The organism is Sphingomonas sp. 7/4-4 (assembly GCF_027941955.1).
Classification (GTDB): domain Bacteria; phylum Pseudomonadota; class Alphaproteobacteria; order Sphingomonadales; family Sphingomonadaceae; genus Sphingomonas.
Map to the genome: position 1 here is coordinate 1 of NZ_CP115960.1, position 226,155 is coordinate 226,155.

Annotated in this window: 212 protein-coding genes, 2 tRNA genes and 31 pseudogenes (1 of these 245 only partly in view); 154 read left to right on the forward strand and 91 right to left on the reverse strand. The window is 65.3% G+C overall.

The window, feature by feature from the left end; all coding sequences use genetic code 11:
- Positions 1-24 precede the first annotated feature (24 nt).
- On the forward strand, positions 25-1,359 hold the full coding sequence (dnaA, locus tag PIB19_RS00005; RefSeq protein ID WP_271239151.1) for a chromosomal replication initiator protein DnaA: 1,335 nt from the start codon (positions 25-27) through the stop codon (positions 1,357-1,359).
- A 131-nt stretch (positions 1,360-1,490) separates the two neighbouring features.
- Here dnaA and PIB19_RS00010 read toward each other — a convergent pair whose 3' ends face one another.
- From PIB19_RS00010 to secB, 5 genes and pseudogenes are all read right to left on the reverse strand, one after another.
- Positions 1,491-2,471, reverse strand: a complete 981-nt coding sequence (locus tag PIB19_RS00010; RefSeq protein ID WP_271239152.1) for a CAP domain-containing protein — start codon at positions 2,469-2,471, stop codon at positions 1,491-1,493.
- Positions 2,472-2,605: 134 nt separating this feature from the next.
- A complete protein-coding gene (locus PIB19_RS00015; RefSeq protein ID WP_271239153.1) occupies positions 2,606-3,334 on the reverse strand; it encodes a ThuA domain-containing protein in 729 nt (242 codons plus the stop codon).
- Positions 3,335-3,463: 129 nt separating this feature from the next.
- The gene (trpS, locus tag PIB19_RS00020; protein ID WP_271239154.1) at positions 3,464-4,453 is read right to left on the reverse strand and encodes a tryptophan--tRNA ligase; all 990 of its coding nucleotides are present in this window, start codon (positions 4,451-4,453) and stop codon (positions 3,464-3,466) included.
- A 2-nt stretch (positions 4,454-4,455) separates the two neighbouring features.
- Positions 4,456-6,041: pseudogene (gene murJ, locus PIB19_RS00025) on the reverse strand (murein biosynthesis integral membrane protein MurJ).
- A gap of 150 nt (positions 6,042-6,191) precedes the next feature.
- Entirely contained in the window at positions 6,192-6,701 is a 510-nt protein-coding gene (gene secB, locus PIB19_RS00030; RefSeq protein WP_271239155.1) for a protein-export chaperone SecB, read from the reverse strand.
- A 194-nt stretch (positions 6,702-6,895) separates the two neighbouring features.
- Here secB and PIB19_RS00035 point away from each other — a divergent pair, with 194 nt between their 5' ends.
- From PIB19_RS00035 to PIB19_RS00050, 4 genes and pseudogenes are all read left to right on the forward strand, one after another.
- The gene (locus PIB19_RS00035; protein ID WP_271241064.1) at positions 6,896-7,516 is read left to right on the forward strand and encodes a Tim44/TimA family putative adaptor protein; all 621 of its coding nucleotides are present in this window, start codon (positions 6,896-6,898) and stop codon (positions 7,514-7,516) included.
- A gap of 12 nt (positions 7,517-7,528) precedes the next feature.
- Positions 7,529-8,833, forward strand: a complete 1,305-nt coding sequence (gene mltA / locus PIB19_RS00040; protein WP_271239156.1) for a murein transglycosylase A — start codon at positions 7,529-7,531, stop codon at positions 8,831-8,833.
- A gap of 8 nt (positions 8,834-8,841) precedes the next feature.
- Entirely contained in the window at positions 8,842-9,438 is a 597-nt protein-coding gene (locus PIB19_RS00045) for a Smr/MutS family protein (protein WP_271239157.1), read from the forward strand.
- Positions 9,439-9,493: 55 nt separating this feature from the next.
- Positions 9,494-11,166 (forward strand): annotated as a pseudogene (locus PIB19_RS00050) (putative bifunctional diguanylate cyclase/phosphodiesterase).
- On the opposite strand, the pseudogene dapE reads toward PIB19_RS00050, so the two are convergent.
- Positions 11,163-12,280: pseudogene (dapE, locus tag PIB19_RS00055) on the reverse strand (succinyl-diaminopimelate desuccinylase). The pseudogenes PIB19_RS00050 and dapE sit on opposite strands and share 4 nt — an antisense overlap.
- A 28-nt stretch (positions 12,281-12,308) precedes the next feature.
- Here dapE and PIB19_RS00060 point away from each other — a divergent pair.
- Together PIB19_RS00060 and PIB19_RS00065 are read left to right on the forward strand one after the other, a co-directional pair.
- The gene (locus PIB19_RS00060) at positions 12,309-12,755 is read left to right on the forward strand and encodes a cupin domain-containing protein (protein ID WP_271239158.1); all 447 of its coding nucleotides are present in this window, start codon (positions 12,309-12,311) and stop codon (positions 12,753-12,755) included.
- A gap of 64 nt (positions 12,756-12,819) precedes the next feature.
- Complete coding sequence (locus PIB19_RS00065; RefSeq protein WP_271239159.1) at positions 12,820-12,966, forward strand: hypothetical protein; 147 nt, start codon at positions 12,820-12,822, stop codon at positions 12,964-12,966.
- A 5-nt stretch (positions 12,967-12,971) separates the two neighbouring features.
- Here PIB19_RS00065 and PIB19_RS00070 read toward each other — a convergent pair whose 3' ends face one another.
- Complete coding sequence (locus PIB19_RS00070; protein ID WP_271239160.1) at positions 12,972-13,637, reverse strand: glutathione S-transferase family protein; 666 nt, start codon at positions 13,635-13,637, stop codon at positions 12,972-12,974.
- Positions 13,638-13,718: 81 nt separating this feature from the next.
- Between PIB19_RS00070 and PIB19_RS00075 the strand changes: the two genes are divergently transcribed.
- The 3 genes and pseudogenes from PIB19_RS00075 (at position 13,719) to PIB19_RS00085 (ending at position 17,472) form a co-directional block, all read left to right on the forward strand.
- Positions 13,719-14,171: a MarR family winged helix-turn-helix transcriptional regulator gene (locus tag PIB19_RS00075; RefSeq protein WP_271239161.1), complete on the forward strand. Its 453-nt coding sequence runs from the start codon at positions 13,719-13,721 to the stop codon at positions 14,169-14,171.
- A pseudogene (locus tag PIB19_RS00080) lies at positions 14,168-15,447 on the forward strand (MFS transporter). Before PIB19_RS00075 ends, PIB19_RS00080 begins: the two are co-directional and overlap by 4 nt.
- A 72-nt stretch (positions 15,448-15,519) precedes the next feature.
- Positions 15,520-17,472, forward strand: coding sequence for an alpha/beta hydrolase family protein (locus PIB19_RS00085; protein WP_271239162.1), 1,953 nt, complete (start codon positions 15,520-15,522; stop codon positions 17,470-17,472).
- Between the two features lie 182 nt (positions 17,473-17,654).
- Here PIB19_RS00085 and PIB19_RS00090 read toward each other — a convergent pair.
- The 3 genes and pseudogenes from PIB19_RS00090 to PIB19_RS00100 all read right to left on the reverse strand — a co-directional run bounded on the left by PIB19_RS00090 (position 17,655) and on the right by PIB19_RS00100 (position 22,393).
- Positions 17,655-20,845: pseudogene (locus PIB19_RS00090) on the reverse strand (efflux RND transporter permease subunit).
- A 3-nt stretch (positions 20,846-20,848) separates the two neighbouring features.
- A complete protein-coding gene (locus tag PIB19_RS00095) occupies positions 20,849-21,979 on the reverse strand; it encodes an efflux RND transporter periplasmic adaptor subunit (protein WP_271239163.1) in 1,131 nt (376 codons plus the stop codon).
- Between the two features lie 78 nt (positions 21,980-22,057).
- Positions 22,058-22,393, reverse strand: coding sequence for a hypothetical protein (locus tag PIB19_RS00100; RefSeq protein ID WP_271239164.1), 336 nt, complete (start codon positions 22,391-22,393; stop codon positions 22,058-22,060).
- A 209-nt stretch (positions 22,394-22,602) separates the two neighbouring features.
- On the opposite strand from PIB19_RS00100, the gene PIB19_RS00105 reads away from it, so the two are divergent.
- Complete coding sequence (locus PIB19_RS00105; protein WP_271239165.1) at positions 22,603-25,077, forward strand: TonB-dependent receptor; 2,475 nt, start codon at positions 22,603-22,605, stop codon at positions 25,075-25,077.
- A 48-nt stretch (positions 25,078-25,125) separates the two neighbouring features.
- Here PIB19_RS00105 and PIB19_RS00110 read toward each other — a convergent pair whose 3' ends face one another.
- The 5 genes and pseudogenes from PIB19_RS00110 to PIB19_RS00125 all read right to left on the reverse strand — a co-directional run bounded on the left by PIB19_RS00110 (position 25,126) and on the right by PIB19_RS00125 (position 27,942).
- Complete coding sequence (locus tag PIB19_RS00110) at positions 25,126-25,905, reverse strand: 3-keto-disaccharide hydrolase (RefSeq protein ID WP_271239166.1); 780 nt, start codon at positions 25,903-25,905, stop codon at positions 25,126-25,128.
- Positions 25,902-26,531, reverse strand: a complete 630-nt coding sequence (locus PIB19_RS00115) for a hypothetical protein (RefSeq protein ID WP_271239167.1) — start codon at positions 26,529-26,531, stop codon at positions 25,902-25,904. The genes PIB19_RS00110 and PIB19_RS00115 overlap by 4 nt, the downstream gene beginning before the upstream one ends.
- 33 nt (positions 26,532-26,564) lie before the next feature.
- A pseudogene (locus PIB19_RS23385) lies at positions 26,565-26,663 on the reverse strand (hypothetical protein); the annotation flags it as partial.
- Positions 26,664-26,866: 203 nt separating this feature from the next.
- Positions 26,867-27,316: pseudogene (locus PIB19_RS23390) on the reverse strand (Gfo/Idh/MocA family protein); the annotation flags it as partial.
- A 251-nt stretch (positions 27,317-27,567) separates the two neighbouring features.
- Positions 27,568-27,942, reverse strand: coding sequence for a winged helix-turn-helix transcriptional regulator (locus PIB19_RS00125; protein WP_271239169.1), 375 nt, complete (start codon positions 27,940-27,942; stop codon positions 27,568-27,570).
- 77 nt (positions 27,943-28,019) lie between these two features.
- Here PIB19_RS00125 and PIB19_RS00130 point away from each other — a divergent pair, with 77 nt between their 5' ends.
- A complete protein-coding gene (locus tag PIB19_RS00130) occupies positions 28,020-28,895 on the forward strand; it encodes an SDR family oxidoreductase (RefSeq protein ID WP_271239170.1) in 876 nt (291 codons plus the stop codon).
- 76 nt (positions 28,896-28,971) lie between these two features.
- On the opposite strand, the gene PIB19_RS00135 is transcribed toward PIB19_RS00130, so the two are convergent.
- The 6 genes and pseudogenes from PIB19_RS00135 to PIB19_RS00165 form a co-directional block, all read right to left on the reverse strand.
- A complete protein-coding gene (locus PIB19_RS00135; RefSeq protein WP_271239171.1) occupies positions 28,972-29,181 on the reverse strand; it encodes a hypothetical protein in 210 nt (69 codons plus the stop codon).
- Between the two features lie 28 nt (positions 29,182-29,209).
- Positions 29,210-29,632, reverse strand: coding sequence for a winged helix-turn-helix transcriptional regulator (locus PIB19_RS00140; protein WP_271239172.1), 423 nt, complete (start codon positions 29,630-29,632; stop codon positions 29,210-29,212).
- Positions 29,586-30,712 (reverse strand): annotated as a pseudogene (locus PIB19_RS23395) (efflux RND transporter permease subunit). The gene PIB19_RS00140 and the pseudogene PIB19_RS23395 overlap by 47 nt, the downstream one beginning before the upstream one ends.
- 93 nt (positions 30,713-30,805) lie before the next feature.
- Positions 30,806-32,728 (reverse strand): efflux RND transporter permease subunit, encoded by a 1,923-nt coding sequence (locus PIB19_RS00155; protein WP_271239175.1) that lies wholly within the window; start codon positions 32,726-32,728, stop codon positions 30,806-30,808.
- Positions 32,725-33,762: an efflux RND transporter periplasmic adaptor subunit gene (locus PIB19_RS00160; RefSeq protein ID WP_271241065.1), complete on the reverse strand. Its 1,038-nt coding sequence runs from the start codon at positions 33,760-33,762 to the stop codon at positions 32,725-32,727. The genes PIB19_RS00155 and PIB19_RS00160 overlap by 4 nt, the downstream gene beginning before the upstream one ends.
- A 124-nt stretch (positions 33,763-33,886) precedes the next feature.
- The gene (locus PIB19_RS00165; RefSeq protein WP_271239176.1) at positions 33,887-34,504 is read right to left on the reverse strand and encodes a TetR/AcrR family transcriptional regulator; all 618 of its coding nucleotides are present in this window, start codon (positions 34,502-34,504) and stop codon (positions 33,887-33,889) included.
- Between the two features lie 175 nt (positions 34,505-34,679).
- Here PIB19_RS00165 and PIB19_RS00170 point away from each other — a divergent pair, with 175 nt between their 5' ends.
- From PIB19_RS00170 to PIB19_RS00240, 15 genes and pseudogenes are all read left to right on the forward strand, one after another.
- Positions 34,680-36,206, forward strand: a complete 1,527-nt coding sequence (locus PIB19_RS00170) for an efflux transporter outer membrane subunit (protein WP_271239177.1) — start codon at positions 34,680-34,682, stop codon at positions 36,204-36,206.
- Between the two features lie 12 nt (positions 36,207-36,218).
- Positions 36,219-36,548, forward strand: coding sequence for an RNA polymerase sigma factor (locus PIB19_RS00175; protein WP_271239178.1), 330 nt, complete (start codon positions 36,219-36,221; stop codon positions 36,546-36,548).
- A gap of 32 nt (positions 36,549-36,580) precedes the next feature.
- Positions 36,581-36,748, forward strand: a complete 168-nt coding sequence (locus PIB19_RS00180) for a sigma-70 family RNA polymerase sigma factor (RefSeq protein WP_271239179.1) — start codon at positions 36,581-36,583, stop codon at positions 36,746-36,748.
- A gap of 32 nt (positions 36,749-36,780) precedes the next feature.
- Positions 36,781-37,842: a FecR family protein gene (locus PIB19_RS00185; protein WP_271239180.1), complete on the forward strand. Its 1,062-nt coding sequence runs from the start codon at positions 36,781-36,783 to the stop codon at positions 37,840-37,842.
- Positions 37,843-37,945: 103 nt separating this feature from the next.
- Positions 37,946-39,802 carry a TonB-dependent receptor gene (locus tag PIB19_RS00190; RefSeq protein WP_271239181.1) on the forward strand — a complete coding sequence of 619 codons (1,857 nt, stop codon included), beginning with the start codon at positions 37,946-37,948 and terminating at the stop codon, positions 39,800-39,802.
- Positions 39,693-40,805 (forward strand): TonB-dependent receptor domain-containing protein, encoded by a 1,113-nt coding sequence (locus PIB19_RS00195; protein ID WP_271239182.1) that lies wholly within the window; start codon positions 39,693-39,695, stop codon positions 40,803-40,805. The genes PIB19_RS00190 and PIB19_RS00195 overlap by 110 nt, the downstream gene beginning before the upstream one ends.
- Positions 40,753-42,302 (forward strand): annotated as a pseudogene (locus PIB19_RS00200) (alpha-L-rhamnosidase N-terminal domain-containing protein); the annotation flags it as partial. The gene PIB19_RS00195 and the pseudogene PIB19_RS00200, both read left to right, overlap by 53 nt.
- Before the next feature lie 150 nt (positions 42,303-42,452).
- Complete coding sequence (locus tag PIB19_RS00205) at positions 42,453-44,084, forward strand: alpha-L-rhamnosidase (RefSeq protein ID WP_271239184.1); 1,632 nt, start codon at positions 42,453-42,455, stop codon at positions 44,082-44,084.
- Positions 44,081-45,565 (forward strand): carboxylesterase/lipase family protein, encoded by a 1,485-nt coding sequence (locus tag PIB19_RS00210; RefSeq protein ID WP_271239185.1) that lies wholly within the window; start codon positions 44,081-44,083, stop codon positions 45,563-45,565. Before PIB19_RS00205 ends, PIB19_RS00210 begins: the two co-directional genes overlap by 4 nt.
- 11 nt (positions 45,566-45,576) lie before the next feature.
- Positions 45,577-46,443 (forward strand): alpha/beta hydrolase, encoded by an 867-nt coding sequence (locus PIB19_RS00215; protein WP_271239186.1) that lies wholly within the window; start codon positions 45,577-45,579, stop codon positions 46,441-46,443.
- A complete protein-coding gene (locus PIB19_RS00220; protein ID WP_271239187.1) occupies positions 46,440-48,038 on the forward strand; it encodes a tannase/feruloyl esterase family alpha/beta hydrolase in 1,599 nt (532 codons plus the stop codon). Before PIB19_RS00215 ends, PIB19_RS00220 begins: the two co-directional genes overlap by 4 nt.
- Complete coding sequence (locus tag PIB19_RS00225; protein ID WP_271239188.1) at positions 48,035-49,759, forward strand: AMP-binding protein; 1,725 nt, start codon at positions 48,035-48,037, stop codon at positions 49,757-49,759. The genes PIB19_RS00220 and PIB19_RS00225 overlap by 4 nt, the downstream gene beginning before the upstream one ends.
- The gene (locus PIB19_RS00230; RefSeq protein ID WP_271239189.1) at positions 49,756-50,088 is read left to right on the forward strand and encodes a hypothetical protein; all 333 of its coding nucleotides are present in this window, start codon (positions 49,756-49,758) and stop codon (positions 50,086-50,088) included. Before PIB19_RS00225 ends, PIB19_RS00230 begins: the two co-directional genes overlap by 4 nt.
- A gap of 215 nt (positions 50,089-50,303) precedes the next feature.
- Positions 50,304-52,180 (forward strand): annotated as a pseudogene (locus PIB19_RS00235) (glycoside hydrolase family 3 C-terminal domain-containing protein); the annotation flags it as partial.
- Between the two features lie 183 nt (positions 52,181-52,363).
- On the forward strand, positions 52,364-52,621 hold the full coding sequence (locus tag PIB19_RS00240) for a fibronectin type III-like domain-contianing protein (protein WP_271241066.1): 258 nt from the start codon (positions 52,364-52,366) through the stop codon (positions 52,619-52,621).
- A gap of 60 nt (positions 52,622-52,681) precedes the next feature.
- Here PIB19_RS00240 and PIB19_RS00245 read toward each other — a convergent pair whose 3' ends face one another.
- Positions 52,682-53,716, reverse strand: coding sequence for a hypothetical protein (locus PIB19_RS00245; protein WP_271239190.1), 1,035 nt, complete (start codon positions 53,714-53,716; stop codon positions 52,682-52,684).
- A gap of 27 nt (positions 53,717-53,743) precedes the next feature.
- On the reverse strand, positions 53,744-54,178 hold the full coding sequence (locus PIB19_RS00250; RefSeq protein ID WP_271239191.1) for a DoxX family protein: 435 nt from the start codon (positions 54,176-54,178) through the stop codon (positions 53,744-53,746).
- Between the two features lie 192 nt (positions 54,179-54,370).
- Here PIB19_RS00250 and PIB19_RS00255 point away from each other — a divergent pair, with 192 nt between their 5' ends.
- On the forward strand, positions 54,371-54,847 hold the full coding sequence (locus PIB19_RS00255; protein ID WP_271239192.1) for a MarR family winged helix-turn-helix transcriptional regulator: 477 nt from the start codon (positions 54,371-54,373) through the stop codon (positions 54,845-54,847).
- 27 nt (positions 54,848-54,874) lie between these two features.
- Here the strand turns inward: PIB19_RS00255 and PIB19_RS00260 are convergent, their stop codons facing one another.
- The gene (locus PIB19_RS00260; protein ID WP_271239193.1) at positions 54,875-55,375 is read right to left on the reverse strand and encodes a LysR substrate-binding domain-containing protein; all 501 of its coding nucleotides are present in this window, start codon (positions 55,373-55,375) and stop codon (positions 54,875-54,877) included.
- Between the two features lie 26 nt (positions 55,376-55,401).
- Complete coding sequence (locus tag PIB19_RS00265; protein WP_271239194.1) at positions 55,402-55,770, reverse strand: LysR family transcriptional regulator; 369 nt, start codon at positions 55,768-55,770, stop codon at positions 55,402-55,404.
- A gap of 117 nt (positions 55,771-55,887) precedes the next feature.
- Between PIB19_RS00265 and PIB19_RS00270 the strand changes: the two genes are divergently transcribed.
- Entirely contained in the window at positions 55,888-56,958 is a 1,071-nt protein-coding gene (locus PIB19_RS00270) for an aldo/keto reductase (RefSeq protein ID WP_271239195.1), read from the forward strand.
- Between the two features lie 86 nt (positions 56,959-57,044).
- On the opposite strand, the gene PIB19_RS00275 is transcribed toward PIB19_RS00270, so the two are convergent.
- The 4 genes and pseudogenes from PIB19_RS00275 to PIB19_RS00290 all read right to left on the reverse strand — a co-directional run bounded on the left by PIB19_RS00275 (position 57,045) and on the right by PIB19_RS00290 (position 63,259).
- Complete coding sequence (locus PIB19_RS00275; RefSeq protein WP_271239196.1) at positions 57,045-58,304, reverse strand: PQQ-dependent sugar dehydrogenase; 1,260 nt, start codon at positions 58,302-58,304, stop codon at positions 57,045-57,047.
- 561 nt (positions 58,305-58,865) lie between these two features.
- Positions 58,866-58,942, reverse strand: a tRNA-Trp gene (locus PIB19_RS00280).
- A 47-nt stretch (positions 58,943-58,989) separates the two neighbouring features.
- Positions 58,990-61,347 carry a putative bifunctional diguanylate cyclase/phosphodiesterase gene (locus tag PIB19_RS00285; protein ID WP_271239197.1) on the reverse strand — a complete coding sequence of 786 codons (2,358 nt, stop codon included), beginning with the start codon at positions 61,345-61,347 and terminating at the stop codon, positions 58,990-58,992.
- Between the two features lie 144 nt (positions 61,348-61,491).
- Positions 61,492-63,259 (reverse strand): annotated as a pseudogene (locus tag PIB19_RS00290) (fatty acyl-AMP ligase).
- 123 nt (positions 63,260-63,382) lie between these two features.
- Here PIB19_RS00290 and PIB19_RS00295 point away from each other — a divergent pair.
- A complete protein-coding gene (locus tag PIB19_RS00295) occupies positions 63,383-63,934 on the forward strand; it encodes a regulatory protein RecX (protein ID WP_443018666.1) in 552 nt (183 codons plus the stop codon).
- Here the strand turns inward: PIB19_RS00295 and PIB19_RS00300 are convergent.
- A complete protein-coding gene (locus PIB19_RS00300; protein ID WP_271241074.1) occupies positions 63,927-64,199 on the reverse strand; it encodes a hypothetical protein in 273 nt (90 codons plus the stop codon). The two genes, PIB19_RS00295 and PIB19_RS00300, sit on opposite strands and share 8 nt — an antisense overlap.
- Between PIB19_RS00300 and PIB19_RS00305 the strand changes: the two genes are divergently transcribed.
- The 4 genes and pseudogenes from PIB19_RS00305 to PIB19_RS22690 all read left to right on the forward strand — a co-directional run.
- The gene (locus PIB19_RS00305; RefSeq protein ID WP_271241067.1) at positions 64,095-64,598 is read left to right on the forward strand and encodes a cold-shock protein; all 504 of its coding nucleotides are present in this window, start codon (positions 64,095-64,097) and stop codon (positions 64,596-64,598) included. The two genes, PIB19_RS00300 and PIB19_RS00305, sit on opposite strands and share 105 nt — an antisense overlap.
- 23 nt (positions 64,599-64,621) lie before the next feature.
- Positions 64,622-65,107 (forward strand): DUF192 domain-containing protein, encoded by a 486-nt coding sequence (locus tag PIB19_RS00310; protein ID WP_443018667.1) that lies wholly within the window; start codon positions 64,622-64,624, stop codon positions 65,105-65,107.
- Positions 65,108-65,160: 53 nt separating this feature from the next.
- The gene (locus PIB19_RS00315) at positions 65,161-65,553 is read left to right on the forward strand and encodes an NADH:ubiquinone oxidoreductase subunit NDUFA12 (RefSeq protein WP_271239199.1); all 393 of its coding nucleotides are present in this window, start codon (positions 65,161-65,163) and stop codon (positions 65,551-65,553) included.
- A 191-nt stretch (positions 65,554-65,744) separates the two neighbouring features.
- Positions 65,745-65,978: pseudogene (locus PIB19_RS22690) on the forward strand (DUF2155 domain-containing protein); the annotation flags it as partial.
- A gap of 35 nt (positions 65,979-66,013) precedes the next feature.
- On the opposite strand, the pseudogene aat reads toward PIB19_RS22690, so the two are convergent.
- The 5 genes and pseudogenes from aat to PIB19_RS00350 all read right to left on the reverse strand — a co-directional run bounded on the left by aat (position 66,014) and on the right by PIB19_RS00350 (position 69,337).
- Positions 66,014-66,767, reverse strand: a pseudogene (gene aat, locus PIB19_RS22695) (leucyl/phenylalanyl-tRNA--protein transferase).
- A 7-nt stretch (positions 66,768-66,774) separates the two neighbouring features.
- Positions 66,775-67,500 (reverse strand): ParA family protein, encoded by a 726-nt coding sequence (locus PIB19_RS00335; RefSeq protein ID WP_271239201.1) that lies wholly within the window; start codon positions 67,498-67,500, stop codon positions 66,775-66,777.
- Positions 67,501-67,593: 93 nt separating this feature from the next.
- Complete coding sequence (locus PIB19_RS00340; RefSeq protein WP_271239202.1) at positions 67,594-67,980, reverse strand: hypothetical protein; 387 nt, start codon at positions 67,978-67,980, stop codon at positions 67,594-67,596.
- A gap of 113 nt (positions 67,981-68,093) precedes the next feature.
- On the reverse strand, positions 68,094-68,348 hold the full coding sequence (locus PIB19_RS00345) for a hypothetical protein (RefSeq protein ID WP_271239203.1): 255 nt from the start codon (positions 68,346-68,348) through the stop codon (positions 68,094-68,096).
- Positions 68,336-69,337, reverse strand: a complete 1,002-nt coding sequence (locus tag PIB19_RS00350; protein WP_271239204.1) for a Y-family DNA polymerase — start codon at positions 69,335-69,337, stop codon at positions 68,336-68,338. Before PIB19_RS00350 ends, PIB19_RS00345 begins: the two co-directional genes overlap by 13 nt.
- Before the next feature lie 261 nt (positions 69,338-69,598).
- Here PIB19_RS00350 and PIB19_RS00355 point away from each other — a divergent pair, with 261 nt between their 5' ends.
- Together PIB19_RS00355 and PIB19_RS00360 are read left to right on the forward strand one after the other, a co-directional pair.
- Entirely contained in the window at positions 69,599-69,907 is a 309-nt protein-coding gene (locus PIB19_RS00355) for a hypothetical protein (RefSeq protein WP_271239205.1), read from the forward strand.
- Positions 69,868-70,110 (forward strand): hypothetical protein, encoded by a 243-nt coding sequence (locus PIB19_RS00360; protein WP_271239206.1) that lies wholly within the window; start codon positions 69,868-69,870, stop codon positions 70,108-70,110. Before PIB19_RS00355 ends, PIB19_RS00360 begins: the two co-directional genes overlap by 40 nt.
- Here PIB19_RS00360 and PIB19_RS00365 read toward each other — a convergent pair.
- From PIB19_RS00365 to PIB19_RS00390, 6 genes are all read right to left on the reverse strand, one after another.
- Positions 70,086-70,400, reverse strand: a complete 315-nt coding sequence (locus tag PIB19_RS00365; RefSeq protein WP_271239207.1) for a hypothetical protein — start codon at positions 70,398-70,400, stop codon at positions 70,086-70,088. The two genes, PIB19_RS00360 and PIB19_RS00365, sit on opposite strands and share 25 nt — an antisense overlap.
- A gap of 145 nt (positions 70,401-70,545) precedes the next feature.
- Positions 70,546-71,526: a CehA/McbA family metallohydrolase gene (locus PIB19_RS00370; RefSeq protein ID WP_271239208.1), complete on the reverse strand. Its 981-nt coding sequence runs from the start codon at positions 71,524-71,526 to the stop codon at positions 70,546-70,548.
- Positions 71,526-74,024 (reverse strand): TonB-dependent receptor, encoded by a 2,499-nt coding sequence (locus tag PIB19_RS00375; protein ID WP_271239209.1) that lies wholly within the window; start codon positions 74,022-74,024, stop codon positions 71,526-71,528. The genes PIB19_RS00370 and PIB19_RS00375 overlap by 1 nt, the downstream gene beginning before the upstream one ends.
- A 117-nt stretch (positions 74,025-74,141) precedes the next feature.
- Entirely contained in the window at positions 74,142-74,516 is a 375-nt protein-coding gene (locus PIB19_RS00380; protein WP_271239210.1) for a hypothetical protein, read from the reverse strand.
- Positions 74,517-74,665: 149 nt separating this feature from the next.
- Positions 74,666-75,031, reverse strand: a complete 366-nt coding sequence (locus tag PIB19_RS00385; RefSeq protein WP_271239211.1) for a type II toxin-antitoxin system VapC family toxin — start codon at positions 75,029-75,031, stop codon at positions 74,666-74,668.
- Between the two features lie 78 nt (positions 75,032-75,109).
- Complete coding sequence (locus PIB19_RS00390; RefSeq protein WP_271239212.1) at positions 75,110-75,310, reverse strand: type II toxin-antitoxin system VapB family antitoxin; 201 nt, start codon at positions 75,308-75,310, stop codon at positions 75,110-75,112.
- 68 nt (positions 75,311-75,378) lie between these two features.
- On the opposite strand from PIB19_RS00390, the gene PIB19_RS00395 reads away from it, so the two are divergent.
- The 26 genes and pseudogenes from PIB19_RS00395 (at position 75,379) to PIB19_RS00515 (ending at position 102,748) form a co-directional block, all read left to right on the forward strand.
- Positions 75,379-75,708, forward strand: a complete 330-nt coding sequence (locus PIB19_RS00395) for a DUF962 domain-containing protein (RefSeq protein ID WP_271239213.1) — start codon at positions 75,379-75,381, stop codon at positions 75,706-75,708.
- Between the two features lie 46 nt (positions 75,709-75,754).
- Complete coding sequence (locus PIB19_RS00400; protein WP_271239214.1) at positions 75,755-76,747, forward strand: cysteine synthase A; 993 nt, start codon at positions 75,755-75,757, stop codon at positions 76,745-76,747.
- A gap of 105 nt (positions 76,748-76,852) precedes the next feature.
- The gene (locus tag PIB19_RS00405; RefSeq protein WP_271239215.1) at positions 76,853-77,092 is read left to right on the forward strand and encodes a hypothetical protein; all 240 of its coding nucleotides are present in this window, start codon (positions 76,853-76,855) and stop codon (positions 77,090-77,092) included.
- A 433-nt stretch (positions 77,093-77,525) separates the two neighbouring features.
- On the forward strand, positions 77,526-78,011 hold the full coding sequence (locus PIB19_RS00410) for a division/cell wall cluster transcriptional repressor MraZ (RefSeq protein ID WP_271239216.1): 486 nt from the start codon (positions 77,526-77,528) through the stop codon (positions 78,009-78,011).
- Positions 78,008-78,951, forward strand: a pseudogene (gene rsmH / locus PIB19_RS00415) (16S rRNA (cytosine(1402)-N(4))-methyltransferase RsmH). Before PIB19_RS00410 ends, rsmH begins: the two are co-directional and overlap by 4 nt.
- Positions 78,951-79,520, forward strand: a complete 570-nt coding sequence (locus tag PIB19_RS00420; protein WP_271239217.1) for a hypothetical protein — start codon at positions 78,951-78,953, stop codon at positions 79,518-79,520. Before rsmH ends, PIB19_RS00420 begins: the two are co-directional and overlap by 1 nt.
- Before the next feature lie 179 nt (positions 79,521-79,699).
- A pseudogene (locus tag PIB19_RS00425) lies at positions 79,700-80,979 on the forward strand (peptidoglycan D,D-transpeptidase FtsI family protein); the annotation flags it as partial.
- Between the two features lie 77 nt (positions 80,980-81,056).
- Positions 81,057-81,224 (forward strand): hypothetical protein, encoded by a 168-nt coding sequence (locus PIB19_RS23400; protein WP_443018767.1) that lies wholly within the window; start codon positions 81,057-81,059, stop codon positions 81,222-81,224.
- The gene (locus PIB19_RS00430; RefSeq protein ID WP_271239218.1) at positions 81,221-82,636 is read left to right on the forward strand and encodes a UDP-N-acetylmuramoyl-L-alanyl-D-glutamate--2,6-diaminopimelate ligase; all 1,416 of its coding nucleotides are present in this window, start codon (positions 81,221-81,223) and stop codon (positions 82,634-82,636) included. The genes PIB19_RS23400 and PIB19_RS00430 overlap by 4 nt, the downstream gene beginning before the upstream one ends.
- Positions 82,624-84,006 (forward strand): UDP-N-acetylmuramoyl-tripeptide--D-alanyl-D-alanine ligase, encoded by a 1,383-nt coding sequence (locus PIB19_RS00435; RefSeq protein WP_271239219.1) that lies wholly within the window; start codon positions 82,624-82,626, stop codon positions 84,004-84,006. Before PIB19_RS00430 ends, PIB19_RS00435 begins: the two co-directional genes overlap by 13 nt.
- Positions 84,006-85,076, forward strand: coding sequence for a phospho-N-acetylmuramoyl-pentapeptide-transferase (gene mraY / locus PIB19_RS00440; protein WP_271239220.1), 1,071 nt, complete (start codon positions 84,006-84,008; stop codon positions 85,074-85,076). Before PIB19_RS00435 ends, mraY begins: the two co-directional genes overlap by 1 nt.
- Positions 85,073-86,423 (forward strand): annotated as a pseudogene (gene murD, locus PIB19_RS00445) (UDP-N-acetylmuramoyl-L-alanine--D-glutamate ligase). The gene mraY and the pseudogene murD overlap by 4 nt, the downstream one beginning before the upstream one ends.
- Positions 86,420-87,649, forward strand: coding sequence for an FtsW/RodA/SpoVE family cell cycle protein (locus PIB19_RS00450; protein ID WP_271239221.1), 1,230 nt, complete (start codon positions 86,420-86,422; stop codon positions 87,647-87,649). The pseudogene murD and the gene PIB19_RS00450 overlap by 4 nt, the downstream one beginning before the upstream one ends.
- Positions 87,646-88,795 (forward strand): annotated as a pseudogene (gene murG / locus PIB19_RS00455) (undecaprenyldiphospho-muramoylpentapeptide beta-N-acetylglucosaminyltransferase). The gene PIB19_RS00450 and the pseudogene murG overlap by 4 nt, the downstream one beginning before the upstream one ends.
- A gap of 12 nt (positions 88,796-88,807) precedes the next feature.
- On the forward strand, positions 88,808-90,226 hold the full coding sequence (gene murC / locus PIB19_RS00460) for a UDP-N-acetylmuramate--L-alanine ligase (protein ID WP_271239222.1): 1,419 nt from the start codon (positions 88,808-88,810) through the stop codon (positions 90,224-90,226).
- The gene (gene murB / locus PIB19_RS00465; RefSeq protein ID WP_271239223.1) at positions 90,227-91,162 is read left to right on the forward strand and encodes a UDP-N-acetylmuramate dehydrogenase; all 936 of its coding nucleotides are present in this window, start codon (positions 90,227-90,229) and stop codon (positions 91,160-91,162) included.
- A 108-nt stretch (positions 91,163-91,270) separates the two neighbouring features.
- Positions 91,271-92,191: a D-alanine--D-alanine ligase gene (locus PIB19_RS00470; protein ID WP_271239224.1), complete on the forward strand. Its 921-nt coding sequence runs from the start codon at positions 91,271-91,273 to the stop codon at positions 92,189-92,191.
- Positions 92,151-93,089 (forward strand): cell division protein FtsQ/DivIB, encoded by a 939-nt coding sequence (locus tag PIB19_RS00475; protein ID WP_271239225.1) that lies wholly within the window; start codon positions 92,151-92,153, stop codon positions 93,087-93,089. Before PIB19_RS00470 ends, PIB19_RS00475 begins: the two co-directional genes overlap by 41 nt.
- 3 nt (positions 93,090-93,092) lie before the next feature.
- Positions 93,093-94,354 (forward strand): annotated as a pseudogene (gene ftsA, locus PIB19_RS00480) (cell division protein FtsA).
- A 110-nt stretch (positions 94,355-94,464) separates the two neighbouring features.
- Entirely contained in the window at positions 94,465-95,940 is a 1,476-nt protein-coding gene (gene ftsZ / locus PIB19_RS00485) for a cell division protein FtsZ (RefSeq protein ID WP_271239226.1), read from the forward strand.
- A 115-nt stretch (positions 95,941-96,055) separates the two neighbouring features.
- Positions 96,056-96,634, forward strand: a complete 579-nt coding sequence (locus tag PIB19_RS00490; protein ID WP_271239227.1) for a hypothetical protein — start codon at positions 96,056-96,058, stop codon at positions 96,632-96,634.
- A 418-nt stretch (positions 96,635-97,052) separates the two neighbouring features.
- Positions 97,053-98,000, forward strand: coding sequence for an SPOR domain-containing protein (locus PIB19_RS00495; RefSeq protein ID WP_271239228.1), 948 nt, complete (start codon positions 97,053-97,055; stop codon positions 97,998-98,000).
- Positions 98,001-98,066: 66 nt separating this feature from the next.
- Positions 98,067-99,232 (forward strand): annotated as a pseudogene (locus tag PIB19_RS00500) (deoxyguanosinetriphosphate triphosphohydrolase).
- Positions 99,233-99,778: 546 nt separating this feature from the next.
- A pseudogene (locus PIB19_RS00505) lies at positions 99,779-101,265 on the forward strand (DUF1800 domain-containing protein).
- 3 nt (positions 101,266-101,268) lie between these two features.
- Positions 101,269-102,420, forward strand: coding sequence for a DUF1501 domain-containing protein (locus tag PIB19_RS00510; protein ID WP_271239229.1), 1,152 nt, complete (start codon positions 101,269-101,271; stop codon positions 102,418-102,420).
- Between the two features lie 139 nt (positions 102,421-102,559).
- Positions 102,560-102,748: a hypothetical protein gene (locus tag PIB19_RS00515; RefSeq protein ID WP_271239230.1), complete on the forward strand. Its 189-nt coding sequence runs from the start codon at positions 102,560-102,562 to the stop codon at positions 102,746-102,748.
- A gap of 122 nt (positions 102,749-102,870) precedes the next feature.
- Here the strand turns inward: PIB19_RS00515 and PIB19_RS00520 are convergent, their stop codons facing one another.
- On the reverse strand, positions 102,871-103,206 hold the full coding sequence (locus PIB19_RS00520; RefSeq protein ID WP_271239231.1) for a hypothetical protein: 336 nt from the start codon (positions 103,204-103,206) through the stop codon (positions 102,871-102,873).
- Between the two features lie 282 nt (positions 103,207-103,488).
- Here PIB19_RS00520 and PIB19_RS23405 point away from each other — a divergent pair, with 282 nt between their 5' ends.
- From PIB19_RS23405 to tatC, 10 genes are all read left to right on the forward strand, one after another.
- Complete coding sequence (locus PIB19_RS23405; protein ID WP_443018763.1) at positions 103,489-103,692, forward strand: DUF6334 family protein; 204 nt, start codon at positions 103,489-103,491, stop codon at positions 103,690-103,692.
- 532 nt (positions 103,693-104,224) lie between these two features.
- Positions 104,225-105,949, forward strand: a complete 1,725-nt coding sequence (argS, locus tag PIB19_RS00525; RefSeq protein WP_271239232.1) for an arginine--tRNA ligase — start codon at positions 104,225-104,227, stop codon at positions 105,947-105,949.
- Positions 105,949-106,680, forward strand: a complete 732-nt coding sequence (locus PIB19_RS00530; protein WP_271239233.1) for an SPOR domain-containing protein — start codon at positions 105,949-105,951, stop codon at positions 106,678-106,680. Before argS ends, PIB19_RS00530 begins: the two co-directional genes overlap by 1 nt.
- A gap of 330 nt (positions 106,681-107,010) precedes the next feature.
- A complete protein-coding gene (locus PIB19_RS00535) occupies positions 107,011-107,814 on the forward strand; it encodes a hypothetical protein (protein WP_271239234.1) in 804 nt (267 codons plus the stop codon).
- A 137-nt stretch (positions 107,815-107,951) separates the two neighbouring features.
- Positions 107,952-108,959, forward strand: coding sequence for a beta-N-acetylhexosaminidase (gene nagZ / locus PIB19_RS00540; protein WP_271239235.1), 1,008 nt, complete (start codon positions 107,952-107,954; stop codon positions 108,957-108,959).
- A gap of 134 nt (positions 108,960-109,093) precedes the next feature.
- Positions 109,094-109,831 carry a segregation and condensation protein A gene (locus PIB19_RS00545; RefSeq protein ID WP_271239236.1) on the forward strand — a complete coding sequence of 246 codons (738 nt, stop codon included), beginning with the start codon at positions 109,094-109,096 and terminating at the stop codon, positions 109,829-109,831.
- Positions 109,828-110,418: an SMC-Scp complex subunit ScpB gene (scpB, locus tag PIB19_RS00550; RefSeq protein WP_271239237.1), complete on the forward strand. Its 591-nt coding sequence runs from the start codon at positions 109,828-109,830 to the stop codon at positions 110,416-110,418. The genes PIB19_RS00545 and scpB overlap by 4 nt, the downstream gene beginning before the upstream one ends.
- A 27-nt stretch (positions 110,419-110,445) precedes the next feature.
- Positions 110,446-110,673 (forward strand): twin-arginine translocase TatA/TatE family subunit, encoded by a 228-nt coding sequence (locus PIB19_RS00555; RefSeq protein ID WP_271239238.1) that lies wholly within the window; start codon positions 110,446-110,448, stop codon positions 110,671-110,673.
- Between the two features lie 68 nt (positions 110,674-110,741).
- Positions 110,742-111,176, forward strand: coding sequence for a Sec-independent protein translocase protein TatB (tatB, locus tag PIB19_RS00560; protein WP_271239239.1), 435 nt, complete (start codon positions 110,742-110,744; stop codon positions 111,174-111,176).
- Positions 111,173-111,940 (forward strand): twin-arginine translocase subunit TatC, encoded by a 768-nt coding sequence (gene tatC, locus PIB19_RS00565; RefSeq protein ID WP_271239240.1) that lies wholly within the window; start codon positions 111,173-111,175, stop codon positions 111,938-111,940. Before tatB ends, tatC begins: the two co-directional genes overlap by 4 nt.
- Positions 111,941-111,998: 58 nt before the next feature.
- On the opposite strand, the gene PIB19_RS00570 is transcribed toward tatC, so the two are convergent.
- The 3 genes from PIB19_RS00570 to PIB19_RS00580 all read right to left on the reverse strand — a co-directional run bounded on the left by PIB19_RS00570 (position 111,999) and on the right by PIB19_RS00580 (position 114,380).
- The gene (locus tag PIB19_RS00570) at positions 111,999-112,133 is read right to left on the reverse strand and encodes an entericidin A/B family lipoprotein (protein WP_271239241.1); all 135 of its coding nucleotides are present in this window, start codon (positions 112,131-112,133) and stop codon (positions 111,999-112,001) included.
- Between the two features lie 264 nt (positions 112,134-112,397).
- Positions 112,398-113,966 carry a sensor histidine kinase gene (locus PIB19_RS00575; RefSeq protein WP_271239242.1) on the reverse strand — a complete coding sequence of 523 codons (1,569 nt, stop codon included), beginning with the start codon at positions 113,964-113,966 and terminating at the stop codon, positions 112,398-112,400.
- 9 nt (positions 113,967-113,975) lie between these two features.
- A complete protein-coding gene (locus tag PIB19_RS00580) occupies positions 113,976-114,380 on the reverse strand; it encodes a NepR family anti-sigma factor (RefSeq protein ID WP_271239243.1) in 405 nt (134 codons plus the stop codon).
- A gap of 57 nt (positions 114,381-114,437) precedes the next feature.
- Here PIB19_RS00580 and PIB19_RS00585 point away from each other — a divergent pair, with 57 nt between their 5' ends.
- The 3 genes and pseudogenes from PIB19_RS00585 (at position 114,438) to PIB19_RS00595 (ending at position 116,181) form a co-directional block, all read left to right on the forward strand.
- Positions 114,438-115,241, forward strand: coding sequence for a response regulator (locus PIB19_RS00585; protein ID WP_271239244.1), 804 nt, complete (start codon positions 114,438-114,440; stop codon positions 115,239-115,241).
- A 59-nt stretch (positions 115,242-115,300) separates the two neighbouring features.
- Positions 115,301-115,438 carry a hypothetical protein gene (locus PIB19_RS00590; RefSeq protein ID WP_271239245.1) on the forward strand — a complete coding sequence of 46 codons (138 nt, stop codon included), beginning with the start codon at positions 115,301-115,303 and terminating at the stop codon, positions 115,436-115,438.
- Between the two features lie 93 nt (positions 115,439-115,531).
- A pseudogene (locus PIB19_RS00595) lies at positions 115,532-116,181 on the forward strand (sigma-70 family RNA polymerase sigma factor).
- Positions 116,182-116,198: 17 nt separating this feature from the next.
- Here PIB19_RS00595 and PIB19_RS00600 read toward each other — a convergent pair.
- Complete coding sequence (locus PIB19_RS00600; RefSeq protein ID WP_271239246.1) at positions 116,199-116,519, reverse strand: hypothetical protein; 321 nt, start codon at positions 116,517-116,519, stop codon at positions 116,199-116,201.
- On the opposite strand from PIB19_RS00600, the pseudogene PIB19_RS00605 reads away from it, so the two are divergent.
- The 3 genes and pseudogenes from PIB19_RS00605 to PIB19_RS00615 all read left to right on the forward strand — a co-directional run bounded on the left by PIB19_RS00605 (position 116,472) and on the right by PIB19_RS00615 (position 120,418).
- Positions 116,472-119,146, forward strand: a pseudogene (locus PIB19_RS00605) (bifunctional [glutamine synthetase] adenylyltransferase/[glutamine synthetase]-adenylyl-L-tyrosine phosphorylase). The gene PIB19_RS00600 and the pseudogene PIB19_RS00605 overlap by 48 nt on opposite strands.
- Before the next feature lie 13 nt (positions 119,147-119,159).
- The gene (locus tag PIB19_RS00610; RefSeq protein WP_271239247.1) at positions 119,160-119,624 is read left to right on the forward strand and encodes a peroxiredoxin; all 465 of its coding nucleotides are present in this window, start codon (positions 119,160-119,162) and stop codon (positions 119,622-119,624) included.
- Positions 119,621-120,418 (forward strand): ferritin-like domain-containing protein, encoded by a 798-nt coding sequence (locus PIB19_RS00615; protein ID WP_271239248.1) that lies wholly within the window; start codon positions 119,621-119,623, stop codon positions 120,416-120,418. The genes PIB19_RS00610 and PIB19_RS00615 overlap by 4 nt, the downstream gene beginning before the upstream one ends.
- Positions 120,419-120,571: 153 nt before the next feature.
- Here the strand turns inward: PIB19_RS00615 and PIB19_RS00620 are convergent, their stop codons facing one another.
- Complete coding sequence (locus tag PIB19_RS00620; RefSeq protein WP_271239249.1) at positions 120,572-121,087, reverse strand: hypothetical protein; 516 nt, start codon at positions 121,085-121,087, stop codon at positions 120,572-120,574.
- Between the two features lie 76 nt (positions 121,088-121,163).
- Here PIB19_RS00620 and PIB19_RS00625 point away from each other — a divergent pair, with 76 nt between their 5' ends.
- From PIB19_RS00625 to PIB19_RS00645, 5 genes are all read left to right on the forward strand, one after another.
- The gene (locus PIB19_RS00625; RefSeq protein WP_271239250.1) at positions 121,164-121,721 is read left to right on the forward strand and encodes a M23 family metallopeptidase; all 558 of its coding nucleotides are present in this window, start codon (positions 121,164-121,166) and stop codon (positions 121,719-121,721) included.
- A gap of 130 nt (positions 121,722-121,851) precedes the next feature.
- Entirely contained in the window at positions 121,852-122,193 is a 342-nt protein-coding gene (gene erpA, locus PIB19_RS00630; protein WP_271239251.1) for an iron-sulfur cluster insertion protein ErpA, read from the forward strand.
- Between the two features lie 55 nt (positions 122,194-122,248).
- Positions 122,249-123,019 (forward strand): exodeoxyribonuclease III, encoded by a 771-nt coding sequence (gene xth, locus PIB19_RS00635; protein WP_271239252.1) that lies wholly within the window; start codon positions 122,249-122,251, stop codon positions 123,017-123,019.
- Between the two features lie 386 nt (positions 123,020-123,405).
- Positions 123,406-123,678: a hypothetical protein gene (locus PIB19_RS00640; protein WP_156404812.1), complete on the forward strand. Its 273-nt coding sequence runs from the start codon at positions 123,406-123,408 to the stop codon at positions 123,676-123,678.
- Positions 123,679-123,738: 60 nt separating this feature from the next.
- Complete coding sequence (locus PIB19_RS00645; protein WP_271239253.1) at positions 123,739-124,011, forward strand: hypothetical protein; 273 nt, start codon at positions 123,739-123,741, stop codon at positions 124,009-124,011.
- A gap of 49 nt (positions 124,012-124,060) precedes the next feature.
- Here PIB19_RS00645 and PIB19_RS00650 read toward each other — a convergent pair.
- A pseudogene (locus tag PIB19_RS00650) lies at positions 124,061-125,211 on the reverse strand (N-acetyltransferase).
- A 135-nt stretch (positions 125,212-125,346) separates the two neighbouring features.
- Between PIB19_RS00650 and PIB19_RS00655 the strand changes: the two are divergent.
- On the forward strand, positions 125,347-126,450 hold the full coding sequence (locus tag PIB19_RS00655) for a fatty acid desaturase family protein (protein ID WP_271239254.1): 1,104 nt from the start codon (positions 125,347-125,349) through the stop codon (positions 126,448-126,450).
- A gap of 432 nt (positions 126,451-126,882) precedes the next feature.
- Here the strand turns inward: PIB19_RS00655 and PIB19_RS00660 are convergent, their stop codons facing one another.
- From PIB19_RS00660 to lptF, 3 genes are read right to left on the reverse strand one after another with little or no spacing between them, the layout of a single operon-like run.
- On the reverse strand, positions 126,883-127,230 hold the full coding sequence (locus PIB19_RS00660; protein ID WP_271239255.1) for a hypothetical protein: 348 nt from the start codon (positions 127,228-127,230) through the stop codon (positions 126,883-126,885).
- A 4-nt stretch (positions 127,231-127,234) separates the two neighbouring features.
- A complete protein-coding gene (lptG, locus tag PIB19_RS00665) occupies positions 127,235-128,332 on the reverse strand; it encodes an LPS export ABC transporter permease LptG (protein ID WP_271239256.1) in 1,098 nt (365 codons plus the stop codon).
- Positions 128,329-129,531 (reverse strand): LPS export ABC transporter permease LptF, encoded by a 1,203-nt coding sequence (gene lptF, locus PIB19_RS00670; RefSeq protein WP_271239257.1) that lies wholly within the window; start codon positions 129,529-129,531, stop codon positions 128,329-128,331. Before lptF ends, lptG begins: the two co-directional genes overlap by 4 nt.
- Positions 129,532-129,687: 156 nt before the next feature.
- On the opposite strand from lptF, the pseudogene obgE reads away from it, so the two are divergent.
- From obgE to PIB19_RS00690, 4 genes and pseudogenes are all read left to right on the forward strand, one after another.
- Positions 129,688-130,736: pseudogene (gene obgE, locus PIB19_RS00675) on the forward strand (GTPase ObgE).
- Positions 130,737-130,750: 14 nt separating this feature from the next.
- The gene (locus tag PIB19_RS00680; RefSeq protein ID WP_271239258.1) at positions 130,751-130,936 is read left to right on the forward strand and encodes a hypothetical protein; all 186 of its coding nucleotides are present in this window, start codon (positions 130,751-130,753) and stop codon (positions 130,934-130,936) included.
- A 12-nt stretch (positions 130,937-130,948) separates the two neighbouring features.
- Positions 130,949-132,055, forward strand: a complete 1,107-nt coding sequence (gene proB, locus PIB19_RS00685) for a glutamate 5-kinase (protein WP_271239259.1) — start codon at positions 130,949-130,951, stop codon at positions 132,053-132,055.
- Positions 132,052-132,957: an NAD-dependent epimerase/dehydratase family protein gene (locus PIB19_RS00690; RefSeq protein WP_271239260.1), complete on the forward strand. Its 906-nt coding sequence runs from the start codon at positions 132,052-132,054 to the stop codon at positions 132,955-132,957. The genes proB and PIB19_RS00690 overlap by 4 nt, the downstream gene beginning before the upstream one ends.
- A 24-nt stretch (positions 132,958-132,981) precedes the next feature.
- Here PIB19_RS00690 and PIB19_RS00695 read toward each other — a convergent pair whose 3' ends face one another.
- Both PIB19_RS00695 and PIB19_RS00700 read right to left on the reverse strand, forming a co-directional pair.
- Positions 132,982-133,239: a hypothetical protein gene (locus PIB19_RS00695; protein WP_271239261.1), complete on the reverse strand. Its 258-nt coding sequence runs from the start codon at positions 133,237-133,239 to the stop codon at positions 132,982-132,984.
- Positions 133,240-133,795: 556 nt separating this feature from the next.
- Positions 133,796-135,424, reverse strand: coding sequence for an NAD(P)/FAD-dependent oxidoreductase (locus PIB19_RS00700; protein WP_271239262.1), 1,629 nt, complete (start codon positions 135,422-135,424; stop codon positions 133,796-133,798).
- A 130-nt stretch (positions 135,425-135,554) separates the two neighbouring features.
- Between PIB19_RS00700 and PIB19_RS00705 the strand changes: the two genes are divergently transcribed.
- From PIB19_RS00705 to PIB19_RS22700, 4 genes are read left to right on the forward strand one after another with little or no spacing between them, the layout of a single operon-like run.
- Positions 135,555-135,797, forward strand: coding sequence for an acyl carrier protein (locus PIB19_RS00705; RefSeq protein WP_271239263.1), 243 nt, complete (start codon positions 135,555-135,557; stop codon positions 135,795-135,797).
- A gap of 1 nt (position 135,798) precedes the next feature.
- On the forward strand, positions 135,799-137,061 hold the full coding sequence (spt, locus tag PIB19_RS00710) for a serine palmitoyltransferase (RefSeq protein ID WP_271239264.1): 1,263 nt from the start codon (positions 135,799-135,801) through the stop codon (positions 137,059-137,061).
- A gap of 49 nt (positions 137,062-137,110) precedes the next feature.
- Positions 137,111-138,604: an ATP-binding protein gene (locus tag PIB19_RS00715; protein WP_336297225.1), complete on the forward strand. Its 1,494-nt coding sequence runs from the start codon at positions 137,111-137,113 to the stop codon at positions 138,602-138,604.
- Between the two features lie 50 nt (positions 138,605-138,654).
- Positions 138,655-139,086: a response regulator gene (locus PIB19_RS22700; RefSeq protein ID WP_336297226.1), complete on the forward strand. Its 432-nt coding sequence runs from the start codon at positions 138,655-138,657 to the stop codon at positions 139,084-139,086.
- Between the two features lie 6 nt (positions 139,087-139,092).
- Here PIB19_RS22700 and PIB19_RS00720 read toward each other — a convergent pair.
- The 4 genes and pseudogenes from PIB19_RS00720 to rplU all read right to left on the reverse strand — a co-directional run bounded on the left by PIB19_RS00720 (position 139,093) and on the right by rplU (position 141,232).
- Positions 139,093-139,679: pseudogene (locus PIB19_RS00720) on the reverse strand (TetR/AcrR family transcriptional regulator).
- Positions 139,680-139,939: 260 nt separating this feature from the next.
- The gene (locus tag PIB19_RS00725) at positions 139,940-140,383 is read right to left on the reverse strand and encodes a GNAT family N-acetyltransferase (protein ID WP_271239265.1); all 444 of its coding nucleotides are present in this window, start codon (positions 140,381-140,383) and stop codon (positions 139,940-139,942) included.
- Positions 140,384-140,557: 174 nt separating this feature from the next.
- Positions 140,558-140,827, reverse strand: coding sequence for a 50S ribosomal protein L27 (gene rpmA / locus PIB19_RS00730; RefSeq protein ID WP_271239266.1), 270 nt, complete (start codon positions 140,825-140,827; stop codon positions 140,558-140,560).
- Between the two features lie 24 nt (positions 140,828-140,851).
- Positions 140,852-141,232 (reverse strand): 50S ribosomal protein L21, encoded by a 381-nt coding sequence (gene rplU / locus PIB19_RS00735; RefSeq protein ID WP_271239267.1) that lies wholly within the window; start codon positions 141,230-141,232, stop codon positions 140,852-140,854.
- Between the two features lie 333 nt (positions 141,233-141,565).
- Between rplU and PIB19_RS00740 the strand changes: the two are divergent.
- Both PIB19_RS00740 and PIB19_RS00745 read left to right on the forward strand, forming a co-directional pair.
- Positions 141,566-142,042, forward strand: a pseudogene (locus PIB19_RS00740) (TonB-dependent receptor plug domain-containing protein); the annotation flags it as partial.
- A 358-nt stretch (positions 142,043-142,400) separates the two neighbouring features.
- A complete protein-coding gene (locus PIB19_RS00745) occupies positions 142,401-144,335 on the forward strand; it encodes a TonB-dependent receptor plug domain-containing protein (RefSeq protein WP_271239268.1) in 1,935 nt (644 codons plus the stop codon).
- 43 nt (positions 144,336-144,378) lie between these two features.
- On the opposite strand, the gene hspQ is transcribed toward PIB19_RS00745, so the two are convergent.
- A complete protein-coding gene (hspQ, locus tag PIB19_RS00750) occupies positions 144,379-144,759 on the reverse strand; it encodes a heat shock protein HspQ (RefSeq protein ID WP_271239269.1) in 381 nt (126 codons plus the stop codon).
- A gap of 133 nt (positions 144,760-144,892) precedes the next feature.
- On the opposite strand from hspQ, the gene PIB19_RS00755 reads away from it, so the two are divergent.
- The 3 genes and pseudogenes from PIB19_RS00755 to PIB19_RS00765 all read left to right on the forward strand — a co-directional run.
- Positions 144,893-144,982: transfer RNA gene (locus PIB19_RS00755), tRNA-Ser, on the forward strand.
- Positions 144,983-145,735: 753 nt separating this feature from the next.
- Positions 145,736-147,052: a site-specific DNA-methyltransferase gene (locus PIB19_RS00760; RefSeq protein WP_271239270.1), complete on the forward strand. Its 1,317-nt coding sequence runs from the start codon at positions 145,736-145,738 to the stop codon at positions 147,050-147,052.
- A 105-nt stretch (positions 147,053-147,157) separates the two neighbouring features.
- Positions 147,158-147,760, forward strand: a pseudogene (locus PIB19_RS00765) (hypothetical protein); the annotation flags it as partial.
- Here PIB19_RS00765 and PIB19_RS00770 read toward each other — a convergent pair.
- Together PIB19_RS00770 and PIB19_RS00775 are read right to left on the reverse strand one after the other, a co-directional pair.
- Complete coding sequence (locus PIB19_RS00770) at positions 147,750-148,226, reverse strand: hypothetical protein (protein ID WP_271239271.1); 477 nt, start codon at positions 148,224-148,226, stop codon at positions 147,750-147,752. The pseudogene PIB19_RS00765 and the gene PIB19_RS00770 sit on opposite strands and share 11 nt — an antisense overlap.
- Positions 148,226-148,849 carry a hypothetical protein gene (locus tag PIB19_RS00775; RefSeq protein ID WP_271239272.1) on the reverse strand — a complete coding sequence of 208 codons (624 nt, stop codon included), beginning with the start codon at positions 148,847-148,849 and terminating at the stop codon, positions 148,226-148,228. The genes PIB19_RS00770 and PIB19_RS00775 overlap by 1 nt, the downstream gene beginning before the upstream one ends.
- A gap of 728 nt (positions 148,850-149,577) precedes the next feature.
- Between PIB19_RS00775 and PIB19_RS00780 the strand changes: the two genes are divergently transcribed.
- From PIB19_RS00780 to PIB19_RS00830, 12 genes and pseudogenes are all read left to right on the forward strand, one after another.
- On the forward strand, positions 149,578-150,003 hold the full coding sequence (locus PIB19_RS00780) for a hypothetical protein (protein WP_271239273.1): 426 nt from the start codon (positions 149,578-149,580) through the stop codon (positions 150,001-150,003).
- A gap of 16 nt (positions 150,004-150,019) precedes the next feature.
- Positions 150,020-150,597 (forward strand): annotated as a pseudogene (locus tag PIB19_RS00785) (hypothetical protein); the annotation flags it as partial.
- Positions 150,598-150,819: 222 nt separating this feature from the next.
- Positions 150,820-151,236: a restriction endonuclease gene (locus tag PIB19_RS00790; RefSeq protein WP_271241069.1), complete on the forward strand. Its 417-nt coding sequence runs from the start codon at positions 150,820-150,822 to the stop codon at positions 151,234-151,236.
- Between the two features lie 217 nt (positions 151,237-151,453).
- Positions 151,454-151,633 (forward strand): toxin-antitoxin system HicB family antitoxin, encoded by a 180-nt coding sequence (locus PIB19_RS00795; RefSeq protein WP_271239274.1) that lies wholly within the window; start codon positions 151,454-151,456, stop codon positions 151,631-151,633.
- Positions 151,633-152,733, forward strand: a complete 1,101-nt coding sequence (locus tag PIB19_RS00800; protein WP_271239275.1) for a DNA cytosine methyltransferase — start codon at positions 151,633-151,635, stop codon at positions 152,731-152,733. The genes PIB19_RS00795 and PIB19_RS00800 overlap by 1 nt, the downstream gene beginning before the upstream one ends.
- Positions 152,730-153,173, forward strand: a complete 444-nt coding sequence (locus PIB19_RS00805) for a very short patch repair endonuclease (RefSeq protein ID WP_271239276.1) — start codon at positions 152,730-152,732, stop codon at positions 153,171-153,173. Before PIB19_RS00800 ends, PIB19_RS00805 begins: the two co-directional genes overlap by 4 nt.
- Positions 153,170-154,846: pseudogene (locus tag PIB19_RS00810) on the forward strand (ATP-binding protein); the annotation flags it as partial. The gene PIB19_RS00805 and the pseudogene PIB19_RS00810, both read left to right, overlap by 4 nt.
- A 14-nt stretch (positions 154,847-154,860) precedes the next feature.
- Complete coding sequence (locus PIB19_RS23410) at positions 154,861-155,310, forward strand: ATP-binding protein (protein WP_443018764.1); 450 nt, start codon at positions 154,861-154,863, stop codon at positions 155,308-155,310.
- Positions 155,311-155,406: 96 nt separating this feature from the next.
- A complete protein-coding gene (locus PIB19_RS00815) occupies positions 155,407-155,811 on the forward strand; it encodes a hypothetical protein (protein WP_271239278.1) in 405 nt (134 codons plus the stop codon).
- Positions 155,812-155,888: 77 nt separating this feature from the next.
- Positions 155,889-156,608: a hypothetical protein gene (locus PIB19_RS00820; RefSeq protein ID WP_271239279.1), complete on the forward strand. Its 720-nt coding sequence runs from the start codon at positions 155,889-155,891 to the stop codon at positions 156,606-156,608.
- A 4-nt stretch (positions 156,609-156,612) separates the two neighbouring features.
- Entirely contained in the window at positions 156,613-157,233 is a 621-nt protein-coding gene (locus PIB19_RS00825) for a hypothetical protein (RefSeq protein WP_271239280.1), read from the forward strand.
- A gap of 612 nt (positions 157,234-157,845) precedes the next feature.
- Positions 157,846-158,049: a DUF3892 domain-containing protein gene (locus tag PIB19_RS00830; RefSeq protein ID WP_271239281.1), complete on the forward strand. Its 204-nt coding sequence runs from the start codon at positions 157,846-157,848 to the stop codon at positions 158,047-158,049.
- 112 nt (positions 158,050-158,161) lie between these two features.
- On the opposite strand, the gene PIB19_RS00835 is transcribed toward PIB19_RS00830, so the two are convergent.
- Complete coding sequence (locus tag PIB19_RS00835; RefSeq protein ID WP_271239282.1) at positions 158,162-159,064, reverse strand: helix-turn-helix transcriptional regulator; 903 nt, start codon at positions 159,062-159,064, stop codon at positions 158,162-158,164.
- A gap of 125 nt (positions 159,065-159,189) precedes the next feature.
- Between PIB19_RS00835 and PIB19_RS00840 the strand changes: the two genes are divergently transcribed.
- From PIB19_RS00840 to PIB19_RS00860, 5 genes are all read left to right on the forward strand, one after another.
- Positions 159,190-160,296, forward strand: a complete 1,107-nt coding sequence (locus PIB19_RS00840) for a TM0106 family RecB-like putative nuclease (RefSeq protein WP_271239283.1) — start codon at positions 159,190-159,192, stop codon at positions 160,294-160,296.
- A complete protein-coding gene (locus PIB19_RS00845) occupies positions 160,188-161,120 on the forward strand; it encodes a TM0106 family RecB-like putative nuclease (protein ID WP_271241070.1) in 933 nt (310 codons plus the stop codon). The genes PIB19_RS00840 and PIB19_RS00845 overlap by 109 nt, the downstream gene beginning before the upstream one ends.
- A complete protein-coding gene (locus PIB19_RS00850; RefSeq protein WP_271239284.1) occupies positions 161,027-162,577 on the forward strand; it encodes a DEAD/DEAH box helicase in 1,551 nt (516 codons plus the stop codon). The genes PIB19_RS00845 and PIB19_RS00850 overlap by 94 nt, the downstream gene beginning before the upstream one ends.
- A 126-nt stretch (positions 162,578-162,703) precedes the next feature.
- Positions 162,704-163,510, forward strand: a complete 807-nt coding sequence (gene dgt, locus PIB19_RS00855; protein WP_271239285.1) for a dGTP triphosphohydrolase — start codon at positions 162,704-162,706, stop codon at positions 163,508-163,510.
- A complete protein-coding gene (locus tag PIB19_RS00860) occupies positions 163,444-164,061 on the forward strand; it encodes a hypothetical protein (protein WP_271239286.1) in 618 nt (205 codons plus the stop codon). Before dgt ends, PIB19_RS00860 begins: the two co-directional genes overlap by 67 nt.
- A gap of 636 nt (positions 164,062-164,697) precedes the next feature.
- Here the strand turns inward: PIB19_RS00860 and PIB19_RS00865 are convergent.
- The 9 genes from PIB19_RS00865 to PIB19_RS00905 form a co-directional block, all read right to left on the reverse strand.
- Positions 164,698-165,843 (reverse strand): recombinase family protein, encoded by a 1,146-nt coding sequence (locus PIB19_RS00865; RefSeq protein WP_271239287.1) that lies wholly within the window; start codon positions 165,841-165,843, stop codon positions 164,698-164,700.
- The gene (locus PIB19_RS00870) at positions 165,840-166,370 is read right to left on the reverse strand and encodes a recombinase family protein (protein ID WP_271239288.1); all 531 of its coding nucleotides are present in this window, start codon (positions 166,368-166,370) and stop codon (positions 165,840-165,842) included. The genes PIB19_RS00865 and PIB19_RS00870 overlap by 4 nt, the downstream gene beginning before the upstream one ends.
- Positions 166,367-166,780 (reverse strand): DUF2924 domain-containing protein, encoded by a 414-nt coding sequence (locus PIB19_RS00875; RefSeq protein WP_271239289.1) that lies wholly within the window; start codon positions 166,778-166,780, stop codon positions 166,367-166,369. Before PIB19_RS00875 ends, PIB19_RS00870 begins: the two co-directional genes overlap by 4 nt.
- Position 166,781: 1 nt before the next feature.
- Complete coding sequence (locus PIB19_RS00880; protein WP_271239290.1) at positions 166,782-166,982, reverse strand: DUF3489 domain-containing protein; 201 nt, start codon at positions 166,980-166,982, stop codon at positions 166,782-166,784.
- Positions 166,907-167,284, reverse strand: coding sequence for a hypothetical protein (locus PIB19_RS00885; protein WP_271239291.1), 378 nt, complete (start codon positions 167,282-167,284; stop codon positions 166,907-166,909). Before PIB19_RS00885 ends, PIB19_RS00880 begins: the two co-directional genes overlap by 76 nt.
- A gap of 177 nt (positions 167,285-167,461) precedes the next feature.
- Positions 167,462-167,701: a patatin-like phospholipase family protein gene (locus tag PIB19_RS00890; RefSeq protein WP_271239292.1), complete on the reverse strand. Its 240-nt coding sequence runs from the start codon at positions 167,699-167,701 to the stop codon at positions 167,462-167,464.
- Positions 167,702-167,767: 66 nt separating this feature from the next.
- Positions 167,768-168,538: a ComEC/Rec2 family competence protein gene (locus tag PIB19_RS00895; protein WP_271239293.1), complete on the reverse strand. Its 771-nt coding sequence runs from the start codon at positions 168,536-168,538 to the stop codon at positions 167,768-167,770.
- The gene (locus PIB19_RS00900; RefSeq protein ID WP_271239294.1) at positions 168,529-169,098 is read right to left on the reverse strand and encodes an SH3 domain-containing protein; all 570 of its coding nucleotides are present in this window, start codon (positions 169,096-169,098) and stop codon (positions 168,529-168,531) included. The genes PIB19_RS00895 and PIB19_RS00900 overlap by 10 nt, the downstream gene beginning before the upstream one ends.
- A gap of 745 nt (positions 169,099-169,843) precedes the next feature.
- Complete coding sequence (locus PIB19_RS00905; protein ID WP_271239295.1) at positions 169,844-170,716, reverse strand: hypothetical protein; 873 nt, start codon at positions 170,714-170,716, stop codon at positions 169,844-169,846.
- A gap of 431 nt (positions 170,717-171,147) precedes the next feature.
- Between PIB19_RS00905 and PIB19_RS00910 the strand changes: the two genes are divergently transcribed.
- Positions 171,148-171,432, forward strand: coding sequence for a thermonuclease family protein (locus PIB19_RS00910; RefSeq protein ID WP_336297227.1), 285 nt, complete (start codon positions 171,148-171,150; stop codon positions 171,430-171,432).
- On the opposite strand, the gene PIB19_RS00915 is transcribed toward PIB19_RS00910, so the two are convergent.
- Positions 171,433-171,618, reverse strand: a complete 186-nt coding sequence (locus PIB19_RS00915) for a DUF5818 domain-containing protein (RefSeq protein WP_271239297.1) — start codon at positions 171,616-171,618, stop codon at positions 171,433-171,435. It abuts the gene before it with no gap.
- A 48-nt stretch (positions 171,619-171,666) separates the two neighbouring features.
- Positions 171,667-171,864 (reverse strand): hypothetical protein, encoded by a 198-nt coding sequence (locus PIB19_RS00920; protein ID WP_271239298.1) that lies wholly within the window; start codon positions 171,862-171,864, stop codon positions 171,667-171,669.
- A 69-nt stretch (positions 171,865-171,933) separates the two neighbouring features.
- Here PIB19_RS00920 and PIB19_RS00925 point away from each other — a divergent pair, with 69 nt between their 5' ends.
- The 11 genes from PIB19_RS00925 to PIB19_RS23420 all read left to right on the forward strand — a co-directional run bounded on the left by PIB19_RS00925 (position 171,934) and on the right by PIB19_RS23420 (position 177,144).
- Positions 171,934-173,091 carry a hypothetical protein gene (locus PIB19_RS00925; RefSeq protein ID WP_271239299.1) on the forward strand — a complete coding sequence of 386 codons (1,158 nt, stop codon included), beginning with the start codon at positions 171,934-171,936 and terminating at the stop codon, positions 173,089-173,091.
- 223 nt (positions 173,092-173,314) lie between these two features.
- Entirely contained in the window at positions 173,315-173,971 is a 657-nt protein-coding gene (locus tag PIB19_RS00930; RefSeq protein WP_271239300.1) for a hypothetical protein, read from the forward strand.
- A 35-nt stretch (positions 173,972-174,006) separates the two neighbouring features.
- Entirely contained in the window at positions 174,007-174,429 is a 423-nt protein-coding gene (locus PIB19_RS00935) for a hypothetical protein (protein WP_271239301.1), read from the forward strand.
- Positions 174,430-174,436: 7 nt separating this feature from the next.
- A complete protein-coding gene (locus PIB19_RS00940; protein WP_271239302.1) occupies positions 174,437-174,715 on the forward strand; it encodes a hypothetical protein in 279 nt (92 codons plus the stop codon).
- Entirely contained in the window at positions 174,712-174,975 is a 264-nt protein-coding gene (locus PIB19_RS00945; protein ID WP_271239303.1) for a hypothetical protein, read from the forward strand. Before PIB19_RS00940 ends, PIB19_RS00945 begins: the two co-directional genes overlap by 4 nt.
- Before the next feature lie 193 nt (positions 174,976-175,168).
- On the forward strand, positions 175,169-175,621 hold the full coding sequence (locus PIB19_RS23415; RefSeq protein WP_443018765.1) for a helix-turn-helix domain-containing protein: 453 nt from the start codon (positions 175,169-175,171) through the stop codon (positions 175,619-175,621).
- On the forward strand, positions 175,570-175,713 hold the full coding sequence (locus PIB19_RS00955; RefSeq protein ID WP_271239305.1) for a hypothetical protein: 144 nt from the start codon (positions 175,570-175,572) through the stop codon (positions 175,711-175,713). Before PIB19_RS23415 ends, PIB19_RS00955 begins: the two co-directional genes overlap by 52 nt.
- Positions 175,714-175,751: 38 nt before the next feature.
- Positions 175,752-176,081 carry a hypothetical protein gene (locus PIB19_RS00960; RefSeq protein WP_271239306.1) on the forward strand — a complete coding sequence of 110 codons (330 nt, stop codon included), beginning with the start codon at positions 175,752-175,754 and terminating at the stop codon, positions 176,079-176,081.
- 40 nt (positions 176,082-176,121) lie between these two features.
- The gene (locus tag PIB19_RS00965; protein ID WP_271239307.1) at positions 176,122-176,382 is read left to right on the forward strand and encodes a hypothetical protein; all 261 of its coding nucleotides are present in this window, start codon (positions 176,122-176,124) and stop codon (positions 176,380-176,382) included.
- Position 176,383: 1 nt separating this feature from the next.
- Positions 176,384-177,010, forward strand: a complete 627-nt coding sequence (locus tag PIB19_RS00970; RefSeq protein ID WP_271239308.1) for a JAB domain-containing protein — start codon at positions 176,384-176,386, stop codon at positions 177,008-177,010.
- Positions 177,007-177,144 (forward strand): JAB domain-containing protein, encoded by a 138-nt coding sequence (locus tag PIB19_RS23420; RefSeq protein ID WP_443018670.1) that lies wholly within the window; start codon positions 177,007-177,009, stop codon positions 177,142-177,144. Before PIB19_RS00970 ends, PIB19_RS23420 begins: the two co-directional genes overlap by 4 nt.
- Here PIB19_RS23420 and PIB19_RS00975 read toward each other — a convergent pair.
- A complete protein-coding gene (locus tag PIB19_RS00975; RefSeq protein ID WP_271239309.1) occupies positions 177,122-177,325 on the reverse strand; it encodes a hypothetical protein in 204 nt (67 codons plus the stop codon). The two genes, PIB19_RS23420 and PIB19_RS00975, sit on opposite strands and share 23 nt — an antisense overlap.
- 44 nt (positions 177,326-177,369) lie before the next feature.
- Between PIB19_RS00975 and PIB19_RS00980 the strand changes: the two genes are divergently transcribed.
- Both PIB19_RS00980 and poxB read left to right on the forward strand, forming a co-directional pair.
- On the forward strand, positions 177,370-177,600 hold the full coding sequence (locus PIB19_RS00980) for a hypothetical protein (RefSeq protein WP_271239310.1): 231 nt from the start codon (positions 177,370-177,372) through the stop codon (positions 177,598-177,600).
- 336 nt (positions 177,601-177,936) lie between these two features.
- On the forward strand, positions 177,937-179,658 hold the full coding sequence (gene poxB / locus PIB19_RS00985) for a ubiquinone-dependent pyruvate dehydrogenase (RefSeq protein ID WP_271239311.1): 1,722 nt from the start codon (positions 177,937-177,939) through the stop codon (positions 179,656-179,658).
- Positions 179,659-179,791: 133 nt separating this feature from the next.
- Here poxB and PIB19_RS00990 read toward each other — a convergent pair whose 3' ends face one another.
- Together PIB19_RS00990 and PIB19_RS00995 are read right to left on the reverse strand one after the other, a co-directional pair.
- Complete coding sequence (locus PIB19_RS00990; protein ID WP_271239312.1) at positions 179,792-180,295, reverse strand: carboxymuconolactone decarboxylase family protein; 504 nt, start codon at positions 180,293-180,295, stop codon at positions 179,792-179,794.
- A 612-nt stretch (positions 180,296-180,907) separates the two neighbouring features.
- Positions 180,908-181,111 (reverse strand): hypothetical protein, encoded by a 204-nt coding sequence (locus PIB19_RS00995; RefSeq protein ID WP_271239313.1) that lies wholly within the window; start codon positions 181,109-181,111, stop codon positions 180,908-180,910.
- A 141-nt stretch (positions 181,112-181,252) separates the two neighbouring features.
- Here PIB19_RS00995 and PIB19_RS01000 point away from each other — a divergent pair, with 141 nt between their 5' ends.
- Complete coding sequence (locus PIB19_RS01000; protein WP_271239314.1) at positions 181,253-181,435, forward strand: hypothetical protein; 183 nt, start codon at positions 181,253-181,255, stop codon at positions 181,433-181,435.
- A 10-nt stretch (positions 181,436-181,445) separates the two neighbouring features.
- Positions 181,446-181,712: a DUF3761 domain-containing protein gene (locus PIB19_RS23425; protein ID WP_443018671.1), complete on the forward strand. Its 267-nt coding sequence runs from the start codon at positions 181,446-181,448 to the stop codon at positions 181,710-181,712.
- Positions 181,713-181,792: 80 nt separating this feature from the next.
- On the opposite strand, the gene PIB19_RS01005 is transcribed toward PIB19_RS23425, so the two are convergent.
- The 5 genes from PIB19_RS01005 to PIB19_RS01025 form a co-directional block, all read right to left on the reverse strand.
- A complete protein-coding gene (locus PIB19_RS01005; RefSeq protein ID WP_271239315.1) occupies positions 181,793-182,695 on the reverse strand; it encodes a hypothetical protein in 903 nt (300 codons plus the stop codon).
- 766 nt (positions 182,696-183,461) lie between these two features.
- The gene (locus PIB19_RS01010) at positions 183,462-183,626 is read right to left on the reverse strand and encodes a hypothetical protein (RefSeq protein ID WP_271239316.1); all 165 of its coding nucleotides are present in this window, start codon (positions 183,624-183,626) and stop codon (positions 183,462-183,464) included.
- Positions 183,627-183,691: 65 nt separating this feature from the next.
- Positions 183,692-186,283: an RHS repeat domain-containing protein gene (locus PIB19_RS01015; RefSeq protein ID WP_271239317.1), complete on the reverse strand. Its 2,592-nt coding sequence runs from the start codon at positions 186,281-186,283 to the stop codon at positions 183,692-183,694.
- 19 nt (positions 186,284-186,302) lie between these two features.
- On the reverse strand, positions 186,303-187,979 hold the full coding sequence (locus tag PIB19_RS01020) for a DUF6531 domain-containing protein (protein WP_271239318.1): 1,677 nt from the start codon (positions 187,977-187,979) through the stop codon (positions 186,303-186,305).
- A gap of 228 nt (positions 187,980-188,207) precedes the next feature.
- A complete protein-coding gene (locus PIB19_RS01025; RefSeq protein ID WP_271239319.1) occupies positions 188,208-188,492 on the reverse strand; it encodes an Ig-like domain-containing protein in 285 nt (94 codons plus the stop codon).
- A 606-nt stretch (positions 188,493-189,098) separates the two neighbouring features.
- Between PIB19_RS01025 and PIB19_RS01030 the strand changes: the two genes are divergently transcribed.
- Complete coding sequence (locus PIB19_RS01030) at positions 189,099-189,419, forward strand: TrbC/VirB2 family protein (RefSeq protein ID WP_271239320.1); 321 nt, start codon at positions 189,099-189,101, stop codon at positions 189,417-189,419.
- Between the two features lie 234 nt (positions 189,420-189,653).
- Here the strand turns inward: PIB19_RS01030 and PIB19_RS01040 are convergent.
- Positions 189,654-190,687, reverse strand: a pseudogene (locus tag PIB19_RS01040) (DUF2332 domain-containing protein).
- A 97-nt stretch (positions 190,688-190,784) separates the two neighbouring features.
- The gene (locus PIB19_RS01045) at positions 190,785-192,452 is read right to left on the reverse strand and encodes a methyl-accepting chemotaxis protein (RefSeq protein ID WP_271239323.1); all 1,668 of its coding nucleotides are present in this window, start codon (positions 192,450-192,452) and stop codon (positions 190,785-190,787) included.
- Positions 192,453-192,532: 80 nt separating this feature from the next.
- Here PIB19_RS01045 and PIB19_RS01050 point away from each other — a divergent pair, with 80 nt between their 5' ends.
- Complete coding sequence (locus PIB19_RS01050) at positions 192,533-192,670, forward strand: hypothetical protein (protein ID WP_271239324.1); 138 nt, start codon at positions 192,533-192,535, stop codon at positions 192,668-192,670.
- 170 nt (positions 192,671-192,840) lie between these two features.
- Here the strand turns inward: PIB19_RS01050 and PIB19_RS01055 are convergent, their stop codons facing one another.
- Positions 192,841-195,321 carry a TonB-dependent receptor domain-containing protein gene (locus tag PIB19_RS01055; RefSeq protein WP_271239325.1) on the reverse strand — a complete coding sequence of 827 codons (2,481 nt, stop codon included), beginning with the start codon at positions 195,319-195,321 and terminating at the stop codon, positions 192,841-192,843.
- Positions 195,322-195,819: 498 nt separating this feature from the next.
- On the opposite strand from PIB19_RS01055, the gene PIB19_RS01060 reads away from it, so the two are divergent.
- A complete protein-coding gene (locus PIB19_RS01060; protein WP_271239326.1) occupies positions 195,820-196,578 on the forward strand; it encodes a nuclear transport factor 2 family protein in 759 nt (252 codons plus the stop codon).
- A gap of 9 nt (positions 196,579-196,587) precedes the next feature.
- Here PIB19_RS01060 and PIB19_RS01065 read toward each other — a convergent pair whose 3' ends face one another.
- From PIB19_RS01065 to PIB19_RS01075, 3 genes are all read right to left on the reverse strand, one after another.
- A complete protein-coding gene (locus PIB19_RS01065) occupies positions 196,588-197,517 on the reverse strand; it encodes a hypothetical protein (protein ID WP_271239327.1) in 930 nt (309 codons plus the stop codon).
- Positions 197,518-197,674: 157 nt separating this feature from the next.
- Positions 197,675-198,298 (reverse strand): anti-sigma factor family protein, encoded by a 624-nt coding sequence (locus PIB19_RS01070; protein WP_271239328.1) that lies wholly within the window; start codon positions 198,296-198,298, stop codon positions 197,675-197,677.
- Entirely contained in the window at positions 198,295-198,783 is a 489-nt protein-coding gene (locus PIB19_RS01075; protein WP_271239329.1) for an RNA polymerase sigma factor, read from the reverse strand. The genes PIB19_RS01070 and PIB19_RS01075 overlap by 4 nt, the downstream gene beginning before the upstream one ends.
- 98 nt (positions 198,784-198,881) lie before the next feature.
- Here PIB19_RS01075 and PIB19_RS01080 point away from each other — a divergent pair, with 98 nt between their 5' ends.
- From PIB19_RS01080 to PIB19_RS01105, 6 genes are all read left to right on the forward strand, one after another.
- Positions 198,882-200,162 carry a S8 family serine peptidase gene (locus PIB19_RS01080; protein ID WP_271239330.1) on the forward strand — a complete coding sequence of 427 codons (1,281 nt, stop codon included), beginning with the start codon at positions 198,882-198,884 and terminating at the stop codon, positions 200,160-200,162.
- A gap of 87 nt (positions 200,163-200,249) precedes the next feature.
- A complete protein-coding gene (locus tag PIB19_RS01085) occupies positions 200,250-200,792 on the forward strand; it encodes a hypothetical protein (protein ID WP_271239331.1) in 543 nt (180 codons plus the stop codon).
- Positions 200,793-200,832: 40 nt separating this feature from the next.
- Positions 200,833-201,099 carry a hypothetical protein gene (locus tag PIB19_RS01090; protein ID WP_271239332.1) on the forward strand — a complete coding sequence of 89 codons (267 nt, stop codon included), beginning with the start codon at positions 200,833-200,835 and terminating at the stop codon, positions 201,097-201,099.
- Between the two features lie 778 nt (positions 201,100-201,877).
- Complete coding sequence (locus tag PIB19_RS01095; protein WP_271239333.1) at positions 201,878-202,369, forward strand: hypothetical protein; 492 nt, start codon at positions 201,878-201,880, stop codon at positions 202,367-202,369.
- A gap of 19 nt (positions 202,370-202,388) precedes the next feature.
- Entirely contained in the window at positions 202,389-207,692 is a 5,304-nt protein-coding gene (locus PIB19_RS01100) for a M10 family metallopeptidase C-terminal domain-containing protein (RefSeq protein ID WP_271239334.1), read from the forward strand.
- Positions 207,656-208,105, forward strand: a complete 450-nt coding sequence (locus tag PIB19_RS01105; protein WP_271239335.1) for a M10 family metallopeptidase C-terminal domain-containing protein — start codon at positions 207,656-207,658, stop codon at positions 208,103-208,105. Before PIB19_RS01100 ends, PIB19_RS01105 begins: the two co-directional genes overlap by 37 nt.
- Before the next feature lie 341 nt (positions 208,106-208,446).
- Here PIB19_RS01105 and PIB19_RS01110 read toward each other — a convergent pair whose 3' ends face one another.
- The gene (locus PIB19_RS01110) at positions 208,447-208,647 is read right to left on the reverse strand and encodes a helix-turn-helix transcriptional regulator (RefSeq protein ID WP_336297228.1); all 201 of its coding nucleotides are present in this window, start codon (positions 208,645-208,647) and stop codon (positions 208,447-208,449) included.
- Positions 208,638-209,123, reverse strand: a complete 486-nt coding sequence (locus PIB19_RS01115; protein WP_271239336.1) for a hypothetical protein — start codon at positions 209,121-209,123, stop codon at positions 208,638-208,640. The genes PIB19_RS01110 and PIB19_RS01115 overlap by 10 nt, the downstream gene beginning before the upstream one ends.
- Before the next feature lie 603 nt (positions 209,124-209,726).
- Between PIB19_RS01115 and PIB19_RS01120 the strand changes: the two genes are divergently transcribed.
- The 8 genes from PIB19_RS01120 (at position 209,727) to PIB19_RS22705 (ending at position 217,578) form a co-directional block, all read left to right on the forward strand.
- Positions 209,727-211,073, forward strand: a complete 1,347-nt coding sequence (locus PIB19_RS01120; protein ID WP_271239337.1) for a DUF1593 domain-containing protein — start codon at positions 209,727-209,729, stop codon at positions 211,071-211,073.
- 296 nt (positions 211,074-211,369) lie between these two features.
- Positions 211,370-211,942 carry an RNA polymerase sigma factor gene (locus PIB19_RS01125; protein ID WP_271239338.1) on the forward strand — a complete coding sequence of 191 codons (573 nt, stop codon included), beginning with the start codon at positions 211,370-211,372 and terminating at the stop codon, positions 211,940-211,942.
- On the forward strand, positions 211,939-212,943 hold the full coding sequence (locus PIB19_RS01130; protein ID WP_271239339.1) for a FecR family protein: 1,005 nt from the start codon (positions 211,939-211,941) through the stop codon (positions 212,941-212,943). Before PIB19_RS01125 ends, PIB19_RS01130 begins: the two co-directional genes overlap by 4 nt.
- 58 nt (positions 212,944-213,001) lie before the next feature.
- Positions 213,002-213,259 (forward strand): hypothetical protein, encoded by a 258-nt coding sequence (locus tag PIB19_RS01135; protein WP_271239340.1) that lies wholly within the window; start codon positions 213,002-213,004, stop codon positions 213,257-213,259.
- A complete protein-coding gene (locus PIB19_RS01140) occupies positions 213,229-214,932 on the forward strand; it encodes a TonB-dependent receptor plug domain-containing protein (RefSeq protein WP_271239341.1) in 1,704 nt (567 codons plus the stop codon). Before PIB19_RS01135 ends, PIB19_RS01140 begins: the two co-directional genes overlap by 31 nt.
- On the forward strand, positions 214,848-215,918 hold the full coding sequence (locus PIB19_RS01145; protein ID WP_336297352.1) for a TonB-dependent receptor: 1,071 nt from the start codon (positions 214,848-214,850) through the stop codon (positions 215,916-215,918). The genes PIB19_RS01140 and PIB19_RS01145 overlap by 85 nt, the downstream gene beginning before the upstream one ends.
- Before the next feature lie 23 nt (positions 215,919-215,941).
- On the forward strand, positions 215,942-217,105 hold the full coding sequence (locus PIB19_RS01150; RefSeq protein WP_336297229.1) for an FAD-dependent oxidoreductase: 1,164 nt from the start codon (positions 215,942-215,944) through the stop codon (positions 217,103-217,105).
- Positions 217,018-217,578, forward strand: coding sequence for an FAD-dependent oxidoreductase (locus tag PIB19_RS22705; protein WP_336297230.1), 561 nt, complete (start codon positions 217,018-217,020; stop codon positions 217,576-217,578). Before PIB19_RS01150 ends, PIB19_RS22705 begins: the two co-directional genes overlap by 88 nt.
- 355 nt (positions 217,579-217,933) lie before the next feature.
- On the opposite strand, the gene PIB19_RS01155 is transcribed toward PIB19_RS22705, so the two are convergent.
- Complete coding sequence (locus PIB19_RS01155) at positions 217,934-218,092, reverse strand: hypothetical protein (RefSeq protein WP_271239343.1); 159 nt, start codon at positions 218,090-218,092, stop codon at positions 217,934-217,936.
- A 372-nt stretch (positions 218,093-218,464) separates the two neighbouring features.
- On the opposite strand from PIB19_RS01155, the gene PIB19_RS01160 reads away from it, so the two are divergent.
- The 7 genes from PIB19_RS01160 to PIB19_RS01190 all read left to right on the forward strand — a co-directional run bounded on the left by PIB19_RS01160 (position 218,465) and on the right by PIB19_RS01190 (position 222,702).
- Positions 218,465-218,875: a nuclear transport factor 2 family protein gene (locus PIB19_RS01160; protein WP_271239344.1), complete on the forward strand. Its 411-nt coding sequence runs from the start codon at positions 218,465-218,467 to the stop codon at positions 218,873-218,875.
- Positions 218,876-219,026: 151 nt separating this feature from the next.
- Entirely contained in the window at positions 219,027-219,242 is a 216-nt protein-coding gene (locus PIB19_RS01165) for a hypothetical protein (RefSeq protein ID WP_271239345.1), read from the forward strand.
- A gap of 325 nt (positions 219,243-219,567) precedes the next feature.
- Positions 219,568-220,308 (forward strand): 3-keto-disaccharide hydrolase, encoded by a 741-nt coding sequence (locus PIB19_RS01170; protein WP_271239346.1) that lies wholly within the window; start codon positions 219,568-219,570, stop codon positions 220,306-220,308.
- Entirely contained in the window at positions 220,305-220,565 is a 261-nt protein-coding gene (locus PIB19_RS01175) for an FAD-binding protein (protein ID WP_271239347.1), read from the forward strand. Before PIB19_RS01170 ends, PIB19_RS01175 begins: the two co-directional genes overlap by 4 nt.
- A 55-nt stretch (positions 220,566-220,620) precedes the next feature.
- A complete protein-coding gene (locus PIB19_RS01180) occupies positions 220,621-221,358 on the forward strand; it encodes a GMC family oxidoreductase N-terminal domain-containing protein (RefSeq protein WP_271239348.1) in 738 nt (245 codons plus the stop codon).
- A gap of 199 nt (positions 221,359-221,557) precedes the next feature.
- Positions 221,558-222,010 carry a GMC family oxidoreductase gene (locus tag PIB19_RS01185; protein ID WP_271239349.1) on the forward strand — a complete coding sequence of 151 codons (453 nt, stop codon included), beginning with the start codon at positions 221,558-221,560 and terminating at the stop codon, positions 222,008-222,010.
- Entirely contained in the window at positions 222,007-222,702 is a 696-nt protein-coding gene (locus PIB19_RS01190; RefSeq protein WP_271239350.1) for a gluconate 2-dehydrogenase subunit 3 family protein, read from the forward strand. The genes PIB19_RS01185 and PIB19_RS01190 overlap by 4 nt, the downstream gene beginning before the upstream one ends.
- Positions 222,703-222,755: 53 nt before the next feature.
- Here the strand turns inward: PIB19_RS01190 and PIB19_RS01195 are convergent, their stop codons facing one another.
- Together PIB19_RS01195 and PIB19_RS01200 are read right to left on the reverse strand one after the other, a co-directional pair.
- Positions 222,756-222,890 carry a hypothetical protein gene (locus PIB19_RS01195; protein ID WP_271239351.1) on the reverse strand — a complete coding sequence of 45 codons (135 nt, stop codon included), beginning with the start codon at positions 222,888-222,890 and terminating at the stop codon, positions 222,756-222,758.
- 48 nt (positions 222,891-222,938) lie between these two features.
- A pseudogene (locus tag PIB19_RS01200) lies at positions 222,939-226,155 on the reverse strand (polysaccharide deacetylase family protein); it runs 98 nt beyond the window's last position.

Genomic DNA, 226,155 nt, shown 5'->3' on the forward strand with positions numbered 1-226,155 from the left:
GTGCAGACACTGGAGCGGGATGACATGGAGGCAGTCAGCAAGGCCTGGACACACGTGCGCGGCAATCTGCGGCGCTCGGCGGGCCAGCGACTGTTCGACCAGTGGCTGAAGCCGGTGGTGCTGATCAAGGGCTCGACCGGCGAAGCCGTGCGTCTGGGCCTGCCTTCGGCGTTCATGACCCAGTGGGTGAAGAATCACTATTCCGAGCGGCTGCTGCTCGAATTCCGCGCGGTGCTGCCCGAAGTGCTCAGCGTCACGATCGAGACGATGGCCGACGAGCCCAAGCAAGTGCTCAAGGTCGAGCCCGAGATCGTGCCGGTGGCGGCGGCCGGTGAGCGGCCGGCATTCGACCCACGCTTCAGCTTCGAGCGATTCGTCGTCGATTCGACCAATCGGGTGGCATTCAACGCGGCGAAGGCCGTGGCCCAGCCGGGCATGCCGCAGTTCAACCCGCTATATCTTCACGCCGGCACCGGCCAGGGCAAGACGCACCTGATGCACGCGCTCGGCCAGGCGTTCCTCGAGGCCAATCCGGAAGCGACGGCGATCTACGTGACCGCCGAGCGCTTCATGTTCGAGTTCGTCCAGGCGCTGCGCAACAAGGATACGCACGCGTTCAAGACGCGGCTGCGCTCGGTCGACCTGCTGATGATCGACGATCTCCAGTTCATCGGCGGCAAGGACGCGACGCAGGAAGAGTTCTTCCACACGGTCAACGAGTTCATGTCGTCGGGCAAAAGGCTGGTGGTCGCCGCCGATCGCGCGCCGCAGGCGCTCGAAGGCTTCGAGCCGCGGCTCGCGGGCCGGCTCGGCTCGGGACTGGTTGCCGACATCAAGCCCGCCGAACTTGAGCTGCGCCGCGCGATCGTGGCGCGCAAGCTGCAGGACATGCCGGCAGTCGACATGCCCGACGAGGTCATCGACTTGCTGGCGGCGCGAATCACGTCGAACGTCCGTGAGCTCGAAGGCGCGCTCAACCGGCTGCTGGCTTATGCCAATCTGTCGAACGAGACGGTGACGATCGACTTCGCGGTGGCGACGCTCGGCGAGGTGCTGCGCAGCGCCCAGCGGCGGATCACGATCGACGAGATCCAGCGCGCGGTATCGAGCCATTTCGAAGTCAAGCAGATCGACCTGATTTCGGAACGGCGCGCCGTGGCGATCGCGCGCCCACGCCAGATCGCAATGTATCTCGCCAAGCGACTCACCACGCGTTCGCTTCCCGAGATCGGACGGAAATTCGGCAATCGCGACCACTCGACCGTGATCCATGCGGTCAAGCGGATCGAGGAGCTGCGCGGCAAGGATGTCGAGATCGACGGCGCGGTGCGCGCTTTGATGCGCTCGCTGGAGGGCTGAACGCAAACCCGTTTCCGTCTCTCACGGGAGGCGGCTTCCCACCCCCAACGGGTGGGGGCGGGGTGGAGGAGACGAGAGCGGGGCAAACGCTATGGTCACGCCTCCACCCCGATTGTCCCGCGCGACGGCGCTCAGGGGACGATGCGGAAGAAGTAGCTGTAGCTGCGTTGCGCGCCCGCGACGGCCACCCGGTCGATCGTCACGTCGTAGATGGTATTGGGCTGGAGCCCGCTCACTGCGAACTGGATGTTGTTGGGCAGGCCATAGCCCTGGGTGTCGTACGACACGCGCGAGACCGTCAGCGTGGCCCCGCCACGCTGACGGACGGTGATCGCGGCATTCGAGAAATCGACATTGGTGTTGCCCCATTTGTTGGTCTTGTTCGAGATCACGCCGAACGAGAGCAATGCGCTCGGGTCGAACAGGCGCGTGGGATAATCCTCGAAGGGCCAGGCGACGAAATCGGGGAGCGTGCCGCTCGGCCCCGCGGCACCGGCGGTGTTGAACACCTTCATCGCCGCGGCGTCGGCGCGGGTGCTGGTGGCGTGCGCGCCCGCGACGCGGCCATAGGCGATCGAGCCGAGGAACGGATCGAGCAGCCAGCGGCGATGCCCGACATTCTCGGCGACGATGTTGTTCACTTCGGTGAGCCAGCCGGCGATGACCTGCTCGTCGGAGATCAGGCCGAGCCCGGCGCCCAAGCCGCCATAGAGATTGCTCGATCCCGAAGCGTCGGCGCCGGCGGCGGTGTAGCAGCGCCAGTTCGTCGGCGGCGTGTGGCTTAGCTGGCCGTTGGCGGCCTGCATCAGCGCCGATTGCTGGGTCGCCGGCTCGTCGGTGGGCGAATAGGTGGCCGGGGGCAGGCGGTGGAGCGCGCGCACCGCGTTGAGGGTCTGGAGCACCTGCTGCGTCACCGCGGGCTTGAGCAGCCCGGGCTGGCATGCGGCGATGTTGGGCGCGGTCGTGTAGAGCGCGGCGGCCGCAGCGAAGAAATCGCCGGGGGCGGGTGTTGGGGTGGGGAAGGGGACGGGTGCCGGCGTGGGCGTCGGGCCGGGCGTTTGAATCGGAGGCGGGACGACCGTGCCGCCGCCGTCGCTCCCCCGCCGCCGCACGCGGCCAGCGCGAGGAGCGGAATCAACAGGACGCTCAATTGTTTACGCATCACAACGCCCTCACGCAGGAGCACTTGAGCGCGCCCTCGGCGCCAAGGTAACGCCGGATTGGCGCTACGTTTCCCTCGAAATGCTTAACAGCCCTTGCCGGCCTTGCGCGCGGCCCAGGCGATGGCGCCGTCGATCAGCGCGAGATGCGTGGGATCGGACCAGCTTTCGGGCTTGTGGCCGAGTGCCGAATAGAAGATGCGGGCTTTGCCTTCGCAACGCCACCAGACCATGGCGTGATGATCGCCCATCCTGTGCTTGGGTTCGAGCCGCATGCCGCGCTCGTCGAGCCGGGCGAGGATATGGGTATCGGCACGCGGTGGCGCGTCCCATGCGTAATATTCCTCGGTCCATGGCCAGCGGGCAGGCAGATGGCGCGTGGCGGGGTGGCTGCGATCTTCGACGATCAGCGTGCTCGCCTGGAACTGGTCGGCGCCGCCCGGATGGCCCATATATTTGCCGCCGATGCCGATCATCGCCTGATACCAGTCGGGATGGCTGCCGTCGCCCGCCGCGTGCAGGCCGACAAAGCCGTGCCCGGCGGCGATCCATGCCTGGAACGCGGCACGCTGATCGGGCGTGAAGAGATCGCCGGTGGCGCTGGCGAAGACTACCGCATCGAATTTCGCGAGCTGGGCGGGGTTGAAAACCGCGGCATTCTCGGTGGCATAGGCGCTCCAGCCGCGCGCGCGGACGCGCTTCTCGACCGCGGCGACCGTGGCGGGAATCGAATCGTGGCGGTAGCTGTTGGTCTTGCTGAAGATCAGGATCGCCGGGCGTTTGAGCGCCGGGAGTTGCGGCGCGACGGCGTCCAATGTCGGGGTGGGAAGGTTGGGGTTTGGCGCCGCCTGGGGACTGCGAACAGTGCCGTGAGCGCCACGATCGACTTGAGCATCTGTATCTCCCTTTCGTCCTTCCCCTTCGCGGGGGTGACGGCTTTCCGGTTAAACCTGCAACCCCACCGCTTCCTGCGCTGCTTTCAGCGTCGGGGCGGCGAGGGCGTTGGCGCGGGCGGCGCCCTTGGCGAGCTGGGCGCCCACTGCGGCGCGATCGTCGAGCAGGCGGGTGAGGCGGTCGCGCACCGGCGCGAGCACCGACACCGCGAGATCGGCGAGCGCGGGCTTGAACGCGCCGAAGCCCCGGCCGGCGAATTCCTCGACCACCGATTGCGGATCGCGCTCGGCGAGCGCGGCATAGATCGTCACGAGGTTCTTCGCCTCGGGGCGCTCGGCCAGGCCATCGAAGCTGTCGGGAAGCAGATCGGCATCGGACTTGGATTTGCGGATCTTGGTCGCGATCGTGTCGTCATCGTCGATCAGGTTGATCCGGCTCATGTCCGACGGCTCGGACTTGGACATCTTGGCGCTGCCGTCGCGCAGGCTCATGATCCGCGGCGCGGCCTTGCTGATCAGCGGCTCGGGCAGGGGAAACAGATCGACGCCGAAATCGGTGTTGAACTTGGTCGCGATGTCGCGGGCGAGCTCGAGATGCTGCTTCTGGTCCTCGCCCACGGGGACATGCGTCGCCTTGTAGACGAGTACGTCGGCGGCCTGGAGCACGGGATAAGTGAACAGCCCGACGCTGGCGCCTTCGCGGTTCTTGCCCGCCTTGTCCTTCCACTGGGTCATGCGGTTGAGCCAGCCCATCCGCGCGGTGCCCTGCAGGATCCAGCAGAGCTCGGCATGCGCAGGGACGCGGGCCTGGTTGAACAGGATCGCGCGATCGTCGATCCCCGAAGCCATCAGGGTCGCGGCCATCTCGATCGTCGAATTGGCGAGCTCCTGCGGACTCACATTGCCGGTGAGCGCATGGAGATCGGCGAGGAAGAACAAGCATTCGCTCTGATCCTGCATCCCCACCCACTGCCGGATCGCCCCCAGATAATTTCCGAGGTGGAGATTGCCGGTGGTCTGGATGCCGGAGACGACTCGCATGATCACTCCTGAACTATATCATCGGTGGGACGGCGCTTGCGGATCAGCGCCTTGATATCGCTGAGCCGGAAGGTGCGGGTGACGAAGCAGGCGACGCCATAGATCGCGCAGCCCGCCACGACCAGCACCAGCAGCGCGCCGTAGCGCTCCACCATATAGCCGTTGAGCCAGGGATCGAGAACGCGATCGAAGGCGAACACCGCCAGCCCCATCAGCACGGCGGCGAGGGCGAGGCGGGGAGGCGGCGGCGCAGCTGAGCGTCGGCATGGAAATGGCCGCGCTTCACCAGCGTGCGATAGAGCATCCAGACGTTGACGGTAGAGGCGAGCGCGGTGGCGAGCGGCGGGCCGATATGGCCGATCGTCGGGATCAAAACGAGATTGGCGATGATGTTGACGACCACCGAGATGATGGCGAAGCGCACGGGGGTGCGCATGTCTTGGCGGGCGTAGAAGCCGGGGGTCAGGACCTTGACGAGCACATAGGAGGGCAGACCGGCCGAGAAGCCGGCCAGCGCCCAGGCGCAGCGCCGCGAATCGACCGCGTCGAACTCACCATATTGGAACAGGCCGCGCACGATCGGCTCGGCGGCGACGATCAATGCGACCATCGCCGGTAAGGTGAGGAACAATGCCAGTTCGATGCCGCGATTCTGGGTCTCCATCGCCTCGGCATCGCGGCCCGAGCTCAATTGTCGGGTGATCGTAGGCAGCAGGATTGTGCCGAGGCCAATGCCGATCATGCCCAAGGGAAGCTGGTTCAGGCGATCGGCATAATAGATGTACGACAGCGAGCCCGAGGCGAGCAGCCCACCGGCGAGCGCCGAGGAGATCAGCAGATTGATCTGCGATGCGCCGGCGCCGGCCGCGGCGGGCAGAATCAGCTTCATCAGCCGCTTGACCTCGGGATCGAGCCTCGGCAGGCGCGGGCGGAGCGAGACGCCGGCGCCGCGGCAGGCGAGCGCCAGCCAGCCGAGTTGGAGCAGGCCGCCAATCGGAATCGAGATCGCCTGCGCCCGCGCGGTCTGCTCTGGATCGCCGTTGAAGAACACCAGAGCGGTGACCATGGCGATGTTGAGCAGGATCGGCGCAGCGGCATTGACCCAGAATTTGTCGAGCGAATTGAGGATGCCGCCGAGCAACGAAGCGAGGCTGATCAGCATCAGATAGGGGATTGTGTAGCGCGACAATTCGACCGCGAAGGCGAACTGGTCGGGCGTGGGATGCTGGCGCGAGAAGCCGCCCGACATCGCCCAAGTCAGCGGCCAGGCGGCGGCGAGCATTACCGCGGTGAGAACCAACAGGATCGCGAACAGGACGGACAGCGATCGTTCCGCGAAATCGAATGCGGCGGAGGGTTCGCCGGTCTCGGCCATCTTGCGGTTGAACATCGGCACGAAGGCCGAGGCGAACGCGCCCTCGGCGAACAGCGCGCGGAACATGTTGGGCAAGCGGAAGGCGATGGTGAAGGCGTCGGACGCGAAATTGGCCCCGACATAGCGCGCCTGCAGCGAGTCGCGGACCAGAGCGAGCACACGGCTGGCCAGCGTGAGCCCGCCGATCGAGCCGAGGCTGCGGGCGAGCTTCATGCTTTCGTCATCCCCGCGAAAGCGGGGACCCATCTCCTGCAGGAGTCAGGAGTTGAAACCGCTGTGGTAGATGTCGTGAGTCCGGGAGATGGGCCCCGCTTTCGCGGGGGTGACGATGGGTTGTCACAATGCCCGTTCCCCCTCAATCGATCAGGCGTTGCCTGCGATCTCGCCCTGCGCGACGTCGCCGGCCTGGGCGCGCTGCTGCAGGTAGATGCCGGTGAAGTCGATCGGCTCGAGCATCAGCGGTGGGAAGCCGCCGTCGCGCACCGCATCGGCGATCACGCGGCGTGCGAACGGGAAGAGGATGCGCGGCGCTTCGCCGAGCAGGAAAGGCTCCATCTGCTCCTGCGGCACGTTGCGGATCGCGAACAGGCCTGCATAGGACAGATCGACCACGAACGCGGTCTGATCCTCGGCCTGCGCCTTGACGTCGATCTTGAGCACGACCTCATAGACGTCCTCGCCGACCTGGCCCGAGCCGATGTTGAACTGGACGTCGATGGCGGGTGCAGTCTGCGACTGATAGACCTGCGGCGCGTTCGGATTCTCGAACGAGAAGTCCTTTACATACTGCGACAGCACACCCGCGACGGGTGCCGTATCGGCCCCATTGGCTGCGGGCTCGCCGAATTCGGCGATCGTGTCGTTCTCTGCCATCGAAGATTCCTCTGCTTGCCGGAAAGTTTCACGCGCGTGGCGCGTTTGTACAGCCAGCGCGCCTAGCAGGGGCGCGAAGGCAGTTCAATCGGGCCGCGTTCGGTCGAGATTTGTAACCCGCGACGCGAAGGCCTATGTACTGTCGCAATGAGGTCGGAGGCCCAGTGTCACTATTCTACGTAATCCTGTTCGCGATGGTCGCCGGTTTTCTGGCGCTCAGGCTCTATTCGGTGCTCGGCAAGCGCACCGGGCATGAGCAGGCACTGACCAAGCCGGCTGAGGAGCGCGTCGGTGCGCAGCAGATGCCGCGTACGATCGATGTCACGCCCGAAGTTCGCGAGACCGCCGGCCGGCCGATCGAGGCCGGTGCCGAGACCGGACTGCGCGCCGTGATCTCCGCCGATTCGAGCTTCGATGTCGCCCAGTTCGTCGAGGGTGCGAAATCGGCTTATCGCATGATTCTCGAAGCCTTTTGGAAGGGCGACGAAGAGACGCTGGGCTGGCTCGTCGAGGATGAGGTTCGCGGCGGGTTCGCCGAGGCGATCGCCGAGCGCAAGGCCGCCGGCCATGTGCTCGACAACCGGCTGGTCGTGATCGAGCGGGCAGTGATTTCCGACGCCGCGGTCGAGGGCAAGGTCGCGCGGATCACGGTGCGCTTCGATGCGGACATCGCGGCGGTGACGCGTGATCAGGACGGCAATGTCGTCGCCGGCTCGCTCACCGACGCCGTCGAGACGCACGACATCTGGACGTTCGCGCGGAACCTCCGCAGCGACGATCCCAATTGGAAGCTCGTCGAAACCGACGAAGCGTAAGAGGGCCGAAACATGCGTCTGTGGGGGACAGTCGCGTCTGCGGCTCTGTTGAGCGCCTGTTCGGGCGGCATTGTACCGCCCGAGGCCGGTCCGGCCCGGGCGCCTGCATCGGCACCAGCTCCGGCACGTGCGCCGTCGCGGCCGGGCAGCCTTCCTGAAACCCCTGTCCATCTGCCCGCGCGGCAGCCGACTCCCGCCACGCCGCTTTCCGCGATGCCTGCGCTCGCGGCACCGGTGGGCGCCGCCACTGCCGCGGCAGCCGGCGTGGTTGCGGGGCCGGCGCTGAACACGCTGCCGATCACGCAGGAAGGCGCCGAGCGCGGCCTTACTGCTTATCGGCTGAGCTGTTCGTCGCTCCAGCGGCGCACCGACAGCACCGGTTTGACCCAGGGAGCCGACTGGGCCGAATCGTGCCGCGCGGCGGCGAATTGGCCGGCCCGCGATGCGCGCGCCTTCTTCGTGCGCTATTTCGAGACGGTGCAGGTGGGCGACGGCAAGGCCTTCGCCACCGGCTATTACGAGCCCGAGATCCATGGCTGCCGCGAGCGGCGGCCGGGCTGTGAAGTGCCGATCTACGGAATCCCGAGCGATCTGATCGATGTCGATCTCGGGCTCTTCTCGGACGATCTCAAGGGCAAGAAGATCCGCGGGCGCGTCGAGGGCAAGAACTTCGTGCCCTATTACGACCGGACCGCGATCGAGGAGGGCAGGCTGCAGAGCCGCGCGCCGGTGATCGCTTATGCCAATGATCCGGTCGAGATCTTCTTCCTGCAGGTCCAGGGGTCGGGGCGGCTGCGGCTGCCCGACGGCGGCCTGATGCGGATCGGCTATGCCGGGCAGAACGGCCGCGATTACACCGGCATCGGCAAGCTGATGCGCGACCGCGGGCTGCTCGGGCCGGGCCAGGCTTCGATGCAGGGCATCATGGGTTATCTGCGCGAACATCCTGAAGAAGGCCGCGCGATCATGCGCGAGAACAAGAGCTTCGTGTTCTTCAAGGAGCTGACTGGCGCGGGGCCGCTGGGGGCGATGGGACTGCCGGTAACCGGCTGGACCAGCGCGGCGGTGGATCCTAAATTCGTGCCGCTCGGCGCGCCCGCCTTCCTGTCGATGGACCGCACCGACGCCACCGGGCTCTGGGTGGCGCAGGATACCGGCGGGGCGATCAAGGGCGCCAATCGCTTCGACACCTTCTGGGGCGCGGGCGACGACGCGCGTGCGATCGCGGGCGGCATGTCGGCGCGCGGAACGGCGTGGCTTCTCCTGCCCAAAGGCGTGCTCGCGCGGCTTACCGCGGCGGCGCCAACGACGCCGTGAAACGGACATTGGCGCCCGACGAAGCGGCGCTGTGGAAACGCGTGATCGCGACGGTGACGCCGTTGAAGGCGAAGGCCAAAGTGGCGACGGTAGAGACTCCTCTCTGCAAAAGAGGGGCAGGGGTGGGTGCGAGCGGCAAAGCTGCGAGCCCTGTGCCGCTCGCGTGTGTGCCGAAAGAGTCTCCGAAGCGCGCGGACGCGCGCGCTCACTCCCAACCTCTCCCAAAAAGGGAGGGACTAAACGCTACCCTCGACGGATCGTGGGATCGCAAGCTCTCGCGGGGCCTCATCTCGCCCGAATCCAGCATCGATTTGCACGGGCACAATCTGGCCTCGGCCTATGACCGGCTGGATCACGGGCTCGAACAAGCAGTCCGGCGAGGCGATCGGGTGCTGCTTCTGATCACCGGCAAGCCGCCCCGCCCCGAATCCGAGCGGCCGCATGCGCGTGGAGCGATCCGCGCGGCAGTGGGGGACTGGCTGGCATCGTCGCGGCATGCCGACCGGATTGCCGCGGTGCGTGCCGCACATCCGCGGCATGGCGGCAGCGGCGCGCTCTATATCATACTCCGCCGGCCCAAGGCGGCGCCGCCACGAAATTCTTAACTTATGTCTGCAAGGGTGCTCTCCGGGAGATACAAGCGGGGGTTGAGCGGCCGAAGTGGAAGGGGTTTCGCTAAAGAGCCGGGCGATCGCGTTTGCGATGTGTGCCGGGGCGGTGGCGTTCATCCTTGCCGTGGCCGCCGCGTCGGAAGGTACTCTCACAATCGAATCGGGCGGCCGCGCGCTGATCGCCGCGGTCATCTGCGGAGTGATGTGCTGGGCTTCGGCCGAGCGCAGCATCGCCGCCACCGCGGGCGCGATCGACGCCGCGATCGAGCGCCTCGCCGCCGCCGCGCATGGCGACCTCCAGAGCAAGATACCCGAGGAGGTCGAGCGCTGCGTGCCGCCGCTCGCCAAGGCGATGGACGGGCTGTTCCACCAGCTTCACGAGAATCTCGAAAGCGTTCAGCGGCTCGCGATGTTCGATCCGGTGACCGCGCTCGCCAACCGCACCAATTTCCGCCGCACCGCCGAGCGGATGCTCGCCGAACTGCCGCAGGGCGAGAAGGCGGTGCTCTATTTCATCGATCTCGACCGCTTCAAGACCGTCAACGACACGATGGGCCATGCGTCCGGCGACGCACTGCTCGGCATGGTCGCAAATCGCTTGCGCGCAGTGGGCGACCGCTTCGCTGCCGAGGGGCTATCCGCACGCCGCTGATCGGGCGTCTTGCGGGCGACGAGTTCACGATGTTCTTCCCCGAACTTCGTAACATGCGTGATGCCGATCGGATCGCGCGCGGCGTGCTGTTCGCGCTTTCGGAGCCGTTCGACCTCGCCGACCAGGAGATCACGATCGGCGCCTCGATCGGCGTGGCGATGCGCCCGGAGCACGGGACGACCTTGCACGACCTGATGCGCGCGGCGGATGCGGCGATGTACCACGCCAAATCACTGGGCCGTGGACGCGCCGAGCATTTCACCGAATTCCTCGCGGCGCAGATCGCCGAGCGGGCGCAGCTCGAGAGCGACTTGCGTACCGCGATCGACCAGGATCAGTTCACGCTTGTCTTCCAGCCGCAGGTGAGCGCCGCCGATGGCCGCATCGTCGGTGCCGAAGCGCTGCTGCGCTGGCGGCATCCCGACGGGCTCAAGCTGCCGGGTGCGTTCATCCAGCGCGCCGAGGAGACGGGACTCATCGTCGAAATTGGCGAATGGGTTGTCACCAATGTCGCGGAGACGATCTCGCGCTGGGGCAAATTAGGCATTCAGCAGCGGCTGGCGGTCAATATCAGCCAGCGCCAGATCGATCACGCCGAGTTCTTCCGCCGGCTGCGCGCGGCGATGCACGCGGCGCGCGCGCCGGCGAGCCTGCTCGAACTCGAGATCACCGAGACGCTGGCGATGCATTGCTCCAGCGAAGTGCTCGATGCGATCGCAGCGCTCCGCGCCGACGGGGCCAGCGTCGCGATCGACGATTTCGGCACAGGCTATTCGAACCTCGCGCGGCTGCGGCAATTGCCGGTCGACCGGGTCAAGCTCGATCGCAGCCTGATCGAGTATGTCGCCGAACAGCCCGAGGCGCGGACGATCGCACAGGCAGTGATCGGGCTGGTCCATGGGCTCGGCTGCGAAGCGGTGGCCGAAGGGATCGAGAGCGAAGCGCAGGCCGCAGTGCTGCGCGTGATCGGCTGCGACGTGCTGCAGGGCTATTCCATTGCGACGCCGATGCCCGAGGAAGCCTTTCTCGCCTGGGCACGCGCTGTCGAGCCGCGGCGGATCGCGAGCTAGGCGCGCACGCGCCGCAGCACTTCCTCGTACACGTCCGCCAATGCCGTAAGATCCGCGAGCGCGACTGCTTCGTCGAGCTTGTGCATCGTTGCGTTGATCAGCCCGAATTCGACCACCGGGCACAGCTTGACCAGATAACGTGCGTCCGACGTACCGCCGCTGGTCGACAGCTCGGGCGTGACGCCGAGCTTCGCCTCGATCGCGGCGGCGACGAGCGCTGAGAGCATGCCGGGCTGGGTGAGGAAGGACTCGCCGTATACGGTGCCTTTGACCTGCGCACCCGGCGCGTGGCGCTGGACGATCTCCTCGATCCGGGCAATCAGCGCGGGGCCATTCTGCAGATCGTTGAAGCGGATCGAGAGGCGCGCGCGCGCATTACCGGGGATGACGTTCGTTGCTGGGTTGCCGGTGTGAACATCGGTGACAACCACGTTCGAGGCCTGGAACCAGTCATTGCCGTCATCCAGCACGATCGCGTCGATCTCGGCGAGCGCGGCAATGAGGCGGGGGATCGGATTGTCGGCGAGGTGCGGGTAGGCGACATGACCCTGGCGGCCCGGCACGTCGATCCAGATCACGGTCGAGCCGCGCCGGCCGATCTTGATCGTGTCGCCGAGGCGGTTTGCCGATGTGGGTTCGCCGACGAGGCAGAGATCCGGCTTCACGCCGCGCTCGGCCATGCGCTCGATGAGCCGAGGAGTCCCGTACGTGGCGGGACCTTCTTCGTCGCCGGTGATGATCAGGCTGAGCCTGCCTTCCGCCGGCACGCGTGCGGCCGCTGCGACGAAGGCGGCGATCGCTCCTTCATGTCGACCGCGCCGCGGCCGTAGAGCAGCTCGCCGCGCACCTCGGGGACGAAAGCGTCGCCGGTCCAGCCGGGGCCGGGAGGGACGACGTCGAGATGGCCGGCAAAGGCGAAGTGCGGCCCGGCATCGCCGCGGGTGGCGAGAAGATTCTCTACCGGGCCGTCGGGCGCCTCGCCCTCGACGAAGCGCTCGACCGTGAAGCCCAGGGGGATCAGCGCTGCCTCGAGCACGTCGAACACGGTGCCGCGGGCCGGGGTGACGCTCTCGGCGGCAATCAGCGCCTTGGTGAGTTCGATGACGTCGGGCAAAGGCTCTCCAAATCCAGTGGAGGTGGCATTGCCCAAGCTCGATCTCGATACAATCCCGCAGACCAATGCAACCGGCTATCCGAAGCCGTATTCGGACGTCGTGCAGGGGCGCTGGTATCGGCGGCTGGCGCCGGCGAGCGGGATCGGCGATTTCGGTTTCACCCATGTCACCCTGAAGCCCGGCGCCTGGTCGTCGCAGCGGCACTGGCACGAAGGCGAGGACGAGTTCGTCGTAATGTTGAGCGGCGAGGCGGTGCTCGTCGATGACGCGGGCGAGACGATGATGCGCCCCGGCGACATCGCCGCGTTTCCCAAGGGCGACGGCAACGGCCATGTCCTGCAGAACCGCAGCGACGGAGATTGCGTTTTCATTGCCGTCGGCCGGCCGGCCGAAACCGACTGCCATTATCCCGACATCGACATGCATCTGCCGGCGGGAGAAGGGTTTCGGCGCAAGCACGGCGGAACCCTGTAGTTTTCCATAACGCGCGATTCAGCCGAGCTTCATGGATGCCCGCTATCATGGCCGCATGCGCTGGATGCTCCTCTTGTCCGTGGTCGCGTTGAGCGTCGCCGATGTGGCGGCGTTTTCGGGCCGGCACCTGGTCGGGATCGGCCATGTCGCGCGCGATCAGATCGAGAGCATCCGCATTCGCGCCGACGAATATACCCGCACTCCGGCCTGACGCGCTCAGCCGCTCGCCGGCTTCTCGAACTGCTCGATCACCCAATCCTCTTCCTGCGCCGCCGCGATCCAGTCCTGCATGAAGGGATGCTGGAGCACCGCGAGCATATAGCTCTGCGCGAAGCGGGGACGGGGAGCGAATAGGTCACGATCTCGCGTCACTACCGGCGCGAACATGATGTCGACCGCGCCGAATGCGCCGAACAGGAACTCGCCGTCGCCGCCGAAGCGCGCACGGGCCTGCGCCCATAATTCCATGATGCGGCCCAGTTCGACGATCACGTCGGGATCGGGCGTGCTCGGGGGATAGACCTGACGGATGTTCATGCCGTGCTTGCGGCGGAGCGACGCGAAGCCCGAATGCATCTCCGCCGCCATCGATCGGGCCATTGCGCGGGCGACCGGATCGGTGGGCCAGAACTTGCCGCCGCCGGTCTTGTCGTTGAGATATTCGACGATCGCGAGGCTGTCCCACACCACTGCCTCGCCGTCCCAAAGGATCGGCACCTTGCCGGAGGATGGCGCGAACTCGTCGCCCTGGCGGCGCTTGTCCCAATCCGCGTCGTAGAGCGGCACCACGACCTCTTCGAACGGCAGCCCGGACTGCTTGCAGGCGAGCCAGCCGCGGAGCGACCAGGACGAATAGGCCTTGTTGCCGATGATGAGCTTCATGGGCAGGCGGGATAGCGGCGCGACGGAGCGGGGGCAATGGAGACGCTTGAACAACTGGAATGATGCATATACATCATGCATATGCATCATGATTCTCCGGCCACTTCTTCCGCCTGCGCGTGCACCACGCTCCGCAAGGCGTCGCGGGCAGTGGCGCGTGTCTATGACGACGCGCTCGCCGCCAACGGGATGACCACTGCGCAATTCTCGCTCCTGCGGCATATCGCGCGCGGCGAGCCGCTACCGCTGAGCCGGCTCGCCGAGCAGCTGGTGATGGACCGCAGTTCGCTCTACCGCGCGCTCGCGCCGATCGAGGTCAAGGGCTGGGTGGCGGTTTCCGCCGGCGAGGGACGGACCAAGCTGGCGTCGCTCACTGCCACCGGCCGAGCTGCGGTCGAGGGCGCGGAAGCGGATTGGGACGCGGTGCAGGAGCGCATCGTCGGTGCGATGGGGGAGGAGAAGTGGATGGAACTGGAAGCGGCACTGCGCGCAGTGACGGAACTGGCCGAGGGCGCGCCGGGAGCGAATGCATGACGGCGCTGCTTCGGCGGCTGCCGGTTTCGACGCGCGGCTATGCCAGCATCGTCGTCGGCGTGACCTTTCTGGCATTGCTGGTTTCGGCGGGCCTGCGTTCGGCACCCGGCGTGATGATGCTGCCGCTCGAACAGCATTTCGGCTGGGATCGCGCGACGATCTCGGCGGCGGCGGCGATCGGCATCCTGCTCTACGGGCTCGTCGGCCCCTTGCCGCGGCGCTGATGCTGTCGATCGGCATCAAGCGGACGATGCTGGGCGGGCTCGTACTGATGGCATCGGCGACCTTCGCCAGCCTGTGGATGACCGAGCCGTGGCAATATGTGCTGAGCTGGGGTGTGGTGTCGGGCGTGGGCAGCGGCGCGGTGGCATCGGTGCTGGGTGCGGCGGTGGTCAACCGCTGGTTCGCCACGCGGCAGGGGCTGGTGATGGGGATGCTCACCGCCAGCACCGCGACCGGCGCCCTGGTGTTCCTGCCGGTGCTGGCGTGGCTGGCCGAGGGCGGAGCGTGGCGCCCGGTGGCGCTGGCCGTGTCGATCGCCAGCGCGGCGATGCTGCCGCTCGTGTTCCTGTTCGTCCCCGAGCGTCCGCAAGACGTCGGCGTCCGCCGCTTCGGCGAGACCGGAGACAGCGCGCCGCCCCCGCCGCTCAAGCAGGCCGCGACGGTGAGCCTCGCCTTCACGGCGCTGTTCCGCGCCGCGCGCTCGCCAATGTTCTGGCTGCTGTTCGGTACTTTCTTTGTCTGCGGGCTGACCACCAACGGGCTGGTCGGCACACATATGATCGCGTTCTGCGGCGATCACGGCATCGCGCCGGTCGCGGCGGCGGGTCTGCTTTCGCTGATGGGGCTGTTCGATCTGATCGGCACGACCGCTTCCGGCTGGCTGACCGACCGCTATGATCCGCGCAAGTTGCTGTTCGTCTATTACGGGCTGCGCGGGCTCTCGTTGCTGGCGCTGCCGTTCCTCGATTTCGGTCCGGGCAGCCTGTTCCTGTTCGCCGTCTTCTATGGGCTCGACTGGATCGCGACGGTGCCGCCGACGGTGAAACTCGCCAACCTCACGTTCGGCGAGCGCGATGCGCCGATCGTGTTCGGCTGGGTGATGGTCGGGCACCAATTGGGTGCGGCGACCGCGGCGTTCGGCGCGGGCGCGATCCGCACCTTGACCGGTACCTACACCCCCGCTTTCCTGATCGCCGGGGCATTCGGTCTCGCGGCCGCTGTGGCGATCCTGAGCGGGCGGACCGAGACGCGGACGCTGCAGCCGGTGATCTGACCGTAACGGCTTGCGGCGGGAGGAAAAAGGCGACAGCATCGACCCCGGGGCACGGGAATCGAAGGGGGAATGATGTCGCGTTGGGGGTGGAGCCTGCTGGTTGCGGGCGGGCTGGTCGCGATCGCCGCGACGGCAGGGGCGCAGACAGCGGATAAACCGGTGGAGAAAGCGGCCGAAAAGAAGGCCGGGCCGCTGGAGACTTCGGTTTTCGCCGAGATCCCGTCTTTCGAGGGCCCCGAGCTCTCCCCAAAGGGTAACGCGATCGCTGCCAAGGTCGCAGTCAACGGCACCCAATATTTCGCGATCATCCCGCTCGACGGCGGCAAGCCGCGCCTCGTGGGCTTGGGAGATTCCGATCTCAACTGGTGGAAATGGGTCAATGACGATTGGCTGGTGCTCGGCATCGGCGAATTGCAGCCGTTCGAAGGCGACGACTTCTATGTGCGGCGCGCGGTGAGCGTGAACGCCACCGGCACCAAGACGATCCTGCTGTCGAGCCGCGAAGCCGCCCAGAACGCGGACGACCTGATCTGGACCGCCACCGACGGGACGCCGCGCATCCTGATGGCGTCGCAGATGTCGGTCTATTCGAACAATGCCGGTTTCTGGCCGCAGGTCGACGAGATCGACGTCTCCACCGGCAAGCGCAAGCTGGCGCTTCGCGGCCGCGAGGGGATCTGGGATTGGTATGCCGATGGCAGCGGCACGATCCGGATGGGGATCGGATCGTCGCTGGACGGGCGCACCCGCCGCGCAGTGTATCGCGAGAGCGCCAAGGACAGCTTCAGGACGATCGATCGCGCACGCACGCACAAGGACACGCTGACGGTTCCTTCGCTGTTCCTGAAGGAACCGGGCAAGGGCCTGATGATCTCGGACGACGACGATGGGTATTCGGCGCTGTACGAGCTCGACCTAGCGACGCTGACGCGGGGCAAACAGCTCTTCGCGACCAAGGGCTACGACATTGGCGGGCTGATGCGCGACCAGACCGGCTTCAACTATGTCGGCGTCTATGTGAACGAGAACAAGCCGGGCATCCGCTGGACCGATCCGGCGATGGAGGCGATGCAGAAGACGATTGCCGACAAGATCAAGGGCGGCGAGCCGCGGATCGTCTCGCTCAATCGCGATCGCACGGCGGCAATCGTCCATGTCGGGGGCAGCAACGCCCCCGGCGCCTATTTCCTGTATCGCGCCGCCGACGATTCGATGGAGTTCCTCAAGACGAACAACAGCACGATCGGACTGAAGCGGCTCAATCCGGTGCGCACGATCCGTTACAAGGCACGCGATGGGCTGGAGATCGCCGCGGTGCTGACGCTGCCGTTCGGCAAGAAATCCAACTTGCCGCTGATCGTGATGCCGCATGGCGGGCCCTTCGCGCGCGACACCGAGGAATGGGACTGGTGGACCCAGTTCCTCGCCGAGCGCGGCTATGCCGTGATCCAGCCCAATTACCGCGGCTCTTCGGGCTATGGTACGCCGTTCACCGACAAGGGGCTCGGCCAATGGGGCCTGGCGATGCAGGACGATCTCAACGACGCGGTTGCCGAGCTCGCCAAATTGGGGATCGCGGATCCGAAGCGAGTCTGCATGGTCGGCGCTTCCTATGGCGGCTATGCCGCGATGCGCGCGGCGCAGCGCGACGGCAAGCTATACCGCTGCGCCGTGGCCTATGCCGGCGTCTCCGATCTCAACCGGATGATCAACCATAACAGCAACTTCCTCGGCGCGGGCGCGCGGAAGGACTGGCTCAAGATGCAGGCGCCGGACCTGAAGAGCGTCTCGCCGGTCAATCTCGCCGGCGACTTCTCGATTCCGATCCTGCTGGTGCACGGCAAGAAGGATCGGGTGGTGCCGCCGGTCCATTCGCGGGTGATGGCGCAGAAGCTCAAGGCGGCGGGCAAGGAAGTGATCTGGATCGAACAGCCCGAAGCCGATCACCATTTCTCGCGCAGCGAGGACCGGCTGGAGTTCCTCAAGGCGCTGGAGGCATTCCTGGCGAAGCACAACCCGGCCTGAGCGGCGGGAAAGACGAGATCGATCGGCATCCAGCCGTGCTATTCGACGCGATCGAGCGGCTACTGAAGGTGCGACCAGCTGCCCAGCGCAACTCAAGTTACGAGCGCTGCCTTGGCGGCCGTCCGAACCTCGTCCGCGCGCTTGGCCGGTTTGAGGAGATTCTACTGCACGTATCGGCCGTCTCATGAGGAGGCTGGCGTCGCGGTGTTCGGGCTGCCGAACCTGGCATAGAGCGTCGGCAGCACGAACAAGGTGAGCAACGTGGCGCTGATCAGCCCGCCAATCACCACTGTCGCCAGCGGCTTCTGGACTTCGGCGCCGGCGCCGTGACCGAGCGCCATTGGCACGAAGCCCAGGCTCGCTACCAGCGCAGTCATTGCCACCGGACGCAGCCTGGCGAGCGCGCCCTCCGCGCCGCGGCCGCGCGGTCGAACCCTTCGGCCACGAGTTGCTGGATCGATGTCAGCATAACCAGCCCGTTGAGCACCGCGATGCCCGACAATGCGATGAAGCCGACCGCGGCGGAGATGGAGAACGGCATGCCGCGCAGCTGCAGCGCAAGCACGCCGCCTACAAGGGCAAGCGGCACGCCGGTGAAGACGATGGCCGCATCGCGCGCATTGCCGAGCGCGCCGAACAACAATAGCAGGATCAGCGCGAAGCACGCGGGCACGACCAACGCCAGCCGGTCGCGTGCGGAGGCGAGGTTCTCGAATTGGCCGCCCCATTCGAGCCAGGTGCCGGCGGGAAGCTGCACTTCCTTCGCGATTGCCGATCTCGCATCCGTCACCACGCTCGCCACGTCGCGACCGCGGACATTGGCCTGCACGACGACACGCCGCTTGCCGTTCTCGCGGCTGATCTGGTTCGGCCCGTCGACCAGCCGGATGTCGGCGACCGAGGCGAGCGGTACGAAGCTGCCGCCCGGGGTCTGCACCGGTGTCTGGCCGAGCGTCTCGACGTCGGCGCGGGCGGCATCGCCCAGGCGAATGACGACCGGGAAGCTGCGGTCGCCCTCGAAGATCCGCCCGGCCTCCCGCCCACCCACCGCAGTGGCAACCGTATCGGCCACATCCTGCGCGCTGACTCCGAGCCGCGCGGCGCGGTCCTGCGCATAGGCGATGTCGAGCATCGGTAGTCCTTCGGTCTGCTCGACCTTGACGTCCTCGGCGCCGGCCGTGCGGCGAAGCACGCCGGCGATCTTCGCGGCGGTCGCGTTCATCTCGTCGAAGTCCTCGCCGAATATCTTGATCGCCACGTCGGATCGGACGCCGGCGATCAGCTCGTTGAAGCGCATCTGGATCGGCTGGGTCACTTCATAGGCATGGCCGGGCACCTGCGCGAGCCGGGCCTCGATCCGCTCGACCACTGCGGCTTTGTCCTCGGAGGGGTTGGGCCAGTCCTTGCGGTCCTTGAGCATGATGAAGGTATCGGTCGCGTTGGGCGGCATCGGATCCGACGCGACCTCGGCAGTGCCGGTGCGCGAGAAGACGGTGCGGATTTCGGGCATGCCCTGAAGCGCATGCTCGATCTGCGCCTGCATCTTCTGGCTCTGCTCGACCGAAGTGCCGGGTACGCGGAACGCGGAGACGAGGACATCGCCTTCGTCGAGCTGCGGCAGGAATTCCTGGCCGAGCCTGGTGTAGGCGCCTGCGGCCAGGGCCAGGGCTGCTATCGCCACCCCGAGCGTCAGGCTCGGCCGTTTCATGGCGCGGTCCAGACCCGGCTCGTAGCGGCGCCGCAGCCAGCCGACGACGCGGCCTTCCTTTTCCTCGACCGGCCGCGAAAGCGCGATGGCGATCGCGGCGGGCACGAAGGTAAGCGATAGTATGAAGGCAAAGATCAGGGCCATGATGACGGTCAGTGCCATCGGCTCGAACGTCTTGCCTTCGACACCCGTCAGGGTGAGCAGCGGAACATAGACGATGATGATGATGGCCTGGCCGTACACCGAGGGGCGGATCATCTCGCGCGCGGCACCGCCGACAACCTCCAGCCGTTCGGACGGGGCCAGGGTGCGCCCGGCTGCATGCTGGCGTTCGGCGATGCGGCGCAGCGCGTTCTCGACGATGATCACGGCACCGTCGACGATCAGCCCGAAGTCGAGCGCCCCGAGACTCATCAGGTTTGCCGAGACACCGAGGCGCAGCATCCCGAATCCGGTGAGCAGCATGGTGAGCGGGATCACCAGCGCCGCAATCAGCGCCGCGCGGAAATTACCGAGCAGCAGGAACAGCACGGCCGTGACCAGCAACGCACCTTCGGCCAGATTCTTCGTGACGGTCGTGATGGTCGCGTTGACCAGCCTGGTGCGATCAAGGACCGGTTCGATCACGATGTCGCGGGGCAGCGACGGCGCGATCGCCTCGAGCTTGGCATCGACTCCGGACGAGACGGTGCGGCTGTTCTCCCCGATCCGCATGATCGCAGTGCCGGTGATCACCTCGCGCCCGTTTTCCGAGCCGGCGCCCATTCGGACGCCCTGGCCGAGGCGCACCTCGGCGACCTGGCCGAGCGTGATCGGCGTGGCTTCGCGGGTGGCGATCACGGTGCCACGCAGCTGGGCGAGGCTGCGGATGCGAGCATCGGCGCGAACCGCGAGGCCTTCGCCGTTGCGGTTCACGGTGCCGCCACCGGTCGCGACGTTGTTGCGCTCGAGCGCAGTCGCGAGATCGGCGAGCGACAGCTCGAGCGCGGCGAGCCGCTGGACGTCGGGGACGACGAGATATTCCTTCTCGTAGCCGCCGAGCGAGTCGATCCCGGCGACACCGTCGACCGTCTTGATCTGCGGCGCGACGATCCAGTCCTGCACGGTGTGGAGGTAGGTTGCCTTGTCGGCTTCGCTCGCCAGCCGGTCGCCCTCGGGCGTGATGTAGCTGCCGTCGGGCTGGAGGCCGGGCTCGCCGGGACGGTGTTGCTCGTGGGCACGCTCGGCATAGCGCAGGGTCCAGATATAGACCTCACCCAGCCCGGTGGCGATCGGTCCCATTTCGGGCTTCACGCCGCCGGGCAGCGCCTCCTGCGCTGCAGTCATCCGTTCCTGGACCTGCGCCCGCGCAAAATAGATATCCGTGGAATCGGAGAAGACCGCAGTGACCTGGGCAAAGCCGTTGCGGCTCAGCGAGCGCGTGCTCTCCAGTCCCTTGATCCCGGCGAGCGCGGTTTCGATCGGGAAGGCGACCTGCTTCTCGATCAGTTCGGGTGACAGCGCGGGTGCGAGGACGTTCACCTGCACCTGGTTGTTGGTGATATCGGGCACCGCGTCGATCGGCAGGCGCGCGAGCGACGCGCCGCCGATGATCGCGGCGATGGCGGTGAGCAGCAGGACCAGCCAGCGCCGGTCCACCGCCCATGTGACGATGCGATCGATCATGGCTCAGTCCTCATGCCCGGCTTCGGCCGCGCCGAGCGCGGACTTGAGCGTGAAGCTGTTCGCCGCGGCGATCCGCTCGTGCCCGCTGAGGCCGCCGGTCACAATGACCATGGCACCGTCCTGCCGTCCGAGCGTGATCGGAGCGGCGCGAAACCCTGCGTCGGTGCGTACGAACACGACGCTCTTGCCGTCCACCGTCTGCACCGCAGTCGAGGGCACACGGATTGCGCCGTCGCCGGTCCCGGGAAGCTGGATCGAAGCGGTCACCGGCTCGCCCACGCGCCACTGGCCGGCGCGATTGTCGAGCATCGCGATTGCGGGCACCTGGCGCGTCTCCGCATCAAGCGCGGGCGAGACGAAGCTGATTCGAGCGGACTGGCTGCGCTCCGGCGCGGTGACCTGCACCGTCATTCCCGGCCGCACGCGTCCGGCATCGGCGGGAGACAGCGAGAGCGTGACGCTCAGCCGATCGAGTTGCGCGATGCGGAACAGTTCGGTCTCGGCCGCGTCCGCCGCGAAATTCTGACCCAGCACTGCCTTGCGCGCGATGATCCGGCCCGAGATCGGCGCGGCGATGACGATGCGGTTATAGCTGCCGCCGCGCCCGCCGCTGGCGGCGACCTGTTCGCGCGCGAGCCGCAGAGCGACATTGGCCTGCTTCGCGGCGGCACGCGAGATTTCGACTTCGCGCAAGGGCCGGAAACCCTTGGCGTAGAGCGCCTCGTCGCGTGCGAGCGTGGTCCGTGCCAGCTCGGCGGCTGCGGCGGCGCGCTGGACCTCGGCCTGCAGACCGGCTGCCTCGCGGCTTTCAAGCACCGCCAGCGTCTCGCCGCGCCGGACGCTGTCGCCGAGATTGTGGCGCAACTCGACGATGCGGCCAGGCACCGTGGCGGCGACGATCCGCGTCGCCTGCGGATCGCTCTCCAGCAGCGCCGGCAGCGCGATGGCACCGCCATTGCCGCCGATCGTCGGGCTGACAACTTCGATTCCGGCGGTGGCGATTTGCTGGGGCGTCAGCGTGACGACGCCTTCGCCATGCCCGGCTTCAGGCTGGGCATGGTTTTCGGCTGGCGAGCTGCCGCCGCAGGCGACAAGCAGCAGGGCAAGCGGCAAGGCCGCGATTATCGGTTTCATCGATCGATTTCCTCGGCCGGATCCGCGTCAAAGCGGCACCGGCAAATTGCGTTCAAGGGGCGGGGACGCGGGTGCGTCTCAGGCCCTTGGTGGTCTCAAGGCTGGATCGATCAAAAGCGAAGCCAGGCCCTGCCCATGTCGCGGGAAGATCTGGCTGGAAAGGCGTTGCCGCTTCATCGTCGCCCGCGCATCGACCTCGACAGCAAAGGCGTGACCATGGCAGGTACCGTGATGATGTGGGACGCCCTGGTCGGCATCGGCCGGCACCTGATCGCGGTCGCCCTCCGCATGCGTCTCCCCGCCGCTGCACGATATCTCGGGAACGCCAGGCGCCTCGCGCCCGTGCACCGTCGCCGTCGCAACCAGCGAACAGGCGAGCAGCCCAAGCAGAAAGTACCCCCAGCGGCGCAGCATGGTGCTTCCATATCGGATCGAGCGCGCGCTGTCATCGTGCCGGATGAAAGTGCGGCGATACGATCGCCGCAATCGACGAGGCGTGCATGTCATCCCGCCAAGTCACCCTTGGGTCGATTGAACCGCGGGTCCGGCAAATGGTAAATTGACCCTCAGGAAAACGATCGGGCTCCAGCGTTGCTCAGGAGGCCGACGAAAGGGAGGAAGCCATGAAAAAGCTCCAGAATCCACTGCGCCTGCTCCTTCTCGGCGCCGCGCCGGCCGCGCTGATGCTGCCGAGCTACGCGGCTGCGCAGACCGCCGCCGACACGCGGACAACGCAAGACACGGATGCGGCGCAGCGATCGGAACCGAACGTTGCAGAGGCCCCCGAATATACTGACGGCGAGGAAATCGTCGTGGTCGGCACGGCCGGCGGCGGGACACGGCGGCAGGACGCTGCCTTCGCGGTTACCACGCTTTCCAGCGAAGCGATCGCGCGCGCCGCGCCCAACAGCACCGCGGATCTGCTGCGGACCGTCCCGGGCGTGATGGCGGAGAGCTCCGGCGGACAGAACGGCGCGAACATCTTCGTGCGCGGCTATCCTTCAGGCGGCGACGCGCAGTTCGTCACCTTCCAGCTCGCCGGCGTGCCGATATTCCCGCCGCCGACCTTGTCGTTCCTCGAGAATTCGCAGCTGATCCGTCTCGACGAAACCGTGCAGCGGATCGAGGCCGTTCGCGGCGGCACGGGTTCGCTCTTCTCCAACGGCCAGCCCGGGCTCACCGTCAACGTCGTGCCGCGGACCGGCGGCAGCGAATTCCACGGGCTCGGCAAGATATCCTATACCGATTTCGGCGAAATCCGCGGCGACGCCTGGATCTCGGGACCGCTCAATGAAGATACCGGCTTCATGATCGGCGGTTATTACGCCCAGGGCAACGGCGTCCGCGATCCGCAATACCGCGCCGAGAAGGGCGGACAGGTCACCGCCAACGTGCATCACGATTTCGGCAATCGCGGCTCGGTCGAGATCTATGCGCGCTACCTCAACGATCACGGCCAGTGGCTGCTGCCGATCCCGATCGTCCAAAACGGCAACGAGATCAGCGAATATCCGGGCTTCGACGCCGGAACCGGCGCGCTCGCCGGGCGCGAGACGCGCGTCACGACCAATCTGGTCGGCCGTACCGTCGACCTCGCCGACGGGCGCGGCGCCGACGTGTTCAACACCGGCATTAACTTCGACTATGAGGTCGCCGACGGTTTCCGGTTGCGCGAGCGCCTCAGCTATCTCGGCGGCAATGCCGACACGGTAGGGCTGGTACCGGCCGAGGCGCCGGTCGCGGCTTCGGACATGGCGGTGACGCTGGGCGGCGCAGGCTCCACGGTCGCCAGCCTCGGCTATGTCAATGGCAGCGGCGCGCTCGCCGCGACCACACCGGTGATGCGCGCCGGTGTCTGGGAGGTGCGCAAGAAAATCTCTTCCTTCGTCGCCGATACCGGCTTCGAATGGAGCGCCGGCCCGAACAAGCTGACGGGCGGCTTCTACTACGCCAACTACACGTCGCGCGACAGCTGGTCGCTCGGCAACCAAATGCTGCTCACCGGCGAACCCAATGCGCGGCTGCTCAACATGACCCTGAACGGCGGTCGGACCGCGACGCTGGGCGGCTTCACCAGCGGCCCCGGCTTCATCGTCGACGGCCGATATGACGGCAGCGACTATGCCTTCTACGCAGTCGACGAATTTCAGATCACGCCGGAGCTGCGTGTCGACGGTGGCGTGCGCTGGCAACGGCACACGGTGAACGGGACGATCCGCACGCCGGGCGGGACCGTCGATCTCGATGGCAATGCCAGCACGCTCTACGACAATTCGGTCTCGGTGTTCGGCGGTCCGCGCCGGATCGACTATTCGGATTCGGCCTGGTCGTGGACGGCCGGCGTCAATTATGACGTCACGCGCCAGATCGGCGTGTTCGCGCGTTACAGTCGCGGTAACAGCTTCCCGCAGTTCGACAATCTGCGCGACGCCTCGGACGCGGACATCGCCAACGACACCGGCCTCGCCATCACTGCCGAGGTCGAAACCTATGAAGGCGGGCTCAAGATCTCGACGCCGCTGGTCAACCTCTACGCCACGCTGTTCCACAACAAGTTCGACGGGCTCGCGACCACGCAACTCGTCAACAATGTGCCGCTCAGCCAGATCGGCGGCGCCAAGGCGACCGGCGTCGAGCTCGAGGGCGCGATCCGGCCGTTCCCGGGCTTCAGCCTGTCGGGCGCCGCCACCTGGCTCGACAGCACGTACGAGGATTTCTTCACGGGAGGCGGCACGATCGACAACACCGGCAACCGCGTCCAGCGCCAGCCGCGCTGGGCGTGGCGCGTGACGCCGGCCTATGAAGTCGATCTCGGCAGCGTGAAGCCCTCGGTCTTCGCGACGCTGCAATATACCGGCGACCGTTTCTCGGACGTGGAGAACAACCAGCTGCTGCCGCATTTCTATCAGCTCGATGCCGGCGTCTCGGTCGATGTCGCGGAGCGGGTAAAGCTTCAGGTGACCGGCAACAACCTGACCAACGAGGTCGGCCTCACCGAAGGCAATCCGCGCATCATCGGCTCGCAGGGATCGGGGCCGATCCTGGCGCGACCGATCCTCGGGCGGTCGTTCCGCTTCAGCGCGGGCTTCAGCTTCTGATTGCGAACTGGCGCTCCTGCCTGCTTATGGCAGGAGCGCCCGGCCCGCTCATTTCAGCTCGCGCACCCAGATGGAGCGAAAGCTGATCGGCGGACTGGGATCGCCATGATCCTGGAGCTTGATCGGCGCAGCACCGTGCGCAGTGTAGCGCGGCGCTCCGATATAGACCGTCTCGCCCTTGAGCGCGACGTGATCCTGCACGAGGATACCGTTCATGAAGGCAGTCACATAGGCTGGACTGGTCAGCGATCCATCCGCGGCGAAGACCGGCGCGGTCCAGACCACGTCATAGCTCTGCCACTCGCCGGGCGCCCGGATCGGGTTCGCGAGCGGCGGATATTGCTTGTAGATGCTGCCTGCCTGGCCGTTGACATAGGTCTTGTTGCGGAAGCTATCCATGATCTGGAGCTCATAGCCGGCATCGCCGTCGCCGGTGGAGGCGAGGAACAGCCCGCTATTGCCGCGCGCCTGGCCCTCTCCGGTGATGCCGCTCGGAATCCGCCACTCGAGATGCAGCTGATAATTGCGAAACTTGCGGCGCGTCTCGATGTTGCCGGTGCCCTTGCGCACGGTCAGCACGCCATCCGCCACCGTCCAACGCGCGGGTGACTTGTCCTTGGTCGAAACCCATTCGCCGAGATTCTTGCCGTCGAACAGGACCAAGGCGTCGGACGGCGGGGCGACCGTCGTGGCCGGGCCCGGTGTAACCACCGGCACTTCGGGCGCCCAGACTTCGGTGTCCTGCGGGCGGGCCTGCGGCGTCGTCTGCACGACCGGGGTACCCGGGGTTGCGCCGAGCAGGCTCATGGCTGCGGCGGTGATGATCATATTGCCCATCCCTTGCGATACTCCCGGTCCAGAAAGCGATTGGCGTCGGCCACGTTGGTGATCCGGCCGGCGACGCCGTCATATTCTATCGGCTGATCCGCCCGCATCGCAACCATGCCGAGGATCATCGTCTCGTTCAGCGGCACTGCGACCGAAAAAGGTGAGGAGATTGCCTCCTCGCCGCGGATCGCGCGGATCCAGTTCATCTCGTGCCCCTCCCGGCCGCCCAATATCCGGGGCAGCGAAACCGGCACCGCCGCCGCACGTGCGGCCGTTCCCTCTCCGATCAGCACGGGCTTCTCGCCATAAGTGTCGTGCATCAGCATTCCGCGGTCGCCGATATAGAGCACGCCTCCATCCGGATTCATCCGGGCGGTGGCCGGCATCGCCGGAGGAGTCGGCGGCATCAGCCCGCCGTCATACCAGGTCATCGTGATCGGCCCGCCTTTGGCATGGCCGAACTCGTAGGTGGTTATGTTGGCGAGCGGATAGCTGCCAAGGTCGGCGGGCGGCTTGCCGTCCCAGATATCGTCGTCGCCACCCCAGCGGCTATGCCGCGTCTCTATCCGCGTGGGCAGCCCCGGTTCCAACGCCCAGACGGGGAAGTCGATGAGATGGGCACCCATGTCGCCAAGCGAGCCGACGCCGAACGGGACCCAGCCGCGCCAGTTGAAATGGGCATAATCCGGATTGTAGCCCCAATCGACCGGCGCCGGCCCGAGCCACAGGTCCCAGTCGAGGGTGGCGGGCTTCGGCACTGCGGCGGGGCGCTTTTCCCCTGCGGCCAGACCGGCCGATTGGTCCAGGCATGGACCTGGCGCACCCGGCCGATGACACCGCCGCGGATCAGCTCCACCACTCGGCGGCCGTCATCGCCTGAGTGGCCCTGGTTTCCCATCTGGGTCACCAATTTCGGATTACGCCGGGCGAGATCGAGCAGCGTGCGTCCCTCGCGCACCGTATAGGTGAGCGGCTTCTGCACATAGACGTGGAGGCCGCGCTCCATTGCGGTCTTCGCGGCGATCGCGTGGTGATGGTCCGGAGTGGCGATCACCACGGCATCGATGTCCTTGCGGCTGTCCAGCATGCGCCGATAGTCCGCGAACTTCGCCGCGCGGTCATAGGCCTGCTTGAGCGGCTGCCGATCCGGACGGGCAACCCCCTTGTCGTCGACAAAGGCCTTCGCGACATGGCCGAAGTCGACATCGGCCACCGCGACGATGTTCTGGCTGGTGAGCTTCGTCATGTTCTGCGCGCCCATGCCGCCGGCCCCGATGACCGCCACATTGACCCGGTCGCTCGGCGCGATGCGGCGGGCCCATGCGCCGCCCGGCGTCGCGAGAAGCCCGGCGGTGGCCGCGGCGCCCCGCATCCAGTCGCGACGGCTAAGGTGGGTTCGCGGGTCGATCATCGATTGCTCCTCTCTGGTGGATCGTCAGATCGCGGGCAGAGATGGTGAAAAGCAAGCTCTGCGGGTCACGTCGAACGGTCTCTCCCGAATGGATAAACGAACTTGTTTTAGTTATCCACCGATAGCTCGTCCGCTTTTCTCAGAACCCGCTTGCCGAACCAAACCGGGCCCGAAGCGAGGAGAGAAAATGATCGGACTGGGAGTCTTGCAGTCGCCGGCGGTGGGCCTGACCCTCATCTAGCCTGAAAGTGTCATTCCTCGCCGATCAGCGCCTGCACATTCTCCTCGATCCAGTCGGTCAGGCCGGCGATCCGTTCGGCTGCCTCCCGCCCGAGCGGGGTGAGCGTGTATTCGACATGCGGCGGCACGACCGGATAGCTTCGCCGGATCAGGAGATGATGGCGCTCTAGCTGCTGAAGGCTCTTCGCGAGCATCCGCTCGCTTACCCCGTTCACCTTCCGTCGCAGCTCGGCAAAGCGCATCGTCCCGTCGCGAAGGGCGATCAGCAGCAGGACATTCCACTTGCCCGTCATGTGCACCAGCACCTCCCGCGACGGGCAATTCGCGTCGAGCATCTCCCCGCGGGCGAGCTGCGTTGCGAGATGGTTGGTCTTGGCAGTTTCCATACTTACCCCGATGTCCGTACTTACTTCTGATTGGGTATGGTCATATCTGGGCTGCTCCACCGATGAAAGGAGCAACCATGTACGCTGTCACGGGAGCAACGGGCCAGTTCGGCCGCCTTGCCATCGCATCGCTTCTGCGCCGCGTCGACGCGGGCGAGATCGTCGCGCTCGTACGCGATCCGGCCAAGGCGCTGGATCTGGAGCGGCTCGGCGTCACGGTCCGGGCGTTCGATTATGACGCGCCCGAAGGACTGCCGGCGTCTCTCGACGGCGTGACACGGTTGCTGTTCGTGTCGTCGGATACGCCCGATGGGCGGATCGCACAGCACAAGGCGGTGATCGACGCCGCCGTTCGCGCCGGGATCGAACGGATCGCCTATACCAGCATCCTCCATGCCGATACGAACCCGATGAGCCTTGCCGAATCGCACCTAGAGACCGAGCGTATGATCGCCGCCAGCGGCCTCTCTTACGCCATCCTGCGCAACAGCTGGTATATCGAGAATTATCTGATCGGCGCGGAGGCCGCGATCGCGCACGGCGTTCTGCTCGGCAGCACCGGCAGCGGCCCGATCTCCGCCGCCACGCGCGCCGACTATGCCGAGGCGGCGGCGGTGATCCTGACCGGAGCATCCGGGCCCGACCGCGTGTACGAACTGGCGGGCGACGAGGCGTTCACTCTGTCCGACGTCGCGGAAGCGCTGGGCGCGGCAGCGGGAAGGGCGGTCCAATATCGCGACCTGCCCGAAGACGAGTATCGCGAGGCGTTGATCGGTGCCGGCGTGCCGGCCGGCTTCGCGGCCGCGCTGGCCGAATATAGTGCCAAAGCGGCCGGCGGCATCCTCGCGGACCGATCGCGCACGTTGAGCGGGCTGATCGGCCGGCCCACCGAGACGATGCGCGAGACGATCCTTCGCGCTCTCGTTCGCTCTGCGACGGTGGAGAACGACTGAGGGCAGAGCCCGTCCGGCGCGTGAGGTTTCATTTCACGGTCGATGGGGAATGTGCTGCCCGGCTCCCGAAGGACCGTCAGTGCGGCGGGCGAGACTCCCGGCGCAGTTGTTCGGACAGGTTCAGCACTTCCGCTGACAGGGCCGTCAATTCCGCTTGTCGAGACTGGCTGTCACGTTCCAGCCGCTCGAAGCGCGAGGCGATATCGGCATAGGGGTCGTAGTCCAGTGCGAAGGAGAGCGCTTCGAATTTGCGCCAGATCTCACGCGCGGTGTCCTGCAGCTTCATCGCGATTGCTCCATGTCCTGATGCATGATCAGCCCGTGCTCCGTGCCGGAAGGGGCGCCCTGCGCGTTTCCGTGCGCCAGCGCGAAAGGGCATCCAGTGCCGGTCTCAGGCCGGCGGCCAGATCGGCGAGCATGTAGATCTGGCTGGCGTGCGGTGGAGGGAGATGGTGTCGTTCGACGAGCCCCGCGCGTTCCAGGGCGCGAAGCCGGTCGGTCAGGATGTTCGCGCTGACTCGCGGAATCGCCGATCTCAGATCCGAGAACCGGTGCTCGCCTGCGTTGAGACGGAGCAGGATCTGCAATGTCCAGCGTCCTTCGATCTTTTCGAGCGGATCTTCTCTCGTGACGGTGCTGTCGTCGGAGATTGTCAAACTGATCGAGCGTTGCGCCGCCCATGATCCGCTCTCATGGCAAGACGTCGCAATCGGCTCGTCGGATTCGAGCACGCTCATGCCGCCGCCCCTCCGTCGCCGGGCTCTGCGCGTCGGGCTTGATCCGGTACCAGAGCGTGTAGAGCGCCGGCAGGAAGCCGAGGGTCAGGATCGTTCCGACCAGCGTCCCGCCGATCAGCGTGAAGGCCATCGCGCCCCAGAATACCGAATGGGTGAGGGGGACGAAGGCGAACACCGCGGCCAGCGCCGTCAGGATCACCGGGCGGGACCGCTGCACGGTCGCTTCGACCACGGCATCGAACGGCGTCCGGCCGTGCTGACGGTTCTCCTCGATCTGGCCGATCAGGATCAGCGTGTTGCGCATCAATATGCCCGCCAGGGCGATCAGCCCCAATATGGCGTTGAAGCCGAAGGACTGGCCGGTCACCAGCAGCGTCGGCACCACGCCGACCAGCCCGAGGGGGCGGTCAGCAGCACGATCGCCATCGCGGAGAACTGGCGCACCTGGAGCATGATGACGATCATCATCAGCAGGATCATGATCGGGAAGATCGGTGCCAGCGCGGCATTGGCCTTGCCCGCCTCCTCGATCGAGCCGCCCATGACGATGCGGTACCCGGCGGGCAGCGTGTCGATGACCGGCTGGAGCTTCCTGAACATGGCGGTCGAGACGTCGGGCGGCTGCAGGCCGTTGGCGATGTCGCCGCGCACGGTGACGGTCGGCATGCGGTCCCGGCGCAGCAGGATCGGATCCTCCATGCGCAGCTCGAGCTTGCCGATCTGGCTGATCGGAATGCGCTGGCCGTTCGTCGCGGTCAGCGTGAAATCGCCGACGCGCGCCGGATCGAGCCGAGCCTTGCCGGCGGAGCGGGCGACTACGTCGACGGTGCGGATATCCTCGCGAACCTGGCTGACCGTCACGCCGGAGAGCAGGAACTGAAGCTGTTCACCGACATCGCCCGAGGTCAGGCCCATGGCGCGAAGCCGGTCCTGATCGAGCACGAAGTGAAGCGTCGGCACGCGCTCACCCCAATCGGTGTTGACGGTGCGCATCATCGGGTCCGCGACCATGATCGCCTGGACTCGGTCCGCGATGGTGCGCACCTTGTCGACATCCGGACCACTGACGCGGAATGCCACGGGATAAGGGGAGGGGGCCGAAGACGAGTTGCGTCACCCGCACGCGCGCCGCGGGAGCGAGGCCCCCGGCCACGGCGCCGCGCAGGCGCTCCTTCAGTGCGTCGCGGGCCTCTTCCGATGGCGTGCGCACGACGATCTTGGCGAAGGACGGATCGGGCAGTTCGGGCGAAAGCGCCATATAGAAGCGCGGCGCGCCCTGTCCGACATAGGCAGTGATGACCTCTGCCTCCGGCTGTTGCGCAGCCAGGCCTCGACCTGTTCGGTGGCGGCGCTGGTCTGCTCGATCGACGTCCCCTTGGGCATCTGGACTTCGACCAGGGCCTCGGGCCGATCGGAAGTGGGGAAGAACTGCTTCTTCACCAGCGCCATGCCGGCGCCGGCGACGAGGAATGCGGCCAGCGTCGCGAGCGTCACCAGCCGGTTGCGCGTCGCGGCCCAGCGGATCAGCCCGCGCAGCCTTTGGTAGCGCGGCGTCTGGTAGATCGCGTCGTGGCCGCCCGCGACCGGCTTGATCGCCGGCAGCAGCTTCACGCCCATATACGGCGTGAAGACAACCGCCACGACCCACGAGGCGAGCAGGGCGAAGCCGACGACCCAGAAGATGTTGCCGGCATATTCCCCCGCGGTCGAACGGGCGAAGCCGACCGGCATCAGGCCGATCACCGTCACCAGCGTCCCCGCCAGCATCGGCGCCGCGGTATGGCTCCACGCATAGGCCGACGCCTTGATCCGGTCGAAGCCCTCTTCCATCTTCACGACCATCATCTCGATCGCGATGATCGCGTCGTCGACGAGCAGGCCGAGGGCGAGGATCAACGAGCCCAGCGTGATGCGGTCCAGCACGCGTCCGGTCGCCCACATGATGATCAGGACGATCGCGAGCGTCAGCGGTACCGCGCCCGCCACGACGATGCCCACGCGCCAGCCGAGCGCGATGAAGCTGACCACCATCACGATCGCCAGGGCTTCGAGGAAAGTCCGCATGAACTGGTCGACGGCCTCGGAGATGTTCACTGACTGGTCGGTCACGGGCGTGAAGGACATGCCCAGCGGCAGCTCCGACGCGATCGCCGCGACTTCGGTCTTCAGTGATTTGCCGAGGTCGAGGCCGTTCCAGCCTTCGCGCATCACGACGCCGAGCAGTAGGGCCGGCTCACCCTGGCTGCGGATCAGGAAGCTGGCGGGATCCTCATAGCCGCGCCGGACTTCGGCGATGTCGGAAAGACGCAGGGTCTTGCCGTCGGCGACGATCGGAAGGGCGCGGATCTTCTCCAGATCGTCGAAGGCGCCGTCGAGCCGGACCAGAACTTGCGGTCCATTTGCTTCGATCGCACCCGCCGGCGTGATCAAATTCTGCTGTGCCAGCGCAGTGAATATCGCGCGCGGCGCGATGCCCAGCGTCGCCAGCCGGTCCTGCGCGAACTCGACGAAGATGCGCTCGGGCCGTTCGCCGACGATGTTGATCTTCTTGACGCCGGGGACGTGCAGCAGCCGCTGACGCAGCGCCTCCGCCTGCCGGGCCAGGTCCCGCGGCGCCTCGTCCTTCGCCTTCAGCGCATAGAGCGCGAAGGTCACGTCGCCATATTCGTCGTTGACGAACGGACCGGCGACGCCGCGGGGCAGCTTCGGCGCCTCGTCCTCGATCTTCTTGCGGGCCTGGTAGAATTCCGATTGGACCTCTGAAGGGGGCGTATTGTCGCGCAAGGTCAGCGTGGTGAATGCGAGACCGGGGCGGGTGAACGTCTCGCTGCGATCGTACCAGCGCAGCTCCTGCAGGCGCTTTTCGAGCGGCTCGGCGACCTGATCCTGCATTTCCTGCGCGGTGGCGCCGGGCCAGGCGGTCACCACGGTCATCACCTTGATGGTGAAGCTGGGATCCTCGGCGCGTCCGAGGTTGAGGAACGCGACGATCCCGGCAAGGGTGATGGCGACGATGAAGAACAAGGTGACCGCCCGCTCGCGCACCGCCAGCGCGGAGAGATTGAACCGGCTCTTCTGCTCCGGAACCTCGCTCAACGGACCGCTCCCGCGTCGATCCGGACGGCCTGACCCTGGTGGAGCATGTGTGCGCCGAGTGCCACGAAGCGTTCGCCGGGCCGCAAGCCCGCTGTCACGACGGCCGTTTCGTCACCGATTGTGGCGAGGCGCACCGGACGCCAGCCGACCTTGGGGCTCGCTTGGTCGGCGACGACCCACACGCCCGGCCCATGCCCGCGATCGTAAATGGCGCCGAGCGGGATCGCGATCGCGGCCTGTTGGCCGGGAACATCGAGCTGGACGGTGACGGTCGAACCCAGCGGCGCATTCGCGGGCGCGCCGGCAAGGACGAACCTGGCCTCGAATGTCCGCGTCGCCGGATCGGCGGCATCGCTCAGCTGGCGCAGCTGCGCCTTGCCGGCCAGCCCGCCATAGGTCCGCGCTTCCGCCGCCGTGCCGAGCGCAGGGCGAAGCGTTTCGGGCAGCGCGACAATCGCCTCGCGCGGACCGGACCGCGCGAGCCGGACGACGATCTGGCCCGCGCCGACCACCTGGCCCGGTTCGGCCAGCGTCGCGGCGACAACGCCGTCCGCGTCGGCGATCAGTGTCGTATAGCCGGCGTCGTTCCGGCTGACGCGCGCCTGCGCCTCGGCCGCGGAGAGTTGCGCACGGGCGGCAAGGGCGGCGGCCTTGGCCTGGTCATAAGCGGAAGCGGAGACCGCGCCCGCCGAGACCAGATCGCGATAGCGCTGTTCGTCGGCGCTGGTCTGGACCGCGCGGGCCCGCGCCGCTGCGACCGTGCCGGCCGCTGCCTGCGCCGCGAGTGAGTAATCGGTCGAGTCGATCCGCATCAGCGCCTGGCCCCGGCGAACCGGCTGCCCGGCGTCGACCAGCCGCGCCACCACTTTGCCACCGACGCGAAAGGCGAGGTCGCTCTGCACGCGTGCGCCGACAATGCCGGTGAACTCGCGACTCGCGCCCTCAGCCGCGCCGGCGGCGGCGATCCGCACCAGCGGCGGCTGTGTGCGGGGATCGGCGTCCGATCGCCCGCATCCGGCCAGTGCGGCCGCCACCAAGCCAAGGGCTCCGACCGTTCGTGCGCAAGACGATATCGACACGCAGGTTCCTCCTGTTCAGGCGGAACCGAATGTCACCGAGTGACTAATATGTCAACTAGTCACACCGAACTAGATCGAACTAAGGCGCGAGGCTGCGCAGGATGAGGCCGGTCACTTCCGCCTGCGCATCGGGCAGGAGATCGAGGCTGCGCTCGAGAAAAACGGGGTCGATGAAGGGCAGCAGCGCGTAGAAGATCGATCGACGGGTCTCGTCGAGCGGAGTCTTGCGCTCGAACTCGCCGCTTCCCCGGCCTTCCTTCAGAATCTCCTCGATGAGATGCTGCAGGCGCTCGGTATAGGCCTGTGCCGCCGCCCATTTCTCCGAAGAGGCGTGCGCGGCGATCTCGTAGAGTTTGCGATCGGCGAAGAACAATTCGACCCCGGCGCTGGTCACCGTCTTCGCGAAACGGCGCAGCTTGTCGGTTGCATCCTGACCCTGTTCCACCGCGTCGCGGACCTGGGTGAACAATTGGTCGAGGCAATCGGCGCAGATCGCCTCGCCGATCGCCTGCTTCGATTCGAAGAACCGGTAGATATAGGCCTTGGAGAAGCCGATCTCCCGCGCCAGGTCGGCAACCGTCGTCTTGGCATAGCCGTAATGGGCGAAATAGTCGTGCGCGGCCTTGACGATCTGGTCGCGGACCGAATGTTCCGCCGGTCCGCGTGCGGCGGTCTTGCGTGCGTTCTGCGTACTCATGGCCAAGCCTTAGCGTGAACACGCCCGATTGACAAATTGTGACTAATGATGTCAATGGTCACATCTGACCTTGGGCGGACCCCATATGCGAATTTCACCTTTGTCCCTGATTGCGGTCTCAACCGCGGCCCTGCTCGGAGGCTGTGCAGTCGGCCCGGCCTATGTCGCGCCGCAGATGACCGCGCCGCCGGCTTTCATAAGCGGGGCGGCGGTGGATACGAAGGCGGATGGGGCGGCGGTCGATCTGGTCCATTGGTGGCGGTCGTTCGACGATCCGCTGCTGGCGAGCCTCGTCGAGCGGGCGCTGGCCCAGAATCTCGACCTGCAGCAGGCGCGCGCCCGGGTCGGGCAGGCACGCGCCGGGCTGCGCCACGCCAATGCCGACCTGCTTCCCGCCGGCCAGGTCAGCGGTCAGGCAAGCGAGTCCTGGCAGTCGCTCGAGACGCCGCAAGGCAGGATCGCTTCCGCCCTGCCGGGGTTCGAGCGAGAGGCGCAAAGCTATGAGTTGAACCTTGGCGCAAGCTGGGAGCTCGACCTGTTCGGCGGCAAGGATGCGGCGCGCGACGCCGCCCGCGCGGATTGGCAGGCATCCGCGGCGGCCGCCGTTGCCGCGAGGCTCGCTGTCGCGGCGCAGACTGCCGATACTTATGTTGCGATCCGCAGCCTTCAGGCGCGGCTCGACGTCGCGCGCGGGCAGCAGCAAGTCCAGCAGCGGCTGGTCGATCTGGTCGCGCTGCAATTTCGCAAGGGCGTGGCGGCGGAGCTTCAGCTGCGCCAGGCGGAGGGCGCCCTGGCCCAGGTGAAGGCCGGGGTGCCGGAACTCGAGCAGGGTCTCGAGATCGCCATGAACGCGCTGGACATACTCCTCGGTGTGCAGCCGGGATCGACCCGGCCCGAGCTCGCGGCCGCCGCGCCGATCCCGGTTCCGCCTGCAGTTTCGAGCGCGGGCGGGCCGCCGGCCCTGCTGCGCCGACGCCCGGACATCATCGCGGCCGAACGCACGCTCGCCGCTTCGAATGCCCGGATCGGCGTAGCGATGGCCGAATATTATCCCAAATTCTCGCTCGGCGGGCTGCTCGGCACGGCGACCATGGGTGTCAGCGGATTATTCGGCGGTAATGCCACCCAGGCCAGTGGCGTTCTCGGGCTGCGCTGGCGGTTGTTCGACTTCGGCCGCATCGATGCCGAGATCGCCGCCGCGCGCGGCCGCAACACCGAGGCATTGGCCGCATACCGCCTCGCCGTTCTCCGCGCTTCGGAGGATGTGGAGAACGCCTTTTCGAGCCTCGTCAAGCAACAGGCCCGCGCCCAGATCTTCGGCGAGGGCGAGATCTCGCTGGGCAAGGCGCGCACGTCGGCCTTCGCAGCCTATAAAGGGGAGTTTCCAGCCTGCTCGACGTACTCGACGCCGACCGGCGCCTTCTCAAAACCCGCGATGCCGGAATTCAGGCAAAGGCGGCGTCTGCGCGTGCCGCCATCGCTTCCTTCCGCGCCCTGGGCGGCGGGTGGGAGGCTCCGGCGACGTTCAGCGGAGCCGGCGCGTCCGGTCATTGAGCGCCAGCGTTCGGAACGTCGTGGGGCGGCTTCATCCGTGCGGAGAGCGTCGGCGACAGGGCAACGCGTTGGGGGACTCCAGGGCAGCCCGGTCGCAATAGTTGGCGATTGCAGTCGCCGAAAAACCGCGCCAGCCTCGCGCGTGTAGGGGAGGCGACGGGTGACAGGTTCGAGTTCGAAGCGGGAAACCTCCGGCGAGCGCGCGATCGAGGCGCTGGACGCGCGTTTCCGCACGTCGCTCGAACATTATTTCTCGCGCCGCATCCGCGATCGCGCCGAAACCGGCGACATGATCCAGGAAGTGTTCCTGCGGCTGGTGAAACGCGGCAGCCTCGACACGGTCGACAAACTGGGCGGCTATGTGTTCGAGACGGCGAGCAATGTGCTGACGGACCGGCTGCGCAAGCGCCGCAGCCGGCGCGAGGACAGCCACGAAGAATTCGACGGACAAATCCATGGGGATGTGGATTTTTCCCCGAGCGCGTCCTAATAGGTCGGGAAACGCTGGCACGCGCCACGGCGGTGCTGCTCGAACTGCCCGAAAGAACGCGAGTAATCTTCGTGCTGAGACGCCTCGAAGGAATGAGGTATCGGGATATCGCTGTGCGACTGGGCATCTCGGTCAGCGCAGTCGAGAAGCATATGGAGCGCGCCATGGCGCACCTCGTGCAGCGGCTGGGTGACGAATGATCCAGCGCGCGCATAAGGATCCCACGCTGGGCATGACCGCGGACGAAGCTGCCGTCTATTGGGTGCTGCGTCACGACCGGCAGGACCTGACGACTGCCGATCACGGCCATTTCTCTGCCTGGCTCGACGCCGGCGAGGCCAATGCCCAGGCCTATCGCAAGGCCAACGGCGTGTGGGGCGTCTTCGAGAATTCGGAGGCGGACCCGCATCTGACCGCGCTGCGCCACACCGCACTCGCCACGGGCCCCGAGCGCAGGCGCTGGCTGCCGGCGGCGGGGGTGGGGATCGCCGCAAGCATCGTCGGCGCCCTCGTCCTGCTTCTGGACCCGTTCGGTGCCGCGCCGCATTCGCCGCCCCCGGTGACAGTCGCGCATGTCTCCACAGAGGCGGCGAACCCCATACGCCACGCCACCGAAAAGGGGCAGAAGCGCGTGGTCAGGCTGCCCGACGGGACGCGCGTGACGCTCAACACCGACACGATGATCTCCCTCGCCTTCACCTCGGGGACCCGGCGCGTGCGGCTCACGCGCGGCCAGGCGCTGTTCGAGGTCGCGCACGATGCCAGCCGCCCCTTCATGGTCGAGGCGGCGGACCGGCGGATCACTGCGCTCGGCACCGTGTTCGAGGTCCGGCTCGATCCGGGCCGGATGAAGGTGGTGCTCGTCGAGGGCAGGGTGGTGGTCGATCACGCCGCCGCGGCCACCGACCTGCCGGTGCTGCAGCCGACGATCCTCAAGCCGGGGCAGGAGCTTGTCGCCGAGCTCGGCGTCGCGCAGCGCGTGCGCCCGGTCGACGTGGGCAACGAGCTGATGTGGCGCGAAGGCTATGTCTCGTTCGACGATACGACGCTCGCCAGCGCCGTGGTCGAGATGAACCGCTACACCGTGGCGCCGATCCGGATCGGCGACGGCGGCGTCGCGCAGATGCGGATCAGCGGCGTGTTCCGGACGGGGGACGCCGATCGCTTCGCGGCGCTGATCAGCGAACTCCTGCCGGTGCGGATCGATCATCAGCCCGACGGCGGCGTGGTGATCGCGCCGGCCGCTGGCGGCGGACCTGCAAATAAATATGCATCTGCAGCTGTGGAAAATTGAACGCGGCGCGTCCTGACTTTTGAGACCGGCTAAAGCCGGCTCTTCAGGGAGGATATGCATGCGGCGCACCGGACCGAAATCCGCACTTCGTCTAGCGATCTTGTTGACGGCGACACCGCTCGCCTTTGTCGCGATGCCCGCCGCCGCCCAGGCGAGCGCGCGGGTGACGATCAACCTCAAGTCGCAGAGCCTGTCCGCCGCACTCGGCGAGCTGGGCCGCCTGACCCGCGCCGAGATCGTGTTCAGCCCCAGCCAGGTCCGCGGCAAGCGTTCGCCGGCGCTCAGCGGCAGCTATACCGTCCAGGAAGCCATCGACCGGCTCATCGCCGGACACGGTCTGCGTGCCCGCCGCACCGGGGGCGGCGCCTTCGTCGTCGAGGCGCAGGCGACCTCCGCCGCCGCCGAGAGCCAGCAAACGGAGGACGATCCCGCAGTCGCCGAGACGCCTGAGGAGGATCAGGCAATCGTCGTCACCGGCACGTTGCTGCGCGGCGTCGCTCCCACCGGCACCAACGTCGTCGCCGTCTCGCGCGACGAAGTGGTCGCGAGCGGCGCGGCGTCGTCGAACGACCTGCTCGCTTCGATCCCGCAGGTCGGCAATTTCGGATCAATACCGATGGGCAGCGGCTCGTTCGCGATCCCGATCGTGCGGCCCAATATCCGCAATCTCGGCGCGTCGGGCGGCACCACCACGCTGGTGCTGATGAACGGCCGCCGCATGGTCGGCGCCGGCGTGCTGCAGACCACCGCCGATCCTTCGGCGATCCCTCCCGACATGATCGAGCGCGTCGAAATCGTGCCCGACGGCGGTTCGGCGATCTACGGGTCGGACGCGATCGGCGGCGTCATCAATTTCATCACCCGCAAGCGCTTCAACGGCGTCGGCGCCAGCCTGCGCTATGGGTTTGCCGACGATTACCGGACGGTCGACGGCAATCTCACCGTCGGGCGCGACTGGGGCAGCGGATCGATCTATCTGTCCGGCGCCTATGCCTGGCACGACAATATCCTGGGCGTGGACCGAGATTATGTGACCGCGAACCACAAAGCGCGCGGCGGCAGCGACTTTCGCGTGACGGCCTGCTCGCCGGGCACGTTCACGGTGGGCGGCATTTCCTACGTCGCTCCCGGCTTCGCTCCGAACACCTCCAATTTGTGCGACTCGTCGGACTATTCGGACATCTATCCACGCGAGCATCGCTATTCGGTGTTCGGCGGGCTGACCCAGAAACTGAGCGATAGCGTGAATTTCCAGGTGACCGCTTACTGGTCGCGCCGCGATACCGACACGCTCACTTCCACACCGGCGTTCACCGGCAACATCCTCTTCACCAACCCTTATTTCCGGCCGATCGGGCTGTCGCCGATACAGAGCGTCGCGATCAATTTCGCCGATGCGTTCGGCGAAAGCATGCCGAGCACGGCGCGGTTCGACAGCTGGGGCGTGTCGCCGAGCATGTCGTTCGATCTGGGCAGCAGCTGGCAGCTGCGGACCGAGCTGAATTACGGCCACAGCTTCAATCAGGTCCGCGAAGCGACGATCAATGCGACTGCGGCGACCAACGCGCTGGCCGGCACCTCCAGAGCGACCGCGCTCAACCCCTATGATCCGAGCCTGAGCAGCCCCGCGCTGCTCGCGGCGATCCGCGACTTCGAAAATTACGGCGATGCCAAGCAGGACATGTTTCAGGGCCGCGCGATTCTCGACGGCACGCTCGCCACGCTGCCAGGTGGCGATGTCCGGCTCGCGTTCGGGGCCGAATATTATGCAGAAAATCTCCGCTCGGTGATCTCGCTCGATCGCCGCAACGTCTTCACCAGCGCGATCCAGTCGAATGCAGAATCGCAACGTGAAGTCGGTATTCGCCGAGGCGCTGATCCCGATCTTCGGCGCCGGCAACGATATGCCGGGAATGCGCGGCCTGCAGATCTCGGGCTCGATCCGCTACGACGATTATAGCGACGTCGGCGGCACCACCAATCCCAAGATCGGCTTCAACTACAAGCCGTTCAACGACCTGGTGATCCGCGGCAATTACGGCACGTCGTTCCACGCGCCGAGCCTGGCCGACACGACCAGCACCGCCGATGCGCGGGTCCAGATCTATCTGTTCAGCCCGTTCCGCGCGGGCAACAGCTCGCCGTTCGACATCCTTCGTCCGAGCATCTTTCTCGCCGGCGGCAATCCCACGCTCAAGCCCGAGGAAGCGAAGACCTGGTCGCTCGGCGTGGATTTCACGCCCCGGGCGATCCAGGGGCTCACGGCCAGCGTGACCTATTACAACGTCAAGTTCATCGACGCGATCTCGGTGCCGCCGATCACTTCGCCGGTGCTCTATTCGGACCCCAATTACGCGAGCTATTACATTCTCAGCCCCACGCTCGCGCAGGTGCAGGCACTGGTCGGCAACACGCCGCTCAACGGCGCGCCCAGCCTGCAGAGCCTGTATATCGGCACCTCGCCTTATGTCGTGATGGATGCGCGGCGGACCAATCTGGGCGGCGTGCAGGTCGACGGTCTCGACTTCAACATCGGCTATCTGCGCCCGACCGGCTTCGGCTCGATCAGCGCGAGCTTTTCGGGCACCTACACGCTCAACCGCAAGTCGCAATCGGTGCGGGGCGGCCCGTCGAGCGACAATCTGAAGAACGGCGAGGGCCGGCTGGCGATGGTGGCCGCATTGGGCGCCAAGCTCGGCGACTTCCTCGCGCGCGCCTCGCTCAACCACCGCGACGGTTATCCGATCCTCGGCAACCCCTCGCAGGATCATGTGTCGGCGTTCAATACGGTCGATCTGTTCCTCGCTTATGATCTGGGCAAATTGATCTCGAACACGCTGCTGACGCTCAACCTCGACAATGCGTTCGATCAGGACCCGCCCTATCTCAACAGCTCGACCGGCTACACCAATGGCGGCACGCTCGGCCGCCTGGTCTCGTTCGGCGTGCGCACCAAATTCTGATGCTTCCGCCGTCGTTGCCCACTCTCTCTGGAAGCGGTCTGTCCCCGGGCCGCTTCCTCTTTTGGCGGCGGCATTGCTGCTCGGGATCGCACACGCCGCGGCGGCGGCGGATCCGGTTCCGACCGGGCTGCGCGTCGAATATGCCGAGACGCCGCTCGGGATCGACGAACCCGCGCCGCGCCTGGCATGGTATTCGCCAGTGGCGCGGCAGAACGCCTATCGCATCCGCGTCGCCACTTCGCCCGAGGCGCTGGCACGCGGGGAGACCGTGTGGGACAGCGGCAAGGTCGCGTCCGACGCCAATGTCCAGATCGCCTATGCCGGCCCGCCGCTCGCCGCGCGCCTGCGTTATTGGTGGCAGGTGCAGGTCTGGGGGGACGACGGCGTCGCGAGCAATTGGAGCGCGCCGGGCTGGTGGGAGATGGGGCTGCTCTCGCCTCAGGATTGGCGGGGCCAGTGGATCGCCGGCCAAGCGCCGCCGCGGCATGACTGGAGCGCGCTGAAGCTCGACGTGGACCTGACGCTCACCGGCGCGTCGATCGATATATTGTTTCGCGCCCGGCCCAACGGCAAGACCTATGGCGACGCCTATGTCTGGACGCTGAGCGACGCCAAGGACGGCCCCGCACTGATCGAGAGCGTGCGCACTTATCCCGGCGGGACAAGCTCGGCGGTTACGGTCCGGCAGCTCAAGCGGGTTCCCCTGGCGGGGCCGCTCAAGGGGCGTCATCGGCTGACGATCATGGCTTCCGGCACGCGGATCGTCACCAGCATCGACGGCAAGCCGGTGGATGTGCTCGACGACGCGACGCACGCGCACGGCACGATCGGCTTCCTCGCGTCCGAGGCGCGGGCGGCGACGATCCATTCGGTCGCCGTCTCGGGCACGGGCAGCCCGGCTTTCCGCACCGGCTTCGCGCAGAACGACAATCCCTTTACCGGCGGCGCCGTTGCCGCGGACGGGCTGGTGGTCGCCTCGGGCGTGCCCAGAGTCGATCTCGTCCTGCCGATCGAGGCGCCCGCGCCGCTGGTCCGCCGCGCGTTCCGGCTGGGCAAGCCGATCGCCCGGGCGCGGCTTTATTATGCCGGGGCCGGCATGCCGCGCATGCTGGTCAACGGCGCTTCGGTGTCGTCGCCGCTGGGCGTGGGCTTCACGGCCTATGACAAGCGCGTGCTGACCTATGCCTATGATGTGACTGCGTTGCTCCGTCCGGGGAGAATGTCGTCGGCGCCGAGCTCGGCCGGGGCTGGTACGGCCTCACCGACCCCAATGAATGGTATTTCCACGCCGCGCCCTGGCATGCCGAGCCGGCGCTCAAGGCACAGCTCGAAATTACCTATGCGGACGGCACCGGCGAGGTCATCGCCACCGATGCGCGCTGGCGCACCGCGTCCGGCCCGACGCTCGGCGATTCGCTCCACCGCGGCGAGCGCTACGACGCGCGCCGGCTTCCCGCCGAGTGGGACAGGCCGGGCTTCGGCGGCAGATGGCCCGCCGCGAAGGTCGTCGCCGGCCCCGCCGGTGCGCTCGTCGCCGCCAATGCCGAGCCGATCGCCCCCGTCGAGACGATCGCGCCGGCCGCCGTCACGCAGCCTGCGCCCGGCGTCCGGGTCTATGATTTCGGCCGCATCGTCGCGGGCTGGCCAATGCTCTCGGTCCGCGGACCGCGCGGTGCGACGGTCTCGATGGTCGCGAGCGAGCGGCTCGCACCGGACGGCACCGTGGTCCCCGCATCGGGCCTGATCGATGCGCAGCTCCAGACCGATCGCTACACGCTGGCCGGCAAGGGCGTGGAGCGCTGGGAGCCGAGCTTCGGCTATCGCGGCTTCCGATATGTCCAGGTCGAGGGCTATCCGGGCACGCCGCCGCCCGACGCGCTCGCTGCCCGCCTGGTCCATTCGAACGTCGCGCGCACGGGCCGTTTCGCTAGCGCCGATCCGCTGCTCGGCAGGATCGACGCCGCGGCGACCGCGACGATCCTTAACAATCTGCACGGCTTCCAGACCGATACGCCGACCTATGAGAAGAATGGCTGGACCGGCGACGCACAGGCATCGGCCGGAGCCGCCGCACGCAGCCTGGGGATCGCGCGGGTCTGGACCAAATGGCTCGCCGACTTTCGCGATGCGCAGGCGGCGAGCGGCGAAGTCCCGGAGATCGTCCCCGCCACGCCCTATTACGGCTATGACAAGACACCGGGCTGGGGCTTGATCTGGGGACCGACCACGCCGTGGGACGTCGCCGCGTTGATCCTGCCCTGGGAGCTCTATTCGAGCTTCGGCGACAGCCGCGTGCTCGCGCAGAACCACGACATGCAGCGCCGGCTGGTCGATTACACCGCGACCTTCATCAAGGCGCCCGATTTCCGCCGCGCCGCCGGGTTGAGCGAATGGGCGCCGGCCGGCAGCCTCGATTTCACCAATACCCGCGGCGGCGGCGTGGATGCCGTCACTACCGCCTATTTCTTCCTCGAGGCCGATTTGCTGGCGAAGTCCTCCGCAGCGATCGGTGTCAGCGCGGACGCCGATCGCTATCGCGCGCTCGCCGAGGCGATCCGCGCCGCTTACAATACGCGGTACTGGGACGGCGAGCATGGCTGGTACCGCACGATGGACGCCAAGGGCGTCGCCGGCGCGCCGACCCAGGTGCAGAACGTCCTTCCGCTCGCTTTCGGCATGGCGCCGGAGGGCCGCGAACAGAGCGTAGCGGACGCCATCGCGCGCGACGTCGAGAAGCAGGGGCTGCGCACCGGCGTCTATGGCACGCGCTATTTGCTCGAGGTGCTGAGCGATCACGGCCATGCCGACCTCGCCTACAAGCTCGCGACGCGTACCGATGCGCCGAGCTGGGGCTGGTGGATCGCCAACGGCCATTCGACGATGTTCGAGACCTGGAGCCTCGATAGCCGGTCGCGCGACCATCATTATTTCGCCTCGATCGCCGACTGGATGCGCCAGCGCCTCGCCGGGCTGCGACCCGGTGCGCCGGGATACAAGACGGTGCTGATCAAGCCGGCGATCCCGACCGGGCTGGCGAGCGCCGAGGCGGAGCTCGACACGGTGCAGGGCCGCGCGGCGTCGCGCTGGAAGGTGGCCGACGGCAGGCTGAGCCTCACTGCCGAGATCCCCGCCAACGCCGCCGGCGAAATCTGGGTGCCGCTGCAGTTCGGCGCAGTCGCCGCGCCTGCGGGCGCCGAGCCGCTTCGTCGCGAGACGGGCTATTCCGTCTATCGGGCAGGCGCGGGAATCTGGGAATTCCATACCGGAGGGTTGCGATGATCCGTCTGCTCGGCCTGCTGTCGCTCGTCCTCGCTACGCCCGCCGCCGCGCAAATGGTGCGCGTCGAATCCGGACCGATCCAGGGGAGTGCCGCCGACGGCGTGACGGTATTCAAAGGCATTCCCTATGCCGCCGCCCCGGTCGGGCCGCTGCGCTGGCATGCCCCGGAGCCGGCCGCGCAATGGAGCGAAGCCCGCGACGCCGGCAGGTTCGGCGCCGATTGCATGCAGAATGGCTTTCCCGGCGCCACCGGCAGCGGCCAGCCGCAGAGCGAGGATTGCCTGTTCCTCAACGTGTGGAGCCCTGCGCATGCCGATGGGGCGAAGCTGCCGGTGATGGTGTGGATCCACGGCGGCGGCTTTGTCGGCGGATCGAGCGCGCTTCCCGAAAGCGACGGCGCGCAGCTGGCGAAGCGCGGCGTGATCGTCGTCAGCTTCAACTATCGCCTCGGCCGCTTTGGCTTCCTCGCGCATCCGGGGCTGACCGCCGAGGCCGGCGGCAAGCCGAGCGGCAATTGGGGCCTGATGGACCAGATCGCCGCGCTGCAATGGGTCCGGCGCAACATCGCCGCGTTCGGCGGCGATCCTGCCCATGTCACGATATTCGGCGAATCCGCCGGCGGGGAATCGGTGCTGCGGCTGATGGCGTCGCCCACCGCGCGCGGATTGTTCGCAAGGGCGATCGCATCCTCGGGCGGCGGCCGCGACACTTGGCCCGGTATTGCGGCGGCCGAGGCGAAGGGCGCGGCCTTCGCGGCAAAGGCCGGCGCCGGCGATCTCGCCGCGTTGCGCGCGCTCCCTGCAGCCACGGTGTTGGGCGGGATCAACCTGCTCAACAAGGAGGAAGCGGTCTATTCGGGGCCGATCACCGACGGCGCGATCGTGCCCGCGAACGCCGACCGGCAATTCGCGCAGGGCGCCGAGGCGCACATCCCTGCGATCATCGGCAATAATGACGACGAGCTCGGCTTCGTGCCAGCCGGCTTCCTGCCGATGGTCAATGCGCCTGCGCTCGCTACTTTGGGCACGCACGCCGACACGGTTTCCGCCGCTTACGGCACGCCGGAGAACGCCACGCGGCACATCGCCGCCGACGTGATGTTCACCGAACCGGCGCTGGCCTTCGCCCGATGGCATGGCCGCAGTGCCCCGACATGGCTCTACCGGTTCGGCTATGTCCCGGCCGCCCGGCGCAAGCCCGGCACCGGCGCGGCCCATGCCACCGACGTGATCTTCCAGTTCGACAATCTCGCGCATGCCGATTTCGCCGCGACTGCCGAGGACCGTGCGGTCGCCGGCCGGATCGCCGATCTCTGGGTGAATTTCGCGAAGACCGGCAACCCCAACGGTGCCGCCCCGCCGCGCTGGACCCGGCTGGACCCAGAGGCGCCCGCGATGCTCGCGATCGGGACGGATGCCGCGATGGCCCCCGCTGGCAGCCTGGCGCTCACGGCGATCTCCGCCGCGCGCGACGGCAAGTGAAGGAGATGAGGATGTTCCGCCTGTCCGCTTTGATCGCGATGATGCTGTTCGCGCAGCCGGCGCGTGCGCAGGAGACGATCCGGCTCTGGCCGCAGGGCGCGCCGGGCGGCGCTCCCGCGACCAAGGCCGAGACGACGGAGACTCGCGCGCCCTTCGGCACGATCGTCCGCAACGTCTCCGATCCGACGCTGACTGCCTATCTGCCCGATCCGGCCAAGGCCGTCGGAACCGCAGTGATCGTCGCGCCGGGCGGCGGCTTCCACATGCTGTCGATCGAGAATGAAGGCATTGCGGTCGCCAAATGGCTGGCCGACCGCGGCGTCGCCGCTTTCGTGCTGCGCTACCGATTGCTGCCCACCGGGTCCGATTTCCCGCTGCCATTGTTCCGCTATCTCGGCGATCTTCCGGCGCTGAAGGCGACGGTCGAGCCGCTGCGCCCGCGCGACACCGCCGATGGCGAGGCGGCGATACGCTATGTTCGCGCCAATGCCGCGCGCTTCGGCGTCCGCGCCGATCGCGTCGGCATGATGGGCTTCTCCGCCGGCGGCGCAGTGACGGTGTGGACGATGCTCGCCGGCCATGCCGACAGCCGCCCGGACTTCGCCGCGACGATCTATCCCGGGCTGCTGCCCGCCACGATCGCGCCGCCCGCCGGCGCGCCGCCCTTGTTCGTGCTGGTCGCCGGGGACGACAAGCTTGCGCACGCCGACAGCGTCCGGCTCGATGCCGCATGGCGCACCGCCGGCGCGAAGTCGCAACTCGTCACGCTCCCGGGCGGCGGCCACGGTTTCGGCATGGCCAGATCAGGCAAGCCCAGCGACGGCTGGATCGAGAAATTCGGCCTGTGGATGCAGTCGCTGGGAGTATCGGGCAAATGAGCAACTATCTGCATCTCGGCACCGTCGCCGCAATCGCGCTGGCCGTCACGACGAACCAGTCGGAGAAAGCCGCACCCGCCGTGCAGAAGGCGGCGGGCTGCGAAGCGCTCGCCGGCACTTCTTTGCCCAACGGCAAGGTCGATGCCGCGGTCCCGGTTGCCAAGGGTGCGACGGTCGATACCGAGAAGGGCAAGCCCGGCCTTCCCGCCGCGGCCGGGTTCTGCCGCGTCCAGGCAACGCTCTCGGCCGGGTCGGGGTCGTCGATCAAGGTCGAGCTGTGGCTGCCCGATCGCGCCGCATGGAACGGCAAGCTCCTTGGGACGGGCAATGGAGGGTTCGGCGCGAACCTGACGATCCCGGCGCTGCTGATGCGCGGCGGCGTCGAGAAGGGCTATGCCGCGGTCGGCAGCGACATGGGCCATTTCGGCGAAAGCGACGTCGATGCCAAATGGGCGCTGAACGCACCCGAGAAGATCAAGGATTTCGGCTGGCGTGCCAACCATCTCGCCGCCGGCTTCGCCAAGGCGATCGTCGCGGCTTATTACACGCCGCCGCTCGAGGCCGCTTATTTCCACGGCTGCTCGGACGGCGGGCGCGAGGCCCTGATGGAGGCGCAGCGCTTCCCGGAGGATTATGACGCGGTCGTCGCGGGAGCCCCGGCGATCCCGTGGACGCGGATGACCACCGCGTTCGCCGCCGATCATCTCGCGGTGTTCGGCGATCGCGCCTCGGCATTGCCCGCCGACAAGCTCAAGCTGCTCCAGACCGCGTCGCTGGGCCAGTGCGACAAAATCGACGGCGTCGCGGACGGCGTGATCGACGATCCGCGCCGCTGCGGCTTCGATCCGGGCGTGCTTCAGTGCAAGCCGGGAGACACGAGCGGACAGTGCCTGAGCACCGCGCAGGTCAAGTCCGCACGCGCACTCTATCGCGGCGCGCAGGGGCCTGACGGCAAGCCTTTCTTCCACGGCTATGCGCCCGGTGCCGAGGCGGTGTCCGGCACCTGGGATCTGTGGCTCACCGGGGCCAATGCCCAGCACGGCAGGTTCGCCACCGAATTCTACCGCTACATGGTCCATTCGGACCCGAACTGGCAGGTATCGAGCTTCGACATCACCCGCGACTATCCTCTGGCGAAGCAGCGGATGGGCGGCGATCTCGATGCCGACAATGCCGATCTCGGCCCGTTTCTGCGGCGCGGCGGCAAGCTGATCCTCTACCATGGCTGGAACGACGCCGCGATCGCCCCCGGCAACACGATCGATTATTACCAGCGCGTCCGCAGTGCGCAGCCGGGGCTGGTGGCGGGCTCGGTGCGGCTGTTCATGGTGCCGGGCATGTCGCACTGCCTCGCCGGACCGGGCCCCAACGTGTTCGACGCGGTGGGCACGCTCGACAAATGGCGGCTGGGCGGCCCCGCGCCCGAGCAGATGGTCGCTACCAAATACGACAATGATCTGTTCGCCTATCTGGGATTCCCGGCAACGCGGATCCGCTCGCGTCCGTTGTGCGCCTGGCCGAAAGTCGCGCGGTGGAACGGCGGCGGCTCGACCGACGATGCGGCCAATTTCAGCTGCGCCGCGCCGGAAAAATGACCGTCGTTCCTCCGGGCCTCAGTCATCTGTGCGGTGCCGCGACGCCCGCCTTGCTCGACCTGACGATCGGCGAGGCGCTGGCGCGCGCCGCCGATTGCTGGGGCGGGCGCGAGGCATTGGTATCGGTGGCGCAGGACATCCGCTGGAGCTTTGCCGAATTGCTGGATCGCGCGGATGCGCTGGGTGCCGGGCTGCTCGCGCTGGGACTCCAGCCGGGTGACCGGATCGGGATCTGGTCGCCGAATTGCGCCGAATGGGCGTTCACCCAGTTCGCCGCCGCGCGGATCGGATTGATCCTCGTGACGATCAATCCGGCCTATCGGCTTTCCGAAGTCGAATACACGATCAACAAGGTCGGCCTGCGCGCATTGATCGCGGCCGAGCGGTTCAAGACCAGCGAATATGCCGTTATGATCGAAACGCTTTGTCCCGAGCTCGCGGCGAGCGTGCCGGGGCAGCTCGAAGCGGCGCGGCTGCCGACGCTGAAATGCGCGATCCTGATCGGCGGCGAAGCGCGGCCGGGCTGGATCCCCTTCGCCGAAGCCGCGGCGTCGCGCGGGACGGAAGCGGTTTCCCGGCTCTCGGCGCAGCTCCGGCCCGACGATCCGATCAATATCCAGTTCACCAGCGGCACCACTGGCCTTCCCAAGGGCGCCACGCTCAGCCACCGCAACATCCTCAATAACGGCTATTTCGTCGGTCGCGCGCAGGGGCTGGGTCCCGACGATCGCATCTGCGTGCCGGTGCCGCTCTATCATTGCTTCGGCATGGTGATGGGCAATCTCGCCGGCATCGCGCACGGCGCGGCGGTGGTCTATCCGTCGCCGGGTTTCGATCCCGAGGCAGTGCTGCATGCCGTCGCCGCCGAGCGCTGCACCGCGCTGTACGGCGTGCCGACGATGTTCATCGCGCTGCTCGCGCATCCCGGCCTGCCCGACACCGACGTCTCGTCGTTGCGCACCGGTTGCATGGCCGGGGCGATCTGCCCCGAACCCTTGATGCGTGAAGTGATCGGGCGGCTCAATCTGCGCGACGTCACCATCGCTTACGGCATGACCGAGACCAGTCCGGTCAGCTTCCAGACCGCGACCGACGATCCGCTGGCGCGCCGCACCGGTTCGATCGGCCGCGTCCAGCCGCATCTCGAATGCAAGCTGATCGGCGAAGACGGTGACGTGGTGCCGATCGGGACGCCGGGCGAGCTGTGCACGCGCGGCTATTCGGTGATGCTCGGCTATTGGGACGAGCCCGAGCGCACTGCGGAGGCGATCGACGCCGATGGCTGGATGCACAGCGGCGATCTCGCGGTGTTCGATGCCGAGGGCTATGGCAACATCGTCGGCCGGCTCAAGGACATGGTGATCCGCGGCGGCGAGAACATCTATCCGCGCGAGATCGAGGAATTCCTCTACGGTCACCCGGCAGTCGAGGACGTCGCGGTGGTCGGCGTGCCCGATACGCGGATGGGCGAGGAGCTTTGCGTCTGGGTCCGCCTGCGCCCTGGGGCGGAAATCGATGCGGAGGCGATCCGCGGCTTCTGCGAGGGCAAGATCGCGCACTTCAAGATCCCCCGGCATGTCCGCATCGTCCAGACCTTCCCCGTCACCGTGACCGGCAAGATCCAGAAATATCTGATCCGCGAGGCGATGATCGCCGAACTCGGTCTCGAAACCACCGGCCTGCCATTCGCGGCCGCCGGCAATGAGGAGAATCCAAAATGAAGCTGACTCTCGTCCTGATTGCGGCGGCATTGGTCGTGCCGTCGATCGCCACCGCGCAGACCGCGCCGGCACCGGCCGCCTCGTCCGCTCCCGCCGCGGCGCCTGCGGCATCCGCCGCGAAGTTCAATCTCGACACGCCGATCCAGGACATATTGGCCAACCCGGCCGCCAAGGCCGTGCTCGACAAGGATCTGCCGGGGCTGACGACGTTGCCGCAGCTCGAGATGATCAAGGGGCTGAGCCTGCGTCAGCTCCAGCCTTATTCGGACGGCAAGCTGACCGACGAGGTTCTCGCCAAGGCGGAAATCGATCTGGCGGGGATCAAGTGAGGCTGGGCGGCGTGTTCTGCGCTGCGTTGGCGCTGGCTGCCATGCCGGCGGCGGCGCAGAAGGCGCCCGTCTACCGCGATGCGCGCGCTCCGATCGAGGCACGCGTCGCCGATCTGATGGAACGGCTGACGCTGGACGAGAAGATTGCGTTGCTCGCCGGCGAATCCTCGATGACGTTGAACGGCGTGCCGCGCCTCGGCATCCCGGGCGTGCGCATGACCGACGGCCCCACCGGCGTGCGCTCGCCCGAGGGCAAGCCGGCGACGGTGTTCCCGGTCGGCGTCGCGCTGGCGGCGACCTGGAACCCCGATCTCCTGCGCACGGTCGGCGCCGCGATCGGCCGCGAGACGCTCGCGCACGGCGCCGATGTGCTGCTCGCACCGACGGTCAACATCGTTCGCACGCCGCGCTGGGGCCGCAATTTCGAAACCTATTCGGAGGATCCCTGGCTCACCTCGCGCCTCGCGCTCGGCTATGTCCGCGGGGTGCAGGGGAAGGCGTCGGCGTCTCGATCAAGCATTTCGCCGCGAACAACCAGGAAACCTATCGCTTCGTCATGGATGCGGTGGTGAGTGATCGGGCGCTGCGCGAAATCTATCTGCCCGCGTTCGAGGCAGTGGTGCGCGAGGCCGATCCCTGGTCGGTGATGGCATCGTACAACAAGATCAACGGGACCTATGCCAGCCAGAATCCCTGGCTGCTGACCGAATTGCTCAAGCATGAATGGGGCTTCAAGGGCGTCGTCGTGTCCGATTGGGGCGCTACGCACTCGACCGCGCCGGCGGTCAATGCCGGGCTCGACCTCGAAATGCCGGGCCCGCCCGCCAATTTCGGCGAGAAGCTCAAGGCCGCGGTCGCTGCTGGAGAGGTGAAGCCCGGGCAGATCGACGAGAACGCCCGGCGCATCGTCCGGCTGATCGTGCGCAGCGGGGCAATAGAGCGCGGAAGCCCGCGGAGCGCGGCCGCCACTCCGCCGCACAATTATGGCGTAGCGAAAACCGCTGCCGAGGAAGCGATCGTGCTTCTCAAGAATTCCGGCCTGCTCCCGCTCGATCCGCGGATCCGCTCGCTCGCCGTGATCGGTCCCAACGCCGATGTCGTCCGCATCCAGGGCGGCGGCAGCTCGGCGGTGGTGCCGTTCGAGACCCGGACGCCGCTCCAGGCGCTGCGCGAGGCGCTGCCCGGTACGCGCATTGCCTATGAGAAGGGCGTCGACAACGAAGAGACGCCGCCGGGCGCCGATGTCAGACTGTTCAGCCCGGGTCCGGATCGCGCCGAGACGGGCCTGGCGGGCACCTATTATGCCACCGCCGACGCCAGCGGTTCGCCGACCAAGACCGAACGCGTCACCAGCTTTCTCAAGCGGATCAGCGGCAACATCGCCGGGCCCCAGGTCACCGGCTATTCGGCGCTGCGCTGGCAGGGAATGTTCTGGCCGCGCATCAGCGGCAGCTACGAGTTCAGCGTCCGCGGCACCGGCAACGCCCGGGTCACGCTCGACGGCAAGACGGTGCTCGACAAGGCGACCAAGGTCGTTCCCGACAATCGCGACGTGCTCGGCTTTCCGATCCCACGCCGCACTATCACGCTCGAGCTCGAGGCGGGCCGGGGCTATCCGATCCGCATCGACTATGCCACCGGCCAGACACCGTACGAATATCTGAGCTTCGGCGTGCGCGAGCCGCGTCCCTCGCTCGATGCCGCGGTCGCCGCCGCCAAGGGCGCCGACGCGGCGATCGTGATCGTCGGCTCTTCCTCCACGACCGAAGGCGAGGGCTATGACCGCGCCACGCTTGCCCTGCCGGGTGAACAGGACAGGCTGGTCGAGGCAGTAACCGCGGCCAATCCGCGCACCGTCGTGGTGATCAACGCGGGCGCTGCAGTGACGATGCCCTGGCATGATCGCGTGCCGGCGATCGTCGATATGTGGCTGCCGGGGGAGGGCGGGGCGACGGCGCTCGCCGATATCCTGCTCGGCAAGACCAACCCTTCGGGCCGGCTCCCGGTGACCTTTCCCGCGCGCAGCGAAGACGATCTTACCGACCTGCGCAGTGCGAAGAGCGCCTATTCCGAGGGGCTGCTGGTCGGCTATCGCGGGTTCGCCGCGCGCGGAGTGAAGCCGTTATTCCCGTTCGGCCACGGCCTGTCCTACACCAGCTTCACATGGTCGGGGTTCACTGCCCCCGCCCGGGTGACCGCCGGCAAGCCGATCAAGCTGCGCCTGACGGTACGCAACACCGGCGCCCGCTCGGGCAGGGAAGTGGTACAAGCCTATGTGGCGCCCGCGTCGCCCGGAACGGGCGATCCGCCGCTTGCGCTGCGTGGCTTCACCACGCTTTCGCTCGCGCCGGGTGCGCGGCGGACGGTGACGATCACGCTCGATCCCCGCGCCTTTTCCGCATGGGACGAGGCGGCCAAGGCCTGGCGCGTGCGACCCGGGCGCTATCGCCTGATGGTCGGGGCGTCGGCCGCCGACATTCGTGCCGTTCGCGATATCGAAGTCGAGGCAGCGGTGGGCAACCCTCAGCCGTAAGCTCGCATGCCGCCGGGCAGCGCACTCGCCACATGGCGCTCCTCCTTCGAGCCCGGCAACTCAGATGCGCAGTCCGCACAGGGCCGCCGTGATCGTAAGCGACACGCCGCCCGCAAGCAGGAGGCCGGATGCCCATGCACGGTCCGCGGTCGATCGCCGGACGCCGTGCGCCAACAAGACCGTGCGCAAGCCGCAGAAGAGGTGCGCGATGACGAAGAAGACGCCGAGCGCATAGTGCGGCAGCAGCCTGATGTTCCAGGCGTCCATCAGCAGGCCATCGGGGGCGCCCGTCGCCCAGGCCCAGTCTGTTGACGTCCCGTGAACCCATCGGGCTGAGACGAAGGCGGAGTTGAGATGGGTGAGGATGAATGCCGCGAGATACGCGCCTGATCCCACCTGCATCATCTTCGCGGCGTCCAGCGGGCGGGCACTCCATTGCCATGCGAGCCTCAAGCCGCTCGCGACCTGGAGGAGCAGAATGGCCACAAGAACCGGCTCGACAAGCTGCGAGCGGTAAACCACTCGTCCGATGGCCATCACGCGGGCATGCACGATGGGTCCAAACAGCCCAGTGAGATGGTTGGCCAGATGGAAAGCGACGAACAGGAGAATGGCCAACGCGGTGACGCCGTGCAGCACGCGCAGGCGACCGGTCATGCCGCCCGGCGGCTGGGGTCGAGCTCCGGAACTGGCGATTGTGGCGCCGACACCGACTGCGAGCCATAGGATGGACCAGATCCATATGTCGCGGATCGGAGAATGCAGCAGACTCGAAAGTACGCCGGTCAACACGAACAGCGGCGGTGCCGCCAGAGCGGCAAAGGCAGTGCGCCGAATCGTCGGCAACGCATCGCCGGCTCTGGCCGCGCTACGCCAGGCGAAGAGCAAACACGAGAGCGGGAGCGCGAACGCGATGATCAACCAAATAGCCGGGACAATGCTCTGAGGCTTTGCGATCGTCGCGTCATGAAACAGGCGCAGCGTCCAGGGATAAAGGAGCGCGGTGCCGACGGGGATCCATGCCAGCAGGCGCTCCGAGACCTTGCGTTCGGAATGGCCTGCCGTGTTTTCAGCCGGGATGCAGGGATCAAGCAATCGAAGCCTTCCTGTCTCGAGCGAACGTCATGGATCGACGCGGGCGCGCCGAAGAGCGTGTTCCTCCGGTTCGCGCCTCTTCAGATTGTCGACCGCCCAGGCGCCGGGGCCGGAGGCCGCGAGGTACAGGAAGATGAAGCAGTAGAGGATTGCCGCCACGCCCATGTTCGTGACCGGCCACAGCCCCATCGGGGTGTGGAAACCCCAATAGGCGATCGCCATCATCCCCGACAGAATGAAGGCGGTCGGACGGGTGAAGAGTCCTATGATGAGGAGCATGCCTCCGACGAACTCGAGAAGGCCCGCCACGAACAACAGAGTCGCCATCTGAGGCGGTGGCGCAGGCATGGGCGACGCCGGCCAATGAAAGAGATGGAAGACCCCTGCCTCGATGAACAGGAGGGCAGCGACGATCCGGAGCGCCGCCAAAAGATGTGCCGAAGAGGCTGCCAGAACCTTCATTGTCACTATCCTCCACTGATCTGAACGCATTCCCAAACTGGGCTGCGGACGCCTGACCGTCAGGCGACCGTCGGGATTGACACAGCCGCTCTCGCCTTCGACCACGACGGCCAGCACGAGAGAGGCCAAAGGCCTTGGATTTATAACGGTGTATCGTATATTACGGCATACCGTATCATTTATGAGGCGCCGATGTCAAACCGATACGAACTGGAGACGCTTCCTGGCGAGGTTCCGGCCGACCTGGTTTCATCCTTGAATGCGCACAGTGAGGCCGTCGTGCTGTTCCATTCCTGGGTGGCCCAGAGCATGGGTCTCGACCCCACCGCCTATAAGACGCTGTTTCTCCTCAAGCGCCTGGGCCCTCTCAGCGCGGGGGAGATCGCCAGAGAGACCGGCCTCACGGCTGCTTCGGTGACCGATCTGATCGATCGCCTCGTCGCCAAAGGCTATGTCAGCAGAGGGCCTCACCCCACGGATCGACGGCGGGTCGTCGCGACCTTGATCGAAGCTTCCGTGATCGACGCCCGTCGCGGCTTCGGCGTGCCGAACCCTTCGCTGGCCGAGCTATGCAGACGCTATGATGCCCAACAGCTGGAGGTCATCGCAGACTTCCTCGGACGAAACGCGCAAAGGCTGAGGGACGATTTGGCTGACGCTCTCGCTTAGCGATGGTCAGGTCCGAACCTGTTGCCCTCAAACGTGACGGTCCAACAGGCAGTCGATGAATGCGCGCAGCGCCGGCGGCTGCTGTCGCCGGCTGGGATGGTATAAATACACGCCGGGGAATTTAGGCGAATAGCGCTCGAGCACGCGGACCAGCCTGCCGTCCTTCAGCCAGCCGTCAATTCGTTCGTGGGAGGTATAAGCGATGCCGATTCCCTGGAGCGCGGCCTGCAAAACCACCTCGATATCGTTCGCGATCAGAGGTCCGTTCACCGAAATCTCGAATTCTCTCCCGTCCTCTTCGAACTCCCATCGATAGAGGCTGCCGTCGGTCGGCCAGCGCCAGTTGAGGCAGGCATGGTGGTGGAGATCACCAGGCGTCTCGGGCGTGCCATGCTGCGCGAGATATTCCGGCGACGCGACAGCCATCATCTCCATTTCACCTGTCAGGCGCACTGCCACCATGTCCTTTTCCAACAACTCGCCAAGCCGGAGTCCGGCGTCGAACCGGCCGGCGACGATGTCCGTCAATGCGTCGTCCACCGTGACGTCGAGTATCACCCCGGATTGTCGCGATGGAAGCGGCCGAGGCGGGGCGCAATCAGCCCGACCACCGCCATTCTCGGCGCGTTGATCCGCAACATTCCGGCCGGGCGTTCGCGCGTCGAAACCGCCTCCGCGACGGCTGCGTCGAGCTCGTCCACGGCGGGACGAAGCCTGTCATGGAGGCGTTTGCCCGCCGTCGTCGGGGCCACACTTCGCGTCGTGCGGTTGAGCAGGCGGACGTCGAGCCGTTCCTCGAGCTGGCGGATCGTCTGGCTCAGCGCCGAGGGCGTAATGCCGAGATGCGCGGCCGCGCGGACGAAGCTGCCATGCTCCACCACGGCGGCAAAGGCGTTGAGGCTCGCAAAGTCCGTGCCGCGCATTATCCACCTCCACCTTAATAACAAACGCACATTATAGCGGATTATCTAAGCGCCAGACAGGGATCATATCGCCTCTCACACCGGGGCATCTTGCCCGCCGTCTGGGAGAATCAACCGATGACTGTTCCGCTGAACCTCCAATCCTATCGCTTGCTCGGCCGTTCGGGCCTGCGCGTCTCGCCGCTTTCGCTGGGCACGATGACGTTCGGTTCCGACTGGGGCTGGGGTGCCGACGAAGAGGAAGCGCGCCGCCTGTTCGACACCTATGTCGATCGCGGAGGCAATTTCCTCGACACCGCGAGCATGTATACCGCCGGCTCCTCGGAACGGTTGCTCGGCAAGTTCATGGCCGACAAGCGCGAGCAGCTCGTCATTGCCACCAAATATACCATGAACCGCCGGGCGGGAGATCCCAACGCCGGAGGCAACCACCGCAAGTCGATGGTCCGCTCGGTCGAGGAGAGCCTCAAGAAGCTCGGCACCGATTATATCGATCTGCTTTACCTGCATGTCTGGGACTTCACGACGCCGGTCGAGGAGATTCTGCGCGGGCTCGACGATCTCGTCCGCCAGGGCAAGGTCCTCTATCTCGGAATCTCGGACACGCCCGCCTGGCAGGTCTCGCGGATGCAGGCGATCGCGGATCTTCGCGGCTGGTCGTCGCTGGTTGCCTTGCAGGTCGAATATAGCCTCGCCGAGCGCACCGTCGAGCGCGATCTCGTGCCCATGGCGGAGGAGATGGGGCTCGGCGTCATCCCGTGGTCGCCGCTCGCCGGCGGGGTGCTCACCGGCAAGTACAAACGCTCGGACCTGGCGACCGAGGCGTCGGCGAACCCGACGGGCAGCCGCCACAATGTGGTGCTCGCGCATAACATGCTCACCGCGCGCAATCTCGACATCGCCGACGAGGTCGGAAAGGTCGCCGGGGAACTCGGCAAGTCACCCGCGCAGGTGGCCCTCGCCTGGACCCTGCTCAATCCTGCGGTCACTTCGCCGATCATCGGCGCCCGCACGCTCCAGCAGCTCGAGGACAATCTCGGCGCGCTCGAAGTTGTGTTCAGCGAGGATCAGCGCGCACGGCTGAATGCGGTCAGCGCCATCGACCCGGGCTTTCCCCACGTGATGATGCGCCTGCCGATGGTTCAGCAGGTGATCTTCGGCGAGGCACAGGTGCGGCAGCGCCGGTGAAGCGGCTTCATGAGCAGGGCGCCGATGGGGGCCCTGCTGACGTGTCCGCCGTTAGGACGTTGCCGCTCGGGCACTCAGTCTTCGCTTTAGCCAGCGCGTCCGGTATCGAGCCGCAACAACCGCCCATTGCTGGCATCTTCCAGAAGCCATAGCGCGCCGTCCGGAGCGACCATGACGGCGCGAATGCGCGCGCCCATGTCCCAGCGCTCGGCTTCGCGGGCGGTCGTTCCCGTGAAAGAAAGGCGGATCAACGCCGTCGAGGCCAGGCCCCCGACGAACGCCGAGCCTCGCCACTGCGGGAACATGTTGCCATAGTAGAAAGCGAGACCGGCGGGCGCGACGATCGGATCCCAGTAGAGCGCGGGTTCGTGAAAGTCGGGACGGGTCGGGTGCCTGGCGATCGGCGTGCCGTCGTAATTCTTGCCGTAGGACACCAGCGGCCAGCCGTAATTGCTGCCCGGCTCGATCAAATTGAGCTCGTCGCCGCCTTGTGGACCCATCTCGGTTTCCCACAGCCGGCCCTCGGCATCGAACGCGAGGCCATAGGGATTGCGATGACCAGTCGACCATGTCTCGGCTTGCGTCAGGTTCGGACCAGGGATCTCCACCCTGCGCGCCTTGGCCTTTGCCGCGGCGCCGCTATTCTCGGGCGGATCGATCACGCTGAGCGTGGTCGCGCCGGTCTTGCCCGCGCCGGGATTGCCCGGAGCAGGCTTGCCGTCCAGCGTGAGGCGCAGGATCTTGCCGAGCGCCTGGTCGGGGTCCTGTGCCGGATCGAAGCGCTGCCGCTCGCCCGAGGTCAGGAACAGATATTTGCCGTCAGGCGAGAAGGCGATGTAGCCGCCGAACTGGCCGCCCGCGCCGCGCGGCAGCTGGCGCCAGATCACCTGCAGGCCTTGCAGCACCGGCCTGCCCGCCGCGGTGCCCAGCGTCGCCTTTGCCAGCGCCAGGCCGTCGCCGCCCTCTCCCGGCTCGGAATACGTGAGGTAGACTTGCCGATCCTGCTCGAACCCCGGCGACGTGGCGACGAAGAGCAGCCCGCCCTGGCCTTCATAGTGCACCGCCGGCACCCCGCTGACCTCGGACTTGGCGCCGGTCGGGGCGACGAGCCAGAGATGGCCGGTCTTTTCCGTTACTAGCATCGTCCGGTCAGGCAGGAAGGCAAGCGCCCATGGCGTGTCGAACGTCGCAACGGGTGTGGTTTTGAATGGCTTGTTCGCACTTGGCTTCGTCGCGCCATAATTGACCGGGGGTGCGGCCTTTTCCGGTTTGGGCGCAGGGTCTTTGGCGGACGAGCCACACGCCGCCAGGGTGAGCAGGATAAAACCGGTCAGGGGACGCAGCATCGGTGATCCTTCGGTAGTAGGGGCGGCGGCTGCCGGATCAAAAATCCGACCTACCCACGTTTGTTATCCATGGTCAAAGTGGCGAGGAAGGAACAAGCCGGTTGGGGCGGATGTCGCGGACGGGCCGAAGCCCGCCCGCTCCCCTTTTACTCAGAAGTTCAGATTGGCGTTCACGCCGAAATAGCGGCTGTTGTCGCGCGGCACGAAGGGCAGAGGCTGGCCATCGACGTTGGCGCAGCCGCCGCCCACCGAGGCCGGGCACGGGAAGCGCGAGCAACAGATCTGATGATATGCTCGATTCCCGAGGAAGCGGAGAGCCCCTTTTGTGCAGTTTCGCCATCTAATGTGTCAGAAGCAATCGGCCAGGACTCAAGCGCCGCCGCGACGCACTAGCGGCTGAGTTTCGAGAACAGGAGCGGAAGGTGTCGCGGCGCTCGAATGCTTGTTTCGAGACCGAAGCCCTTCGGCGACGTATCTAAACTATTTGATATTCTTGTGGAAAATATCCCGCTGCAGTCGGTGCGGACGCCGGAAAAGCCGCAAAATCGACGGAAGCGAGAGTGGCAGGGGCGCTCGGATTCGAACCGAGGGCCTTCGGTTTTGGAGACCGACGCTCTAACCAGCTGAGCTACGCCCCTGTGCGGCCGCAGCCCTTAGCGAGCCGACGCGGCGCTAGCAAGACTTGTCATGCCGCAGCGCTGTCGCCAAGCGGGCGCATCGCCAGCGCGCGTGCTTCCAATACCGGCAAGGGACGCCCGAAATAATAGCCCTGGACCTTGGTGCAGCCCAGTTGCTGGACCATCTGGTGCTCTTCCTCGGTCTCGACGCCCTCGGCGGTGGTCGCCATGCCGAGGCTGTCGGCGAGCGCGACCACGGCGCGGATGATCGCGATCGCCTCCTTGGTGCCCTTGGACGCGCCCTGCACGAAGCTGCGATCGATCTTGATCGAGCTGAACCGGGTATGTGCGAGATATCCGAGCGACGAATAGCCGGTCCCGAAATCGTCGAGGCTCAGGCGCACGCCCAGATCGAGGATCTTTTCGAGCACTTCGATCGCCACTGTGCCTTCGCGCATGAACACGCTCTCGGTTACCTCGAGTTCGAGCCGTTCGGGCGGCAGGCCGGATTGGGCGAGCGCTTGCGCGACGATGCCGATAAAGGCCGGGTTATGGAGCTGATCGGGGCTGACATTGACTGCGATGCGGGCGGGAATGTCCCAGCGCGCCGCTTCGTCGCACGCGGTGCGCAACACCCATTCGCCGATCGGCGCGATCAGGCGCGCTTCCTCGGCGAGCGATACGAACTTGTCCGGCGAGACATTGCCGAATTCGGGATGCGTCCAGCGCAGCAATGCCTCGAAGCCGTCGAGCTGGCCGGTCGCGGCATCGACCACCGGCTGATAATTGAGGTGCATCTGGCCCTGCTCGATGGCGCTGCGCAGCGCGATCTCGAGCACGCGGCGTTCTTCGGCCGCCATGTGGAGCTGAGGCTCATAAGCATGGAAAGCGCCGCCACCGGCATCCTTGGAGCGATAGAGTGCGAGGTCGGCCGAGCGGATCAGCATCTCCGCGGTGCGCCCGTCGCGCGGGCCGACAGCGAGACCGACCGAGGCGCCGATATAGAGCGTGTGCTGGTCCACCTCATAAGGGCGGGAGAGCGAATCGATTATCGTTCGGGCAAGCTGTTCGATGCGATGGGTATCGGTCGCGTCGCGGATCACCACTGCGAACTCATCGCCGCCGAGCCGGCCGATCATCTCGTTCTCGGTCATCAGCAGCTTGAGCCGTTCGGAGACGCGGCCCAACAGGCGATCGCCGACCGGATGGCCGAGCGTATCGTTGACTGCCTTGAAGCGATCGAGGTCGATCATCATGAAGGCGCAGCGCGAGCCCCATTTGTCGGCGTCGGCCATGGCGCGGGCGAGCGTCTCGTTGATCAGCAGCCGGTTGGGCAGCGCGGTCAAAGTGTCGTAACGCGCCATGTGGTTGATCTTGTCGGCCGACTTGCGCGCTTCGGTGACGTCCGAGCCGACGCCGCGAAAGCCGATGAACGCGCCGCGCTCGTCATAGCGCGGGCTCGCCGACATCTCCCACCAGCGCTCTTCCTGGTTGACATAGACCGGGAGCAGCAGGTCGCGGAACGGCTCGCGCCCCTTGAGCTTCTCGGCGAGGTCGCGCAGCGCGGGCGCGAAATTGCCTGCTTCCCAGGTGGGGCCGGCGAGCAGCTGCAGGAACGGCGTGCCGTTGATCGTCTTGGGATCGGCGCCAAACGAGACGGCGAAGCGCGGATTGGCGCGCGCGACGCGGCGCTGCGCGTCGATCTCCCACAGCCAGTCCGAGCCCGATTCCTCGAACTCGCGCAGCAACAGGCTGACCGTTTCATCGCGTTCGGCGAGCGCGAGTTCGCTGGCGCGGATCACCACCAGCGCCTTGCCCCGGCCGAAAGTGGCGATCATCAGCAGCACGGTGAACAATGCAGCGGCGGCGGCGAGCACCGGTGCGGCGACCAATGCGAGCATCGTGACGATCGAGGCGCCGACAATGGCGACGAACGCGATCGTCGCGAGCGGCAGTGCTGCCATCGCGACCGCGGAAGCGGTCATCAGCAGCGAAATGATGATCCACAGGCCGAGCGCGGAATCGGCATCGGCGGCATGACCGAACGCCAGCGGCGGGATCGACCAGGCCGCGCCCAGCGCAATGCCGTCGAGCAAGGTATCGCGGACATCCTTGAGCGGGGCAGTAACCGCGGCGCGATGACGCTTCGAAAGGCGGCGAAAGGCGATGGCGCAGCCGACCGCGGCGACCAGTGCGCCCCAGCTCGCCAGCTGCCAAAGCGGCACACGCGGCGCGAGCAGCATCGTGACGAGCGACGCGCCGACCAGATTCGCGGCGAGCATGAACAGGGCCAGCTGGCTGCCGGCGTGGAGTTGCGCGGCGCGAATCGGGCCCCAATCGATGGCGTCGGCAGGATCGTAGAGACCAAGAAGCGCACGCGCATCGATACGCGGCCGGGCAAATTGGGAAATGGTCTGGCTGGTCACCCGACGCGGATAGCCGAGAGAGGGTTAGCGAGAGGTTAGATTTGCGGGCGAAACGGACGAAATTTCCGCGCGCCCGAGACGGCTTTCCTCCGGGCCGGGCGCTGGGGACGGGCGATTTTGCCAGCCCGCCCCTCCGAGCGAACGTCAGGCTGCGAGGTCGTAGGGCTTGATCTCGCCGTTGAGATAGAGGTTGCGCGCCTTGGCGCGGCTGAGCTTGCCCGAGCTGGTGCGCGGCAGTGTACGCGGCGGCACCAGTTCGATCACGCAGTTCATGCCGGTGACCGAGCGGACCCGTTCGCGGATCTCGTCGCGCAGGCGGATACGCTCCTTCTCGTCCGACGTGCGGCATTGGACCAGCACTGCGGGAGTTTCCTCACCGCCCGGCGTGGTGATCGCGAAGGCGGCGATGTCGCCCTGCTTGAAGCCGGGGAGCTGCTCGACCGCCCATTCGATATCCTGCGGCCAGTGGTTGCGGCCGTTGACGATGATCATGTCCTTCGCCCGACCGACGATATAGACGTAACCCTCTGAGATATAGCCCATATCACCTGTATCGAGCCAGCCATCGGCCATGCACGCGGCGGTCGATTCGGGATCGCGGAAATAACCGACCATCACCGAGGGACCGCGGCACCAGACCTTGCCGATCGCCTTTTCGGGAAGCGGCGTGCCGTCTTCCTCGCGGATCTGGACTTCCATGTCCTTCACCGGCTTGCCGCAATTGACGATCGCGCGAAAACGTTGCGGGCGATTCTCGCGCGCCACGTCGCCGCCGGAAAGCTGGGTTTCCTCGACGAGCTCGACGACGATGCCCTCGCCCGGGGGCATGATCGACACCGCCAGCGTCGCCTCGGCAAGGCCGTAGCTGGGCAGGAACGCCGAGGCCTTGAATCCGGCATCGGCGAAGGCATCGACGAACGACTGCATCACATCGGGGCGGATCATGTCGGCGCCGTTCCCCGCCACACGCCAGCGCGACAGGTCGAAGCGGTCGCTTGCCTTGGTCTGCGACGACATGCGGCGCGCGCAGATATCGTAGCCGAAGGTCGGCGAGTAAGAGAGTGGTGCCCTGGTTGCGGCTGATCAGATCGAGCCAGGCCAGCGGTCGCCGCGCAAAATCCTCGGTCTTCAGGTAATCGGTCGAGACCTGGTTGGCGACGACCGACAGGAAGCAGCCGACCAGCCCCATGTCGTGGTACCAGGGCAGCCAGGAGACGCAGCGATCGCTCTGCTGCAGCTGCATGCCGTGGCTGTGCGCTGAGAGATTGTTGAGCAATGCATGGTGCGTGATGGCGACGCCGTGCGGGAACCGCGTCGATCCGCTCGAATACTGCAGATAGGCGATGTCGTTGGTGCCCGCTTGCGGAAGCGGCACCTCGGCTGCGTCGCGTTCTCCGAACTCGGACCAGTCCACGCCCTCGACGCCGGTGATCCGCGCCGCCTCGGCGCACATCGCGCCGATCTCGGGCGGGAAGATCAGCATCGACGGATCGCAGCTGTCGAGCTGGACGCGGAGCTGATCGATATAGCTCTGCGCGCCGCCGAAGCTGGTCGGCAGCGGCAGCGGCACCGGCCAGGCGCCGGCATAGATCACGCCGAAGAACAGCGAGGCGAATTCGGCGCCGGTCTCGGCGATCAGCGCGATCCGGTCCTCGGGCTTCACGCCCGCGGCGATCAGGCGATATGCCTGGGCCAGCGCATCGCGGCGCAACTCCGCGAAGGGATAGGGCCGCGTCAGATTGCCGCGGGCATCGTGAAAGTTCAGACCGCGAACGCCCTCCGCCGCATAATCGAGTGCTTCGCCGAGCGTGGCGAAGTCCGCGAGGCGGCGGGGGAGGCTGTCATCGGTCGGGGTAGGGACGATTTCCGTCTCCTTGATACCCTGGTGCGATCCCGTTTCGTCCAATACCATTCTTTGTCTCGTGCCCCTGTGAGCTGACAGAGCCGCTGTGCCCCACAACGCATACTAAATGCGAATGGCTCTGCTACGCACTGACGTTCAAAATCGGTTGCTACTGTGGCACAATCATGGCGCATGACCCGCCCGAGGCGCCCGCTTACTCCCTTGAACGCCGCCGACCTGGAGCGTTTCGCGCTGCGTTATGTCGAGCGTTATGCCACCACGCGGGGCCGGCTGGCGGACTATCTGAGGCGAAAGATTCGTGAGCGCGGCTGGGGCGACGGGGCAGCTCCGGACCTGCCGGCACTGGCACAGCGCATGGCCGATCTCGGTTATGTCGACGATCGGCTCTTCGCTGAATCCAAGGCAAGCGCGATGGGTCGGCGGGGTTTGGGTGCCCGGCGCGTGCGCCAGGCACTGCGTCATGCGGGGATCGAAGACGAGGATGCCGAAGCAGTAGCGCCCGCGATGGAGGCCGACGCGCCGTCCAGCGCGATCGCCTTTGCCCGGCGCAAGCGGATCGGGCCTTTCGCGCGCGAGGTCGCGGACCGGCCCCAGCAGGAGAAGCATCTGGCCGCGATGCTGCGCGCGGGCCACGCGCTGGACCTCTCGCGAAAACTCGTCCGGATGGCGCCGGGCGAGGATGCGGAGGCGCTGATCGTCCCTTCCCGGGACCATTCTAATTAAACCTGAAGGGCGAATCTAACAAAGCAATTCCACATTTGGAAAAGGCTGTGTTAAAACCGCTCGCTTGGGGGCCAAGATAATGCGTGCTGAACAACAGCTTGCGCCTCGCGACGAAAATGTCGCGCCGCCGGAGGAAGAGGGTTTCGGGGCGGAAACGGCGTTGGAAGGTGAAGTTTATTGCGGTGTAGTCAAATGGTTCGACGTAACCCGGGGGTTTGGGTTTCTCGTTGCCGATGATGCCGCGGTGGGCGACATTCTGATTCATTTCACCGTGCTGCAGGAGCACGGCCGGCGGAGCTTGCCCGAAGGCGCGCGAGTCGAATGCGTCGCCGTGCAGCGCCAGCGCGGGCTCCAGGCGAAGGAAATACGCTCGATCGACCTGAGCGAAGCGGTCGAGCCGCCCAAGCGGCAATGCGAACGCACCGATCGGGTCAAGCTGATCGACGATGCCGGGCCGTTCGAGGCAGTGACCGTCAAATGGTTCAATCGCCTCAAGGGCTATGGATTTCTGGTGCGCGATACGGACTCGGCCGATATATTCGTCCATATGGAGACGCTGCGCCGCGCCGAAATCGAGGAAGTCGAACCCGGCCAACCGCTCAGCGCACGCATCGTCGAGGGTGACAAGGGGCCGCTGGCTGTGGCGGTCGAAAGGACCGGCTGAGACCATGATTCTGCAGGCGTGGAATGAGGGTGGCGTTCGCCGCCGCGGCGTTGCTCGTATCCACGGCATGCATGGTCGATGCGGGCGCGAACGTCGATTCGCAGCAGGATGCCGCTGCCAAGGTCCAGGTGACGGTTCGCGCCAAAGCGGGGGCCCGGCAGTTCAATGTCGAGGTCGCCCGCACCGCCGCCGAGCAGGAGCGGGGGCTGATGTTCCGCACCAATCTGCCCGCGGACGGCGGCATGCTCTTCGCGCCCTATCCCGCGGAGGGCGGCGGCCCGCGCGAAGCGAGCTTCTGGATGAAGAACACGCCGAGCGCGCTCGACATCCTCTTCATCCGTCCCGACGGCACGATCGCGGCGATTGCCGAGAATGCCGTTCCCTATTCGGAGCAGCCGCTGAAATCGGGCGAGCCGGTGAGCGCGGTCCTCGAAATCAACGGCGGCAAATCGGCCGAACTCGGGATCGCCGTGGGCGACAAGGTGACCTGGACCGGCCGCGAGCGGTGAGCTGCGCTGCGGATTCGATTGCCTCTGTCCTTTGCCGGAGCTAATCGGCGCGCATGAGCCTGAATCGGAATCCCTTCACCTGGTGGAACGGCGCCACCCTCGGCACATGGTTCGGCCTTCGCGGCAAGACGAAGGTGGGCGAGGATTCGCTGGGGAACGTCTATTGGGCAGGCGGCAAGGATCCGAACGGGATTACGCGCCGCTGGGTGATCTATAGCGGCCCGAACGACGCAAGCCGTGTGCCGCCCGAATGGTTCAGCTGGCTCCACCATCAGATCGATGCCGCGCCCGATCAGGCGCTGCCGGCGCCGCGCGTGTGGGAAAAGGCGGCCGAGCCCAACCAGACCGGCACCCGGCTGGCCTATCGGCCGCCCGGCGCGCTCGAGGCGGGTGGCCAGCGGGCGCGCTCCACCGGCGATTACGAGGCCTGGACTCCCGACGCATGAGGCATGGCGCCGCAACTGCGGCGGCAGCGATGCTGCTGCTCGGACTTGGCGCGTGCAAGGGCGGCGAGCAGGCGGGCAACAACAGCGTCGATGACCTGATCATCACCACCGGACCGGGCAACGCCGCGGGCGGCACAGAAGTCGTGGCGGTCGGGCCCGATACCAGCGTGCTGAACGCCGCGGCCACGCCGATGAACCAGCGCGAGGCAGTGCTCGGCCTGCTCAACAAGCGCAATGGAGTCGCGCGCGAATTCAAGCTCAAGCCGGGACAGGCGGCGCGGATCGGCGACGTCATCGTCCGGCTGCGCGCCTGCGACAAGACCGCGCCCTGGGAGGCCGATCAGCTCACCGGGGCCTTCGTGCAGGTCGACGTGCAGCAGCTCGACAAGAGCTGGCGTCGGGTCTTCTCGGGCTGGCTCTACAAGGAACGGCCGGCACTCAACGTCGTCCAGCACCCGATCTACGACGTGTGGCCCAAGAGCTGCGCGATGACCTTCCGCGACAGCGGTCCGGATACGGTGCCCGCGCCTTCGGGTGACGGCGGCTCCGGCAACCGGTCCAGCGCGGAGAAATCGCCGTCGACCGAAGGCGCGCCGACCGAGAGCCCCGCCGTCGTATCGCCGAGCGCCGCACCCAGCAACGCGACATAATCGTCGCGCGGCACTTCGACGGTGCCGAGCGTGGCGAGATGGTCGGTCTGGAACTGGCAGTCGAGCAAGGTGAAGCCGCCTGCTTTCAGCCGCGCCACCAGATGCGCGAACGCGACCTTGGAGGCATCGCGCACCCGAGTGACCATCGATCTCGCCGAAGAATGCCTTGCCGAGCGCGAGGCCGTAGAGTCCGCCGGCGAGCTGCTCGCCGTCCCAGCACTCGATCGAATGCGCGAAGCCGCGGCGGTGGAGTTCGAGGAAGACGCGTTCGATCGGGCTGTTGATCCAGGTATCGGGCCGATCGGTCGCGGATTCGGCGCAGAGCCGGATGATGCCTTCGAAATCCTGATCGAGCGTGACGCGGAAGCGATCGGCGAGGATCGTCTTGCGGAGCGAGCGCGAGAGGTGGAAGCCGTCGAGCGGGAGGACCCCGCGCAGCTTCGGCTCGACCCAATAGACGCTCGAGGCCATGCGATGGTCGGCCATCGGGAAGACGCCCATCGCATAAGCGCGCAGCACGAGATCGGGATCGAGGTCGAGTTGGGGTGGTAGCGCGCGGGTCATCGCGGCCTCAACGCCCTGAGGCCAGTCGGCGTTCGATCGCCTGCCAGAGCGCCGCGAATGCCTGTGCGGCCGGGCTTCGCGGCGCGAAGCTGCCGAGCGGCCTACGGCGCACGGTCATCGTCTCGACCACGCTCGCCATCGGGATCACCGGCCAGTCCGGATGCGCGGCAAGCGCCTCGCCGTGCAGCTTGCGGCGGCGATCGACCATCGAATGGACCGGCATCAGCGGCACCTTGCCGTGGCGCCCGAAATGGCTCTCGATCTCGGCGAGCGCGCGCATCGAAAGCGGGGAGGGGATGACGGGGACGATGATCAGATCGGCGGCGCGCATTACCTGTTCGCTGGTTTCGGTGAGCCCCGGCGGGCAATCGAGCAGCACGCGATCATAGGATTCGGCCAGCGCGCCGAGCAGCTTGGCGAGTCGCTTCTTCTTGTCGAGCTCGTGGAAGGTCCGGTCGAGCGAGCGCAGCGAGGTGTCGGCCGCGATCAGATCGAGCCGGTCGATCCCGGTATTGCGCGCGAGCTTGGCGGGGCCGACATCGCGCGTGAAGATCGCCTGCGCTTCGTTGCGGCCGCTGGCATGGCCCTCGAGCAGGAAGGTCGAGGCGGCCTGGGGATCCAGGTCCCACAGCAAGGTCCGGCGTGCCGAACGCGCGGCGGCCCAGGCGAGGTTGACCGCCAGCGTGGTTTTGCCGACGCCGCCCTTCAGGCTGTACACTGCGATCGTAGCCAAACGAGTCCCTCCCGTTGCCGAGTTCAGGCTGGCATGAAAAAGGGCCGGCGGGGAAGCCCCGCCGGCCCTGGGAAATGACTAATCGGTCGCGTTTCAGGCGTGGCAGGTCTTGGCGGCCTTGCCGGGAACCGTGACGCTGACGTTCTTCGACGTGCCGGTGAGCTTGAAGCCGCCGGCGGCCTCGAACGGCTGGCCGGCTTCGGGAGCCTTGAGCATGGTGGCAGGGCCGCCCTTCTCGGTCTTCAGCTGGACCTGCTTGTTGCCCTGGAAGAAATCGACATAGACGAGGCTGTTGTCGCCGCAGCGCAGCGTAACGCTTTCGGCGATCGCGGGCGGAAGCTCGATCGGTGCGGCATTGGCGAGCTGCGACGCCATGGGATCGGGCGCGGTGCTGGTGACTTCTTCAGGAGTCTGGCTGCCGCATGCGGCAAGAGACAAGAGCGCAACGGCGGCGGCGGCGATAAGGGAGGGGTTCTTCATAGCGAGGAATGCTTTCGGACAGGTGGCAGAATCGTCAAGCGATTCGTGATACAAGGTCACATTATTGTGCTGCGCCGCAACGTAACACGCCGATTGTTTCTCCCGTGTGAACCCTATTCGTGGAACTCGTCCAGATCCGGGATTCTCCCGAAGGCGATTTTCGTCCCCACCGCGTCGATTCGCCCGCCGTTCAGCGGACCGACGCTGACGGCATGCCGCCCGAACTTCTCGTTGATCCGGTCCATCGCACGGCTGAGCGACAAGGTCCGCGTCTCGCGCGCCAGCGGATCATCGGGATCCAGCGCAGCGAACAGCGAGCCTTGCTCGCCCTCGACTGTCTCGATTTCGCACAAAGTCACCCCGACCATGCGGAGGCGGAAGCCGCCCGTGCGCGCGCGACCGGCCTCGGCGAGGCGGGGAAGAGCGAGTCCAGCGCAGAGAGGATGACGAAGCTGTCCTGCGTGTTGGGCAGCTTGATCGATGCGCGCCAGTTGGACTTGTCGTCCTCGAACTTGCCGTGGAGCACGAGCAGACGGCTGCGATAGCCCTTCCGCCGCAGTCGGCTCGCCGCCTTGAGTGCGAGACGGCGGGCAGTGAGCCGAGTCGGCTCGAGCCCGCGCTTGCTTGGGCTGAGGACGTGGCTGTGGCCGATCGTGCGGCTCTGCGTCGGCTTTTCGGGCAGTTCGACGCCGTGGAGCAGATACCAGAGCCGGTCGCCATTGGTGCCGCCCCAGGCGGTGCCGGCGTCGCGCGGGCGCCGCTCGCAGAGCTGGCGGATGTCGAGGATGCCGTCCTGCGCCAGCCGGCGCTCCATCTTGGCGCCGATCCCGGCGATCTCGCGCAGCTTGAGGTCGTAGAGACCGTGCGGAAGCTGATCCGCGGTGAGGACGATCAGCCCATCGGGCTTCTGCAGGTCCGAGGCGAGCTTGGCGAGCAGGCGATTGGGGGCGATGCCGATCGAGCTGGTCAGGCATTCGCCGACATTGGCGCGGATGCCCGCCTTGATCCGCTTCGCCAGCGCGACCGCGGCCTCGCGCGAATTCTCGTTGTCGAGCAGCCGGCATGCCACTTCATCGATGCTGCAGACATGGGTGACGGGGATGTGCTTCCAGACCTCTGCGATGATCGCGTCGTGGAATTCGACATATTTCTCGTGCCGGGCGGGGGCGATCAGGATGTCGCGGCACTTGCGCTTCGCCTCCCATACCGGCGTGCCGGTCGAGATGCCGAAGCGCTTGGCCTCGACCGAGGCGGCGATCGCCACGGTGGTGTCGGCATCGACCGGCGCGACGATCACCGGCTTGCCGCGGAGCGCGGGATCGAGCTGCTGCTCGACGCTGGCGAAATAGCTGTTCAAGTCGAGGAACAGCCAGCGCAGCGGGCGGGGCGGAAAGGCCAGAATGTTGGAAATGCCGGGCCTGACTTCGCACTTTTCCCGCGAATCGTGAACAAAAGTTTCAACGCGAGGATCGATTGTTACGCTGCGCGAAACGACGCCCGGGGCCGAGGCGGGGACAGCGCGACTCATGATACGGAACAATAGCAGAACATCGCTTTGTAGGAAACCTACTTGACCCGTGCCGCTCCGCTTCGCAGGACTGTGGCGATGGAGAAACGCATGCGGCGGTTGCTGACGATGGGACTTGCGCTGGCGCTCGCCGGATGCGGCGGGGGCGAGGAGGTGGCGAACAACAGCGCCGCGCCGACGCCGACGCCCACGCCGGGGCCGATGCTGGGCGGCGTCGATCTCGACAAGCCGATCCGCGCGACGGGCAGCGCGCCTTATTGGGCGATCTACATCGCGCCGGGCACGATCGCTTTCGCGGACGCGCCCGCGGCGCACCCACGGATTTCTACCCGATATCGCCCAAACTCGCGGGCGATACCGTGCGCTTCGAGACGCAGACGCCCGAAGCCGAGCCGGTGACGATCACGCTCATCGCCAAGGCCTGCGCGGCGGGCAAGGAGACGCTGCCGCTGGGCGCCGAAGTGCGGATCGGCAACCGGACGCTGAAGGGGTGCGCGGGACCGGGCGCTTATGACTGGGCGGCGCGGAAGGCGTCTCCTCGCCTACGCCGTCGCCAGCGAAGGCGCGATAGCGAGTCCTACGATCGCCGGCAGGTCAGGTAGATCGGGTTTCCGATCAGCAGCGGGCTGCCCTGGCCGTCCCGCACATTCACTGCCGCCCAACCGCAGCTTCGCGGCGCGAGCGGGAATTCGACATGCGCGTCGTCGCCGGCGACCGGTGACCGGGTCGCCACCGCGCCGTTGACCACGAGCTCGGCGGTTGCCCCCGCGGCGCCGACGACATGGGCGCGGATGCGCAGCCCGGCGTCACCGGCGATCGTCCCGCCCATCACGGCCTCTGCCTTGTCCGCCGTCGCAGTCACTTCGAGGAGGCGATTGCGCGTGCCGGTCACGTCGATGAAGACATTGCCCGCGCGGATTCCGCGATGACACCCGCGGTCGAGAGCTCAGGCGCGTGGACGACCGTGGTCGGGCGGCCGATCGGCGCCTTGCCCTGCGGCGCATCGGGATCGTGGTTGTCGCTTCCGGCGATTCCGGTCAGGCGACGCCCCTCGTTGAGGCGGGCATACCAGAAGCCGATCCCGGCCAGCGGGCCGCTCGCGATCGTGCCGTTGACTGCCTCGATCGCCGTGACGCGACTCCAGTCGGTGTTCGGCCAGGTCCAGCCGCAGCCCATGCACGCCTCGCCCGAGGGAGCGCGGGGTGGTTGATCGACAGGATCGCGCCCGCCGCCGCGACATCGCGAGTCAGTGCGGCGATGTCGGGCACGGCGGCGCCGACGCGGAAATCGACGAACCGGCGCTCGCCGAAGATGTTGGCGTGGCCACCGAAGGTGGTGATCTCGGTGCCGGGGATCAGCAGGGTGCGATCGAACCAGGGCTGGAGCTCGCGCAGGCCGCCGAAATGCGCGACGGTGTTGTGATCGGTGACCGCGGCGAAATCGAGCCCGGCTCTGGCTGCCGCCTCGACGGTGCGGAACAGCGGGCAGGGGACGCGCTTGCCGCTCTGGCTCGCGCAGCTGCCGTCGCTGTTGGCGTCGTGCATGTGGAGATCGCCGCGATACCAGCCGGGGGTGGGGTTGAGCGGCGCGTCGGCGATGCGGTCGGTCGCATGGGTCGAACCGGCCCGGTCGAAGTCCACCGTCACGCGATACGCGGTGCGGCTTCCGGCGCGCGCATTGGGGACTCCGAGCGTCAGCTGCCAGCGGCCGGCGGGAAGCGTGCCGGGGAGATAGCCGGGCGTGGCGTCGCTCGGGGAAAGCGTGAAGCGGTCGCGCGTGCCGCCGCTCCAGCCGCGGAAGCGCTCGGGATCCCATACGCCCATGTCGACGACGGTCTTCTCGGCCTTGTCGTAGGTCAAAGTGACGGTGATCCGTTCGACGCCCGCGGGGACGTGGAACGGAACCGGCTTGTAATGCTGGTGGTCGGCACCGGTGATCTCGCCGGTGAAGACCGCGTCCTGCGCCCTCGCCGCCGCGGGAGCGAGGACGACGAGGAGCGCAGGCGCGAGGATACGCATCAGAACTTGAAATCCACCGCGAAGCGGAAGTTCCGGCCGACGATCGGGCGGCCGATGAACAGCAGGTCGTTGGCCTGGCCGCTGGTCAGCTCGCCCGCGCGCGGATTGCCCTCGGTAAGGCCGATCGTGTTGGTCAGATTGTCGCCATAGACCCAGAGGCTGATCTGGTCGGTCAGCCCGAGGCGGATGCTGGCGTTGAGCACGGTATAGGCCGGCAGCTCCGAAGTGTTGGCGGCATCGGCGTAGCGCTTGGTGTAATGCTCGACATCGAGCTGGGCGCGGAAGCGGTTGTCGAACAAGGTGACGGCCGGGGTGGCGCGGAGCGCGAGACGGGGCACGCGGAGAAGCTGGTTGCCGCTGTAATCGCGCGGGATCAGCGTGGTGCCCGACAATTCGTTGTACACGAGGTTGCGGAAGGTCGGGTTCTGCCACGTTCCGTTGAGGGTGAAATCGAACCAGGTGACCGGGCGCACGACGCCCTCGAATTCGACGCCGTAGGCGCGGGTGTCGGTATAGACCGTCTGCTGGGTGTAGCCGTTGGTCGCCGGATTGAACTGGGTATTGCCGATCGAATAGGAATCGAAGTCGGTCAGGAACGCCGTGGCGTAGAGGCTGACCAGAGGCGAGGCGTATTTGAGCCCTGCCTCCCACATCTTGATCCCCTGCGTCACCGGCTGCGCGGTGGCGTTGGTGATGAAGCTGCCGACGCTCGGCAGGCGGAAGGCCGAGGTGTAGCGCGCGAACAGCCCCGCGCCGCGGGCGAACTGCCAATTGGCGCCGAGCGTCCAGCCGGTCTGGTCGAAATCGCGGTTATAGGGCGTGAACACGCCGTTGCCGGTTAGCACGTTATTGTCGGCGAGAGTGGTCGCGTCGCCGAGATTGACCGTGCTGCTGCCCTCCTGTGCGCCGCGCGTGCTCACTTTCTCCCAGCGCACGCCGCCGTCGATGCGCAGCGCCGGCGTGAGCTGCCATTCGTCCGAGGCATAGAGCGCGATCGTGTTCGACGAGCCATAGCCGTTGGCGAATTCGGAGCCGTAGCGCGCGACGCCCTTGTCGGTGAGCGCACCGACCACCTGGCCCGCGGCGTTCAATGCGACCAGATCGAGCAGGCGCGAATTGCCCGACACGTCCTGGAGGGTCGAGGCCGAATAGCGCGTGAAGGTCTCCTTGATGTACGCGTAATAGGCGCCGATCGCGAAATCGTGCGTGGTGCTGCCCATCGCGAAGCTGCGGGCGAGGCGCAGATCGTCGAGCAATTCGCTTTCCTCGACGGTCACCGGGCGGGCGGCGTTGATGAACACGTCGCCATTGCCGTTCTGCCCGGCCACGTCGAAGGGCGTGCCGCCATCTACATAGCGCAGCTGGACGCTGGTCGCGCCCGGATAGGCGCCGAGCACCTGATTGCGATAGGTGCTGAGCAGCGCCGTCGCAGTGCTCACCGACGCCGGATAGACGCCGTTGCGCACGGTGCGCGAATCCCGGTAGCGCAGATTGTTCGAGATCTTCCAGCCGTCGCCGAATTCCCAGTCGCTCAGCCAGCTCAGCTGATCGAGCTGGATGCTGGTGCCGTCGGATTCGCGGAAATCGACCGGGCCGGTGGCGCTCTTGAGCGTCATGCGCGCGACGGCGCGGCTCGCGGTGGTGCCGTAATGCGGATCGAAACCGGGCAGGCCGACGATGTCGCCCTTGCTGTCCTTGGTCAGCGGGATGCCGGTGTAGAAGATCGCATGGTCGTCGAGATGCTTGTAGCTGAAGCTGGTGTGGCCGTCGCCGAAATCGCCATGCAGGTCGGCGCGGATCTGGCCGCCCTTGTTACCGGTGAAGCCGGGATCGCGCACGCCCTGTTCGCTGCGGTAGAAGCCGCCGACGCTCAGGCCCCAGCCACCGCCGATCGGTGCGCCGACCCAGCCGTCGAAGCGATAGAGCTCGGCGGTGGGGCCATAGAGCACGCGTGCGACGCCCGAGATCGAATCGCCGGGCTTGCGGGTGATGAAGTTGACCACGCCGCCGGGCGCGTTGGGATAGAAGATCGACGAGGGGCCGCCGCGGACGACTTCGACGCGCTCGATCGATTCGTCGACGCGGAACGCCTGGTCGGCGTTGAGATAGCCGAGCGAGGGATCGTGCTGCACCGGCAGGCCGTCCTCGAGCAGGTTGATCGAGCCGAAGCCGTCGACCGGAATGCCGCGCGCGCGGACATTGCCGCTGCCTTCGCCGCCCGAGGCCTCGACCCAGAAGCCGGGAACCGACTTGAGCGTTTCGGTGACGCTCGATGCGGCGCGCGAGCGCAGCGCGTCGTTGTCGATCGAAGTGAGCGCGTAGCTGGTCTCGACCCGCGTACGCTCGCCCGCGCCGGCGCGGCCGGTGACGACGATTTCCGAATCCTGCGCCTCGGCTTCGGGTGCGGCGCTCTCGCTGCCGGTTTGCGCGAGTGCGGTGGTGCTGCAGCTGGCGAGCAGCGCGAGCAGTCCGGCACGGACAGGATATGCGACCTTCATTTTGATTGTTCCCCGACAGACCGCCAAGTGTGGCGAGCGGGGGCTTAGGCCGGGGTCATGACCGGTCGGTGGCGGCGTTGCTGCAGTACGGTGACAATGCGATGTCAGTGCGTGTCATCATGACGGAGGGTGTGGAAAAGGTCCTGAATCCGCCTTCAGCCATGCCGACAGCGCATGCCATGCCGGCAACTTGGCATGGAATCCGACGGTGTGGAGCGGGCTGCTCGAAGGGAGTGCGACGATCTCGTAGCGGGCCGCCGCGGTGCCGAGCTGCTTCAGGCCGTGGCGCAGCGCAGTGCCGCCGTTGAACGCGATGGCGCGCAGATCGGGCAGGGTCGCGGCGAGCGCGGCCACGTCATGCCCTTCGATGTCGCGCATCGCCGCGTCGGTGCTGCCGGGGCGCGTGGCGCTGGCGACGACGTCCCACAGGCCGATATGCGCGGCGAGCAATGCGGCGAGGCGGGCGTCATAGGGGAGGAGGCAAGTCGACACCGGCGGCGGGGGAGATCAGTCGCCAGAACTGGTTCTGCGGATGCGCATAATAACGCTGCTCGGCCAGCGAGCGCTCCCCGGCAGCGAGCCTAGGACGAGCAGGCGGACATGTGGGTCGATGACGGGAGGAAAGCTATGCTTGCGTTCGTTCACGCGGCGGCGATGTCCGTCTGGGCGAAATCATTGCCTTTGTAGAGCAACGGCTCGCCGGTAGCCTTGGCGAGGGCATAAGCGAAACAGTCGCCGAAGTTTAGGCGGGCGGGATGGTTGCCTTTGCCGAATTCGGTGTAAGCGCGCCGCCCGAGGCTCGCATGATGCGCCGACACGGGAACGATCTCGATCGCCAATTCCTTGATCAAGGCATCCAGACGCGAGCTCAGCTCGGCGCTGCCGTTGCAATCGATCACGATCGTCGCTTCGAGGAGGTTGGCGGCCGACATTCTGAGAATGCCCCGGCGATCGGCCAGCGCTCGAAGCAGTGATTGCGCCTCGGGTTCCTCCTGAAGGATGGCCACAAGGACAGAACTGTCGATGATCACTTGGGCAAGCCACGCTCGTCGTACATCAGGTCGTCGAGGTCGGCATTGAGGAGCTCAGGTTTCCACAGCGTGCGCGATTCGCTTTACGATGCTGCGCAACTTCGTGAGCCGTTCTTCCTTCGCACGATCGAGCTCTTCCAGCTCACGTTCGAGGGCGACGCGGATCGCCTGGGTGATCGGTTGGCCGGTCATCTCCGCCAACGCGCGGGCGAGGCGGATCGTCTCGGCATCCTTGATGTTCAGCTGTACACCCATTTCTACCTCCGTTGCGTGTCACTCTACCATGACTTGCGCCGGTGCGAAACAAGCGTAGCATTACGGGCATGGCGCGCACGATCACCCGCTATGGCGATTTCTGGCCTTATTATCTGCGCGAGCATGCGAAGCCCGAGACGCGGCGGCTGCATTATATCGGGACTGCGCTGACCTTCGTGTTCCTCGCCATCGCGCTGACTTATGGCGGCTGGTGGTGGGTGCTGGTACCGCTGGCGGGCTATGGTTTCGCCTGGGGCGCCCATTTCGGAGTCGAGAAGAACCGGCCGGCGACTTTCACCTATCCGCTCTGGTCGCTTTTCTCCGACTATCGCATGTTCTTCCTGTGGCTGAGCGGGCGGCTGGAGCCGCATCTCAAGCAGGCCGGCGTGTCCGCATAGTTTCGCTTGCTTGCGGTGCGGGGCCGGACGCCCCTATCTAGCCGTCATGCATGCGACATCCGATACGCTGGGCCTGATCGGCAACACTCCGCTGGTGCGACTGAAGGGGCCTAGCGAGGCGACCGGCTGCGACATCTTCGGCAAATGCGAATTCGCCAATCCGGGAGCGTCGGTGAAGGACCGGGCGGCCTTGTTCATCGTCCAGGACGCCGAGGAGCGCGAGGCGATCGCGCCCGGCGGGACGATCGTCGAGGGAACCGCGGGCAATACCGGGATCGGGCTCGCACTGGTCGCCAACGCCAAGGGCTACAAGACGATCATCGTCATGCCCGAGACGCAGAGCCGCGAAAAGATGGATACGCTGCGCGCACTGGGCGCGGAGCTCGTGCTGGTCCCGGCGGCGCCTTATTCGAATCCGGGGCATTTCGTGCACACCTCGCGCCGCATCGCCGAGGAGACGCCCAACGCGATCTGGGCGAACCAGTTCGACAACATCGCCAATCGCCGTGCGCACATCGTCGGCACTGCCGAGGAAATCTGGGCCCAGATGGAGGGCCGGATTGACGGGTTCACCTGCTCGGTGGGCACCGGGGGCACGCTGGCGGGCGTGGGGCTGGGGCTCAAGGCCAAGGACGAGCAGGTCTGCATCGCGCTCAGCGACCCTTACGGCGCGGCGCTCTATGACTATTATGCCTGCGGCGAACTGCGGTCCGAAGGCTCTTCGGTGGCTGAGGGGATCGGGCAGGGGCGGATCACCGGCAATCTCGAGGGTGCGCCGGTCGACACCCAGTTCCGCATCTCCGACGAGGAAGGGCTCGAATGGGTCGAGCGGCTGCTGAAGGAGGAGGGGCTGTGCCTCGGGCTCTCCTCGGGGATCAACGTCGCCGGCGCGGTGCGGCTGGCGAAGCAGCTGGGACCGGGCAAGCGGATCGCGACGATCCTGTGCGATACCGGCTTCCGCTACCTCTCGACGCTGTACAATGGCGCCTGGCTGCGTTCGAAGGGGCTGCCCGTGCCGGAGTGGCTCGACGCCGTCTGACCGTCCGCCTCGACACGGGCGGAGCGATGCGTTACATTTATGCCACAGCTTATGAAGCCGGGATCGCAAGACTCACAGCAGGCAATGCAGCGTGTCCGGGTTGGTATGACCGGGCTGGCGATGGTGCTCGTGCTGATCGGATTGGCCACCGCGATCTTTTCCTCCGCCAATCGTGACGAGCCGGTGTCGGCCGTTGGAGCCCCCAATTCGGCAGTGGTCGCCAACATGGTTGTGGAACCCGTCAACCTGGTGGGCGAGAAGGAAAAGGACGAGCCGCTCGCCGAGCTGGGCGTCGCGCCGAGCACTTCCTCCACCGATGCGCCGGACGACACTCCCGCGAACTGACGGGATATAGCGGGCGGCGCGGGGAAACGGCCCTACGCATGAATCGCGAGTCGGGTGTGATTTGGCCCGATTAGACGGGCAATCACACAGATTCTCCGGGCTATCTCCGGTCAATAGCCTGTAATTCAATAGAAAATCTGAAATTCTCCGCTCGCGAGCGCATTTGCGCGCTTGCCCGGCTGCGCAACATGCTTCTTCAAGTACAAAAAAAGAACATATCATGCCTATAGGTAAAACAACTATGTTTTGAGGAGCAAAGTGGGGGAAATTCCCGCCTCATCCCCACTTTACCCGTTGTGTCCCGGCGTCATTTGTGATCAAACATGACCATTAAGGGGGCACGTCCCTTTTCACCGTGAGATCGAAAGCCGGAGGACCAGCCGGGAAACCGCGATTCCGGAGACGGGGAGGCGTGCCCAAAAGGGGTTTGGGCGTGGCGGACAGGGAGCTCTTCGAGGGATTTGCGCTCCAGGCGGTGGACCTGAAGGGTCGCGTCGCCATTCCCGCAGACCTGCGCGCCGCCGCCGAGCGCAATTCCGACATCCGCCAGATCGTCGTGGGCCTCCATCCGGAGGATCCGTGCCTCTCCGCGCACGACCTGAGCTGGTCGAAGGAGAAATACGACCGGCTCGATCGCAAGGAGCAACTCGCCGCCGATCGCGGCGAGGATGCCGACACGCGTGCCAAGCGCCGCGCCTTCGGTCAGGTCGAGAAGGCACCGTTCGACGATTCCGGCCGCTTCGTAATCCCGCCTTTCTTCCGGATGAAGGCGAAGATCGGCAAATGGGCATTCTTCAACGGCAGCGGCGAGACGTTCGACGTCTGGGCGCCCGAAGTGCTGCTCGCCGACGACAATGCCGATCCCGGCCTTCGCGAGATCTGTGAATATCTCTGCCAGTCCAAGGGCGTGAAGCTGTGAGCGCGCCCCACATCCCCGTGCTGCTCGACGAAGTGGTCGACGGCCTCGCCATCGTGCCCGGCGAGCGCCATGTCGACGCGACGTTCGGCGCGGGCGGCTACACCAACGCCATCCTCGAGCGGGGTGCCGAGGTGGCCGCCTTCGATCGCGACCCCCAGGCGATCGAGGGCGGCCAAACCCTTTGGCTGAGTCCAAAGGTCGGCTGACCCTGATCGAAGCGCCGTTCAGCCAGATGGAGGGCGAACTGACGCGCCGCGGGCTCGTGCCCGTCGACGGGGTGACGATGGATATCGGCGTCTCGTCGATGCAGCTCGACCAGGCCGATCGCGGCTTCAGCTTTCAGAGCGACGGGCCGCTCGACATGCGGATGAGTCAGTCGGGGATGACTGCCGAGGAATGGCTGAACACCGCCGACGAGGCCGAGATCGCCGACGTCCTTTATCAATATGGCGAGGAGCCGCGTTCGCGCCGGGTGGCCAAGGCGATCGTCTCCGCACGCCCCCTCAAGCGGACTTCCGAGCTCGCCAGCGTGGTGAGAAAATCCCTAAATCACAAAGACTACGACAAGAAGGACCCGGCCACCCGGACCTTTCAGGCGATCCGCATCCACTTGAACCGCGAACTCGACGAGCTCGCGGAAGGGCTGGCTGCGGCCGAGCGCGTGCTCAAGCCCGGAGGCCGGCTGGCGGTGGTGACCTTCCATTCGCTGGAGGACCGCATGGTGAAGCGGTTCCTGCGCGAACGTAGCGGCAGCGAGCCGGCCGGCTCGCGGCATCGTCCGATGGCGGGCCCCAAGGCCGCGCCGAGTTTCGAGACCCCCGCCAAGGCCGTGCGGCCCGGCGAGGCGGAAGTAGCGCGTAACCCGCGCGCCCGGTCTGCGACGCTGCGCGTGGCGCGTCGCACGGCCGCGGCGCCCTGGGGCAGTGAGGGAGTGAACTGATGGCAGTGCATGGCTTCAAGGGACTGGGATGGTTCCTGTGCGGCGTTGTCGTGGCGCCGGCTTGCTACCTCGTGAATTCGCACGGCGCGGCCGAACAGGCCAAGCTCGAAGCGACCAAGCTGGCGATCGTCCAGGCGCAGCGCGACGTTCGCGGGCTCGAGACCGAGTTCAACACGCGCGCCAACCTCGCCCAGCTCGAGCGCTGGAACGGCGAAGTGCTGGCGCTGGCCGCGCCGGTGGCGCAGCAATATCTGGCAAGCGAAACCGCGCTGGCGAGCCTGGGCCAGCAGCCTGCCGATATTCAGACCGCCGCATTGGTGGTGCCGGCTGGCGCACCCGCCGCTCAGGTGGCCGCGGTGGCAGTGGCGCAAGTGACCAATCCAGTGCAGGGGCCTGCGCAGAATGCCGGTGCCGCGAAGAGCGTGGCGCAGCAGGACGGGGAGCTTCGCAAGCTGATGAAGAAGGCAGACCGCCAGGCGATCGCCTCGGTGGATCGTGGTGTATTGAGCGCTTCGACGATGGACGATCTGCGGAAGCTGGCGAAGCGCGAGAAATTGGCGCTGCGTTGATCGTCGTCGTCGCCCCGCCGGCCCGGCAGGGCCGTACGGGCGGTGCCCGTCAGGCGCTCGTCGCCATCGCCCAGCTGCGGCTGATGGTGCTCTCGCTGCTGTTCGGCTTCGGCATGCTGGTGGTGATGGGCAAGTTGGCGCTGCTCGCGCTCTGGGCCGAGCCCGCCGTCGCGCGCGATATGGCGCTGGCGTTGATCCCGCCGCGCGGCGACATCGTCGATCGCAACGGCGCGCCGCTCGCGCGCAGCATCGATGCCTGGTCCATCGCGGTGCACCCCAATCAGGTGATCGGCGACAAGGCCGCGCTGGCGCAGAAGCTCACCGAATTGATCCCGGAGCAGAGCGCCTCCCATTATTACGCTTTGCTCAATTCGGGCGGCAGCTTCGCTTACCTCAAGCGCCGCGCGATGCCCGAGCTGGTGACGGCAGTGAACGCGCTCGGCGAGCCGGGCATGGAATTCCAGCGCGAGCCCGATCGGCTTTATCCGCAATCGACCATGGCCGCGCATATTCTCGGCTTTCTCGACGCCAAGGGCGCGGGCGTATCGGGAATGGAGAAGGTGCTCGACCGCCAGCTGACCGATCCGGCGAAGCGCGGCGCGCCGGTGGCGCTGTCGATCGATGCGCGGGTGCAGGCAGCGCTCGAGAATGAGCTGGGCCGGGCGATGAGCGACCTGCAGGCGCGCGGCGCGGCAGGCGTGATCCTCGACGTGCGTACCGGCGAAGTGCTCGCGATGACGTCGCTGCCGAGCTTCAACCCCAATGCCCTCGGCGGCGCGGCACCGCCGAACAACGTCACCCAGAGCGTCTACGAGCTCGGCTCGACCTTCAAGCCGCTTGCCGTGGCGGCGGCGATCGATTCGGGCACGATCACCAATATGGCGCGACGCTTCGACGCGACCCGGCCGCTCCAGGTCGGCCGCTTCACGATTCACGACGATCCGGGCGACGAGCAGTTTCGCTGGCTGAACATCCCCGAGACCCTGGTCTATTCGTCGAACATCGCCACCGCGCGGATTGCGGACGAGCTCGGCCCCGAAAAGCTGCAGAACATGTTCCGCCGGCTGGGCTTCGATCGCCGTCCCGGCATCGAAGTGGGTGGCGCAAAGCCGCTCTGGCCGAATTATTGGGGCCGGATAACGGTGATGACCACGGCGTACGGCCATGGCATCGCCGTGACGCCGCTCCATCTCGCCAATGCCTATGCGACTCTGGTCAACGGCGGCATCCTGCGCCCGACGACCTTGCTCAAGATCGATCCGAACAAGGTTCCGGCCGGGGAACGCGCGCTGCAGGAATCGACCAGCGCGCGGATGCGCCAGCTGCTGCGGCTGATCGTGCTAAAGGGCACGGGCCGCAAAGGGAGGCGCCCGGCTTCCGGATTGCAGGCAAGACCGGCACTGCGGAGGCCGCTTCGGGCGGCGGCTATGACAAGCATCGCAACGTCTCGACCTTCGCGGCGGCTTTCCCGATCGACGCACCGCGCTATGTGATGGTCGTCATGCTCGATCTGCCCAAGGCAAACCCCCAAAGGGAGTGTACCGCACCACCGCCGCGTGGACCGCCGCTCCCGTCGTATCCCGTGTGGTCAGCCGCACCGGGACGCTGCTCGGCGTCACGCCCAACGCCGGCCGCGACATCGACGAGCGCGAACTGCTCCCGCTGATCTGGACGGGACCCGATCCTAAGCTGGGCGCCGAATGAAACTCGGCGCGCTGACCGGCGGAGAGGAAAGCGCCGTCGTCACCGGGTTCGCGATCGATCACCGCAAGGTCGCTCCCGGAACTGTTTTCGGCGCATTCGAGGGCGCCCGCGTCAACGGCGAGGACTTCATTCCCGCCGCTGTGAAGGCCGGCGCGGTGGCGATCGTCGCGCGGCCCGAGGTGGTGGTCGAGGGCGCGCTGCACATCGCCGACATCAATCCGCGCGAGCGTTTCGCGCGGCTGGCGGCGAAGTTCTTCGCGCCGTTTCCCGGGACCGCGGTGGCGGTGACCGGTACCAACGGCAAGACCTCGACGGTCGAGATGACGCGGCAATTGTGGCGGATGGCGGGGCATCATGCGGCCTCGATCGGCACGCTCGGGGTGACCACGTCCGACGATACCGTCTCGACCGGGCTGACCACGCCCGATGTCGTCACCTTCCTCGCCAACGTCGCGGGGCTGGCGCGCGAGGGCGTGACGCATGTGTCGTTCGAGGCCTCGTCGCACGGGCTCTCGCAATATCGCACCGAAGGGCTGCCGGTGCGGGCGGCGGCGTTCACCAACCTGAGCCGCGATCACCTAGATTATCATGGCGACATGGCGGCCTATTTCCATGCCAAGCTCCGGCTGTTCGCTGATGTACTCGACATGGACGGCGCCGCGGTGGTCTGGGCCGACGATCCGCATGCGATGCGCGTGGAAGAGCTCGCCCGGATGCGCGGCAACAAGCTGATCACGGTGGGCGAGCATGGCGAGACGCTCAAGCTGGTGGCACGCGATCCGACCTTGCTGGGGCAGGGGCTGACGATCGAGGCGGGAGGCGCGACGCACAAGGTGATGCTGCCGTTGATCGGCGCCTATCAGGCCGCGAACGCGCTGACCGCGGCAGGGCTGGTGATCGCTACCGGGGGCGATGTCAGCGCGACGCTGGCCAATCTCGCGCGGCTGCAGCCGGTGCGCGGGCGGCTCGAGCGCGCGGTGATCACGCGCAGCGGCGCGCCGGTTTATGTCGATTACGCGCACACGCCGGATGCGCTCGAAGCGGCGATCGCGGCGCTCAAGCCGCACACCAGCGGCCGGCTGATCCTCGTCTTCGGTGCCGGCGGCGACCGCGACACCGGCAAGCGCGAGCCGATGGGACAGGCCGCGGCCGCGGGTGCGGACGTGGTGATCGTCACCGACGATAATCCGCGCGGCGAGGATCCGGCGGCGATCCGCGCCGAAGTGCTCAAGGGCGCTCCGGATGCCACCGAGATCGGGGGCCGGCGCGAGGCGATCGCGGCGGCGGTGACGATGGCGGAAGCCGCGGATATCGTGCTGATCGCCGGCAAGGGACACGAACAAGGCCAGATCGTCGGCGACCGCGTGCTTCCTTTCGACGATGTGAGCGTTGCCCGGGAATGCGCGGCGTGACACTCTGGACTTCCGACGAGATTGCAAACGCCACCGGCGGCAAGGCTTCGGCGCCGTTCGACGCCACCGGCGTGACCTTCGATTCCCGCGAAGTCGGTCCGGGCGACCTGTTTCTCGCGCTCAAGGGCGAGACCACCGACGGGCATCGCTTCCTCGACCAGGCGTTCGCACAGGGTGCGGCCGGAGCGATAGTTTCCGAAGCTACGCCGCATCCGCATGTGCTGGTGGGCGACACGACCGCTGCGCTCGACGCGCTCGGCACGGCGGCGCGCGCCCGCATGAACGGCAAGGTGATCGGCGTCACCGGATCGGTCGGTAAGACCGGGACCAAGGAGGCCTTGTTCGCCGCGCTCGACCGGGTCGACCCGGGCTGCGCGCATCGTTCGGTGAAGAGCTACAACAACCATACCGGCGTGCCGCTGAGCCTCGCCCGGATGCCGCGCGACGCGCGGTTCGGCGTGTTCGAGATGGGGATGAACCACGCGGGCGAGCTGGCGCAGCTCACCCGGCTGGTGTGCCCGCATGTCGCGATGGTCACCACGATCGCGCCGGCGCATATGGGCTTCTTCGCCAGCGAGGAGGCGATCGCGGACGCCAAAGGCGAGATATTCCAGGGGCTCGAGCCCGGCGGGACGGCTATCGTGCCATTCGACAGCCCCTATCGCGACCGGCTGATCGCTGCTGCGAAGCCGCACGCCGGCCGGATCGTCACCTTCGGGCTGGGCGACGGCGCCGATTTCCGCGCAGTCGAGCGGATGCGGACACGCACCGGCGGGACCTTCGTCACGGCGCGCTTCGATGTGCGCGAGCTGAGCTTCACCATCTCGCAGCCGGGCGAACACTGGGTCTCGAATGCGATGGCGATCCTCGCGGCGGTCGACGCTGCGGGCGGCGACCTGGAAATGGCGGGGCTCGCGCTCGCCGAGATGGGCGGGCTCGCGGGCCGCGGCGCGCGTCTCGTCGCTGAGCTGCCGGACGGCGAGGCGCTGGTGATCGACGAAAGCTACAACGCCAACCCGACCTCGATGCGCGCGACCTTGGCGGTGCTCGCCAACGAGCCGGGCCGGAAGATCGCCGTGCTCGGCGAGATGCGAGAGCTGGGCGAGCATTCGGACGCCTATCATGCCGGGCTCGCCGAGCCGATCGAGGCGGCGGGCGTCAGCTATGCCATCCTCGTCGGCGAGGCGATGGGCGCGCTGGCGAATGCGCTTGAGGGCAAAGTGGATTTCGTCCATGTGCCCGACGCCGCAACCGCGCGCGAACGGCTGAATGCCGTGCTGGCGCCGGGCGATGCGGTCCTCGTGAAAGGCTCGAACGGCGTGCGTCTCTCGACGGTCGTGGCGGCATTGGCGGAAAGGGCGATGGCCTGATGCTTTACTGGATCGCCGAACAGCTGGGCTTCCCCGGGCTGCTCAACCTCATCCGTTATCAGACGTTCCGTACCGGTGCCGGGGTCGCGACCGCTCTATTGATCGGGCTGATCATCGGCCCCCGTTTCATCGGATGGCTGCGCGTCCGCCAGGGCAAGGGGCAGCCGATCCGCAGCGACGGACCGCAGAGCCATCTCGCCAAGCGCGGCACGCCGACGATGGGCGGGCTGATGATCCTGACCAGCCTGATGATCTCGCTGTTCCTTTGGATGAACCTCTCCAATCCTTTGGTCTGGGCGTGCATGTTCGTCACCTTCGGCTTCGGCGCGATCGGTTTCCTCGACGATTACGACAAGGTGCGCAAAGCGAGCACTGCGGGCGTTTCTGGCCGGGTTCGGCTGCTCGGCGAGTTCGTCATCGCGGGCATCGCCAGCTGGGTGATCATCTCGCAAACCGGGACCCAGCTCTATGTGCCCTTCTTCGCCTGGATCCACCCCGATCTCGGCTATTTCTACATCGTCTTCGCCGCATTCACGATCGTCGCGTTCGGCAACGCAGTGAACCTCACCGACGGGCTCGACGGACTGGCGACAATGCCGGTGGTGATTGCCAGCATTGCGTTCATGCTGCTGGCCTATCTGGCCGGAAACAAGGTGTTCGCGACCTATCTCGGCATTCCGCACGTGCCCGGTGCCGGCGATCTGGCGATCATGTGTGGCGCGATCATCGGCGCGGGGCTCGCGTTCCTGTGGTTCAATGCGCCCCCGGCGGCGGTGTTCATGGGCGATACCGGCAGCCTCGCTTTGGGCGGCGCGCTCGGGGCGATTGCGGTGACGACGCATAACGAACTGGTGCTCGGCATTGTCGGCGGGCTGTTCGTCGTCGAGGCGCTGAGCGTCATCATCCAGGTGTTCTTCTTCAAGCGTACCGGCAAGCGCGTCTTCAAGATGGCGCCGATCCACCACCATTTCGAACAGCTCGGCTGGTCGGAGCCGACGGTGGTGATCCGCTTCTGGATCATCGCGTTCGTACTGGCGCTGGCGGGGCTCTCGACGCTGAAGCTGCGGTGATCACGAGCACGGCCTGGCGCGGCAAACGCTATGCGGTGCTCGGGCTTGCGCGGTCGGGGCTGGCGACGGTCGACGCGCTGCTGGCGAGCGGGGCACGTGTGACGGCGTGGGACAGTAGCCCGAAGCAATTGGAGCCCCTGGAGAAACGATTCTTCGTCCCCGGCGATCCCTTGGGGAGTTGGTGGATCAACGCAGAGGCGGGCGCCTTTCTGGAGCTCGCCGATCCGCTCGAAACCGACCTGACCGGGTTCGAGGCGGTCGTGGTTTCCCCGGCGTTCCGCTCAACACGCATCCGATCGCCGCAAAGGCCCGCCAGGCCGGCGTCCCCGTCATCGGTGATATCGAGCTGTTCGCGCAGGCGCGCGCCGCACTCCCGCCGCACAAGGTCGTCGGGATCACCGGCACCAACGGCAAATCGACCACTACTGCGATGATCGACCATATCTGCCGTACCGCGGGGCTGCCGAGCCTCGCCGGCGGCAATATCGGGCTGCCGATCCTCGGACGCGATCCGCTCCCCGCGGGCGGCGTCTATGTGCTCGAACTGTCGAGCTATCAGATCGACCTGACCTTCAGCCTGGACTGCGACGTCGCGGTCTTGCTCAATCTCACGCCGGACCATCTCGACCGCTATGACGGGTTCGAAGGATACGCCGCCTCCAAGGCGCGCCTGTTCGAGATGCAGTCGAAGGGGCATGCCGCGGTGATCGGCCTCGGCGACGCGCCCTCGGCTGCCATCGCGCGGCAGGTGGCGGTCTCGGGCCGCAGCGAGGACCTCCACAAGATCGCGCCCGGTGTGTGCATGGACCAGTCCCGCTGGCCGGCGCTGCAGGGGCCGCACAACGCCCAGAACGCGCTTGCCGCGATCGCCGCGTGCGAGGCGCTGGGCATCGACAACGCCGCGATCGACAAGGGGCTCGAGACTTTCCCCGGCCTGCCGCACCGGATGGAACGCGTCGCGACGAAAAACGGCGTGCTGTTCGTCAATGACAGCAAGGCGACAAACGCCGATTCCACCACCCCGGCGCTCTCGGCCTATCCGCGCGTCCACTGGATCCTCGGCGGGTTGGCCAAGACCGACAGCCTCGAGGCGTGCCGGCCCGGCTTCGGTCACATCGTCAAGGCCTATACCATCGGCGATGCGGGCGAATTGTTCGCTTCGCTCCTCGAAGGCGAGATGCCGGTCGAGCGTTCTGGTACGCTCGAAGCCGCGGTGAAGAGCGCCGCCGCGCAGGCCCGGCCCGGCGACACCGTTTTGCTTTCCCCGCCTGCGCCTCGTTCGACCAGTTCAAGGATTATGAGGCGCGCGGCCAGGCGTTCCGCGATGCCGTGGCTGCGCTCGGATGAGCGAAGCCGCCGACACCGAACGACCGAATGGCGACGTCCGCCGCCGCGTGAGCAAGCAGCTCGGCCGCGCCAACACGTCGCGCGCGGGCATGTGGTTCTGGGAAGTCGATCGCGTCCTGCTGCTGCTCGCGATGCTGCTGATCGCGATCGGGCTGGTCGCCGTCGCCGCGGCATCGCCCGCGACCGCGCGGCGCTATTCGGACGCGACGCACATCATGCCGGCGATGCACTATTTCTGGCGCCAGCTGATGTGGGTGTGCCTGTCGGTGCCGGTGCTGATCGGCGTGTCGATGCTGCCGGTCACCGTTGCGCGCCGCTTCGCGCTGGTCGGCGCGGCGGTGTTCCTGGTGCTGCTCGCACTGGTGCCGATCATCGGCTCCGAGACCAACGGCGCGCGGCGCTGGCTCGATCTCGGGGTCTCCGATCTCCAGCCTTCCGAGTTCCTCAAGCCCTTCTTCATCGTCGCGACGGCGTGGATGCTGTCGTTCCGCGCCAAGGATCCCGAGCTGCCGGTGCTGTTCATCACCGGCGGGATGACTGCGGTGATCGCAGTGCTGCTGATGCTCCAGCCCGATTTCGGCCAGACCATCATCTTCGGCACCGTCTGGCTGATCCTGCTGACCATCTCGGGCATTTCGGCGCTGGCGATCGGCGGGCTGATCGGCACGGCGATCGCAGGCGTGGTCGCGGCCTATCTGTTCTACGATACGGCGCACACGCGGATAAACAACTTCCTGTTCCCCACCAAGGAAGCCGCGCTCGTCGACCGCTATCAGGTCGAGATGGCGCACCAGACGTTGAGCGCGGGCGGCCTCACCGGCGCAGGCCCCGGCAGCGGGCAGGTCAAGTTCAAGCTGCCCGAGGCGCATACCGATTACATCTTCTCGGTGATCGGCGAGGAATTCGGGCTGATCTCGTGCGCGGTGATCGTCCTGCTCTATGCCGCGATCGTGATCCGGGTGTTCATGAAGATGCTCGACGAGGAGGACGCATTCCGCCTGCTCGCCGCCTCGGGGCTGGCGGCGCAGTTCGGCGTGCAGGCGCTGATCAACATGGCAGTGAATACCGGCATTGCGCCGTCCAAGGGCATGACCTTGCCGTTCATCAGCTATGGCGGGTCGTCGATGATCGCGCTGTCGATCGGCTACGGGTTGCTGCTCGCCTTCACGCGCCGAAACCCGTATCTGAAGCGCTCGCCATATACGGGTCGGTGGAGCAAGGGATGACGAATTCGCGCAGCTATGTTCTGGCAGCTGGCGGCACCGGGGGCACATGGTGCCCGCCGCCGCGCTCGCGGCCGAGCTGGCGAGCCGGGGGCACAAGGTCTCGCTGGTCAGCGACGATCGCGGGGTGCGCTTTCCGGGACTGTTCGACGAAATCGATACGCATGTGCTGCCTGCCGGAAGGCTGGGCGGCGGGCCGCTCGGCTATATCCGCGCGGCGGGGCGTATCATGGCGGGACGATCGATGGCGCTGCGGCTGTTCAAGGAGCTGCGTCCGTCGGCGGTGATCGGCTTCGGCGGCTATCCCGCTTTGCCGACCTTGCTGGCGGCATTCCGGGCGGGCGTGCCGACCGTGATCCACGAGCAGAATGCCGTGCTCGGGCGGGTCAATCGCTTCGTCGCCGGAAGAGTGTCGGCAATCGCCACTTCCTACGACGAAGTCGAACGGATGAAGCCCCGCTGGGAGGGCAAGACGCACTTGATCGGCAATCCGGTGCGCGAAGCGGTGCTGGCATTGCGCGATCGGCCCTATCCGATCGTCGACGAGGAGGAATCTTCCGCGTGCTGGTCACCGGCGGCAGTCAGGGCGCGACGGTGCTCAGCCGGGTGGTGCCCGACGGGCTCGCCTTGCTCCCCGTCCATTTCCGCCGCCGGCTGCAGGTCACGCATCAGGCGCGGATCGAGGATATCGACGCGGTGCGCGCCAAATATCAGGCGCACGGCATCCCCGCCGACGTCTCGACCTACATCACCGACATGCCCGAGGCCCTGGCCTGGGCGCATATCGTCATCGCCCGCGCCGGCGCGTCGACGATCGCCGAGCTGACTGCGGCGGGCCGTCCGGCGATCCTCGTGCCGCTGCCCAGCGCCACCGACGATCACCAGACTGCCAATGCCCGCGAGATCACCAATGCCGGCGGCGCGCGCACGATCTCGCAGCGCGCCTTCAACGCCACCGAGCTCGCCAAGCAGATACAGAAGCTCGGGCTCGACGGGCAGGCGCTGGAGAATGCCGCGGCACGCGCCAAGAGCGTCGGCCGCCCGCACGCCGCGAGCGACCTTGCCGATCTCGTCGAATCGATTCATGCCCCGACTGCACCGATCAAGGTGCGCCGCGCGGCAATCCAGGGAAGGCTCGCTCACGCATGAGGTTTTTGGCGCATGAAGGGTGTCGCAACCGATATCGGCACGATCCATTTCGTCGGGATCGGCGGCATCGGCATGTCGGGTATTGCCGAGGTGATGCATAACCTCGGCTACAAGGTGCAGGGCTCGGACGTCGCCGAAGGCTATGTCGTGCAGGGGCTGCGCGATCGCGGCATCCCGATCGAGATCGGCCACAAGGCCGAGAATATCGGCGAAGCGGCCGTGGTGGTGGTCTCCACCGCGATCGTGCGGACCAATCCCGAGGTCGAGGCCGCCTATGCGCGCCGCGTGCCGGTGGTGCGCCGCGCCGAGATGCTCGCCGAGCTGATGCGGCTGAAGTCCACCGTCGCGGTGGCCGGGACGCACGGAAAAACCACGACGACGTCGATGGTCGCGGCGTTGCTCGACGCGGGCGGGGTCGACCCGACCGTGATCAACGGCGGGATCATCAACCAATACGGCTCCAATGCCCGGCTCGGCGACAGCGACTGGATGGTCGTAGAGGCCGATGAGAGCGACGGCAGCTTCCTGCGCCTGGACGGAACGATCGCGGTGGTCACCAATATCGATCCCGAGCATCTCGATCACTACGGCAGCTTCGAGCGCGCCAAGGATGCCTATGTCGAGTTCGTCGAGAACGTACCCTTCTATGGCGCGGCCTTGCTCTGCCTCGACCATCCCGAAGTACAGGCGATCATTCCCCGCGTCCGGGACCGGCGGATCATCACTTATGGCTTCGCCGCCAGCGCCGATGTGCGCGGAGTGAACGTGACGCCGCATTCGGGCGGCAATCGCTTCGAGGCGATCATCCGCAATCGCGACGGCACCGTTCGCTCGATCGAGAATATCGAGCTGCCGATGCCCGGCCGCCACAACGTCCAGAACGCGCTCGCCGCGATCGGCGTCGCGCTCGAACTCGGCATTCCCGACGTGACCATCCAGAAGGGCTTCGCGCGCTTCGGCGGGGTCAAGCGCCGCTTCACCAAGGTGGGCGAGACGCAGGGCGTGACGGTGATCGACGATTACGGGCACCACCCGGTCGAGATCCGCGCGGTGCTCGCGGCGGCGCGCGAGAGCGCCGAGGGCAGGGTGATCGCGGTGGTCCAGCCGCATCGCTATTCGCGGCTCGGCAATTTGATGGACGACTTCGCGCAGGCCTTCAATGACGCCGACATGGTGCTGGTGACACCCGTGTACGCAGCCGGGGAGGAGCCGGTCGAAGGCGTCAACTCCGAGGCGCTGGTCGACGGAATCCAGCGGCGCGGACACCGCTCGGCAGCAGCGGTCGCCGATGCCGAGGCGCTGGCGCGCACCCTCGCCGAAGTGACGGTGCCGGGCGACATGGTAGTATGCCTCGGCGCCGGCGACATCACCAAATGGGCCGCGGGCCTCGCTCCGGCGATCGAGGCGGCGCGGCAGGAGGTCGCGGCTTAAGTGAGCGTCTGCTATGCCCTTCCACCTGTCCGCGGAAAACTGACGCACGGCGCGCCGCTTGCCCCACTGGTGTGGTTCAAGAGCGGCGGCGCGGCGGAATGGCTCTTCGAGCCTGCCGATGCCGATGATCTCAGCGACTTCCTCTTCGCGCTCGATCCCTCGGTGCCGGTCATGGGGCTGGGGCTGGGCTCGAACATGATCGTACGCGACGGAGGGGTGCCGGGTGTCGTGGTGCGGCTGGGCAAACCCTTTGCGACCGTGGAGCAGCTGGATTCGACGACGCTCAAATGCGGCGGCGGTGCGTCGGGCATCCTGGTCTCGTCGAAGGCGCGCGATGCAGGGATCGGCGGCGTCGAGTTCCTGCGCTCGATCCCGGGCACCGTCGGCGGGTTCGTGCGGATGAATGGCGGCGCCTATGGCCGCGAGACCAGCGACGTGCTGATCGAATGCGAAGTCGTGCTGCGTTCCGGAGAGCGCAGGGTCCTACCGCTGGACGCGCTCGGCTATACCTATCGCCACAGCGAGCTTCCGCGTGGCGCGATCGTGGTGAGTGCCACCTTTCGTGGCCATGTCGATGAGCCGGCGGCGATCCAGGCGGAGATGGATCGCATCGCTGCCGCGCGCGAAGAATCGCAGCCGCTGCGCTCCAGGACCGGCGGCTCGACCTTCAAGAACCCCGAGGGGAACAAGGCGTGGGCGCTGATCGATGCGGCGGGCTGTCGCGGATTGCGGCGGGGCGATGCGCAGGTCAGCGAAAAACACTGCAATTTCCTGCTCAATCTGGGCAATGCTGCATCCGCCGACATCGAGGCATTGGGCGAGGACGTCCGCGCAAAGGTGAAGGCGCAGTCCGGCGTCGCGCTGGAGTGGGAAATCCAGCGGGTCGGCATGTTTGCCGACGACGCCATCGAAGAGCGTATCGGGGTTGAGAAGTGAATTTGATTTTCCGTCATCCCGGCGAAGGCCGGGATCCAGAGCCAGGCACCCTGTCGCTCGTGACCCTGGGCCCCGGCCTTCGCCGGGGTGACGAGAAGGAGGCTCCTCATGGCTGATGCCCTCCACGTCGCCGTCCTCATGGGCGGATGGTCCGCCGAGCGCGAGGTTTCGTTGATGTCGGGGAACGGCATCGCGGACGCGCTCGAAGAGCTCGGCCATAAGGTCAGCCGTGTCGACATGGACCGCGACGTTGCGGTGAAGCTCGCCGAACTCAAACCCGATATCGTGTTCAACGCGCTGCACGGCACGCCCGGCGAGGACGGGACGGTGCAGGGCACGCTCGACCTGATGGGCTTGAAGTACACACATTCCGGCCTCGTCACCTCGGTGATCGCAATCGACAAGCAGCTCACCAAGCAGGCGCTGGTGCCGCACGGCATTCCGATGCCCGGCGGGCGGATGGTGCGCAGCGAGGAACTGTACCAGCGCGATCCCTTGCCGCGGCCCTATGTGCTCAAGCCCGTCAACGAAGGTTCGTCGGTGGGCGTGGCGATCGTCACTGCCGAGGGCAATTACGGCAATCCGATCGGGCGCGACGTGCGCGGGCCGTGGCAGGAGTTCGACGAACTGCTCGCCGAACCCTTTATCCGCGGGCGCGAGCTGACCACCGCAGTGCTCGGCGATCAGGCGCTCGGCGTGACCGAACTCAAGCCCAAGAGCGGCTTCTACGATTATGACGCCAAATATACCGACGGGCTGACCGAGCACATCTTTCCCGCCGACATCCCCGAGGACGTCGCCGATGCCTGCAAGCGGATCGCGCTCGATGCGCATCGGCTGCTCGGCTGCAAGGGATGTTCGCGCTCGGACTTTCGCTGGGACGATAGCCAGGGTGTCGATGGCCTCTTCCTGCTCGAGGTCAACACCCAGCCGGGCATGACTCCGCTCAGCCTCGTGCCCGAACAGGCGCGGCATCTCGGCATCTCCTATGCCGAGCTCGTCCAGCGCATCGTGGACGAAGCGCTTTGAGCCGCAGGCCCGCCCAGCAACGCACCGCAACCCGGCGGGGGCGGCGCCGAAGAAGCGCAAGGGCAATTCGCGGCGGCCCAAGCGGCCCAGCCTGCTCGATCAGGCGGTCGCGGCGCTGCCGTTCAGCCAGGCGACGCTCACGCGCATCGCGACATGGAGCATCGTCGGCACCGTCGGCGCGGTAGCGCTGGGCGTGGCGACATGGTTCGGCGTGCCGGCGATGGCCGGGGTCGCGATCGCCAATGTGGTGGGCGATGCCGGGCTCAAGGTCGACGAAATCCAGATCGACGGCATCAAGCGCATGGACAAGATGACCGTCTACACGCAGGCGCTCGATCAGGATTCGCGCGCCATGCCCCTGGTCGATCTCGCTTTGGTCCGCGAGCGGCTGCTCAGATATCCCTGGGTCAAGGACGCGCGCGTCTCGCGCCGGCTGCCCAACACGCTGCGCATCTTCATCATCGAGCGCGAGCCTGCCGCGATCTGGCAGAACCACGGCCAGCTGATGCTGGTCGATCCCACCGGCGTGCCGCTCGAGCCCGTGTCGAGCGACGCGATGCCCGATCTGCCGTTGCTGATCGGCGAGGGCGCCAATGCGCAGGAACCCGCGCGGAAAAAGCTGCTCGACGCGGCGCCGGCGATCAAGCCGCTGGTCAAGGCAGCGACCTGGATCGGCAACCGCCGCTGGGATTTGACCTTCGCCAGCGGCGAGAAGCTCCAGCTTCCCGAGGGCGAGGAGGATGCCGCCAAGTCCCTACGCAAATTCGCCGAGTTGGACGCGGCGCAGGGTCTGCTACGGAAAGGCACAATCCGCTTCGACATGCGAGTGCCGGGGAATATGGTGATGCAGCGACCGTTGGGGCAAACGGCCACGACCAGCGTTGGGACGGGGGAATAGACGATGGCCAAGGCAGTACCTGAAGGACTGATCACCGCGCTCGACGTGGGGTCGTCCAAGGTCTCGGCACTGATCGCGCAGCGTTCGGACGACGGCCAGCTCGTCGTGCTCGGCACCGGCCAGCGCGAAAGCCGCGGCGTCAAGCGTGGCTATGTCGCCGACATGCACGCCACCGAGCTCGCGATCCGCGAAGCGGTCGAGCAGGCGGAGCGCATCGCCGGCACCAATATCGAGGATGTCTGGGTCAGTTTCTCGGCTGGGGGCTGCTCTCCGACGTCGTCAAGCTCGAAGCCGATCTCGGCGGCCACCGCGTCGAGCAGTCCGATATCGACGAACTGCTCAAGGCCGGCCGCGACGCGATCGATCCGCAGGGCAAGATGGTGCTCCACGCCCAGCCGACCTGCTACACGATCGACGGCCTCGCCGGGGTCAAGCGCCCGCTCGGGCTGCATGCCGACCGGCTCGGCATCGACATTCATGTCGTCTCGACCGAAGGTTCGCCGGTCCGCAACCTCGATCTGTGCGTCCGCTCGGCGCATCTCGAGGTCCGCTCGATCATCGCCGCGCCCGTCGCGACCGGCCTCGCTTGCCTCACCGACGAGGAGCGCGAACTGGGCGTTGCGCTCGTCGAGATCGGCGCGGGCGTGACCAATGTTTCGGTATTCGCGGGCGGCGTGCTCGCCGGCCTTGCTTCGATCCCCATGGGCTCGGCCGACATCACCGACGACATCGCCTCGGCATTCGGCACTGCGCGCACCTGGGCCGAGCGCACCAAATGCTTCCACGGCTCGGCCAATCTCAGCCCGCGCGACAATCACGAGATGATCGACGTGCAGCCCGCGATTCCCGACGAGGGCGCCGAGGGCCCGCGCATCACCAAGGCGCAGCTCAACGCGACGATCCGCCAGCGGCTCGAGCGGCTGATGACCGAGATCCAGAAGGAGCTGCGGAAGCTGGGCTTCCAGGACCCCATCGGTCGCCAGATCGTCCTCACCGGCGGTGGCGCGGAGCTGAAGGGCATCGCCGATTATGCGCAGCAATCGCTGGGCAATGCCGTGCGCATCGGCCGGCCCAAGGGCTTGATCGCGTTGCCGGAGGCACATGCCGGCCCCGCCTTCGCGACGCTGGCTGGTCTCGCGCGCTTCGCCGCTGCCGATCCGATCGATCTGCGCGCGCTCGAGCCCTCGAGCCACCAGATGGTCACCAAAGCCAGCCCGGGCGCGCTTCTTCAGCGCCTGATGACGGCGTTTCGGTCGAATTATTAAAGAAATACGACCGGCAGGTCTGTTTCCACTAGAGTCGTTCGGGCCCTTGGTGCATCACAGGGTCAATGGGTGCCGCTCCAGCGCGATCGCGGCGCCAGGGAGATTATGGAATGAGCATCGAATTTTTGCCGGCTGACGTCGATGAGCTGACGCCCAAGATCACGGTGATCGGCGTTGGCGGCGCGGGCGGCAACGCGATCGCGAACATGATCCGCGCCGATGTGCTGGGGGTCGAGTTCCTCGTCGCGAACACCGACGCACAGGCGCTCAAACAGTCGTCGGCCGGACATCGCATCCAGCTGGGTGCGAAGATCACACAGGGTCTCGGCGCGGGCTCGCGTCCCGAAATCGGACGCGCCGCGGCCGAAGAGACAATCGATCAGGTCCAGAAGGCGCTCGAAGGCGCGCATATGTGCTTCATCGCGGCGGGCATGGGCGGCGGCACCGGCACCGGCGCCGCGCCGGTGATCGCCAAGGCTGCGCGCGACATGGGCATCCTGACCGTCGGCGTGGTCACCAAGCCGTTCGCCTTCGAAGGCCGCCGCCGCCAGCAATCGGCGGATGCCGGCATCGAAGAGCTGCAGAAATATGTCGACACGCTGATCGTCATCCCCAACCAGAACCTGTTCCTGATCGCCAACGCCAACACGACGTTCAAACAGGCGTTCGAGATGGCGGACGAAGTGCTGCAGCAGGGTGTCCGCGGGATCACCGATCTGATGGTCATGCCGGGCCTGATCAACCTCGACTTCGCCGACGTCCGCTCGGTGATGCAGGAAATGGGCAAGGCGATGATGGGCACCGGCGAAGCCGAGGGCGACGATCGCGCGCTGATGGCGGCGCAGAAGGCGATCGCCAACCCGCTGCTCGACGGCGTATCGATGAACGGCGCCAAGGGCGTGATCGTCTCGATCACCGGCGGCGAGGACATGCGCCTGCTCGAAGTCGACGAAGCTGCGAACCATATCCGCGAGCTGGTCGACGAGGACGCCAACATCATCTGGGGCTCGGCGTTCAATCCCGATCTCGAAGGCAAGATCCGCGTGTCGGTCGTCGCGACCGGTATCGATGCCGACGCCCAGGCGCGCGCTGCGCCGGCTGTCGAACAGCCGCGGGTATTCTCCTTCTCGACACCGCGCCGCAACGCCGCCGCGGCTGCGGCTGAGCCGGTTGCCGCCGAGGTTGCTCCGGAGCCTGGTTACGAAGCGGAAGTGCAGCAGCCGGAAGAAGCGCCGCTCGTGCTCGAGGCCCCGGAAGTGCCCGAGGCCGAAGCGCTGGACGAGCCGGTGGCGAGCTATGACGAAGCGGGAGATTCCGACGAGCTCCTGCTCGGCGAGGGCAGCGCAATGCCGATCGAGGAGCCTGCGGTCGACGAAGCGCCTGCGCCCGATCCGACCAGCCGCCGCCGCTGGCTGACCGGCGGGAGTGACGAGGAACCCGCTCCCGAAGCCAAGCCGGCCGGACGTCGCGCCGGCGGCACCTTGTTCGAGCGCATGGCTTCGCGCGGGGCCGCCCGGACCGGCGAAGACGACGACAAGGATCCGCTTGATATCCCGCGGTTCCTGCGCAGCCAGAACAACCAGTAAGGGCATTCGTCGCCGGCCGCTCTCGCTTCGGCGGGCGGCCGGCGACGCGTCATTGGCGGTTCAGCCAATCGCGCCTTTAGCTGATCCCGAATGAAGCAGATCTCGCTCCCTGCGCATGGTCGCGCTGGCACTGGCCCTCTCCACCGGCGTGGGTGCCGCGCCTGCGCTCGCCCAGACGGGGTTCGTCCCCGCCGCCAATCCCGACGCCGACCGCCTCGCGCAGGAGATGCGCGTGCTCGCGGCAGACCCGCGCGACGTGCGTGCGCTGCTGGAGGCGGGAAACCTGAGCGCGCGACTGGGCGACACCGCGGCGGCGCTTGCCTTTTTCGCGCGGGCCGAGACGATCGATCCCACCAATCCGCGCATCCTATCCGGCCGCGGCTCGACGCTCGTCCGGATGGAGCGGCCCGGCGAAGCGCTGCGGCTGTTCCAGACCGCCGAGGCGCGCGGGCTGCCGGCGCGCGAATATGCCGCCGATCGCGGCTTCGCCTATGATCTGCTCGGCCAGCCGGTGCTGGCGCAGGCCGATTACAAGCTCGCGCTGCAAGGCGAGCGCGACGACGAGACGGTGCGTCGTTACGCGCTGTCGCTCGGCATCGCCGGTCATGTCGAGGAAGCGATGCGCCAGCTCGATCCGCTATTGCGCAAAGCGATCGCGCGGCGTGGCGCGCGCGGGCCTTCACCCTGGCGATGAACGGCGATATCCCGGGCGCGGAGCGGATTGCGACGAGTATGATGCCCGGGAATATGGGGGCGTCGCTGGCGCCCTTCTTCCGCAGGCTCGCCAATCTCGCGCCCGCCGACCGCGCCTTTGCCGTGCATTACGGCCAGTTCTCGCCGACCGCGGCGCGGCTCGCCGATGCGCGGTTGGCGCCGGCGCTGCCGCGTTATGTTCCCGCGCCGGCGCGTCCGGTTCAGATGGCGCAGGCGCAGCCCGTCCGCGCGCCCGAAGCTGCGGCGCCGCAGAGCCGAGACCGTCGTTCGCGCCGCGAGCGCGAACGTGACGCGCGCGGTCTGGTCCCGCTGCCGACGCCGCGCCCGACCGCGCCGGTGCAGACTGCTGCCGCCGCGCCGTTGCCCGGCCCGCCCCCGCGCCACGGCAGGAAGCGCCGATGGTCCAGCCGCTCCCGGCGCCGCGCGCGGAGGAGATCGACGCGTCGATCCGCGAAACGCCGGCGCCGGTCCAGATGGCGCGTCGCGAGACACCGCCACCCGAACGCAGCCCGATCGCCGCCGCCGGCCAGGGCGGGCCTGCCGCCGCATCCACCAGCGACACCGCGCGTACCGAAACTGCGCAACCGTCGCCTACGCCCGCGCCGACCACGGTCTCCGCAACCCCGGCACCGCAGCCGACGGCCGCGCTTCCCGAGAGCGCACGTCCTCCGGAGAGCCAGCCCGCGGCGCAGCCCGTGGCGGTAGCGGCAAAGCCCGAACCCGCCCCGCCGGGACCGGTGCGGGTAGGGCAGGAGGATTCAGTGCTCGCCGCGATCGTCGCCGGCATCACTATCCCCGGCGAGGAATTGCAGATCGTCACGGCGACTCCGGTCGATCTGCCTCCCGAGCCGGCGCGCGTCGCCGCGGCTGCGCCCGAAGTCGCGCGACCGACACCGAAGCCCGAGGCAAGGCCTCCTGCGGCCAAGCCCAAGCCTGAGCCGGTTAAACCCGAACCTGCAAAGGGCAAGGACGCGAAGACCGAAACTGCCAAGGTCGATCCAAAGTCGAAGAAGCCCGATCCCGCCAAGCCTGATCCCAAGGCCGCGAAGAAGCCGGATCCGAAGGCCAAGGCCGAGCCCGCCCGCGTCTGGGTCCAGGTCGCCGGCGGTGCGAACCAGGCGAGCCTGTCCAAGGCTTGGCAGGCAGTCGTCGCCAAGGCGCCCACGCTCAAGGCCAAATCGGGCTGGTGGACGCCGCTGCGCGCCACCAATCGCGTGCTGACCGGACCGTTCAAGACCGCCGCGGAGGCGCAGGCCTTCGTCAATACGCTCGGCAAGTCGGGGGTGTCGGGCTTCGTCTTCACCAGCGAGGCCGGGCAGAAGGTGACCAGGCTCGGGGCCGAGTGACGCGATGAGGCGCGGGCAGAATCGAACCCTTCGACAAGCGCGCGCCGACCCGCTAGTGCCGCCTGCGTGAAAGCGACTTCCTCCTGGGCGAGCACACCGGAACAGAGCCGCGGCCGCTTCCATCAAGAACAAGGCGGGACTGTCCGCGGGCCGCGTGACGCCTTCCAGCGCGATCGCGACCGGATCATCCATTCGATCAGCTTCCGTCGCCTGCGCCACAAGACCCAGGTCTTCATGGCACCGGACGGCGACCATTTTCGCGTGCGGCTGACCCACAGCCTCGAAGTCGCGCAGATCGGACGGACGATCGCCCGGGCGCTGGGGCTCAACGAGGACCTGACCGAGGCTTTGTGCCTTGCGCACGATATCGGCCATCCGCCTTTCGGCCATGCCGGCGAGGATGCGCTGGAGGCGGCGCTCGCGGGGCAGGGCGGCTTCGATCATAACGGCCATACGCTGCGCACCTGACCGAGCTCGATCGGCCCTATCCCAGCTGGAACGGGCTTAATTTGACCTGGGAGACGCTCGAAGGCCTCGCCAAGCATAACGGACCGGTCGTGCGCCCGGAATGGGCGCTGGCCGCGGCCGACGCGCAGTTCCCGCTGGAATTGGGCGATTGGCCCTCGCTCGAGGCGCAGGTCGCGGCGCTGGCCGACGACATCGCCTATGACAATCACGACATCGATGACGGCCTGCGCGCCGGTCTGCTGAGCCTCGATCAGCTGATGCAGGTGCCGATGATCGCCGAGGGCTGGCGCCAGGTCGAGGCGAAGTTTCCCGGCGTGCCCGCGAAACGGCTGATCGGCGAACTTATCCGTTCGCAGATCGGGGCGATGGTCAACGACCTGATCGTGTCGACGCAGGCGCGGCTGGCAGAGGGCGGGATCGAGACCGCAGCGGAGGTGCGTGCGGCGGGGCGCTGCCTCGTGACGTTCTCGGATACGATGCGCGAGGCCGAGCGCGGGCTCAAGCGGTTCATGTACGCCAATCTATATCATCATCCGAGCCAGATGGCGGCCGCCGAGGCGGCGCATGGCGTGGTGGCGGGGCTGTTCGCGGCCTATGTCGCGGATCCGGGGCAAATGCCGGTGGAATGGCGCGAGGCGCTGCCGGCGGAGGGGCCGTGGCGGAGCCGGCACATCGCCGACTTCATCGCCGGGATGACCGATCGCTATGCGATCGCGCGCTACAAGGAGGCCGTCGGCCCGATCGCGCTGCCCGAAGGGTTCTGACGCGTAAAACGGGGCCTCCGCCAGCCGGCGAAGGCCCCTGGTTCGATCAGCGTTGGGCGACGAAGACGGCGCCGGCCTCTTCGCGCTTCGGCGTGCGGAACGAGACGCGCGCGCCGCCGGCATAGCCGTTGACCCAATCGCCCTTGACGACGAGGCGGAACTTGCCCCCTGCGAGGCCTTGCCCTCGAGCACCAGACCGTCGCCGCTCTGCGTCGAGGTATAGGCATAAGTGACGCCCTCATGCGTGAACACGCGATCCTTGGCGAAGGCGGGGGCGGCGAAAGCGATGGTGGCTGCAGCGGCAGCGATAAGAAGCTTGTTCACGATCTATCTCCTTCAAAAACCTCGAAAGAGCCAGACCGGCATCCCTGTTGTATCTTGTTCTGTTCTTGAAGTCAGAATGCTGCGCTGCAACATGAACGGCAATCGCAAAGTGCGGTAGGCATGGTTGCAATCCGTGCAAGAATCGCGACGAGCCGAAAAGGTGACAAACTTCTGCGACAAGTCGTGCGTATTCAACGGACAGGTTGCGAGAAGGTGATTGCCATGGCGAAGGCAAGCGTTGCGCTCAATCGGTTCGGCCTCGGCGGTCGCCCGGGCGACGCGCCGGGAGCGGATCCGGCGCATTGGGTGCTCGACCAATTCGATCGCTACGAAGCCCGGCCGCAAGCGATCGCCGCACTCGCCCCGAGTAGCCGCATCGCGAGCGATCTCGCCGATTATCTCCGCGAAGTCCGGCTTCTCCAGCGTGAGAAGCGCAACAACGCACTCGCGAAACCCGCGATGGAGACCGAGCCGGCGATGCGCGGCTCGGCGATGCAGCCGATGGTGATGTCCGCGGAGGAAAAGGCGGACGATCCCATCGCGCAGGCGCGCCGCCGGGCCCGGGAGCAGGGACGCGATCATTATGCGAATGCGGTCTCGGCGCGGGCGCTGACCGCGCTCAATTCGCCGGCGCCTTTCGTCGAGCGGCTGGTACATTTCTGGAGCAATCACTTCGCAGTGTCGGCCGACCAGCTGACGATGTTCGGCCTCGCCGGCAGCTTTGAGTTCGAGGCGGTGCGGCCGCACGTGCTGGGCAAGTTTGGCGACATGCTCCACGCCGTCGAGCGCCACCCGGCGATGCTGGTCTATCTCGACCAGGCGCAGTCGGTCGGGCCGAACAGTCCGTTCGGGCAGGCGGGAGCGCGGCGCCGGCAAAAGGCCGGGCTCAACGAGAATCTCGCGCGTGAGATACTGGAGCTGCACACGCTGGGGGTGCGCACCGGCTACAGCCAGGCCGACGTCACCGAATTCGCCCGGGCGATGACGGGCTGGACCGTCGCCGGGCTGGGGAGGGACAGGGGCCCCGATTATGCCGACGCGGGCGCGGCGGGCAGCTTCGTCTTCGCGCCGCAGCTGCACGAGCCGGGCATGCGAACCATCCTCGGCAAAAGCTGGGGACAGCAAGGCGGGGCGCAGGCGGCCGCCGTGCTCGACCTGCTTGCCACGCATCCGGCAACTGCGCGGCATATCGCCACCAAGCTCGCCCGCCATTTCGCCGGGGACGAGCCGCCGCCGGCGTTGGTCGGCAAGCTCGAGACCGCGTTCCTGCGCTCGGACGGTGATTTGCCGACGGTCTACCGTGCATTGGTCGAAGCACCCGAATGCTGGGTGGCCCGGCCGGTCAAGTTCAAGTCGCCCTGGGAGTGGACGATCTCGGCACTGCGCGGGCTCGGCGCGCAGCAGCTTCCCCGATGGCGATGAACGGGCTGATGACTCAGCTCGGCCAGCCGGTGTGGAAGCCGGGCTCGCCTGCCGGCTGGGACGATGTCGCGGGGAGCTGGGCCGGGCCCGACGCGATCATGCGCCGCGTCGAGGCGGCCGAGCGGCTGGCGCAGCGGACGCGCGATACGGTGGACGCCCGCCAGCGCGCCGCCGAGCTCTTTCCCGATGCGTTGAGCGAAAGCACCGCGCAATCGATCGCGCGGGCCGAAAGCCCGGGGCAGGGCGTTGCGCTGATGCTCGTCGCCCCCGAATTCATGCGGAGATAGGCCATGCTCAACCGTCGCAGCTTCGTGGCACTCGGCGCCTCCGCGGTCCTCACCTCGGCCTTCGGGACGCGGATGGCGCTCGCCCGGGCGGCGACCGAACGCCGTTTCGTCTTCATCATCCAGCGCGGTGCGGCCGATGGGCTGGGCACGCTGGCCCCGATCGGCGATCCCGCCTTTGCGGCGCAGCGTGGCGTGCTGGCACAGGATTTCGCCACTGCGCCCAAGCTCGATTCCACGTTTGCGCTGCACCCGGCGATGACCAACACCCTTGGCCTTTGGCAGGCGAAGCAGGCGTTGTTCGTCCACGCGGTCGCCTCGCCTTATCGCGAGCGCTCGCATTTCGACGGGCAGAACGTGCTCGAGACCGGCGGCAGCAGCGCCTATGCGCTCAAGGACGGCTGGCTCAACCGGCTGCTGTCGCTGCTCCCCGCCGACGATAGAGCGATCGCGCTCGCGGCGACGATCCCGATGGCGTTGCGCGGCCCGGTCGAAGTGGCGAGCTATGCGCCCTCGGCGCTGCCCGACGCGTCGGACGATCTGCTCGCCCGCGTCACGACCATGTATCGCGACGATCCCCAGCTCCACGCGATCTGGGAGCAGGCGACCGCGACGCGGATGCTGACCAGCGATCTCGCCCAGGACAATGGCCGCAACGCCGCCGCGACCGGTGCGCTGGCCGCCAAACTGCTCACTGCCGAGGGCGGATCGCGGATCGCGATGATCGAGACCGGCGGCTGGGACACGCATGCCCAGCAACGCGGCCGCCTGACCGGGCAGCTCAAGGGGCTCGACGCGATGGTGGGGGCGATCCAGCAGGGGCTGGGGCCGCTCTGGGCCGACACGATGGTGGTGGTGGCGACCGAGTTCGGCCGGACGGTGAAGGTCAACGGCACCCAGGGCACCGATCACGGCACTGGCTCGCTGGCGATGCTGATGGGCGGCGCGGTGCAGGGCGGCCGGGTTGTCGCCGATTGGCCGGGGCTGGGCGACGCGGCTTTGTACGAAGGGCGCGATCTGCGGCCGACGACGGGGCTGGATACGCTGATCAACAGCGCGGTCGCTTCGCATTTCGACCTGGCGCCGACGCGGACGGCACAGAAGCTCTTCCCCGACATGAAGAGTGCGGGTGTGCTCAAGGATCTGGTGCGCGCCTGAGCCGGGGGTGGCGAGGCGTTGCCCGATTGACCGCTTGACGTGATTGTGTCGACGGGTTTCGCCCCAAAAGTCAGTCGTTCGGGTCGGCGCTCGCGTCGCCCCACTTGCGGACATTTGCCGGGGAGGCGATCATACTGCGATGAATGGCGACCTTTGGACTTACGCCGAGTGGGAAGAGAACACGGTCGACAAGATCGTGACCAAGGGCCTGTCCGCACCCGAAGAGCATCGCGCCGACTACCTCCGCGTGCAGATCAAAGCCGCTGTTCGGCAGGCGCTGCGGCACGGTCAGTCGGGCCGCTCAGAGAGCGAGCCGATCGTCTCCTGAACGTCCGCTAACCACCCACTTCTCGCCGTTCGCGGTCGGCAGCGAACCGGCGGGAAGTGCCCCAAAGCCGTCGCACCGCTTTCCACCAGGCATAGCCTATCGTCTGCAACCTCGAGCCTGGCTTATAGATATCCATAGGATTGCAGCAGAAAGGTCGTGCCCAGCATCCCACCGAACCCTGCTACGGCACAGGCAAGAGCTATAAAATTGCCGAAAAGGGTCAGGCGCTTCTTTTCCGCATCACGCGTCAAGCTTTCCGTTCTCGCTCCGAATATCATCATCGTCAGGCCGAAAATGATCAGCGGCCCCACCAGGAAGGAAGCGAGTGACCAGGTGTTGATCTGAGGAGCACCCTGCTGGGCCAGCCGGAGGCGATCGAAAATGGTGGGCCATGATATCGCAGCGCCGGCCAAAACGCAGGCGAAGCCGGCAAGCCGGGTTTTTACATCGGGATTCATCCATCTCTCCGGTAAAAATGCGCGATCAGAGCTATGCTATCGAGTGACTATTACGCCAGCAATCGTAATTGCTGACCGCAGGCCAACTGGCAGGTTCCCACCCAATCTCGGCCATTCGCATCCAACCGGCCGATCGGCGCCGCCGAACGGCAGAAAGTGGGTGGATAGCGGACGCGGGGCAGACTAGCATTTCGTATGACCGAGCACATTTCCTTCCGCTTTGACTGGGATGATGTCGGGGATGACAGAATTACCGAAGTCCTCGGACTGAACGCAGTCATCATGAATGATGGGTCTGCGCGGTGGGACGCGGTGGCAATCTGCCTTGGCAGCACAGCCGTCATAGTGACGGTGGAGCCAGACACGGACCAAATCATCGTTGCTCGCGAGGCCTGCCCGAGCCGGGACGGATGGGAGCCAATCCCATCGTTTGAGTTCGCCGTTACCAAACCTCTTGGATGGTCTTGGATCGGGATCAATTCTTAAGGGTACAAGGACAGCTTCACCATCGCGGTGGGTGACATTGTGCCAGATGCCCTTCAACCGCGATGCACCTTCCTTGCTGAATCCTCAGGACTTACGTGTTTCGACCTGGTCCCGCGTCGCGCTTGATGTCAGCTCTTGGGGCGTTAGCGGCCATTCCCGAAGTCTGCCCCCGGAATGGCAGCTATCGCCGCTTCCGACCCTAAAAGCTGCCGGTCTGCAAACCCCTTTGCAGACATGCTTGCAATGTAGGATTTCGCCTGACAGCCTCATCGAGCTCTTTGACATCGTAACGCCCCTTTTCATCCTGCTCGTGCGAAAGCAGGAGTATAATGCTGCCTGGTCCACATCCTCCTGGATCGCCTGCGCAGGAACACGGCCGGCCAGAACGATGCAGGCAGTGTGACCTTAGTGTGACCTTTCGCGGCTAACCACCAATGGCCGCCCGCGAGCTGCAATCCCCATCCCAAGCGCCAATTGTCCCCACGCCGCCCATCCGCTAAGGCGCGCGCTCTCGTTCACTGTTGGAACCGCAATGACTCTCTACGTCCGTTTTGCCGCGCACCTTGATGCCGCTCTCGACGCGCTCGTCGCCGCCGGCGACCTGCCGGCGGGGCTGGAGCGACGCGCGGTTACGGTCGAACCGCCGCGCGACGTCACGCATGGCGATCTCGCGACCAACGCGGCGATGGTGCTCGCCAAGCCCGCCGGGACCAATCCGCGTGCGCTGGCGGAGAAGATCGCGGCGGAGCTGGAGAAGCTGGACGAGGTTTCCGCCGTCTCGGTCGCCGGCCCCGGCTTCATCAACCTGACGCTGACCGACGACACCTGGCGCGGCGAGCTGACCGAGATCCTTGCGGCCGAAGGCGATTATGGCCGCTCGACGATCGGCGCGGGGGCGACGGTCAATGTCGAGTATGTCTCCGCCAATCCGACCGGGCCGATGCACATGGGGCATTGCCGCGGGGCGGTGGTGGGCGATGCGCTGGCGTCGCTGCTCGAGTTCGCAGGGCACAAGGTCGTGCGCGAATATTATGTCAACGATGCCGGCGGGCAGGTCGATGTGCTCGCGCGCTCGGCGCACCTGCGCTATCGCGAGGCGCTGGGCGAGACGATCGAGATCCCCGAAGGGCTGTATCCGGGCGAGTATCTGAAGCCGGTGGGCGAGAAGCTCGCCGCCGAATATGGCGACAAATTCGTCGGCAAGCCGGAGAGCGAATGGCTCGACCTGTTCCGCAAGGAAGCGGTCGCGTCGATGCTGGTGATGATCAAGGCCGATCTCGCATTGCTCGGCATCCATCACGACCTGTTCTCGTCCGAGGCGGAACTGCAGGCGGCGGGCAAGCCCGAGGCGGCCGAGGCATGGCTGCGCGAGCGCGATCTTGTCTATGACGGCGTGCTCGAAGCGCCCAAGGGCGAGACGCCCGAGGATTGGGAGCCGGTCGAGCTGCCCCTGTTCCGCGCGACGCAGTTCGGCGACGATCAGGACCGGCCGATCAAGAAGTCGAACGGGCAATGGACCTATTTCGGCGCCGATCTCGCTTATCACTTCCAGAAGGCGCAATCGGCCGACCAGTTGATCGACATCTGGGGCGCCGACCATGCCGGCACGGTCAAGCGGATCGTCGCGGCGGTGCAGGCGCTGACCGGCGGCAAGACGCGGTTCGATGTGAAGCTGGTGCAGATGGTGCGCCTGCTTCGCGCCGGAGAACCGGTGAAAATGTCCAAGCGTTCCGGTAACTTCGTGACGCTTGCCGATGTCGTGAGTGAAGTCGGCAAGGACGTGGTGCGTTTCACCATGCTGACGCGGAAAGCCGATGCCCAGATGGACTTCGATTTCGCCAAGGTGATCGAGGCGTCGAAGGACAATCCGGTCTTCTATGTGAACTATGCCCATGCCCGGATCGCCTCGCTCCATCGCAAGGCGGCGGAGGCCGGGATCGAATGCCCGAGCGCCGATCTGTCCCTGCTTGATACGGAAGAGCTGGCGCTGGTGAAGCTCGCGGCGCAGTTTCCGCGGGTAGTGGAGGGTGCAGCACTGGCGCGCGAACCGCATCGAATTGCCTTTTATCTCTATGATTTGTCGGCTGCTCTGCATGCTCTGTGGAATGTCGGTAACGACCGCCCCGAGCGCCGGTTCCTGCTCGCCGACCAGCCGGGCCTGACCTGCGCGCGGCTCTTCTTGGCGCGCGGCGTCGGACAGATTATCCGTAATGGGTTGGGCCTCATGGGTGTCGAGGCAGTCCAGGAGATGCATTGATGAGCCTGCGTTCGGGCCAGGGCTATGACGAGCAGGATCGCCTTCCCTGGCTGGAGACGGCCGAGGAGGACTATCCGCAGGACCATTCGGTCGCGCGTTTCATGCTGCTCGCGGTGCTCGCGCTGGCGGTGATCGGCACCGCGGTGCTCGGCTATCTGTGGTACCAGCGGACGCAGAATCCGATCAACGGCAATGGCGAGCTGATCAAGGCGCCCGCGGGGGACTACAAGGTCAAGCCCGACGAGCCCGGCGGCATGAAGGCCGAGGGCGAAGGCGATACCGTCTTCGCGACGAGCCAGGGCGCGACGAGCAATTCGAGCATCAATGTCGGCGCGCTTCCCGAGGCGCCGGTGGAAGGAACGCGGGCGAGCGCTCCGGGCGGCGGCACGGCTCCGGGTACGAAGAACGCCAAGCTCGCGATCCCCGGCCCCACCATCGTCGGGCCGAATGCATCCGCCGCGGGGACGAAGCCGGCGGCGCCGCGTCCGGGATCCGGTTCGCTGATCCAGCTCGGCGCCTTCCCCAACGAGGCGGGTGCCAATGTCGCCTGGGTGCGATTGTCGAAGCGGTTCGCCTATCTCGCGCCGCTCGGCAAATCGGTCGAGCGCGGCGAGGCGGCCAATGGCAGCGCCGTCTGGCGGCTGCGCGTCAATGCGGGCAGCAATCCGCAGGCGCGCGACCTGTGCGGGCGGCTGAAGGTCGCCGGCGAGAACTGCTTCATCGCGAATTGAGGCGCGCCCTTCGTTAATGACCAGAGTTCACGCCTGGTCCGGAGGGCGCTCTCGCCGGCGTTAGCGAGCATCTGACGGATTATTCGTGAAGATGTCGGAATCTTCTGACATAGCCGTGTTCCGATAAGGAATGATCGAGTGGCCTTGTTGAGAATGCGTCGAATTTTGGGTTGTACCGCGCTCCTGATGGCAAGCAGCTGCACGGGCGGCGGCGGTTCGCCTTCACCCTCGCCAACTCCGACGGTGACGCCTACGCTGACCCCGTCGCCGACGCCGACGCCGTCGCCCACTTCGACGCCAACGCCTGCGCCCTATGTCTCGTATACTATCGTGTCGCCCACGGTCGAGCCGTCGTACATAGATGGTGTGAACGGCGCCGTGCAGACGCGTGCGACGCTTCTGCGCTATTGGGTCGTCGACGGGACCGAACAGCTCAGCCTTGAAGTGCAGCGTCTGCTGCGTGTGTATGGTCCTCCGGCCGGTGGAGGCAGCAATTTCGAGACGAGCACCACGAGCTTCGTCGGTGGGGCAATTCCGGATCGTGTGCTTCCGATTGCAACATGGTTCCAGGGGAGAGATAATCCCGCCGGATCAGAGTTGCGTTTCTACGCCGTTCATAATGGAATCACCCCGTCGCAACCGGGAAGCGAGATACTCGGTGGGCACCTGTTCGAAATACGCCGGAACTCGGGGGAGGCGACGTTCGGAACCTTCGGTGAACGCATGCAATCGGGTCCCTTCACTTCGGGCACCTATACGGGCGAAGTTGTCGGTTCCATCGGAGGTAGCAAAAACCCGATATTGTTTACCGGAACGATCTCTGTCGCTTGGGACATGACCAGCCCCAATGTTCCCGCTGTGGCGCATGTTATCATCGAGAAGTTCCAGTCGGGCGCCACGCACGCCCCTTTCACGCTCGATTTTGCGATTCCCAGTGCGGCATCGGACGGATCGATGTCGGGCTCGGTTACCTATATCGATCCGCAACTGGGCAGCGGCTCAAGTTTGACGGGACCCGTGGCCGGGCAAGTCTATTATGCCAATGATTCCAGTTCGCCGAGGCAGGTCGTAGGAGGAGCCTTCAAGATCACTTCGAACGGGGTGATCATCCAGGGCTCCTATCTGTTGCATTGAACTATTTTTTGGCGCTGGAGCGCTGATCCGTGCCGCGGCGTGTGATCGAGATGGTCCGGGAGGCGTGCTGCCCTGCGGCGGCTTCGATCGGCCACATCTCGCCTTCCGCACTTCTCACGAAAAAGTAAGGCACACGCATGAAGCCCGTCATCTTCGGCATTGCCGGCCACGAACTCACGCCCGACGAGCGTATCTTTTTCGAGCAGGCCGATCCGCTCGGCTATATTTTGTTCAAGCGCAATTGCGGCGACGTCGCGCAGATGAAGGCGCTGACCGACAGTTTGCGCGACTTGTCGGGCCGCGCCGACCTGCCGATCCTGATCGATCAGGAGGGCGGGCGCGTGGCGCGGATGGTGCCGCCCGAATGGCCGGCTTTCCCTGCGGGGGCGGCGTTCGACGCGCTGTACGACATCGCGCCGATCTCGGCGATCGAAGCAGCGCGGGCGAACGCCCAGGCGCTGGCGATGATGCTGGGCGAAGTCGGCGTGAACGTGAATTGCGCGCCTCTGCTCGACGTGCGCCAGGCCGATGTCACTCCGGCGATCGGCGATCGATCCTTCGGCGGCGATCCGATGCGAGTCGCGGCATTGGGGCAGGCGATGCTCGAAGGCATGCGTCGCGGCGGCGTGGTCGGCGTGGTCAAACACATGCCGGGACACGGCCGCGCATTGGTCGACAGCCATTACGATCTGCCGCACGTCAAGGCCGATGCGGCGGCGCTGGAGATGGATCTGGAGCCGTTCGCCCGTCTGAACGGCGCGCCGATGGGAATGACGTGCCACGTCGTGTTCGAGGCATGGGATGCCGAGCGCCCCGCGACGCTCTCGCCCAGGGTGATCTCGGAGATCATCCGCGGCCGGATCGGCTTCGACGGGCTGCTGATGACCGACGATATCGACATGAAGGCGCTGTCGGGCACGGCGGGCGAGAAGGCCTCGCTGGCGCTCGCCGCGGGATGCGACGTGGTGCTCGATTGCTGGGCGCGGATGGACGAGATGGTCGAGATCGCCGGGCTGATCGGCGATGCGACGCCCGAATGCCTCGCCCGGCTCGATCGCGCGATGGCAACGATCGCGGACGGATCCGCCGCCGCGGATTTCGGGGCGCTGATCGCCAAGCGGGACGAATTGCTGGCGCTCGCGTGACCGTCATCCCGGCGAAAGCCGGGATCCAGAGCCAAGCAATTCCGACAGGGGCAAAGAAACTCTGGGCCCCGGCTTTCGCCGGGGTGACGGCTGGGCAGGTGACAGCCACCATGTGCTCTGCTTAACTTGCATCGATGAGCGAAGCCGATCCTTCCGACACTTTGAAGATCGACATCGACGGGTGGGAAGGCCCGCTCGACTTGCTGCTCGCGCTCGCGCGGAACCAGAAGGTCGATCTGCGGCAGATCTCGATCCTCGAGCTGGTCGAGCAATATCTCACCTTCGTGAACGAGGCGCGCGAGCTCCGGCTGGAGCTGGCCGCGGACTATCTCGTGATGGCGGCCTGGCTCGCCTATCTCAAATCGGCGCTGCTGCTACCGCGCAATCCCGAGGAAACGCCGAGCCCCGAGGAGCTGGCGCTCCGGCTCCAGCTGCGGCTCGAGCGGCTCAATGCGATGCGCGAGGCCGGGGCGCGGCTGGTGGCACGCGACCGGCTGGGTCGCGACGTCTTCCTGCGCGGAGTGCCCGAGGGGCTGCGCGTGGTGCGCAAGGGGCGCTACGAGGCGGAGATCTATGACCTGATCGCCGCTTACGGCCGGATCAGCGCGCGCACCCGGCCGGTGATGCACGTGGTGGCAGTGCGCGACGTGATGACACTGGAAGAGGCGATCGAGCGCGTTTCGGCACTGATCGGCACGCGGATCGAATGGAGCACGATCGAGACCTTCCTTCCCGAAGGGGCGCGCGGGACCTATCGCAAATCGGCGCTCGCTTCCTCGTTCGTCGCCGCGCTAGAGCTGGCGCGGCAGGGGAGGCTCGAGCTCAGACAGAAATCGGCGTTCGCGCCGCTCTATCTCAAGGCGAGCGCATGATACGCCAGGACGATCTCGGCCGCGCTGTCGAGGCGGTGTTGTTCGCATCCGAGCATCCGATGACGATCGACGAGATCAAGGCGCATGTCGGCGCCGAGGCCGATGTTCGCGGCGCGCTCGCGGCACTGGAGACATTCTATGCCGGGCGTGGGATCGAGCTGGTCCGCCGCGGCGAGCGCTGGCATTTCCAGACCGCCGCCGATCTCGCGCATCTGCTGCGACGCGACCGCGAGGAGAGTCGAAAACTGAGCCGCGCGGGCATCGAGACGCTGGCGATCATCGCCTATCACGAGCCGGTCACGCGCGCCGAGATCGAGGCGATCCGCGGCGTCCAGATCTCCAAGGGCACGATCGACGTATTGATGGAGGCAGGCTGGGTGCGGCCGGCGGGGCGCCGCGAAGTGCCGGGACGCCCGCTCACTTATGCGACGACCGCGGGGTTCCTCAGCCAGTTCGGGCTCGCCAGCCGGCGCGATCTGCCGGGAATCGACGATCTCAAGGCGGCGGGGCTGCTCGATCCGGTCGATCTGGCATTTGATGCATCGGAAAATGACGGCGAGGTGGAAACTGCCTCCGAAGACGACTAGATACGGCGGGAATCAAGGAGAGTTCCAATGGGTTTGGGTCCCGTACATTTTATCGTGCTTGCGATAGTCGCGATCCTGCTGCTTGGCGGCGGGCGATTTTCCAACATGATGGGCGACGTCGCGAAGGGCGTGAAAAATTTCAAGAAGGGAATGTCGGAAGACGACGATCCCAAGCCCGTGTCCCGGCTGGACGCCAAGCCCGCACCGGAGCCTGTGGGCGAGCGTGACAAGGATCGCACCGGCACCGAGCTTTAGAACTCGTTCGCCACTCTCTCTTCTATTCGCGCGCCCATGTAACGGCGTGCAGGATCAGGCATTGCTGAATGTTCGACGTCGCACCGACCGAGTTAATGCTTGTGGCCGTCGTGGCGCTGCTGGTGATCGGACCCAAGGACTTGCCCAAGGCGATGCGCTTTGTCGGCAAATGGGTGGGCAAGGCGCGGGGCGTCGCGCGCCAGTTCCGCTCAGGAATCGACACGATGATCCGTGAATCCGAGCTCGCCGAGATGGAGAAGCAATGGGCGGCGGAGAATGAGCGGATCATGCGCGAGCATCCGACTCCATCGCTGCCCGCGCCGCAGCCTGACCATTTCACCCCTGATTCGGCGATCGATGAAGATCCGGTGATGGTCGAGCAGCCGGCGCTGTTTCCCGCCGAGGCAGCGGAGGAGCCGATTGCGGCGAAGCCCAAGCGTGTGCGCAAGCCCAAGGCTGCAACGCCGAACGAGTCCCAGACGCCCGATGAGCAGCAATCGTGAACGAGATCGACGATACCCAGGCACCCCTGCTCGACCATCTAATCGAGCTGCGTCGGCGGCTGCTGTGGTCGATCGCCGCGCTGCTGGTGGCCTTTTGCGGATGCCTCTATTTCGCGCGCGACATTCTGCAATGGTTGGTCGCACCGCTGAAGATTGCAGGGCAGATACGGATCATCAACACAGAGGTATTTGGTGGCTTTATCGTCGAGCTGAAGGTGGCGTTTTTCGCCGCGCTCATGCTGTCTTTCCCGATCATCGCCAACCAGCTGTGGCAGTTCGTCGCGCCGGGTCTATATCGCAAGGAAAAGCGCGCGATGCTGCCGTTCCTGATGGCGACGCCGGTGCTGTTCATCGCCGGGGCCGCGATGGCCTATTTCATCGCGATCCCTGTGGCGCTTAAATTCCTGCTGGGTTTCCAGGGTGATCTGGGCGGCGTGAAGCAGGAGGCGATGCCGGATGTGGGCAACTATCTGAAATTTGTGATGCAGTTCATCTTCGGTTTCGGAGTGTCGTTCCTGCTGCCGGTGCTACTCATGCTGCTCGAACATGCGGGCATCGTAACCTACGAACAGTTGAAGGGCGCATGGCGCTATGCCGTGGTGGGCGCGTTCGCGATTGCCGCGGTGCTGACGCCGCCCGACATCGGATCGCAATTCCTACTCGCGGTGCCGCTGTGCCTGCTCTACTTCCTCGCTTTGGTCGCAATTAAGATCACCCATCGGCGACGCGAGCGCGCCGAGCGCGAAAGCGAAGCCGTTTCCTGATAAAAGCCCCTCCCGGCGTGGCTGGAAGGGGCTTTACTGACTAAAGGTGGGGGAGCGCTTATTTGGCGCCATCGGCCGTCTTGGCGACGGTATCGCCAGCCGACGACACGTCGCGGCCGACGCCTTCGACGGTGTTGCAGGCCGAAACCAGGATCGCGCCGGCAAGCGCGGCACAGGTGAAAATCTTGCGCATTGAAACTCTCCAACTTGTGGACGGGAAGAAAATGCCCGGGCGACCCAAATCGTTCCGGCACAGGCACGAAGCGTCCGGGGAATCGATCAGGATTTCGCTGGCGAGAGAAAGTGTTAGGCCCGGAAGCGTCACCGGGGGGAGGGTTGACGCTTCCGGGCCCATGTCTTGGATAGCGAGAGCGGGGGGCAAAAGGTCACTATCCGAAGAGCAGAACGTACATCGCAGAAACGGGTTCCCCGGTCCCCAACATTTTTTACGAAAAAGTCAGGGGCGCCCCGTGATCGCGATCGAAGCCTCGAAAGCCCCCACCAGCGGGTCGTGATGGAGCCGCGTGCGGAGCTGCCGCGCGAGCCCCGCCATGACGCGGCCGTAGCGGCTTTCCAGGAGTCCCACCAGTTCGGCGCTCTCGACGAGGGCGGGAGAGCTTACGCGCAATACGGCGCGGTCCGGCTCCTCGCCGCCCTTGATCGAGATGCGGACATGCGTGGTCGGATTGCAATTGACCGCCAGTTCGACGATCTCGGTGATCAGGAATGCGACTGCGATCGCGACATCCTGATTGACCAGCAGCGGCTCGATCTCGAGGGTGATGCCGAGTCCCGCCGCCCGTTCGGGCGCAGTCGCGCGGATGTTGGCGGCGAGTTCGCCGATCACCGAACGCAACTCGAGCCCGCGATTCTCCTCGAGCTCGGTATAATGATGGCGATGCACCACCGCGAGCGCATCGACCCGGCGCTGGATCGAGGCATAGGCCTCGCTCGCTTCGGCGCTCCGCGCGGCGCGCGCGTGGAAATTGATCAGGCTGGAGATGACCTGGAGGTTGTTCTTGACCCGGTGATGCACTTCGCGGGTCAGCCGGGTCTGGCGGATCAGTCCTTCGGCGAGGTCGGCCTCGTGGAGCTGGACCGTGCGCGTGATCTGCTGGAACGTCTCGCCGAGATCGCGGATCTCCTGCGCCGGGATCGCGCCGAAGCGCTTGACGTCGAGGATCTCGCCGGGGCGATATTTGCCGACGCTGGTGCGTAACGTGCGGAGCGGGCGGATCAGCAGGATGTTCACCACGAACCAGCCGATCGTGGCCGCAGTGATCCACATCAGCACCAGCAATGCCGTGGTGATGATCAGCGGCGTGGTGATCGGCGCGCCGGGGATCGACATTTCGAGATCGAGACTGTCGATCGAAAGATTGCTGGCGATCCTCTCGCGGCGCCCGAGCGGGCCGCGGGTGCCGAGCGCGCGCAGTGCCAGCCGCTCGTCGCGCCGAACCAGCGCCGCGCCGTAATCGGGCACGAAGCCGCTGGGCCGGGCCAGCGCCGCCAGCGTGGACACCGGATAATAAGCCGTGGCGCTCATTCCGGCATTACCGCCGATCCGGATGGCGAGGCCGTCGGGCAGGAACGCGGCGCGCACTTCGGAGGGGCGGAGCGCCGAGGCGCCGGGAAGCGTGAAGCGCTGGCCGCAGAGCACGCGGCCGCTCTTGTCGGCAATGGCGAAGCGGATGCTGCCCTGCGCGGCGAAGGTGCCCGCCAGCTGGGTGCAGCTCGGGGCGTCACCCGGATTCTGCTCGAGCGCCGCGAGCGTCTGACTCATCTGCCCGACCTGGTTGGTCAGTGCATTCTCCACGACGCCCGAGCTCTCATCGGCGATCGCGCGCAATCGGGCGCGCGCCTCGGTATCGGCGGTCCGCGTCGTCTGGAGGGTGGTGAGCAGGGCGATAAGAGCGAGCGGGAGCAGCGCGCCGACGAGAATAAGAAAGACCTTCGCGCCGGTGGGCATATGCGCCATCGTCGCCGCGAGACCCTTGGCGCGCGGCTCCAGATCCGTGCTGTCCATCAGTGCTGGCTAGTCGAGCTTCTTCAAAAGGTCGAGAAGATCGTCGGGCACGGTCTCGCGAACGGCCTCGTCATAGGCTTGGCGCAAGGCATCGCCCACGCTGCGGCTGGGCTTGCTGCTCTCCGTCCCGCCTTTTGGCTTTGGCGGCCTTTTCGTTTCACCCTTTGCGGAACGCACCAATTTCCCCGTGAGGACCCGATGGCCGGGACCCGGACTGTGAATACGCATGAGCACCAGGTGCCCGATTAACGCCATGACGCCAGAGCGCAAGCGTTCCCATGGCGAGTGCGCAAGCGCTCCTGCAGTGCGCGGTGCACCACATGGCTGGGCGATGAAACCAAATAGCGCGTCGATTGTTCCACAGGCGATGCGGATTCCGGGGAGGGCTCCTTCGGACAGCAGAAACGATTGCAATGCGGATGTCGGGGCGCGAGAAGGCGGCCCGCGCCCACGAAGGAGAATGTTTCCCTTATGTCGCTTGGACAGCAACTCGCGCCGCACCTTCCCCTGCTGCGCCGTTATGCACGTGCACTCACCGGCGCCCAGAGCGAAGGCGACCGTTATGTACGCGCCGCGCTCGAAGCCATCGTGGCGGCGCCCGATCAGTTTCCCCGCGACGTCGATCCGCGGCTCGGCCTCTACCGGACCTTCCAGGCGATCTGGCAATCGACTCACCTCGAAGAGGACGAGATCGTCGAGGATACGTCCAATACTGCCGAGATGATCGCCCGCAAGCGGCTCGCCCGACTGACGCCGCTCTCGCGCCAGGCATTGCTGCTGACCACGGTCGAGGGCTTCAGCATCGAAGACGCCGGCTATCTGATCGAGGAGGATCCCGCACAGGTATCGAGCCTGGTCGCTGACGCCGTCGCTGAGATCGAGCGCCAGACGCGCACCCGCGTGATGATCATCGAAGACGAACCGCTGATCGCGATGGACCTCGAGCAGATCGTCCGCGATCTCGGCCACGAAGTCACCGGCGTCGCGGTCACGCGCGACGAGGCAGTGGCGCTGGCGATGGAGGATCGCCCGGGCCTGGTGCTCGCCGACATCCAGCTCGCCGACGACAGTTCGGGCATCGACGCGGTGAAGGACATCCTCGCCGAGTTCAGCGTGCCGGTGATCTTCATCACTGCCTTCCCCGAGCGCCTGCTCACCGGTGAGCGTCCGGAGCCGACCTTCCTGATCACCAAGCCGTTCCAGCGCGAGACGGTGAAGACGACGATCAGCCAGGCATTGTTCTTCGATCAGGCGACGGTGCCCGCCGGCGTTTAAAAAACGGCGCGGGTTCCATACGATACGGACCCAAAACGGTTTTGGTGGGTTGAAGGGACATGGCTGAGAACGAAGAACCCATCCATATCTCCACCGATCGTGCCCGCGCCGGCACCACGCCGCACGTGACTCGCTATGTGCTGGGCTTCGGCCTGGTGCTGGTGATCATCGCCTTCGTGATCATCGTCTGGTCCTGACCGGACCTTTCCGCAAAAATGCTGGCAATCGCGTCTGCGGCGCCTATCTCCAATCAGAGCCGTACCACGGCACGCGTAAGTGAACGGGATCGAATGACTGAGTCCGAACAGCCTGACGATCGCGAGGACGCGGCAGCCGAGCCGCCGCGCGAGCACGTCGCGCTCTCCGATCCCGAGTTCAAGAAGCAACTCGCGACGGTGATCCCGCATCTGCGCGCCTTCGGGCGCTCGCTTTCGGGCAGTCGTGACCTCGCCGACGATCTCGTCCAGGAGACGTTGCTCAAGGCCTGGGCGGCGCGCCAGCGCTTCCAGGCGGGCACCAACATGCGCGCGTGGACATTCATCATCCTGCGCAATCTCTATCTCTCGCAGATGCGCCGCGCACGCTTCAAAGGGAGTGGGACGATCTGGTGGCCGATCGGCTGCTGGCGGCGCCCGCGAGCCAGGATCGCCATGTCGAGCTGAACGACATGCAGCGCGCCCTGCTGCACTTGCCGCAGCCCCAGCGCGAGGCACTGATCCTCGTCGGCGCGGGTGGCTTCGCCTATGAGGAAGCGGCCGAGATCTGCAACGTCGCGGTGGGCACGATCAAGAGCCGCGTCGCGCGCGGCCGCGTCGCGCTCGAAACGCTGCTGACCGAAGGCCAGCTGCCGTCGCGGCGTGACAGCCTGCCCAATCCGGGCGGCAAGAGCGCGCTCGATACGATCATGGGCGAAGTCGACGATCTCAGCCGCGACCGCTGACGCGGCGCTTCACCTCCTCAGTGAGTCATCGAAATGTCGTGCCGGTTGAGACGGTGCAGGATCGCGGCCATGTCTTCGGGCAGGCCGGAATCGCGTGCGAAGGCGTCGCGCAGCGATATCGCGATGGCGTCGCTGGCGCGGGGCCGTTCGACGCGATAAGCGCGGGCAACGGCCTCAGGGGCGGGACAGGATGGCGGACGGGTCACGAGATAAAAACGCCTTGACTTCACATTTGTTGCTTGACTTCGCCAAATGTGTTGTTCCTGCTGCGTATCGACAAGGGTAACTCGATGAATTCCGGCGATTTGCAGCGCGCTGTAGAACTTGCGCGAGCCCATGCGCCTTTCCTTTCGATGCTTGCCGATCGCGAGTCGCAACTGCTCGACAATCTGGAGGAAGCCCTCGCAGATCCTTTGAGATCTGCGCGTTCTTTCGAAGGCGAAATGGCGGAGTCGCGGCGCTTGCGGTTCGAACGGCGAAGGCTCGCCTTGCTGGTAGCGCTCGGCGATCTGTCGGGCCGGTTCGATCTCACGCGTGTGACCGGGCTCCTCAGCGATTTCGCCGACGACGCATTGGATCGCGCCATCCGCACGGCGATCCGGGAGCGGACGCCCGATGTCGAACCGCGCGGCTTCGCGGCGATCGCGCTGGGCAAATTGGGCAGCCGCGAACTCAATTATTCGTCGGATATCGATCCGATCCTGATCTTCGATCCCGTGACCTTGCCGTGCAAGCCGCGCGAGGCGCCCGAGGACGCCGCGGTGCGGATCGGCCGGCGGGTGATCGAATTGCTCCAGTCGCGCGACGCCGACGGCTATGTGATGCGCGTCGACCTGCGGCTGCGGCCCTCGCCCGAGGCGACGCCGATCGCGCTGCCGGTCGACGCAGCGATTTCCTATTATGAATCGCAGGCGCTGCCCTGGGAGCGCGCGGCGTTCATTCGCGCCCGTGCCTGTGCCGGCGACATCGCGCTGGGCGAAGCATTCCTCGCGGCGATCCGGCCGTTCGTGCGGCGCCGCGCGGTCGATTACGGGACGATCCGAGAAATCCGCGACATCTCGCGCCGGATCCGCGACCATTATGCCCAGGCACAGGCTTTCGGCCCCAAATACGATCTGAAGCGTGGCCGCGGCGGCATCCGCGAAGTCGAGTTCTTCGCGCAGATCCACCAGCTCATCCATGGCGGGCGTGATCCGGCGCTGCGCGTGCCCGCGACCCGCGACGCGCTCGCGGCCCTGGCCGCGGACGGACGGATCGATGCCGACGACGCGGCGGCGCTCAGCGCGGCCTATACCGAGCTGCGCACCGTCGAGCACCGGTTGCAGATGGTCGACGATCTCCAGACGCATACGCTGCCGGCCGGGCAGGAAGCGCTCGACAACGTCGCAGCGCTGCACGGCCTACGGGACGGCGCCGCGCTGATCGAGCGGCTGCGCCCGCATGTCGAGCGGACGGGGCGCGTCTATGATGCGCTTGCCGGCGAGGAGGAACCGCGGCTCCCCGCCGATCCCGAGACGCTGGAGGCCTGCCTGAAGGAAGCCGGATTCGACCATCCGGCGGGCGCGCTCCGCATCGTCGAGGGCTGGCGCGGTGGCGGCTATCCGGCGCTGCGCAGCCCGCAGGCGCGCGAGGCGCTCGAGGCGCTGCTCCCCGGATTGATCGCCGCCTTCGCGCAGGCGCCCGACTCCACGCATGCGATCACCCGCTTCGACGCGATGCTCTCGCGGCTGCCGAGCGCGATCAATTTCTTCCGGCTGCTCGAGGCGCAGCCGGGGCTTCGACAGCTGATGAGCACGATCCTGTGCCACGCGCCGACCCTGGCCGAGCAGCTCGGGCGGCGTGCCGAATTGCTCGACGGGCTGATCGACGCGAGCGCGCTCGACCCCGTCGCCGATATCCCGACGCTGATCGGGGAAATGGCGGCACGCGAGCGCGGCGCCGACTATCAATGGCAGCTCGAGCATGTCCGCCGGCTGGTCGGCGAGAAACGCTTCGCGCTGGGCGCGCAGATCGTCGCGGGGGCAAGCGACCCGCTCGAAGTATCCTATGGCTATGCGCGGATCGCCGAGGCGGCGATCGAAGTGCTCGCACGCGCCACGGTCGACGAATTCGAGCGCGCGCATGGCCGGGTGCCGGACAGCGAATTGGTGATCCTCGCGCTCGGCCGGATGGGGGACAGGCGCTCACCCACGCCTCGGATCTCGACTTGATCTACCTGTTTACCGGCGATTATTCGGCCGAGTCCGATGGGCCCAAGCCGCTCGGCGCAGTGATCTATTACAATCGGCTCGCGCAGCGGGTGACCGCCGCTTTGTCGGTCGCGACTGCCGCGGGGCCGCTCTACGAAGTCGATACGCGGCTGCGACCCTCGGGCGCGCAGGGGCCGCTTTCGGTCTCGCTCGACGGGTTCGCGCGCTACCAGCGCGAGGACGCGTGGACATGGGAGCATATGGCGCTGACCCGGGCGCGGCCGATATTCGGTTCGTCGGGCGCGCGCGATGCGGTGCAGGCGATCGTCGACGACGTGCTGAACGGCGCGCGGCCCGAGCGCGACATCCTGGCGGACGCGATCCGGATGCGCGAGGAGATGGCGACGCACAAACCGCCCGCGGGGCCGCTCGACGCCAAGCTGCTTCCCGGCGGGCTGGTCGATCTCGAATTCGCGGTCCATGTGCTCCAGCTGCGCCACAAGACCGCCTTCACGCCACGCCTGCGCGAGGCGATCCGGCTGCTCGCGGCGAAGGGGCTGATGCCCGAGACGATGGTCGAGGCGCATGCATTGCTTTCGCGGCTGCTGGTCACGTTGCGCCTCGTCGCGCCCGATGCGCAACCTCCGGCAGAGACTACCCAGGCGCTGATCGCCCGCGCGGTCGGGCTGGAATCCTGGAACGCAGTGGTTGCCTCGCTCGAAGCGACCCGGCAGGAGGTGGCGGCGTGCTGGGCGGCGATCCGCGCCGGCGGCTGACGGAGACGAAGAGATGATCGAGCAGGGCGACAAGCTGCCGGCAGTCGAGCTGGAGGGGGCCGAAGGAGCTTTCACGCTGTCCGACCGGAAAGGGCCGCTGCTGCTCTATTTCTACCCCAAGGACGATACCGCCGGCTGCACGCGCGAGGCGCAGGACTTCTCGGCGTTGTTGCCACAATTCAAGGCGTTGGGCATCGACCTTCTCGGCGTGTCGAAGGACAATGCGGCGAAGCACAGGAAGTTCGCCGCCAAATATGATCTCACCGTGCCGCTCGCGACCGACGCCGAAGGCGTGGCGATGGAAGCGTTCGGCGTGTGGGTCGAGAAGCAGCTCTACGGCCGCAAATATATGGGGATCGACCGCTCGACTTTCCTGTTCGCGGCGGACGGCACGCTGTTCCGCGCGTGGCGCAAGGTGCGCGTGCCCGGCCATGCCGAGCAAGTGCTTGCAGCGGCGCGGGAAATGCTCGGCACGTGACGCGCAGCGTTGCCGAGGCGGCGCGCGCGGTGCTGACTGCCGCCGAGCCGCTTGCCAAGGTGAAGGCGGCACGAGCGGCGGCGCGCGACTGGCGGCTGGGCCGGCTCGACCACCGCTTCGACATCGCGATGCCCGATCGGCCGGCGCGTCCCGAGCGCCCGGAACTGCTGCCACCCAACCGGATGCCGAGGCGCGGCAAGGGCGGTTCCGAACGCGGACGGATCGCACTGATCCACGCGCTGGCGCATATCGAATTCGCCGCGATCGATCTCGCCTTCGATGCGGTGGGGCGGTTCGGCGGGCAGTTCGCGCGCGGCTTCACCGACGACTGGATGCACGTCGGCGCCGACGAGGCGATGCACTTCGCATTGCTCGACCGGCGACTGAAGCAGCTCGGCAGCCATTATGGTGCGATGCCCGCGCATGACGGTTTGTGGGACGCCGCGGCCGCCACTGCGCACGATCCGTTGGCACGATTGGCGGTGGTTCCGATGGTGCTGGAGGCGCGCGGGCTCGACGTCACGCCGGCGACGATCAAGCGCTTCGAGGCGGCCGGCGATGGCACCACCGCACGCATTTTGACGCGCATTTTTAACGACGAAATACGCCATGTTCGGGCCGGCACGACCTGGTTCGAATCGGCATGCGAGCGGCAAGGTTTCGTAGCCGAAACGACTTGGCAAGCGCTGGTCGGCACCTATTTCCGCGGTGTGCTGAAGCCTCCATTCAACGACTCAGCGCGCGACTCAGCCGGTCTGACGCGTGGTTACTACGCGCCTATTGCAGTCCCCTGATTTCTCAGGGCAAACCCCGATCCGTCCAGACGCGGAGGGGCTCTGCCGGGACAATGGAATTTTTTGCAGGCCGATCACCGGGTCGCATCGGTGCGCGCTTGCCTGAATCGCCGGGGACTCATGGCTGACGTTTCGAACTATAAGAATGCGAACCTAGGCAAGCGGTTCCGCAATTTTTTCACCACCCGCGATTTTATTTTCCACGACGGCCGCGATCTGCGTCGCTTCAGCGTTGCCGGCCGCACCCAGGCGCTGTTCGCCGGCGTCGCGGCGATCACCGTGCTGTTCTCGGGCTATGGCGTGTCGCAGGCGATGGCCGGTGCGATTGCCGTCAGTGGCGTGAGCGCGGCTCCGGGTTCGCCCGAAGCGCAGGTCGCCAGGATGCGCGCGCAAGTCGCGAAGATGCAGGCCGAAGTCGCCGCCGCGAAGGAAGCCGCCAAGCTCCAGGCGGCGCGCGTCGAGCAGCGCCAGGCGCTGATCTCGGCAGTGCTTTCGGGCAAGACCGATCCCGCCGCGCTCGATGCCGCGCTCGCCGACGTCACCCCGCTGACCAGCGCCGTCGCCGCCGAGATGCTCGGGCCGCTGCGCGAAGTCGAGCAGCGCCAGGTCGCACTCGCCGGCAAGGCCCGCGTCGCCGGTGAGGCGCGCTACCAGCAGACCGCCAGCCATTTCCGCCGCCTCGGCCTCGCACCCGAGCGCTTCGTAAAGGGCGGCATGGGCGGCCCGTACGAGCCGATGGACGACAATGACGGCGCCGCCGGTTCGGATCTCGGCCGAAAGCGCCGATGCCCAGTTCCGCGCATTGTTCCTGACCTGGAAGAAGCTCGATGCGCTCGAGCAGACGGTGATCTCGATCCCGTCGATGCAGCCGGTCGACAAATTGCTGTTCACGTCGAGCTTCGGCGTACGTTCGGATCCGTTCCGCGGCACCGCGGCTATGCATGCCGGCGTCGACATCCCCGGCACGATCGGCACGCCGATCTACGCGACCGCCGACGGCGTAGTCAGCCATGCCGGCCGCCAGGGCGGCTATGGCAACCTCGTCCAGATCAACCACGGCCGCGGCATCGAGACGCGCTACGGCCACCTCTCGAAGATTCTCGTCGCCGACAACAGCCGTGTCCGCCGCGGCCAGATGATCGGCCTGATGGGCTCGACTGGCCGTTCGACCGGCAGCCACCTCCACTACGAAGTCCGTGTCGACGGAAAGGCAGTCAATCCGATCCCGTTCCTCCAGACCGGCGAATATCTGACCGCGGCCCAGAGCCGTACGCAGGGCGGCGTGGGCGGCCCCGCGAAGTAAGAGGCAGGAGAGGAGAGGGGCTGCCCGACGAGGCGGCCCCCACCCGCGCCGCCCTCCTGGTCGCTTCCGAAGTATAGGCGTTCGGCGTTGATACATTGCACCCCCGAACGGGCGCGCCTATCTCCTTCGCATGGCCACCGTCCTTAGCTCCGATATTGCCCTGACTCCCGCCGCTGCAGCGCGCGTGGCGGCGATCGCGGCGAAGCAGGGCAAACCGGCGATCCTCCGGCTCTCAGTCGAGGGCGGGGGCTGCTCGGGTTTCCAGTACAAATTCGGCATGGCCGAGGCTCCGGAGGCCAACGACGCGGTTACCGAGACCGACGGCGTCCGCCTCTTGGTCGATTCGATCAGCCTCGATCTCGTGCGCGGCGCGCAGGTCGATTTCGTCGACAATCTCGGCGGCGCCCATTTCGCGGTGACCAATCCCAATGCGGCCTCGGGCTGCGGCTGCGGCACCAGCTTCTCGGTCTGATCCGGTCGCGCCGCTACGGCTGGCGCTGCGTGACGCGTGCCGCTAACCAGCGAGCATGAAAATCGTCACGTACAACGTCAACGGGATCAAGGCGCGCATGGAGCGCCTGCTCGAATATCTCGATGAACAGAAGCCCGATATCGTATGTCTCCAGGAACTGAAGGGCGCCGACGAGACGCTGCCGGTCAAGGACATCGAGGCCGCGGGCTATGGCGCGGTGTGGCACGGACAGAAGGGCTTCAACGGCGTCGCGGTGCTCGCGCGCGGCGAACAGCCGATCGAGCGCCAGCGCGGGCTCGAAGGCGATCCCGAGGATGCGCACAGCCGCTATATCGAAGTCGAAGTGGGCGATCTGGTGGTCGCTTCGATCTACCTGCCCAACGGCAATCCGCAGCCCGGCCCCAAATTCGACTATAAGCTCAAATGGATGGAGCGGCTTGCAGATCGCGCCCGCGCATTGCTCGCCGAGGAGCGGCCGGTGGTGCTGGCGGGGGACTACAACGTCATTCCCAATGACGACGACACCTTCTCGGTGCGCGCGATGGCGAGCGATGCGCTGATGCAGCCCGAATCCCGACAGCTTTATCGCAGCCTGCTCACGCAGGGCTGGACCGACGCGCTGCGGACGCGCTTCCCCAACGGCGGCATCTGGACCTTCTGGGACTATCAGGCCGGCTGCTGGCAGCGCGACGCGGGTTTCCGTATCGATCATCTGCTGCTCAGCCCGCGAGCCGCCGACCGGCTGGCGGGCGCGGGCGTCGACAAGGACTATCGCGGCCGCGAACGCGCCAGCGATCACGCCCCGACCTGGGTGAGCCTGCGCTAGGCCGCTTCCCTCGTCACCCCGGCCCTGAGCCGGGGTCCCGCTGCTTTTGACCGAGAAGAAGCGGGATCCCGACTCAAGGCCGGGATGACGGAAATATATCAGCGGTCTGTTTGGGGTCTCAACCCAGATCGCAGCGCCTTCCGTTACGGAATCGGACACTGACGGTCGATACCGGACAGCGCCGACTGTCCCTTTCCGAACACCTCCGCGCATGATCCGCCAATTCTTGGCGTGTATTGCTGTGTTATAGCGGTGACTTGGAAGTGTAACACAGCTAAGCCTTTGAAATCCCATATCCCGACAAACTGGCACGGCCAATGCAATGCTTTGGTGGCAGGCGGCACGAGGGGGCGCCTGGTGTCTGAAAGTAACTGGGAGTCAGGGATATGTTTAGCACTCGCACCACCGGCCGCGTTTCGAGCGTCGCCGCCGCAATGATTGCCGCCGCGGTCCTCGTCGCAGGCGCGACCGCGCCGGCTTATGCCTCGGATCCGAGCACCGAGACGGCCAAGGCTTCCGCCAAGGCCGGCGAAGGCAGGCGCTATTGCGTCAAACCGCAGGTCTCGACCGGAACGGTGTTCACGCAAAAGACCTGCATGACCCGCGCGCAGTGGATCGCGAAGACCGGCGTGGATCCGGCCGCCCCGCAAAAGAAATAAGCGACCGTCACGAACGGCAGGCGCGGAGTCGCTTGCCAGCCCCTATCCGAGGAGAATATCATGAAGAACCATATCATTTCCGGCGCGGCCGCAATGTTCGCAGCTACCTTGCTGGCCGGCGGCGCCGTTTCGCCCGCGATGGCCAAGTCCGATCCGACGACCGAGCCCAAGCCGCAATCCGACCAGGTGCAGCAGGAAAGCGCGAAGGAATCGAAGCAGAAGCTCTATTGCGTTGTCGACACCCTGACCGGAAGCCATCTCCGGACCAAGGAATGCCGTACGCGGGAGCAATGGATCGCGACCGGCTTCGATCCGCTCGAAGCCCGCAAGTAGCGGCCAGAGGCACCCGCGGCGCAGTTGCGTACCCGCCGCGGGTTTCCTCTCAGAGCGACTTTTGGTAGATCACATATTCGCGGTTGATCCGGCTCTCGATCGTATCGGCGATCGCGATCATCCCCTGATTGTCGTCGAGGATCCAGCCGATCTCGCCGCGCTCCGCACCGTAATTGGGCACGGCCGCGCGGCGGATATATTCGATCATCATGAAGGCCAATTGGCTCGCCATGCGCGAGCTTTGCAGCCTTTTGACCACGCCCATCAGCGGCACGCGCATCGTGCGCGCCTTGGGCTTGCGCAGCCAGAGCAGCAGCTTCGCCCAGCCGAACGGCAGGAGCTTGCCCTTCAACGGCTTGAGCGGCTCGTTGAGATCGGGGAGGGTGACCATGAACGCGACCGGCTCGCCTTCGAGCTCGGCGATCATGATCAAATCCTCGAAGACCAATGGCTTGAGCTTCTTGCCGACGTCATCGATCTCGGGCTGGGTGAGCGGCACGAACCCCCAATTGTCCGACCATGCATCGTTGAGGATCGCGAGGATGATCGCGGCTTCCTCGTCGAAGCGCTTCTTGTTGACCTTGCGGATGCGGATCTTTGTATTCTTCTCACCCGCGGCGATGATGCGCTGGACGAGTGGGGGAAAGCCCTGGGTGATGTCTAGTTCATAGGTCAGCAGCTTCTTGGCGGGTGAATAGCCCAGCGCCTCGATCCAGCCCTGATAGCGCGCCGGGTGGTGCCCCATCAGCACCGTCGGCGAGTGATCGTGACCCTTTACCAGCAGTCCCGGCTCTTCCCAGATCGACAGGCTGACCGGCCCCAGCGCGCGGGTCATGCCCTTGTCCTTCAGCCATGCCTCGGCCTGGCCGATCATCGCGGCGGCGGTCTCGGCATCCTCGGCCTCGAACAGCCCCCAGAAGCCGGTGCCGGGGCCGAAACCCTGTTCGAGCGGCATCTCGAGCGCGAGCCGGTCGATATGCGCCGAGATGCGGCCGACGACCTTGCCGTCGCGCTCGGCGAGGAAGAGCTGAGCCTCGGCATGGCTGAACCAGCCGTTCTTCTTGGGATCGATCGTCGCCTTCACTTCGTCGCGCAGGGGGCGACCCAATGGGGATCGTCGCCGTTCAGGCGGTAAGCGAGCTCGACGAAAGCGTTGATATCCGCCTTGGTGACGACGGGGCGAATGGCAGGTGCGGGCATGAACGCGAGCCTTTGACAGAGGTGCGCCGAAGTCCCGCCTGAGGGCCATGCTTGTCAAGCGGAACCTGTCCGGGCCCTGCCAAGCCCCTGTTGTTGCCCATATTGAGCCACTATCTAGAGGCAATGCATGTACCTATGAATAGCTCTATCGCACTGGATTTGCGCGAAGTCGCGGCGCCCGACGCCCCGGTTGCGCGCATCGCGGCGGGGCGCATCGCCGACGACAAGGCGATGCTGCGCGCCGCCGCCGGGATCGCGCGCGACCTGCACAAGGCGCGTCCCATTATCTATTGGGCTGACACGATCGCCTCGGTCGTCGTCGGTTACGGCGCGCTGGCGCTGGCGATCACGCTGACCTCGCCCGGCCTGGCATTGCTCGCCGCTTTCGTGGCGGTGCTCGCGCTCTATCGCGCGGGCAGCTTCATCCACGAGATCACCCATATGAAGCACAGCACGGTGCCGGGCTATCGGCTGGGCTGGAACCTGCTCGTCGGCGTGCCGCTGATGGTGCCGTCCTACATGTACGAGGGCGTCCATAACCTCCACCATGCCCGTACGCGCTATGGCACGATCGAGGATCCCGAATATCTGCCGCTCGCGCTGATGAAACCGTGGTCGCTGCCGTTGTTCGTGCTCATCGCCGCGCTGGCGCCGATCGGGCTGCTGATCCGCTACGCGCTGCTCGCGCCACTCTCGCTGGTCATTCCGGCGCTGCGCAGGCCGGTGGTCGAACGCTATTCGGGGCTGGTGATCAACCCGTCCTTCCGCCGCCGCCCGGCCGAGGGGGCCGCCCGCACCCAATGGCTGTGGCAGGAAGCCGCCACCAGCGTCTGGGCGATCGCGCTGATCGGCCTGACCGCCGCTGGCGTGATCCCGCTGCGCGCCTTCCTGATCTTCCTCGGCGTGATCGGCACGATCACGGTGATCAATCAGGTCCGCACCCTCGTCGCGCATCTCTGGGAGAATGAGGGCGAGGCGATGACCGTCACGGCGCAGTATCTCGACAGCGTCAACGTGCCGCCCCCGGCTTTGCTTCCCGCGCTCTGGGCGCCGGTCGGGCTGCGCTACCACGCGCTGCACCATCTGCTGCCGAGCGTACCGTACCACAATCTGGGAGCGGCGCACCGTCGCCTGACCGCGATGGTCGAGCAGGATTCGCCCTATCACAAGGCCAGCTATGCCGGCCTGCCGGGACTGGTCGGCCAGCTGGCGCGCAGCACGATGGGCGCGCGCCGCTAGACTAAGTCCTTGTCACATTAGGCGTGCTTGACTCGCCTGCGGTTTTCGCAGGCCGCGATTGGTAGGCAGCTGACGCAAATGGTGTCAGTCCGTCCAGTGCAGCGATAGCCTCAGAGCTGACGGCGCTTCGGCTGGCCTGAATCCGGTTCGGAGAAGAGCATCCGGCTCGCCGCATCGAGTGTCGCGAGCCAACGACCAAGCGTCTGCCTGACGGCGCCTGGCGAGATTGCCCGGAGGCTGTTGTAGACGCCTTTGCGCACGGTTCAGATCTCCGCCACCGATCAACCATCACGGACGCCGTGCACCTTGCACGGCCGCAGTGGATGGGTGTGCGTCTAACCTGTGGTGCTCGCCTGCGATTGGACAAATACGACATCTGCACGATATTGCATTTGTAAGCCTATGCCTCGCGGCTATGCCCGCCTGCCGGGGCTAATTGCCGTCAGCCGCGGCGAGGCGATCGAGCCAGGCCTGCGCCTGTTTGGGCTCGCCCACGGCTTGCGGGCTCGGCTTGCCGCGGGAGGCGAGGAACTGCTGCTGGAGTTCGAACGGCTGCAGGCCGAGCTGCGCTCTTGCCTTGTCGATAGCGTCACCGATCTCGCCCAGCTTGTCGATGACCGGAGCGATGGCCGCGCGTGTCCGCCGATCCCCCTGATGGTCGAACAGGCCCCATTTCCCCGAAGCAGCAACCCGCAGCGCGTCGATCAGTTCGGCGGCATATTCCGCTTCGAGTTCGAGGCGGCGCGCGTCCAGGCGGGCGAGACGGTCCGCTTTGGCCACGGGCCTATTCCTCGGTCCTGAGCAACACCGCTTCGCCGATCATCAGGAACAAGAGGAACGGCGCCCAGGCGGCGAGGAAGGGCGGGTAGGCGCCCAGATTGCCCATCGCCAGCGCGAAATTGTCCGCGACGAAATAGAGGAAACCGAGGGCCATGCCGATCACGGCGCGGACGAACAATTTGCCCGATCGCGCGAGGCCGAACGCCGCGACCGCGCCGAGCAACGGCATCAGCACCGAGGACAGAGGTCCGGACAATTTGTGCCACAGCGAGCCTTCGAGCGCCTTGGTCGGGCGGCCGGCGAGCTCGAGATCGTGGATCACTTCGCTGAGCGCAGTGAACGACAGGCCGTCGGCGTTGATCTGGCTGAGCGTGAATTGGTCGGGACGCACGCCGTCGGCAATGCGGAGCGGCGCGAGCGGAGTCAGCGCGCCGGCGCGAATGTCGAAGCGCTGCGCGCCGTCGACCTTCCAGCCGGCGCCGTCGCGCACCCCGTGCTTTGCGGTCAGGATCGAGCGGAGCGACTGGCCAGTTCGCTCATAGACGGTGATGCCGTAGAGCTGCGCCGCGTCGCCGCGGCCGCGTATCTGGTCGACCACGATCAGATCGTTGCCGTCCTTGACCCAGACGTTCGAACGGTCGCCGCGGTCGATGGGCAGAGGGCCGTATTCGACTTTCTTCCACTGCTCGAGCGTCGCGGTCGCGCGCGTGACGATACGCTCGTTGAAAGCAAAGGACAGCGCGGCGACGCCCAAAGCGGTGAGGATCAACGGCGCGAGCACCTGGTGCGCCGAGAGCCCCGAGGCCTTCATCGCGATGACTTCGCTGTTCTGATTGAGCTGCGACAGCGCGAGGATCGTGCCGAGCAGCACCGCGAAGGGCAGGAAGGTCGCGATGAGCTGGGGCGTGCGCAAGCCGATATAGCGCCAGACCTCGGCATCGCCATTGCCCGGGTACGCCACGATCTTCGCCGATTCGCTCAGCAGATCGAGCGACTGCAGGATGAGCACCAGCCCCGCCAATATGGCGAAGGTGCGCACAAGGAACATCTTGCCCATGTAGAGCGACATCGTGCGCGACGGGAAGAAGTTGACGAGGCTCATGCGGGGATCTCGATGGTCTTGCGACGGCGCCCGGGGAGGCGTTTGCGGATCGCGCGCCATATCTTTGCGAACGCCTTTTCGAGTGCGCCGATCGGCTGGCCGCCCGGCACATAGGCGACAGTATGGTACATCCAGAACACCAGGCCCGCGAAGATCGTGAACGGCACCCACAAGGCGATGATCGGATCGATCCCGCCGAGGCTGCCGATCGCCTGCGCATATTCGTTCACCTTGTGATAGGTGACGATCATCACGATCGACAGGAACACGCCCAGCGCAGAAGTCGAGCGTTTGGGCGGAATGCCGAGCGCCGCGGCGAGCATCGGCAGGAGGAACATCGACACGACTTCGGCGAGGCGGAAGTGGAACGCCGCGCGGCTGGTAGTGCGCTGCACCGGCGTCGCGTCGGCGCTCTTGCCGATCACCGCCAGCTCGGGAAGCGTGCGCTCGAGGCTCTTGTCGCCGCGCTTGCGGAACTGCTCATATTTGGGAAGCGGGATCGGCAGGTTGTGCGTGTCGAAGGTGAGCACGCGCGGAATCGGCGATCCCTTTGCAGTGTGGACCAAAGTGCCCTTGGTCAGCCGGAAGATGATCGTGTTGGGATCGTCGGAGCGGAGGAACTGGCCCTTCTCGGCCGTAACCGCGACCGGCCCCTCTTTGGTCGTCATCCGCACGAAGATGCCGGAGAGGTCGCGGCCCTCGTTCGCGCTGCTCTCGATGCGCAGCGTCATCTGGGTGCCGAAGGTGGTGAACTCGCCGACCTTGATCGAAGCGCCGAGCGCGCCCGAGCGCAATTCGAAGCGCAATTGCTCGTAATTGTAGCGCGCGCGCGGCTGGACATAGCCGACGATCGCGAGGTTCAGCAGCGCCAGCGCGATCGCGTACATATAGGGCACGCGCAGCAGCCGGGTGTAGCTGAGCCCCACCGCGCGCATCACGTCGAGCTCGGACGTGGTCGCGAGACGGCGAAAGGCGAGCAGGCAACCGAGCATCAGGCCGATCGGGATACCGAGTCCGAGATATTCGGGAAGGAGGTTGGCGAGCATTCGCCACACCACGCTGACCGGTCCGCCTTCGGTGGCGACGAAGTCGAACAGCCGCAGCATGCGATCGAGCACGAGCAGCATCGCCGAAATCAACAGCGTCGAGATCAGCGGAACCGCGATCAGCCGCGCCATGTAGCGATCGATCGATTTCATGCGGTGCGGCGGTCGCCTTGTCCTGTCTTGCAGCGCGACGTGCGCCGCTCAGCTAAAGCAAGAGCCTATACCCTCGGTTCCGCCATGCGCCACCCCGAAACGACCGGTTGCCCGTCATGGGGTGACGGATGGGCGGCAACGTCTATATGACGGCCCATGCATTTTCTGGATCAGGCAAAGATTTTCGTGCGCTCGGGCGCCGGTGGACCCGGCGCGGTTAGCTTCCGGCGCGAGAAGTTCATCGAATATGGCGGCCCCGACGGCGGCAATGGCGGCAAGGGCGGCGACATCATCTTCGAGGCGGTGGCCGGCCTCAATACGCTGATCGACTTCCGCTACACCCAGCATTTCCGGGCACCGCGCGGGCAGGGGGCTCCGGCTCGAACCGCACCGGCGGGGGTGGCGACGATCTGGTGATCAAGGTGCCGATCGGCACCCAGATCCTTTCGGACGACGACGAACGGACCTTGCTCGCCGATCTCACCAAGGAAGGCGAGCAGATCGTCTTCCTGCGCGGCGGCGACGGCGGGCGCGGCAATGCCAGCTACAAGACCTCCACAAACCGTGCGCCGCGCCAGCACGGCACCGGCTGGCCGTATGAGGAAGCCTGGGTGTGGCTGCGGCTCAAGCTGCTCGCCGATGCAGGCCTTGTCGGGCTGCCCAATGCCGGCAAGTCGACCTTCATCAATCAGGTGACCAACGCGCAGGCCAAGGTCGGCGCCTATGCTTTCACCACCACGCGGCCCCAGCTCGGCGTGGTGCGGCACAAGCAGCGCGAGTTCGTCGTCGCCGACATTCCCGGGCTGATCGAAGGCGCGGCGGAAGGTGCGGGGATCGGCGATCGCTTCCTCGGCCATATCGAGCGTTGCCGGGTGCTGCTCCACCTCGTCGACGCCAATGACGCGGATGTCGCCGAGAGCTATCGCATCGTCCGCGACGAACTGGAGAATTACGGCGCCGGACTGACCGACAAGAAGGTGATCGTCGCGCTCAACAAGATCGACACGCTCGACGACGAACTGGTCGCCGCACTCTCGGCGGAGCTGGAAGAGGCGAGCGGGGCGGAAGTGATCCCGCTCTCGGGCGCCGCCGGCACCGGAGTCGATTGGGTGCTCGACAAATTGCTCGAGGCGATCGGGCCCGAGGCGAGCAAGGTCAGTGACGACGACGAGGGCGAGGACGCGATCGAGTGGTCGCCGGTGTGAGGGGGTGACGGTTGATGGCGTTGACCTGGGGGGCCGTGTTCGTCGGCTTTTTCATCGTTTTCGTATTTCCGGTCCTGATAATTCTGCTCAATCGCTGGCGGGCCAATGCGGGCTGGTGGTTGCTCGGCGGAACGATCGCATTTTTGGCCGTCGGCAACTTGCTTGAAAAGTTCTGGTTCGCTCCCTCTTCGCTAGGCTAGCAGCACTCGGTCATGTCCCTCTTCCCGCCCTCCTCCTGCCCGCGCATCGTCGTCAAGATCGGCTCGGCGTTGCTCGTCGATCCGGAGGGCGGGGTGCGGCGTGGTTGGCTGGAGGGCATCGCCGCCGATATTGCCGAGCGCGTCCGTGCAGGGCAGCAGGTCGCAGTGGTCTCGTCGGGGGCGATCGCGCTGGGGGCTCGTCGGTTGAATCTGCCCAAGGGCGGACGCGCCAGCCTCGAGGATGCGCAGGCTGCTGCCGCCACGGGGCAGATCGCGCTGTCGCAGGTCTGGGCGGAGACGCTGGGCGCCAACGGTCTCACTGCCGCGCAGATGCTGGTGACGCTCGACGATCTCGAGGATCGCCGCCGCTATCTCAACGCTGCGGCGACGCTGGATCGGCTGCTCGGGCTGGGCGTGGTTCCCGTGCTCAACGAGAATGACAGCGTCGCAACCGAGGAGATCCGCTTCGGCGACAATGATCGGCTCGCCGCGCGGGTGGCGCAGGCAGCGGGGGCGCAGGGCGTGATTTTGCTCTCGGACGTCGACGGCCTGTACGACCGCAATCCCGCGCTGCCCGGCGCCGAACATATCGCGCGAGTCGAGCGGATCGATGGTGCGATCGAGGCGATGGCGGACAGGGGCTCGGCCTCGGGCATGGGTTCGGGCGGGATGGTCTCGAAGATCGCCGCGGCGCGGATCGCCAATGCCGCGGGGGCACATCTCGCCATTGCTTCGGGCCGGGTCGAGCATCCGCTGTCGGCCGAGGCGCGGCACACCCTGTTTGTCGCCGAGAAGACTGCGCCGGCCCGCAAAGCGTGGCTGGCTGGCGGGCTGACCGCACGCGGCACGATCCACGTCGATGCCGGCGCGGTGCGGGCGCTTGCGGGTGGCAAGAGCCTGCTCGCCGCCGGCGCTACGCGGATCGAGGGCGATTTCGTCCGCGGCGACCTGGTAGTGATCGCCGGGCCGGAGGGACGTCCGCTCGCGCGTGGGCTCGCCGAATATCCGAGCGACGATGCCGCTCGCATCGCCGGCCGCCGCAACGATGAGCAGGCCGAGATCCTCGGCTACGCGCCGCGATCGGCGCTGGTCCATCGCAGCCATATGGCGCTGCTGTGAGCACGCTCGCGATCACTGGGGGCACCGGTTTCGTCGGCTCGCGGCTGATCGCGCTGGCGGTTGAGGCGGGGCATATTGTGCGCGCACTCACCCGGCGCGAGCAGACGGAGCGTAGCCAGGTTGCGTGGGTTTCCGGTGATCTGCACGCCACCGACGCCCTCGAGCGGCTCTGCGAGGGTGCGGACGCAGTGATCCACGTCGCTGGCGTGGTCAACGCGACCAATCGCGCCGGTTTCGCCGCCGGCAATATCGATGGCACCCGCAACATGCTCGCTGCTGCCGAGGCGGCGGGGGTGCGGAACTTCGTCCATGTCTCGTCGCTGGCGGCGCGCGAGCCCGGCATGTCGGACTATGGCTGGTCCAAGGCCGAGGCCGAGCGGCTGGTCGAGGATTCGCTGCTCGACACCGCGATGGTGCGGCCACCCGCGATCTACGGCCCTGGCGACATGGAGATGCTCGAGCTGTTCAAGCTCGCGAAGAAGGGCATCGCATTATTGCCGCCGGGCGGCCGGCTGTCGGTGGTCGAGGTCGGCGATCTCGGCCGGCTGCTGCTCGCCCTGGCGACCGGGAGTAATGGCGGGCGGAGCTATGATTGCGACGACGGCCGCGAGAATGGCTGGAGCCACAAGGAATTCGGGCTGGCGATCGGCAGTGCGATCGGCAAGCGCGTCGCCACGATCGCGCTGCCGCGCCCGTTGATGATGGCCGGCGCGCATCTCGACCGGCTGGTGCGTGGCAAAAGTGCGAAGCTCACGCCGGATCGCGTCGCCTATTTCTGTCACGAGGATTGGGTGATCGACTCCGCCCGGCGCCCGCCTGTGGATTTATGGAAGCCGCAGGTGGAGACCAATGCCGGCCTAGCGGCGACCGCGGCATGGTATCGCGACCGGGGGTTGCTCTGAACGGGCTGTTGGATGAATGGCAGCCTAGCGAGGCTGTTCCTCGGCCTTCGCGAGTTGCTCTGCAATTTTCCGCCACTCGGCCCGGGTGTTGCACACCCGCTTGCCATCGCTTTTGCGCACGAGGCATTCGGCGCGTTCGCCGCTTGTGGGCAGATGGTTTCGATTTTCGGTTTCCACTTGGGCCGCTACATATCCTAAGCCCGGCCGCGAGCTGTTCTGCGACTGTGCGTATGCGCTTGAACCGACGACCAATAACGGAACGACCAGAATGCAAATACGCATTTGAAACTCCTGCTCGTGTCTGTGCTTAGCTTACACGCTCCGCAATATTTGCAAAAGGTCTGATCTGGTGGCTGTGGAGGTCTCCCCGTCGCCCACCCGTTGACGCTGCTGGCGCCGAGCTTATCACCTAAAATAGCAGAGGCTTCTCATGCTCGGCATGTCACGGCCAACATCCGGCGTCCCAATCTAGAGACGTACCATTTTCCATCTTCTCGTTGAAACCTGGCTTCACAGCGCTCGCCGCGAACTCGAAAACGGCACGTCGCTGTAGTTCTTGAACTAGCATTGCAACGCAGATGCGACACTTCCTTGGCTTCAGGAGGCAAGAAAATGAGATCATCGCAGATAGGGTGGTCTATCATCATCGCGCATGGCTCGCCCTCCTTCTCAGCGTAAGCGCGCGCAACATCTGTCACTACCGGCTTTGTTGTGCGCGAATTGGCGCAAGCGTTCAAAGACAGCGATAGTATCCAAAGAAGCAAAAGTCGGAGCACGTACCTATGTGACACCGAACGGGAGCGGTGCGCAACGACCGCTAACCACCAATTTCAGTCGCTCAGAGTGTGCCGCCCATCATGCTCCTTGCCACTGCCTCGGCGGTCTTGATCCCGTCGATCGCTGCCGAGAGGATGCCCCCGGCATAGCCTGCGCCTTCGCCTGCCGGGAACAGCCGTTCGACGTTGAGGCTCTGGAAGTCCGCCCCGCGGGTGATCCGCAACGGTGACGAGGTCCGCGTCTCCACACCGGTCATCACGGCGTCGGGATGGTCGTAATTGGCGATCTGGCGCCCGAACACCGGTAACGCCTCGCGGAATGCCTCGATCACGAAGCCGGGGAGGCAGGCCGAAAGGTCGGTCATCCTCACCCCCGGCTTGTACGAGGGGATGACTTCGCCGAGCTCGGTCGAGGCGCGGCCGGCGAGCAAGTCGCCGACCTTCTGCCCCGGCGCGTGATAATTGGAGCCGCCCGCGATGAAGGCGAGATCCTCCCAGTGGCGCTGGAGCTCGATCCCCGCCAGCGGTCCGCCGGGGTAGTCGCGCGCCGGATCGATCGCCACGACCAGCCCGGAATTGGCGTTGAACTCGGCGCGCGAATATTGGCTCATTCCGTTCGTGACGACGCGGCCTTCCTCCGAAGTCGCCGCCACCACGCGGCCGCCCGGGCACATGCAGAAGCTGTAGACTGTCCGCCCATTGGCGCAGTGATGCGCGAGGCTGTATGCCGCGGCTCCGAGATCCGGGTGGCCCGCGCACTTGCCGAAGCGCGCGCGATCGATCCAGCTCTGCGGATGTTCGATCCGCACGCCGATCGAGAAGGGCTTGGCCTCCAGATGCACGCCGCGCCGGTGGAGCATCTCGAAGGTGGGGCGGGCGCTGTGGCCCACCGCGAGCACGACATGGTCGGCCTCGAGGAAGCTGCCGTCGTGCAGATGCAGCCCGCGCAATTTCTGGCGCCCGTCGGGCAGGCGTTCGAGCTCGAGATCGTCGACCCGCGTCTCCCAGCGATATTCGCCGCCAAGCTCTTCGATCGTGGCTCGCATGCTCTCGACCATGGTGACGAGGCGGAAGGTGCCGATATGCGGATGCGCTTCCCAGAGGATGTCGTCGGGCGCACCGGCCTTCACGAACTCCTCCAGCACCTTGCGCCCGAGGAAGCGCGGATCCTTGACCCGGCAATAGAGCTTGCCGTCGGAGAAGGTGCCCGCGCCGCCCTCGCCGAACTGGACGTTCGAATCCGGATTGAGCTCGCCCCGGCGCCACAAGCCCCAGGTATCCTTCGTCCGCTGGCGCACCACCTTGCCGCGATCGAGGATGATCGGCCGGAAGCCCATCTGCGCCAGGATCAGTCCCGCGAACAGCCCGCACGGACCCGCGCCGATCACCACGGGCCGGAGGCCGTTATAGTCCTTCGGCGCCTGCGCCACGAACTTGTAGGTCATGTCCGGCGTCGGCTTGAGATCCTTGTCGCCCGTGAAGTGCGCCAGCACCGCGGCTTCGTCCGCCAGCTCGACATCGATCGTGTAGACCAACTGGATGGCGTTGCGCCGCCGCGCGTCGTTGCCGCGGCGATAGACCGAATAGCTTTTCAGCTCCGCGGGTTCGATGGCGAGGCGTTTGGCGATGGCCTCGGGCACCGCCTCGGGCGGGTGGTCGAGCGGCAGATAGAGTCCGGACAGGCGAAGCATGCCAAGCCCCTAACGACTAGAACGCCGCAATCCAAACCCATCCACGCCGCCGCACGTCGCCGCCCCCTGAGCGGCGCCTTTCCGCCGCATTCGCTTGGCAGGGTTCGCCGATCGCACTAAGGGACCGCGCATGACCGAACGCTCCGAAATCTTCGAAACCATTACCGCCCAGATCGAGCCTTTCAACAAGAAGGGCGTGGCGCTGACCGACAGCACTACCTTCGCCGGCGATCTCGAATGGGACAGCCTGACGGTGATGGATTTCGTCGCGGCGATCGAGGACGAGTTCGACATCATCATCACGATGAACATGCAGGCCGAGATCGAGAATGTCGGCCAGCTCGTGGACGCGGTGCAGAAGCTGAAGGGCTGACATGACCGACGCCATACAGACCGCCGACGCGCTTCCCGAAACCGTCGAGGCCGTCGCCCCCGAGCGCGACTTGATGAGCAAGTTCGACGGGCTCATCGCCGAACGCCAGGCACTGCTCGACAGCGGCGTCACCGATCCGTTCGCGATCGTGATGGATGAGGTGAAATCGCCCACCGAGGCGGTGATCGCGGGCAAGGACACGATCCTGCTCGGCACCTATAATTACATGGGCATGACCTTCGATCCGGACGTGATCCAGGCCGGCAAGGACGCGCTCGATCAGTTCGGCTCGGGCACCAACGGCAGCCGCATGCTCAACGGCACCTTCCGCGACCATATGGAAGTCGAGGAGGCACTGCGCGAATTCTACGGCGTCACGGGCGCGATCGTCTTCTCGACCGGCTATATGGCCAATCTGGGCATGATCTCGACGCTGGCGGGGAAGGGCGAGTACGTCATCCTCGACGCGGACAGCCACGCCTCGATCTATGACGGCTGCAAGCAGGGCAATGCCGAGATCGTCCGCTTCCGCCACAATGATATCGAGGATCTCGACAAGCGCCTCGGCCGCCTGCCGAAGGAGGCGGGCAAATTGGTGGTGCTCGAAGGCGTCTATTCGATGCTCGGCGACATCGCCCCGCTCAAAGAGATGGTCGCAGTCGCCAAGAAGCATGGCGCCATGGTGCTCAGCGACGAAGCCCATTCGATGGGCTTTTACGGCCCCAATGGCCGCGGCGTATATGAGGAGCAGGGCTGCGAGGGCGATGTCGACTTCATCGTCGGCACCTTCTCCAAATCGGTCGGCACCGTCGGCGGCTTCTGCGTGTCGAACCATCCCAAGTTCGAGGCGATCCGGCTTGCCTGCCGAGCCTATATCTTCACTGCTTCGCTGCCGCCTTCGGTGGTCGCGACCGCCGCGGCGTCGATCCGCAAGCTCCAATACGCGCACAACAAGCGCGCGCATCTCTGGGAAAATGCCCGGACCCTGCACGGCGGGCTCAAGGAAATGGGCTTCCGTCTCGGCACCGAGAATCCGGACAGCGCGATCATCGCAGTGATCCTCGAGGATCAGGAGCAGGCTGTGACGATGTGGCAGGCGCTGCTCGACGGCGGGCTCTACGTCAACATGGCCCGTCCGCCCGCGACGCCGGCCGGCACTTATCTGCTGCGCTGCTCGCTTTGCGCCGAGCATACGGCCGAGCAGGTTACACGAATCCTCGAAATGTTCCGTGCCGCGGGCCGAAGCGTGGGCGTGATAAGCTGAAGCGACTCTAATCGCTTCCCCCAGGCCCCCGGCACCCTAGATTCACCCTATGAGTGAGGGGCAAGGCATTGTGCTGGAGCGGGTTCGTCGTGTGACGAACTGGCGCATCCTCGTACTCGGCCTGCTCGCGATGCTCGGGCTGGGCGTGCTGGTGGCGATCATCGTCCTGCAGCAGCGCACCGATCAAGAGCGCGACCGTGCCGTCGCGCTCCAGCAGCACACGTTCGAAGTCGTCATTCGCGCCAATCAGCTCTCCGGCGCGATATCCGCGGCGGAGGCGGCGCTGGGCCGATATGTGGTCAGCGCCGACCGGACGCTGGGGCAGCAATATGCGGCGCAATGGGGACGTGCGACCGAACAACTTGCCCGGCTCCAGCAACTCACGCGCGACAGCCCCAGGCAGCAGGCGCAAATCGCGCAGTTGCGGCGCGCCTTCGAAGCGCGCGGGAGCGAGCTTAGCGAGACCGCCCTCTATTCGACCTACAAGCGCCACAACGATGCGTGGGGCAGCTATTATCGCGTCCGCCAGAGCCCGGCGCGACAGGCGGTGGAGACGTTGCTCACCGGGATCGTCGATTCCGAGCGGGTGCTGCTGCGCGATCGCACGCGCGCCGCGGGCGAACTGATCGACAATTCGAGCTTTGCGTCACGGATCCTCACCGGGTTCGGCATGATGATCGTCATCGGCGCGGTGCTGCTCGGCTGGCTGGCAATCGCGGCCGAAGGCGAGCGTGCGGCGGCCGATGCCGAAGCGACTGCACAGCGCGAGCGCGCCGCCGAGCTGCAGCTCGCGGTCGACGCCGCCACGGCCGACCTGCGCGCCGAAGCGCATGAGCGCGCGCAAGCCGAGGCGCAACTCCGCCAGGTCCAGAAGATGGAAGCGGTGGGCCAGCTCACCGGCGGCATCGCACATGATTTCAACAATATGCTCGCGGTCGTTCTCGGCGGGCTCGAACTCGCCAAGCGACATCTCCACACCGGCGGCCCCGACGCCCAGCAGCATATCGAGAATGCGATGGAGGGCGCCAACCGCGCCGCCGCGCTGACCCGGCGGCTGCTCGCTTTCTCGCGCTCCGAGCCTTTATTGCCCGAGCCGGTGGAGGCGGGCGGACTGATCGCCGGCATGTCCGATCTGCTCGATCGTACGCTGGGCGACACGATCAAGGTCAAGACGCGCGATGCGGGCAAGCAGTGGGCGGTCTGGGTCGATCGGCATCAGCTCGAGAACGCGTTGCTCAACCTGGCGGTCAATGCCCGCGACGCGATGGAAGGGCGCGGGACGCTGACGATCACGACTGACGGTGCCGCGCTCGAGGAGAACCAGGTCGGCGAGTGCCCCGCGGGCGACTATGTCACGATCACCGTCGCGGACACTGGCTGCGGGATGGCGCCCGAAGTGCTGGATCGCGTGTTCGAGCCCTTCTTCACCACCAAGCCGGTGGGCAAGGGGACAGGGCTCGGCCTCAGCCAGATCTTCGGCTTCGTGCGCCAGTCGGGGGCGAGATCGGGATCGAGACCGAGCTCGGCGGCGGCACCAAGGTAACGGTCTATCTCCCGCGGCACATCGGCGAGGCGGCGGCCGGTGCCGTGGAGGTGCCTACACCGGCCGCGCCCGCGGTCGAGGAAGTCGTGCCGGCCCGGGCTTATGACATATTGGTGGTGGAGGACGATCCCCGGGTGCTCGGCGCGACCGTGGGCGCGCTGCAGGAGCTCGGCCACCGCGTGACCTCCTGCTCCGATCCGCTGGCGGCACCCGTTGCCGTCGGCGGGATGGCGTCGCTCGACCTCGTCATCTCCGACGTGCAGATGCCGGGACAGACGGGCCCGGAGATGATCGCCGGCCTCGGGGAGCGGCTGGACGGCGTGGCGGTGTTGTTCGTCACCGGGTTCGCCGGCGAGGCGGAGGCTGACATGTTCGGCGGGCGCGGTGTGCTCCGCAAGCCCTTCACCATGGCATCGCTCTCGCGCGCGGTGACCGATGCCGTGGAGTTCGAGGCGCGCCGGGGAACCCAGCAAGCCGCCTGAGCGGCCCTAGCCTTCGCTGACCACCGAGTGACGCAGTGCCGCCGCGGCCATCTCGCGCGCCTTGTCGCGGGGAAGCGAGAGCGCGCGGGCCATCGGTCCGCCCAACAGCGCATCGCCCAGCGCCATCAAGGTGAGCTGCAGCGTCTCCTCATGGAGCGGCAGTGCGTCTTCGCCATGCCCTCGGCGATCTCGTCGACCAGGCGGTGGATCGCCTCGAGGATCGGGTCCAGCGCGTCTTCGTTGCCGTTGAGGATCATCCAGCTCGCCAGCGCGCCGGCGCCTTCCTTTCCGAACGCATCGAAAGTCAGGTCGACGACCTCGCGTGGATCATGGTCGCCGGTACGCGCGCGCAGCACCGCCGCGCCGATCTTGGCGGTGACGGATTCGGCGATGCTGGCGGCGAGCGCCTTCTGCAGCCCGGCGGCCGAGCCGAAATGGTGGAGGAGATTGGCATGGGTCCGCCCGATCCGCGCCGAAACCGCCTTCAGCGTGACCGCCTGCGGCCCCGCCTCGAGCAGCAGCGCGCGGGCGGCTTCCAGCGCGGCATCGCGCGATTCTTCGGGAGACAGGCGCTTGCGGGCACTGGATGACATCGACGGAGATTAACTCTTGCTCTCGGGGAACCCGGCTTAGGGGAGGAAGCGCCGGGGCGAAAGCGGCGAATAGGGCTGCGTTTCCGCGATCGGGACTATGGCCGATGCGGAGAGAGGAAACGCAGCCCGATCTGGCGGCGTGAAATCTCACGCCGCCATGCGGTTTCGCGGGTCGTTATCGGCTACCCCGTCGCCCGCCAGGTCGAGTTCGAACCGGGCGGATGCCACGGAGGCACCGCGGCCGCGCGAATAGACCTGGTTCACACGACCGGTGGCGCGGAAGCCCAGCTTGCGCAGCACGCGTCCCGAAGCCGGATTGTCGAGGAAATGCCCCGCGGCGACGCGGCGGATTCCGCCGAGCGCGCCGCACGCAGCACGGCGGCGCCCGCCTCGGTCGCATAGCCGCGGCCCCAGGCGTCCGGGGTCAGCCAATAGCCCAGCTCGTGCGGCTCGTCTTCGAACGGACCCACGCTGATCGCGCCGATCAGCCGCAGCGTGCTGCCCTGATGTTCGAAGATCAGGAACTTGGGCTCGGCCGCCTCCTCAAAGCTGGAGGCGAAGGTCTCCGCGGCCTCGATCGTATAGGGCCAGGGCGCGCGGGCGAGATTGCGCACCACTTCCTCATGCCCGATGGCGCGAGCCAGTTCGGGAGCGTCCTCGGTCCAGCCGGGCCGCAATGTCAGTCTCTGCGTACGCACGAACATGACCATTCTCCTCGGTCTTGTGGTGCCCCTGGCGCGTCACTGTGACACCCAGTTTGCAACCGCATTTCGAGGGAGCAAAGAAAAAGGGAGCCGGGGCGACCCGTCTCCCTTTTCAGCTGGTCCGTTCGTCGGACCCGGGTCACCCTGGTGGGCAACCCGTCCGGTTACCCGATGTTATTCGGCCGCTTCCGCAATCATATCTACCGAGCAGAATTTGCGGCCAAGCTTGCCGACCTTGAACGACACGCGGCCGTCGGTAAGCGCGAAAAGGGTATGGTCCTTGCCCATGCCCACGTTCACGCCCGGATAGATCCTGGTGCCGCGCTGGCGCACGATGATGTTGCCGGCGACGACTGCTTCGCTGCCGAACTTCTTGACGCCGAGGCGACGACCTGCCGAATCGCGACCGTTGCGCGAAGAGCCGCCTGCTTTCTTATGTGCCATTTTGCGTTACTCCTCGTATCTCGCTTACGCTTCCGCGGCCGGGGCTTCTGCCTCGGCGGGAGCTGCGGCCTTCTTCGCCTTGGGCGCGGCCTTCTTCTTCTCTTCCTGCGCACCGATCGCGATGATCTTCAGGATCGTGTGGTTCTGGCGATGGCCGTTCTTGCGGCGATAATTGTGCCGGCGGCGCTTCTTGAAGACGATGACCTTCTCGCCCTTCGCCTGCGCGATGATCTCGGCCGAGACGGTGAGGCCGTCGGTGGCCTTGAGCTCGCTGCCCTCGCCGGCGAGCAGAACGTCGCCCAGCGTGACCGTCGAACCGGCTTCTCCGTCGAGCTTCTCGACGACGATCTTGTCTCCAGCGGCAACGCGATACTGCTTGCCGCCCGTGCGCACGATAGCGAACATGGCGATGTCTAACCTACAAAAGCTTGTGCCCGCCAAGGATCACCCCGGCAGGAGGAAGGGCGCAGCTATGCGAAGAGGCCTGCCCTGTCAACCGTGGAGTGCCATTTTCCCGCCCGGTAGCCGCGTGATCTTGCGCGGGCGGCCATCATGTGTCGCCACTCCACCGTTCGCGGATCCCGTACTTCCAGAATGTTGCGCAGTAGCAACAGCGCCGGAAATACTATTGCAGCGCACAAGGGTTGCTCTTTCGTTGCACAACGAAGCGCGCATGATGCTCTCCGGAAGGCAAACTTCCTAAAGGGAGGCAAAATCATGCGACGCTCGATCATCTCGATGCTCTCGGTCTCTGCTTCGGCATTTGCATTTGCCGCTTCAGTTCAGGCCCAGACTGCCGCGGCTCCGCCAGCGACCCAAATCGAGGGCGCCACGCCCGACGACGCAGTGCCCGACGACGATCCCGGCAACACGATCGTCGTCACCGGCACGCGCGCCGCGAACCGCACTGTCGCCGACAGCCCGGTGCCGATCGACGTGATCTCGTCCGAGGCGCTCTCCAGCTCGGGACTGGGCGAGACCAACAAGATCCTCAACAACCTCGTGCCGTCGTTCAATTTCCCGCAGCCGTCGATCACCGACGGCACCGACGTGATCCGCCCCGCATCGCTTCGTGGCCTCGCTCCCGACCAGACGCTGGTGCTGGTCAACGGCAAGCGGCGCCACGTCACTGCGCTGCTCAACGTCAACGGATCTGTGGGGCGCGGCTCGGCCGCGGTCGATCTCAACACGATCCCCGCACTCGCGATCGACCGTATCGAGGTCCTGCGCGACGGCGCTTCGTCGCAATATGGCTCGGATGCGATCGCCGGCGTGATCAACGTCCAGCTCAAGCGCGCCAATCACGGCGGCCGCGCGCAGGTGAGCTATGGCAAGTACATCACCACGATGGACGGCGTGCCCAACGTCACCGGCCTCGCGCTGACCGGCGGCCAGCCGGTGTTCGATCCCGCCGACGGGCGTATCCTCGCCGCCAATCGCAGCGGCGAGCGCAAGGCCAATGACGGCGATCTCTGGACGCTCGGGTTCAACGTCGGCCTGCCGATCGGCCCCGAAGGCTATTTCAACGTCACCGCCGAATATCGCGACCGGGACAATACCAATCGTGCCGGATATGATCTCCGCCCGAACTATAATCGTCCCACCGCGGCCTTCGATCTCGCGCGAAATCGGCTTCAACCGCCTCAACTTCCGATATGGCGACCCGAAGACCGAGGACTACAATGTCTTCGTCAACACCGGTGTGCCGATCGGCACGTTCGAGCTCTACGCCTTCGGCTCCTATTCGAAGCGCGACGGCCTCAGCGCCGCAAACTGGCGCCAGTCGGCCTCGGCGAACAATCGCAACTGGTCGGTGATCACCCCGGCCACCACGCCCACCACCGCCAACTTCGTGCCGCTCCGGGCCGACGGCTTCCTGCCCTTCATCCATTCGGACCTGACCGATTATTCGGCAGCGCTCGGCATTCGCGGCGACGTTGCCGGCTTCTCCGCCGATCTCTCGATCGTCTATGGCCACAACCAGTTCGATTACCGCACCGAGAACAGCCTCAACACCTCCTACGGACCACTCTCGCAGCAAGACTTCGATTCGGGCGGGCTCGCCTTCGGCCAGCTCACCGCCAATCTCGATCTCAGCCAGGAATTCGATTTCGGGCTCGCCGAGCCGCTTACGCTCGCGTTCGGCGCGGAGTATCGCAACGACGCCTTCAACATCCGGCCGGGCGAGACCCAATCCTTTGCGATCGGGCCCTATTTCGTCGCGGCGCAGGCCACCACCGCGCCGAACTGCGCGACGCAGGGCGGCGTCTACAATGCGGTGACCGGCATCTGCACCTTCCCCGGCCGGGGTGCATTGGTCGGCGCGCAGGGCTTTCCGGGCTTCCCGGCCTCGGCCGAAACCGATGTCAGCCGCCACAGCTATGCCGGCTATGTCGAACTCGACACCGATCTGTTCCGGGGCTTCACCGTCACCGCGGCGGGCCGCTACGAGCATTTCTCTGATTTCGGCGGCACGCTAAACGGCAAGCTCGCAGCGCGCTACGAGTTCACTCCCGGCATCGCGATCCGCGGTTCGGTGTCGAACGGTTTCCGCGCACCCTCGCTCCATCAGCAATATTTCACGACGACCTCGACCAATTTCATTTCGGGCGTGCCGGTCGAGATCAGCACCCAGCCGGTATCCAGTCCGGTGGCGCGCGCACTCGGCTCCAAGCCGCTTAAACCGGAAAAGTCAGTCAACTGGAGCGCGGGCGCGACGTTGAACCCGTTCCGCGGATTCAACGTCACCGCCGATTATTACCACATCAAGATCAAGGACCGGGTCGTCCTGACCGAGAATCTCGGTGCGGCGGGCAGCGGCACGGCGGCGGTCAACGCCGCGGTCAAGGCGGTCCTCGACGCCAACGGTTTCCAGTCGGTCGGCGCGGCACGCTTTTTCATCAACGGGCTGGATACCACTACCCGGGGCTTCGACGTGGTCGCCACGTATCGGATGGGACTGGAGGCGCTGGGTAATTGGTCGCTCTCGGCGGCGTATAACCGCAATACCACCAGGATCGATCGCCGGATCACCGATCTTGGCCCGCTCGCGCAGATACCGGGTCTGATCCTGTTCGGCCGCGTTGAAGGCATCCGCTTCACCAACGGCCAGCCCAAGGACAAGGTCGTGCTCAGCGCCGACGGATCGCTCGGCGCCTTCGGGATCACCGCGCGCACCACCCGTTACGGCAAAGTGATCGCTCCCGGTGCGACTCCGCCGATCAGCGACCCGACCAGCCTCACGGCTTATGGTCCCGACGACGTCTTCCTCGAGCCAAAATGGGTCACCGATCTCGAACTGCGCGTGACGCTCAAGGAGCACGCCACCTTCGCGTTCGGCGCGAACAACCTGTTCGACGTCTATCCCACTGCGCGGCCCACCGGCGCCCGCCCGACGAATGTCGGCGGCCTCTATCCGGTCGATGCCTATTATCAGCCCTATAGCAGCTTCTCGCCTTTCGGCTTCAACGGGCGCTTCCTCTACGGGCGCTTCACCGCGCAGTTCTGAGGGAAGAAATGGAAAGGGGGCCGCGTTGGCTCCCTTTCCATGCCTAGTGCCGGTGCAGCGGCTTCAGCTTGTAGCGTCCGCCGGCGTAGCGCTCGAACAGCCCGGCGATCGCGGGATGATCGACCGGCTCGTCGGTTTCGTCGACCACGAGGTTCTGCTGGCTGACATAGGCGATGTAGCTCGATTCGGCGTTCTCGGCGAGCAGGTGGTAGAAAGGCTGGTCCTTGCGCGGCCGCACGTCCTCGGGGATCGCCTCATACCATTCGTCCGAATTGGCGAAGACGGGATCGACGTCGAAGATCACGCCGCGGAAATCGAACATCCGATGGCGCACCACATCGCCGATCGCGAAGCGGGCGGAGGATACCGGCGGCATCGGCACTGCGGCTTCGAAGGGCGGGGCGGGGATGGACTCACGCGACATGACAATAATCTAGTGCTTGTGCGCCGCTGCACAAGCACTGCGCTTGCGGCCCCGGATTCATTGCGCTAAGGGCCCGCCCTCATCGACCGGTACGCGGGCTCCGACAGGGTCCATCCAGCGTGCCGCCCCCTGCGGAGAGGTGCCAGAGTGGTCGATTGGGACGGTCTCGAAAACCGTTGTGCCCTCACGGGTACCGTGGGTTCGAATCCCACCCTCTCCGCCACCAAGTCTTCAAGATATTGAGATAGCAGAGAAAAGTGGCACCTTTGCCGCGAAACTGCGCCATTCCCGGTTTCATTCGGTAGTGCAGAGAGTCCGCTGCTAGCCATTAGTACCGCGAATTGCAGGAAATTCTCTCGCGACGGTTGGCGCAGTACCGAACTCGAAATGCCATCGAGCGATACCAAACGTTCGAATCATGATGGCTCCGCCACTTAGTCCTCAGCGTCGGTAGTTTTGGCCCGGCCGGACCTACTTTTCCCCGCAAAACTGCGCCATTCCGCGGGCCGTTCGGTACCGCGAAGAGTCGTTAAGGCGGTCAAGTTCTCTCACATCTGGTGCTTTTTCTCCGGAGACATACCGTCTGGTACCGTTATGCCGTCGAGCGTCAGAAGCACACTTTCTCCCTGTTTTCGGCGTTAACAGGGAGGGCTTTCGTTTGCTCTCGCGAGAGACTGGCGATTTCTTGCGATTAAATCAGCGATTTAGGGAGTTCGCGATCGCAATCTCGACTTGGAAAAACAGGGAGCGATGTGGAAGGCAACACGGTGCATAGGGAAGCATTTCAGCTTTTGCCTCGACGCCAGCTGCGACGCGGCGTCGAAGTAGCCAATCCGCGGTAAGGTCTTTTCAATCTAGCCAATCCTAGCTATCTCAGCTGGAGCACAGATCGCGGCGCAAGCGCGTTAGATGGTCAGGCTGGCCCCACCACAAGAGCGTTGAACCCCGCCCCGGCGGATCTTGTGGATTTAGGCCCATGAACGATCTCGTGCTTTTTCACCGCGCACCTAGAGAGCTTAAGGCCAGAAGGCGCGACTTTCGCACACATTCAAAGTCACAGATCGAGCGGCTGTGCAGGTCAATCCGAGAGTACGGATTCAATCAGCCCGTCGCTATTGATTCGGAAAATCGAATCGTTTGCGGCACGGCTTTGGTCGAAGCGGCGAAGCAGCTGGGCCTCAACCGCATCCCTGTTGTGGTATTAGACCATTTGGACGAAGCCCAATTGCGGGCATATGCGATCGCAGCCAACAAGCTCGCCGACCTTGCGGGGTACGATGAAGAGGAGCTTTCATTAGAACTCGCCGACATCCATACGTTGCTGGGTAATCTCGAGTTTTCCGAGCTGGGAATCGAGACCCCCGAACTGGATCGACTGCTAGGGTTGGGCCAACTTTCGGATCACGAATGCGACGAGGTGGTCCCCGAGACCGCCAATATAGTCTCGCGGCCCGGCGACCTCTGGCTACTCGGTAATCATCGGCTGCTGTGCGGCGATGCGTTGAACAGTGCGAGCTATTCCGCCCTCATGGCCGGAAAGCTCGCGCAATTCGTTTTGAGCGACCCGCCCTACAATCTCAGCGCCGATACCATCTCCACAACCGGTCGACACACCGATTTCCTCCAAGGCGCCGGCGAGCTCTCGAGTGCAGAGTTTACGCGCTTTATGACGAGCGCGATGCGCAACATGGCCGAGCACAGCCAAGACGGAGCTCTGCACATGATCTTCATGAGCTGGCACTTCTTGCATGAGCTGCTGCGCGCTGGTCGCATTGTCTATGACGAATTGAAAGGCATAATTACCTGGGTAAAGCCGTTCCCTACACTGGGCTCATGGTATCGCAGCCGTACTGAGTTCATCGTGGCGTTCAAAAAGGGCAGGCGCCCGTTCATCAACAATCTGGGACCAAGTGGCCGCGATCGCAGCACCGCGTGGGAATATGAAGGAATGGCTGGGTTCGCCAAGGGGCGGGATGAGCTCTTGGCCGCCCACGCTACGCCAAAGCCCCTCGCGTTGATTGCTGACGCAATTCTTGACTGCAGCCGACGTGGCGGGATCGTGCTAGATCCTTTTGCTGGCTCCGGCACGATTTTTCTGGCGGCCGAAGAAACCGGACGTGCCGCGCGCGCCATGGAACTCGATCCCAAATACGTAGACGTGGCGCTCAGACGGTTCCGCAAGGCCACCGGCATCGAGCCAGTGCTACTCTCCACAGGAGAGCGATTTATCGAGCGGGAAGCTATTGCTCACGAGGCTCAGGAGAACGAGCAGGCTCGCGATGGCGAACGATGAGCAGCGCGGAGGACGGTCTAAGGTTGGACCGGGCAATCCCCCGAGGCGCACCGGTGGAAAAAGGGGCAGCCCTCGCCAAATCCAAAGGGCCGTCCCCCAAAACGCAAGGCGCACGATATGCTCGGCGACTATGAACGGCTTCGGATGCTAGACAACTTCGCCGCCGTAATTACCAAAGTGGGCAACATCACTACGAAGGGCGAAGACCCCAAGTCATTGATCGAAGGATCTGTCCGCAACCTCTACGAGATCGCCTACAACTTAAAAACGCCGGCTCAGCACCGAGTGGCTGCACACAAGGTGCTGCTCGACTACTACAAGGAGAGCAGTCGTACGCTTGCGAGAGAGCAGGAGAAAATGTTCAACAATGCGCTCGACCACAAAGAACGGTGGAGTGCTCCTTTCCGCGATTGTGAGCGGCGAGGTATCCCCACTCCGAACGTCTATCCGCACCCGGACGATGTGATCATCCGAAATGACGGGTCCGTCGAGATCGTCGGACCAATGTGGCCGGAGCAGCAGCGCGACCTGGAGGCGGTTCTACTGATGCGAGGCAACATAGAAGAATGCCTTCCAGTCTTGACCGACGACCACTGCAACTCGGCGGATCGCAAAAAATTATTAACTACCTGCGAAGGCGCTGGAACAAGCTCAACAAGTCCCTGCCACCCCGTCTTCAGCGCCCGTTTCCCGTGGCCTAGAATCTGATGTGCCAAGCCGGGTACATGGCGCGTGCCCGCCCGAAGATTTCTGCCAGTCGCATTTCCTGATGCTCGCCAGTCAGTGTGTTTACGAACACGAAGCGATAGCGCTCGCCGACGCTTTGGGCCGTTAGCAGCTCCGCCGCTGTGATATTGAAGAAATAACCTTTGAGGTCCGAGCCCATGGCCGCGCGATTGGTGGACTTCACCTCGCAGATCGTGATGCGCTCGATCGCCTCCGCCACGGCGTCGGAATTAGACAGATCGAGATCGCCTTCCACCCGGATCACATCGAAGGCGGCACCGTACAAAACCTTACGATGTCTGGCAAAGCCGACCAGCATCGCGTCGCGTTCGGCCCTGGTGGGACAGCGGTAGGCCGGATCGACTTCCAGCAGTATCTCGACAGCGCGCTGGGCAGTGCGATGTCCCATGCCGCGCGAGGACGGCTCCGCGAGGGCTTCCGGGCGCATCACGGAAGCTGGTGCTTCTGCCGATAGCCATCGACCGCTGCGAGCAGACCGGCCGCTTCGGCGGGTGCCATGTCGTCGCTCCAGTCCTCTCCGGTCCGCGCCTTGAGGCGGAAGCGCCAAGGGCGAACCGGTCGCTCGTCAGCACGTTTCGCCAGACCGCGAAGCACTGTCTCTGGCACCTCGAAAGCGATGTCGTCGGTATTCACACACCCATATTGGCAATCTACGCGGTGGCTGCTGATCGTAAGCGGCGTCGATGCGGGACTGTCGCCCGCTTGATAGTTGGCGTCGGTGAATTGCCGATATTCGCCGGAGTAGAGCAGGACTGCGTAGAGCTGGAACGTTGCAGTGCCGGTGCGCTTGTTTATGATCGCTCGTAAAAAGCTGTCGGCGCGCATGCGGTCAGTGAAGCCGCCCTTAAACCTGAATCCAGGCTCCGTGGTCAGTGTCGCTGCTACCTCGAGCTCATCATCGTCGATCTTGACCTTCGCCGCGAAATCGGCGGGCGACAGGCGGGCGTATTGCTCGAGCAGCTTGGACTGCTGTTTTGCGTCTCTGCCATTCGTGTTTTGAGCCGATGCCTGGCTTACTGATAATGAAAAAATGCAAAGTGTCAGTGCCACTTGCCCAACAGCATCTATCCACTTGGTCCGGCTTGGCATCTCTCGTCGCTCCTATGTCCTCTCGGGGCGACGGCCTGAAGCCGGATGTTGGAAACCTGCTACTCACAGGCGCATGCGCCTTTACCGTTGCCGGCTGGACATGCGCGCATGCCACCCGGCCTTCAGCAAAGCTGTTGACCGAGCATGAGTAGCAGGGGTTTCCACGCCCCACCTTCGGGCTTTCACCGAAGGCAGGGGCAAATTGCTCGCAACGGGGCGCGAAGCAAGTCTATTCGACGGGATAAGGACGATTCTGGATAAAGTCCGCTTCGCGCCCTCACATCGGTCGTTGGGACCGAATTGGCGAAATCCTGAAAGCCGCCGTTCGTTATCCAGCGGTGAGCGGCGGCTGGGGCGACAGATGGAACTTTGCAGCCGGGCTGCCTTCAATCTGCCGCGATACCACCATCCTCCACCACCGTGCAGCTTGCGAAGAGCGAATGGGTGGGTCAATTCTAAGGTCGTTCGAAGGTGGGTCGCGGTGCAGCGCATTTGGGTCGCTGGCGTCCATTGATCGAGGGGCGACACAAATGATCGAACGATCGAAGTGTGATCTAGACCGGCGCTTGGAGCTACTGAATGCCGCTGTCCGAAACGGCCGTAGCGACCAAACCTGCCACCGCTACTGGAGCCTTTTCGTCCGAACGCGTGACGGCAACAGGTGCGTCATATGCGAGGCCGACACTCGTGTGGCGGCGCATCACGTCTTCCGAAAATCGCTCTTGCCCGAAGCACGTTTCCAAACAGGTAACGGCGTAACGCTCTGTATCGATTGCCACGGCGAAGCTCACGAAGGCTTCAATGGTGCAGCCGACATGGCACAGCCGATCGACGCGCAAGGTGGCGAGAAACTTGAACGCGTCGCCGAACTCTATCGGGTGCTCGCTCATCTATCGCATCGGCGGCATGTTGGCCGATCGGACTATTATCATCTCAGTGAACAGGTCATTCTCAAGTTCATGATGATGCAAGGCTTCGACCTCGGTCGACCGATCGTGGGAACGCCAATAGAGCGCGCCTGGTATATCTGGGATTGTTCACCGCCGTGCGTCGTGGAGGCGTTGATCCGCGCGAACATGCCAACCGGAGGCGGCCAAGCTCGGCGCCGCGCATGACCGAAACGACGTACAGATGAGCAGCGTACCATTCGGCGACCTCAAGTCGGCAGACCTCATCGTAGATGCAATCTATCAGAGCGATCGTAGTTCGACGACTGTGGGGTCGGAACCCCTTGCACCTCTAACCGGAACGGGAAATCAGGGTGGCTTTCGCTTTTCGGGGAGCATCGCCATGCCGGAACTCGTCGTGCTCTACACGACGATGTCCGAGGCCGACTGGCCCGATGCGATCGACGAAGAGAACGGACTGTTCTACTATTATGGCGATAATCGCAGGCCAGGATACGAGCTGCACGATCGTCGGTCAGGACGCGGGGGAAACCAGATCCTTCGCAACGTGTTCGAGTGGACTCATGGCGGGCCGGACGATCGCGTCAAAGTGCCCCTTTTCTGATCTTTTCGAAAGGTGAAAACCGGAGAGACGCGATCTTTCGTGGCCTGGCCGTGCCTGGTGCCGAGCATCTTGACGCCGGCTCCGACCTCGTTGCGACGTGGAAGTCGATCGAAGGTCAGAGGTTTCAGAATTACCGCGCGGTGTTCACGATCCTCGACGTCGCTCGCGTGGACAGGACATGGCTATGTGCCATTCGAGCGGGCGATAAGCTCGGTCCGACCTGCCCGAAGCCTTACCAGCAATGGATCGCTTCTGGTCGCGCAAAGGCGCTTCGTGCGGAGCGTGTGAAACGCACGCGCTCGGCAGCCGAGCAATTGGGTCGCACGCCGAACCAGCGTGCCGTCGCCAAGGCGGTGCACGACTATTTTTCGGGATCACCCGTAGCATTCGAGCATTTCGCGGCAGCCGTGGCGCGTATGATGGACGCCAACATCGTCAGTCTCGATGTAACTCGCCCGAGCCGAGACGGCGGTCGCGACGGCATAGGCCAGTACCGTGTGGGGCAATCACAAAATTGCATCACCGTCGACTTCGCGCTCGAAGCCAAATGTCATGCGCCGACGTCCGGGCTCGGCGTAAAAGTACTTTCTCGCCTCATCTCGCGACTGAGGCATCGGCAATTCGGGATATTGGTGACGACCAGTTTCCTCGCCGACCAAGCCTATCAAGAGCTGATCGAGGACGGCCATCCGATAGTGGTTTGTGCAGGGGGCGACATCGCCGAGCTCTTGATCGACCGAGCCGGCGTGGCAACCGCAGCCGAAGCTACCGAATGGTTAGGCCGTACCTTCCCGCTCGACGCCGCTATCGCGGCCGACGGCGCTGCGGCCGGCTAGACCGCCGAAAGATCGTTCGGCGATCCTATCTTGGTTCGTCGATACGCATCGGGGCTATGAGCGATCTAGCCGTGGCGTCACCGCGTCGCGGCTGGGGCACGATTTCCCGGCCTATCGCTAGTCCTCCGCCGAAGGTGGTCATCGAAGCGCACGGAAACGCTTGCATTTCTTCATGACATAATGAAGAACAATCTTCAGACTCTTGGGGGAGAGGCGCGTGGCGCAAAAAGACAGCGACATCCTTCAACTGCGTGTTCCTCAGGAGCTGAAGCGCAAGCTGGCCATGGACGCAGCAAAGAACGGCGTCACGATCCGCTCTTTGATTCTCAATGCCCTGGTTTCCGCCGGCTACGACGTCCCCGAGGAAGAAATTCGCGATAAGCGGAAGGTTCGGTGATGCCCGCTCTGCAAACCTCTCGCGGCGCCGCGGAAGCGCGCCAAGGCGTGGGCGTATCGGCGCGCGGCTCGGTCATCGACCTGTTTTGCGGTGCCGGTGGACTGTCACACGGATTTAGGCTCGAAGGGTTCGACATCGTGGCAGGCGTCGATTTCGACGCGAAATGCAAGTATCCTTTCGAGCGCAACAACGACGCGCCTTTCCTGCTTGAGGATGTCGCCAAGATCGATGCCGGCCGACTGAATTCACTGTTCACGCCTGGTCTTCCTAGAGTGCTGGTCGGCTGCGCTCCCTGCCAACCCTTTTCGAAATATTCGCAAGGTCGCGAGGACGGTCGCTGGCAATTGCTGGAGCATTTCTCTCGCCTCATCTGCGAGGTGCAACCCGACGTCGTTTCAATGGAGAATGTGCCGAGGCTCCAGAAGTTCATGGGTTCTGCCGTTTTCAGCACGTTTGTCAGGGCACTGAGAAACAACGACTATTTCGTAGATTGGAAGATCGCATATTGCCCGGACTACGGCATTCCGCAGTCACGCTCGCGGCTCGTTCTTCTCGCTTCTCGGTTTGGACCGCCCGGCGTTCCGGAAGCCACACACACCGCAGATCGATACAGGACGGTCCGCGACGTCATCGGCGATCTTCCCGCGCTCACGGCTGGTGGGGCGGACCAAGCCGATCCGTTGCACCGTTGCAGCGAGTTGTCCGAGAATAACGTCAAGCGGATGCGCGCGTCTCGGCCAGGCGGAAGTTGGCGAGATTGGAAGCAGGACCTAGTGACGCCCTGCCATCGCCGCGAAACTGGTCAGGGATATTCGTCGGTTTACGGTCGAATGAAATGGGACGAGCCGGCGCCGACGATAACGACGCAATTCTTTGGGTTCGGAAACGGTCGTTTCGGACATCCCGAACAAGATCGGGCCATTTCGTTGCGTGAAGGCGCGCTGATTCAGACTTTTCCTCCCGACTACGCCTTTGTGCCAGAGGGACAGAAGATCGAAATCAAGACCTTGGGTCGCCTCATCGGCAACGCCGTGCCCGTAAGCTTAGGTCAAGCGATCGCACGTCGCATCAGTGCCCATCTCGAAGAGTATGGCCGGTGACGCTTCCGTTCGCCGACGTCGATCCGCTTCGGCGCAGGATCATGTCAGCTGTGCGCGGCCGAGACACGAAACCGGAAATGATCGTCCGTCGCCTGCTCCACGCTATGAACTACCGGTTCCGATTGCACCGCAAGGATCTACCGGGCAGCCCGGACATCGTATTCGGCAGGCGGCGTAAGGCGATTTTCGTGCATGGTTGCTTTTGGCATCGCCATCCGGGTTGTTCGAAAGCGAGCACTCCGAAGAAGCGGGCCGAATTCTGGGCGGAGAAATTCGATCGAAACGTCGAACGAGATCGTTCCGCGGAGATGGCGCTGCAAAAGGCCGGCTGGAAAACATTAGTCGTTTGGGAATGTGAGACGCGCTTCCTCGAGCCGCTCGCGAAGAAGCTCAAGGCCTTTCTCGACGAGCCAGGTTTTCGATCGGAGGCAACGGCGTGACCGACCAAGCCATCACGACGGAACCGGAAGTCGACGATTTCGACGCGCAGCTTGGCGCCGCCCAAAACAAGGTAACTTATTTCAAGGCCGACTCCGCGCTGCTGCGAGAACTTGGCGAGCGCCTCGTCGGCAAGCCGTACATCGCCTTGGCCGAGCTCATCAAGAATGCCTATGACGCGGATGCGACGCGTTGCGTCATCACTCTCACGCAGTCGAGGATCGAGATTTCCGACGACGGGCATGGGATGACCGAGAAGGAGTTCCTCGACTACTGGATGACCGTAGGCACGCGGCACAAACAGCATTCCGAGACCAGCCGGACGTTGAACAGGCGCGTCACCGGGTCGAAGGGCGTCGGTCGCCTCTCCGCCCAGTTTCTCGCGGAGCGGATGCAACTCCTTTCGACCGCCAAAGGCAGCCGCACGCGCCTCCATGCGTTCGTCGACTGGGAGACGGCCATCGACACGGGGAGTCTGACGGAGGCGGAAGCACTATACCGGGTCGAGCCGACCGATCCCGCAATGTATCCGCACAGCTCACCCTCAGGCACGCTAGTGGTCCTGCACGGTTTGAAGCAGCTTTGGAACGAAGAGGAAATCAGGGAACTCGGTCGTCAGATCTGGATGTTGAACTCCCCGATCTACCTGTTCGGCAACAATCGCCGGCGGAGGGGCGATCCCAACGACTTCCGTATCGTCTTCAAAACCGATCTTCCGGGAATCGACGAGGCTTTCGAAACGCAGCTCACGCAAGCACTCGAAAACTATCAGGCGGTCATCCGGGGCAAAATCGAGCGCGACGGTCGCAGAAACACTTCCCGTGTCGCCGTTGCTTTCGACGACGAGGTTTATTCCGAAAGCTTTGACTGTCCCGACTTTCTGCGCGAAGCGGATTGGGAAATTCGTATCTACAACCTTGCGGGGCGGCAGGCCGGTGGGGTGTCTGTCTATGACATGCGCGAGTATTTCGAGAAGTACGGTGGTGTCACCGTGTTCGATAAGGGCTTTCGCCTGCCGTACTACGGCTCCGAAAACGATTGGCTCGATCTAGAGTACGATCATTCCCATCGGCGAAACCGCTCCAAGCTTCTTCCCGACCATCTTCACGTCGCGCGCGCGCTGAACGATCTTCCCACCCAGGGTCGAATTTTCGGCGTCGTAAACGTCAACACCTCAAGAGAAAACAAGCTGGCCGACGGAAGCCGTCGCAGCTCGGGCGAATTCCTGAAGATACAGGTATCGCGCGATCGCCTCGTCGCGAACAAAGCCTTCTCGGCCCTGAAGGATGCCGTGAGGCAGTCGATCGACTTTTACGCGACGTTGAAGCGGCGACGCGTTGCCGAAGAAGTAGAGTTGGTTCGGCCATCCGAACGGCCGGAGTCTAAACTTCGCCGCCTTCGAAAGCTGGTCGACGACGCGCTTGCCTCTCACCCTAACGACGAAACGATCGTCGCGATCGAAGCGGAACTCGATGACGTCGATGCCAGCTTGGAGAAAGTCCGCGAAAGCGACGAAGCGTCGCGTGTCATCTTGGGACCGCTCGCTTCGGCGGGCATGGCGGCTCTAGCGATCGAGCACGAAACGCGAAAGGAAATGCGGGCGGTTCGCTCGAAGCTGCGCCGTCTGATAGAAATCGCGAACGCGAACCAGATTCCCGACCTTCAGGAGACGGCCACCGAGTTGTCGAAATGGATCGATCGTCTCGAAGCCACGCGGAACATATTTCTTCCGATGATGGACGCGGAAGATCGCGAACGGATCGAGCCGTTGGAGTGCGAGACCGTCGCCCGCACTGTCGTCGACAACATACGCCCCTTGCTCGGTGGGGTCGAAGTATCGTTCGATATGGAGAGGGGACTTCATTTCCCCCAGCTGCCTATTCGGAATGGAGCGCAATCCTGCAGAACGTCCTTCTCAACGCAGCGAATGCGACCTTGGACGCGACTTCGCCGAAAGTCGAAATCTCTTCGATGCTCCATAACCGCTACGGTTACCTCTACGTGTCCGACAACGGCGTCGGCATTGGCGACCACCCGGAAGAGCTTTTCAAGCCGTTTGCGCGAAAGTCCAATATATCGGCCGACCGGCGCGAACTTGGAATGGGGGGACGGGTCTCGGCCTCACGATCGTGGAAATGATTGCCGAGAACCGCAACTGTGACGTCCGCTTCGTCGATCCCGGCGATCCGGATTGGAGCACTTCCTTCGAATTAAGCTGGCGCGTGGAGCGGTAGGATGCAGATTAGAGTTTGCGACGACGTCGAAACGATTGCCGATGGTTGGGTTGCGGCGATCAAGGCCGTGGTTCCCGACACTTTCGACGTCGCCCGTATGCCCGACGCCAAGAACGAAGTGTCCAACTTGCTTACCCGCAAGCTCGCGGTCGAAAAGGGTGAAGCGCCGTTGACGTTGGAGACGGCGTTCGACGGGATCGACGTGTTGGTCGTCGATTATGACCTGCTCCATCTCGACGAAACCGGGAGCCGCACGACCGGGGAAGGCGTCGCCAGACTTGCACGCACGTTTTCGAGCTGCGGTGTCGTCGTCGTGATGAACCAATTCAAGGGTCCACAATTCGATCTCGGGATGAGGGGCACCTCGACAGCTTCGCCGACGTCAACGTCGACGCCAATCTGGTAGGCCGGGCATCGCTTTGGGAAGATCTGACGCCCCAGGACGGTCAATTCGATCCGACGACCTGGACGCCGCTGCCTGGAATGTTGACCGCAGTGCGGGGCCTCAGCGACATTTTCGAGGAAAAAGGGTTCGACGCGGAGCTTATGCCCATAGTCGGGCTTTGCGAGGCTGCTTTGGCCGAGTTGTCTGATACCGCGTTCGGCTTTCTCAGCCTCGATGCCGAGACAGCGGCAGATCTCGCCAAGGTCACCGTGCGGGGATTCTTGATACGATCTTTGGGCGAGGAACTGGTGGACACGATGTGCCTCCACGCGCCCAAGATCATGTTCGACTTCGCTGCTTCGCGTATCGCGAAATGGCTGGATCGTGCGGTCCTCCGCCCGATGGATGTCGTGATCGACGGCCTCCACCTTGTCGATCGACTGCCTTTCATCATGGACGCCACCAAAGTGGACATGGCGGATCGAAATGCGTGGACAGCGGCGGCCTCAAAGCCGACTGAATGTCTTCGGTGGGACATCTTGGAGAAGTATGCCAACGACCCAGCCTCGCGCGTCTTGGGCCGCCCAGTCTTCGACTGGTATCGTCTGGCGAACGATGATCAAATCGATGCGCTGCAGGACGCCTATCTAGATGGCGAAAACGAGCGGTTCTTCCTTGCCGAGGACACTTCCCGCTTCGTCGGTCGGGACGACTTGACGCGGTATCGCGCAGACTTCCACAACTTTGGCGACCGTCGTGCGATCGAGCGGCTCGGCGACGTGACCTACGGGCCGCTCCGTCGTCTTACCTTCGGTTGAGCAAATGTCGGACGAGCATGATGCGGTGATCTTGCTGCTGGAACGGCTCAAGACCGAGGGCCTAAACTGGTATCGCAACGCCAAAACTTCCGATGTCGATATGTTCGAGCGTCGAATATCGGGTAACTTCTCGATCTTCGAGGGCGGCGAGATTCACACGATCGGCAGGAAGCCTACAGGCAGCTTTCCATCGAAGAAAATCCTGATCATGCCGCCATCGGGTCGCGAAGACGAAGCGATCCTCGGGCTTTGGTTGAAATGGGACTTCGCCGCGAACCCGTTCGAGTTCCGGCTCTTCCTTGGGCAATGGTCGGAAATCGGTGGCATCAAGACTTTCATCGCTTTCAGGTTCGAAGCTCCGGAAACCGGGGAACAACACTGCTATTATCATTGCCAGCCGTGCCGGGACTTCGGCGATCGCGATCCCGTGCCCCATGCCGCTCTGGTATCTCATCGTTTCCCGACGATTCCGTTGAACGCGACCAACATCGTCGAGCTAACGGTTTGCGCCCTCATGGCCTCTATGGGCAACAAAGCCATGAAATCATTCGTGCAGAAGCTGTTGCGAGATTCGGCTGCCGACAACGCGCCTCTGAAGGCCGCCTATTCCAGATGTTGTCGGTAAATTCGCCAAACTGCATCGGCGATATTTTGCGCGTTAACGGCCCAGCCGAGCAGAAGAAGTGAACCGGCACGATTGCGCGACCGAACGGCGGCTTGCCGCACTCTCGCCACTGCAACCGGACAGACAAGATACGGCCCAATCTCTGCCATTCCATTGATCGGGCCGCCAACGGCAGGAAATGGGCCGTTTGCTGTCTGGCAGCTGCTAGTGCGGGATCGCGGAAAACTGCCGCCCATTTATGCTGGGCTCTCGACTATTAATCGAGCGGCCGGCTCTGGGCCAAAAGAGACGAGCAGCTCCCAAAGATGGGGACTCTGCGCTTAGAAACCGCCGGAGCGCCGAGCACCTCGACGGGCAGAACTAATGCGACACGATCTGTCGCCTCCGTCTTCCACATTGCGAATCGCGATGAATACGAGTCGCGTCAATGATGGAGAAATAACATGAGCAAGGGTCGAGGTGGCGGCAGTTACCGCAGCGCGATCAGCGGGAGGTATGTCACCGCCAAACATGGCAAGGCCAGCCCCCACACCACCGTCAAGGAGAGCTGATCATGGCAAAGCGTTATGTGCGCGCCACCGGCAAGAACTCGCAGGGTGACATCACCCGGCTGTGCAACGCCGGCGAGTTCTGGTCCCCCGCAATAAAGCCGATGCGATTAACGACATCGAGCAGAATCTGCACGAATATTGGGTCAACTGGGCAAACGCCCCGGAGACCAAGATCCGCGTCGTCAGCGGGCCGACCGGCAAGTACCTCCGGACCGATCGCGACACCACGTCGCGCAACAATCTGGACGACCTGCCCGACTGCTGACCGATCGGATCGGGAGCCGGAGCAGCGCTTCGGCTCCTCTCCCGTTACGGCATCGACGGAAAGTCGGAGCGGCGGTGACCCGCTACCATTTGCGCAAGTTCGGGCGGCGAGATCACTTCGACCGCATCCCCCACGTATAGAGATGCCAGCACATCTCGAGCAGCCCCGCTGCCCGGAACCGCACGACTAGCGAACCGTCCGGCTCCCGCTCGACGGTCTGGGCCGGATGGAACATGAAACTTTCCGCCCACCGAACTGCCTTGGGGGCGAACCGCCAGGCAACGTCGTGGATGCCGCCCTCGTGCTGATAGGAGCCGAAGCAACGGTCCGCATGTTCGTTGAGATCGAATCCTTCCTTGCGGACGAATGTCTTAGGAAGAACGGCGGCTTCCTCGATAGCATCGACGCGAAAGTGCTGAATGCCGCCTCCCACCTTGCCCAGATCGACGGCAACAAGATAGCGCCGCGCCCCGAGCAAAAGTCCATGCGGAGCTACGATACGTTCCCGCGCGACCGTGTCCTTCCAGCCGCGGTAGAGGATGCGCAGCTGAGAGGTGCCCTTAAGTGCAGTGGAGATCGCGACATCCACCGCCTCGTTTCCCATCTGCCGCGGACCCGGGCGGGCCGCATGACCCAAGGCCATGAGAAGCGCCTCTTCATCGGCCTCGAGCCGACGGCTGCGTTCATCGGGGATGAGCGCCAAGATTTTGGAATGGAGGCAGCGAAGTGCCTCGACCTGGTCCGTGCCGGCCCCTTTGCCGAGCATCTCCAGCGCCAACGAGAGGGCTGCCAATTCTTCTGCGGTCGGTGTAAGCAACGGAGCCAGGGACTTGAATGGCAGCTTCCATCTTGCCTTGCCTGACTCCTCGTCCTTGACCTTCTCGAGTTCCGAGAAGCACTGCCCCAATGCCGCAATCACGCGTTGCGCAGTCCGGTAGTCGCGCTCTAGGATTTCTTCAATTTCGGCCAAGCTGACACCGCGCATCGATGCCGCGCGCGCCGCTATCGTCAGCAAGTCGATTGCATTGCGATAAGAAATTTGAACCTCCCCGGAAGCGACAACTTCTGTCGTGTTCCACCATCATGCTCATCTGCCATGATGAGTCGAGCGGAACATGCTCCGCAACGAGAGGATCACAAATGTTAAAGCACGGCGCGCAGACGCTCTTCTCCGCGAGCGATCTCGTCAACTTCATGGGGTGCGCGCACGCGACCGTGCTCGACGTGCGCAACTTGGCCACCCCTGCCACATTTCCGCCTGAAGACGAAAGCGCTGTCCTTTTGCAAGAGAAGGGCATCGAGCATGAGCGCGCCTATCTCGAGCGGCTTCGCCGGGAAGGACTCACGGTGGTGGAGATCCCCGGCGACGGCACCCTGGAGGTGCGGGTGGAGGCGACCCGCCGGGCCATGGAGGCAGGGCACGACGTCATCTACCAAGGCGCCTTCTTGGCAGGGCGGTGGCACGGCTATTCCGACTTCCTGCTGAAGCATCCCGGGATACCTTCCGCCCTCGGTGACTTCGTCTACGACGTGGCCGACACCAAACTCGCCCGCTCTGCCAAGCCGAAGCACGTCCTGCAGCTATGCGTCTATGCCGACATGCTGAGGGAGGTGCAGGGCACTACACCACCTTCGATGCACGTCGTGCTCGGCACCGGCGAGATCGTGACGCTGCGCACCGAGTCGCTGATCCACTATTTTTCGACCGCGCGCGGCCGCTTCGAGAGCTTTGCGGATAGCGTGCCGAACGCTTCCACGGGCGATCCCTGCGGCCATTGCACCTTCTGCCGCTGGTCGCAGCATTGCGACGACGAATGGGAAGCGGCAGATCATCTCTCGATCGTTGCTGGCATGGGTCGCAGTCAAAGAACGGCGCTCCGGCAGGCCGGCATCGATGACATCGGCGGTCTCGCCGCCTTGCCGGACGGCACCAGAATCACCGGCATGCAACCGGGAACAGTCGCCAAATTGTCGGCGCAGGCTCGCCTGCAGGCGCATCAGCGGCAGACCGGCGAACGGCGCGTCGAACTCCTCCCGGCCGCGCCTGGGCGTGGCTTCGCGCGCCTGCCCCGCCCGGACGCCGGCGACATGTTTTTCGACATGGAGGGGATCCGCTGTTCGATGGCGGCCTCGAATATCTGTTCGGCCTTGTCGCCTCCGAGGACGGCGAGGACCACTTTCACCCGTTCTGGGCTCATGATCGGGAAAGCGAGAAGGACGCGTTCGAGCAGGCGATCGACTTCATGACCGCGCGCCTGACGCGCCACCCGCACGCCCACATCTACCACTACGCGTCCTATGAGGAGGCGGCGCTGAAGCGGCTGGCCATGTATCATGGCACGCGTGAGCGCGAGGTGGACGACCTGCTGCGCGGTGACCGGCTGGTCGATCTCTACAAGGTGGTGGCTGAGTCGATCCGCACTTCGGAGCCGCGCTACTCCATCAAGAACATGGAAGCGTTCTATCTTCCGGAGGGTCGTCAGGGCGCGGTCAAGACTGCCGGCGACAGCATCGTGATCTATGAGCGCTGGCGCCGCATTGGCGGCGACCAGCTTCTGCAGGAAATCGCCGAGTATAACGAGGTTGACTGCCGTTCGACCCGCATGTGCCGCGATTGGCTCGTGTTGTTGCGGCCGCCAGAAACCCTATGGTTCACCGGCCGCGCACTTGAGCCCGCGGACCCCGTGAAGGTCGCCGCGCGTGAGGAGGCCGACGAACGGACTCGCAAAATCGCCGAAGCTCTGATCGCCGGCGAGGATGTCCCGTGGCGTCGGCTGCTCACTGATCTGCTGGAGTTCCATCGCCGCGAAGCCAAGCCCAGCTGGTGGGCCATGTTCGCGCGGCAGGACATGGACACGCAGGCGCTGCTCGACGACGCCGAATGCATCGCCGATTTGCAGCCGCACCCGACGCGTCGCCCATGGGCGGACAAAAGTCGGTCGTTCATCCATTCACCTTCCCGCCCCAGGATTTCAAGATGCGGGTCGGCGACAAGCCGCTACGGTCGGGCACGCTCGAACCGGCAGGCGAGATCGTCTCGCTCGACGAGGACCAGCACATCATCGAGCTGAAGCTCGGCCCGAGCCGCTCGCCGATCGAGACCGGCTGCGGGCTGATCCCGGAAGGGCCGATCGGCGACAAGGTGCTTCGCGCCGCAGTACATCGTTATGCGGAGAGCATCGCGGCAGGCGCGCAGAAGTACGCCGCGGTTACCGCCATTCTTCGACGCGATCGCCCGAAGCTGACCGGCCGCACACGCGGGCAGCAGATCGTGCCCGATGGCGTCGATGCGACGAGCGGTGCGATCGACGCACTCCGCTTACTCGATGACACCTATTTGCTCGTCCAAGGGCCGCCGGGTGCGGGCAAAACCTATACCTCCGCGCAGGCGATTGCCGCGCTTCTCGCGGCAGGTAAACGGATCGGCGTGGCTTCCAACTCACACAAGGCGATCAACAACCTGCTGAAGGACGTCGAGACCATGGCGGCCGCGCAGGGCCTGCGCTGCCGGGGCATGAAGAAATCCTCGCGCGAGGATCAGATGCTCGGCACAGGGAGCTGGATCGAAGACGTGGTCGGCGGCAGCGGCAGCGGCGTGTCGCCGCACCACCAGCTTGTCGCAGGCACGGCCTGGCTGTTCGCCCGCGAGGAGCTCGACGCGGCATTCGATTATCTGTTCGTCGACGAGGCAGGCCAGGTGAGCCTCGCCAACGTCATCGCGATGGGGACCTCCGCGCGCAACATCGTCCTGGTGGGCGACCAAATGCAGCTGTCGCAGCCGATCAAGGGCACGCACCCTGGCGGCAGCGGCCGATCGGCGCTCGAACATCTGCTGGAGGGGCACGCCACGGTTCCCGCCGATCAGGGCGTCTTCCTGCCCTTCTCGCGCCGGATGCACCCCGATCTCTGCCGTTTCATCTCCGACGCCGTCTATGACGGCCGCCTCGAGGCGGAAGCGACGACCGCCCGGCAGCGGCTCGAGCTCGATCCTGCGGCTGATCCGGTAGCGCTAGCCCTCACCGGCCTCCGCTTCGTGGGCGTGGATCACCTAGGATGCACCCAGCGGTCGCAGGAGGAAGCCGAGCGGCTCGCAATCACCTACCACGCGTTGATCGGCTCCTCATGGACCGACCGGCACGGCGAGCAGCATCGGATCGGAACCGACGATATCTTGGTCGTGTCGCCCTACAACATGCAGGTGGAACTGCTGCGACGAACGCTTCCCGAGGGTGCCCGCGTGGGCACCGTAGACAAGTTTCAGGGCCAGGAGGCACCGGTGGTGCTGATTTCCATGGCGACCTCCTCCGGTGACGACCTGCCCCGGAACATCGAGTTCCTCTACAGCCGCAACCGGCTGAACGTTGCCGTCAGCCGGGCGCGCTGCCTCGCCGTGATTTTCGCCAACCCCAAGCTTCTCGAAATTCCCTGCTCGACGATCGCGCAGATGGAGCTGGTGGATGGCCTGTGCTGGGCGAAGCAGTTCGCTGATGATCAGCAAGCCAAGGCATCTGCCGGGGTGCCGGGCTGACAGAGTAAGTCTTTGCCAAAAGTCGTCCTCTAACTCCTAGTCCTTCTGGTCACGCCGTGGTCGGCGATGTCACCGCGCTGAAACGGTGGTATCGGGATGCCGAGATGATGTGAGGAACAGCTCGGCATGTCCTGGAATGATCGTCGAAGTGGCTGGCGCAAGCATGCGGGCGATGCCCGCAGCGACGCCGATATTGACTACGGTCGGATCATCCACTCGGCCTCCTTTCGTCGGCTTCAGGGAAAGACCCAGATCCTCAATCTCGGCGACAGCGACTTCTACCGGACGCGCCTCACACATTCGCTCGAGGTCGCCCAGATCGCCGGGAGCGTTACCCGGCAGCTGCGGGAGGACTTTGCCGGGCAACCCGCCGTGGACCATTTGCCGAAGCTAGCCCAGATCCAGGCGATCGGCGCAACCCATGATCTTGGTCACCCGCCCTTCGGCCATGGCGGCGAGGCCGCGCTGAACTATTGCATGGCGGCATATGGCGGCTTCGAGGGGAACGGCCAAACCATCCGCATTCTAACCCGGCTGGAGAAATATTCGGATAGCGACGGCGCCGATCTGGCGAGGCGCACACTCCTCGGCACGCTGAAATACCCGGTTTCCTATGGCGCATTGGCGCATCCCGACTGCACGCCGGCTTTGCGCCCCGGGACATCCGTTCTGAGCCTCATTGACCGCGAGTCTGCCAAGCCGCCCAAATGCTACATGGACTCCGAACATGCCGCTGTGATGTGGATATTGGAGACATTGTCGGAAAGCGATCGCGACCGGTTCACGCGCTTCGATGCAAGTGATTCTGCCCCCGAGGTCTTCCGGAGCACCACCGAGCGCTCCATAAATCGCTGGATTGCAGCATCATGGACGTTTCGGACGACATCGCATTCGGCGTCCACGACCTCGAAGATGCGCTCGCGCTTTCGCTGATCACCCGACAGGATTTCGAGCAGTATGTTGCCCCCGAGGCCTGCGGGTACTTCCTTGACTTCGTAAACTCCAGAAAGCGGACCACATCCGGCAACGATGCATATGGCGATCTTGCCGCCATGTTGTTCGGAAGCGCGGCGCCGCGAAAGCACGCGATTAGCCGGCTGGTTGGCTATTTCGTTCAGCACTGCCTGCTGGAAGACAAGACCGAGTTCGAAGAGCCCCTCATCCGCTACCGTGCCGCCATGGATCCGAGCGCCACCGTTCTTCTGAAGGCGTTGAAAAAGCTGGTCTACAGGCGAGTGATCCGCAGTCCGGCGGTCCAGCACCTCGAGTTCAAGGGCCAGCAGATGGTTGTCGCGGTGTTCGAAGCGTTCGCATCGGAACCCGAGGCCTTCCTGCCACGCGGCACCTTCGCTCTGTTCGAACGCGAGGGCGGCGATATGCGGGTGATATGCGACCATATCGCTGGTATGACCGATTCCTATCTGCTGAAAACCTATGAGCGGTTGTTCAGCCCGCGGATGGGATCGGTGTTCGACCACCTTTAATCGTCTGGGATAACTTCAGCACTGCCCATAGGGCGATGAGCGAATGGACGGCAGATTATGGAATTACCGATCCAGGCGATGAACGGCCGAAATGCGGGCGCTTAGCCGTCGGGCGACTTCATGCAGTACGGACAACGACCAGTATCGATGTATCGGAGGCCTAAGCTCTCCATGAAGGCCTGCGCTTCCGCCACGGCGCCGTAACCAGGGTTCGGAAAAGCGGGCTGCCAATACGTAGGACCAGCGCCCTTATCTTGATTTTCTTGGCCGCGCCCGTCTCGACAATGGTCGCAGTCGCCGGAGTGAATGCGGGCGCGACCACTCGGTGGGATGACCTTAACGAAAAATGCCATAACGCCTCTCCGGCTTGCCAAGACAGATCAGCGTCGAGTTCGCGGGCTGCTAAGTCAATGTCTGCTTTTGGATTCGCACGCCTCGCACGAAACGGCCGAAAGTGAGGCGCATAACTGCCGGTGGGAGGCGGGACTACCGTGACAGCGGACGAGCGATTTTCGGTCCAAGGCTTTTGATCTATTACTATTATGGGCCGGGGAGAGCAATTTAACATAACGTTAGATCCCGCCGCACCGCGCAGGTTCGTGGAGTAGGGTGCGTGTAACTGCTGCGGTTGCAAACTCACGCCGCCGCGTCTTCCGCTCCCGGCAGGAACAGCCGGCGCTGCGCCTCCCAGGACAGCGGGATCGCGCCGTCGGCGCGCAGCATCGCTGCGCTGACTCCGGCGCGCTGGGTGCCGGCGAGCAGGGCCGTGACCATTTCGGGCGACAGAAACGCGAACCGGACGATCCGGCAGATATAGGAGCGGGTGACGCCCTCACGCTCGGCAAGCCGCGTCACGTCGAGGTCGCCGCCGCGCAGCGCCTCCCACCAGCGTCGCGCCTGGACGAGCTTGCCGACCAGCGCCGGATTGGCCTCTGCCTGCGCAGCGGCGCCGTCGCGCTGGACAAGCCGTAGCGCGCGGCCCGAGCGCGCCAGCCGGACATGGGCCGACAGCAGCATCGACCTCGGCGTGTCGGGTCCGGGTGCTGCGCCGGTCAGCGCCGCAATTGCGTCCGTTTCGGAGGTAATATCGAGGCGATCGTCGTGCACCGCGACGCCAGAGACGAGACGGCTGAGGGTTGCGAAGCATCGTCGTCGGCACGCGTCCGCCAGCATCGCGCATTGGGCGAAGAACGCGTCGATCCGGTCGGCTGGTGGCGCGAGCTTCAGCGTCGCCATCAGATCGAGCGGATCGTCGAACGCCTCGGCAACGCGCGCGGCGACCGCGCCCTCGATCTCGCGTGCAGGAATGCGTGATCCCGCCTGGCCAGCATCGTGCTGGAGCGCATCGCTCACATAATAGCGATAGCGAACGTTTCCCGCTTTGGTGTGGGTGGCCACGAGGGGCCTGCCCTCGGTATCGCGAAGCTTGCCGGCAAGCAGGCTGGGATGGGCGGCGCGGGTGCGCTGACGCACGCCGTTGCGGTGATCCGCCAGCAGCTGCTGCGCCCTTGCAAAGGTCTCCGCGTCGATGATCGCGACGTGCTGGCCGGGAAAGCGCTTGTCGCCATGCGCGATTTCGCCGGCATAGGTGACGTTGTTGAGGATGCGGTAGAGCTGCCCGCGCGAGAACGGACGGCCGCCGGTTTCGCGCTTCGTGATGCTGGTTCTCCGGGGTGTCACAATGCCCTGCGCGCGAAGCTCGTCGGCGAGCAGGCGCACATTGCCCAGCACCAGATAGCGCCCGAAAATGTGACGGACGAGCTCGGCGTGTTCCTCGATCACAGCGAGGCTGCGGCCATCGGGTTTGTAGCCAAGCGGGGGACGCCGCCCATCCACATGCCTTTTGCCTTGGAGGCAGCGATCTTGTCGCGAATGCGCTCGGCGGTGACCTCGCGCTCGAACTGGGCGAACGAGAGCAGCATGTTAAGCGTCAACCGGCCCATGCTGGTGGTAGTGTTGAACGACTGGGTGATCGACACAAACGACGTGCCCGCCTTGTCGAATGCCTCGACCAGTTTCGAGAAGTCGAGCAGCGAGCGGGTGAGACGATCGACCTTGTAGACGACGATGATGTCCACCCGGCCTGCCGCCACCTCGGACAGGAGACGCTGCAGGGCAGGGCGGTCGAGCGAGCCGCCCGACAGGCCGCCATCATCATAAACCTCGGGCAGGGCGGTCCAACCCTCGCTGGCCTGGCTGAGGATATAGGCGGCGCACGCCTCGCGCTGCGCATCCAGCGAGTTGAAGCTCTGCTCGAGGCCCTCGTCGTTGGATTTGCGGGTGTAGATCGCACAGCGGATGGTCTTCATGCGACGGCCCTGCGCTTCAGGCCGAAGAACGCAGGGCCGGACCACTGCGTGCCGGTAATCGCCCGGGCGACCTGGCTCAGCGAGCGCCATTCACGATCGTTCCAGCGGATCACATTGTCCTCGCCGATCACGACAATATGGGCGGTGCCATTCCACTCGCGCACCAGCCGCGTGCCGGGCTGGGCGGGCGTGGTGCGGGTCTTTGCCGCTGTCAGCTGTGCCAGCCTTTGTTGGGTAATGCGCGAGAGGCCGCCATACGCACGTGTCTGAATCTCCCACGCAAGCGCGAGACGCAGCAGCGCCGGACTGATCCGGGGAACGGGTTCCCCGGTCAGCTTCTTCCATCGCTCGTGCAAGGCTGCTGGCGGCATCTGTTCGAGTGCCGCCAGCTGCTCCTCGACAGCCGCCATTTCACGCGCTCGCAATGCGGTAGCAGGTTTCGGTGCCGCGCTTTGAGCGATCGACAATATGGCCCTTTTTGCGCAGCCCGGTGAGCGCCGCTCGCGTCGTGTGCGGAAGCCAGTTGGTTGCGTCAATCAGCTCGGCGAGCGTTGCGCCTTCGTCTCGCTGAAGGAGGGCGGTGACGCTGGCAGATTTGGTGGTTTTTGGCACCGATGGGGCAGGGGCTGTGTGTGCGTCCCCTCGGTCCCACCGCCTTCTCCGATGTTGATTGCCTTGGCGCCGGCATCGGTGAGGAAGATGCCGAAGCGCAGATCGCCGTCGGTTCGCTGGACGCAGGTGTTATCGCGGGTCTCACGCTCCTCGGCCAAGCCGCGCTTCAGGAGTGCCGCGATGGCGTTGGCGGCTTTGGCGCCAGCGTCAGCGATGGTCGGAGGCAATGGAATCAGGCTGCCGTTTTCACGGGCGGCAGCGGTGGAAAGCAGGATCAATTGCGTGTCGTTGAGTTTCGTCATGGTGGCTTCCTTACGGATAAGCGGCACCGCGCCGCTCCCACCACCCGCAGCCCCGTCAGTCGCGCTGGCGGGGCGATCGCGCAGCGCAGGCGCCGCGATTCACACATGAACCTGTTTGCTCGGCTTCGAGGAGAAGTCGAACAGTTTATGAGTCATCGGCCACATTCCCGCTCCCGCTTAATGACGACAGCGCGTCCACTTTCGGTCGTTGAGACCAGAACGATCTTTCAGCCGCATGCGCCGTTCGCCGAGCGCGGCGCCCGCCGCCGCGACAGCGGCGATCGCGCCCGCCGAAGTGCCGCCAATGCATTTAAAGTGATAGCGACTGGCCAGCTCGAGCACCGCACGCGGATAGACCAGCCCGCTGGTGATCCCGCCCTTCATCACCAGGTCGCAATATTTGTCCGGCTGACGCACGCGCGCTTCCTCCCCATCACCTAACGGCATTGCCCGATGTCTCCCGTCAGCGACTGGTCTCGACGGTCAAATTGCCGTTGGGCCGGGCATGGATGCGAATGTCGCCGTCCCAGCCGGTCGCGTAGATAGCGTCATGCATCGGATAGCTCGCAAAGGTCTTGGTGCGGGTGGCGACGAGCACGTTCCGGCCCCCACACGGTGGCGGCTGATCGCATCATCGAGCATCGTCACCGCGCTCTTGCGCGGATGGCCATAGGCCCAGGCCGTCCATTGCGCATGGACCGTGCTCGGACCCATCGAGATCACGGCGATGTCGGGAGTGATCGCGCCGAGCAGTTCGGGGGTGGTGCCGTTATACGAGCCATGATGGCCGACCGCATAGACCTGGGTGTCGAGAAGACGGTTGCCGGCATAGCGCTCGATCAGCGTATCGATCGCGCCATCCTCCAAATCGCCGGTGAACAGGAAGCTCGCCCGGTCATAATCGACGCGGATGGCGAGGCTATGGTTGTTGCCATTGTCGAAGTCCCCATCGTTCCAGCCGGGATTCTCGTCCCAGCTGCCCGAGAGCACGCGGATCTTAGGATCGACACCGGCGCAGGGGAGCGGCGGGTCGATCCGGTCGTTGGTCAAGCCATTGGGGCCGATGTCGGTCGACTTGACCGCGGTGAGCGTGACCGCAGGACTGAAATCGCCGGCATGATCGACCATCCAGCGCGCGCCGACACGGCCCGAACCAGTGAGGATGCCGTTGTGCACATAGTTCCGCACATGGAAGGTCTCGGCGACACGGCGCAGGCCTCGGTTATGATCGACATGGGTGTGGGTCACGAACACGGTCGCGAGCGTGCGGTTGAGATCGGTGCGCCTAGCGAAAAAGCTTCGAGATAGGCGATCAGATGATCGACCGCCTGCGCGTCGCGGCCGCCGGCATCGATCAGCACCGCGCCGCACGGGAATTCGAGCAAGGCTGAGGCGGCCTGGTCGACATCGATATAATGGACGATCGCCTCATCGCCTGGGACCGCGGCGGTAGCGACCGCGGCGGTCCCATCCGCGCGGCGCACGAAGCTCTGATAGACCCAGCCTTCACGGCCGTCGGCCAAGCGGACATGATAGTATCCGCGCTGCCGCTCGCCATTCTCGAGCCAATCAAGCCCAGTCCCGGGCGTGACATAGTCGACCCGGTCAGAACCGCTGCGCGGCTCGGCACGGACCGTCACGTCGCGCTGGACGACCAGATCCTGCGCTTGCGCGATAGTCGCGCACAGCATCAGGCCGAGGCTCAGCAACGCGCGCAGCAATGATCTCCCGATCAGGAAGCTGACCGAGATCGCGCCGCCGGTCAGCGCGACTTTCTTCTCGATGACATCATCATAAGCGCCTTGCGCTGGCATCTGGCGCCCCCTTCACCAAGATCAGCCAAAAGATAAAGCACCGAACTCGCAACTCATCCCTAAAGGCCAAGCCGCAATAAGGCCGGATTCAATCCACTTTGGATGGATCAAAGCTTACCTTAAACCTGCGCGACTCTATTTGAGAGATAGTATGCCACAACGAAGTAAACATTCAAGACGTCTACGCCGACCCGTGTTCGATGTGCCAGTTCGATACCAAACGCGACCGGACTCTGCGCGTAATTGGAGCCCGTGGGATCGATATGCGCGAGCCAGAATTCGGAGGCTGGCTCTGCGTTGGCGAGAATGGTCGGCTGCGTTGCTGCGTTGCTGCGCGGCATTCGACGCGACATGGCGGCAATCGAATTCCTACGTCAGGAGGCAATAGACGGCGAGCAGCCATTGATGCTGCGATGAGCTACTAAATGGTCAGGCGATAAAGTGAATCATGTCCGCTTTCGCTGTGCGGTATCAGTCAGGCAGTAATGGGCCCAGAAGCAGTTGGTCCGGTTCGCTATAACCAGTCGGTCTGCAATGCGCCCAATATCGGTCGTTCACCTTCGCTGCGGAGCTTCCCGAAAGCGGACGCTCCCTCAGGCTTAGGCTCAACGGCAGCTTACGCCCGATTCGGTTGAAGAAGTCGGCAGTTGGCGCGGCCGACGACGGTCGCTGAAGAGAGCGGCGAGTTGGTCCAGATCTGACCCGATTGCGCGCGAACGGGCGTCGCGCGCAGCGGGGCATGGCATCAAAGCTCAGCTAGGTGCTTGATGAGGTCGAACAGCTGGAATCTCTCGGAGAAAAACTGACCATCCCGCGTGATGACCGGATTAGGAGTGATGTCGGCCATTGCCTTCCGCAATTTTAGAGGAATCCTATCAAGATACGGGTTCATGCAAATTTTGACGCCGACGTAGATTGCTTGATCAGGCACTGCAGGAATGTATTCGGTCATAAAGACTATGTATGACACGTTGAAGGCGGTGCGAAAAAAGCTGTCGCATATCTCATTCAATTCAGACTCCTGAGCCTCCGTGAGGCGCCCATTGGATTCAGGAAGAGCTAGCCAGATTATTCCCCAGCCGTCTCTCGGTAAGCGATCTCGCTTCTTATTTAACTTATTATGTATATTGCTACGTAAGAATGTTTCTCTTTCCGAAGCCGTGACCTCTACGCTTGCGGATATACCTCTTATTGTCGCGGTGAACTCAAAGTCTTCGCCGCGTACACCGGTGGTTGGACGAAACGATAACCTAAAGCCGGCCATGATCATAAACGCGATCGCGTGAGTCTCGTAGTACACCGAACGGAAGACTTGCTTCGCGAACCGCCTACGAAGTTCTTCCTCGTGACCTTCATCGGCGATTTGAAACAACATTGCTGCAAGCGCGATCTGCCTCTCAATTGCCCGAGGATTGATCCGGTGACCTTTCGGGCTTGGCGGTCCGACGATGTCTGGAACGGCATTTAAAAACGGATCGACAAGGAGCTTGGTCGGGTCGGGAACGAAATGGGTCAGAACTGCTATGACTGCGGCCATGGTGGGCGGGGCATTCCGGTTTTTCCGCAACGCGGCCGCGAAGGTAGCTATCGCGGCTTTTCCGCTCATTGCCTCAGCCACTAATAGCCTCCTTCAATGCCGATTTATTCTTAAGTGTTATCTGTACCCGCGCGACTTGGAAATTGGAGCATCGGCCGGAGAGCGTGATGTAAAGATTGGGTGGTTAGCTGCCGTTCAAGTCCGGTATCGGGACGGAAGCAGATAGGCCGCGAACGACCGCTATCGCGGTTCTCGATCCCAAAGCGGACTGGCGGCTACCGGCCCAGTTGCGGTCGTTCAGGGCGTTAGCGGTGACGCCCAAAAGCAGTCGTTCGTTCAGGTGCGGCGCAATGGCCGCTAACGACCCACTAGCGGACGTATGACAGCAGCCGTAACAGTCATCCATGTTCGGCTTGATTGCGATCTCGTTATTGGCATCGCCACTATCCGCCCCGGTGGCGGATCGGTGCACTGTTGTCGATGGAGACACGTTGCGATGTGGCAGCGAGCGCGTGCGCCTCCTCGGGATCGATGCGCCGGAAATGCCCGGCCACTGCCAGCGTGGGCGGCAATGCGCGCCAGGCGATCCTTACCAATCCACTGCCTCGCTGCGCGTCGCGCTGGGCCGCGGGGTGATCACGATCACTCGCGTTGGGCAGGACCGCTATGGCCGGACGTTGGCGCTGGTGAGCGCCGGAGGCACCGATCTCAGCTGCTGGCAGCTGCGCAGGCGGCAGGCGATCTATAAGCCGCAATGGGATAATGGCGGCCGGCTCGCGAAGATCTGCGCGCTCTGATTACGTGTCGGGATCGCCGCGCGGCCGGGCAGGTCCGATCCATTCGACATCGAGGCGGTCAAACCCGCTTCGCGTCCCCTCGACAGTCACGCGCTGGCCGACCAGCCCGGCGACAGGGCGATCGACATCCAGCGCGTAGACGCCGCCGTCCTCGACCTCGAGTACCAGCCCGCGGCGCGACTTCATAAGTTTGCCGGTGACGCGATGTCGGCTTCCCATGGGCATGGCGTGGCCTCAGTGCACCTGACCGACGACATTCATCGCCTCGAGCGCGCGGATACGGTTCAGGATGCGCACAAAGGCGCGATGCCCGTCCATCTCGCCTTGCGCCAGGAGTTCGTCGGCACGCTGCGCGGCGACAAACCATGCGTTCTCGCCATGCTGCTTGAGCAGCAGATTGGCGCAGGCCCAGATCTCGCGATCCTCGATCATGGTGCCGGGTTATCGGCTATTGTCGGTGCTGCCTAGCGCCTCTGCGAGGCGCCTTTCCGGAGCAGTTTCGTGCGCCATGTTCTTACCCGCCAGCAGCTGTACGAAATGATCTGGTCGCGTGCCGTCTCGAAGGTCGCGCCCGAGTTCGGCATTTCGGATGTCGCGCTCCGGAAGCAGTGCATCAAACACGCGATCCCGCTGCCCGACACGCGCTACTGGGGGCAGCTGCACGCGGGCAAGGAACCCAAGCGCAAACCGCTGCCGCCACTCCCGGCCAACATCTCCGGTACCGTCGTGATCGTCCCGCGTGCGGGTGGCGCCGCGCCCGACGCCGTGCGCAGCGCGATTGAGAAGGCGCGGGCGCAGACACCGGTGCAGAACATACCGCCAGTGAAGAGCGCGCTGGTCGCGAAGACGATCGCGGCAGCCAGGGCGAAGAAGCCCGATGACTGGGGCGCGCTGACGGGCCTCGGCCCGGCCTGCTTCAACGTCCGCGCCCACCCGGACACGCTCGAGCGTGTCGAGACCTTCCTGACGCTGCTGGTCAACGGGGCAAAGGCGCGCGGCTATCGCTTCGCGGAAGGGCGCGAAGGGCTCGCCATGGTGGTCGACGGCGAGGCGATCGGCTTCGCGGTCACGCAGACCATCCGCCGCAGCCGCCACGAGACCACCCCGGAAGAGCGTCGGGCGCTCGAGCGCTGGGATGCGCGGCACGGCTGGCACGCGCCCGGGCGACCGACGCCGCCCTGGTGGGACGGCGTGCCGACCGGCGAGATGCGCATCGAGATCGGCGGCTGGTCGCGTTTTGCCGGGGCGGTCCATCGCTTTGCCGACACGCGGGCGCGCAAGCTCGAGGCGCGCATCGACGATATCCTCGTCTCGTTTGCCGCGATCGCAGCGGGGATGAAGATCGAGGCCGCCGAGGCCGCCGAGCGCGCCCGGCTTGCGGCGATCGCGCGGGCCGAACGCGCCCGGCTGGCGCACTTGGCCGAACTCGAGAAGCAGCGGGTGGCGTGGCTCGAGGACAAGCTTGCCGGGCAGGCCGGCGCCGAGGCACTGCGCCGCCTCGTCACGCGGCTGGCAGACGGGGAGGGAGGGACCGGCGTGGCGCGCCATGCTCGCCTGGGCACAGGCGCGACTGGCCGCGGCCGAGGCGCGGCTCACGCCGGCGGTGATCGCGGCCGAAGTGGCGGACATGCCGGCCTTCACGGAACAGGGGTAATTTGAATCCCTCTCGCGATTCAAACTTCGACGACGATAAGCGGGATTAGGTCGCGCCCCTGGCAGGCGTCCACACGTCCCGCATCCGCGTGTCGATGGGCGCGATGACCGACGGGTACTTGTCGTTACTGCGCAGTCGGTTCTCCCGTGATTTTCGTTACTTGACGCGCGCCATTTTCATGGCCAGCCTTGGCATGCGGGCAGGGGTGACCGCGGGGAGTCACGAAAGATGAAGCGCACACTTTGTGCGTTGGCGGCCGGCCTGCTGTGCGCGGGCCCGGCAGCAGCGCAAACGGTGCCATCGGCAGCGCCGCTCGTGCCTGGCGGTCCTGCCCAGCCGATGCTGCGGACCGGCACAGCCGTCCAGCTGCAACTCGAGGAATTGCTCACCACCAAGGGCAAGAAACTGCGTGTCGGGCAGCATTTTCGGCTGTCGGTACGCGAACCAGTGACGGTCGACGCGCATGTCGTCATTCCGGTCGGCGCGCCGGCAACGGGCGAGATCATCGCGGTTCGCAACAAGGGGATGTGGGGCAAGTCCGGCCACCTCACCGCTAGTCTGCTGCATGTTTCGGTCCAGGATCGCCAGATCCGTCTGACCGGGACCTTTGACGACAAGGGCGTGACCGGGACCGGCGGCGTCGTCGCGGCCGTCGCGCTGCTCCCGGTTGCAGGCTTCTTCACCACCGGTACCAGCGCCAAAATCGAGCAGGGCGCCCGGATCGACGGTTTCATCGGCGAGGACGTTCCGCTCGTTTTCGCTGAAGCCGTGGTGCCGCGGCCCATTTCCGTACCCGTCGCGCGCCCATCGGACCCCTTGCCCGCCGACAGCGGCGCTGCACCGGGTTCGACGACGCCGGCGCCCCGCGATCCCAGCTTTAAGTAACCGCGTACCCACCCATCAAGTATGAGGAAATTGAAATGCTGAAGCCGATCTTTCTTGGCCTGACCCTTATCGCGGTGACACCTGCGATTGCCCAGGATGCGCCGCCGGCGCCGCAGGCCAAGCTGGTCAACGAGGATGTCGGGGTCCCGGTATTTCCCTACGACATCACCGACCGGCCCTATACGGTGCTCGGCGAAGTGAAGGCAGGGGTCCGCAAGGCGACTGTCTTCAGCAAGTCGCCTTCGCAGAAGAAGATCTACCGCGAACTCTGGGAGCGGGCCGAGAAGCTTGGTGCCGACGCCGTCATCAATGCCAATTATGGCGACGCGCATATGACCGTCATGAGCTGGGGCAAGACCAATGCCACCGGTACCGCCATCAAGTTCCTGCCTGCCGGTACGCCGATGCCCGCCAAAACGCCGGCGCCGTCCGACACTCCGACGCCGTCGGGCAATTGATTCCGCCATGCGCGCCCGCCTGTTTTTGACAGCGGCCGCCCTCTGCGCCGCAGCTCCGGCTGCGGCGCAGCAAGGCGAGGCGACAACGCCGCAGACCTCGGCGCCGGCTCCCCAGCCGGCGCCGAAATGGGTGCGCGGCACCGAACTGCAGCTGATGGTCACGAAGGAGGTCAACAGCCGCTCCGCGAAGGCCGGCGAACGCTTCAAGCTGCGCGTCAATGCACCGCTGGAGGTCGATGGAAAGGTCGTCATCCCGATCGGCGCCAGGGCGTGGGGGAAGTGGTGACCGTGTCCGGTACGAGCGCCGCCGGTGGGCGGGGGCAGCTGAGCGCGAAGCTGCTCTATGTCGAGACCGAATGGGGTAATCTGGCGCTGACCGGATCCACTGGTACCGAGGGCAACGGCAACACCGCCGGCGTGGTGATGGGCTTGCTCAGCTTCGGCGTGTTGGGCCTGCTGAACAAGGGGCATAACGCCACGCTCAAGGCAGGCGCCATTTTGAAAGGCTATGTTGCGGAAGGGGATCCCTCGCCGCGGCGCCCCTGACGGTGACGCGCCAGGACGTGCCGGCTCCGCCAGGCGTCGACTCGCCCAAAGCGGAAGCGCGAACGGAACACTGAGTGCCGACGAAGCTGGCGCCTGTCGGCCCGCCTGCTTGCCCCAGATCCGCACAGGTCGAGGCGAGGCGGTGCCCCTAGAGCGCGTTTGAACAGGACCACCCCGGATGTACCTTGCGGGCATGTCGCAGGACGAAGCGCAGACCGCCAGAGTCGCCCAGCTCACCGAAGCGCAGCGCCGCTGCGTGCGACTGATTGCGACAGGATCCTCGAAGCACATCGCGCAACGGATCGGCATCTCCCACCGTACCGTCGACCAGCATATTGGTGCCGCCATGCAGCGTCTCGGTGTCAGTGACCGATACGCGGCGCGCGCGCTGGTGGCCGCCTGGGACGCGCGGCATCCGGAGGATTTACCTAGGAATCGCCCGCCATTGCACGCAGCGAAGAGCAGCGCATTCTGGAGACGCCCTATGCAATCGGGCTGGGCCAGCGTGAGAATGGCGAAGTTCGCGAGATTTCCATCGAGTATGCCGCGAACCTTGAAGCCCCTCCACCTGGCGCGGTCGCAATCGAGGAGTGCGTGCGCCATGATGCTTCGGTTCTTCAGACCGCCGCGAAGATCTTGGGACTGACGCTCGCGCTGGTCATCGTCCTGAGCGCCGCCGAACCCATCGGCCGCGGCTTCGAGGCTTTGGCCGATTTTATTCTGCACCTTCGAGACTGAGGACCCGGCGGCCTTGCCTCCGGGCAAGGAGAACCCGCATGCGCAAGAACCGGATCATCGATCGTTCCGTCCTGGCAGTCGGCGAGGCACTGTTGCCCGTCGAGCGCACTGCAAACGATGCCGCGGCCGAGGCCCATCGCATGGTAGCGACCATGCACGACGAGCGCGCGAGAGCCCATTTGGGCGGGGTTCCCGCTGACTTCGGCGCGGAGGCGATCGCGCTCGCGTCGAAAGGCGCAGATTACCTGACCATCGCAGCCAATTGCTTCAACGGTTCGCACAAGGTTCTGGCCGATCTGCTGGATGATCTCGGCTATGGGCCGCAATGCCCGATCGGGCGCCTCCAGGCAGCCGACAAGGCCGCGTGATCGCCTTGACCGCAATCGGAGAGCATGGTCCTTCGACACCATGCTCTCCCCGATCGGCATTCTCTACATCTACGGGTTCTGGGTGGCGCTTCCTCTCACCTGCCTTGCGGCGGTTCTCTGGGGACGCGGCGCGGAACGTTCCGTGGCCTTCTTCTACCTCGTGGCGCTTCTCGCCACGATTTGGGTGTACAGCGAACATGCCAAGACATTCGTGCAGGTCGATATGGGGATTGTCGCGGTCGACCTGGCTTTGCTCGCCGGCCTCGTCCTCGTGGCGCACACTTCCGGGCGGGGTGGCTGATATGGGCGACCAGCTTTCACGCGGTCGCCGTGCTGGGGCATCTGGCGAAGCTGATACGGCCGGAAATGTCGCGGCTCGCCTACGGGTTGATGGAGGGCGCCTCGGGCTGGCCGACCTTGCTCGCGCTGATATGGGGCATATGGCAGTGTCGCCGCACCCGTCGCGACTTTGCGAAGAGATCCTAGGGCAGCTTCTTCAGGGTCTCGAAGGCGTCGACCACGCAGCCGCCGCGCGAACGATTATTGGCCATTTCGGGTCACTGAAAGCGGCCCTCTCTGCCCCGGCGATCGCACAGATGCGCGCCTGCGGAGACCTGAGGGCCGTCCGGATCATGCGTGCCGTTCGACGGGCCACCTTCTGGATGCAGCGGCGCGACCTTGACGAGCGCATAAGCCTGGCGAACCCGAGCTGCGCGTTCGATTACCTACACCTGTCGCTGGGAATGGAGTCGCGTGAACAGGTCCGTCTGCTCCTGCTCGATGGTCGCCAGCGACTGATCCGTGACGATCTTGTCTCGCAAGGCGGCGTCGACTCAGCCGAGCTGAGTGTCCGGGACGTAATCGTTCGAGGTCTCGAGGCAGGCGCCTCGGCGCTGATCCTGGTGCATAATCATCCATCCGGGGGATGACCCCCAGCCGCGCGGACATCGAGATTACGCGTCGTATCCAGCAGGGCGCGAAGGCCGTCGAAATCGCAGTGGCGGACCACGTCATCGTGACGCGATCCGGATGCAGCAGCTTCAGAGCCTTGGGGTTGCTGTGAAATGAGGAAGATCCTCAGGCAGGATGTGGAACCGGTGCGGGTGTACGCGCTGCTCGAGCAGATCAAGGCCGAGCTGCATGTGGTTGGCCGCCGCGGGTGCATGCAACTCTTCGCAGAGCAGCATTGCCTCGGCGGCAAGGTCTCTTACCCTGGCGAGCATCCTCGCTTCTTCGCTGTCCATATCGCTCCTGTGCCTCCACAGCGTCCCTTAGCGAAGCTTTGCTAATGAAGCATGCCGCTCTGACCGAGAACTGGCGCAGCCCATTTGAGGAAACGATTGCGCTACTTCCAGCCTTGCCGACAACGGTGCTGGAAGCTCTGGTCGAGCGCATCATCGATACACTGGACGCAAGGGATGGGGACCTGGACCTCGAGCCCGACCCGCTGGAATGTGACGACCCGCTAGAGGCCTGGTTTCAGCCGGTCGTTACCCACCGGACGCAGGGTCTCCTCTGACTGCCAGGTAACAATAGCAATCAAGTCGCCCTCTCGATGAGGCTTCCGCATTAAACAGTGTTCGTGGCACCGCCCGGGGCCATCGAGGACTATGCCCATGGACCGGACCATCGATGCCGTTGGGTTGGACGACATTGTCTTCATGTCCAGTGTCCACGCGCTCTGCGTACCGCACGGCATGGTGTGTTGTAGTGGCTGGTTCGGCCGACGGCCACGCTTCATCACAAAGCGGCGAACGCTTGCAAGACAGCGCCCGAATTGACAGGCAAGGCTGGCGACGCGTCGCAGGCTGGGCCGGACGCTGATGTCGCTTTGCTCCAGGACTGGGGGACCTCGATGGCTCGCACCGCCGCTCACTTCATCGCCGAAACCCTCGAAGCGGCCGGCGTCAAGCGCGTCTACGGCGTGGCGGGCGACTCACTCAATGGCTTCACCGATGCGCTGCGCGCGCGCGGCCGGATTGAGTGGACGCATGTCCGCCACGAAGAGGCTGCGGCTTTCGCTGCCGGCGCCGAAGCGCAGCTGACCGGCGCGCTCGCAGTGTGCGCGGGAAGCTGCGGCCCGGGCAATCTGCACCTGATCAACGGACTGTTCGACGCCCAGCGCAGCGGAGCGCCGGTCCTTGCCATTGCCGCCCACATTCCCAGCAGCGAGATCGGCATCGATTATTTCCAGGCCACCCATCCCGAGAGCCTGTTTCGCGACTGCAGCCATTATGTCGAGCTGGTCTCGCATGCAGCGATGCTGCCGCAGGTGCTGGAGCGGGCCATGCGGGTGGCGATCGCGCGGCGGGGCGTGGCCGTCGTCGTCATCTCGGGCGATGTCGCGCTGGAGCCGCTCGACGCGAAACCCCCGATCTGGATTGCGCCGGCAGCCGCACGCCTGATCCCGCCGGCGAGCGAAATCGCCACGCTCGCCACCCTGCTGAACGAATCGAGGCGCGTGACCCTGCTTTGCGGCATCGGCTGTGCGGAGGCGCGCGACGAGGTGCTGGCGCTGGCCGACACCCTGAAGGCGCCGATCGTCCATGCCCTGCGCGGCAAGGAATCGATCGAGCATGACAATCCCTATGACGTCGGCATGACCGGCTTTATCGGCTTTTCCTCCGGCTATGCGGCGATGAAGGACTGCGACACGCTGGTGATCCTCGGCTCGGGCTTTCCCTACCGGCAATTCTATCCCGACAAGGCGAAGGTGGTGCAGATCGACATCAGCCCCGAGGCGCTGGGCAACCGCCACCGGATCGCGCTGGGTCTGCTGGGCGATGTCGGCGAGACCCTGCGGGCACTGTTGCCGCGGCTGACTTCCAGGACCGATCGACGCTTCCTCGATGCAGCCCTGGCGCATTACGCCAAAGCGCGCGAGGGCCTGGATCAACTGGCGGCGATCCCGGACAAGAGCAGCCAGATCCATCCCCAGCAGGTTACCCGCGTCGTCAGCGAGCTGGCGTCGCCGGACGCGATCTTCACCTGCGACGTCGGCACGCCCACGGTGTGGGCGGCCCGCTACCTGCGATTGGGCGGCCGGCGCCGGTTACTGGGCTCGTTCAACCACGGGTCGATGGCCAATGCGATGTTGCAGGCGATCGGCGCGCAGGCGGCATTTCCCGGCCGCCAGGTCGTGTCGCTCTCGGGTGATGGCGGGTTTTCGATGATGATGGGCGACTTCATCAGCCTGTCGCAGCTGGGGCTGCCGGTGAAGGTCGTCGTGCTGAACAACGGCACGCTCGGTTTCGTCGAGATGGAGATGAAGGCCAGCGGCTTTCTCGACACTGCCGTCGATCTCGCCAATCCGAACTTCGCGGCCATGGCGCAGGCGATGGGCATCAAGGGCGTCCGGGTCGAGCGCGCGCAGGATTTGCAGGCGGGCATCTCGGAAGCGTTCGCTCATGACGGACCCGCGCTGATCGACGTGGTCAGCGCGCGTCAGGAACTGGTCATGCCGCCGAAGACGACGCTGGACCAGGCCCACAAGTTCGGCCTTTTCGCGCTGAAAGCGGTACTCGACGGGCGCGCGGCCGAACTGATCGATCTGGCCAGGGTCAACCTCGGCCGCTGACGAGCAAGGCCCCGTACACCCCGGCCTGATAAGGTGCCCCACGCGCCGCCACCTTGCAGCAGGGCCACGCTCTGGAAGACGATCGCGCTGGGCTTCAGCCTTTCCCGCGGGGGCGGCTGCCTTGCGCACAGGGCTATTCACGTTCCGGAACCGGCACGTTGAAACCGTTGAGGGTGACCGACACTAGGGCATAGAGGCCGACCAGATAGATCAGTTCGTTGGCGCCGTGCTGACCGAAGGTCCTGACCGCCAGGGCATAGAGCGGCTCGGGCAGGACGCCGCCGCCGCTGAGCGCATAGGCGACGTCGAAGGCGACGCTCTCCTCCGGGGCCAGGTCGTTAGGCTTGAGGCCGGCGACCAGGGTGGCCAGGCGCTCGGCCGGCATGCCCTCGCGTTCGGCCACCGCGATGTGGGCGTAGATCTCATAGGCGGCGTCATAATGGGCACCCACCACCAGGATGGCGATCTGTCGGGCATTGTCCGGCAGCACGGCGTTGGCGGTCATGGCCAGGGTCAAGTCCCAGATCGCCTTGCCGATCGCCGGCTCGTGCAGCCAGGGGTTCCAGGGGCCCATCAAGGCGCCATCCTCCCGCTCGACCTTGAAGGCATTGAAGTGGCCGGCAATCCCTTGTCGCATGTCCTCGTAGAGGGCTTCTGCTCAGGGGTAAGGTCCGCGGGCGAGATCGGGGGAGACGCATCTGGATTCCTTCGACAAGCGGGGAAGGGCTGTAGGCCGGCCCAACGGTTATCTTACCCAGCCTATGGTGCGATGCAGCATTCATATGGCGGGGTCATGTCGGCCTTGCCGGCACAGATTGAGCATCGCGTTGCAGGCGAGGTTACCCACGCCGAGACGCTCGATCGCCCCGCCCGCGGCAACCAAGACACCCATCATGCGTATGACAGTCTACAGGAGCACCCGACCGCCGTCAGCCGTCCACTCTGCGACCGACCGCTTCTGCGCTTCAATATCGCGATAGTCATAGTCTAGCCGGCCTTCCGCGTTGAACCCAGATAGGTGCGTACGTCATAGTTCCGTCAGCCATTCGCGCCGCGGATGAGTATTCGATAAGGCCGTTCCTCCAGATGTCGGATGCACTTGACGCTTGGCCGCCGGCTCGCTGCGGTATTTGTCCGATCCGGGCGATGGACTGCGCCTGGCTGGGTCTCCGTCTTCTGGAATGGGTAGGCCGCCACCCGCGAGGGAAGGCGAATGAGGGCGGCAAGAGGGGCCGCCCTCACAATCCAGTCAGGCCGGCTTGGCTCCCGGGGTACCGCATTTGGTGAACTTGCCCTTGGCGTCCTTGCACCGGACCGGCTTGGCGGTGGCCTTGGGCGGACATTTGATGAACTTGCCCGACTTGTCCCTGCACGGCGGGTTCGCTGCGAGGGACGGCACCGAAGTGCCGAGCATCGCGAGAGCCGCAACGGCTATGGTGAGCGACTTGATCATAATCCTGCTCCTCATTGTGAGGAGGAGATGATTGCGCTTGTCAGCATGAGGGGCAACCCTCGGGATCATGAAAAGATTGTCATCTTGGTCGCGCGTGCGTTTAATACCAATTCCTGGATCGTCTATTGATGGAACGTTGATATGGCTGTTGCTCCATGGGAATACTGGAGCGTGGCTAACATGCTTATATCTACCCATGGTCACGCCGCTGAAGAAAAAGCAGAGCTCAAGATTACCGAAGCACGTGAAAATCACGATCAGGCCGCGCTTATTGTATGGACCGCGATCCTGACGAAGATCGGAGAGATACGGTCTAAAAATTGAAGGGGAGGCCATGAAATGGTTCTTTGCGGCCCTGGCGTTGGTTGCGGCAGCGGCACCGACGATATCCGAGGCACAACATCATCGATCCAGCCATCATAGCTATGGCGAAAACTCGGGATATTACACCGCGAAGAGCGGCCATCGCGTCCGGCGTCCCGTTCAGGCCATCCGCGCTCCGGCGGGCGCGAGCGCTCAGTGTCGCGACGGTTCCTGGAGCTTCAGCGAAAGCAGACGCGGAACCTGCTCGCACCACGGGGGTGTTGCTCGTTGGCTGTAGGAATTCAGACTTGCGATGGACGAGAGATCCGGAAGTGCCCTAGTTCGAACTGGTGAAGCCGCACTGCTTCTGTTCCATCGTCAATTGCTTCGTGATGCGAGTGGCGTTTTCCGCATAGGCGTCGGCCACGGAGCCTTGATGCACCGTCTTGCCGCGCAGCGGACTGACAGCTGCGCAAAGGTGGAAGACGTGGGGATCGGCAGATTTTTGGCGCCGCCGTCCGGAGCGATCCAGTACACGACATTCTGACCGCTCGGATTTGCAACGCTCTTCGTCGCGTCGGTTACCGCGCTCGAGTCTCGGGCAATTTCCTTCGCTTGCTCTGCGACCTCAGGTGAACAAGCGGTAGTGGGCTGACCTGCCTTGATCTGGGCGGCGCAATTATTCATGTCCTGCGTATATTGCTCGACCGAGGGCGGCTTGAAGCTGACGCCGACGAGGGTGGCGAGCACAGCCAGTACAGCGCCGACGCCGCCGGCGATCTTCTTGTTCTTGGGATCCATGTCCTTGTCCATGAAGATCAGGACAATCAGCGGCAGGAAGGCGATCAGCGTGATGATCGCGCCGAGCTGATTCTGGAAGAAGAACTTTGCCTTGTCGGCCTCGCTCGCGGGATCTTGCTTGTTAGCCGCTTTCCACAGCAGGCTTCCGGCAATCGCGAAGATCGCGATCCCGATCAGTATCCCAATCAGAAGTGGGAGGTTTCCGTGGTCGAATTTGCCTTGCCGAAGCAGGACGATGCCGGCGATCTCACCGCCGATGGCGACGATCCACGAGAGCGCGGCGAAAATGCGAAGGCGCTTGGCCGCTGACGCCTGACCCTGCGTCGCACGCCAAGCCTTGGTGACATCGATCTCTTCCGAGGGCTTGTTGTCGGCCATTTCAGATCCCCCAATCGCCATGTCGGCATCGTTGACGTCGAAGGTGACGTCCGTCCGCCCCAAGCAGCTTATTTCGTATAACGCGCGCGAGAGCGCGTCCATCCCCGACTGCTTCGCGCCCAATTTCGGTCATTCAGCTGCCTTAAGAATTCTCCCGATAGCGGACGTTGGACCGTTTGGCGCCATGCAGAGGCCAACGCGACCTTGGCGTCACCGAATAGCTAGGGCTAACTGCCGTACGGGGCGATCGGCATGACCACCCACCCCGATTGCGGATACAATTGGATTCATATGCTACAGTCCCGCGCGAGCGGCGGACTTTATATCATGGCAAGGGCCTATACAGGACAAACGTGAGTTTCTATCGATGGGATAAGTGCCAAAGGTAGTTTAGAAACAACAATTCGGCACATAATATCGCTGATAAGTGTTGGGGCGGCGACGGTATGTATTTATCCCGCCCGATCGAATTGGACTGCTTTCCTGGACAATGGTCATCAGGTGGCCGACGCGTTTTCGTCGCTGTCATACATAGCGGAGAAGCTTTCTCACGAAGCCGTGCGCGCGACCTATTATCCGGGAACAAGAGACAGCTCAGATCTGATGGCGATCTTTGAGCTGTACGGGCCGCATCTCGTAGATTTTTCGAATACCGTCCGCGCTGTATTCGTTGGATACGATTTATAGCCTAGGTATATTGGCTGGCGCTCCGTTGGCCCTTCAAGGTGCGGCGAAGTTGGTCGAATGGCGCAACCCGGAACTAAGTCGTCTTGGGGTCACTCAACGTCCGCGCTCGTGACGATGAAGCATCTGCGCGAGCATGGATCGACGGCGTGAAACTGGATAGTCTCATCCTTATTATGGCGTGTTACTCAGAACTATCTGATTTGATAAAATCATCTATTAATTCTCTGATGCGATCAAAATTTAGCCTAGGAGTAAAAATTTCTACCCCACCATCTGTGAATTTTATCGAAATTTCCTCCACTCCGACTTCAACTAAATAATCCTCTAATTGATCAGCCTCTTCCACGTCAGAGCATATGATCGATACTCCAAATGTATCGTCATGTTTGATACTTATCGTCGCGGTCACAATCATCTTGTTGGGTCCTCAAGGCGTTTCAACTCTTCCGGCGTAGGCGCACGCTTATAACCTTTGGAACCCGGAAGGGAGTCCTCAAATTTCACCTTTTGCATCGAACCGGGAGGCGCATTGGGATGATCATTAGGGACATATTCCTTGACCCGGTCCTTTGTAATGTCGACCACGGACCCATCTTCGCGAGTGACTCTTACTCCCGGAGAGCCATCGCGAGTTGTTCGAGGAACACTTTGTTCTGCTTTACTCCCTCCAAAAAGGCGCTTTATTCCACTCCAGACGCGAGAAAAGAAACCCTGCCTTGACGCGGTTGCGGAAGCGACCACAACAATTTCAGGACCATATACGACAGCCCCCACGATGGCGGCCCCGGCAAGGCCACCAAACCCTCTCGCTTGCTGCCTTTCACGATATTCTTGTTCTGTCATTCGACCACTAAGCAGAGCCTCGTCATCCTGGCGCATCTGCATTTCCAAGCGATCCTGCAGACCCGTGGGATCGGTACGATTCAGCGGATCGTTTGCGACATAAGTGTACAGATTGACCTGATCCTCATACCCGATCGGATCGGTCTGCAGGAAGCGCCCCAGTGTCGGCGAGTATATCCGCGCCTTGTAATAGTACATGCCGAGCTCGGGGATCCAGGCCTGGCCGGTGTACTGGAAGCGGCCGATGTTGGTTGCGGCGGGGATGCCGTATTCGTCGTAGCTGTTGACCCCGATTACGTTGCCGCTGCCATCAGCGACCGAGGCCACGGATCCCTGATGATCGACCTGCAGGCTGCGAAGGCCGGTCAGGCCGGCGCCCTCGTACCAGAGCAGCGGATCGTCTTCACTGGAGCCATGCACGTAGCGGCGCAGCACCGTTCCGGAAGCGTCGAATTCCTCGACCAGCTGGTCGCCGTCGTAGAGGAAGCGCGTGGGGGTAGTGGAAGGGCTCGTTGTTTGAATGATTCTGCCCAGGGCGTCGTACACGATCTGGACACCGGTCGATGTCAGGATCAGCCGGTTCTCGGCGTCATAGGTATAGCTCGTGCCGCCGCTGCTGGTCAGGTTGCCGTTGGCATCGTAGGCGAAGCTCACCCCGCCGGCCGAATTGTACTGGTTGAGCCCGTTTGCCGCGTAGCTGCGGTCGACGTTCACATAACCGGTGAAGCTGTAGGCGGCGTTGGAGCGCGTCCGGTTGGTGATCTGGTTTGCGGGATTATAGCCGAACGTGGTCGTGAGATCGTAGGCGGTGCCCGCCAGATCGCTCCCCGTGCCATTCAGTCGAGAAATCGGATCATAGCCGTAGGAAGAGAAGATGGCGCCTCGCCACTCTCCCCAGCGGCGGCCCTGATTGTCCCAGTCCGAATGGGCACGCTGATAGGTGCCATTCTCATACACGTCCGTCGGCCGGTTCAAACCGTCAAAGTCGTAACGGAAGTATGTGCCGTCCGGGTGCGTGATGCGCGTGCGATTGCCGTTCGCGTCATATTGGTAGCCCAGCGTTCGATTGGTGATGCCACCGCCCATGATGGTCGTGCTGGCGGTCAGCCGGCCGAAACCATCATAGCTGCTCATCACACCGTCTGAGCCGCTGGCGCTGTCGAATCGGGCCGCGGTCTGCAGCCCGCGAAGGTCATAGCTGTAGTAGACATCTCGGGTCGCCCATGCCGGCACATTGGTACAGGCATAGCCAGCCACGCATGCGTCCGGCACGATCTTCGTCGTCATCCGGTTCAGTGCGTCGTAGGTGTAGGTGAAGGTCCGCCCGTCGCGCTTTCTCAGGCTCGTGCGACTGCCGTTGGCGTCATAGTCATATTCCTCGCGATCATTGGTGTTGACCGCGCCCGCCGTGGCCAGCGCCGTGGCGGCCGTCGAGGGATTGTACCCACTCGGTGCTGCATTGGACGGGAATTGCCACTGCACCTGGCGATCATGGCCGTCATAGACCAGCTGCGCCTTGTTGCCGTTGGCGTCGACGGCAAACTCCTGCTTGCCGTTGAGCGTGTAGCCGTAGGTGACGTATGCTTGCTCGAGGCTCGTCCCGACAGCCTTACGCACCTGCACGAGTTGGCCAGCGGCGTCATAGATGTTCTTCGTGATCCGGTCCGGGCCCTGGCTCCCTTGCGTCCCCAATGTGCAGGCGCTCGCCGGCAGGGCGCCGAACGCCGCCGGGTTCATTCGCACCGTGGTGCATTCCAACCGGCCTACAGTATCGTAGCTGTACTGCGTCACGGCGTAGTTTACGCCCGAGGCCCAGACCTGCTCGATCACCTTGCGGCCCATTGCGTCGTACGTCGTGTCGACCTGGCTGAATATCGTCAGTCCGGCCCAGTTCTCAGGCAGCACAGCCTCGGACTGCCAGGCGGCGAGTTCGCCTTTTTCCGTACGGATCAGTCTTCCCGCCGCATCATAGGTGTTGCGTGTTATGAGGTGGTGCAACTGTCCGGCGCCATCGGGATCTGGCGCGATCGTACCCGTCACACGACCTTGAAGATCATAGCGGGTAGCGCTGGTGAAATCCGAAGGCGAGGCCTGGGCGAGCGCCGCCGAAGGAAGCACGATGGCGACCAGGCACAGCAGCCCTGCGACAGTCTTCTTCATGGCCGTTCCCCCAAGCCGCTCATTGACACACCGACAGGCCAGCCCGCGGGCTGGTCACCCAGATCTTGTTGCCTTTCCAGTTATAGCCGTAGCAGGTGCGCAGGCTCACTCCGCCCGAGCTCACCACCACGCCGCGCGGCCGCAGGTTATCGGCGGTGCCATCCGCGCCATATTCATAGCTGGTCACCGTGATCGGTGCCGCCGGGTCGCATGTTGCGGCGTTCGAACCTGCGGCCGTCTGGCACTGCGTCTCGGTGGCTAGCAGCCAGATCGGAGACGATGCTTGCGTCAGCGACCCGCCCGAGTTCAGGATGTAGGCATATTTCTGAACATAGGTATTCAGCTTTAGCGGTCGAGCAGACCCAGCCGCAGGGGCGGGCCCCATCGTCGACAAGACTCCACCATGCGTCTGGTCATAGGCGAAGTCAGTAACATTCCCTTTCGCATCGCTGATGGTCAACGGAAGATAGCAAGTTGCGCTGCTGGCGCAGGGCTGCGCGGGAAAGGTCTGCGCTCCCTGCGTAATGGTCGTCAGCCCGGAGTTAGGCTTTGGATAAAAGATATAATATGGAAATCTATCGTCTCGTGAGCCGATCACGGCCTTGTTGCCCTCGGGCGAAGTAACGCTGGTTAGATACCGGCCGAAATAGGTCGGCAGATATTGCAGCCCCCGTTGATCTGTGAAGGATACCAGAACATAGCCGTGATAATCGAATGAAACCGAGTTTCCTGCGGGGTCGGTCCATGATGAATTATCATCGGGGAAATCGATATCCCCATCGCTCCTGCCTCCGGTTCCTGAGCAGCTGCAATAGAAATACCAGTTCGATCCGTCGGCAAGCACCTGATGCTCGACATTATTACGACCAGAGACGTAGTAGTTATTTATTTTGCATGTGGTTGTCCCGGGGTCGGTCAGGCATGTTATTTTTTGCGACCCATACGTCCCATAGTTATAATGAGCCGTATTGCCCCGCACGTCGGTAGCCTCTGTCAGATTTCCGCTCGTATACTGATAGGTAGTTTTCAACGCCGCCGTTGCACAAGTCGTTGAAGTAGATACGTAGTTCTGAGATAAGTTGAAAGCGCAGGCGGCGCTTACGGAGGTGCCGCTGTAATCGAAAACCAGCGCGGAGCCATCGTTTGCGGTTACCAGCTTGGGAAGTCCGTTCAAGCGAACGACATCAACATTCAGTCCGTTTGGATGCCTGATGTTAACATCTCGGCTTGTGCCATTAATAGTGTAAACCACGCCATTTCTGTTGGTGAATACGTAGTTTCCGCTAACCACTTGCAGGCTGGTATCTTCCTCGTCACTTTGCGGAACGGCTGAGGCCGGCAATCCATAATAGACATATTTCTCCCGGCCGATGATCACCGTCGTAGTCGCTTCGTGCGTCATTGAGGCGTTCCGCCATGTGATCCAGATGTCGTAATTGTGCGTCCAATTTGGGCCGAACCGCTTTGAGGAAGTCTCCGGCCCGCCGAGATACGATCGCTCCAGCGTCAGCGCCCCGATCGAAAGATCGGTCGCCGACGTAGTGAAAGTGCCGTCGACCATGTTTATGCCAGTGGGGCTCGCCGTAATCACTTTGGGCGGGGTGAGCGTCGACTGCGCTTCCGCGGATGCCGTGAAACCAGCCGCGACCGTTATGGCCAGCGCTGCGAACGCAGCCCGGCGCGAAATCCGGAACATCGATTTCCCCTTCTCAGAATATTGCATCGCGCGGTGTTCTCGACGTGTTGCGGGTGAGCACGGAGACCGCCGCGAGACCCGGAGACGACGCCCGACCGCTTTCCACATACGGAGGTGGGCCAAGGTGAGCCAGGTTGCCGTTGAACTGCCTACGATCACCGTCAGTGTTCCTTAGAAGCCGATCCCGAGCTGCCTATGGCGCAGCCGGAACTGGAAGCTGTGAAATAGCTAGACCTGCACACAGACATTTGAGTTACCTGTCACGGTAACGCTGACGCTGCCCACGGCGGTCGCCCCCAGACTGTCTGAAATCGTGTAGTTAACGGTGTAAGATCCCGGGAGGCTGGCAGCCATCTGGATCGAAGTGGAGTCTGCGATGTCGACCCACATCGATGGGTTGGAAGCGGTGACGCCGACCAGCGAGAGCGGCGTGTTGCCGTCCGGATCATAGTCGTTGGAGAGCACATTCAAAGTCTTGTAGGCCGCGCAGTGGAAGGACGTGCTGTCTGCCACCGCAACAGGGGGCGTGTTTGTCGGCGTTGGGGTGGGAGTCGGGGTAGGAGTAGGCGTAGGCGTCGGAGAGGGCGCGGGCGTCGTGCAGGGTGCACCGGCCGCTCCCACGACATACTGCGCACGGTTCCCCGCGGCGTCGAAGCAGGTCCCCGTCACAAAGCCGGTGTTTGGCCCGCCGCTCGTGCTCGTGCTCACCAGACGCCCCAGGGCATCATAGGAATAGCTGGTAGACTCCTGTGCGCGGGCATGGCTCGACGTGGCGACCAGTGCGCCGAGCGCAGACCCGGTCATCCAGCAGGCGCGCAGGAAAGTTCGGCGCGCCGAAGGCCGCAGATTCATTTTAGATGTCCCCCAAACGAGCGGGTATGCGGCCGCCGTAAGAAACCGAATTCAATCGCTATCGTGAATTTCGCCTGCGAGCCCCGTGGCGAATCGATTTTCGTTCTTGGAGGATGTGAGCGCAAGTCACGCTTATGCGCAACATTTTATTGGATGGTTATCGAGCGACTAAGTACGAACTCTCTCTGTGCCCGGCGGCGGGCCCGTGCGCATGGTGGACCGGTGCTGGATTCGCCAATCTTCACAGCTGTGCGTCAGGTTTCGACCATGGCGTGGTCCTACGGCTCCTCGCTCATCGAACCGACTGGTTCGAGCGTCCTCGTCGCGTCCATTCACTGGCTAGAAGGAACGTTGCTTGGCACGATCGCGACGACCGTCGCCGTCATCTCTGTCGCCGGCATTGGGTTCATGGCGCTCACTGGCCGGGTGGACTTGAGACGCGCTGCCACCGTCATATTGGGATGTTTCATCCTGTTCGGGGCGGAGAGGGTTTCGCGCTCGACTCCCTCCACCGCCAAGGACTCCTCCACAGGGGTCCGTACCGGGCTACCCGGGATCGACTTTTTCCTCCTGAAAACAGATGCTTAGCCGATCAGCTCGGCCACGGCCGTCCGTATCCGTCCGGCCCCGTTTCGGCAAATCCGGGTACTTCAGCGTGGTACGCGCGGTCGGAAAATCGTGGTACTTTTCAGGAGACCGACATTGCTCACCGACGCAAAGGTTCGCACCGCCAGGCCCCCGGGGCCAAAGCGATGCCCTGCCTGGCTCTGGATCCCGCTTCGCGGGGATGACGCATTTTTGAATGGGACGGCGCCGCCCCGTTCACCCCCGCCAGTCGATCCACGCGCCATAAGGGTGGCATGTCGCCAGCAGCCGCGCCTCGCCGCCGGGCCAGCAGGTCAGCCAGAGCTGGACCTCACTGCGATCCGGCGTCCATTCGAAGCTGATCCATGCCAGCGGCCGCTCCCTGGTGGCGCGCGCGCCGGCGGCGGCGATCAGGTCGGTCGCGACCTTGCGGTCGGCGGCTTCCAGATATTGCAGCACCATCGAATGGAACACCGCGCGGCAGCGCCCGCCGCCTGCGGCTCGGCCAGCTGCTCGGCAAGCCACGACACTGCATCGGCGCGCGTGATCCGCGGCTTGTGGCGCTGCGCGAGGTCGAGCGCGTGGCGCAGCCGTTCGGCCCGCAGCGGCTGATCGGCGAAGACGAACGAGAGCAAGCGGTCACGCGTCGCTTCGTCGGCGGCGTCGAGCGGGTGTAGATCTACGCCCTGCGCCGTGATCACTTCGATCGCTGCTCTGGGCGGCTGCGCCCCGTACCATGTCGGCGCGATCCGCACCGGCGAGTCCGCCGCGCCCGCCGCCAGCCCGCCCAGATCATAAGCGTAGAGCACGAGATTGAGGTTGAGCCCCGCGCTCGATCCCAGTTCGAGCAGTTCGAAGGGCAGCCCGAACCTGTCGCCCGCCACCATCAGCGCCGACAGGATCGCCGCGGCGCGATTGACTTCGTTGGTCTGGGGCGGCTGCTGCATCCAGTGCGCGATGAACGCATCCTCGGACGCCATCGCCGCCGCGATCGCCCCGTCGAAATCGTCATGCTGGCGCCGGTAGAGCGATTCCAGACGCCGCGGACGCCCCCGCCGGGCGAGCGCGTGGATCGCGGCATTGAAGCGCATCGCCAGCGCCGCCGCGGAAGGATCGCCGGGCCACGACCGGATCAGCGCGGCGGTGCGCGGCGCCCGGCCGAGATGGCGTTCGCCGGCTTCGAGTATCTTCGCGACGAAGGGCGAACCGAGAGTGCGGGCGATGTCCGCCTGGCGCGCAAATTCTCCCCGGGTCGCAAGATGGTCGTTCATATTCCTCCGGGGCGCGCCGGGCACCGGCCCGGCGAGAGATCAGGTCTGGCAAGGATGAGCGGCCGCGCCCGGTCAGGAGACGCGGCCGCCCGGGTCCTCAGAACGACTGCCAGTCGTCATGGCCGTTCGCGCGGGTCAGCGCGGAGACGGCCGCAGCGGGCAGCGGCTTGACCGGGCCGTCGAAATGGATCGACGACGCCTTGCGCGCTCCGCTCCTCGGCGATCCGACGTTGAACCGTGCCGCCTGCTCGCTGAGCGCAGCGACTTCGCCCGACAGGTTGCGCGCAGCCGCCGAGGTTTCCTCGACCATCGCGGCATTCTGTTGAGTCGACTGGTCCATCGTCCCGATCGCGATCGAGATCTCGCTGATCGCAGTCGACTGGGCCTGATTGTCGGTGGCCATCTCGCCGAGCAATTTGTGGACCTCGCCCACATCGCCCGAAATGTCGGCCAGCGCCGTATCGACCTTCTGCACCATCTCCACCGCCGCGACGATGTCGGTCTGGGTAGCGGTCAGCTGATCGCGCGCACGGCCCGCTTCTTCTTCGGCCCGCATCGCCAATGCCGAGACGAGATCGGCCACCACTGCGAACCCGCGGCCCGCTTCGCCCGCACGGCCTGCTTCCACAGCGGCGTTCATCGCCAGCACGCGAGTCTGGAAGGCGATCTTGTCGAGCCCCTCGATGACGCTGTCGATGCCCTTGGCGCTCTCGGCCACGCGCGTCATCGCCTGCATCGCCTCGTCGGCGGTCGAACGGCCGGCGGAGACAGTCACGATCGTCCCGTCGGCGCGCTCGACCGTGCGGCCGGCGGCGGCGGCGGTCTGCTTGAGGCGACCGTCCATCTGGGTCACCGCAGCCGACGTCTCCTCGAGGCTCGCGGCATTGGCCTCGGTGCGCCGCGCGAGGTCTTCGGACGCCTGGGCGATCTCGTTCGAACCGTCGCGGATCGTCGAGGCGCTCTGCATCACGGTGCCGATCAGGCTGCGCAGCTCGGACACCGCGGCGTTGAAGTTGGTCTTCACTGCCGCATAATCGCCCGGGAAGTCGCGCGTGATCTCGGCGGTGAGATTGCCGTTGGCGAGCTCGGAGAGCTGCGCCGACACCGTCTCGACCACCATCTTCTGCTCAGCCTCGGCGCGCGCATTGGCGGTCTCGGCGGCTTGCTTGGCCACCGCAGCGTCACGGAACACCAGAACCGCGCGCGCCATGTCGCCCAGTTCGTCGCCGCGATCGGTATCGGGCACGGCGATGTCGTTCTTGCCCGCGGCGAGATCGGCCATCGTCCGGGTGAGCCCGCTCACCGGCCGCGCGATCATCCGGGTGAGCAGCATCGCCAGCCCGATCGCGATGCCGATCAGCGCAACCGCGCCGATCGCCAGCACGAACAACGCCGTCTTGATCGCAGTCTCCTGACTCGCGCCATTTTCTTCGATCAGCTTGGTCTGGGTGTCCTTGATCTCGCGCAGCGGCAGCACCGCGGCGCTGGTCAGCACGGCCTTGCCGGCGGCGCGCACTTCGGCTTCCGCCGCGTCGCGCTGCCCGGCCTTGACCTTCTCGATCAGCCGGTCGCCCCAGTCCTTGCGCCATGCGAGGGTTTCCGCGCGCGATTTGAGCAGCGCCTCTTCCTGCTTCGGATCGACCAGGATCTCCTCGAGCTCGGCCGAAGCCTTGTCGTAATCGTCGCGCCCCTCATTATACGATTTGAGGTAGCTCTCGTCCCCGGTGACGAGGAAGCCCCGCATCTGACTGTTCTGCCGCAACAAGGCGGTTTCCAGCGCCTGCGCCCTGGCGTGGATCGACTGACTGAGATTGTTGTGGTCGGTCGCACTGCGAGATCGACGAAATGCTGGTGAAGAACACCAGCATCACGATCGCCGCCGTCGCGCAGACCGTCAGGAACGACAGACCCAGCTTCCTCGGGATTTTCATCGATTTCAGCATGTTAGCCACTTTTGCTCTTTCGTTTCTCTTTGCATTATAGATCGACCCGAACAGATCGACCCGAATGCGCCGGTTTTCCTGGCCCGCCCCGGAAGTCGAAGCGGACCAGCGTCACGTCATCGATCGCGGTGATCGCGGCGCGTGTCGTCGGAAGCGTGCAACAATGAGGTCCGGGCCGCCGCGCATGCGGCGACCCGGACGATGCGCTGATCAGAAGTCGAAGCGGACCGATGCCGAGATCGTCCGGCCGTTGAGCACATGGGCACGTGCCACGCCGACCGCCGGGATCACCGGATCGTCGATCGCAGTGATCGCGAGCACGTCGAACAAATTGGCGGCGTTGACTGCGAGCGTCACCCGATCGACCGGGCGGAACTGCACGAACGCGTTGGTCGTCGTGTAGCCCGGCACCTTGAGCGTGTTCGCCGCGGTGGCCCAGCTGCCGGTCGTGCCGACGATCACCGCACCGACGCTGAACCGGTCGGTCGTGATCTGCGGCGTGACCTGGTAGATCAGCTTGGCCTGATGCTGCGGCACATTGCCTGCGAATGCGGGGTTGATCGCGTCCTTGCTGATCTCCGCGTCGGTATAGGTCGCGCCGGCGGTCAGGCTGAAGATACCCATCCGATAGCCGCCCTCGACCTCTCCGCCGATCGCCTTGTAATCGCGCAGCAGCGGCAGGCCGGTGGTCGAGTCGAGATTGGTGTCCTCGGCCTTCGCCCAGAAGCCGGTCAGGTTGAGCGTCAGATTGTCGTTGCGGTACTTGAGGCCGGCCTCGGCCTGGTGCACCACATCGACGCCCGCATCCTTGTCCAGCAGGCTGCCGTCGGTCTTGCTGACGAAGGGGCTGAACTGGATGCGGTCGGCACTGGCGCGGCCGCCGCGGCTATAGCGCGCAAACACCGCGACCGGCTCGGCGATGCGCCAGAGCGCGCTGACCGAGTAGCTGAGATAGCCGTAATCATAGTCGACCGGCGCCGGACGCGTGAGCGGCGAGATCGCGACCTGCATCTCGGGGACCGAGATCACGCCGTCGCCGTTCATGTCCTTCGCGGCAACGCCGACGCGGCCGCCGCCGAGCTCGGAGCCGATCACCGTGCCGCGCGCCTTGCCGAAATCATAGCGAAGGCTGCCGCCGATCGAGACTCCTCCGAGGCGCAGATTGACCGAGGCGAAGGGCGCGTTGGTGGTGTAGCCGAGCCGGTAGCCGCGACGGAACGTGCCGACGGTCGGGCCGCCATAACGCAGCGTGCCGTCCTGCGTGATCTTGACGCCGGTCGCGGTGGCGACGTCGAGCAGCTGTGCGTCGCCATTGCCCGTGACGCCGCTGAGCACCGTCGCCCAGTTCCAGTCGGAGTCGATCGTCTGGTGCGAGCTGTACAGGCCGACAGTGGTCGTCAGATCATTGCCGCCGACATTCCACACGCGGCTGGCGCGGATGTCGTTGGTGACGTTGTTGAGGCTGTTGAGATCGGTATCCGCGAGCATCATCAGCGCGGCCAGGCCGTTGCCGTTGAGCGTGGTCGGGTTGGCGATCGTCGCGCCGGCGTTCGGGCCGCTGGCATAGCGCAGCGTGCCGCCCGGTGCGCCGAACGCCGCCGTCATCACCGCCGCGGGCATGAACTGCGCGTAATAAATGCCCATGGTGTGGTTGGACATGTCGGCATAGCGGAAGCGCTCGGTGATATCGAAGCCGGCGACTTCGAACTTTGCCTCGACGCCGACCGACTTGACGATCGGGTGCTGGCCGGCGGTCACGTCGTCGTTGACGACCTGGTTGTTGCCGTCGAGCGTCAGCTGGCTCTGATAATTGCGCGAGAACAGCGAGTCGTGGCGCGCATCGTAATTGGCGATGTTCTTGTAGACCGGCTTGTCGTTGGTGCCGCTCACGCCGAGCGCGGTGATGTCATAGGCCGGCGTGATGTCGTCCATATACTTGCCGTAGAAGCGGATATAGCCGCCCTCGAATTCCTTGGTGACGTTCAGCTTGATCTGGCCGCCGCGGGTCGAGTTGAAGCCGGTCGCGCGCGGGCCTTGGCCATCGCGGTAGAAACCGCCGACATGGAAGCGCAAAGTCGGGCTGATGTGCGCGCCATAGTCGAAGTCGATGCGGCGCATGCCGTAATCGAGGCCGGTCGAGAGCTGCACGGCGCCGCCGTCGGCATCGCCGGTCTTCGAGATGAAGTTGACGATGCCGCCCGGCGAGTTCGACGCGAAGGTCGAGGCCGAACCGCCGCGGATCGCCTCGACGGCGGCGAGGCTCAGGTCGGCGCGTAGAAAGGCGTCGGCAGTCGAGAAGGCGATGTCGCCGAATTCGAGGATCGGCAGGCCGTCTTCCTGCAGCTGCAGGAACTTGGCGCCGGTCGATGCGATCGGCAGGCCGCGGATGGTGATGTTGGCATTGCCCTCACCCGAAGCGGCCTCGGAGCGGATGCCGGGGATGTCGCGCAGGATCTCGGAGATCGAGCGCGCGCCGATCTTGTCGATCTCGGCGGCGCGCAGCGCGCTGGTCGACGTGGCGCTGTCGAGACGGTCGCGGCCCTTGGCGACGCCGGTCGAGAACACTTCCTCATTGCCCTTCTTCGCGGGCGCTTCGGCCTCTTGCTGCGCCGGGGCAGCGGGCTTGTCTTCGGCCAGGGCCGGCGAAACCAGCGCGAACGGCGCGACGGTCAACAGCAGATACTTCTTCATTGCTTCATTCAGCCTTTGCATTGCGCGCGATCGTTTCGATCGGCGCGTCGTTTGAACCTGCTCCCTGGCCGGGCCGCGAAGCCTCGACAGGACTGGAGCAAAAGCCCGGCCGCACAGGCGCACCCGGGTAATCTGATGATCAGAAATCGAACCGGAGCGGTGCGGCGGCGCGGCCGGCGATCGCCGCGGCAACGGCCGCCACCGCCGGCGCGAGCGGCGCAGCTGCGGGCAAGAAAACACCCCGTTTCATTCCAAGCTCCCGAAAGGATTATGCTGATCCGTTATAGGATGAGCCCGGAGGGAGCCGGTGCGGACGCCGCCATATTTACCGGAAAATCAGTGTGGCGCCGCTCGAGCTTCCCTCGCGCGGCGGCGTCCGCGTCCGCAATTTATCGGAGGCGCGCGGAAGTCCGTGTTAACCATGCTCCACCCGGAGCGCGTGCAATGAAGGTGTTTACATCAGTGTATTAGTGTAATAATACACCTGTCATGTGGTGGATGCACGCTTTGACAGGGCTGGCGCTGATCCAGTCGGCGCCGGCGGACCCGGCCAGGCCGGATGCGGCGGCCCATGCGCAGGACGATGTCCGATCGGTCGATGCGGCGTTCTGGGATGCCTTCAACCGCTGCGACCGCGCGGCGATGGGGCGGTTCTTCTCTGATGACGCCGAATTCTACCACGATCAGACCGGCGTGACGCGTTCGCGCGGAGCGATTGTCGAGAGCCTCGTGCGCGGCTCCTGCGGGACGCCCGGTCTCCATTTGCGGCGGGCAGTGGTTGCCGACAGCATCCAGGTCTCCCCCATCCCCGGCTTCGGCGCGATCATGGCCGGGAAGCACGTCTTTTACGCGAAGCAGGGGAACGCGCCCGAAGTCGCAGCGACCGAGGCGCGCTTCACGGCGGTGTGGCAGCACCGGCAGGGCCGCTGGGAGATGACTCGCGTGGTCAGCTACGACCACCAGCCGGCCCCTTATGCCCCGCCGGCACCGGGGCTGCTTCTCTCCCCGGCGGCGCTGCCGGCTTATGCGGGCGTGTGGCAGAGCGATGTCGGCCCGATAAGCGTGAGCGTGGAGGGCGACGCGCTCGTCCTTTCCTCGGGCAGCCTGCGCGTGACGCTCGGCACCCTCACGCCCGACCGGTTCTTCGCGCGCGAACGCGATCTCCAGTTCCAGTTCTCGTCCGATCGATCGACGATCACCGTGGAAGAGAAGGGCAAGGTGGTCGCAAGGGGCAGGAAGGCCGCTGCCCGCCTTTGACCGGCTTCCTCACCGCTTCAACATCGCCACCAGCGCATCCGCCGCCTCGCGAACCTGGTCCCACACCGTGTCGAAATCCGCTTCCCCGCCATAATAGGAATCGTGCGCCGCCTGCTTCGTGTCGGCAGCGCGCGCACGTCTAAAACAGGCGAAGACCGAGTTGCACCCCGCGCTGGCATCGGGGGCGCCTTTCGAGAGCCCAGCGCCACCGAGCGCCGATAGCGAGAGCCTCGACGAGACGTTCGTGGTGAGCCGCATTGAGACCAGTTGTTCGTCGGACAGCGTCGCGCCGGGGCTCTGCGCATAGCCATAGGCGACTTGTCCCGAAATGCCCGCTCCCAGTGCCGCATTGAGCCCAGCCTGGCCCGCCAGGGTGTTGCGCAGGTGGTAGCCGTCCGGACTCCCCGGCATCGTGTAGGTGACGTTCGCGAACGGAGTGACTGGACCTAGCGCCTTCGAGGCTTCGGCACCCACGGCATAATCGGTTTTCCCGGTCCCGAGCCCGGCCTTGGCCGTCGGTAGCTTCACTTGCCCATAAGCGGCGAGGTCGACGGCCTTGAGAGGTGCTACCCATGCAGCGCCCAGCCTCAGATCGCCCACGCCCTGCCGACGCATCCGCGTCGCGGGTTGGGTGGGATCGACGATGATCGGAAGGCCGAACAATCCGCCGCCGCCCGTCACTACGTTCCCAGGCGCATCGACCTTGGTGTAGGGCAGGGAAGCCGACAGGATCACGCGGCCCTTGACCACGCGCGCGCCAGCGACTGCCGAGCGGCCCTCTATCCGCTCTCCGGTGCCATAATCTCCCGTCCGATATTCGGCCCCGACGCTCAGTTCCGCGCGCGCGTTGCCAGGACGTGAGACCGGCTCGGCGCGTTGCTGCGCCGCCACCGGCGAGGCGAGGAGCAACAGGCCCAGGGCAACCGGATACGCGTGCATGGGATTCTCCATTCTCGATACGTGCGTACGAGAACGAGGGCCGCCGCAGGTTTAATCCCGAAGCTTCACCGCGGCCGGGACCAGCGCGCGTCAATCGCGGCACGCTCACCGCCAGCATCGAGCGGTTCCCCGGCCATCATGTCCTGCGCTTCCGCCATCAGCGCGGCACTCGCCGAACCGGCCTGACGGTATTCGGTAGCGGCGCTCTCCCCGCGGTACGGAGCGACTGGACTTGCCAGCCGGCCTCGCTCCGGCAGGCGATCGCGGCCTGGGCGCCGGTTTCGAAGGCGCGGCAATATTCGCCGTCGGACCGGCGAAACGTCACGATGATCCGGAGCGAGGCGCCCGCCGGCTGCGCGGAGGCGAGTTGGGTGTCGAGCGCCTTCGCAGTCTCGCCGCGTGCGACGAGCGCTCCGTCGTGCATCGCGAAGGGCTCGGCCTGGGGGAGCCCCCGTCCGATCACCAGCCCCAGCGCGAGCGCCGCGGCGACTGCGCCGCCCGCCGGCAACCAGCGCAGCAAGGGCCGGCCACGCTTCGCGCGAACCCCGGCGATATTGCTGACTTTGCCCGACGCGCGGAGCATTTCGACGAGCGATTCCGGCGGCGGCGTGGTCGCAAGCGGATCGAAGGCCGAGCGCAGCCGCGCGCGCATCCCGCGGTGCCGCGCGATCTCTTCCGCAAGCGTCGCGTCCGCTTCGGCGGCGCGCTCGACTCGCTTCGCCGCGATCGGATCGAGCTCGCCATCGACATAGGCCATCAGCATTTCGGGATCGATGCTCATGCCGCCTCTCCCAACCGCGCCATCAGCGCCGTGCGCCCGCGTACGAGACGCGAGGTCAGGGTACCCATCGGGATCTCGAGCATCTCGGCGGCTTCCTTGTAAGCGAAGCCCTCGACCAGGACGAGCGCGATCACTTCCCGCTGCTCGTTCGGCAGGGTGGCCATCGCGCGCATTACCTGGCCGAGCTCGACGCTGGCCTCGATCGCGCGGTCTCCGCCATCGCCCACGGTTTCGCCTTGCTCGGCCGCGACGAAGGTCTTGCCGCGCCGGTTCGTCGCGCGGGCGGTGTCGATCCATAGATTGCGCATGATTCGATACATCCAGCTGTCCAGTCGCGTTCCGGGCTGCCACGAGGCGCGCGCGTTGATCGCCCGCTCGACCGCAGCCTGGCACAAATCATCCGCATCGGCCGGCGACCGGGCGAGCGCATGCGCGAACCGCCGCAGCCGCGGCAGGAGCGCCACCATCTCGTCCTCGAATGCCACGTCCTGCGGATTTCCTCGCTATTGCCGGATGAAACGAGCGGGCTCCCCCGTTTCATCCCTGCATGACACAAATCCTTGCCCGCGTTAGACCCGAAAGGATGAACCGACGTCCATGGTTGCTCGTCGCAGCGCTGCTGATCGCGCCGTCGCGGGCAAATGCGCAACTCCTGCCGGTGCCTTCGCTGCCAGGCCCCGTCGGTGGCGTGGTGCGCGACCTTGGCGCCTCGCTCCCGCAGAATCCGCTGGTGCAGCAGATCGACCGCGCCGCGCGAGGGCTCGTGCGCGAGCGGCTCCAGCGGCTCGAGGAGATCGCGCGGCTGCATCCGGACGCGATCGAGCTGGACCGCGACGGCAATCCAGTCCGCGCGCACGAGATCGTGGTCGAGGATCCGGATGAGGCGCTGCTTGCCCGGGCGGACGCAGCGGGCTTCGCCTTGCTCGAACGGGAGACGATAGAAGACCTGGAGATCGGCTATGCGCGCTTCCGGGTGCCGACGGGCAGGTCGTTGCGGGCCGCACTGAAGCGCATGCGGGCGATCGCCGATGGCCGCAGCGTCTCGGTCGATCCGCTGCATTTCGCCAGTGGCAGCATGGGGTCGGGCGCAGCCGGGAGCGCAGCACCTCTTTCGGCGGCGTCCAGCCCGCTGTCGGTCGGCATCATCGACGGCGGTGTCGACTCGCGGGTGATCGTGGGTCCGCTGGTGCAACAGGCATTCGCGGCGGGCGGGCCGAGCCCGAATGCGCACGCGACCGCCATCGCCTCGCTGATTCAGGGAACCCCGGCGATCCGTGGTGCGGCGCCGCAAGCGCGGCTGATGATCGCCGACGTATACGGCCGCGACCCCGCTGGCGGGAGCGCAACGGCCATCGCACGGGCGATCGGCTGGATGGTGCGGCAACGCGTGCCGGTCGTCGCAGTGAGCCTCGTCGGACCCGCCAATCCATTGCTCGCGCGCGTAGTCGCGGCGGCACGGGCGCGCGGTACGGTGATCGTGGCAGCGGTCGGCAATGACGGTCCAGCCGCGCCGCCCGCTTATCCCGCTTCCTATCCCGAGGCGCTCGCAGTGACCGGCGTCGACGGGCGAAGCCGCGCGCTGATCGAAGCGGGGCGGGCGCGCCACCTCGATTATGCGGCACCCGGCGCCGACATGCTTGCCGCGGGACTCGCCGGACGGCCCGTGGCGGTGCGGGGCACCTCGTTCGCCGTGCCTTTCGCTGCGGCCCGGCTCGCGCGCCTCTACGCGGCACCCGACAGCGCGGCGCTCGCCGGCGCACTGCGCACGCTCGACCGCGAGGCACAGGATCTCGGCAAGCGCGGGGCCGACCCCGCCTATGGCCGCGGCCTGGTTTGCGGTGATTGCCGCACGCCGAATAAATGAGCGACCGGCGGGATTAAGCCGGCGCGGGCATCCGTTTTCGAGGCGAGCGCGCGAGATGTGCGCGCCATGACGCGAAAGGAAAGCCCGATGAAAACGCTCTTTCTGGCGACGGCCGCGGCCCTCGTTTTCTCTGCGGCACCGGCATCCGCCCAGCTTCTCGGCGGCGGCGGTCTCGGTGGTACGATCGGCGGCGGAGGTTCGCTCGGCGGCCTTGGCGGTACCCTCGACCGCGCCCCTACGGGCACGATCGACCGCGTGCGCGAGCCGGTCACGACCACCACCCGCTCGACCACGCGCGCCGATGGCAATGCCCGCGCCAATTCGAACGTCGACCGGCACAGCGGCCGCGTCGCCGCCACCGGTGGCGCCGATGGGGGCGGGAGCAGCACGCTCGATAGCGCCGCCGGCGCGCTGGGCACTACCGGCAGCGGCACGGCCTCGGGCTCGGCCGGGGGCAGTGCGAATGCGGACCTGATCGGCACCGATGACGTGCGGAACGTCGCCGGAAGCGCCGCGAACACCGCGCGTGGCGCGGTCGGCAGCACCCGCGAGATCGGCCACCGGCGCACGGGATCTTGCGCAGAACGCTGTCGGCGGGGTCGCCAACGGGACGGGTTCGGTCGCTGGTAGCGGGGCTGCGGGCGGCTCGGCGAGCAATGGCCCACTCGCGTTGAGCGGCTCTTCCGCAGCCGACGCGCTCGGCAGCTTCGCGGTTGCGCCGGGTATGGAGGTCACCGACCTGAGAGGGCGGACGATCGGCACCGTCCGTACTCTCGTCACCGACGCCCGCGGCCGGGTTCAGGCGGTACGGATGGAAGTCGGCAAGCGGCTGGCGACCGTCCCCGCCGCCAATTTCAGCGGCTCCGGCGACGTGCTGGTCTCCGCTGCGTCGAAGGGCGAGATCAAGGAGTTGGCGGAAGACCAATCGGCCGATTGATCGGAACGCCGCCTTATGGGTTTGGGCGCTGATGCGGAGTCAGCGCCCGGGCCCTGGCGGCCTCGATTAACGAGGCACTTGGTTGGGGGCCGCGAGATCCGGCTCCGCAGGTGCCGGCGGGCCACCGGGCCGGGCCGCGGCTACCTCGGAGTATTTACCGCAATATTGGGCGCCGGCATGGCCGCGGAGCACTTGCACGCCGCAATAGTCCTTGCGGTGCATGGCCACATCGCGAAGGACCAGCGCGCGCCCACTATGCAGCTCCACCGTCAGAAGCCCGTCGGGGCCCACCCTTACGAAGGCCGTCGACAAGATGCGACGTCCCTGGGCCTCCTGGAGCGAGATCGGCCGGCAGAACCGGGGCAGGTTCTTTTGTGGTCCTCGGATCGTGGATCGGGTCGTGCATGGCGCTTTCCTGAGGAGATGGCGTGCAGGCGACGAGCGCCGCCGCGAATGACGGCAAGATGCGGATCATCGCGTTCCTCCCTGAACTTGAATACACCTTTCCGATACGCCAACCGCGTCTTCAAGTCACACTTAACATTATTTTCCAAACTACCTGTGATTCAATTTCTACTCCGACAAATTCCTCGATCCGTCGCTCTAATTACTCATGTCGACCCGAATCGGCATGGATCGCTTCGGCGCGGATCGGCAATGCTTGACAGCATCAATTTTACGTAAAGCATGTGGTTACTCGGCTCCGTTCCGCGAGCTCGCCGCATGATTGGGCTTTGCGGCAAGGACTTTGCGATCGGGCCACACAGGGGGACCACGAATGCGCTTTTCCGAAATCGGCGACTACATGCCTGCGGGTGTCGAGCCTCATCTCTCTTCGGAGCCGCTGAGTGAAATCATTCGCTACGAAGGCGAAGAGGTCGGTAATTATACGCCCGCCGGGGATCAGCCTTCTATTTCGGAGGACCTGCTGAGCGGAATCGTTCACTACAGGGCCGAGGAGGTCGTCGACGACACGCCTGCCGGAGGCCAGCCTTTTGACTCACAGGGTCCGCTGGGCGAAATCGTTCATCACTGGGTCGAAGAGGTGGGCGACAACACGCCCGCCGGAGACCAGCCTTTTGTCTCGCAGGACCCGCTGGGCGAAATCGTTCCCTACAGGATCGAGGAGATCGTCGACGACACGTCCCCCGGAGGCCAGCCCTCTGTCTCGGAGGAGCCGCTGAGCGAAATCGTTCACGAGAGGGTCGAAGAGATCAGCGACGACACGCCCTCCGGAGACCAGTCTCCTCTCTTGGGACCCGCTGAGTGAAATCGTTCACCAGACAGTCGTGGAGGGATGCGGCTGTGCAGCTTGCCAAGACTTCCGTGATGCCGCCACGAAGGACGACGACAACGCGACTTCCGGCGGCGGCGGCACTGGCGCCAATCCCGAGGGCAATAACCTCGGCGTGTTGCTGCCGCTGGTCACCAACCCGGATGGGAGCCGGTCCATCACCGGTAACCGGAACGTCGATGCGATCCTGATCGGTGCCAAGTGGGGCACCCAGAACCTGACCTACAGCTTCCCGGAGTCGGGCTCGAACTACAATGGCTCGGGCTACGACAGCAACGGCGTCAACCTCTACCAGCTCGAGCTGGGCTCGATGCAGCAGGCGGCGGCGCGCGCGGCCTTCGCGCAGCTCTCCGCGGCAACCGGCCTGACGTTCACCGAAATCAACGACACGGACACGGTCCACGCCAATATCCGCATCTCGCAGACCGGCGACGCCGACGTTCCGTCCGCCTATGGCGGGTTCCCGTCCGACACGCGCGGCGTCGCGGGCGATATCTGGTTCGGCCGCAACAACCAGCCCTATTACGACATGGCCACGCAAGGCACATGGGGCTTCGCCACCATGATGCACGAGATCGGCCACACCATGGGGCTGAAGCACGGGCACCAGGACTATACCAACACCGATCTGTCCTCTTATTTCGGGTCCTCCCCGCGCTTCGGCACCCAGTCCCTGACTCCGGACCGTGACGGCCAGGCCTGGTCGCTGATGACCTATACGCCGGCGCCGTTCACCAACAGCAACTTCGCCGGCGAGAAGGTCAACCAGCCCCAGACCTACATGCAATACGACCTGGCTGCGCTGCAGTATCTGTACGGCGCCAACTACACGACCAACGCCACCGACACCGTCTACAGCTGGAATGCGACGACCGGCGAGATGTTCGTCAACGGCGTCGGCCAGGGCGCCCCGGCCGGCAACCGGATCCTGATGACCCTCTGGGACGGCGGCGGTAACGACACGCTGGACCTCAGCAACTACGCCGACGGGGTCACGGTCGACCTGCGTCCGGGCGCGTTCTCCACCCTCGACCAGGACCAGATCGCCAATCATCTGGCCTACCAGAACCTGACCGCGCTGGCGCCCGGCAACGTCGCCATGTCGCTGCTGTACAACAACGACGCCCGCTCGCTGATCGAGAACGCGAAGGGCGGGGTCGGCAACGACATCTTCGTCGGCAACATCGCCAACAATCTTCTCGACGGCGGCGCCGGCAGCGACACGGTGATCTTCACCAACCCCACGGGTATCACCGTCACCCTGAACGACACGAACGCCGACGTCATCGTCACGCATGATGGCGAAACCGATACGCTGCGCAGCATCGAGAATATCGGCGGCACCGGCGGCAATGACGCGATCGTCGGCAACGGCCAGGCGAACACCCTCGCCGGCGGCTCCGGCGGCGCCGACGTGCTCCTGGGCCTCGGCGGCGACGACCGTCTGATCGGCGGCGGCTTCACCACCACCACGACCTACTCGGCGCCTTCGCAGGCGGACATCACCAAGGCCCAGTCCACCAGCAACGGCTCTATCGCCGCGGCCGTGGACACGGCCGGCGCCTTCGACGTGGACGCCAATCCGAACATCACCAACGCGACCACGCTTCCGCACGCGACCATCAACGCAACGGCCGCTGGCGGCTCGGTCGAATATTACCGGGTGGACGTCACGGTGGCCGGGTCGCAGGCCGTTTTCGACATCGACGGCACCGGCACGCTCGACGACAGCATCATCGAGCTCGTCAACAGCTCGGGCACCGTGCTGGCCACCAACGACACCGGTCCGGGTGACCCCGGCACGACCGTCAACGACGATGCTTATATCAGCTACACGTTCGCCGCTGCGGGGACCTATTACATCCGCGTCGGCAGGTACACCGCTGCCACGGGCAGTGTGGCGCAGCCACTGCTGGCGGGGCAGACCTATCAGCTGAACATCTCGCTCCAGAACGCGGCTGTCGTGACAACCACGGTCGCCGCGAACAACACCAGCAGCGCAGTGCTTGACGGCGGCGAGGGCAACGACTTCCTCCAGGGTACGATCGCTGACGACATCCTGACCGGCGGCAACGGCAACGACACCGCCTCGTTCGTGAATGCGTTCAGCGCCGGCTCCACGACGGGCGTCACGGTTGACCTGAATGTTCAGGGCGCGGCCCAGAACACCGTCGCGGCCGGTTCGGATACTCTGACCGGCATCGAGAATTTGATCGGTTCGTCGCTCAACGACACCCTCACCGGCGACGGCAACGAGAACGTCATCGAAGGCGGCCTGGGCGACGACGTCCTCGCCGGCGGGGGCGGCGTCGACACCGCCTCCTATGCGGGCGCTTCGGCCGGGGTGACGGTCAGCCTCACCGCGCAAGGGTCGGCACAGAACACCGGCGCGGGCTCGGACACGCTCAGCGGCTTCGAGAAGCTCGAGGGCTCGGCATTCAACGACAACCTGACCGGCGACGCCAACGCCAACACCCTCTCGGGTGGCGCGGGCGACGACACGCTGAATCCGGGCGCGAACACGGCCGGCGCCGTGGACCTGCTCGACGGCGGCGCGGGCAGTGATACCGCTTCGTTCTCCGGCTCCGCCTCGGCGGTAATGGCGGTGCTGAGCGGCGCGAGCGACGGCTTCGCCATGGTTGGAGGCACGACCGTCGCCACCCTGCGCAGCATCGAGAACCTGCGCGGCGGCTCCGGCGCCGACTTCCTCATCGGCGATGCGAACGGCAACGTGATCGACGGCGGGCTCGGCGATGACGTCCTGAGCGGTGGCGACGGGGTGGACACGGTCTCCTTCGCGAGCAACGGCGCCACCGGCATCACCGTCAACCTGGCCACGCTGACCGCTCAGAATACGGGTGCCGGCAACAAGACGATCATCGGGTTCGAGAATGTCCGCACGACCGGCGGCGCGGACAACATCACCGGCGATGCCGGCGACAACGTCTTCTTCGAGGCCGGGGGCGCCGACGTCTATAACGGCGCGGGCGGCTCGGACACGGTGGACTATTCCGCCGCGACCTCGTCGGTGACGGTGAATCTGAACACCGTCACGGCTCAAAATACGGGTACGTCCACCGGCTCCGACACGATTACCAACGTGGAGAACTTGGTCGGCGCCGCCGCCAATACCAACACCCTCACTGGTGGAAGCACCACGGCAAACCGCCTCGTCGGCGGCGCGGTCGCCGATTTCCTGATCGGCGGCGGCCTGGGCGATACCCTGATCGGCGGTGGCGGCAACGACGTGATCTTCGGCGACTATGTCAACACCTTCAACACCGGGTTGACCACGGCTGACGGCGCCGACGTGATCGAGGGCGGCGCAGGCAACGACCAGCTCGTCGGCGGCATGGGCAACGACATCCTGCGCGGCGGCGACGGCGACGACACGCTGGTGGGCGGGATCGGCAATGGCACGGCGGCGGGCCTGAGCACCGTCTACACCAACGACGGCGGCCAGGACACATTCGACGGCGGCGAAGGCTCCGACATCGCCTATGCCTATTACACCGACCAGACCGGCGGAATCGCATTCGACCTGGCGAACGTGGCCGGCAACAGCGCCATCACCATGGGCGGCGTCGCGGCGGGTTCCTTCACCAGCATCGAGCGGGTGATCTTCCGCGGCGGCTCGGGCGTGGACATCGTCAAGGGCGGCGGCACGCTCGACACTCTGGTCGGCAACGCCGGCGACGACGTCCTCGACGGCTGGTTCGGCAACGACACCCTGTCCGGCGGGCTCGGCAACGACACGCTGATCGGTGGCGAGGGGCTCGATACCGCCACCTATGTCAACGCGACGGCGGGCGTGAACGTCGATCTCAGGATCGCCGTGGCCCAGGACACCGGCGGCGAGGGTATCGACACCCTGAGCGGCATCGAATACCTCACCGGATCGAACTTCGGCGACACCCTGCGGGGCAACGATGCCTTCAACCTCCTCGTCGACAACGCCGTAGCCGGAGCCGCGGGCCAGACCGACTCGCTGTTCGGCTATGGCGGCAACGACAGCATCCTGGTCACTCGAGCTGCGGGGACCGTTGCCACCAACGTGAACATCGACGGCGGCGACGGGGACGACTTGCTGGAAGTGCGCTCCGGAACGCTGTCCACGGCCCTCGCAACCAACGCCTCCGGCCTGATCGGCAACACCTACGCGGCGCTGGGCACGACCGGCAATCGCTACCTCGACACCGTCGTGGTGGATGGCGGCGCCGGCAGCGACCGGATCATCCTGACGGCGGTGAAGTCGGCGGTTGTCGACGCCGGGTCGGGCGACGACATCCTCAGCGTCAGCCTTCTCGGTGCGGCGACGGAGTCGAAGCACACCCTCACGCTGGGCACGGGCCAGGACACGATCCAGCTTGCCGGCACCGGCGCAGTCGCCAGCACGACGGACCACGGCAACCTCGTCACCGACTTCAAGGTCGGCAACGCGGGCGACCGGTTCGAGATGACGACGTTCCTGAACGGCTCCCTGCTCGGCTACACGGCCAACTCCAACGCCTTCGCCAGCGGCCATCTGCGGCTGGTTCAGTCGGGGACCGACCTGCTGCTGCAGGTCGACCGCGACGGTGCCGGCGCGACCAACAGCTTTGTGACCATCTTTACGATCGCGGGCGGCTACACGGGTGGGTTCACCGCCTTCAACTTCGACGGCTTCATCGGCGATCTGGTCCTGACGGGCTTCGCGTCCGACGAGACCATCATCGGTGCCACCGGCAACGACGTCCTCAGTGGCGGCGACGGCAACGACTGGCTCGACGGCGACGGCGGCAATGATACCCTGTACGGCGGCGCGGGCGACGACCGGATCGACAGCTTGTCCGGGATCGACACGATCTACGGCGGCACCGGCGATGACAGCATTTGGGTGGCGAACGCGGCGACGCAAGTGCTGGAAGCGGAGGGCGAAGGCACCGACATTGTCTACGCGTCCGTCAGCTACACCTTGGCGGCGGGGAGCGAGATCGAGCAGTTGCAGGCAGCTGACCTGCTCGCCACCACGGCGATCGGGCTCACCGGCAACGAATTCGCCAACACGATCACCGGCAATGCCGGCGCCAACACGCTCGACGGCGGAGGTGGCAATGACACGCTGTATGGCGGCGACGGGGACGACATGTTGTTCGGCGGAACCGGCCACGACAGCGTGTGGGGCGGCGACGGCAATGACCTGCTCGACGGCGGCGACGGCGACGACACGATCTTTGGCGGGGCGGGAAGCGATACCGTCAGCTATGCGGCCGCCGCGGCGGGGTGGAAATCGACCTATCTCTCCTTGAGGAACAGCTGACCCGGGGCGCGGGTGTCGATATTCTGGTGTCGATCGAGAATGTGATCGGGTCGGGATTCGCCGACGTGCTTGCCGGCGATCGTTCGGCGAATGTGTTGACCGGCGGCGCGGGAAGCGACCAGTTCGTGTTTGCCGATGTCGAGTCCGCCGCGGGGGATAGCATCTCCGACTTCGCCCCGGGCGATCTGATCGATCTAAGTCGGATCGATGCCAATGGCGCTATCGCGGACGATGGCGTGTTCGATTTCATCGGCACCGCGGCGTTCGGCGGAGTTGCCGGGCAATTGCGGGCGACAGCAGCCGGCGGGGCCTGGTTGGTGGAGGGTGATATCGATGGCGATGGCGTCGCCGATTTCGGCATTCTCGTGACCACCGCGGGGCTTGGGCTCGCTGCCAGCGACTTCATGCTGTAGCCGCCCTCGACTTTCTCGCGATTCGAGTGCTTGGGGCCGGGTAGGCCGTCAGCGTCCGTAGTGGCAGGCCTTCGGGGATGACATTCGAACTTCCTTTTGGGAAGATGCGGATGACGTCCCCGGACGGCTGCTGAGGTTGAGGCTGGTAGGGGTACTGCCGCCCATCATCAAGATTGCCGGCAAGGATTCTGGCCACATTGCGGACGCAGGCGGAGACGCGCTTCCCCATTCCGCACGTCGATTGCGGCAAATGACCCCCGAATCTGCCGGTCCGACACGCTAGCGGGCGTCCGCACCATGCTACGGTACTGCCATGAAGGAGGGGCCCGGGGTGCCGATCGTCATTCCGGTAGCTGGAAGATTGCCTCAACAGGTGTCTCAAACAGCCGCGCCAACTTCAGTGCGAGCGTCAGGCTCGGCTCGAACCGGCCAGTCTCTATCGAGTTTATCGTCTGGCGCGACACCCCGACTTTTCCGGCCAGGTCGGCCTGGGTCCAGCCCTGCGCAGCCCGAAGGGCTTGCAGACCGCTGATCACCCCCATCTGCGCCAGGCGTCCGCGGAAAAGAGGGCGAAGAGCAGCAGACCGCCATAGACCATTCCTTCTGGCGAGAATTGTCCCACCCAGCCCGGCAGCGAGGTCATCCACCACAACAGGGTGATGGCGATCGCGCAGCTGCCCATGCGGACAAGGACGAAGCCCTGCACCCGGTGGAACATCTCGTCCTGTCGCAAGCCGAAGCGCCACCAGGCGATCGCGCTGACGAATCCGCCCAGTATCGCAACGAGCACGAACGCACTGAGCCAGGGCGATGCCCGCAGGCCGTCGAGCCCGGTGCTGACGGCCGCGGCAGTATCTCCGCCACGCATCCATCGACCGAGGTGGAAGCCCTTTTCGGCGATTGGAAGCAGCAACAACAGGGCCGGAGCCGAACCCGCCGCGAGAGAGATCGTCGCCAGCCGTTTTTCCTCGCGGTCTAGCGCGCTCCATTTGAGCGTGCCGTTGTGCGACTCGTACATGCCTGTCCCTTCCGGTTGCGTTGCAGGAGGAGTAAAGTATGCTTGTCCATAGTCAAGTATATTTGTCACGTCCGGAATTTTTGGCGTGCCCGCCAGAATCCCAGGCGAGCAAGCACCGGAGCGAATCTCACAGGCCAATTGCTGCCATTGCGTGGGTGACGACTTCGCGCCCAAAGTCGGCTGTTAAATTTACCGGCAATAGCTCCTGAAAGCCGCCGCTCATGCAAGGCGGTGGTCGGAGGCTGCCTATTGCGGGCTGCGGATCGCGGGTTCTGGCAGTTCGCGAACCCTCGCCGCCCCGCGATTCATCGCCGGAGGATGGAGTGGCAAGCATTTGGCAGCCCGGTCCCGGTGTTCGTGGTGAGCTTCGCGCTGTCCCCGTCCAGCTTGCAAGGGACTGCGTTTAGCCGCTTGCTCATCCACGACGTTCTGGTAGCGCTACCATCAAGTTTCGCGTAGCGCATCAAGAGCGCACGGGAAGAGCAGAGGGAGGCAGGGATGCGAAAATTGTCAGCCACGTTCGCAATTGCCGCGCCGCTCGTTGCTCTCGCGATACCGGCCGCCGCCCAGTCGCCTCTTCCCGCACCGTCGGAGAGGCAGCGCATGATTGTGCTGAGCGACATCGAGGCCGATCCTGACGACACCCAGTCTTTCGTTCGGCTCTTCCTCTATGCCAACCAGATCGACCTCGAAGGTTTGGTGGCGACCACGTCGATCCACATGAAGACGCAGGTTCATCCCGAGTCGATCCGTCGCATCATCCAGGCTTACGGAAAGGTACAGCCAAACCTTGCCAGGCATGAGACCGGCTTCCCCGTGCCCGACCGGCTTGGCGCTCTCGTGCGTGCAGGGCAGCCTGACTATGGCATGGCTGCCGTTGGGACGGGCAAGGACACGCCGGGATCGCGTCTGATCGTCGAGGCGCTCGAGCGCAGCGATGCGCGGCCGCTGTGGATCTCGGTATGGGGCGGTGTGAACACGCTGGCCCAGGCATTGCACACGATCCGGGAAACCCGCTCACCGGAGGTGGCGCGGCGGCTAATCGCCAAGCTGCGCGTGTACACCATTTCGGACCAGGACGACGGCGGCGCCTGGATCCGCAAGGCCTTTCCCGAACTGTCCTACATCGTCAGCCCCGGCGGCTATGGCGCCGGCACCTGGACCGGCATCCACACCGTCATCGACGGCGCGGACAATCGTACGATCAGCAATGCATGGCTGCGCGAGAACATCCAGCAGGGCCATGGGCCGCTCGGCGCGAGCTATCCCGACGTCTCCTATGGCATGGAGGGCGATACGCCCGCCTTTCTCTCGCTGATCCCGACCGGTCTGAGCGATCCGGAACATCCTGACTGGGGAGGGTGGGGCGGCCGGTACGAACTCTACACGCCGCCGGTGGCGACGACCGATCCAGCCGGCTTCAGCGGCGTGCCGGTCGAGCCGGAGACAAGGCCGATCTGGACCAACGCGATCGACACTTTCACCCCTCAGGTAGCGGGTGAATTCGGCAGAGCCCACGCGCCCGGGGGCCGCGCCATCAAGGATTTTCGCTCCGGGATCTGGCGGTGGCGTGACGACATCCAGAACGACTTCGCCGCGCGAATGGACTGGACGGTGCGGTCCTTTGCAGAAACAAACCACGCGCCGCAGGTGCGGCTTGCCCATCCGGATCGGCTGACCGTCAAATCCGGCCAGCGTTTCGTGCTGAGCGCGGCGGACAGCATCGATCCCGATGGTGATAGCCTGAGCTTCCAGTGGTTCCACTATCAGGAGATCGGCCACTGGCAGTCGCCGATCCCAAATGGCATTGCTGCCAACATCCACACGGTCGATTTCATGGCCCCGACCGTCATCGCGCCGCGTGAGGCGCATTTTATCGTCAGGGTGACGGACAAGGGAACGCCCCCGCTCACGCGATACAGGCGTGTGATCCTGACCATCACGCCCTGAACCACCGCCAGCCTAAGGCCGGCAGCTAAGCGCCCAAATTTTGTCATTCCAGCGAACCGCTGTTGCTCCCGAAAGCCGCTGTTCGTTCAGCGGGTCGGCCCATCACCTGCGCATGTTTCTGACGCTGGATTGCGACGGCGACGCAGATCGATTGCGATTTCGATCGGCGAGACAGGTGAATCGGCGTCCGCGTGTCGATTTGGCGAGAGCGGTAACTTTCGATTACAGATCCTCGGCGCCGGATTGTCTTGGCTAGCGAAGCAGCCGCGATGCGTAGCGGGAATCGGGTGAGATCAATGGACAGGGACGCGGCAGTTCGGGAGTGGTTCTGCCGGGAAGTGCTTCCTCTGGAGGCATCGCTGCTGCGTTTCATCCGGCGGAACTGGCCAGCGGCCGACGACGCGACCGATTTGATGCACGACGTCTACGAGCTGGCGATCACCGGCGCCCGGAACGCCATTCCGCACAATACGCCCGGATATCTGTTCACCGTAGCGCGGAATCACCTTATCAACCGCGCCAAGCGGGCACGGATCGTGTCCTTTGAGCTCGTCGCCGACCTCGAGACCGTTGTCGCCGACATCGACATGTTCGAGGCGGAGCGGCAACTGCACGCGCGCGATGCATTGCGACGCGCCCAGGCCGGGATCGAAAAGCTGTCGCCGCGCGTCCGGGAAGTCGTGCTGCTGCGCAAGGTGGAGGGGCTCGACGTTGCCGAGACATCGGAGCGGCTGGGCATCGGCAAGGACGCGGTCAACCATCAGCTCGCAATGGGCATGAAGGCGCTTGCCGATCACATGCTCGGCGGCGCCGGCAAGATCGTCCGGCGCCGATACAGCGCCCGGCGGACGGAAAGGGGCGAAGGATGACCGACGCTCGCTCGGCACGAGACCGCGCCGCCGACTGGATCATCGCGCGCGAGCAAGGCAGCTGGTCCGACCACGACCAGCAAGCCCTGGACGCCTGGCTCGAGGAGTCCGACCTGAACAAGGCTGCCTTCTGGCGCCTCGAGCACAGCTGGCGTGAAGCGGACCGCGTTGCCGCCCTTGGCAGTGGCCTCGCCGCAGCGCCGCGAGGGCGCGCATCTGCCTGGCGGCTGCGGCCGCGAACCTGGGCTGCCCTGACCGCTCTGGCGGCCTCCGTTGCAGCAATTGTCGGCGTGAGTTTCCACGAAGCGCGCCCCAGCAGGCAAGCGGCTGTCGCCACGGCCAGCTTCGCCACGGAGGTGGGCGGGCATCGCTCGCTTGGGCTTTCCGACGGCAGCCGTGTCGAGCTCAACACCGACACGCGGGTGCGAACGGCGATCGGCGGAGATCGCCGCGCGGTGTGGCTCGACAAGGGCGAAGCGTTCTTCGAAGTGTCGCACCGCGACGGGCTGCCGTTCATCGTGCACGCCGGCTCCCGGGAGATCACGGTACTCGGCACGAAATTCTCCGTGCGGCGCTTCGGCGGCAAGGTGACTGTCTGGGTGCGCGAGGGGCGGGTGCGTGTCGAGAATGTCGAGCATGCGAGCGCGGCCCGCTCGGCGGTCGTCACGGCCGGCGGCGTCGCGCTGAGCGACGGGGCGGCGACGCTGGTCACGTCCGCTTCGCCCGAACGCGTCGAGCAGGCGCTGTCATGGCGAGAGGGGATGCTGAGCTTCGACCAGGAGCGGCTCGGGGACATCGCTCTTGAGTTCAACCGCTACAACCGGAAGAAGATCGTCATCGGTGACGCCGAAGCTGCGAATATCCGCATCGGCGGCGCCTTCCCGGCTTCGGAGCCCGATGCCTTCGCGCGGCTGCTCCGCGATGCCTATGCGCTCGAGATCGAGGAAACGCAGAGCGCGATCAAAATTCAGAAAAAGACATTACAGCTGCCGGGACGTTGATTGTCTCTATTCCCTGAGACGGGTGGCTGATGGAGCACCCGCACGATAGGGGAAGAGGATGAGGTCCACCAGCCTCGCTGCGGCGCTCGCCGCCAGTGCGTGTATGTTTGCAATCGCGGCGCCAGCGCAGGCGCAACAGCGAAGCTTCGACATACCCTCGGGCAGTCTCAAGGCAGCTCTGGATACCTTCGGACGCCAATCCGGCCGGCCGGTCATCTACCGGGCCGAGGACGTCAACGGCATCAACTCCCCGGATTTCGCGGCTCGGATTCAGCCGAGCGCGCTTTGGCCGCACTGCTTCGCGGCACCGGGTTGAGCAGCAGGAGCGGAGAGGCCGGCGCAATCGCGATCGTGCAGGCGGGAAACGGACTGTCGACCGGCGCTAGTGCATCATCGCCGGATATTTCACAGGCCGACCCGTCGGTTGAGAGTCCCGCGGAGGATATCGTCGTCACCGGCATCCGCGCGTCGCTGCAGGAATCGATCAACGTCAAGCGCTCGGCGGATTCGATCGTCGACGTCATCACCGCGCAGGATATCGGCAAGCTTCCCGACCAGAATGTCGCCGAATCGATGAGCCGCGTCACTGGCGTCCAGATCAGCCGCCGCGAGGGCGATGGCTCCAATTTCACCGTGCGCGGCATTTCGCAGAACCGGCTCGAGATCAATGGCCGCAACTTCATCGGCCCGGGCAACGGCGGCAACGCGGCGCTGGAGTCGATCAGCCCCGAGATTCTCGCGTCGATCGTGGTCATCAAGTCGCCCACCGCCGACATGCCCGAAGGCGCGCTCGGTGCCACGGTCAACCTGCGCACCAAGCGTCCGCTCGAGCTCGACGACCTGGTGGTCGCCGGGCGTATCCAGGGCGCCTATGCCGATCAGGCCGAGCATGTCGGCTATCGCGGATCTGCATTGGTGTCGAAGAAGCTCGGCGACCGGTTCGGCTTGCTTGCCAGCGTCGCCTATTCGGACACCAGGACGCTCGGCTATTCGTTCGACACGGGCGGATGGACGCAGACCAACACCATCGACGGCAATGGCGACGGCGTCGACGATCCCGGCTTGTTCCGCCCCAACCGCTTCATGGCGCGCGTCTTCGATCGCGCCGAGCAGCGGCTGACGCTCAACGGCACCGCGCAATGGCGCCCCACCGACGAACTCGAGATCATCCTCGACGCGACCTACAACCACCTCAAGCGCCAGCGGAACAGCGTCAATTATCAAGTGCTGTTCAACAACAACGACATGGACGCGACGGTCAACGACAGGGGCACCGTCGTCGCCGGGACTTTCCAGGGCGTCACCGTGCGCCCGCTCATCTATGACGAGCCGACCGATCTCAAATCGACGCTGTTCGGCGGATCGGTGAAATGGGAGGACGACCGTGCGCGGGTGAGCCTCGACATGTCATACAGCCGCGGCAAGGGCAGCGACGGAGGTCCCGGCGCATCCTTCACCTATGTCGTCGTGCCACGCGCCGGCAACCTCGCCAATGCGAGCTATGATTTCCGTGGCGGAAATGCCGTGCCGGATTTGTCGATCGACGCCAATTTCAACCCGAGCGATCCGACGCGCTACCAGCTCCTGTCGATCTTCGATTACGACGCAGTGACCGATAACAAGGGCTACGACGCGCGGCTCGATTGGGAATACAAGACCGAATGGGGCATCCTGTCTTCGGTCGAGGCGGGCATGCGCTACGAGCGGGTCGAACTGCTCGCCGCCGATCCGCAGAATCTGCCCGTCGCGGCCAGCCTGCTCGCCGCGGGCGACCGCAACGGCGATGGCATCCTCACCGTCGATGAGCTTCCCGGCCTCAGCTACGGCAAGGACTATGGCGCCTTTTTCCTGGCGTCGGCGGCGATTTCCCGCGCGACCTGCTCGGCGGCACGCTCGACAAAAGCATCGCGCGCGACGGGCTCGGGCTCGCAGTCCCCGATCCGTACGACACCAGCATCACGGTCGGACCGACGTCGATCAAGGACGTGACGCAGGAGACGCTCGGCGCCTATGTGAAGGCGAATTTCGAAGGCACGCTCGGCGGGCTGGGCTACAAGGGCAATGCGGGGCTCCGCTATATCGACACCGCCCGCGCGACGTTGGGGTATCTGTCACCGACCGCGACGACCGTGATCAAATCGGATTTCGGCTATTGGCTGCCGAGCGCCAATCTGTCGGTGAACTTCAGCGAGGACCTGACGCTGCGCCTCGCCGCCGCGAAGGTCGTGTCGCGGCCGAGCCTCAACCAGGTCAGCGCGAGCTTCGTGCCCAACACCGTCAACATGACTGGCTCGCGCGGCAATCCCAATTTGCGGCCGTTCGAGGCGAAGCAGGCCGACGCCACGCTCGAATGGTATTTCGCGCCGTCCAGTTCGCTGACCGCCGCGGCATTCTACAAGAAGGTCGATTCGTTCACGGTGACGACCGTGAACCGCGAGTTCGTCCCCGGCTTCTCCGAGCGCTTCGGCCTGTTCGACATCTCGCAGCCGCAAAATGGCGAGGACGGCAGCATCAAGGGGTTCGAGCTTGCCTGGCAGCAGGCGTTGCGCTTCCTGCCGGCGCCCTTCGACAATTTCGGCATCCAGGCGAACTACACCTATGTCGACAGCAGGACCCCGCTCGTCGACGCGATTACCGGCGAGCGACTGCCGCTGCCCGGCCTGTCGCGCGACAGCTACACGCTGATCGGCTATTATGAGGACAGCATCTTCTCGGTGCGCGCGGCCTATACCTGGCGCAGCGAATATCTGAACAGCGTCGGCGGCGCGGCGAGCGGCGGCAACAACTATGTCTCGGGACGCGGCCAGCTCGATGCATCGGCGCAGATCAACCTGACGCCCAATCTGAGGCTGACGGTCGAGGGGATCAATCTCACCAAGGAGATCGACTCCCAATATCTCGGCGAGCCCGATCGGCTGACCTTCACCGCACGCGAGGACCGCCGCATCTTCTTCGGCGTCGCCGCGAGCTTCTGATCAGGCATAGGGGAAGGCACATCATGATCCACCGAACCCTCCGCCACGCGCTTGCGGCGGCCACCTGCCTGGTGCCGATGGCGGCGGCGCAGGCCGATGCAAAGCCGCAGCGCGCGGACATCGTAGTCTATGGTTGCACCTCGGGCGGCGTCGTCGCGGCGATCGAGGCGCGGCGGCTGGGACGGTCGGTGCTGCTGGTGTGCCGCGAAGACTATCTCGGCGGCATGTCGACCAACGGTCTCGGCTGGTCGGACACCGGCAACCATCGGGCAATCGGTGGCCTCTCGCTCGACTTCTACCGCAAGGTGAAGCGCCACTATGACGACCCCGCGGCTTGGGTCCATGCGCCGCGCCCCGCGCGCGGGGAGAATTTCGTCGACGGCGACGCGATGTGGCAGTTCGAGCCCAAGGTCGGCGAGCGGATCTACGAGGACTGGGCGCGCGCGGCCGGAGTGACGATCGTCCGCAACCAGCCGCTCGACCGGTCGAAGCGCGGCGTGGAGATGGCCGGCGGGAAGATCACTGCGTTCCGCTCGAAATCGGGGCGGCGCTTCGAGGGCAGGGTCTTTATCGACGCGACCTATGAAGGCGATCTGATGGCGAGCGCCGGCGTGCGCTTCACCGTGGGGCGCGAGGCCAACGCGACTTACGGCGAGACGCTCAACGGCGTGCAGCTCAAGAACACCACCAACCACCAGTTCACGCGCGACGTGGATCCTTACCGGGTTCCCGGCGATCCCCGGAGCGGGCTGGTGCCGCGAGTCAGCGCCGAGCGTCCGGCCCCCGACGGCACCGTCGATACGAAGATCCAGGCCTATACCTATCGCATGTGCCTGACCGACGTGCCCGCCAACCGCGTGCCATTCGCCAGGCCCAGGGGCTACGACGCCAGCCAGTACACATTGCTCAAGCGCTACATGGATGCGGGCCATCGCAACTTCTTCCAGAAGTTCGACCGGATCCCGAACGGCAAGACCGACACCAACAATTTCGGCGCCTTCTCGTTCGACAATATCGGGATGAACTATGGCTATCCCGAGGAAGCGATGCCGAGCGCGCGGCGATCGCGCGCGAGCACACGACCTATCAGCAGGGGCTGTTGTGGTTCATGGCCAACGATACCGGCGTCCCCGCCGAGACGCGCGCCGAAATGTCGAAATGGGGGCTGTGCAAGGACGAGTTCGTGAAGACCGGCCATTGGCCGCGCGAGATGTATGTGCGCGAGGCACGGCGCATGGTGTCCGATTTCGTGATGGCCGAACCCCATCTGCGCGGCACCAGGGCGACACCGCGGCCGATCGGCATGGGATCGTACAACATGGATTCGCACAATGTGCAGCGCATCGTCGACGCGCGCGGCTTCGTGCGCAACGAGGGCAATATCGAAGTGAGCCCGGGCCGGGCCTATCCGATCAGTTACGACGCGATCGTGCCGCGCCAGCGCGAGGCAACGAACCTGTTGGTCCCCGTCGCGCTATCGGCGTCGCACATCGCCTATGGCTCGATCCGGATGGAGCCGGTATTCATGATCCTAGGCCAGTCCGCCGCCGCGGCGGCATCGATCGCCATCGATGAGGGCGTCCCGGTTCAGGAGGTGGATTACGCCAAGCTCCGCGCGAGATTGCTTGCCGAGGGGCAAATTCTGGAGTTGGCACGATAGCCGGCATGTCGAGCACGGCGGATCGGAACGGCAGTGTTCAGACGTGCATCGGTTACATGGGCGGGGCGGTTCCAGGTGGAGAGTGGGCAAGCTCCTAATCTCCTTGTGGGAAAAGGAAGGGGTCCGCCCGCGCGGCTGGCGTTTTAACCCGGAGCGTCTGCTTTCGCCGATGTTGCTTCTAAGGCAGCCAATCCGCTTACGGCCCAGTTTGAGACGATCGGTCGCTGGACCCCGGGACGTCCGAACTATTTCAACCCAAATTCGAATTTCTCAACCAGTCTTCCCTTTTCGAAAGTGGCCTGCAATGTGCCGCCGCCGTCGCGGCCTTCCGTCCTCCTCGTTGTCGCCCACCCGATCACAGCACCAGGAACTTCGGCGGCGGCAAGGTTAGCCGGGTGTCGGCCACAGCCTCGCCGCGGAAGAACCGCACCAGCACGGCCTGCACGCCGGGGTGGGCCTCCGCGGATATCCTCGAATGGGGCGGCGAGCAGGTGCGCCGCATCGCGGGTCGCATGGTGCGGGGCCGGTTGCCCGCCTGCATATCGGCATGACAGCGTAAATGGTGTTGATCGTCGTGCCGACGTTGACCGCATAAAGCGACAAGCCGCGACGCGTGCTACGCGCAAACATTCTGGTCGCCGCCATCCAGTCTCTTTGCTCAGCCAAGGTGGCCACTCCGTGCGACGTCCAGGGTCGCGGGGTGGGTCGATTGGTCGTGTTATCTCATCATACCTGCGGCGTGACACACGCCTTACGTATGCGTTTTCAGCCGGATGTCGGTATTTCGCAGCGCATCAGGTTGCCTGTCCCGCGTTGACCGCAACCTGCGGCATTCCAATTCACTTATCGGCGATTGACGGCTCGAGGCTGCAATGCAGGAGGAACCATGACAGATACTGAAGCCAACAAGGCGTTCATCCAGGAGATGATCGGTCAAAAGAGGCGACTGGAGGATTACCCCGATCGGTTCGACGCCGATCTCTTGATGCATGAGCCGGCATCGTTGCCATTTGGCGGCACCTATCGCGGCCTTGAGGAATTCAAGCGATTCTACCCCGAAGTTCGAGATTTCTACGATTTCGATCGGTTTGAACTCCTGGGCGTCTACGGTGACGGGGACACGGTATTTGCTACGATCAGCGCCGGCCTCGCGGACTCCGCCGGAGTAATCTTCATCGCCGAGCAATTTCGTTTCGTCGGCACGAAATTGGTCGAGGTGCGCCTGCATATCTGTGATGACGCCGAGGCGGCGCGACGTTTGCAGGCTCCGCGGGAACTTGAAGATCGGTCCGGGTAGCTAACGCTTCTTCCTCGCTAGAAGCGGACTGGCAGCCAACCATCACTTCTTGCCGTTCGCGATCGGCAAGCGGACCGGCGGCTAATGCCCCAGTAGCGGACGTCGCAAATGCCCCATAGATGTCCTTGTATCACTCGACGGGGAGCAGGCGATGTGGAGGCGGTTCGACAGCTTTGCCTATTGGGTTGCGCAGCTTTCGTCGGCCCTGTTCCTGTATGCCGCGCTCACGTACATCGGGGACGGCGTTAACGAGAGCACCCAAAAGGCACTGCTGTATCTCGGCGCGACGGCGCTCTGGGGAAACGTCGCAACAACGCTCACCTACTATCGACGCCGTTTGAAGCAATTGGCGCCTGAAGAGATGTGATGTCCGCTTTCCACCAAGAGGGGACGTCCGCCAGAACGGCGCGAGTGCGTCCCACGGTCGTCCGCCAGGCTTGCCGGTGTTCCTGGTTTGGGCCTGGCGGTTTGCACCCGGTGCGGGATCGAATTCGAGAGGATGCAGCAGCCTGAAGCGGAAAAATGAAAGCAACTTCGTTTATTATTGCGAAGTGGCGATCTTAGTGAGAGGTTCGGCGCACGGATGCGGGCGGTTTCGTTTCACCGAAACACAATTCTGGTGAACCGTGACGACGCTGCTGTTGAGAATGCGATCGCTCGCGCGGAGACGATGGAGCGAAGGGAGAGACCTGATGCGTAGATTGTCGATTGCGGGCCTTTGCCTTTTGGCCTTGGTGACCACGCCGGCGCTGGCCGGCCAGAAAGCAACTGCACCCAATACGCTCACGGCCGGCGAACGCGCCGAAGGCTGGCAGCTGCTGTTCAACGGCCGCGACCTGAGCAACTGGCGCTCTTTTGGCGGCGCCGCGGCGTCGCCCAACTGGGCGGTGCGCGACGGAGCGCTCGTTCTGACGTCGAAAACCGGCGAGATGAGCGGAGGCGACCTCGTCACCGCCGACAGCTACGGTGCCTTTGAACTGACGCTCGACTGGAAGGTCGAGCGCGGCGGCAACAGCGGCGTGTTCTACCTCGCCCGCAACGCGCCCGGGACAAGGAACATCTACGAGACCGGAATCGAGATGCAGGTCCTCGACAATGCCGGCCATCCCGACGGCAAGATCCCGTCCCACCGCGCCGGTTCGCTCTACGATATCACGGTGCCGCCATTGAGCGCGGCGCACCCCGCCGGGACCTGGAATCATGCGCGGCTACGCGTCGAGCAAGGCCACATTCGCCAATGGCTGAACGGCACGCTGACCGCCGACGTGCCCTTCGGTAATGATGCCTGGCGCAAGCGCGTGGCGGCGTCGAAGTTCGCCTCGATGCCGCTGTTCGGCACGTTTCCAAGCGGGGTGATCGGCCTCCAGGATCACGGCGAGCCGGTCGCGTTTCGCAACATCAAGATCCGCAAGCTCGGAGCGAGCGCCCAATGACGGCGGCGGCGTTTGATCCGGCGGCAGCCACCGCCGATGTCATCATCGTCGGCTCGGGCGCTGCGGGGGGCATGGCGGCCTATAGCCTGACCAAAGCGGGACTGCGCTGCCTGATGCTCGAGGCAGGTCGCGACTATGATCCGCAGGCCGAGGTCAACATGATGGCGCCCGAGAGCGACGCTCCCTGCGCGGGGCGGCCACGCCCGACAAGCCGTTCGGCTATTTCGACGCGACCGTGGGGGCGGCTGGGAGGTTGACGGCGAGCCCTACACCATGCGCGAGGGCACGGACTTTCGTTGGTACCGCTCCCGGATGCTGGGTGGGCGAACCAATCATTGGGGCCGGCACGTGCCGCGCTGGGGACCGTACGACTTCAAGCCCTTCTCGCGGGATGGGCTAGGGGTGGACTGGCCGATCGGCTATGACGATATCGCTCCGTTCTATGACCGCGTCGAGCGGATGATCGGAGTCAATGGCGGGCGGATCGAGCTCGAGAACCACCCCGATTCGGCGCCGGGCTGCCTGATGCCGCCGCCCAAGCCTCGCGTCCCGGAAATGCTCCTCAAGGCGACGTGCGAAAGCATGGGGATCCCGGTGCGGACCGCGCACACGGCGGTGATCACGCGCGACATGCCCGACAAGATCGCGCCGCGCAGTGCCTGCTTCAACGCGACGCCGTGCACTCGCGGCTGCACGATCGGCGCGATGTTTCAGACCACGACATCGTTCCTGCCGATGGCGAAGGCCACCGGCAAACTGACGATCGTCATCGACGCGATGGTCTCGAAGGTGACGATGGCAAGCGCGGGTCGCGCCGCAGGGGTCGAATATGTCGATCGCAAGACTGGCGCCCGCCACCAGGTTCAAGCGCGGGCCATCATCCTTGCGGCGGGAACCTGCGAGACGACGCGGCTGCTGCTCAATTCCGGCGACAAGCCCGCCGGGCTCGCCAACGCCTCTGGCCAGCTCGGCCGCAATCTCACCGATCTCGACCGGCGCGTCGTTTCGAGCCTTTGTCCCCGCGCTTGCCGGGCGTCCGCGCTACAATGAAGACGGTATCGGCGGGCAGCACATCTATATTCCGTTCTGGCTGTACCAGGAACAGAAGCGTGGCGAACTGGACTTTGCCCGCGGCTATCATTTCGAGATCGGCGGCCGGTTCGGCATCCCGCCCGCTGCGGCTCTGCCGCGGGTTTGGGGAGCGGGGCTGAAGAAAGCGGTCCGCACCGCCTCGGGCGCGACGATCGCGATGGTGCTACGCGGCGAGATGATTCCGAACAAGGACACCTATTGCGAAATCGATCCGGGCGTGAAGGACCGGTTCGGCATTCCAGTGCTGCGCTTCGCCTTTCGTTGGTCGCAGCACGAGCTGAATCAGGTCGCGCATGGGCAGCGAACCGCGCGCGCCGTGTTCAAGCGGATGAACGCCACGCCCCTCGATCCCGAACTGCCACCTGAAAAGCTCATCACCGCCGGCGGCGAGATCATCCATGAACTGGGCACCGCGAGGATGGGCGCCGATCCACGTTCCTCGGTAGTCGACAGCTATGGCCAGACCTGGGACGTCGGCAATCTGGTGCTGATGGACGGCGCGATCTTCGCCTCTGGCGCGCACAAGAACCCGACGCTCACCATTCTCGCGCTGGCGTTGCGCGCGTCCGAGCGCCTTGCCTCTCGCTTCAAGTCAGGAGTGATCGCATGACGCCGTCGCGCCGCGAGACACTGCAGTGGATGATGACCGCTGCGGCGCTACCGCTCGCCCGCTGGACGCCGCCCGCGATGGCGGCAGGGCAGGGCACTCCGCCGCCGTTTGTCGTCGCCGACTGGCCTGCCACATTGCCTCCGCCGGCACCCGCGCAGGGCTATGGCCGCGATCCGGATCTCATAGCGCCCAAGGTTCCGTGGCCGCTGACGCTGAGCAAGGTGCAGCGCGCGACCGTCGATCTGCTAGGGGACTTGATCCTGCCTGCCGACGAGCAATCCCCGGGAGCCGGCAAGCTCGGCGTCGGGGCGTTCGTGGACGAGTGGATCAGTGCGCCCTATCCGACCCAGCGGAAGGACCGGGAGCAGGTGCTCGGCGGGCTGATCTGGCTCGACGCGCAGAGCCGGGCACTGCACAAGACCGCGTTCGATGTGATCACCCCGGCCCAGCGCGCTGGACTGCTCGATGCGCTGACAGTCACGGCGCCCGTCGCCGGGATGGCAAGGCCGGTCGCGTTCATGGACACGCTGCGCCATCTCTTCGTGCTCGGCTTCTACAGCCTGCCCGAAGGCAAGGCGGACATGGGCTTTATCGGCGACCAGCCGACGCCGGGCGACTATCCTGGCCCGAGCCCGGAGGCGCTGGCGCATTTCAAAGGCATACTCGCCGGGCTGGGTTTGCCAGTTTCGTAATCTTCGACGTCCTGCGAAGATGCCCCTGCCTCGGCGGCGCCAACGCGCCGCACTCAGGCGACGATGTTTTCAATCGCCTCGAGAAAGGGCGTCGGGATCGATAGCTTGGTCAGAAACGCCGCCGCTCCCGCCAGCATCGCCTGTGCACGGGCTGCATCGGTGGGATAGGCTGTCATGAGGATGCCCATCCGCGGGCGGCTTCTACGGCCGCGAGCGCTTAATTGGATAGTCGGCGCCTAGGCGATTCTGATTGCGCTGGCCGCGGTTTCGTCCGCGACGTTGCCCGTTCGCTCGAGCTTCCCCATCCCACGACCCAGCCGCCGATCGCCGAGACGATCGCGCGGAGGACGACCCAATACATGATCTGCCGATAGACGAGCCGCTGCGCGACCAGCAGGTCCGGGCGGTAGCGCGCGCGACTGCCATCGAGCGCGTAGGCGAGCCAGCCGGACGATATGTCGACCGCAGTGAACGCCATCCAGTAGAACACCATGATGCCGACATCCCCGCTCGTCTGGGCCCAGCCATGCTGGAGGACGCGAAGCGCAGTGCCCAGCAGCGACGCGACGAGCGTCGCATCGATGAGCGGCGAGATCGCGGCAAAGGCGATCTGGAACAGCCAGGCCTGTGGCAGGCCCACCAGAGCGAGGCCGGAGGGCTTGCCCGCACGCAGGACAGCCCGGTGCTTCCAAAGACATTGCAGCGTGCCGAACGCCCAGCGGTAGCGCTGTCGCGCCAGCGCCCTGAAGCTCTCGGGCGCCTCGGTCCACGCGACGGCGCGCGGATCGTAAGTGACCCGCCAGCCGGCGCGCTGGACGGCGATGGTGAGATCCTGATCCTCCGCGAGCGTGTCCTCGGGATAGCCGCCGACCGAGATCGATCGCGATGCGGCGCCACGCGCCGACTGCGCCCGGCACCACGGTCATGGCATCGAAGCCGGCGAGCGCGCGCCGCTCCAGATTCTGGGCCGTGATATATTCGATGGCCTGCCAACGCGTGACGAGGTTCACGCGATTGCCGACCCGTGCGTCGCCCGCCACCGCGCCGATGCGCGGATCGGCGAACCAGCGGACGAGGCGACGAATGGTCGCCGGCTCGAACTGGGTGTCCGCGTCGAGGGCTATGATCACTTCGCCGGTCGCATGGCGCAACGCACGATTCAGCGTCGCCGCCTTGCCGCCGTTGCGCAGCGTGAGCAGCGTGACGCGCGGATCGGTGCCGAAGGATTCCGCGACCACCGCGCTGGTGCGGTCCTGCGATCCGTCGTCGGCGACGATGATCTGCAGCGCGGGATAGTCGCTGGCGAGCGCACGCGCGATCGACTGGGCGATCACGCGCTCCTCGTTATAGGCGGGGATGATCACCGAAACGGCCGGCTCGAAGGCGGGCGGCTCGGGCCGACGCCGTCGGCTCTGGAACCAGGCCAGGCCCGCCATCAACACTGCGCGTGCGATGCCCAGCGCGATGGCGACGTAGAAGAGCCAGGCGATCGTCGCCGCGAGGGCGGCGAGAGCGACGAAAATCGCCACGTCGACGCGGACTGCGAGGAGATCGTTCCCCGTGACGACGGGCATCGCCTCCGCCTGCGGAATGCCGGCGAGCTGCGAGGCCGGAACGAAGCGATAGCCCTGCCCCTTCAGCGTCGCGATGATCCGCGGGAGTGCGGCGAGCGTCTGGCTGCGATCCCCGCCGCCGTCGTGGAGGAGGATGACATTCGCCGAAGCCGCGGGCGTCGCGCCATGGACCTGCGCGACGACCTGATCGACGATCGCATCCACGCCGGGGCGCTGCCAATCGTTCGGATCCACGTGCAGGCCCACCACTGTATAGCCTGCCTTCTGCGCCTCCAGTGCGGGGCCGAGCTCGTCGGCCGTGGTGGGTTCCGCATCGCCGAAATAGGGCGCGCGGAACAGCGTCATGCGGTGGCCGGTATAGGCTTCGACGAGCCGCTGGGTCGCATTGAGCTCCAGTTGCGTCTGTGTCGCGCTGGCGTTGGCCAGATTGGGATGGGTGTAGCTGTGATTGCCGATCTCGTCCCCGTCGGCGATCATGCGGCGCAGCAGGGCCGGATGCTGCAAGGCATTCTCTCCGATGACGAAGAAGGTCGCCGGCACATGCGCGGCCTCGAGCGTGTCGAGGATCTTCGGCGTCCATGCCGGATCGGGGCCATCGTCGAAGGTCAGTGCGAGCCGCCGCGGCTCGGTGCCGCCGGTACGCTGCACGACATAGGGCGTGGGCACTGCCCCATATGCCTCGTCGCGGATCATCCCCTGCGCGTCCCGAGTGACGGTGCGGCGGCCGTCGGTGGGCGTCGCGGCGATCCGCAGGATCTCGCCGGAACCCTCGACATCGGTGCTGAGCAGCGAACGGGGAGTGGAAAGATCGGGCACGCCGCCGCTGCGGAAGGCGCCGAGATCGGACCAGAAGCCGGCATCCTCGGTGCCCAGTCGCCAGAGCGCCACATCGTCGATGCCCATCCGCTTCAAGGCCTGGAGCTGGTTCCAGCTGGTCGCCGCATCCATCATCCAGACGCTGTGGTGCTGCCCGTCCTCGTCATAGGCGAAGCCGGCATTGCCGCTGGCGCGATCGAAGGAAACCGGCGCCTCGCTGTCATGGGCGGCAAGCCAGGCCTCTTCGATCGACAATGCGTCGGTGGCCTTCCCATGCCAGTCATAGGCATAACTTCCGAGCGCGACGACGAGCTTGTCTGCGCCTATCGATCGGCGGGCTGCCCCGACCTGCTGGACGAACCAGTCCTGTGCGGCGATGGGGCCGGGTTCGCCGCCCTCCCAATGCTGGTCATAGGCCATGACGATCACCCGGTCTGCGACGGCCGCCAACGCGGGCAGCGGCCAGCTTTGGTCCTCGGCCGGCGCTGTGACCGCGAGTTGGGACCCGGCCGGCAGCGCCGTGCGAAGTGTGCGGAGAAAGCGCAGATAATTGCCCATGGCGCTTCGCGGCAGCGCCTCGAAGTCCATCACCAGCCCGGCATCGCGCCGCCCCGCGACCATTGTGGCGAGGCGTGCCGCCAGCGCGCGGCGGCGCGCGGCATCGCGCAGCAACGTCGCGGCGCCCGCACCGTCCCACGCCGCATCGCCGAAATTCTGGACCATGGGCAGGATCCTGGGCGGAGACGCGGCCGCGCGGATCGTTTGGTCGAACTGCGGATCCTGCTCGACTCGCATCTGCGTCCCGGCCACGGTGACGAGCGCCGGCACCGCCCAGTCAAGTGACCCGACGTGCCGGCGGAGCGATGCGAGGCTCGCATCGTCTCCAGGCACGTAGAAGCCGATGTTGAGCGGCGTGTGCGGATCCTTCGAGTGGATCGCCGGCAGCCAGGCGCCGAGGCCGTGGCGGGAATGCGTGCCGCGCAGTTGGCCGGGACGAGACTGCGCAAACGGCAACACGAGCCCTCGTTCGCGCGGAACCGCAACGAGCGTCGTTGCGAACGCC

What these genes read in the sequence shown, in the direction of transcription:
- dnaA (WP_271239151.1), top strand. Translation starts at nt 25, where the DNA reads ATGGAGGCAGTCAGCAAGGCCTGGACACACGTGCGCGGCAATCTGCGG.
- trpS (WP_271239154.1), bottom strand. Translation starts at nt 4,453, where the DNA reads ATGCGAGTCGTCTCCGGCATCCAGACCACCGGCAATCTCCACCTCGGA.
- secB (WP_271239155.1), bottom strand. Translation starts at nt 6,701, where the DNA reads ATGGCAGAGAACGACACGATCGCCGAATTCGGCGAGCCCGCAGCCAAT.
- PIB19_RS00035 (WP_271241064.1), top strand. Translation starts at nt 6,896, where the DNA reads ATGGTCGCCGGTTTTCTGGCGCTCAGGCTCTATTCGGTGCTCGGCAAG.
- mltA (WP_271239156.1), top strand. Translation starts at nt 7,529, where the DNA reads ATGCGTCTGTGGGGGACAGTCGCGTCTGCGGCTCTGTTGAGCGCCTGT.
- PIB19_RS00065 (WP_271239159.1), top strand. Translation starts at nt 12,820, where the DNA reads ATGCTCCTCTTGTCCGTGGTCGCGTTGAGCGTCGCCGATGTGGCGGCG.
- PIB19_RS00070 (WP_271239160.1), bottom strand. Translation starts at nt 13,637, where the DNA reads ATGAAGCTCATCATCGGCAACAAGGCCTATTCGTCCTGGTCGCTCCGC.
- PIB19_RS00075 (WP_271239161.1), top strand. Translation starts at nt 13,719, where the DNA reads ATGCATCATGATTCTCCGGCCACTTCTTCCGCCTGCGCGTGCACCACG.
- PIB19_RS00085 (WP_271239162.1), top strand. Translation starts at nt 15,520, where the DNA reads ATGTCGCGTTGGGGGTGGAGCCTGCTGGTTGCGGGCGGGCTGGTCGCG.
- PIB19_RS00095 (WP_271239163.1), bottom strand. Translation starts at nt 21,979, where the DNA reads ATGAAACCGATAATCGCGGCCTTGCCGCTTGCCCTGCTGCTTGTCGCC.
- PIB19_RS00100 (WP_271239164.1), bottom strand. Translation starts at nt 22,393, where the DNA reads ATGCTGCGCCGCTGGGGGTACTTTCTGCTTGGGCTGCTCGCCTGTTCG.
- PIB19_RS00105 (WP_271239165.1), top strand. Translation starts at nt 22,603, where the DNA reads ATGAAAAAGCTCCAGAATCCACTGCGCCTGCTCCTTCTCGGCGCCGCG.
- PIB19_RS00110 (WP_271239166.1), bottom strand. Translation starts at nt 25,905, where the DNA reads ATGATCATCACCGCCGCAGCCATGAGCCTGCTCGGCGCAACCCCGGGT.
- PIB19_RS00115 (WP_271239167.1), bottom strand. Translation starts at nt 26,531, where the DNA reads ATGGGTGCCCATCTCATCGACTTCCCCGTCTGGGCGTTGGAACCGGGG.
- PIB19_RS00125 (WP_271239169.1), bottom strand. Translation starts at nt 27,942, where the DNA reads ATGGAAACTGCCAAGACCAACCATCTCGCAACGCAGCTCGCCCGCGGG.
- PIB19_RS00130 (WP_271239170.1), top strand. Translation starts at nt 28,020, where the DNA reads ATGTACGCTGTCACGGGAGCAACGGGCCAGTTCGGCCGCCTTGCCATC.
- PIB19_RS00135 (WP_271239171.1), bottom strand. Translation starts at nt 29,181, where the DNA reads ATGAAGCTGCAGGACACCGCGCGTGAGATCTGGCGCAAATTCGAAGCG.
- PIB19_RS00140 (WP_271239172.1), bottom strand. Translation starts at nt 29,632, where the DNA reads ATGAGCGTGCTCGAATCCGACGAGCCGATTGCGACGTCTTGCCATGAG.
- PIB19_RS00165 (WP_271239176.1), bottom strand. Translation starts at nt 34,504, where the DNA reads ATGAGTACGCAGAACGCACGCAAGACCGCCGCACGCGGACCGGCGGAA.
- PIB19_RS00170 (WP_271239177.1), top strand. Translation starts at nt 34,680, where the DNA reads ATGACCGCGCCGCCGGCTTTCATAAGCGGGGCGGCGGTGGATACGAAG.
- PIB19_RS00185 (WP_271239180.1), top strand. Translation starts at nt 36,781, where the DNA reads ATGACCGCGGACGAAGCTGCCGTCTATTGGGTGCTGCGTCACGACCGG.
- PIB19_RS00205 (WP_271239184.1), top strand. Translation starts at nt 42,453, where the DNA reads ATGCTCTCGGTCCGCGGACCGCGCGGTGCGACGGTCTCGATGGTCGCG.
- PIB19_RS00210 (WP_271239185.1), top strand. Translation starts at nt 44,081, where the DNA reads ATGATCCGTCTGCTCGGCCTGCTGTCGCTCGTCCTCGCTACGCCCGCC.
- PIB19_RS00215 (WP_271239186.1), top strand. Translation starts at nt 45,577, where the DNA reads ATGTTCCGCCTGTCCGCTTTGATCGCGATGATGCTGTTCGCGCAGCCG.
- PIB19_RS00220 (WP_271239187.1), top strand. Translation starts at nt 46,440, where the DNA reads ATGAGCAACTATCTGCATCTCGGCACCGTCGCCGCAATCGCGCTGGCC.
- PIB19_RS00225 (WP_271239188.1), top strand. Translation starts at nt 48,035, where the DNA reads ATGACCGTCGTTCCTCCGGGCCTCAGTCATCTGTGCGGTGCCGCGACG.
- PIB19_RS00230 (WP_271239189.1), top strand. Translation starts at nt 49,756, where the DNA reads ATGAAGCTGACTCTCGTCCTGATTGCGGCGGCATTGGTCGTGCCGTCG.
- PIB19_RS00250 (WP_271239191.1), bottom strand. Translation starts at nt 54,178, where the DNA reads ATGAAGGTTCTGGCAGCCTCTTCGGCACATCTTTTGGCGGCGCTCCGG.
- PIB19_RS00255 (WP_271239192.1), top strand. Translation starts at nt 54,371, where the DNA reads ATGTCAAACCGATACGAACTGGAGACGCTTCCTGGCGAGGTTCCGGCC.
- PIB19_RS00265 (WP_271239194.1), bottom strand. Translation starts at nt 55,770, where the DNA reads ATGCGCGGCACGGACTTTGCGAGCCTCAACGCCTTTGCCGCCGTGGTG.
- PIB19_RS00270 (WP_271239195.1), top strand. Translation starts at nt 55,888, where the DNA reads ATGACTGTTCCGCTGAACCTCCAATCCTATCGCTTGCTCGGCCGTTCG.
- PIB19_RS00275 (WP_271239196.1), bottom strand. Translation starts at nt 58,304, where the DNA reads ATGCTGCGTCCCCTGACCGGTTTTATCCTGCTCACCCTGGCGGCGTGT.
- PIB19_RS00295 (WP_443018666.1), top strand. Translation starts at nt 63,383, where the DNA reads ATGACCCGCCCGAGGCGCCCGCTTACTCCCTTGAACGCCGCCGACCTG.
- PIB19_RS00300 (WP_271241074.1), bottom strand. Translation starts at nt 64,199, where the DNA reads ATGAATCAGAATGTCGCCCACCGCGGCATCATCGGCAACGAGAAACCC.
- PIB19_RS00310 (WP_443018667.1), top strand. Translation starts at nt 64,622, where the DNA reads ATGAGGGTGGCGTTCGCCGCCGCGGCGTTGCTCGTATCCACGGCATGC.
- PIB19_RS00315 (WP_271239199.1), top strand. Translation starts at nt 65,161, where the DNA reads ATGAGCCTGAATCGGAATCCCTTCACCTGGTGGAACGGCGCCACCCTC.
- PIB19_RS00340 (WP_271239202.1), bottom strand. Translation starts at nt 67,980, where the DNA reads ATGAAGAACCCCTCCCTTATCGCCGCCGCCGCCGTTGCGCTCTTGTCT.
- PIB19_RS00345 (WP_271239203.1), bottom strand. Translation starts at nt 68,348, where the DNA reads ATGGTCGGGGTGACTTTGTGCGAAATCGAGACAGTCGAGGGCGAGCAA.
- PIB19_RS00355 (WP_271239205.1), top strand. Translation starts at nt 69,599, where the DNA reads ATGCGGCGGTTGCTGACGATGGGACTTGCGCTGGCGCTCGCCGGATGC.
- PIB19_RS00370 (WP_271239208.1), bottom strand. Translation starts at nt 71,526, where the DNA reads ATGCGTATCCTCGCGCCTGCGCTCCTCGTCGTCCTCGCTCCCGCGGCG.
- PIB19_RS00375 (WP_271239209.1), bottom strand. Translation starts at nt 74,024, where the DNA reads ATGAAGGTCGCATATCCTGTCCGTGCCGGACTGCTCGCGCTGCTCGCC.
- PIB19_RS00390 (WP_271239212.1), bottom strand. Translation starts at nt 75,310, where the DNA reads ATGGGTGTACAGCTGAACATCAAGGATGCCGAGACGATCCGCCTCGCC.
- PIB19_RS00395 (WP_271239213.1), top strand. Translation starts at nt 75,379, where the DNA reads ATGGCGCGCACGATCACCCGCTATGGCGATTTCTGGCCTTATTATCTG.
- PIB19_RS00400 (WP_271239214.1), top strand. Translation starts at nt 75,755, where the DNA reads ATGCATGCGACATCCGATACGCTGGGCCTGATCGGCAACACTCCGCTG.
- PIB19_RS00405 (WP_271239215.1), top strand. Translation starts at nt 76,853, where the DNA reads ATGACCGGGCTGGCGATGGTGCTCGTGCTGATCGGATTGGCCACCGCG.
- PIB19_RS00420 (WP_271239217.1), top strand. Translation starts at nt 78,951, where the DNA reads ATGGCAGTGCATGGCTTCAAGGGACTGGGATGGTTCCTGTGCGGCGTT.
- PIB19_RS00430 (WP_271239218.1), top strand. Translation starts at nt 81,221, where the DNA reads ATGAAACTCGGCGCGCTGACCGGCGGAGAGGAAAGCGCCGTCGTCACC.
- PIB19_RS00435 (WP_271239219.1), top strand. Translation starts at nt 82,624, where the DNA reads ATGCGCGGCGTGACACTCTGGACTTCCGACGAGATTGCAAACGCCACC.
- mraY (WP_271239220.1), top strand. Translation starts at nt 84,006, where the DNA reads ATGCTTTACTGGATCGCCGAACAGCTGGGCTTCCCCGGGCTGCTCAAC.
- PIB19_RS00450 (WP_271239221.1), top strand. Translation starts at nt 86,420, where the DNA reads ATGAGCGAAGCCGCCGACACCGAACGACCGAATGGCGACGTCCGCCGC.
- murC (WP_271239222.1), top strand. Translation starts at nt 88,808, where the DNA reads ATGAAGGGTGTCGCAACCGATATCGGCACGATCCATTTCGTCGGGATC.
- PIB19_RS00470 (WP_271239224.1), top strand. Translation starts at nt 91,271, where the DNA reads ATGGCTGATGCCCTCCACGTCGCCGTCCTCATGGGCGGATGGTCCGCC.
- PIB19_RS00475 (WP_271239225.1), top strand. Translation starts at nt 92,151, where the DNA reads ATGCCGAGCTCGTCCAGCGCATCGTGGACGAAGCGCTTTGAGCCGCAG.
- ftsZ (WP_271239226.1), top strand. Translation starts at nt 94,465, where the DNA reads ATGAGCATCGAATTTTTGCCGGCTGACGTCGATGAGCTGACGCCCAAG.
- PIB19_RS00490 (WP_271239227.1), top strand. Translation starts at nt 96,056, where the DNA reads ATGGTCGCGCTGGCACTGGCCCTCTCCACCGGCGTGGGTGCCGCGCCT.
- PIB19_RS00495 (WP_271239228.1), top strand. Translation starts at nt 97,053, where the DNA reads ATGGTCCAGCCGCTCCCGGCGCCGCGCGCGGAGGAGATCGACGCGTCG.
- PIB19_RS00510 (WP_271239229.1), top strand. Translation starts at nt 101,269, where the DNA reads ATGCTCAACCGTCGCAGCTTCGTGGCACTCGGCGCCTCCGCGGTCCTC.
- PIB19_RS00515 (WP_271239230.1), top strand. Translation starts at nt 102,560, where the DNA reads ATGAATGGCGACCTTTGGACTTACGCCGAGTGGGAAGAGAACACGGTC.
- PIB19_RS00520 (WP_271239231.1), bottom strand. Translation starts at nt 103,206, where the DNA reads ATGAATCCCGATGTAAAAACCCGGCTTGCCGGCTTCGCCTGCGTTTTG.
- PIB19_RS23405 (WP_443018763.1), top strand. Translation starts at nt 103,489, where the DNA reads ATGAATGATGGGTCTGCGCGGTGGGACGCGGTGGCAATCTGCCTTGGC.
- argS (WP_271239232.1), top strand. Translation starts at nt 104,225, where the DNA reads ATGACTCTCTACGTCCGTTTTGCCGCGCACCTTGATGCCGCTCTCGAC.
- PIB19_RS00530 (WP_271239233.1), top strand. Translation starts at nt 105,949, where the DNA reads ATGAGCCTGCGTTCGGGCCAGGGCTATGACGAGCAGGATCGCCTTCCC.
- nagZ (WP_271239235.1), top strand. Translation starts at nt 107,952, where the DNA reads ATGAAGCCCGTCATCTTCGGCATTGCCGGCCACGAACTCACGCCCGAC.
- PIB19_RS00545 (WP_271239236.1), top strand. Translation starts at nt 109,094, where the DNA reads ATGAGCGAAGCCGATCCTTCCGACACTTTGAAGATCGACATCGACGGG.
- scpB (WP_271239237.1), top strand. Translation starts at nt 109,828, where the DNA reads ATGATACGCCAGGACGATCTCGGCCGCGCTGTCGAGGCGGTGTTGTTC.
- PIB19_RS00555 (WP_271239238.1), top strand. Translation starts at nt 110,446, where the DNA reads ATGGGTTTGGGTCCCGTACATTTTATCGTGCTTGCGATAGTCGCGATC.
- tatB (WP_271239239.1), top strand. Translation starts at nt 110,742, where the DNA reads ATGTTCGACGTCGCACCGACCGAGTTAATGCTTGTGGCCGTCGTGGCG.
- PIB19_RS00570 (WP_271239241.1), bottom strand. Translation starts at nt 112,133, where the DNA reads ATGCGCAAGATTTTCACCTGTGCCGCGCTTGCCGGCGCGATCCTGGTT.
- PIB19_RS00575 (WP_271239242.1), bottom strand. Translation starts at nt 113,966, where the DNA reads ATGGACAGCACGGATCTGGAGCCGCGCGCCAAGGGTCTCGCGGCGACG.
- PIB19_RS00585 (WP_271239244.1), top strand. Translation starts at nt 114,438, where the DNA reads ATGTCGCTTGGACAGCAACTCGCGCCGCACCTTCCCCTGCTGCGCCGT.
- PIB19_RS00590 (WP_271239245.1), top strand. Translation starts at nt 115,301, where the DNA reads ATGGCTGAGAACGAAGAACCCATCCATATCTCCACCGATCGTGCCCGC.
- PIB19_RS00600 (WP_271239246.1), bottom strand. Translation starts at nt 116,519, where the DNA reads ATGGGCTCGCGCAAGTTCTACAGCGCGCTGCAAATCGCCGGAATTCAT.
- PIB19_RS00610 (WP_271239247.1), top strand. Translation starts at nt 119,160, where the DNA reads ATGATCGAGCAGGGCGACAAGCTGCCGGCAGTCGAGCTGGAGGGGGCC.
- PIB19_RS00620 (WP_271239249.1), bottom strand. Translation starts at nt 121,087, where the DNA reads ATGGCTGGCGGTCTGCTGGTAGCGCGCCTCACCGGCGACGCGGGCCTT.
- PIB19_RS00625 (WP_271239250.1), top strand. Translation starts at nt 121,164, where the DNA reads ATGACGGCGCCGCCGGTTCGGATCTCGGCCGAAAGCGCCGATGCCCAG.
- erpA (WP_271239251.1), top strand. Translation starts at nt 121,852, where the DNA reads ATGGCCACCGTCCTTAGCTCCGATATTGCCCTGACTCCCGCCGCTGCA.
- xth (WP_271239252.1), top strand. Translation starts at nt 122,249, where the DNA reads ATGAAAATCGTCACGTACAACGTCAACGGGATCAAGGCGCGCATGGAG.
- PIB19_RS00640 (WP_156404812.1), top strand. Translation starts at nt 123,406, where the DNA reads ATGTTTAGCACTCGCACCACCGGCCGCGTTTCGAGCGTCGCCGCCGCA.
- PIB19_RS00645 (WP_271239253.1), top strand. Translation starts at nt 123,739, where the DNA reads ATGAAGAACCATATCATTTCCGGCGCGGCCGCAATGTTCGCAGCTACC.
- PIB19_RS00655 (WP_271239254.1), top strand. Translation starts at nt 125,347, where the DNA reads ATGAATAGCTCTATCGCACTGGATTTGCGCGAAGTCGCGGCGCCCGAC.
- lptG (WP_271239256.1), bottom strand. Translation starts at nt 128,332, where the DNA reads ATGAGCCTCGTCAACTTCTTCCCGTCGCGCACGATGTCGCTCTACATG.
- lptF (WP_271239257.1), bottom strand. Translation starts at nt 129,531, where the DNA reads ATGAAATCGATCGATCGCTACATGGCGCGGCTGATCGCGGTTCCGCTG.
- PIB19_RS00680 (WP_271239258.1), top strand. Translation starts at nt 130,751, where the DNA reads ATGGCGTTGACCTGGGGGGCCGTGTTCGTCGGCTTTTTCATCGTTTTC.
- proB (WP_271239259.1), top strand. Translation starts at nt 130,949, where the DNA reads ATGTCCCTCTTCCCGCCCTCCTCCTGCCCGCGCATCGTCGTCAAGATC.
- PIB19_RS00695 (WP_271239261.1), bottom strand. Translation starts at nt 133,239, where the DNA reads ATGCGTATTTGCATTCTGGTCGTTCCGTTATTGGTCGTCGGTTCAAGC.
- PIB19_RS00700 (WP_271239262.1), bottom strand. Translation starts at nt 135,424, where the DNA reads ATGCTTCGCCTGTCCGGACTCTATCTGCCGCTCGACCACCCGCCCGAG.
- PIB19_RS00705 (WP_271239263.1), top strand. Translation starts at nt 135,555, where the DNA reads ATGACCGAACGCTCCGAAATCTTCGAAACCATTACCGCCCAGATCGAG.
- spt (WP_271239264.1), top strand. Translation starts at nt 135,799, where the DNA reads ATGACCGACGCCATACAGACCGCCGACGCGCTTCCCGAAACCGTCGAG.
- PIB19_RS00715 (WP_336297225.1), top strand. Translation starts at nt 137,111, where the DNA reads ATGAGTGAGGGGCAAGGCATTGTGCTGGAGCGGGTTCGTCGTGTGACG.
- PIB19_RS00725 (WP_271239265.1), bottom strand. Translation starts at nt 140,383, where the DNA reads ATGTTCGTGCGTACGCAGAGACTGACATTGCGGCCCGGCTGGACCGAG.
- rpmA (WP_271239266.1), bottom strand. Translation starts at nt 140,827, where the DNA reads ATGGCACATAAGAAAGCAGGCGGCTCTTCGCGCAACGGTCGCGATTCG.
- rplU (WP_271239267.1), bottom strand. Translation starts at nt 141,232, where the DNA reads ATGTTCGCTATCGTGCGCACGGGCGGCAAGCAGTATCGCGTTGCCGCT.
- PIB19_RS00745 (WP_271239268.1), top strand. Translation starts at nt 142,401, where the DNA reads ATGATCTCCGCCCGAACTATAATCGTCCCACCGCGGCCTTCGATCTCG.
- hspQ (WP_271239269.1), bottom strand. Translation starts at nt 144,759, where the DNA reads ATGTCGCGTGAGTCCATCCCCGCCCCGCCCTTCGAAGCCGCAGTGCCG.
- PIB19_RS00760 (WP_271239270.1), top strand. Translation starts at nt 145,736, where the DNA reads ATGAACGATCTCGTGCTTTTTCACCGCGCACCTAGAGAGCTTAAGGCC.
- PIB19_RS00770 (WP_271239271.1), bottom strand. Translation starts at nt 148,226, where the DNA reads ATGCGCCCGGAAGCCCTCGCGGAGCCGTCCTCGCGCGGCATGGGACAT.
- PIB19_RS00790 (WP_271241069.1), top strand. Translation starts at nt 150,820, where the DNA reads ATGGACGCCAACATCGTCAGTCTCGATGTAACTCGCCCGAGCCGAGAC.
- PIB19_RS00800 (WP_271239275.1), top strand. Translation starts at nt 151,633, where the DNA reads ATGCCCGCTCTGCAAACCTCTCGCGGCGCCGCGGAAGCGCGCCAAGGC.
- PIB19_RS23410 (WP_443018764.1), top strand. Translation starts at nt 154,861, where the DNA reads ATGGATCGATCGTCTCGAAGCCACGCGGAACATATTTCTTCCGATGAT.
- PIB19_RS00815 (WP_271239278.1), top strand. Translation starts at nt 155,407, where the DNA reads ATGCAGATTAGAGTTTGCGACGACGTCGAAACGATTGCCGATGGTTGG.
- PIB19_RS00820 (WP_271239279.1), top strand. Translation starts at nt 155,889, where the DNA reads ATGTTGACCGCAGTGCGGGGCCTCAGCGACATTTTCGAGGAAAAAGGG.
- PIB19_RS00825 (WP_271239280.1), top strand. Translation starts at nt 156,613, where the DNA reads ATGTCGGACGAGCATGATGCGGTGATCTTGCTGCTGGAACGGCTCAAG.
- PIB19_RS00840 (WP_271239283.1), top strand. Translation starts at nt 159,190, where the DNA reads ATGTTAAAGCACGGCGCGCAGACGCTCTTCTCCGCGAGCGATCTCGTC.
- PIB19_RS00850 (WP_271239284.1), top strand. Translation starts at nt 161,027, where the DNA reads ATGCGGGTCGGCGACAAGCCGCTACGGTCGGGCACGCTCGAACCGGCA.
- dgt (WP_271239285.1), top strand. Translation starts at nt 162,704, where the DNA reads ATGTCCTGGAATGATCGTCGAAGTGGCTGGCGCAAGCATGCGGGCGAT.
- PIB19_RS00860 (WP_271239286.1), top strand. Translation starts at nt 163,444, where the DNA reads ATGGACGTTTCGGACGACATCGCATTCGGCGTCCACGACCTCGAAGAT.
- PIB19_RS00870 (WP_271239288.1), bottom strand. Translation starts at nt 166,370, where the DNA reads ATGAAGACCATCCGCTGTGCGATCTACACCCGCAAATCCAACGACGAG.
- PIB19_RS00875 (WP_271239289.1), bottom strand. Translation starts at nt 166,780, where the DNA reads ATGGCGGCTGTCGAGGAGCAGCTGGCGGCACTCGAACAGATGCCGCCA.
- PIB19_RS00885 (WP_271239291.1), bottom strand. Translation starts at nt 167,284, where the DNA reads ATGACGAAACTCAACGACACGCAATTGATCCTGCTTTCCACCGCTGCC.
- PIB19_RS00900 (WP_271239294.1), bottom strand. Translation starts at nt 169,098, where the DNA reads ATGCCAGCGCAAGGCGCTTATGATGATGTCATCGAGAAGAAAGTCGCG.
- PIB19_RS00915 (WP_271239297.1), bottom strand. Translation starts at nt 171,618, where the DNA reads ATGAAGTCGCGCCGCGGGCTGGTACTCGAGGTCGAGGACGGCGGCGTC.
- PIB19_RS00920 (WP_271239298.1), bottom strand. Translation starts at nt 171,864, where the DNA reads ATGATCGAGGATCGCGAGATCTGGGCCTGCGCCAATCTGCTGCTCAAG.
- PIB19_RS00930 (WP_271239300.1), top strand. Translation starts at nt 173,315, where the DNA reads ATGAAGCGCACACTTTGTGCGTTGGCGGCCGGCCTGCTGTGCGCGGGC.
- PIB19_RS00935 (WP_271239301.1), top strand. Translation starts at nt 174,007, where the DNA reads ATGCTGAAGCCGATCTTTCTTGGCCTGACCCTTATCGCGGTGACACCT.
- PIB19_RS00940 (WP_271239302.1), top strand. Translation starts at nt 174,437, where the DNA reads ATGCGCGCCCGCCTGTTTTTGACAGCGGCCGCCCTCTGCGCCGCAGCT.
- PIB19_RS23415 (WP_443018765.1), top strand. Translation starts at nt 175,169, where the DNA reads ATGTCGCAGGACGAAGCGCAGACCGCCAGAGTCGCCCAGCTCACCGAA.
- PIB19_RS00960 (WP_271239306.1), top strand. Translation starts at nt 175,752, where the DNA reads ATGCGCAAGAACCGGATCATCGATCGTTCCGTCCTGGCAGTCGGCGAG.
- PIB19_RS00965 (WP_271239307.1), top strand. Translation starts at nt 176,122, where the DNA reads ATGCTCTCCCCGATCGGCATTCTCTACATCTACGGGTTCTGGGTGGCG.
- PIB19_RS00970 (WP_271239308.1), top strand. Translation starts at nt 176,384, where the DNA reads ATGGGCGACCAGCTTTCACGCGGTCGCCGTGCTGGGGCATCTGGCGAA.
- PIB19_RS23420 (WP_443018670.1), top strand. Translation starts at nt 177,007, where the DNA reads ATGACCCCCAGCCGCGCGGACATCGAGATTACGCGTCGTATCCAGCAG.
- PIB19_RS00975 (WP_271239309.1), bottom strand. Translation starts at nt 177,325, where the DNA reads ATGGACAGCGAAGAAGCGAGGATGCTCGCCAGGGTAAGAGACCTTGCC.
- PIB19_RS00980 (WP_271239310.1), top strand. Translation starts at nt 177,370, where the DNA reads ATGAAGCATGCCGCTCTGACCGAGAACTGGCGCAGCCCATTTGAGGAA.
- poxB (WP_271239311.1), top strand. Translation starts at nt 177,937, where the DNA reads ATGGCTCGCACCGCCGCTCACTTCATCGCCGAAACCCTCGAAGCGGCC.
- PIB19_RS00990 (WP_271239312.1), bottom strand. Translation starts at nt 180,295, where the DNA reads ATGCGACAAGGGATTGCCGGCCACTTCAATGCCTTCAAGGTCGAGCGG.
- PIB19_RS00995 (WP_271239313.1), bottom strand. Translation starts at nt 181,111, where the DNA reads ATGATCAAGTCGCTCACCATAGCCGTTGCGGCTCTCGCGATGCTCGGC.
- PIB19_RS01000 (WP_271239314.1), top strand. Translation starts at nt 181,253, where the DNA reads ATGGCTGTTGCTCCATGGGAATACTGGAGCGTGGCTAACATGCTTATA.
- PIB19_RS23425 (WP_443018671.1), top strand. Translation starts at nt 181,446, where the DNA reads ATGAAATGGTTCTTTGCGGCCCTGGCGTTGGTTGCGGCAGCGGCACCG.
- PIB19_RS01005 (WP_271239315.1), bottom strand. Translation starts at nt 182,695, where the DNA reads ATGGACGCGCTCTCGCGCGCGTTATACGAAATAAGCTGCTTGGGGCGG.
- PIB19_RS01015 (WP_271239317.1), bottom strand. Translation starts at nt 186,283, where the DNA reads ATGAAGAAGACTGTCGCAGGGCTGCTGTGCCTGGTCGCCATCGTGCTT.
- PIB19_RS01020 (WP_271239318.1), bottom strand. Translation starts at nt 187,979, where the DNA reads ATGTTCCGGATTTCGCGCCGGGCTGCGTTCGCAGCGCTGGCCATAACG.
- PIB19_RS01030 (WP_271239320.1), top strand. Translation starts at nt 189,099, where the DNA reads ATGGCGTGGTCCTACGGCTCCTCGCTCATCGAACCGACTGGTTCGAGC.
- PIB19_RS01050 (WP_271239324.1), top strand. Translation starts at nt 192,533, where the DNA reads ATGCTGGTGAAGAACACCAGCATCACGATCGCCGCCGTCGCGCAGACC.
- PIB19_RS01055 (WP_271239325.1), bottom strand. Translation starts at nt 195,321, where the DNA reads ATGAAGAAGTATCTGCTGTTGACCGTCGCGCCGTTCGCGCTGGTTTCG.
- PIB19_RS01060 (WP_271239326.1), top strand. Translation starts at nt 195,820, where the DNA reads ATGCACGCTTTGACAGGGCTGGCGCTGATCCAGTCGGCGCCGGCGGAC.
- PIB19_RS01065 (WP_271239327.1), bottom strand. Translation starts at nt 197,517, where the DNA reads ATGCACGCGTATCCGGTTGCCCTGGGCCTGTTGCTCCTCGCCTCGCCG.
- PIB19_RS01070 (WP_271239328.1), bottom strand. Translation starts at nt 198,298, where the DNA reads ATGAGCATCGATCCCGAAATGCTGATGGCCTATGTCGATGGCGAGCTC.
- PIB19_RS01080 (WP_271239330.1), top strand. Translation starts at nt 198,882, where the DNA reads ATGAACCGACGTCCATGGTTGCTCGTCGCAGCGCTGCTGATCGCGCCG.
- PIB19_RS01085 (WP_271239331.1), top strand. Translation starts at nt 200,250, where the DNA reads ATGAAAACGCTCTTTCTGGCGACGGCCGCGGCCCTCGTTTTCTCTGCG.
- PIB19_RS01095 (WP_271239333.1), top strand. Translation starts at nt 201,878, where the DNA reads ATGCGCTTTTCCGAAATCGGCGACTACATGCCTGCGGGTGTCGAGCCT.
- PIB19_RS01110 (WP_336297228.1), bottom strand. Translation starts at nt 208,647, where the DNA reads ATGGGGGTGATCAGCGGTCTGCAAGCCCTTCGGGCTGCGCAGGGCTGG.
- PIB19_RS01115 (WP_271239336.1), bottom strand. Translation starts at nt 209,123, where the DNA reads ATGTACGAGTCGCACAACGGCACGCTCAAATGGAGCGCGCTAGACCGC.
- PIB19_RS01120 (WP_271239337.1), top strand. Translation starts at nt 209,727, where the DNA reads ATGATTGTGCTGAGCGACATCGAGGCCGATCCTGACGACACCCAGTCT.
- PIB19_RS01125 (WP_271239338.1), top strand. Translation starts at nt 211,370, where the DNA reads ATGGACAGGGACGCGGCAGTTCGGGAGTGGTTCTGCCGGGAAGTGCTT.
- PIB19_RS01130 (WP_271239339.1), top strand. Translation starts at nt 211,939, where the DNA reads ATGACCGACGCTCGCTCGGCACGAGACCGCGCCGCCGACTGGATCATC.
- PIB19_RS01135 (WP_271239340.1), top strand. Translation starts at nt 213,002, where the DNA reads ATGAGGTCCACCAGCCTCGCTGCGGCGCTCGCCGCCAGTGCGTGTATG.
- PIB19_RS01150 (WP_336297229.1), top strand. Translation starts at nt 215,942, where the DNA reads ATGATCCACCGAACCCTCCGCCACGCGCTTGCGGCGGCCACCTGCCTG.
- PIB19_RS01155 (WP_271239343.1), bottom strand. Translation starts at nt 218,092, where the DNA reads ATGCGACCCGCGATGCGGCGCACCTGCTCGCCGCCCCATTCGAGGATA.
- PIB19_RS01160 (WP_271239344.1), top strand. Translation starts at nt 218,465, where the DNA reads ATGACAGATACTGAAGCCAACAAGGCGTTCATCCAGGAGATGATCGGT.
- PIB19_RS01165 (WP_271239345.1), top strand. Translation starts at nt 219,027, where the DNA reads ATGTGGAGGCGGTTCGACAGCTTTGCCTATTGGGTTGCGCAGCTTTCG.
- PIB19_RS01170 (WP_271239346.1), top strand. Translation starts at nt 219,568, where the DNA reads ATGCGTAGATTGTCGATTGCGGGCCTTTGCCTTTTGGCCTTGGTGACC.
- PIB19_RS01175 (WP_271239347.1), top strand. Translation starts at nt 220,305, where the DNA reads ATGACGGCGGCGGCGTTTGATCCGGCGGCAGCCACCGCCGATGTCATC.
- PIB19_RS01180 (WP_271239348.1), top strand. Translation starts at nt 220,621, where the DNA reads ATGCTGGGTGGGCGAACCAATCATTGGGGCCGGCACGTGCCGCGCTGG.
- PIB19_RS01185 (WP_271239349.1), top strand. Translation starts at nt 221,558, where the DNA reads ATGGTGCTACGCGGCGAGATGATTCCGAACAAGGACACCTATTGCGAA.
- PIB19_RS01190 (WP_271239350.1), top strand. Translation starts at nt 222,007, where the DNA reads ATGACGCCGTCGCGCCGCGAGACACTGCAGTGGATGATGACCGCTGCG.
- PIB19_RS01195 (WP_271239351.1), bottom strand. Translation starts at nt 222,890, where the DNA reads ATGGGCATCCTCATGACAGCCTATCCCACCGATGCAGCCCGTGCACAG.